Here is a 230,686-nt window from a genome sequence, read left to right on the forward strand (position 1 = left end):
GATTAGCTTCGCCATAACAGCCAGGCCAGTCGGGGCAGCCCAAGCCGGAATCGGTCAGGCGCGTAAAGGCACCGAACATGATCAGATCGAAAGTCAGGAAAACGCTCACCCAGGCCAGCTTGCGGTATTTATTCGCGTCAGTCGAGACCCAAACCAGCGTCAGCGGCAACAGCGCCACAAGCAGCCCCATGATGGCAAGTTGCATCAGCATAATTTTGGATCAACCAACGGCTGACGCTTTCAACAGCTTGATCAGGTCTTTCTTGATCTTGTTCGGATCGGCATCTTTTGGATAGCGCATCATCAGATTGCCCAACGGATCAATCAGGTAGATATGATCTGAGACAACGCCACCCTGCTCTGCCGGCAGCCAGTCTTTTAAAGCTTGCAAGGCTTGCGATGGCACACGCAAATGGCGCATGCCGTCGTATTCGCGCAGCAGCATAGTTTCGAGCGGCTTGTCGTCGGTAATGAGCCAGACGCGTTCAATGCGATCCATTTCCTTGCCTTGCGCCAGACGCAACTGGCGCATATCGTTAAGCCTCTTTTGGCAGGAAGCCTGACAATCGGCGTCATTGACCTGCACCATCAGCCACTTGCCTTGGTAAGCCTGCAAGGAAAGCTGGGAGCCATCCAGCGCGGTACTGGCAAGGACCGGCATCGGATGATTTCTCGGGTCCAGCAAAGTACCGTAGTTGGTGCGTCCGGATGGCTTAATCACGTAATAGGTAAAATAGGACACGATCAAGGGTGCGGCACAGACCGCCAGCACCATGAATAATTTGCCGCGCCCAGCGCGCCGTTGTTTATTTTGTTCCACGTCTAAATCCTGTCACTACAAAGAATATAAATGCCACCGCAGTCAGCGCGAACCACTGAAATGCATAACCCCGATGCCTGTCTATGCCGATTGACGGCAGTGGCCAATCCCGCTTCAAGCCATCCGGTAGCGCGCTCGTTTGCTCCAGCAGGAAGGGCTGCATTTGCAAGCCGCTGGCTTGCGCAAAACTGACAACCTCCAGATTTTGCAAAATGACGCCCGGGCGTAGCGCATCTTGCTGCCCAAGCTGCAATAATTTGCCCGGATTGCGCCGGGCCATGCCTTGCACTGTAATTATGCCCGCGGGCGTCGGAATAACCGGCAATTTTTTCCGGTCAGTCGGGTCCCGCGGCACCCAGCCACGCGCAATCAATACGTGCATCCTGGAGCCGTCAATCCTGAACGGCATCAAAACATACAAACCGGCGACGCCTTGGTAAGGACGGTTGTCCAGATAGACCGGCCAGTTGGGGAGAAATTCTCCCTTGACGCTCACCGTGCGGTATTCCACATCAGTAATCCCGAGCGGCCGCGCATCAATGGCAAGGTGTGGCGCTGCCGCACGTTGCGCCAATTTTACTTCGATCGCTGTCTTTTCTGCCGCGCGTCGGGTTTGCCACTGCCCGGCCGTAATCCCTATCGCCATAACCAATAAGGTGGCAACGAATGGAATCAGTCTGAAGCGAAATACACTAGGCATTACAATGTCACCTCCCCGTACGCCGCGTTGTTGGCAATGCGCTTACCGTAATCGAAACACTCTTGCACGTGACGCCCCATCATGAAAATAATCATCGCAGTCGGATTCATCCTGATTATTGCCAGTCTCGTATCCGCTCTGGTTTTTTTGATGAAGGACAAAGGAAAAAGCAACCGAACCGTCAATGCACTGGCACTACGGGTCGGTTTTTCGATCGCGTTATTTGCGCTATTGCTGGCGGCGCATTACTTCGGGCTGATACAACCCACTGGGCTGCGCTAGAAAACTGACCGGGGCAATCGCAATCCTGTTCCAGCAAAAAAGCCGCACCGAAGTGCGGCTTTTTTGTCTGCCCGTATTGAGCCAGAAGGTTTTATTCCGGTTCTAAATCAATCGTGAGCACGAAGTCTACAAAGTGCAAGTTTGATTTAGAAATGGAATTACAACCAGTAAATCACCACATACAGGCCAAGCCAGACCACATCCACGAAATGCCAGTACCAGGCGGCACCTTCAAATGCGAAATGCTGCTGCGGCGTAAAGTGCCCTTTCAGAACACGGTACAAGATAACCGACAGCATAATCGCGCCCACCGTGACGTGGAAGCCGTGAAAGCCAGTGAGCAAAAAGAAGGTTGAGCCATAAATTCCTGAAGTTAATTTCAGGTTCAGTTCGCTGTACGCATGCATGTATTCATAAACCTGGAAGCCAATGAACGTGGCCCCCAGCAATATTGTCGCAAAAAGCCATAAAGCGGTCTTGGTGCGCGCACCTGCACGCATGGCATGGTGCGCAATCGTCAACGTCACGCCTGATGTCAGCAGCAATGCGGTATTGATGGTTGGAATCGGGAATGGACCCATGGTCTGGAATGGCTCGACCGTACCGGCAGGACCGGCATTACCCCAGTGGGCGCTAAAATCCGGCCACAAAAGCTTGTGATCCAAGTCTCCGAGCCATGGCATCGAGATACTGCGCGCATAGAAAAGCGCACCGAAAAATGCCGCAAAAAACATCACCTCCGAAAAGATGAACCAACCCATGCTCCAACGGAACGAGCTATCAATGCGCTGGCTGTACAAACCGCCTTCAGACTCGGCAATGGTGTCGCCGAACCATCTGTACAGGACGGCGATTAGCATCAGTATGCCTGCGATATTGGCATACGAACCCCAAGCCAGATCGTTCACCCAGGCCGCTGCGCCGAACATCGCTATTAATAGCGATACGCTTGCAAACGCGGGCCATTTTGAAGGACCTGGGATGAAATAATATGGCGCGCCAGACTGCGCTTTAGCGTGTTGAGAACTCATTTACATCTCCCGATACGAATATTTGTGTGCTATTTTGCGACGACTATCCTGACGATAATCACCAGCGTCGCAATAAAAATCACGGCGCCAATAACACCGGCGATAATCACATGCACAGGATTTAGTTGTGCGGCATCTTGTTCGTAACCGCTCTTTTTGCGTATCCCCAAAAACGACCATAAGACCGCTTTCATGGTCGCCAGAAACGATGACTTGCGCGGCTTTTCCTGTTTTAAGTCCTGCATCAACATCCTCTTAGATCGATTTTTGTAGCTGACCACCAACTTCAAAAAAAGTGTAGGACAGAGTAATTGTCTTCACGTTTTTGGGCAGCGCTGGGTCAATATAAAATACCACCGGCATTTGTTTTGCTTCGTTGGGTTTCAACGTTTGTTGCTGAAAGCAGAAGCACTCCACTTTCTTGAAATGTGCCTGAGCCTGTTGCGGCGCATAGCTTGGAATCGCCTGTGCATTAATGCTGCGGGCCTGGGTATTGACCACCTCATAAATGACTTGCGCCATTTCACCCGGGTGTACCTGCAAACTGCTTACGGTCGGCCGAAAACGCCAAGGCCCTTGCGCATTGGCATCAAACTCCACCGTAATAGTCCTGGTTTTGTCCACTTGCGTATTACCTACCGTCTGCAAACCAGTCTCTTGCGCGGTCAGGATATTAATACCAGTTATTTCGCAAATCTTTTTGTAAAGCGGGATGAGCGCATAACCAAACCCAAACATCAGGCTGGCAATCAACAGCAACTTGCCCAGCATTTGCTTATTCAAGGATTTACCCGGCGTCAATTCAGAATCGACGTTTGTGCGCTTATCCATTTTCAGCGAAACCAGACTTGTTTGATGATCACGCCCAGAAAAAACGTCAAAGCAATTGAGGCAAGTATTAATGCCATTTTAAAATTATTAGGTTTTTTTGGTTCTGACATTTACTTCGTCTGGCGGGCCTGTTCAGCCCGCCACCCTTTATTTAACGATTGGCGGCACTTCAAAAGTATGGAACGGCGCTGGGCTAGGCACGGTCCACTCCAGACCTTCGGCACCCTCCCATGGCTTGTCTGCTGCCTTTTTACCGCCCCTGATGGTAGGAATTACGATCGCAAACAGGAAGTACACCTGCATCAATCCAAAACCGAGACCGCCAATTGACGCCACCATGTTGAAGTCGGTGAATTGCGCCGGATAGTCAGCGTAACGACGCGGCATCCCAGCCAGGCCCAGGAAGTGCATCGGGAAGAAAGTCACATTAAACAGGATCAACGAACCCCAGAAATGGATTTTCCCACGCAATTCGTTGTACATGAAACCGGTCCATTTTGGACTCCAGTAATAGAAACCGGCGAACATGGCAAACAGCGAACCGGCCACCAGCACATAGTGAAAATGCGCCACTACGTAATAGGTATCCTGCACTTGGATGTCGATTGGAGCAACCGCCAGAATCAGGCCGGTAAAGCCGCCCATTGTGAACACGAAGATGAATCCGACGGCAAACAGCATCGGGGTTTCGAAAGTCATCGAGCCGCGCCACATGGTCGCGATCCAGTTGAAAATCTTAACCGCAGTCGGCACTGCGACCAGCATGGTTGCGTACATGAAAAATAGCTGACCCGTGACCGGCATGCCGGTAGCGAACATGTGATGCGCCCAGACAGTGAACGACAGAATCGCGATTGCTGCGGTCGCGTAGACCATCGACGCATAGCCAAACAGTTGTTTGCGAGCGAAAGTGGGAATGATGTGCGAAATGATCCCAAACGCCGGCAAAATCATGATGTAGACCTCAGGATGGCCGAAGAACCAGAAAATATGCTGAAACATTACCGGATCGCCACCGCCGGCCGCATTAAAAAATGAAGTGCCGAAGTGACGATCGGTCAGCGTCATTGTTATCGCGCCAGCCAGTACCGGCATCACTGCGATCAGCAGGTAGGCAGTGATCAACCAGGTCCAGCAAAACATCGGCATTTTCATCAGCGTCATGCCGGGTGCACGCATATTCAGCACGGTGGTAATGATATTGATCGATCCCATGATGGATGACGCGCCCATCAGATGGACGGCAAAAATTGCCATGTCCATTCCAGGCCCCATTTGCGTCGACAACGGCGCATACATGGTCCAGCCGGCTGCGTTGGCGCCGCCCGGCGCCAAGAAGGAAGTTACCAGCAGAAGGGCCGCCGGCGGCATCAACCAAAATGAGAAGTTGTTCATGCGCGCAAAAGCCATGTCGGCGGCGCCGATTTGCAACGGAATCATCCAGTTGGCGAAACCCACGAAGGCCGGCATGATGGCGCCGAAAATCATGATCAGACCGTGCATCGTGGTCAGTTGATTAAAGAATTCCGGCTGCATCAACTGCAAGCCTGGCTGGAACAATTCCGCCCGAATTCCCATCGCCAGCACCCCGCCTACCATCAGCATGGTGAGCGAAAAGCACAGGTACAAAGTACCGATATCCTTGTGGTTGGTGGCATATAACCAGCGGCGCCAACCATGCGGATGGTCATGCGCGTGGTCGTGAGAATGATCGGGTGCGTGGTCGATTGCAGTTGTACTCATCTCAATATCCTAAAGATTCAATTACTTGCGCGCTGCAAGGACTTCGGCTGGCTGAACAATGTTTTGCTGGGCCTTGTTGGACCAATTATTACGCGTGTAAGTGATTACCGCCGCAATGTCAGTATCAGAAAGCATCTTCCAGGATGGCATCGCATTTTTGCCATTTAACACCAGTTTGATTTGATCAATTTTAGGTCCCGTCACCACCGCGGACCCATCTAGTGCTGGAAACGCCCCCGGAACGCCTTTGCCGCTTGCCTGATGACAGGTAACGCAGTTGGCCGCATATACCTGGTTGCCGCGCTGCTTGAGTTCATCCACGGTCCAGGTCTTGTTCGGATCGTCCGCTTTGGCTGCCAGTTCTTTCTTTTTGGCATTAACCCATTGGGTATATTCGGCATCCGTTACGACCTTGACGACAATCGGCATGAATGCGTGTTCTTTGCCGCACAATTCGGAACACTGGCCGCGGTAAGTGCCCGTTTTTTCCACCTTGAACCAGGTGTCGCGCACAAAACCGGGAACCGCATCTTGCTTGACGCCGAATGAAGGAATCGCCCAGGAATGGATCACATCGTTGGCGGTGAGGATAATGCGGACCTTCTTGTTGACTGGAACAACGACTTCGTTATCGACTTCCAGAAGGTAATTGTCGCTTTTGATCTTGGTCGGATCGACCACTTGCTCGCGTGGCGTGGACATGCTGGAAAGGAATGAAACCCCCTGGCCTTCACCCTTGATGTAATCGTAGCCCCACTTCCATTGCATGCCGGTTGCCTTGATGGTGAGGTCCGCATTGGAAGTATCTTTCATCGCCACCACCGTCTTGGTAGCCGGCAATGCCATGCCGATCACGATCAGAAAAGGAACCACTGTCCAGGCAATTTCGACTGTCGTGCTTTCGTGGAAGCTGGCCGATTTATGGCCCTTGGATTTGCGGTGCTTGACAATAGAATAAAACATCACCGCAAACACCGCGACGAAAATTGCCAGGCAAATATACAACATCAAAGTGTGCAACGAATAGATCTCGCGCGCGATCTGCGTCACCGGCGTCTGCAAATTCAGTGCAAGCACGGCCGGGCCGCCCGGACTATCCACTGCGGCCCACGACGGCAATCCTGTTGCCAGAAGCGCAGTACCGACCATCAACGATTGAAGTCGTTTTGCATTTTTCATGTTTTCCCCAACAACCCTAAATTAGAATTTTTATGACTACCTGACGTCTGTGCGCTCTAATTGTCTGTCGCGCAAATTCGCGTCTCTTGCTTTTCATCAAAAAACGACTCTATGCCGATTTTTTATATCGGTAGAAGTATAAGTTGTAACGCGAAGTATTATCAAGCGCTAATACGCTCTGACAGTACCCGGGACATGTTGACAAAAGATAGGCCGCCTAGTCTTGATCGACGGCGCTGCCGGCGATACCAAACCGCGATCTTATTTTTGGTTGGGATTGGGCGTTATCCGGATGATGGATTCACCGCTGCTGATCACTTTGGGCGCTGGCCTGAATGCGTGGCCGTAAATGATTTCGAAGGTCAGGGGGATTTTGCCATCGGCCTGGCGCAGTTGCTCCAGATGGCCGACGATTCTGGACCAATCGCCTTTGCCCAGCAGGCCGCGCCGGCGCGTGGAGAGCGGATTGCCGCCCAGCGCACGCACATCCGCCATCAACTTTTCCACGCTGGCATAAGTGACCGTGATGTGCTCCATGTCCATCACCGGAGTCGAAAATCCGGCGTCCACCAGCATGTCGCCCAAATCATGCATATCGACAAACGGCAGCACGTGCGGTGCGGCATCGATAGCGGCAAATGCGTTGCGCAACTCCTTGCAAGTATCGGGGCCGAAACAGGAAAACATCAGCAAGCCGTCTTGCCGCAGCACCCGACGCCATTCGAGAAATACGCGGTCTGGTTGCGGGTGCCAGTGCAGGGCCAAGTTCGACCAGACCAGATCGACCGCATTGTGCGTCAGCGGCAACTGGGCGAAGTCGGCGCACAACAGAAATGCATCCAGCCCGCCACCCCGTTTTCCCTTGCCGGGAAGGTATTTTCCCAGCAGACGGTGCATCGAGGACAGCGCGGCGGATAGCCGGCTGCTGGCTTCCAGCAGCATCGCAGCAGAGGCATCCGCGCCCAGTATATGGGCATTGGCATACTGCTTTTTCAGCAGCGCCAAATCGCCGCCCGCGCCGCAACCGGCGTCCAGCAGCCGTTGCGGATCGATTTTTACCAGTTCCAGACGCTCGAACATTCTGGCCGATACTTCGCGGCGTAAGAATTCGGCGTCGGACACCCGCAGCGCAGAAGAAAACAAATGCCGCACACGCGCCAGGTCTATCGGCGCGCTCAAACGGGGTTCGGAAGAGGAAGGTGGTGTCGTCACGGAGATATCGCTTCAGCAATGAGATAATCGAGCCTCAGTTTACACGCTTGAGGACCGCACCACCGCATGCAATCCCGAATCCACCACTGGTCTCATCTGTTGCGCAGCCGCATGTTATCGCTACTGCCGTCCTGTTGCGCGCTATGTGGCGCTACGGCGACGGATGCGATTTGCAACGACTGTATGCACCAATATGGCAGCCGGCGGCAGCAACGTTGCCCGCAATGCGCTTCGCTCCTGAGCGGCAACGAAGCATCCACGACGGTTTGCGGCGCCTGCCTGAAAAACCGTCCGGCATTCGATGCCACGGTGGTTGCGGTGGATTACGCAGCGCCGCTGGATCAACTGGTGCTGGCGCTGAAATTCGGCAGCCGACTGGCGCTGGCGCCGCTTTTTTCGGCAATGCTGCGCGACGCGATGCTGGAACAATCCCACTGTGCGCTTCCCACGCTATTGACGGCGGTTCCGCTGAGCCGGCAAAGATTGACGGAGCGCGGCTTCAATCAAGCGCTGGAAATCGCCAAGCCGCTGTCGCGCGCATTGGGAATCGATTTGTTTCCGGCTGCCGCATGCCGCCTGCGCGATACCCAAGCACAAGCCACTCTGCGACCGCAAGAACGCAGCAAAAACATCCGGCAGGCATTCAGCGTGCCGGCCGATGCAATCGATCGCATCCGGGGCCAGCATATCGGCATCGTCGATGATGTAATTACTACCGGAGAAACGCTCAATGAACTGGCCGCAACCCTGAAACGCTTCGGCGCGACACGCGTCACCAACCTGGTCTTTGCGCGCACGCCGGCGCATTAAAATTGCTCACAATATCTGGAGAATAGCTTGTTCCATGTCGTACTGGTTGCACCTGAAATCCCGCCCAACACCGGTAACATCATTCGTCTGTGCGCCAACAGCGGCGCTCAATTGCACCTGATCGAACCGCTCGGCTTTGCGCTCGACGATGCAAAAATGCGCCGCGCGGGACTCGATTATCACGACTATGCAACGATGCAGGTGCACCGCGACTGGGCCGCATTCCTTAGCGCTGCGACGCCCGATCCGCAGCGCATGTTCGCACTCACCACGCATGGATCGACCCCGTTCGGCGCGGTTTCCTTCAAGCCCGGCGATTTTTTCGTGTTTGGTTCGGAAACGAAAGGACTGGACCCGCAACTACGCGACACTTTTCCGCTAGCGCAACGCATCCGCCTGCCGATGCGCCCGAATAATCGCAGCCTGAATTTATCCAACACGGTTGCGGTAGTGGTCTATGAAGCGTGGCGGCAGAATGACTTTGCGGGCGGGAATTGAGATACTGCAAAGAAGAAATTACAGGGGGTATATGCAAAAACAGTGTACTTCCCGCAATATTTCAGTGCGGATTTAAAAATACATTATTCAGTATAAGAAACAAAAAAAACCGCACCAGGCGGTCTTATGATGCTGAAAAAAGCGTAACTTATTGGACCGGTTCCATCCGCAATACCGTATAAGCGCCCTTGACGATGTTGACATGAAAGCGGATTTTCTGACCCGCCTGCACCTGCTCCAGCATCGCCGGGTCCTTGACACGGAACATCATCGTCATCGGCCCCATGCCCAAATTCTTGATCGCGCCATGGGCGATCGTGATCTTGCCGGTGCCTTTATCCACTTTTTTGACTACGCCTTGTGTCATTACCGGCTCGGCAGGTACGACGGCATTGGGTTCTGCGATTTCGGCAACCGGTTCCGGCTCTGCAGCCAAAGCCAGCGGCGTCAGCGCGCAAGCCAGCGCCAGGCTGAATATGGTTTTAATCGTTACATTCATCGTTCTTCCCCTATTTTGATGTGCCATTGTAATGCCGGTACACCGCGTATTGGCCGTCGGCGCTAAATGCCAGCACATCGTACGGGTCGCTGCGCGGCCCTTCCATGCCGGGCGAACCCTGCACCATGGCAGGTACCGCCAGCCCTTTCACTTTCGGACGCTCGGCCAGCAAACGCTTGATTTCGCGCGCCGGAACATGACCTTCCAGTGCATAGCCACCGACCACTCCGGTATGGCAAGAGGCCAGCGCTTCAGGCACGCCGAATTTTTTCCGGTAACCGGTAGTGTCGTCCACATCATGCGCATTCACGGTAAAGCCGTTGGCGCGCAAATGTTCAACCCACAGATGGCAACAGCCGCAACTAGGCGTTTTATATACTTCAATGGCCGGCAATGCGGCTTGGGCCTGCAAGTGCACGCCCAGCACACTTGCCAATATTGACTGCAATACAATGCGACGCTTCATATCGTGCCTTTCATACATCTCTCATACATTTTAAAAAATACGTGATGATCCCTTACAGCCCCCTCAATTACCCGAGCGCACTTTTTGCAGCAACTGGGTAGTCGAGCGGTCGTGTGCGAAATCGATTGCCACTGCCTGCCCGCCGTACGCCAGCACCGCCTGTCCTTCCGGAATTGCCGTCATATCGTAATCGCCGCCCTTGGCGTAAATCGCCGGACGCGCCTGCTGCACCACTTCCAGCGCAGTATCTTCATCGAACGGCACCACCAGACTGACCGATTCCAGCGCCGCCAATACGGCCATCCGGTCGGCGCAGGAGTTCAGCGGGCGCTCGTCGCCCTTGCCCAAACGCTTGACCGAGGCATCGGTATTCACCGCCACCACCAGCGACGCTCCCAGCGCGCGCGCCTGCGCCAGATACGTCACATGGCCGCGATGCAGCAGGTCGAACACGCCGTTGGTCAAGACCACCGGTTGCGGCAATGCCGCAACGCGACCCTGGAGTTCGGTGCGCGGGCAGAGCTTGGCTTCAAAGAATGGCGAAGTAGTAGGCATCAGAGTTGCGACAGAAGTCCGGTTAATTATTAATTATGTGGAGTATGGCAGTAAACATGCTTATTGCCGCTTGTATTTAGAGCCACATTAAAAATACTCTAGCAACACATTCAGGCAACTTCTACCGTAGCAGCCAGCCGCGCTGCAATTTCTTTACGGTAATGATTCAAATCCTGCACCGAGTCGAAACTGCGTTCCAGCAGCAGCGACAGATTATGCAGGATGCGCTCGACCACCTTTTTTTCCCAGGCGCCATCGAACTTGATCTGATCGTCCAGCCAGTGCTCCAGCCAGCCCGGGTCGGGTACTCGCGATTGCACGGTATCGTTCGGAAACAGCGCATGGTTGACGTGCAGATTGGTCGGGTGCAACGGCTTCTCGGTGCGGCGGGCCGACGCCATCAGCACGCCGATCCGGGCGAAAGCGCCGCGCGCCTTGTCGCCGTTGGCCAGCAAGGCCTTCTTCATGTAGCGCAAATAAGCGCCGCCGTGGCGCGCTTCGTCCTGGCTAATCAACTTGTAAATCTGCTTGATGACCGGCTCGTTATGCCAGTCGGCGGCGCAGCGATACCAGTGATTGAGGCGGATTTCGCCGCAAAAATGCATGGTCAGTGTTTCCAGCGCCGGTGCCGGGTCAAACTCGAAGCGCACCTTGTCCAGCTCGTCTTCTGTCGGCAAGTACTCGGGACGGAAGCGGCGCAGATATTCCATCATGGCCAGCGAATGCTTTTGCTCTTCGAAGAACCAGATCGACATGAACGCGCAAAAATCGCTGTCATCGCGGTTATCGCGCAAAAACATCTCGGTGGCCGGCAGCGCCGACCATTCGGTAATCGCGTTCATCTTGATGGTTTGCGCCTGCTCGTCGGTGAGCAGGCTGGCGTCGAAGCTGTCCCACGGAATATCCGTCTCCATGTTCCAGCGCACTTGTTCGAGCGATTTAAACAGTTCCGGATACAACATACATGCCTTCAGACTTGTGAGTTTATCGGCTGATTTTAGCAGAGATGCCCTTTTGCTTTTAGGCCCGTCCGAATTCGGCGCGCATGCAGCCGAGGTATCCGGCAGCGTCGATGGCAGCAGAAATATTTGTCAAAATAGCCACATTTAACAAACATTACCTGCGTTATTAAAATATACGATTATTAATTGATATAAACGATATATATAAAAAATCTAAAAGTTGCTTTCAATAACTAAATTTTGGAGTAATTTACCAGTTAAAATTTAGCGGGACAATTTCACACTATTTGCGGATCAATCATGCATACAATAATCAGCAACATTCGCAACTGGGGCATCGGGACTAAACTCGCGCTCGCAATATTAATGCTGGTCGGCAGCCTGTACACCTGTTTTACGCTCGCGATCGGCTACTCGAACAAGCAGTTAATGGAATCCCAGACGACGGCAGCGCTCAAGACGCAAGCCAGGATGGTGGTCGACATGATTGACGTTCTCGATAGCACGACCCGCAATGAAGTCGGCCGCTCCGCAAAATTATTGAAAAATTATTTCTACGGCGAATTTGCGGTCGATACAACCGCCATGGTCGATGTCGGCGGCACCCAAACCCCCACCCTGAAGAATGGCGACACCCCGCTCAATCTCAATTTTTCGGTAGTGGACAACTTTCTCAGCCAGACCGGCGCCACGGCAACGATTTTCGTCAAGTCGGCAGAGGATTTCATACAGGTATCGACTTCGGTCAAAAAAGAGGATGGACAGCGCGCAGTGGGCACGCTGCTCGATCGCAACTATCCCGGCTATAAGCTGTTGATCGCGGGCCAATCATATAGCGGGCCGGCGACGCTGTTCGGCCGCCAATTCATGACCCAGTACGACCCAATCAAGGATGCCAGCGGCAAGGTAATCGGCATCCTGTATGTCGGCGTGGACATCACCGATGGTCTCAATGCGCTGAAAAACAAGATCAAAACCGTCAAAATAGGCCAGACCGGTTATTTCTACGTACTGAACGCGAAGGAAGGTCCGGACTACGGCAAACTGACCATCCATCCAACGTTGGAAGGAAAGAACATGCTGGAGGCGAAAGACGCCAACGGCATCAGCTTCGTCAAGGAAATAGCGATCAAGAAGCAAGGCACCATCACTTATCCGTGGAAGAACAAGGGCGAGTCGACAGCGCGCGAAAAAATTGCCATATACGACCACATCAAGGGCTGGGACTGGGTAGTAGTCGGCGGCGTATATACGGATGAGATTACCAACGCAGCAACATCGCTGCGCAACACTTACGCCATCATCGGCACCATCCTCAACCTGTTTCTGGTGAGCCTTTTGTATCTGGTGATACGCCAGATGGTCAGTCGTCCGCTCGGTGCTGCGACGCGAGCCGCACAGCAAATTGCCGCGGGCGACCTGACTACCGCGATCAAAAGCAGTGGGCGCGACGAACTCGGCCAACTCGCAGCGGCCATGAACGGCATCAGCCAGGGTTTGGCCCGCGTAGTCGGCAATGTCCGGGTTGGCACCGACACCATCGCCGTCGCCTCGCGCGAAATCGCTTCCGGCAATGCCGACTTGTCCTCGCGTACCGAATCCCAGGCCAGTTCGCTGGAAGAAACCGCCAGCTCGATGGAACAACTGACCGGCACCGTGCGTCAAAATGCCGACAATGCGCGCCAAGCCAACCAACTGGCCGCCACCGCCTCCACAGTGGCAGTCAAAGGCGGCCAGGTGGTGTCGCAAGTGGTCGACACCATGGGCTCGATCAAGGCCAGCTCGCGCAAGATCGCCGACATCATCAGCGTCATCGACGGCATCTCGTTCCAGACCAATATCCTGGCGCTGAATGCGGCGGTCGAAGCAGCCCGCGCCGGCGAACAAGGGCGCGGCTTTGCGGTGGTCGCCACCGAAGTGCGCAACCTGGCGCAGCGCAGCGCCAGTGCCGCGAAGGAAATCAAGACCCTGATCGACGATTCGGTACGACAAGTCGATCAGGGCAGCAAACTGGTGGACGACGCCGGCCACACCATGAATGAAATCGTCAGCTCGGTCAAACGGGTGGCCGACATCATGAGCGAGATTACCGCCGCCAGCCAGGAGCAAAGCGACGGCATCGAACAGGTCAACCAAGCCATCGGCCAGATGGATGAAATGACGCAACAGAATGCGGCGCTGGTGGAACAGGCGGCGGCAGCTGCCGAAAGCCTGCAGGATCAGGCTGCGTCGCTGGCGCAGGCGGTCAGCGTTTTCAAGCTGGGCAGCGAAACTTCGGCGGTGCTGGTGCAGCGTGCGCCTGCGGCAAAAATTCCGGCGCCTGCCAAAACCGTCTCAAAGCAAAAAGCCATCACGGCTACAGCCGCGCCAAAATCTGGAAAAAATCCGGCTGGCGCGAACAGTGACGAGTGGGAAGAGTTCTAAACCAGAGCACGAGCAGGACCGCCGTTACATGTGAGAAAGGGAGCCTTCGGCTCCCTTTCTGATTTTGCTCTCAAAAACTACGCTATCAAGCTTTGAATTCTAATAATACAACGTGCCGTATTATTAAAATCCTAATGATTATATGCGGCAATATACCTATTTCTCAGCATACTCCCATATTAATTGGTATGTCCGGTGAGATACAAGACCGTCACCACGCCCAATCCAATCAATGCGATCTGCGGCACGGTTTCGCGCAGGGTGGCGCGGCGCTGCATTTGCGGCATCAGGTCGGACACCGCGATATAGATGAAGCCGGACGAGGCCAGCACCAGCACATAGGGAATGGCGCCGGTGGCAGACTCCAGCATGAAATAGCCGAGCAAGCCGCCCAGCACCGCCAGCAGACTGCTAATCAAGTTGTAGGTAAAGGCGCGCGCGCGGCTGAAGCCGGCATTGAGCAGCACGATGAAGTCGCCGATTTCCTGTGGAATTTCGTGCGCGATGATGGCCAGGCCAGTGACGATGCCAAGCTTGGGATCGGCCAGAAATGCGGCGGCGATCAGGATGCCGTCGGTGAAATTGTGCAAGCCGTCACCGATCAGAATCATCAGACCTGACTTGCCGGCTTCGCGCATATCGTGACCGTGTGCATGCGCGTGGCCGTCGCCTTCATGGTGGTGCGAGTGGCGCAGAATGGCGAATTTTTCCAGCAGGAAAAACCCCATCAAGCCGCCGAACAGCGTGGCGAACAGAGTATGCGTATCGGCTTGCGACTCGAACGCTTCCGGCAGCGCGTGCAACAGGGAAGTCGACAACAGGATGCCGACCGAAAAGCTGACCATCCTATCCACCAGCGTCGATAACAGGCTAAACGAAAAAATCGCTGCAGCAACAATGCTGCCCACGCCTGCTATCGTTGTTGCGAGCAGGATGGATATAAGGGTGGAGTTAATTTTAAGCCTCAGATTTGCAACTGGGTTGCAATTAAAACACGGACAAGGGTTACCTGTAAACAAGCAGCTAATTCAAGCGGTTGATTCAGCAGTTAAGTTTATGGTGGCAGGTGCAGCCGATTTACGCTACGCCGTTCGCCTTGAACCAGGCCAGACAGCGCTGCCAGCCGTCCTTGGCATCGACTTCGACATAACTAGGCCGATAGTCGGCATAAAAAGCATGGCCGGAGTCCGGATACACCACGAATTCGGAATGGCTGCTGCCCTTGGCCAGCGCCGCTTGCATTTGTTCGATGGTATCTTGCCCGATCCCGCCATCCTTGCCGCCATACAGGCCAAGCACCGGCGCCTTCAGGCTGGCGGCGATATCGATCGGCTGCCGGGGCGTCAGTGCGAGATCATTGCCGCTAGTGCTGGCCACCAGTCGGCCATACCACGCCACGCCGGCTTTGACGTCCGGATTGTGCGCCGCGTACAGCCAGGCGATGCGTCCGCCCCAGCAAAATCCGTTAACGCCGAGCTTGTCGGCATTGCCGCCATGCTTGCGAGCCCAGGCGGCACAGGCATCCAGATCGCCCATCACTTGGGCATCCGGCACCTTATTGATCACTTTTTCGATCAATTCGCCCAGCGCCGGGTAAGCGCGCGGATCACCCTGGCGCACGAACAATTCGGGCGCCAGCGCCAGATAGCCCTGCTTGGCAAAGCGGCGCGCGACATCGGCAATATGCTCGTGCACGCCGAAAATCTCGGACACCACCAATATCACCGGTAAATCGGTCTTGCCGGCCGGCTGGGCCCGATACACCGGCACGCTCCGTCCATTCACATCAATGGTGATCTGGTCTGCAGTCAAACCGATACTATCGGTCTTGATCACGGTCTGCGCCATCACCGGCAGCACCGCGGCCGCAAAGCCGGCACCCAAAGTGGTTTTCAGGAAATCGCGCCGGCCAAGTGGCTCCGACAGGGGCGTCCTGCTCACCAGGCTATCGAAATCTTGTTTCATGTATGGCATTTTTATGCTCCAAAAGACAGTGGCAATCGGAATAATTCAGGAACAGTGCATATCATATCCATAACTGGGCTGAAGCATCGGCGACAGCAACAGCGCCAACTGGTGCTGTTGCACTGTAGTGGCTTGATCGCTATCAAGCCTGATTTGCGCTGCAATCCATAAACTAAACATCATCACAGCGATGCTGATAGGCATCAGGAAAATTTGCACAACCAACGGGGAAAACAGCATGACCAAAAGAATTGCAGTAGTAACAGGCGGCACCGGCGGCATCGGCACCGCAGCCTGCCGCGCTTTGTGCCAACAGGGGCGACACGTGGTTGCAACTTACTTTAACGGCGACCAGGAAAACGCAGCCGCCTGGCAACGGAGCATGCAGCAGCAATCATTCGAAGTTGCCGTGTATCCGGTCGATATCAGCGACTTCGCTTCCTGCCAGCAGTTGATCGAGCGCATTAGCTCGGACATCGGTGCGGTCGATATCCTGATCAACAATGCTGGCATTACGCGCGATGGCACGCTCAAGAAAATGTCGGTGGAAAACTGGCTGGCGGTGATCAACACCGATCTCAACGGCGTCTTCAACATGACGCGCCAAGTGTTCGACGGCATGCTGACGCGCGGCTGGGGACGAGTGGTGAATATTTCGTCGGTGAACGGTCAAAAAGGGCAATTCGGCCAGGCCAATTACAGCGCCGCCAAAGCCGGCGTGCATGGCTTCGCGATGGCGGTGGCACAGGAAGGCGCGCGCAAGGGTGTCACCGTCAACACCATTTCACCGGGCTACATCGGCACCGAAATGACGCTGGCGGTAGCCGAAGAAATGCGTCAGCAAATCATCGCGCAAATCCCGGTCGGCCACATGGGTACGCCGGATGACATCGGCCGCACGGTAGCGTTCCTCTGCGATGACGCGGCCGGGTTCATCACCGGAGCCGATTTTTCGATCAATGGCGGGCTGCATATGGGTTAAGCCGAGGTGGTGATCGGGCGTCCCAGCCGGATCACGCCATTGGCCAAGGCGGTGCCGCACAATACCAGCGCACCGCCGAACAGCTTGCTCCAGCCGACCGTCTCACCCAGAAACAACGCGCCCCACAATACGCCGAATACCGGAATCAGGAAGGTTACCGACAGCGCGCGCATCGGCCCGACATCCTTGATCAGCCTGAAAAAAATCAGATAAGCGGCACCGGTACAGACGATCGCCAATGCGCTCACCGCCAGCCAGTCGGCGCTCTCAGGTCTTTGCTGGACCGGCAGCAACAGTGCGAATGGCAACACCAGAATTGCGGCCGCCCACATGCTGCCGTGTGCATTGTCGGTTGGATCAATGGCGAGCGGCGACTGCTTGGTGTAGGCACTGGCTAGCCCGTAACAAAACGGCGCTGCCAGACCGGCCGCAGTCGCCAGCCACCAGCCATCGCCATCCACCATCGGACTGCCCGCCACCAACGTCGCCACCCCGAGCACGCCCAGCACCAGCCCCAGCGCAGCCGAAAGGCCCACCGGTTGGCGCAGCCAGAGCGCGACAATGATGGCGCCGAAAATGGGTGCGGAAGAATTCAAAATCGACAGCAGCGACGCGCTCAAAGTCTGCGCTGCATACGCGAACAACAGAAACGGCAGCGCCGAATTGAGCAGGCCGATGATCAGGAAATGCCGCCAGTGTTGCAGCAAATGGGTCTGCCGTCCGAGCATGCGGCACATCAGCCACAGGAAGATCGCAGCCAAACCAACCCGCAACTCGATCAACACGCCCGGCCCGAACACCGGTGCGCCGATGCGCATGAACAAGAAAGAGCCGCCCCAGATGGCGGCCAGCGCGATTAAGCGAAAAATACTTGCGACATCCATGTGCGCCTTTGTTGATTAGGAATTACGCAATAACTAGTGCGGATCTCTGTGCCTGCTGCCCGGTGCAGGCACAGAGGTCTGCGCTACTAAAGCATCGTAGGTCGGGTTAGCGATAGCGTAACCCGACATCCTCAGCTGTAAATGTCGGGTTACGCGATGAAGCCGCTAACCCGACCTACAAAACTTGCGATTTCATACGGTCAATCACACGCTATCAATGCGCTTCATCCCAGTTGTTGCCGACGCCAACTTCGGCAATCAGCGGCACTTTCAGCTTAGCCACGCCGGCCATGATCGCGGGCAATTTATCGCGCACGGTAGCCAGTTCAGCTTGCGGCACTTCCAGCACCAGTTCATCGTGCACCTGCATGATCATTATCGATTGCATCCGGCTCTGTTCCAGCCAGTCCTGCACTGCCACCATCGCCAGCTTGATCAGGTCAGCGGCAGTGCCCTGCATCGGCGCATTGATCGCGGCTCGTTCGGCGCCCTGGCGGCGCGGACCATTCGGGGAGTTGATCTCTGGCAGCCACAAACGGCGGCCAAACACGGTTTCGACATAGCCGCGCGACTTGGCTTCCAGCTTGGTGTCGTCCATGAAGCGCTTGACGCCGGAAAAGCGGGCAAAATATTTATCAATATATTGTTGCGCGGCAGCGCGCTCGATGCCGAGATTGCCGGCCAGGCCGAACGCGCTCATGCCGTAAATCAGGCCGAAGTTGATGACCTTGGCGTAACGGCGCTGCTGGCTCGATACTTCCAGCGGCGTAACACCGAAAATCTCGGCGGCGGTGGCGCGGTGAATGTCTTCGCCAGCGGCAAAGGCGCGCAGCATGTTGGTGTCGCCGGAGATATGCGCCATGATCCGCAACTCGATCTGCGAATAATCGGCCGATACGATCACGCTGCCCTTTGGTGCGATGAAGGCTTCGCGGATGCGCCGCCCTTCGACGCTGCGAATCGGAATGTTTTGCAGATTCGGGTCGTTTGACGCCAGCCGGCCAGTCACCGCCACCGCTTGCGCATAATTGGTATGCACGCGCCCGGTCTGCGGGTTGACCATCTTCGGCAGCTTGTCGGTGTAAGTCGATTTCAACTTCGCCAGGCCGCGGTATTCAAGCAACACTTTAGGCAGCGGATAATCCTCGGCCAATTTTTGCAGCACTGCTTCATCGGTTGAGGGCGCGCCGGATGGGGTTTTCTTGAGCGCCGGCAATTTCAATTTATCGAAGAAGATTTCACCCAGCTGCTTCGGCGAATTCAGGTTGAACGGCTGACCGGCCAATTCGTAAGCGTTCTGTTCCAGTTCCAGCATCCGCTTGCCGAGTTGGTTCGATTGCTGGCCCAGCAGTTCGGCATCGATCAGCACGCCGTTGCGTTCGATCTTTTGCAGCGTGACTGCGGTCGGCAATTCGATTTTTTCGTAAATGAAGGTCAGGCCAGCATCGGCTTCGACTTCCGGCCACATCGCCTGATGCAGTTGCAGCGTGATGTCGGCGTCTTCGGCCGCGTATTCGGTGGCAACGCTAATCTCGACCTGGTCAAAACAGATTTGGGATGCGCCCTTGCCGCAGACGTCGGCGAAGCTGATGGTCTTGTGGTTCAGGTGGCGCAGCGCCAGACTGTCCATGTTGTGGGCCTTGTGCGACTCGAACACATACGACTGCAGCAGCGTGTCGTGACGGATGCCGCGCAGCATCACGCCGTGATTGGCAAATACATGACTGTCGTATTTCAGGTTCTGGCCGACTTTGTTCTGGCCGGCATCTTCCAGCCACGGTTTCAGTCGGGACAGCACGAATTCGGTTGACAATTGCTGCGGTGCATCCTGATAACTGTGCGCCAGCGGAATGTAGGCGGCGCACCCGGCCACGCAACATAGCGAGATGCCGACCAGACGCGCCTGCATCGGCTCCAGCGAAGTGGTTTCGGTATCGAGCGAAGTCAGCGTCGCAGCCGAAATCGTCGCCAGCCAGCGCTCCAGGTCGGCTTCAGTGAGCACGGTTTCGTATTGTTTTTCGACTGCCGCCGGTGCCGAGGCGGTAACGACATTCGGCCCGGTTGGCGTGGCGCTCTGGCCGACCTGATCGGTCAGCTGACTGCTCAACTCGCGCAGCCAGCTCTTGAAGCCGTAGCGGGAAAACAAGGCCAGCATCGCTTCCCGGTCTTCGGGTAATTGTTGCAGCGATTCGGAAATGTTCTTCATTTGCGCCGACAGATCGCAATCGGTCTTGACAGTTACCAACACCTTGGCCTGCGGCAGCCATTCCAGCGCAGTGCGCAGATTTTCGCCAACCACGCCCTTGATATTGGCGGCGTTTTGCATCACGCCTTCCAGCGAATCGTATTCGGCCAGCCATTTAAGTGCGGTTTTCGGCCCCACTTTGGATACGCCCGGCACGTTGTCGACGGTGTCGCCGATCAGGCTCAGGTAATCGACGATGCGCTCCGGCGGCACGCCGAACTTGGCGACTACGCCGGCATGGTCGAGTTTTTCGTTGCTCATGGTATTAATCAGCATCACATGGTCGTTGACCAGTTGCGCCAGATCCTTGTCGCCGGTCGAGATCACGGTATCCATGCCGTGCTTTACCGCCTCCACCGCCAGCGTGCCGATCACGTCGTCGGCCTCGATGCCTTCTATCATCAGGATCGGCCAGCCCATGGCCCGTGTTGCTGCATGGATCGGCGCGATCTGGCGCACCAGATCTTCCGGCATCGCTGCGCGCTGCGCCTTGTACTGCGGATACAGGTCGTCGCGGAAGGTCTTGCCTTTGGCGTCGAAGACACAGGCCATGTATGCTGCGGGATAATCGTGGCGCAAGCGGCGCAGCATGTTGATCATGCCGTACATGGCGCCGGTCGGCGCCCCTTCGGCGTTGCGCAAATCGGGCAAGGCATGAAAGGCGCGATACAGATAACTGGAACCGTCGACTAATAACAGGGTTTTATGCATATGGAAGAAATTGGGAAAAGGGTGCTGCGCTTGCGGCAGGTGACGGACAAGGAACGCGCCACCTCGCAAAAAGCGCGCGAATCGTGGCATATGTTCACGATTATGGCAGAGTTTATTGAGTCCACCGAACGGCTTTCCGAGCTACGGCCGGCGGTTTCGATCTTCGGCTCCGCCCGGCTCACGCCGGAAAACCCGTACTACATCAAGTGCGTCGATGTCGCCCGGCGCTTGTCGGATGCCGGCTTTGCGGTGATTTCGGGCGGCGGCCCAGGCATCATGGAAGCCGCCAACAAGGGCGCGTTCGAGGGTAAATCGCCGTCCGTCGGCCTGAATATCGAGCTGCCGCACGAGCAAACCCGTAATGCGTGGCAAAACATCTCGATCAGTTTCCGGCATTTTTTTGCGCGCAAGGTGGCTTTCGTCAAGTATGCCGATGCCTATGTAGTGTTTCCCGGCGGCTTTGGCACACTGGACGAACTGAGTGAAGCGCTGACCCTGATCCAGACCGGAAAATCACGCCCGATGCCGATCATCCTGGTCGGCACCACGTACTGGCGCGGCTTGCTGGGCTGGTTGCGCGAGACCATGCTGACTGCCGGCGTAATCAATGAAACAGACCTCGACCTGATCCATCTGATCGATGAACCGTCCAATATCGTCGACGCCATCTTTGCTTTCTATGAAGCGCGCGATATTGAACTGTCGGAAGAAGAGCGACAAAAAATGCTGTATTTGTAATCCATTCTTGAGCGCGACAGACTCTGTTTGCTACAATCGGCGACACTGCTATCTTTACTAGAACATTTCCCGTTCATTTCACGCCAACCGGCCTTATTATCATGCGACTATCAAAAGTCTGGATCACCGTCGGATGCGGCATTGCCGCCTGCGCAATGCCTTTACTGGTGAGCGCGCAACAGCCAGCACAACAGCCGCCCGTGATGGAAAAACTGGAGGAAGGCGAGCCGCCTGCGATTTCCATCACCCCGCCGGGTACGGAAAAGAAAATCACCGAAAAACGCCAGCAAGGCAAAGTCACAGAAGTCGAGGTCAAAAGCGGCAACAGCACCTATTACCTGAAACCGGTCGATCCAGCCGGCAGCGCCCTGCGCGGCGACGGCCAAAGCAAGGAGATGCGCGCGGCGCAATGGCCGGTGATTGAGTTCGATATGGGCCTCAAGAAAAAGAAAGCGGCTGAAGCAGCGGCTGCTGCGGCAGCGGCAGCGGCGGCTGAAGCCAAAAATGCAGGAACCACTGCGCCGGCCGCCAAAGCGCCGCCCGCAGTGAAACCTGCCGCACCAGCAAAATGACGCGCACAGGAGTCTGTCGGACTTAGGAAGAATCGGCTGCAAAACATCCTAAGTCCGGCAGGCTGCTGCCGCGTCATTTCATTTGTATCCGATTGATCCCGTCTTTTACCTTATCTTCATTTCATTCCCATGGCAGTATTTACCCCGGTCACACTGGATGACCTCTCCGACTGGATTAAGCAATTCCCACTCGGCCGAGCGCTTGCAATCGAAGGCATTTCATCCGGTATCGAAAACAGCAATTTTTTCCTCACCACAGAAGCAGGCGAATTCGTCCTCACCATTTTTGAGCAACTCAGCTTCGAACAGTTGCCGTTTTACCTGCAACTGATGCGACACCTGGCGCAGCACGGCATGCCGGTGCCGGAGCCGATTGCCAATCGGCAGGGCGAAATCCTGCACCGCCTGCACGGCAAACCGGCCTCGATCGTGACCAAGCTCGCTGGCAGCTGCCAACTGGCGCCGCAAGCGGTGCATTGCACCGAAGTTGGCAGAGCCATGGCAAAAATGCATCTGGCGGCGCAGGATTTTCCGCTGACGCAGCCGAATCTGCGCGGCCTGGATTGGTGGAATGCCACCACGCCGGCGGTCTTGCCCTTTCTGTCAGACGATAACGCCCACCTGCTGCGCGCGGAGATGCATTTTCAGTCGGCCTTCGCTGCTTCTGCCGCTTATTCGCAATTACCGCACGGGGCTATCCACGCCGACCTGTTTTGCAACAATGCGATGTTCGTCGGCGACACTCTGAGCGGCATCTTTGACTTTTACTTCGCCGGCTGCGAGCGCTGGCTGTTCGACGTTGCGGTGACGGTCAACGACTGGTGCATCGACCCGGAAACCGGAGTGCTCGATGCGGCCCGGGTGCGCGCGCTGCTGGACGCCTATCATGCGGTGCGCCCGTTTACTGCCGCCGAGCAGCTTGCCTGGCAACCGATGTTGCGGGCCGGCGCGCTGCGTTTCTGGCTGTCGCGCCTGTACGACACCCATCTGCCGCGCGCTGCAGAAATGCTGACGCCGCATGACCCGACGCATTTCGAGCGGATCTTGCGCCTGCGCATCGCCCATCCCGCACCGGCATTGTATTGATTATGGAAAAACTCCCCGCCGCAACCGGCCTGCAATGGATCAAACAGGGCTTCGCGTTGTTCCGCAAGCAACCGGCAGAAATGTCGATGCTGTTCCTGGCGTATATGTTCTTGATGCTGGCAATCGGCATCATCCCGTTTGTCGGTCAGGTGCTGCCGCTGATGCTGGTGCCGGCATTTTCGCTCGCGTTCCTGCAGGCTTGTGTGAATATCGAACACGACAAGCGCATCACGCCTGGCTTGCTGCTGACCGGATTTCGCTCGCCGGCAGTCGCAAACCTGCTGATACTGGGTGCCTTGTACCTGCTCGCTGCTGCCGCCGCTGCCGGCGCATCCAGCCTGATCGACGGCGGCGTATTCTGGAACGTCATTACCGGCCAGACCGCACTCGATCCGAAAACCGTACAAAACTCCGACATGGCGTCTGGAATGCTGCTTTCCGCGCTGCTGTATGTGCCGGTTTCGATGGCATTCTGGTATGCGGCGCCGCTGGTGGCGTGGCACAAGATGGGCGTCGTCAAGGCGCTGTTTTATAGTTTCTTCGCGGTCTTCCGCACCGGCAAACCGTTTCTGGTGTTTGGCCTGGCATGGGGCGTCATCGGCATCGTGTTCCCGACCATAGTTAGTCTGTTCGCCGTCCTCCTGCTGGGCAGCTCGGCCGTTGTCATGATGATCTTGCTGCCGCTGTCGGTGGTGTTGACCGTCATCATGTATTGCTCGTTCTACCCGGCTTACACCGATGTTTTCGGCACTACCGAAGTGCCGCCGGAAGCCTGAACCAGCCCCATAGAAATAAAAATATTGCTGGAGTATGCATTAAAATACATCACTTTCCGCAATGATTATATGCGGCAAGTAAAAATACATACGCTAGTATAAAAATCAGTAAAAATCCGGCAAATGCCCTATTGCAGCCGCAACAAACCTGCGTTGTGGGGCGATTTTCATTACGCAATTCTTCCCGCAACTCTTCCCGCAACTCTTTCATTACTCAAACCGGACCTCATCGCGTGCCACTCTATCGATCCATGTTGCTGGCACTGCTGGCAGGCGCACTAAACATACTGGCATTTGCGCCTTTCGGCCTGTGGCCGCTGCAAATCCTGTCGCTGGCTGCGGTGCTGCCGCTGGCGTTGCGCGCCAGCAATTGCAAACACGGCGCGCTGATCGGCTGGGCTTACGGTTTCGGCTGGACCGGGTGCGGGGTCTACTGGCTGTATATCAGCATGCACGATTTCGGCGGCATGGCAGCGCCAATCGCAGCGCTGGCAGTGATCCTGCTGGCGCTGTTTCTGGGCAGTTACGCGGCGCTGGCGTTCGGCCTCAGTGCATGGCTGCGGCAGCGCTGGCAAGCTGCGCCGACCTGCGTGGCGCTACTCATATTCCCGGCGCTATGGGCGCTGACCGAATGGCTGCGCGGCTGGATTTTCACCGGTCTGCCCTGGGTTTCGTCCGGTTATGCGCATACCGCCAGCCCGCTGGCTGGTTATGCACCGCTGATCGGCGTCTACGGACTGGCCTGGATTTCGGCCCTGATCGCCGGCTGCCTGACGCTGTTTTCGATCCGCACATTGGCGCTGGCACTGCTGCTGCTAGTAGCCGGGCTTGGCCTGAAAACGGTGCGCTGGACCAGCCCGGCCGGTCAGCCGATCACGGTCCGGCTACTGCAAGGCAATGTGGCGCAGGCAATGAAATTTGCGCCTGAACAAATCGACACAACGCTGGCGCTGTACCGGGACCTGATCAGCGCTGCGCCGGCCGACCTGATCGCCACACCGGAAACCGCAATCCCGCTGTTTGTACAGCAATTGCCGCCCGAATATCTGCCGCTTTTGTCCGATTTTGCCCAGCGCTCCGGTAGCCATCTGGCCATTGGGATACCGGTCAGCGACGGCCCGCAACGCTATGCCAACAGCGTGATCGGCATCGCGCCCGAGCGCAGCGCTGCCACCGTCACCACCTATCGCTACGACAAGCACCATCTGGTGCCATTCGGCGAATTCATCCCGACCGGCTTTCGCTGGTTCGTCGACCTGATGCACATTCCGCTGGGCGATTTCAGTTCCGGCCCGGTGGTGCAGGCGCCGTTCGCGGTCAAGGACCAATGGCTGCTGCCGAATATCTGCTACGAAGATTTGTTCGGCGAAGAAATCGCCGGCCAGCTGGCCGCCAACCACTTCGCCGGTGCGCCGGTGGCCACCATGCTGCTCAATGTCTCGAACATCGCCTGGTTCGGCGACACCATCGCGCTGCCGCAGCATTTGCAAATCTCGCAAATGCGCGCACTGGAAACCGGCCGTCCGATGCTGCGCGCCACCAATACCGGCACCACCGCCATCATCGACCCGCAAGGCCGCATCACCGCGCAACTGCAACCCTACCAACGCGGCACGTTGTCGGCCACGGTGCAAGGAATGCAGGGCATGACGCCTTATATTCTGGCCGGCAACGCAGCCATGCTGTTGCTGGCGGCGCTGGCGCTAGTCACGGGCTGGCTCACCAGCCGTAAAAACCGGCGCAATCGCGCATAAGCCGATTAAAACCCGTTAAAATTCATGGTTTGGCGGGCTTACCCGCTTATTATTCACCCCATTCACCCTGAGCGCGGCGCGACGCCGTGCGGCTAGAGAATCACAACATGCTTACATTCCAACAAATTATCCTCAAGCTGCAAGAATATTGGGACGCGCAAGGTTGCGCGCTGCTCCAACCCTACGATATGGAAGTCGGCGCCGGCACGTCGCACACCGCGACTTTCCTGCGCGCAATTGGCCCCGAGCCATGGCGCGCCGCCTATGTGCAACCGTCGCGCCGTCCCAAGGATGGCCGCTACGGCGAAAACCCGAACCGCATGCAGCATTACTACCAATATCAAGTGGTGATGAAACCGGCACCGGAAAATATCATCGACTTGTATCTCGGCTCACTCAAGGCGCTGGGACTGGATTTGCAGCAAAACGACGTGCGTTTTGTCGAGGACGATTGGGAAAACCCGACGCTGGGCGCTTGGGGCCTGGGCTGGGAAGTCTGGCTGAATGGCATGGAAGTAACCCAATTCACCTATTTCCAGCAAGTCGGCGGACTTGATTGCAAGCCGGTGCTGGGCGAAATCACTTACGGCATCGAACGGCTGGCGATGTATCTGCAAGGGGTGGAAAACGTCTACGACCTGGTCTGGACCGAATGGGAAGAGCACGGCATCACCAAGAAATTGACCTACGGCGACGTGTTCCATCAAAACGAAGTCGAGCAATCGACTTACAACTTCGAACACGCTAATACCGAATTCCTGTTCTCGCTGTTTTCCAGCTTCGAGGCCGAAGCCAAGCGTTTGCTGGAAGTGCCGCTGACGCTGCCGGCCTACGAAATGATTCTGAAAGCTGCGCACAGCTTCAACATGCTGGACGCACGCGGCGCGATTTCGGTCACCGAACGCGCCGCTTACATGGGCCGCATCCGCAACCTGTCGCGCGGCGTGGCGCAAGCGTATTACGACTCGCGCGAGAAGCTCGGCTTCCCGATGTGCGGCGATGGCCGCAAAGCGGCTTAGGCTATTTAGGCTGCCATAGAAACGTGGGCACGCTGTACGCCCACCCACCCACTCCTTCAATACGCGCTTCCCGGGCCAACCGGGAGGATGGCAAAAAAATGAACCAGACACTGTTAGTCGAACTGCTTACCGAAGAACTGCCGCCGAAAGCGCTGGCCAAACTGGGCGCTGCGTTTGCCTCCGGAATTCTCAACGGCTTGCGCACCCGCGATTTTCTCGACGCCAGCGCAGTCGCCACCACCTTTGCCTCGCCGCGCCGGCTGGCGGTCACGATCACCCAAGTGCGCGCCACGTCACCGGACAAATCGATCCGCGAAAAAGTGCTGCCGGTAGGCGTCGCGCTCGATGCCAGCGGCCAAGCCACCGCGCCACTGTCCAAAAAACTGGCGGCGCTGGGCTTCCCTGAGATCGGCATCGATGCGCTGGAGCGCGCGCCGGACGGCAAGACGGAAAGCTTTTTCTACACCCACACCGCACGCGGCTCGGCGCTGCATGGCGGATTGCAGGCAGCGCTGGACGAATCGATCGCCAAGTTGCCGATTCCTAAATTGATGAGCTATCAGCGCCCCGACGGCAGCACCGTGCAGTTCGTGCGTCCGGTGCATAAAATTGTCGCACTGCACGGCAGCGCAGTGGTGCCAATCGCAGCCCTGGGCCTGGCCGCCGGCGCGCAGACGCTGGGCCATCGCTTCCTGACGACGGGCGAAATCAGCATCCCGAACGCCGACAGTTACGCCGCCACGCTGGAAGCGCAAGGCAAGGTCATTGCCGCCCCTGCTGCACGCAAAGAAAAAATCCGCGCCGCGCTGCTGGACAAAGCAGGCGACGACCGGGTGCTGATGCCGGAAACCCTGCTCGATGAAGTCTCCGCGCTAGTCGAATGGCCGGTAGTCTATGAATGCCATTTCGAGCCGCAATTTTTGAGCGTGCCGCAGGAATGCCTGATCCTGACGATGCAGACCAATCAGAAATATTTTGCCCTGACCGATAGCCACGGCAAGCTGCGCTCACGCTTTCTGATCGTCTCCAATATCGAAACCAGCGACCCGCAGCACATCATCGGCGGCAACGAGCGGGTGGTGCGGCCGCGCTTGTCGGATGCCAAATTTTTCTTTGAGCAAGACCAGAAAAAAACCTTGGCCGAACGCCTGCCTGGCCTTGCCAACGTGGTGTATCACAACAAACTCGGCACCCAGGCCGAACGCAGCGAACGCGTCAAGACGCTGGCAGGCCAGATTGCACTAGCACTCGGCGCCGACGTAGCACTGGCGGAACGCGGCGCGCTGCTGGCGAAAACCGATCTGCTGACCGACATGGTGGGCGAATTTCCTGAGTTGCAAGGCATCATGGGCACCTACTATGCCCGTCACGACGGCGAGCACGAAGAAGTCGCGCTGGCCGCCAGCGAGCATTATCAGCCGCGTTTCGCCGGCGACGCCTTGCCTGCGACCCCAACCGGCACTGCGGTGGCGCTGGCCGACAAGCTCGAAACTCTGGTTGGCATCTGGGGCATCGGCCTGCACCCGACCGGCGACAAGGACCCGTTTGCGCTGCGTCGCCACGCGCTGGGCGTATTGCGCATGTTGCTGGAAAAACGCCTGCCGCTATCGATCCATACGCTATTGTCAGATAGCGCCGCACTATTCGCCTACAACCCGCATTTCAAGCTGGCGACCGCGGATATCACCGTCTTCCTGCTGGATCGCTTGCGCGGTTTGCTGCGCGAGCGGGGCTTTACGCCCAACGAAATCGAAGCAGTGGTAGCGCAAAACCCGGACACGCTGGACAACATCATAGAGCGCCTGGAAGCGGTGCAAGCCTTCGCCGCGCTGCCGCAAGCAGCGTCGCTGGCGGCAGCCAACAAGCGCATCACCAACATCCTGAAGAAAACCGACATCGTGCCCGGCCAGGTGCAACAAAATTTGTTAAGCGAAGCCGCCGAACAAGCATTGCACGCCGCCATGACCGCGTTGCAGCCGCAGGTGGACAACGCATTCGCCGCCGGCGACTTCACTCTCACCCTGAAGTTGTTGGCCGAGTTGCGCGACGACGTCGATGCCTTCTTCAACTCGGTGATGGTGATGGCCGACGACCTGCAACTGCGTAACAACCGCATCGCGCTGCTGGCCGCATTGCACGCGATGATGAACCGGGTGGCGGACATTTCAAAACTGGCTTAAGCGAAAGATTTGGCTATGAAACTGATAATCCTCGACCGCGACGGCGTCATCAATGTCGACTCCGCCAATTTCATCAAAACAGCCGACGAATGGCAACCGATCCCCGGCTCTCTGGAGGCGATCGCGCGCTTGAACCAGGCCGGCTACCAGGTGGTGGTCTGCACCAATCAGTCCGGCATTGCGCGCGGCTTGTTCAACATGAATGCGCTGAATGCGATTCACCAGAAAATGCACATGGCAGCGCAGGAAGTCGGGGCTGAAATCGATGCGATTTTCTTTTGCCCGCATGCAGCCAGCGACAATTGCGACTGCCGCAAACCGAAGTCCGGCATGTTTTTAGAAATCGCCAGGCGCTACGAAGTCAGCCTGAAAGGCATTCCCAATATCGGCGATTCGCTGCGCGATTTGCAAGCCGGCTTCAATTGCGGCTGCATCTCGTATCTGGTGCTGACCGGCAAAGGCACAAAAACCCAGCTTGATGACGGCCTGCCGCCGGACACCCTGATTTACCCGGACCTGGCCGCAGCAGTCGATGGCTTGCTGGATGCGACTGCAGCTACTGCAGCCTCCACGGCCGCCAATAAAGACGCCGCCGTAATTCCGCCGCTGGCCTAAATCTTCCCCTTTTTTTGGAGACACGATGTTACGCAGCACCACCTTGTTTTTGCGTTCACTGTTTTTTGTATTGGTCATCCTGCTGGTGACGCCGGTCTGGGCCTGCGTCTGCCTGCTGGCCGCGCCGCTGCCGTATAACCGGCGTTATTACGTCACTTCGCGCTGGAATGTATTCGCCATTTGGCTGGCAAAAGTGGTGTGCGGCATCCATTACCGCTTCAAGGGCTGGGAAAACCTGCCGGATGCGCCGGTGATCCTGATGCCCAAGCATCAATCGGCCTGGGAAACGATTTTTTTGCTGTGCATGATGCCGCGCCCGCTGGTATTCGTATTCAAGAAGGAACTCCTGTACGTGCCGTTTTTCGGCTGGGCGCTGGGCTTGTTGCGGATGATCCCGATCGATCGCAGCAGTGGCAAGAATGCCTTACGGCAAGTCGTCATGCACGGCAAGAAGCGTTTGGCCGATGGCCAGTGGATCATCATGTTCCCGGAAGGTACGCGCATCGCGGTCGGCAAAAAAGGGCAATACAAGAGCGGCGGCTCCCGGCTGGCGATCCAGACCAAGGCGCTGGTGGTGCCGATCGCGCTCAATTCCGGCGAATGCTGGCCGAAGAATGCATTCATCAAGCAACCCGGCACCATCACGGTCTCGATCGGGCCGCCGATTTCGCCCGAAGGCCACACTCCGGATAGCCTGCTGCAACTGGTGGAAAACTGGATCGAAACCGAAATGCGGGTTATCTCGCCGGCGGCTTACGCCAGTAAATGATTTCAAGGAATGACACCGCGGGATAGCGGCGCTATGCCACTCCACCCCAAGACCGTGCAGAAAATCGACCAGACTACCGTGCTGCGCAGCATTGCCATCGACGGCCAGTTGCTGGAATATGGATTGCGCCGTTCCCAGCGCCGCTCGATCGGATTCCTGATCGACGATCAGGGACTGCGCGTGAGTGCGCCAAACCGGCTGTCCGTGGCCGCCATCGAAAATGCGATCCGCGACAAGCAGGGTTGGATCAACAGCAAACTGCAACAACGCCGCGAGCGTGCGCTGCAGTCGCAACTGCAGCCCCAGCTGCCGTGGGGCGACGGCAGCTTGCTGCCTTATCTCGGCGCGCACCTGACGCTGCGGATCTGGAATACCAAAACCGCGCGGGTCGATTTCGATGCGATCAAAGGCGAACTGCACCTGCATCTGCCGGCAGACACCAGCCAGCAACAATTGCAAATTCACTTGCAGCGATGGCTGCAAACGCAGGCCAGGCGGCTGTACGGCCAGCGCTTGCCGCACTACGCTGAAAAACTCGGCGCGAGCTACCATTCATTCGGACTAAGCTCGGCCAAAACCCAGTGGGGTTCCTGCACCTCGCAACGGAAAATCCGCATCAACTGGCGCCTGATCCACTTCCCGCTGGAGCTGATCGACTATGTGATTGCACACGAACTGGCGCATCTGCGCGAAATGAACCACAGCCCGCGCTTCTGGGCCACGGTGGCGTCGATCTATCCCGAATATGCGGCAGCCCGATACCAGTTGCGCGAGCAGGCGCGCATTATGCCGCCATTGTTTTAATACGGCAGGAGACGGAGTAACGGTAGGAGCAGGGTTAACGCAGCGCCAGGGCAGCACAATACGCCGCCAGAACAACTATGATAAATTGAAATATCATGGAGTATAGGCAAAAAGCACCGCATCGCCGCATTATTTAATTGGCCCGTAAAAAATACATACCAATGTATATTACCGGCCACAGATATGACGCAGGTACCATATCAGCCCACCGGCAGCGCTGGCACGATATGGGCGGCAATCGCTTGCAACAGCGCATCTTCCTGATACGGCTTGCCGAAGTAGGCGTCAACCCCCAGTTCCATTGCGTAATTGCGATGCTTGTCGGCGGTGCGCGAGGTAATCATGATGATCGGGATCTGGTGAGTGCGCTCGTCGCTGCGCACGTTGCGGGTCAAATCGAAGCCATCCATGCGCGGCATTTCGATATCGACCAGCATCACGTCCGGCGTGATGGTCTGCAACTGCTGCAATGCATCCACGCCATCCTTGGCCAGTGCGACCTGATACCCTTCGCGCGTCAGCAGACGCTGCGTCACCCGGCGCACCGTCAATGAATCATCGACCACCATCACGATGCGCTGCGTGCGCAAACCCGATACTGGTTGCGTCGCCTGAGCGTCGATCCGACTGGCCTGCGGGTCGGACAGTTCGGACAGTTCGGCCAACTCAGCCACAGCGCCCAAGCCGCTTGATGCCAATCCATCGGACCGCGTCGGGCGCTGAGCCCGCTGGTCGGCCCGGGCCGCACGCAATGCCAGCGCCACCGGATTGAGGATCAGCACGATTTCGCCGCTCCCCAGCACGGTAGCGCCGGCAATCCCCACCATCCGCGCCAATTGCGGGCCGACATTCTTGACCACCACTTCACGGTTGCCGAGCACCTTGTCGACATGGATTGCCACCCGGTCATTGCCACTGCGCAGGATAATCAGCGGCGAATACTGCGAATATTTTTGTGCCAGCGGGGTCGCCGCATCATCAGCCAGCAAGACCGACAGATTGTGCAGTTCCACCCGCTGGCCCTGCCAGACTATGCCGGCTTCGTTGTAGGCACTGGCCAGCGCCTGGCTTTTCAGTTGCTGCACTTGCTCGACCAGCGCCGAAGGCAGCGCATAGGTTTTGCCGCCGCTCTCCAGCAAAACCACCTGGGTCACGGCCAGCGTCAGCGGCAAATGAATCGTGAAACTTGCGCCCTGCCCGGCTACCGAACTGATCGCCACCCGGCCACCCAAGGCGGCCACCTCTTCGTGCACCACGTCCAGGCCAATACCGCGCCCGGCCAGCGCGGTAACTTCAGATGCGGTCGACAGGCCGGGCTGAAAGATCAGATCCATCGCATCGGCGTCGGAAATCGTGTCATCCATGCTGAGCAGGCCGGCGCTTCTGGCCTTGTCGCGAATCCGCGCCAGGTCGAGCCCACGGCCGTCGTCAGAAAACTGGATCACGACTTCATTGCCTTCCTGGCGTACCTGCACCAGCAATTCGCCGGCGTCAATCTTGCCCAGTGCGCGCCGCTGCTCGCGCGATTCAATCCCGTGCACAATCGCATTGCGCAGCAGATGCTCGAACGGCGCCGCCATTTTTTCCAGCACGCTGCGGTCGATTTCGACTGCAGCACCGCTAATCTCAAGATTGACCCTTTTATCTACTTCCTTGGCGGCTTGCCGCGTGACTTGGTACAAGCGCTCGGCTACGCTGGCAAACGGCACCATGCGCACCAGCATCAGATCTTGCTGCAAATCGCGGGTCAGGCGCGCCTGGTTGCTGAGGTTGGTGCTGGCGTCTTCTACCGTGCGCGTCAGGCTTTGCTGCACGCTGGCGACGTCATTGACGCTTTCGGCCATCATGCGGGTCAGTTCCTGCAGACGCGTGAAGCGATCGAATTCCAGCGGATCGAATTCGCGGTCGCCCGATTGCGGCATCAGCGACATGATCTGCGATTCAGCCTGCATCTCGATTTCGCGCAACTGGCTGCGCAAGCGGCTGACGTTTTCAGTCAATTCCGACAATGAGCCGCGTAAGGTGCCGACCTCGGTTTCCAGCCTGGAACGCGAAATCGAGACTTCGCCGGCCTGGTTCACCAAGCGGTCGATGATGTCGGCGCGCACCCGTACCAGCGGCGCTTGCAGCGCAGCGGGAGATAGCAGCGGCACGACTAGCAGCGGCGCGACTGCGGGCTGGACAGTCAGCGCATTGCCGCCATGTTCAGCCGACGCCTCTGCTGCCACTACAGCGGATTCGACAGCCGGTGCCGGATGCTGCAACTGCTCAAACAGATGCAGGCTGTGATCGTGACTGGCCAGCAGTTCGTCCAGCGCCAGCGCGCCCGGCGAGCCGGCCTGCATCAGTTGGTCGATGCGGGTTTCGATGTCGTGCGCATGCTGTCCCAGCAGCATCGCGCCAGCCATACGCGCACTGCCCTTGATGGTATGCAGCGAACGCAGCAATGCTTGCGGCAATCCGGCGTCAGTAGGCGCTTGTTGCCAGGCGCGCAGCAAGCGACCGATTTCCGGCAGCACATCACGTCCTTCCTCGATGAATACCGGCAACAGGTCGGCGTCAAGTGCATCCTTGACCTGCAGTGCAGCGTCGCTGGCAGCATACGCATTGGCAGCGCCCGGTTGCACCCCGGCGTCGGCAAGCAAGGCTTGTACTTGTTCTTGCTGCACCGGCAAGACTTCCGGCGCTGCCGGCGGCGCAATTTCTACTTCCGCACAGCGGTCCGCTGGTCCGCGCCGCTGTCTAAGCAAGCGGTGCAGGCTTTCCAGTAGCCGTATTTGCGCCAGCGGAAGCGGCGGCATCTCGCCCAGGGCGAAGGTCTGCAACATCGACTTGCAATGGGCTACGCATTGAGCGAGAGCGTCGAACTCTTCGGTCTCCAACAAGGCCGGTTGCCGCGCCAGATGCTGCAACAGTTTCTCCAGCGCCCGCGCCAGATCGTGCAATCCCTTGAAGCCGACCGTGGCTGAACTACCGCACAGCGAATGCGCGGCATTGATCGCTTCCGGACTGACTGCGCGCTGGGTTTCATGCCGCCATTCGGAAAAATCGTTCGACAGCAAACGCACAATTTCATCGGCTTCGGCCAGATAAATAGCGTGCAATGGAACACTGATCTCGACATCGCCAATTTTCTTGACGGTATCGTCCATCCGCGCATCCATCGCAGCGATGGCCGGGAACTCGATTACGCTGGCAGCCTGCTCCGGCTCGGGCGCTGATGCGTCCGGTGGCTGTTGCGCGCGACTGATTGTTTCGGCATCATCGCTGCGCTCTGCAACCGGCTGCTGCGTTTCGCACGGCTGGCCTGCATCCTGCGGCAGCTTCAGCTTAGGTTCCAGTTCAAGATCGAGATCGAGATCGAAGTCGAAATCCACGGCCGACAGCGGCTCCAAATCAGTAGCCCCAGACCGGGTCGGCAATATTGCTGCGACTGCTGAAGCCTCCGGCAAATCGGCGCTTGCAACGGCGCACTGGGCGATGGCCGGCAATTCCAGCGCCTGGCCGGTTTTCACGCGTTCGGCCGCCTGTACCAGCGCGTCTGCAGTGCGCCCGGAGTGCCCGTGCAACTGGATTTCCGCCACCCACGTCTGCAACTCTTGCACTGCCATGTCCAGCAACGCGTACAGATCGGCGCTGGCGCTGCGCGCTTCGGACAACCAGAGATTCATTACCTGCTCGATACTCCAGGCGGCGTTGCCGAACACGCTTAAGCCGACCATGCGGCCGCTACCCTTGAGCGTGTGAAAGGAGCGCCGCATGGTAGCCAGATGTTCCTGGTTATGACTGTCCTGACGCGACTGCGGCAAGGTCTGATTCACAAAAGCCAGCACTTCTTGCGCTTCAGAAATAAATATCTCCAGCAGTTCAGCGTCAATTTCACTGTCGGTTGCCGCCGCCTCGACCGGAACGGCCGGAGCCACGGCAGCCACGGTAACTACAGCGGCAGCCGCGCTTGTCACGCCCACCGGAGCCTGCGGCGTGGCGACCGCCGCTGGGCCAATTTTCTGAAACAGGTTTGCATGGAAAATGCCATCCTGCGCATTGAAGGTGAAATGGCTGCGCGCGGCGCGCGGATCTGCCGCCAGCATTTCCAGGAAAAACCCCAGCGCACCGACGTTTTGCGCCACATCCTGATACGCCTGCCGGTCGGTCGGCGCGTGGGACGGGCTTTCGGCAAAACCACGCACCACGGCCTGAGTATGCTCGACGGCGCGCATCGCATCGTTCTGGTCCAGGATGGCCAGCGCACCGGCAATCTGGTGCAGCGCCGGCTCCAGATTGCGCAGCAATTCTTTTTGGGCTGGATTGAAAAAGTATTCCTCCAGCGATTTTTCGACCTGACGCAGATTGGCCTGCATTTCGGTCGCCAGCACGCACAGAGTCTGTCTCTGCTGGGCTTGCTCGGACAATTCGTCGAGCCATTGCGCACCCGCGCCAGGCACCTCTCCGGCGACAATTGCAATCAAGCGGCCGGACAGCGCATCGGCACGCCCGGAAAAATCGGCGCCCAGATGGCTGATGTTATCCAGTGCATATTCGACGAATAACAAGCCCGTCGCCATTTCCAGGCAAATACTGTGCTCCGGGCTGGAATGCGCGGCATCGCGGGCGATGCCGTTAAGTTCGCGCAATAATTTGGCGAGTGAGGATGAATTCAGTTTTTCACCGGCCACGGCCAGTGTTTCCATTGTGTGCATGAAAGATTCGGCAAAACTGGCATCGCCAGCGGCGATCCGGCTCCACATGCTTTTGGCCTGTGCCAATCCTTCCTTGGCGGTACGCAGCGCCTCGAGATCGATTTGGCCGTAATACCGCACTGCGTAATCGGAGGGAATCGGCGCTTCGATGCGATGCGTAGCGCGTATCAATAGAGCTGCGGCAGAAGGCTGCTCGATCTGCGCGATGAAAAACAGGGCATCGCGCATCAGGCTCTCGGAAGTACTCGGGGAACCCTGTGCCAGATGCCGGATCTGCAGGTTGAGCAAAGCAAACAGTTGCTTGACGAAGTGCCCGATGGGGATCTGGCCGCAACATACTGCTTCGGCAAAGCCGTGCATCACCCACCAGAATCTGCGCACTTGCGATTCGGTTTGCGCCTGTTCTATTTCTGCAATAACTGTGCACATGGCTGCTGCGCTATCGGAGTCAGCCGGCGCAGCGCCATTTTTAAGAAATGGCAACAAAGCCATCTCGAACCGCCGCCGCAAACCGGCATACGAGGCAGCCGATGCCGGTTGCCGCATCTGGTCCGCATCCATGGCAGGCAATGCGAGCGGATCAGCCAACTGCGGAAAGAACAGGTCGGCGGGATGGATGCGCGCTGCGCCAAGCGCCTCCAGCACGGCCTTGTGATAAGGGTACAGGCGCACCGCTTGCTGTGGCGCGCCAGACAACACATCCTCCAGATACTCCAGCAAGGCTTGGTAAGCATCGCCGACGATGTCGGCATGGCTTTGCGTCAACGTAATTTGGGCCGCCGCCAGACGCTCCAGCAATTGTTCGATGGCTTCGGTGACGATCGTCACGCCATCGAGATCCACCATTTGCAAGGCGCCGTGGGCTTGATGCAAATGGGTCTTGGCATGGTACAGCGAGGTTGTTCTGGACTCGGCGTCCTGTACCACTGCATCTTGCAGCGCCATTTTGGATCGCCCCAGCGCATCGCGGATTTCACCTATTACCCAGGATAAAGGGCCGGTATCGGTCTCAACCGGCTGATCGTTCGGGTACGCGGAAAAAGGGATGGTCATGCTTGTCTCGCCAGTATGAAGCCGGGCACTGCCCGGCTCGAAGAAGTGGATCAGGCCGCCACGCGGAAGCGCGACACCGAGTTTTTGAGTTCTTCGGCCAGCACAGACAGTTCCTGGATCGACTGCGCGGTCTGCTGCGTGCCGCCTTTGGTCTGCTCGGTCACCGCGAGGATGTGCTGGATGGTTTGCGCCACGCTGTTGGCAGAGGTCGCCTGTTGTTCGGTTTCATACGAAATGCCCTGAATCAGCTCGGCCAGCCGGTTCGAGACGCGACTGATGTCGGTCAGTGCGGCGCCGGCCGCATCCGACAGTTTGGCGCCTTCCACCACGCCCTGCGTCGATTGCTCCATCGCGGCGACCGCGTCGAAGGTATCGGTCTGAATGGTGCGCACCAGCGCGCCGATCTGCTTGGTTGCCGCTCCGGAACGTTCAGCCAGGCGCTGCACTTCTTCCGCCACCACCGAGAAGCCGCGCCCGGCTTCGCCGGCCGAGGCCGCCTGAATCGCAGCATTCAGTGCCAGCACGTTGGTCTGTTCGGTAATGTCGGAAATTAACTCGGTAATCTCGCCGATCTCTTGCGAAGATTCACCCAGGCGCTTGAGGCGCTTGGAGGTTTCCTGAATTTGCTCGCGGATCTCGGTCATGCCCTTGATCGCATTTTCCACTGCTTTCGAACCCTGCTGCGCAGCTGCCACCGACTGCCGCGCCACATCGGCAGACTGGTTCGCCGAGCGCGACACATCGGTAATCTGCTCTGCCATCTGCAATATCGACTGGCCGGCATTTTCAATTTCACGCGATTGCTGCTGCGACATCAGCAGCAAGTCGGCTGACACGCTTTGCGCCTGATTCGACGCCGAAGTCACCTGTTCGGCGGTATTGGTTACCCGCCCAACCAGCAAGCGCAGCTCTTCCACGGTGTAATTGACCGAGTCGGCAATTGCGCCGGTGATGTCTTCCGACACCGTGGCCTGCACCGTCAAGTCGCCGTCGGCCACCTCCTGCAATTCATTCATCAAGCGCAAAATGGCCGCCTGATTCTGGTCGTTGCTGCTTTTCGCACGCTCTTCCTGGCTCTGCGCCAGATGCTGCTGCCGTTCCGCTTCCTGCCGGCGCGCCTCAGCTTCACGCGCGCGGCTGCGGCTATCCTGCAGCAACATCAAGGCCACCCCGGCCGCCGCGAACAAGGCCACAAAGGCGCTCACGAGCAACATCCAGAACGGCCAACCCCAATCGTCCTGTTCGGCCCGGAAGGTGGTCTGCAAACTGCCGATACGCTGTTTCAGGGTTTCATTTTCATTGAACAGCAATTGTTCGGCCTGTTTGGCTGCAATGAAATTCTGCAGATTGCCGAGAATCGAAGCAACCGATAGCTGATATTCGGCAAACACTTTTTGCAATTCGGTCAGCCTTGCGCGTATTTCCGGGTCCTTGTTGGCAGTCAGTTTGAGCACATCGCTACCGTTCAAAAAACCGTCGACAATGTCGCGGAAAGTATTGGTGTCTTTTCCCAGCAAAAAAGCGGTTTCCGGGTTGACGCCTTCGGAGGTCAGGAATTCGCCGGCACTGCGCTCCAGGCGCTGGGTCAGCATCATCAATTGGCCGGTGGTCAGGATTTCGTGCGGAGCGGCGCCGGCTTGCACCTTCAGCGCAGCAATTTGCTCGGCCAGCTCAAGCATCACCGGCGACAGGCGGTTCAGGCTTTCCAGGGTAGCGCCGAAACCTGTCAGTTCTTTCTTCAGTTTCAGGATGGTGTCGGCAGCCTGTTCCGAATTAGTCCACATTTTCAGGCTTTCCTTGATGCCGGGCACGACTATGGCGTCCGGCAACCTGATTTTCGAGCCCAGATAATTACCGCCATTAGCCAGCAATTTCAAATCCCTGCTGAGTTCGCGCCGACTGTCTTCCAATTGCTTGAACGCCTCCCGATTGCCCTGGATCGCGTTCGGCGCTGCCTTGCCGATACGCTGCGAGTGCATCAGAGCATCGCCGGCGATCTGGGTCTGGGTTGCACTTTGCGCCCAGCTGTTCACGCTGTACCAGACAAAAAATGCGCTCAACAGCAGCGCGGCGCCTACCGAAATCAGCAGCAGGCGAATTTGCCTTTGCGGGGCCAGATGGCCGATCAGGGGTAGCGTGACATCGAGCAAGCGCTCCAGTCCACTGCTGCCGCCGCTTGCCGGCACCTGGATTGCACCGAGCACCACAGCGTCCTGCTGCAGATTCTCTTCCTTTGAAGAAAGGAAAGGGTTTTTGAACGCCATGAAGAAATCTCCTATTGCCAATGAAGAGGCGACCGGCATGCGCAGCAACGCCTGCGCCGGTCGCTCATAAACCTATTTGTAAGAAGCGGGAATCCTGCACCAGCGCGGTCAGATCGACCTGCGTCCAGAGCTGGGATTGCGCATCACGGTAGCGCTGCCCAACCCAGGGCCAAGGCGACAACTCGGATACCTGATCGGGCTCGGGCGTCATCTGCTGCGGATTGCGCAGGCCCAGCACGCGCGGTACCAGCAAGCCGCCATGCAGCGACAGTGCATGCGATAAAACGATGATCCGGCACTCCGCATCAATCGCGGTGCCCGCATAACCCAGAAAGCGGGAAAGATCGATCACACCCACCAGATTGCCGCGGATGCTCGACAAGCCTAGATACCAGTCCTGCGTCAGCGGGACTTTGGTGATCGAGCGCACCGGCATGACTTCACTGGTCTGCTGCAAATCGAACAGGCAGTGCGTGTCTCCCAGCATTACGCCTAGCTGATTGAGATTGCTTTCCGTGCTGTTTTGCGCGGCTTGCACCCGTTGCGCCAGCTGCGCCTGAAATTCACGCAAGCGGGTCCGGCGCGCAAGCGGCTCCTGCTTGCCGGCGGATTGCGCCTGCATGCGAGGCATCGAAGGTTGGCTCATAAAAACAGGTTTAGCCTAGTGCAGCGATTTTGGACAACAGTTCCTGCGCATTGATCGGCTTGACCAGGTAGTCGCGCGCGCCCTGCCGCAAACCCCAGATACGGTCGGTCTCCTGATCCTTGCTGGTGCAGATGATGATCGGGATATCCTGAGTTTCCGGATCGCGGGCAATCGAGCGGGTCACCTGGAAACCGTTTTTTCCGGGCATCACTACATCCATCAGGATCAACTGCGGCTTGTCGGCCTTGATCATCAATAACGCATCGTCGCCATTCTCGGCGGTGGATACTGAAAATCCATTCTTGGCCAGGATGTCGGTAAGGAAGTAGCGCTGGGTTGCCGAATCGTCGACAATCAGAATTTTTTGAATGGTCATCTTTACATTTCCTGCTTCGAAGTTGGCTGATCTGCAGTTTGCGCGGTAAGGTCGCGCACCGTTTTTAATAAACTATCCTTGGTGAACGGCTTGGTCAGGTATTCGGAGGAGCCGACCATCGCCCCCCGCGCACGATCGAACAAGCCATCTTTCGACGACAGCATGACGACCGGTATGGCGTGGAATTTGGCGCTTTTTTTGATCAGTGCGCAGGTTTGGTAGCCATCCAGCCGGGGCATCAGAATGTCGCAAAAAATCAGCGCCGGCTGGTGATCGTTGACTTTCGCCAGTGCATCGAAGCCATCCCCGGCCAGAATCACCTGATAGCCGGCCTGCCCCAAAAATATCTCTGCGGAACGACGAATGGTGCTGCTGTCATCAATCACCATGATTTTCAAATTGCCATCCTGTAACGTTGTTGTCATGATGCCACCCCACCCAGCCAATTGGAAATTCTGCCCAACTGTAACAAAAAATGAGGTGCTTTAAAACAATACATTTCAAAGCGGTGAATTTGGGATGTTGATTTGCCACCGGACATTATTTAGGTGGCAAAATTCAGGTGGCAAGCATTGCTGGCACCCGCCAAAATAGGGCGCGCGATAATGCCGTTCAGAGTGCGACCATCTCGAAATCTTCCTTGCGCGCGCCGCATTCCGGGCAGGTCCAGTTCATCGGGACGTCATCCCAGCGCGTGCCTGCAGCAATGCCTTCCTCCGGCAAACCCTGCGCCTCGTCATAGACCCAGCCACAAATCAAGCACATCCACGTCTTGAATTCTTCTTTGTTGCTCACAGCTGACACCCCATCTAGTAAAATACAAAATCAGCTATATTAATCCCCCTGTCGTGCAAAACCAAACTTCCCCGCTCATATTAACTTTTGGCGCTTCCGACCCGGTCGGCGCCATCGGCATCCAGGCTGACTTGGCTACGTTTGCGGCGATGGGGTGCCACGGCGCATCCGTGGTTACCGCGCTTCTGATCAGCGACACCACGCGCATCGAAGACATCCAGCATATCGAAGTTGATTGGGTCATGGACCAGGCCCGCATGGTACTCGAAGACATGCCGATTGCCGCTTTCAAGGTGGGCGCGCTGGGTAACGCAGAAAACATCAGGGCGATTGCCGAAATTGCCTCCGACTATCCCGATATCCCGCTCATTCTCGATCCCTTCATTTCCCTGATGCCGGATCAGGGCATGGGAGGCGAGGACATGCTGCTGGCGATGCGCGAATTGCTGCTGCCGCAAACCACTTTGTTTCTGGCTTCCGTCACCGAACTGAACCAGTTGGCGGAAACCTGGCGGGCGCCAAGCGGAGCCGACATGCTGGCTGCTGACGTCGGCGAAACCATCGCATTCGGCTGCCAGCACCTGTTCCTGACCGGCACGCCCTGCGATTTGGGCGATGTCGCCAACACGTTATACAGTGACTCCGGCGTGGTGCGCCACGATGTCTGGCAGCGCCTGCCGGGCGCTTTTTCCGGCGCCGGATCGACTCTCTCCGCTGCGATTGCAGCGATGCTGGCCAATCGCCTGGAGGTGCCGGAAGCGGCGCTTGAAGCGCAGGAATTCACCATGGCAGCACTGTCCCACGCGCTGCGCATCGGCATGGGCAAACTGGTCCCGGATCGCTTCTTCTGGGCCAGGGAATCCGGCCTGCAACAACCTTGATCGACACTACGCAACACTATTTTCACGCTACTTTCCACCTGCTACTTTCCACCTGCTACTTTCCACCCTTAACCGACTGTTTGCCATGACCTCCAAAAACCAAGACTTATTTGCGCGCGCCCAACTGACTACGCCCGGCGGCGTCAATTCCCCGGTGCGCGCATTCCGCTCGGTGGGCGGCACGCCGCGCTTCATCACCCGCGCCGAAGGCCCCTATTTCTGGGATGCCGACGACCAGCGCTATATCGATTACATCGGTTCCTGGGGCCCGGCCATCGTCGGCCATGCGCATCCCGAAGTAGTCAAGGCGGTGCAGCAGGCGGCAGCGCGCGGCTTGAGCTTCGGCGCGCCGACCGAAGGCGAAGTGCTGATGGCCGAAGAAATCTGCCGTCTGGTGCCGTCGATCGAACAAGTGCGACTGGTATCGAGCGGCACCGAAGCCACCATGAGCGCATTGCGGCTGGCGCGTGGCGCGACCGGACGCGACAAGATCATTAAATTTGAAGGCTGTTATCACGGCCACGCCGACTCCTTGCTGGTCAAGGCCGGCAGCGGCTTGCTGACCTTCGGCAACCCGACTTCGGCCGGCGTACCGGAAGATTTCATCAAGCACACGCTGGTGCTGGACTACAACAATAGCCAGCAACTGGAAGAGACGTTCAAGTCGATCGGTCATGACATCGCCTGCGTGATTATCGAGCCGGTCGCCGGCAACATGAATCTGGTGCGCGCCAGCTCCGAATTCCTGCACACGCTGCGCCGCCTGTGCACCGAATACGGCACGGTGCTGATTTTCGATGAAGTGATGTCGGGCTTTCGGGTTGCGCTCGGTGGCGCACAAGCGCTGCATGGCATCACGCCGGATTTGACTGCGCTGGGCAAAGTCATCGGCGGCGGCTTGCCGGTGGCGGCTTTCGGCGGCCGTGCCGATCTGATGCAACAGATGGCGCCCATCGGCGCGGTGTATCAGGCCGGCACCCTGTCGGGCAATCCGGTGGCCGTCGCCGCTGGCATGACCACGCTAAAACTGATTCAAGCGCCCGGTTTCTATGAATCGCTCGGAGCGCAAACAACCAAACTGGTGCAAGGTTTGACGGCAGCGGCCAAAGAAGTGGGCGTGAGCTTCTGCGCAGACTCGGTCGGCGGCATGTTTGGCATGTATTTTTCTGCCGCGGTACCAACCAGCTATGCCGAAATCATGGCTGGCGACAAGGACAAGTTCAATCTCTTCTTCCACGCGATGCTGGACGCCGGCGTGTACTTCGCTCCGGCTGCTTTTGAAGCCGGCTTTGTCTCGGCGCGACATGATGACGCAGTAATCGACGCCACCATCGCCGCTGCACGCACAGCCTTCGCGCAACTGGCCTGATAGCGCACGAGCATCTCCAGCCCTCGACAAAGGCGCTAGAGATGCTCTTTCAGCACCATCTATACTGCAATATGTATTTTTATGTTCCGCAATAAGTTAATGCGGGAATTGCCATAAAAATACATATACTCCCTGTTTTTTATATTATCTTCCGGCACTCACCGGAGCCAGCCGCGGCGTCTGAAATACCAGAATGGCGTAATCGCCGAAGCCAGCATCAGCGTCAGCGAAAACGGATAACCGAAATTCCATTCCAACTCGGGAAACCAGCCCTTGAAATTCATGCCGTAAATGCTGGCGATCAAAGTCGGCGGCAGGAAAGCGACGCTGGCGACCGAGAAGATTTTGATGATCTTGTTCTGGTTGATATTGATCAGACCGACGGTGGCATCCATCAGGAAGTTGATCTTGTCGAACAGAAAAGAGGTATGGCCGTCCAGCGATTCGATATCACGCAAAATCTGGCGCGATTCCTCGAACTGGTCGGCATTCAGCAGTCGACCGCGCATCAGGAAACTGACCGCGCGCCGCGTGTCCATCATGTTGCGCCGGATGCGTCCGTTCAAATCCTCCTCTTGCGCAATCGCATTCAGCGTGGCAGCCGCGTCCTGATCGGTAAATTCCTTTTGCAGCACACGCCGGCTGACATCCTCCAGATTCAGGTAAATCCCTTCCAGCGCATCGGCTGAATACTCGGCGTCGGTGGCGAACAGATCAAGCAGCACATCCTTGAAATCCTCAATCGAGCCGGGGCGCGAACGGGCTCGCATGCGCACCAGCCGGAATACCGGCAAATCGTCGTTGTGGACTGAAAACAGCATGTTCTTGGTCAGGATGAAAGCCACCGTGACGCTGCGCGACGGCCCTTCTTCTTCCTCGATCAGGAAATCGGTGCGCAAATGCAGATCGCCGTTTTCCGCATCGTAATAACGTGCCGAGGCCTCGATATCCTTGACCTCGTCTTCGCCCGGCAAGGTGACTTGATAGATGCTTTTGATCCAGGCCCGCTCTTCATCGTTGGTGTCGGTCAGGTCAACCCAGACCGGTTCGATACTGGCCAGATCGGCGCGCGTGTCGATATATACCTGGCTGAGCCGGCCATTTTGCAAAACGAATGCATTAATCATAAATTCTCCCAGTCATGCCGCCGCGCCCACCGCGCGCACGACGCACATATACGCGCAACACATACTGTAACTAAATCGGATTGGAACGACCAGGCGGGCTACAAATCGCCGCCCGAACACGGTAGCGCAAAAAGAACGCGACTATAAACTGGCGCAGTGACGACCTGATGACAAGCCTATTGCACAACCTGCGGGATAAAAACAGCGCAAGTGTACTGACATCGAAACCGGCTAGCAAGCGTATTCACCGGGCCGATGATAATCTGATTTCAGCGTTGTATTTCGTTGTATTAGCTTGCTTCAAGGCAGTTCCGCCGAACCCATCCGGCGCAAAATCAGGCGGGTGCGCTGCGCCAGATATGCGGAGCCGCGATGGCTGTCGTAAAAGCGCGGATTGGGCAGCATCACCGCCAACTTTGCAGCTTGGCTGGCGCTCAGATTGGCCGCGGAAGTACCGTAGTAATGACGGGCGGCGGCTTCTGCCCCGAACACGCCGCTGCCCCATTCGACCACGTTCAGATAAATCTCGAAAATGCGTTCCTTGCTCATCCAGAATTCCAGCATGTACGTGATCACCAGTTCCTGCGCCTTGCGGAAATAGCTGCGACTGCCCGACAGGAACAAGTTTTTTGCCAATTGCTGGGTAATGGTCGAACCGCCGGCCACCACCCGGCCTTTGCGGGTATTTTTCAGATAGGCTTTTTCCAGAGCGTCCCAATCGACGCCCTGATGTTCGGCAAACAGCGCATCTTCCGAGACGATGATCGCGCGCTTGAGATTCTTCGAAATCCGCTGGTATGGCACCCATTGCTGCTTGAGGACGACGTTCGGATTTTTTTCCTGCAACTGCGCCAGTTGCGCATGCATGAAGCTGGTGGATGAAGGATTAAACACGACCCACAGGCCGATTTGCGCAAAGTAATACAGTTGCAGCAACAGGATCAGCAAGAATGGCGTCAGCAGCAGCCACCACAAATATTTGCGCAATTTCTTCATACAGACGCCAGCTCAAGCCTGCAATTGGGATTGCAGTTGCGCCAACACGGCGGCGGTATCGGGCCGCACGCCGCGCCAGAGCAAGAACGATTCCGCCGCCTGCTCGACCAGCATGCCCAAACCATCGCGCACCGCAGCGCCGTGCTGGGCGGCAAAGCGCATGAAGACGGTCGGCTGTTTGCTGTACATCAGGTCATAGGCAAAAGTGGCATGACCGAAGACGCCGGGCCTAATCGGCGGCAGCGCAGCCGACAGGCTGGCCGCGGTGGCATTGATGACGATGTCGAACGGCCCTGCCAGATCGGCGAAATCACACGCCAGAATCGGTCCATCGGCGGCGAACTGCTGCGCCAGCGCACCCGCTTTGGCGCCAGTGCGATTGGCAATCACCAACGCAGTCGGGGCCTGCTGCAATAGCGGCAAAATCACGCCGCGTGCGGCCCCGCCCGCCCCCAGCAACAGGATGCGCCGGCCGGCCAGCGGCACCCCGGCATTGCGCACGATGTCAGCCACCAACCCGACGCCGTCGGTGTTGTCGCCCACAATCGCGCCATCTTTGAACTGCAGCGTATTGACCGCGCCGGCCGCTTGCGCGCGCGCGCTCAAGCGCGTTGCCAGCGCAAACGCTTCGAGCTTGAAGGGCACCGTCACATTCGCCCCCTTGCCGCCGGCGGCAACGAAGGCCACCACGGTTTGCGCGAAACCGTCGAGCGGCGCCAGCAAGCGCCGGTAGTCGATGTCTTGCCCGGTCTGCCGGGCAAAGCGGGCGTGAATCTCGGGCGATTTGCTGTGCGCTATCGGATTGCCGATGACGACGTATTGATCAGTCATGATGCAGTCATAAAATTTAACTGGCAGGCGCGGTTAGCACGGTTTCCAGCGCTTCTTCGCGGGTGAATTTGAAGCGGGCGATGACTTCCCACAAGTCGTCCTTGCCGACGCTGCGCATATTGTCGGGAAAGCGGCCGAAAGGCGCGGAACGACGGACAATCGCCAGCGTGGCGCTGTCGAGGTCGGGGTTGCCGGAACTGCGCTCGATGCGCGGTCCGCCATCCCGCTCGAAAATGCTGCCGTCCTGGAATACCGGGATCGAGACGGTCAATTCGCCATACAGCTTCTTGCCATTTTTCTGCGGGAAATTCAGGGTGCCGATTTTTTCGATGCGTTCTTGCAGCGCCTTGTAATACATCGCATAGCCGACGCCACGCGTGCTCGGCGTGATCTGGGTGCGCTTCGGCCGCTTGTTATAGTCTTCGATATTCTTGGCGATTTCCGCCTCCATGCGCGCAATGACCTTGGCGCTGTCAAGCAAATCGGTGCCCTGCGGCTGCGGCGGCGTTTCCTGTGGTTTGCCCTTGTCTTTTTGCGCCGGCACCTGGAATACGCTGTCCTTCTTCTGCAGTTGGGTCATCAGTTTTTTTTGCTGCACTTCCAACTCCACCTGCTTGCGCTGGGCCGCCTTCATGCTCTGGCCATCCTCGGTTTTATGCAAATCCGGCAATGGCGATTTGGCGCGGCCCTTGTCGGCATTGCCGCCGCCATCCAGGTTGGCTTGCGCCAGCGCCTCAGCCTTGAGCGGTGCCTTGTCGTGACGGGCATTGACCAAAATCACTTCCAGACCGGGGTCGGCCGGCTTAAAGCGCAGCGCTTGCGGCGCGGCGAAATTCACCGCCAGCAAAGCGCCATGCAGCAGCACCGACACGGCGATAGCCAACGAGAACGGGGTAAATTTATCGAAAAATTTCACGAATAGCGGAGTATTGAGTGGCAAAGAATGGGGATTTTACGGCACCCGCCGCGCCAGCGCGACCGCATCTGAAAATGCGCATACATCACATACCTCATTCTGCCAATGCGCTCTTGTCGGCATCTGCATCTGACCCTACCTCAGCCGCGGCTTGTTGCTGCACACTGTCGCTCTCGATGGCAGCCGCTTGCTCGCCGCTGGCAACATCGGTTTCAGCCTCGGTGTCGCTCATTTCATCTTCCTCTTCCGTCACGATGCCAGCACCAGGCACCGCAATTACTTCCAGCAGGCGCGCTTCCACCGTCAAATCGACCTCGTCCCAGCCGATCAGATCGAGCCGGACTTGCGCGCCGCGCGCCATCGGCTCCGTGCCTGAGAGCCGGATCACCAGCGGAATATCGACCAGGCGGAAAATTTCATCTTTCAGCACCACAGCTTCGACCTGCCGGTTATTTTCCTGCCCCAGCCAGCGCAGGCACCAGTAGCGCTCCATGTTCGACTGAAAATCGCCGTACGCTGCATAGGCGGTTTCAAACGCCGAAACGATCGCAAACAAACTGGCATCGCGCTGCTTGAAGGGCGCCACCATCGGCGCGGTAACGCCATGTTGCACGCAAGCCAGAAGCTGCCACTGATTGACCAGATCGGTATACCGGCGCAGCGGCGACGTGCTCCATGCATATTGATCGACGCCCAAACCCTGATGCGGCGCGGCGTGCGTGACCATGCGCACCTGCATTTTTGCCGCCCAGCCATTGCCGGAGCCGCCGCCCTGAGCGCGATAAATGCCCGGCACGCCATGCTCATGCAGCATCTTGCCCCAACGGCTGTTGGCGAAGATCATCAGTTCGGCCACGATCTTGTCGAGCGGCGCGCCGCGCTTGCGACGCACCACGCTGACCACATCGTCTTCGACGTAAAAATTGAAATCGACCCGGTTGTTTTGCTCCGGCCTCAGGCCAAAACTCTCGCGCTTGGCCATGCGACCCTGTTCCAGCGCTTGCGCCCATTGCCACAACACGGCCAGTTCCGCCTTGTGCGGATACTCGCCCTCACCCGCCGCCAAAGCTTCTTCGGTGACCAAGCTATCGAGGTCGTTCAAGCGCAGATTCGACACCATTGGCACCGCTTCGGCGCGCGACTCGGTGGCTATTACCGACCAGTCCGCAGTATCGACGGTGGCGTACAAGGACAATGCCGGACGGGTTTGGCCGGCGCCCAGCGTGAAGGCTTGCACCAATTCGTCCGGCAACATCGTGATCTTGTCGCCCGGCATGTAGACGGTAGACATGCGCTGGCGCGCAATCGCATCGATCGCATCGTCCGGGCGAATCCCCAGTCCCGGCGCGGCGATATGGATGCCGATCCGCACCAGACCGTTGTCCAAGGTTTGTAGAGAAAAAGCATCGTCGATTTCGGTGGTGGTAACGTCGTCGATCGAGAAAGCCTGCACATCGGCCACCGGCAACTCCGGCATGGCAGGCACTGCTAATGGCGCGAAGCCGGTGCCTTTGGGAAAATTTTCCAGCAAAAATTTGCTCATGTGCAATTCTTTGGCGGATTTGATGCCGCCGCACGCCAGCATCAGACGCGGCGCGCTGGTGTGCAAATCGTTACAGGCGGCGTCCAGCGCTTTGTATTCGAGCGAATTTTTATCCGGCTTGAACAATAGTTGGCGCACCAGCGCTTGCATCGCATCCGGCAACTGGCCGGCTTTCAATTCCTCGACATACTGCGCCTGCAACAGCGACTGCAAACGCTTTTTCTCGATGCCAGCCTGCGCCGCTTGCAGCGACGCTTGCGGCGCAGCCTTGTAACGGCCCTTGCCTTTTTTGTGGAAATAAATCGGCGCTGCGTGCAATTTCATCAGCAAGCCGGCGGCCTCGCCCGGTGTGGGCGCATGGCCGAAGTATTCGCCGCCCAGTTCGGCAAACCCGAATTCTTCGGTGCCGGCGACTTCCCACAAAAAATCCAGATCCAGATCTTCCGCCGCCAGATGCGCTTCGGTCAGCAATTCGGCGGCGGTCGGTGATTCGAACTGCAGCAGCACATCCTTGGCCCGCACCTTGCTGCGTTTGCCGCTGGGCAATTCGACTTGATACGATTCGCCGGTGTGAGAAAGGACGTGACCGGCTTTGAAATCGCCGGATTCTTCGAAAAATAGATTCATGAATCGCTTTATGGATAAATGCTGATTAAATGCCGTATCAAACCGGCACCAGTGGCACCAGTTTATCTTAAGTAAATACTACAACATGTATTTTTAAAAACACACTATATATATGCGGAAAAGCATTACTTTAACAACATACTCCCTATAATTTAATATTACATAGAGTTGCAATCGCAGGCAAAAAGAGTTCAGTCACCAGCAGCACACCGCCACGACGCCGATACAGGCAACGGCGCGCAAACAACGGCGCAGCAAGTGCATGTGTTTGCAGCGGCGCATCAATCGCCATTGCCGCACAGGCGCGGCGCACCAGCGGATGCTGCGGATGCAAACGGGCATATTCCAGCGTGCCGCGCAACACGCCAGGGTCGCCGAACAAGGTGGTGCCCAGAGAACGCTCGCCCAGACCGCGAAACAGCGGCCACTGCGTCGCCGTTGCCTCCAGCCGCACGATGGTATGGGCAAACACCATCGGCTGACCATCGCATTGCAGCAACACGTCGCGTTCGATCACCTTGCGCGGACAGTGCAAGCCGATTGGCGCATATTCATCATTCAGGCAGACCGCCTGCCGCTGCGCCAATCGCCGCACCCGGAACTGCGTGCAGCGCGCTGTCAGTTTGGCAGTCAATGAAGCCCGGTCAGTCAGCCAGGCGCGCATCGATGGCGACGGATTGACTCCATTCGCATGCGCGACCCAGTCGGCGACGGTGCGACGACCCGACATCAGCGCGGAACCGCCACACCGCAAAACGCCAGCACCTGGCCGGCGTAGCGGGCGAAATCGGACAAGCCGTGGTCGCTACCGTTGATGATGCGATGCCGCGCCGCGGGATAATGCGCCACCATTTCCCGCCAATCCAGCACTTCGTCGCCAGTGGCGGCGATCAGAAAATAGCGCTCGGGCCGGCTGATCGACGCCACTTGCAGCGCTTCGAGCTCGGCAATATAACTGCGCTTGAATTCGAACGGGGCCTCGGTATGAAAGGCGGTTGTTACGCCCACGTACGATTCCAGATCACGCGGCGGTTTGACTGCAGGGTTCAGCAACACCGCCCGACAGCCCAGTTGTTCAGCCAGCCAGGTCGCGTAATAGCCGCCCAGCGAAGAACCGATGATGCTCAGTTCACTCGGCGGGCAGGATCGCACCAACGCCAGCGCCTGCGCCACCGCCGCGCTCGGAGAAGCCGGCAATTGCGGGCAAAGATAAGCATCGGCCTGACCCAATGCGCGCATCCGCTCGGTCAACAGTTGCGCCTTGAATGACAGCGGCGAAGAACGAAATCCGTGCAGGTACAGGATCATGATGCTGATGCATTTTGTGCCAGCGCATCCAGAATCTTCTGGTGCACGCCGCCAAAAGCCCCATTGCTCATCACCAGGATATGGTCGCCCTCTTGCGCGGCTGTCGCGATGGCCGACACCAACGCTTCCAGCGAAGCGAAAGTGCGCGCTTTTGCGCCCAGCGGCGTCAGCACTGCGGCCAGATCCCAGCCCAGCACATTTTCCGCACCAAAGCCGAAAATCAGATCGGCAGCGGCCAGGCTGCCGGCCAAAGCCTGCTTCATGGTGCCGAGCTTCATGGTGTTGGAACGCGGCTCCAGCACCGCCAGGATGCGCGCTTTGCCGACGCGTTTGCGCAAGCCGGCCAGCGTGGTCGCAATTGCGGTCGGGTGATGCGCAAAATCGTCGATTACCGTGACGCCGCCGACGCTGCCGCGCACTTCCATGCGGCGCTTGACGTTCTCGAATTGGCTTAGCGCCTCAATCGCTTGCGCCGGCAGCACGCCGACATGGCGCGCCGCGGCAATCGCAGCCAGCGCATTGAGCCGGTTATGTTCGCCGCTGAGGGACCAGCACACCGTGCCTTGAGAGTGACCGTTGAAAATCACGTCGAAACTGTCGTCATCATGCTCGCGCAAGGCCCAGCCGATGCCGAGTTCGACGCCGAAGAATTCGGTTTCGCTCCAGCAGCCGCGCTTCAGCACGCGCTGCATTGAAGCTTCGCGTCCATTGACGATCAGCCGCCCAATGCCCGGCACGGTGCGCACCAGATGGTGGAACTGGGTTTCGATGGCGGCCAGATCCGGGAAAATATCGGCATGGTCATATTCCAGATTGTTCAGGATTGCGGTTTTGGCGTGGTAATGGACGAACTTGCTGCGCTTGTCAAAGAAGGCGGTGTCGTATTCATCGGCTTCGATCACGAAAAAATCCGAGCTCTCGCCGCGCTCCGAGAGCCGCGCGGAAATCCCGAAATTCAGCGGCACGCCGCCGATCAGAAAACCCGGCGCATAGCCGGCTTCCTGCAAAATCCACGCCAGCATCGCGCAAGTCGTGGTCTTGCCGTGCGTGCCGGCCACCGCCAGCACCCATTTGTCACGCAGAATATGCTCGCCAATCCACTGCGGACCGGAGGTATACGGCAAGCCGCGGTTGAGAATTTCTTCCATCAGCGGGTTGCCACGCGAGACTACGTTGCCAACCACGAACAAATCCGGCTGCAAATTTATCTGTTCAGGACCGAAACCCTGAATCAAGGTGATTCCCTGCGCTTCGAGCTGACTGCTCATGGGCGGATAAACATTGGCGTCGCAGCCGGTGACGGTGTGCCCGGCCTCTTTCGCCAGCACTGCAAGACCGCCCATGAATGTGCCACAAATGCCCAGAATATGGATATGCATGATGCCCGCTTCAAAATGGAATGCCACGATTTTACCTGAGCGGCCGAACGGTAGCCGGCTGCGACCCACCGCCGCCCGCCGCCATCAGTAGTATGATGCGCGCCATGGATATCAACTACCCAACAGATGCCGCACTGTTGCGCGGCGAAATCGCTGCTGCCGCTGCGCGCATGATCGTGCAGGACGGTGCCGACTACGCCAGCGCCAAACGCCGCGCCGCCAGGCAAATTCTTGGCGAGACCAAGGTGCACGGCGAAATCCTGCCTGATAATGCGCAAATAGAAGATGAAGTGCGCATTTACCACGCACTGTTCTCGGGTGAAGCCCAGCCGACGCGGCTGTTGCATTTGCGCACCATGGCGTTGCGCCTGATGCAAGACCTGGCGCAATTCAATCCGTATCTGAGCGGCGCGGTCCTGAACGGCACCGCGGGCGAACATTCCGAGCTCCATCTACAGCTATTTACCGACAACCCGAAGGATGTGGCGGTATTCCTGTTGAACAAGAATATCCGTTTCGAGGTTTCCGAAGCGCCCCGCCTCAAGCATCGCTCTAGCCGCGATCCGATTGAAACCCTGAGCTTCCTCTGGCACAGCGAAGGCGTGCATTTGGCGATATACGGACCGGATGACTTGCGCGGTAGCAACAAGTCAAAGAGCGAACGCGCCAACCTTGCGGCGCTGCAGGCACTGATTGCAGAAAGCACACGCCATGAAACGTAACATCGCGCTTTTTATCTTCATAGGCGCATTATTTGCCGCCATCGGCGTGTACTTCGGCGCCCAAAGACTCGCGCCAGAACTGCACCCAGCTTCAACGCAGAACGCAGCGGTAGAAGACTTGCTGGCCCAAACGCTGCCCGATGCGCACGGCCAGCCGCAGGCCCTGTCCGCATGGCGGGGCAAGCCGATGATCGTCAACTTCTGGGCCACTTGGTGCACTCCGTGCGTGGATGAAATGCCGGAACTGTCGGCGCTGCAGACAGAAATTTCTCCGCGCGGGATTCAAGTGCTCGGCATCGGCATCGATTCCGCCGCCAACATCACTGCATTTGCCAGTAAGTACCGGATCAGTTATCCGCTTTTTGCAGCGGGAGTGAGCGCCACCGAACTCGCGCGCGCCTTCGGCAACCATAGCGGCGGATTGCCCTATACGGTTTTGATCGGGCGTGACGGACAAGTAAAAAAGACCTATCTGGGGCGCCTGAAAATTGCGGCATTACGCGCCGATTTATCTCTGCTGTAATTTCCACAAAGAGTTTTTTCTTGCCAATCGACGCCATTCAGCGGCAAAATGCGGCCATCCTCGCTAAACAAGCTTTTAAGTCAAACATACCTTCATGGCAAAAAATATCCTTTTGATCAACGGTCCCAACCTCAATCTTCTCGGCACACGAGAACCCGGGGTCTATGGAACGACGACCCTGAAGGATGTGGAGCAGGCCGCCGCCACCCAAGCGGCGGCTGCAGGCGCCGGCATGACGTGTTTCCAGAGCAACCATGAAGGCGCGCTGATTGACCGGATTCATGCCGCCAAAGCGGAAGGGATCGATGCCATCGTCATCAATCCCGGCGGTCTGACCCATACCAGCGTGGCTTTGCGCGATGCACTGGCGGGGGTGGCGATTCCATTTATCGAGATACACATATCGAATGTCCATCAGCGCGAAACGTTCCGCCACACGTCTTTTCTGTCCGCCATTGCCGTAGGCGTTATCTGCGGCTTGGGCGTGACAGGCTATCAAGCAGCCATTGAATTTGCATTGCGAAAACTTTAATTTCGCGCATTTTATTCGTATTTTCTTTTAAATTCTGCCAAATAGCTTACAATTTCAGCTATTTCGTCAAAAAACTACCAAGGGGTTTCACATGGATTTACGAAAACTCAAAACACTGATCGATCTGGTTTCCGAATCTGATATCGCCGAACTGGAAGTGACCGAAGGTGACGGCAAAGTCCGTATTGTTAAATCCACCGCCTACCCGCAGAATCAGCAAGTAATGATGATGCCGCAACAAATGATGCAACCACCGGCTCCTGCGGCTGCGGCAGCAGCGCCGGTGGTGCCGATAGAGACTCCGACCGAGCCGGAAGGCTATTTGGTCAAGTCGCCGATGGTCGGCACTTTTTACCGCTCTTCAGCGCCCGGATCGGCGCCATTCGTCAACCTCGGCTCCAGCGTCAAGGAGGGTGAGACGCTGTGCCTGATCGAAGCCATGAAACTCTTGAATGAAATTGAAGCCGATATTTCCGGCGTCATCACACAGATCCTGGTTGAAAACGGCCAGCCGATCGAATACGGCCAGCCGTTGTTCGTGATTGGTTAGGAACACGCACAGCCTGCAGCACCTGTCCCGTCCGGTGCTGCAAGTTTATTCTGCATTCCTGGCGTTTAACCTTCAAGGCCTCTGAGTTCACATCACTATGTTCGAAAAAATCCTCATCGCCAATCGTGGTGAAATTGCGCTACGCATCCAGCGCGCTTGCCGCGAAATGGGCATCAAGACAGTCGTCGTGCATTCCGAAGCCGACCGCGAAGCAAAATACGTCAAACTGGCCGATGAATCGGTCTGTATCGGCCCGGCGCAATCGGCTTCAAGCTACCTGAGCATGCCGGCCATCATCAGCGCCGCTGAAGTCACCGATGCCCAGGCAATCCATCCCGGCTATGGCTTCCTGTCCGAAAATGCCGACTTTGCCGAACGGGTGGAGCAGTCTGGTTTCGTCTTCATCGGCCCGCGTCCGGACTCGATTCGCCTGATGGGCGACAAGGTCTCGGCCAAGCAAACCATGATCAAGGCCGGCGTACCCTGCGTGCCCGGTTCGGAAGGCGCGTTGCCGGACGATCCCAAAATCATCATTCAGACCGCACGCCAGGTCGGCTACCCGGTCATCATCAAGGCGGCCGGCGGTGGCGGCGGGCGCGGCATGCGCGTGGTGCATACCGAAGCTGCGCTGTTGAATGCGGTCGCAATGACCAAAACCGAAGCTGGCGCCGCCTTCGGCAATCCGGAAGTCTATATGGAGAAGTTTCTGGAAAATCCGCGCCATGTGGAAATCCAGATTTTGGCCGATGAATTCAAGAATGCGATCTGGCTCGGCGAGCGCGATTGTTCGATGCAGCGCCGGCACCAGAAAGTGATCGAAGAAGCGCCGGCAACAGGCATCCCGCGCAAAATCATCGAGAAAGTCGGCGAACGCTGCGCCGACGCCTGCCGCAAGATCGGCTACCGCGGCGCCGGCACCTTTGAATTCCTGTATGAAGAAGGCGAGTTTTATTTCATCGAGATGAATACCCGGGTCCAGGTCGAGCATCCAGTGACCGAAATGATCACCGGCATCGACATCGTGCAAGAACAGATCCGCATCGCGGCCGGCCAAAAACTGCGCTATCGCCAGCGCGAAGTCAAGCTCACCGGCCATGCGATCGAGTGTCGCATCAATGCCGAAGACCCATTCAAATTTACGCCATCGCCCGGCAGGATCACGTCCTGGCACGTTCCGGGCGGCCCCGGAATCCGGGTCGATTCCCATGCTTATGACGGCTATTACGTGCCGCCCTACTACGATTCGATGATCGGCAAGGTGATTGCCTACGGCGCCACGCGCGAACAGGCGATCAGGCGGATGCAGATTGCACTGTCGGAAATGGTGGTGGAAGGCATCCTGACCAATATTCCGCTGCACCGGGAACTGATGGTCGATGCGCGCTTCATAGAAGGTGGCACCAGCATCCATTACCTGGAGCATAAACTGGCGGAAAAACCGGATTTACCGAAGGTGCCGCAAAAACCCACCAAACAGCTGCCATGAGCTGGACTGAAATCGTCATCGAAGTCGCACGCACGCACGCAGAAGCGCTGTCGGATGCATTGATGGAAGCCGGTGCGCTGTCGGTAGCTGTCGAAGATGCCGACCTGGGCACGGCGGCCGAAATACCGCTGTTCGGCGAACCCGGCATGGAGCCGGATCAAGCCGCATGGGAACGCAGCCGCGTGATCGCCCTGACTGAAGCCGACGCCGATTCTGCGGCCATCATGGCGCAGGCCAGCGCCGCCGCCAAACTTGCCAGCATTCCGGCTTACACGCTGCGGGCGGTGGCGGATCAGGACTGGGTGCGTTTGACCCAATCCCAGTTCGAACCGATCCATATCGGCAAGAATATCTGGGTGGTGCCCAGCTGGCATACCGCGCCGGACCCGAACGGCTTGATACTGGAACTCGATCCCGGTCTGGCTTTCGGCACCGGCAGCCATCCGACCACCCGGCTCTGCATGGAATGGCTGGAAGCGCATGCGCCTCAAGGCTTGTCGGTGCTCGACTATGGTTGCGGCTCCGGCATTCTTGCGATGGTTGCGCAAAAACTGGGTGCTGCCAGCGTCATCGGGGTCGATATCGACCCGCAGGCAATCGAGTCTGCCACTGCCAATAGCACCCGCAATAATTGCGCGATCAATTATTACCTGCCAGACGCCTTCGGCAAGGTAGCGCACGGCCAAACGTTCGACATCGTGGTAGCCAATATCCTGTCTGGCCCGCTAGCATTGATGGCGCCGATGCTGGCTGCGCGGGTCGCCGCCGGTGGCGCGCTGGTGCTGTCCGGCATATTGGCACAGCAGGCGCAAGAAGTCGCCGCTGCCTATGCCCCTTTGATCAGTCTGACGGTATGGGCCGAACAGGACGGCTGGGTGGCACTTTCCGGCCGACGAGCACCATCAGCCGCATCAGCCACTGCATAATAATGGCGCTCGCCACCCAATGTCCGCATTGCCGCACGACGTTTCGGGTCGCACCTGATCAATTGAAATTACGCGCCGGCATGGTGCGCTGCGGACAATGCCGGCAGGTATTCAACGGAATAGAGCATTTATTGCCGCCAGCCGGAATGCCGCCAGCAGCAACTACTGCCGCCGCGCCGGAAATCGGCACCGAAGAGGTGGGCGGACTGCCCCCGCCTGGGGCAATAAACGATCTGACTAGCACACCGACGCCAGCGGCATTCGACAATGCCGAAACCGGCTTGCAATCCGGCACCGACCCAACTCCCGTTGCTGCGACCATTCCTGCTGTTGTTACTGCAGAAGTTACTGCAGAACCTGATGATGCCGCGTCAGTCGCGCAGCCCAAGTTCGATCCGGCAGATGATCTGGAGGAACTCGATTACGGCGCGCTGGAAGGCATGACGCTGATCAATTTTCAGCAGTTAGAACAGTCATGGGACCAGGATGATTGGTACCCCGCCGATTCCGTCTCAAGCGCCGCGCCGCAGCAACAGGCAGCGTCCGAAACTGCGCCACTGGCCGACGAAAATACCGAACCGGCCGAAGCCTCGGGCAGCATGCTGCCCGGAACCCCTGCTTCACCCATCATCCCCGCCCCCTCTCCCGCTAGCGAATCGCATGGCGATTCGGGCACCGGGAAAAGCCATGCCGGGGGAGGGGAGCAGAGTGAGTCGCTACGCGACTTTCACTACATCGATCCATTGCCAGCCGAGGCACAGCCGGCTGCAGCACAATCTTTTGAGAGTGATGCGCGAGAGCCCGGTTTCGTCACGGCCGCGCGCCGCCAGCAGCACAGGAAGCGCCGGGTGCGGATGCTGTTCGGCGCCGGATCGGCCATCCTGACGCTGGTTTTACTGGCGCAAACCGGTTATGCGCTGCGCAATCAGATCGCCGCGCACCTACCGCAAGCCAAACCGGCACTGCTTGAGATCTGCCGGGCGCTCGGCTGCAGCATTGCGCTGCCGGCACAGATTGACGCGATCACCATCGAATCCTCCGAACTGCAGGCCCAGCCCGGCGCTGCCGACGCCCTAGTTCTGACGCTACTGCTGCGCAATCGCAGCAGCACAGTTCAGGCATGGCCGAATATTGAGCTGACCTTGAACGACGGCACTGAACGCGCCATCCTGCGGCGCGTCTTCACGCCGCGCGAATTTCCGGTTGCCGCTGCCGACATCGCCAACGGCTTTGCCGCCGACAGCGAACAATCGATCCGGCTCACATTTACGCTGATCCAACTGAAGGCTGCCGGCTATCGCGTGGTGCTGTTTTACCCGTAATGACATAAAACATGCCAGTATTTTTTAAGGCGCTTTATATATACGCGGGGATCAATAGATTTTAACTGATACACCCAGTACTAATACTGCATATTGCCATTCCATAGCGCGCAACTGAAATGCACTGCGCTCCACTTCAACTAACCAAATCGATTTATTCGACTCTCCATCATGACTTCCCTGATTTGCGGCTCGATCGCTTTTGACACCATCATGTCGTTCGGAGACCGCTTCTCCAATGCGATCCTGGCGGACCAGTTACACAAGATTAACGTTTGCTTCCTGGTGCCGGAGTTGCGCAAGGAGTTCGGCGGCTGCGCCGGCAATATCGCCTACAACCTGAAACTATTAGGCGGCGACCCGCGCATCATGGCAACCGCCGGCCAAGACAGCCAGCCGTACCTCGACCGGCTCGACCAGTTGGGTATTTCCAGGCGCAATATCCGCACTTTCCCAGCCGCTTATACCGCGCAGGCATTCATCACCACGGATGCCGACAACAATCAGATTACCGCCTTCCATCCGGGCGCGATGATGTTCTCGCACGAAAACCGGGTGGCCGATGCCGGTCCGGTCAAGCTGGCCATCGTCGCGCCCGACGGGCGCGACGGCATGCTGCAACACGCCAGCGATTGCGCCGATCTGGATATTCCATTCATCTTTGATCCAGGTCAGGGTTTGCCGATGTTCAGCGGCGCCGAACTGATCCATTTCATTGAACTGGCGACCTATATTGCTGTCAACGACTATGAAGCCGAGCTATTGACCCAGCGCACCGGTTTGACGCTGGATCAGATTGCGCAGCGGGTGTCGGCGCTGGTCGTCACGCGCGGAGAGTTGGGCGCCCATATCTTCACTGCAGCCGGGCGTATCGAGATCGGCTGCGTTGCGGCAGAGCGCATAGTCGATCCAACCGGTTGTGGCGATGCCTTCCGCGCCGGCATGCTGTTCGGCTTGAGCAATGACATGGATTGGGCCAGTACCGGCCGCTTGGCCAGCCTGATGGGGGCGATCAAGATTGCGCACCAGGGTGGACAGAATCACGCACCAAGCAAGGCTGAAATTGAAGAACGCTTCTTTACCGCGTTCGGCTATCGTCTGTAAGAAAGATCACGAACCTATCTGCGACCATGACCATGCGCGCCAATTTCCGTCTGCTAACCTTGCTTCTGGCTGCGCTAACCATCGGGTGCACCATGCCTGTGCGATCCAACCCCACTCCGATCACATCCTCCACCCAGGGCAGCACCCTGGTGCGGATGGCCACCATCATTGCGGCGGACAGTGCGGTTATCAGTGACATCACCGATGGTGAACCAGTGGCTGCAGGAGCGGTGATTGTGGACAATCCGGGTGCGCCGCCGGGCAGGCAATCCGGGCGCACCAGAACCGTCACGAAATTGCTGCTGCGCCTGGATGATGGCGATGGCGCAGCAGTCACTTACCGGATCGAACCCGGCGCGGTTTTCCAGCCTGGGGAGCGGGTGAAAGTGATGACACGCAGCGGCCACACCCACATCACGCACTAAGTGCAACTGAGAACTACTGAATGCGGCCGGAGCTCCATTAAATTATTCAGGAAGCAATGCCTGCCGTAGCGCGGCGAGAGTCAATTGCGGCGCGTGAATTTCCAGCAGCTTGCGCTTGCTGGTCTGGCCGTGGATCAAGACCACCGCGCTTTTAGGCAGGCCCAGCGTAGTGGCGATAAAACGCGTCAATGCCAGATTCGCCTTGCCTTCAATCGGCGGCGCCTGCAGCCGTATCTTCAATACGTCGTCCAGTACGCCGATGACCTCGCTGCGTTTCGCATTAGGCGTAATCTGAACCGCCAGACGGATTCCTTGCGCCGTGAGAGAACACCAGTCGTGGTTCATGCCAGCGCTAAGACCAGCCTGCTGAGCACTTGCAACGCCACCTGTAAAATCAGCAATGCCGCCAGCGGCGACAAATCGATATTTCCGATCAAGGGAATAATGCGCCGCAATGGGCGCAACAGCGGTTCATTCAGCGCCCGCACCAACGGCGCCAGCGGCGCCTGCGGATTGACCCAGCTAAACACCGCTTCGATGATCAGCAAACCCATCCAGCCATAAAACGCCCACTGCAACAGCCGCAACAGCGCCAGCAACAATAGCGCCTGAAATGAGAACGGCGAAATAAACAGCATCTCGACTGCGGTAGCAAGCACCGCGATCAGGTAGGCGCCACACAGGCATGCCCAGTCGTAACCGCCCGCGCCAGGCAACAAGCGACGCAGCGGCAGCACCAGCCAGTCCGACAGGCGAAAAACAAATTGCGCAATCGATGTCGGTGGCCGCATCCGCACCGCCTGCATCCAGAACCGCAACAACAACGCGCCGGCCACGATGGCCGCCACGGTACCCACTATCAACGTCAAAATGCCCTGCAGCATGGAATCCCCTTAAATAAAAAACCCGCCGTATGGCAACAAGCCACACAGCGGGTATTGTGCCAGAAGCCATTGCGGCTTCTGGGCAAGGTTGCTGGATTAAGGACGGGAGCCGGTTGGAAACGGCCATGCTGCAGCTGGATTAAGCACGGTTTTCGCATCCGACTTTGCCGCTGCCTTTTTAGGTGCCGCGGTTTTTGCTGCCGGCTTCTTGGTTGCCGCGGCTTTCGTCGCAACACCTTTCTTCGGTGCTGCCGCAGCTTTCTTCGCAGCCGGTTTGGCCGCAACTGCTTTGGCTACGACGGCTTTGACAGCGGCTGCCTTCGGTGCTGCTGCAGCTTTCTTTGCTGTCGGTTTGGCTGCGACTGCCTTGCTTGCCAGTTTTGCCGCCGGTTTGGCCGCGACCGCCTTGGCTACCGGCTTTTTGGCGACCGGCTTCTTGGCTGCGACGGCTTTGACAGCGGCTGCCTTCGGTGCTGCTGCAGCTTTCTTTGCTGCCGGTTTGGCTGCGACTGCCTTGCTGGCCAGTTTTGCCGCCGGTTTTGCCGCGACCGCTTTGGCTACCGTCTTGGCTGCCGTCTTCTTGGCTGCGGCTGCTTTGACAGCGGCTGCCTTCGGCGCTGCTGCCTTTGGCGCTGCTGCAGCTTTCTTCGCTGCCGGTTTGGCTATGACTGCCTTGCTTGCCAATTTTGCCGCCGGTTTGGCCGCGACCGTTTTTGCTACCGTCTTGGCTGCCGACTTCTTGGCTGCCGGCTTTTTAGCTATGACTGTTTTGGCAGCAACTGCTTTCGGTGCCGCTTTTTTAGCTGCTACTACAGGTGCTTTTTTTCCAGCGGCTGCTGCCACTGGTTTTTTCGCAGGCGCGGCGGACTTGACGGCCGGTTTCTTCGCTGCTGGTTTTTTGACTGCTGTTGCCATTTTTTTCTCCTTCACGTGAGATGGGAAAATCAATTTTCAAGATTTCAATCCGACTAACCATCGCGATCGGCCAGGCGGATTATTCATCGGGACAAACAAACCTTTGCATGCGCCAATGAATTCGGCACCAGCCGGATTGCCGTATCCAACGTCCAATACGGCAATCCGGCCACAATGGCACCCCCTCCCGTAACACGCACAAATACGCAAAAATCACGTCGGAGGTTAACCTGCAAAACAGGTTAAGCAACAATACTGCGGTTGTACCCAGAAAAAACGCCAGCGATAACACTGGCGCTGGAATCCTGTTCCTGAAACACTTCCAGTTTTTGCAAAGAAAAAGCCGTCTCGCCTGACTTGGTCAGGTCTGGCGGCATTAACTGATAAGGGAAATTCGGTTTTTCACTGTCCATCAAATCGGGTGACAACCTTCCATTTTTGCTTTGTCTACTGGGGTCCAGACGACGCTTGCATCTGCCCTTCGATCATGCTGCCAGATGCTCATTTTCAGTTAAGTGCAGCGCCGGTTTGATACTCGGGGACCCGCGTCTCGAAAAAATTACGTTCCTACTTCAAGTCGAACATCTCGCTCATCCATGGGAATGGATTCTCTTCCTGTGCAAACATCGGGTCAAGCCCAATCTGCTGTATGCGACGATTTGCAATGAATCGAAGGTAGCCTTTGAACATCGGCGCATTCAAACCTAGCCAAACCTGGCACTCATCGCGGCATTGTATCCTCTGCGTAGCGATATTCCAACTCTACCGCGTGCACAAACAAGGCTTTGATCCCTGCCCGAAATTGCGCTGTCGATCAGTGCGGATGTTCCATCTTGATCGTGTCGATCAGGTCGATTCCGAAGTTACAGTGCATCGCGCCGGAGGTAGCGTTACTGTTGCGCCGCGGTGATGTGGCGCTAGCCATGAATGGCATGTATTCATGCTTGATTTATTCAGCTTGATTTTTCAAGTCATATCGGAGCAGCGGGGAAGCGCAGTACGCTGCGCGTATGCACTGACAATGACTGCTGATTTAATGCATGGCGGTAATGGAGCCAATCAAAAAACGGCCCCGGATCAGTCTTCCGACCTGGCGCGATATGTTCATGTCCGACTACATCCGTGAGCCGATAACGGGTTTGCAATGCGCTGGTGAGTTTGACCAGCGACGCATACTGCGGCTCAGCATAGGGTTCGAAATCGCTTCCTTCCAACTCGATGCCGATGGAAAAATCATTGCACTGCTGCCGTTGGCCAAACGACGATGCACCCGCGTGCCAGGCGCGATCATTGACGGATACGAACTGGACCAGAACGCCATCCCTGCGGATCAGAAAATGGGCTGAAACCCGCAGCGCGCGCAACTGATCGAAGTACGGGTGCGCATCGCAATCGAGTCGGTTGGTAAATAGGTCGCAAATCCATTCGCCGCCAAACTGCCCTGGCGGCAGACTGATATTGTGAATCACCAGCAAGTCGATGTCGGCGCCCACCGGCCGTGCATCGCAGTTGGGCGAAACAATGCGCAGCGCCTGCCCACACCAGCCATCGGCCGCCACCTCGAACTTAGATTGAAACCATTTATTTTGTCTCATTTGGGCTCACTGATATCAAGCCTCTGCATCTGATAGCGCAATTGGCGAAAACTGATGCCAAGCAACTCTGCGGCTTGGGTGCGATTGAATCTGGTCTGGATTAAAGCGCGCCGGATGATGTCGCGCTCGATATCGTTCAGGTAATCCGGCAAACAGCTTGGAATGCCATCATCGCAAGGATTGCGTGCAGTTGCAGCACCGGCAGCAGCGACTATCTGCTGCTGTAATGGGATTGGCGCGGTATCCGGCGACATTAATAAGGTAAGCGGTTTTGCCATTTTCAGCGCCAGGTCGGCGACTTCAATCACCCCGTTCTCGGCAAACGCCAGCGCACGTTCAAGGATATTTTCCAGTTCGCGCACATTGCCCGGAAAGGCATGGCCGCGTAATGCTGCCTGCACTCCCGGCCCAAGCACGGCTGCGTTGTCGGTCGTCGCCAGCCGCGCCAGGATGGCATCCGCCAGCGGGCCGATATCTTCCAGCCGCTCGCGTAATGCCGGCAGTACCAGCTCGATTACATTCAGGCGGTAATATAAATCCTGCCGAAAGCTTCCCTCTTCAACGCATCGGGCGAGATTTTTGTGCGTTGCGCTAATGATGCGCACGTCCACCGGTTCCTCGACGGTTGCGCCGACTTTGCGTACGCGACGCTCCTGGATCGCGCGCAATAACTTGACCTGCATTGCCAGCGGTAAATCGGCTACCTCGTCCAGCATCAGCGTGCCGCCATGCGCCGCCTGAAAAAATCCGTCGCGATCTTCCATGGCTCCGGTAAATGCGCCCTTGCGATATCCGAAAAATTCCGCTTCCATCAAACTGTCGGGGATTGCGCCGCAATTGACGGCGATGAAGGGCTGGTCTGCCCGGGCGCTGCGGGCATGGATTTCGCGCGCCGCAAGCTCCTTGCCGCTGCCGGATTCGCCGCTAATCGCCACCGGCGCCATGCTGCGCGCCAGACGTACGATCTGGGCCCGCAAGGCTTGCATGGCGGGCGAATCTCCCGTCAGCCGCGCTGCCGGCAGGTTCGCCGCAGCAGGTTTGGCGGACATGCCCGCAGCGCCGCCCAAGTGCAGCGCAGAGCGCACCAGCAGACGCAACTGTTCCAATGCCAGCGGCTTCGAAACATAATCAAACGCGCCTGCCTTGAGTGCAGCCACCGCATTCTCAGCACTGCCGAAAGCGGTAATGACTGCGATCGGCGTATTTTTGCAGGTGCTGGCAACTTCGCTTACCAACTCGATGCCCAGGCCATCCGGCAGCCGCATGTCGGTCAATACCAGTGCATATTGCTGTTGCGCCAGAAGCGCCCGCGCAGCGCGCAGGCTGTCGGCGCTATCGACATCGAGCCCCATGCGAACCAGCGTGATTTCCAGCAATTCACGCAAATCCGCTTCGTCATCGACCACTAAAATACGAGGAGAAGCCATGGCTACAGTCTGTTAGTTGGGTTAATAATCAAGGCAAGTGCGGCAGCGCAAACGTAATCACAAACCTGCCGATGCGCTCGCCATAGCGCTGATCGACCTCATCGGCGCGATATTCGTAATCGAGCATCGCGCCATTATTCAAGCATAATTCCCGCGCCAGATAGAGTCCCAGGCCGGTGCCCTTGCTGGAAGTGGTATGAAAAGGCTCGAACAAATGCGCCCGCACTGCCGCCGCAATCCCAGGACCGTCATCCTGCACATGCAGCTCCAGCCGGCTGGCATCGTCGCAAACGATACGCAGCCGGATGCTGCCCGGCTGCGGGCTGGCATAGCGAATCGCATTCGACAGCAAATTCACCACCACTTCGCGCAGATGCATCGGATCGAAGCGCACTCGCGGCGTATCGGAACCGGTCAATGCAATCATGGCAGAGGGCAGTTGATGCGCATCCTCAAATTCCTTGACGATATCGATCAATACCGGGAGCAGCATGAAAGGTTCGCCGTGCAGTTGCGCTTTACGCGAGAGATTGAGAATATCCTCAATCATGCGGTTCACCCGGGCCACATTATCAGCGACGATATGCAAGAGTCGCGTAGCAACAGGGTCGATAGCCTCTTCCTGCAACAATGCGGCAGCATGCGAAATCGCCGCCAGCGGGTTTCTGACTTCGTGTGCGATGCTGGCGGTCAGGCGCCCCATCGATGCCAGTTTCAATTGCTGCGCCTGATTTTCGATCTCGCTGACATCACGCAAGAAAATAATGGTTCTGGCAATTTTCGGTTCAGTCGTATCGACTGCCGCAAAGCGCAGTTTGAGGTGAGAAAAAAGCTCCCGTCGCGCGCCCCGAATGGTCGTTGCAGCGGCCAGCGTCGCCTGCATCGGAGGCTTGATGAAAACAAAAATCGGCGCCTTCGCTTGCTCGGGCGCCGGCCCCGAGTTTCCAGATACGGCTGACCACGCAAGAAACGCCTCAGAAATCGGTGCAAACGAAGGTATATCGCTCAAGCGCCAAGCCGGTTTTCGGCGCAAGTGAGCCACCCCCAGCATTTGTTGCGCAGCGGGATTACCCATCAGAACCGCACCGTCGCGGTCTACCACCAGAATGCCGTCTCCCATGTCTGCGATCACCAGCCGATTGATGGCCTGCTGGATTTGCAAATCCATGCCGCGCCTGGTAGCCAGATGCTCTTGCCTGATGAGCCTGGCAGCAAGTCGATTGACGACAAAAATTACGGCAAAAAATGCTGCGCCGTAAAGCCCTGCCTGCATGAATGGCGCGTCGCCGTCCAGCGTTAATGCCCGATACCCGCTTTCCGCCAATAAAAACAAGGTCACGACCGAGACGAAAAACAGTGCCAGCACAAGAGGGGCAAGAATTGCAGCACCGGCTAGCGGGAACAGGTACAGAATCGCCAAACCGCTTTTGGCGCCGCCAGCAGCTACATACAGCGCTGAAATGACCAGAATATCGACGGCAATCTGGGCCGACAGTTGCAATAGGAAACGACGCCGGGAGTAAGCCAGCAATAACGCAAATACGGGCGCCAGCAACAAATATGCGATGCAAATTTTCAGGTAAACAGTCTGCCCGCTTACCCAGCCGCCCCTGCTGCCGTTAACACTGAAATACGCAAGCAGCAAACCGGCAATGATGATCCGGGTCAGATTCATGGCCTGCAGCGAACGCCAAAAGGTCGCGTCAGGCTCGAAAGGACTGATCAGATCACCGCGCGCCATGCTCTAGGAAGGAAAATGCAGATGGCGGTGTTCTTCGCTACAAAACGACATGTCAGCCTGGCTAACCGCTTCGGAAGCGGGAAAATGCACGCCGCAATGGGCGCATTGCACCATCAGTTCGGGCTCAGCGAGCCGCGGCACTGCGGTTTTATCCGAGCGCATCGCATTTCTCTTGGAGCGGATTGCCCACACCACGAGCAAAACCAATAATATCCAGGCCAAAAACTTCATACGCCACCTCGATGCAGCACAACTTCAAGCACGAAACGGCTACCGACATACGCCAGCAGCAAGGTTGCAAAGCCCGACAAGGTGAAGCTCAGCGCAGTTTTACCGCGCCAGCCCTGCCATTTCCGCCCCGCCAGCAACAAGCCGAACAACAGCCATGACAGCATGGTGAACACAGTCTTGTGATTCCATTTGAACGCCTGGCCGAATAGCTGCTCTGAAAATACGACGCCCGACAGCACCGTCAGCGTTAACAATACGAAGCCGAATCCAATCAGGCGAAACAACAGTTTTTCCATCGTCAGCAGGGCCGGCAGACGATCGATGGCCGAGGCAACCCAACCCTGCGAGCGGATGCCCGCATTCAAGTGCAGTCTGGATTCCTGGATCGTCATCAAAACCGCATGAAAGGCGGCCACGGTCAGCGTGCCATACGCCAGCATGGACACCGCGATATGCCACGCGAACAAGTGTGACTTCCCTTCCAGCGGCACGACGCTACCCGGAAACACAATCGGCAAGATAGCCGCCAGCACAGCCGCGGGCAACACCAGCACACGCAAGCCATCCATCGCAAAATTGCGGTTTTCAAGCCAGTAAGCGGCAACCGAAACCCAAAATGCCGCCGACAGCATGATCGCAAACCCGAGCCGCAATGTTTCAGGCGCGATAATCACGTCCGACCACAACGCAGCTCCATGCAGAAGCCAGGCGAACGCAGTTCCGCTGGAAATGGCGATGTGCTGGCGCGCCGGCAGAAATGCGCAGATTGCATAGAATAGCGCTGCCGCAATAAAAAATGAGATTTGCATGCCGGCAGTTTACACCATCTGCCCACTCCACCATACCTGACAGTGCCTGTCATTTTGTCAGGAAATTGAATCCAGGCAGAAATTTGAGAGATTTTTATCGTAAATTATACTAATGCTAGTATTTTAATATACCGCATTAAATATATGCGGTAAGCACCATATATTTTGGCATACTCCGTCAAATATAATGGTATTACAAGGAATGTTCGCAGCCCGGCGAGAATTCAGCCACGTGCAATGATTGCCAAACGGCACAGCATTAAACGCTATAAGGTTTAATGCGCGCCGGCGCCGTCGGCGCGTACCGCATCGGTTAAAATGGCGCTTTACATTCCGGCGCGCGCAATTTCAGTCCAATCGCGCCGCACACCGCGCACATTGCGCATATTGCGCTTGTTGACTCGTCGCCCCATTTCTGAAACGCCACTGCCATGCTAGATAATCTTACCCAGCGCCTCGCCAAAGTCGTCAAAACCATGCGCGGCGAAGCGCGTCTTACCGAAACGAATACCGCAGAAATGCTGCGCGAAGTGCGCATGGCGCTGCTGGAAGCCGACGTAGCGCTGCCTGCAGTGCGCGAATTCATTGCGAGTGTCAAGCAAAAGGCTCTCGGCGAAGACGTCATTTCTTCGCTGACACCGGGACAAGCGCTAGTCGGCGTGGTACAGCGCGAACTGGCATCCCTGATGGGCGCCGATCTGGGTCCGGAAGCATCGCAACTGAATTTTGCCACTCAGCCGCCGGCAATCATTCTGATGGCCGGCCTGCAAGGTGTCGGTAAAACCACCACGGTCGGCAAGCTCGCCAAATACCTGATCGGCGAAAAGAAGAAAAAAGTATTGACCGTATCGGCCGACGTCTATCGTCCTGCCGCAATTGCCCAACTGCAGGCGGTCACGGGCCAGGTGGGAGCCGATTTTTTCCCGTCGCAAAGCACTGACAAGCCGGTTGATATCGCATTGGCCGCCTTGGATTATGCAAAAAGGCATTATCACGACGTGCTGATCATCGATACCGCAGGCCGCCTGGGCATCGACGAACAGATGATGCGCGAGATTTCTGCCATCCATGCTGCAGTCAAGCCGATCGAAACCCTGTTCGTGGTCGATGCGATGCTGGGCCAGGACGCGATCAATACCGCCAAAGCCTTCAACGATGCGCTGCCCTTGACAGGCATCGTGCTGACCAAGCTGGACGGCGACTCGCGCGGTGGCGCTGCCTTGTCGGTGCGCCACATCACCGGCAAACCGATCAAATTCGCCGGCGTTTCCGAAAAACTCGATGGACTCGAAGCCTTCGATCCCACCCGGATGGCTAACCGCATCCTCGGCATGGGCGATATCCTGGCGCTGGTGGAAGAAGCCCAAAAAGGGGTGGACGTCAAGGCGGCACAGGATTTGGCCCAAAAACTCAAGGTTGGCGGTAAATTTGACCTGAACGACTTCAAATCGCAGCTGGCGCAGATGAAGAAAATGGGTGGACTCGCCAATCTGATGGACAAGCTGCCGGCGCAACTCCAGCAAGCTGCCAATGGCGCCAATATGGGCCAGGCAGATAAACAGGTTAAGCGCATGGAAGGCATCATCAATTCGATGACGCCGTTAGAACGCAGCAAGCCGGATCTGATCAAGGCCACGCGCAAACGCCGCATTGCCGCAGGTGCCGGAGTGCAAGTACAAGAGGTAAACCGGATGCTGGCGCAATTCGAACAAATGCAATCGATGATGAAAAAACTCAAGGGCGGCGGCATGATGAAAATGATGCGCGGCATGAAAGGCATGATGCCCGGCATGCGTTAAGACCACAATCGTCTGAATTCGCGGCAAACACACAGAAAACACTTGCGTCCCCCTGCAAACCCCACCAATATTAGCGGGTACGCAAAAATGCGTTATTTCTTAACAGTTCACGAGGAGTTCACCCTATGGCAACAGCGAAAAAACCCGAAGCCAAGAAACCTGCAGCAACAAAATTAGCACCGGCTAAAAAAGCTGCTCCAGAAAAAGCGGCAGCAACTCCAGCGCGCAAACCAAACGCAGCTTTCATGAAGCCGATGACTCCATCTGCAGCATTGGCAACCGTAGTCGGTGCAACTCCGCTACCGCGCACCGAAGTCACCAAAAAAGTGTGGGAATACATCAAGAAACTGGACCTGCAAGATCCGCAAAATAGACGCATGATCAATGCGGATGCCAATCTGAAAACCATCTTCGACGGTAAAGAACAGGTATCGATGTTTGAGATGACGAAATTGATTTCGAATCATCTGAAATAATTTCTGCAGTGCCATAGCGCCTGCCGTTGTAACAGTTCGGCGCATAAAAAAAGCCCGCATGAAATATCGTGCGGGCTTTTTTATTGCCCATCAGGCCTGGGTGGGCTGACGGACTTGCGGAATCGACTTTAGCCCAATTGCGCCAACATCGTTTCAGCGCTGGAAACATCAAACTTGCCACCTTCTTCTACATTCAACTGCTTGACGACGCCATCATCAATCAGCATCGAATAGCGCTTCGAACGTGTACCCATGCCAAATTTTGTGAAGTCGGCATCCAGGCCGAGCGATTTGCTGAACGCCGCATTACCATCGGCCATCATGCGCACAACACCGTTCACCTTTTGATCCCGTCCCCAGGCGCCCATCACGAAAGCATCGTTGACTGCGATACACCAGATTTCATCGACGCCCTGGGCTTTGAGATCAGCCGCATGCACGACATAACCTGGTACGTGTTGCGCCGAACAAGTCGGCGTGTAAGCACCCGGCAAACCGAAAATAACGATCTTCTTGCCTTTGGCAAGATCACTGACATTAAATGAATTCGGTCCCAGCGAACATCCGGCGGATTCAACCTCGATGAATTCTGCAAGCGTACCTTCGGGCAATTTTTCGCCGATTTTAATCGTCATATTGATTTCCTTCCATATCTGAAAATATTGTGGACAAAAAAACGCCGCGCCAGCTTTGGCGCGGCGTACGAAGAACAGTATGCCCTAGTCTATTTTTTCCTGCCGGGGACGGCATATCCGCACCGCGCCAGCAAAACCTAGAATTCTTAATCAGCCTGCTTGCGCAGAAAAGCTGGAATATCATAGGTTTCCATGCCGTTTTTTTCCAGCGCTCGCACAGTTTCCGAGGCAGATTCGCGACGCCACACCGCCGGTGCCTTGAGGCCGTCAAACGCATGCGACGCGGTAGTCATGCCTTGTGGCAAAGCGCCCGCAATTGACGGCGCCATCATTGGCTCGTTGTGGGTGCCGGTACGCAGCATGGTGTTTTGCACCAGCTGCATCGACTTCTTGGCACGTCCAAGTCCGGTCGCCACGACTGTCACGCGAATGTCATCGCCCATGCTGTCATCGTAGGCGATACCCTGGGCGATCGAAGCATCAGGCGCCGCAAACGCACGAACCGCCGCCATGACTTCCTTGATTTCCTTACCCTTCAGACTACGGCTGGCCGTCACATTGACCAGTACCCCACGGGCGCCGGACAGATCGATGCCATCCAGCAAAGGTGAAGCAACCGCCTGTTCGGCGGCGATGCGTGCGCGATCGACGCCGGATGCGGTCGCGGTACCCATCATGGCTTTGCCCTGCTCACCCATGATGGTTTTAACATCGTTGAAATCGACGTTGATGTGGCCAGGGACATTGATGATCTCGGCGATCCCGGCCACCGCATTGTTGAGCACGTCATCGGCATGCTGCAGCCATTCCACCATGGTGTCGTCTTCGTAGATCTCTTCGAGTTTTTCATTCAGGATGATGATCAGCGAATCGACATGCAGCGACAGCGCTTCCAACCCTTCGTCGGCGATGTCCATGCACTTCTGGCCTTCGTACGAGAACGGCTTGGACACCACCGCCACTGTCAGTGCGCCCAGTTCTTTTGCCACCTGCGCCACGATCGGCGCTGCGCCGGTGCCGGTGCCGCCACCCATGCCGGCGGCGATGAAGACCATGTGCGCCCCGCGCAAGGCATCTTCGATGCGCGCGCGCGATTCCTCGGCCAGTTGACGGCCGACCTCGGGCTTCATGCCTGCACCCAAACCGGTTTCGCCGATCTGGATCACGTTATGCGCCTTCGAGTGCAGCAACGCCTGAGCGTCGGTATTGGCGGCGATGAATTCAACCCCGGTAACGCCTTTGTTGATCATATGCTGGACAGCATTGCCGCCCGCACCACCGACTCCGACCACCTTGATCACGGTACCTTGCGTAGCATGATCGACCATATCAAACTCCATGATGTCCTCCTATTAGTTTGCGATTTTCAGTCGGAAGCAATCATTAAAATGATGGCTAGCGACTGAAAACAACCATTAAACAAAAAATAAAGCGATAAAAAATTACCCAGCCGAACCTGCCCACATCAAAAATTCCCGATAAACCACTCTTTCATGCGCTGCCATGCCTCCTTGAGAGAGCCTTCCTGCTGCGTCACCACATGGCCACGGTAATACTGCTTCTTGGCTTCCAGCAAAAGGCCGAGAACCGTCGAATAACGCGGGCTGCGCACCACATCGGCAAGCTGGCCGTTGTAGCCCGGCACACCCATGCGCGCAGGTTTCAGGAAGATATCCTCGGCCAGTTCGATCATTCCGGGCATCAGCGCTGAGCCGCCGGTAATCACAATCCCGCTCGACAGCACTTCTTCAAAACCGGACTCGCGCACCACCTGATGCACCAGCGCGAACAATTCCTCGACGCGCGGCTCTATCACGGCCGCCAGCGCCTGGCGTGACAACGTGCGTGGATTGCGGTCCCCCAAGCCGGGAACCTCAAGCGTCTCCCCCGGATCTGCCAATACCTGTTTGGCGACGCCATAACGCAGCTTGATTTCTTCCGCGTCCTGGGTCGGCGTGCGCAGAGCCATCGCGATATCGCTGGTGATCTGGTCGCCGGCAATCGGTATCACCGAGGTATGGCGGATCGCCCCCTCTGAAAATATCGCGACATCCGTGGTGCCGGCGCCGATATCGATCAGCACCACGCCCAATTCTTTCTCGTCCGGCGTCAGCACTGCGTCGGCAGAAGCCATCGGCTGCAATATCAGGTCGGATACTTCGAGGCCGCAGCGCCGCACACACTTGACAATATTCTGCACCGCCGATACTGCGCCAGTGACGATATGCACCCGCACCTCAAGACGTATACCGCTCATGCCGATCGGCTCGCGCACATCCTCCTGATTATCGACAATGAACTCTTGTGGAACGGTATGCAGCAGTTGCTGGTCGGTCGGTATGTTGACCGCTTTGGCAGTTTCAATCACACGCGAAACGTCGGCGGCGGTAACTTCCTTGTCCTTGATTGCCACCATGCCGCTGGAATTGAAACTGCGGATATGGCTGCCTGCAATTCCCGCATACACATGCCTGATTTTGCAGTCGGCCATTAGCTCAGCCTCCTCCAGCGCGCGCTGGATCGACTCGACCGTCGCCTCGATATTGACGACCACGCCTTTCTTCAGCCCTTTCGACTCATGCTGGCCGAGACCGATGACCTCATGGCGCCCATCAGCCATCACCTCAGCCACCACAGCCACCACTTTGGAGGTGCCTATATCCAGGCCAACAATCAAATTTTTTGCGTCTTTTGTCATCGTGTTCCGCTTACTTTCGTTTGCTTTCCAATCCAGGTGCCATTCCACTCACTTTGAGTGCCAGCCCATTCGGATAACGCATATCTACACTTTCAATCCTGTTCTGCAGCAGCGCTACCAATTGCGGATAAATACCTACAAATCGATCGACACGTTCGCGCATCATTGCCTTGCTCTGTTCCCGTCCCAATTCCACGGCTATACCGTTATTTAGCTTTACGGTCCACGCATAGCGGTCTGACAGCTGTATCGATTCCGGCGCAAGCCGTATCGGCGCAAACCATTGTTTGAACTCCTCAAAACGCGCAATCACTTCCTTTTCAGCACCCTCCGGTCCATTGAATTCAGGCAAGCTGCCATTTTCTTCAGCCTCGGCGAGGTTGGCCGTAAATACATCGCCCTTGACTGAGACCAGGCGCCCGTTTTCACCCCAGGTTCCCAGCGGTTCGTGCTCCTCTACCGTCACGACCAGTGTGTTCGGCCATTCCCGGCGCACCGTCGCTTTGCGCACCCAGGGCACGCCCTCGAAAGCCATGCGCACGGCATCCAGGTTGGAAGTGAAAAAATTCCCCTTGATACGTGGAAGCGCCGCCCCTTTTACCGTCAGCCGATTCACATGGTGCAATTGCATGGCGTCAGCGCTCACCACCCTGATCACCGTCAACATGAACATCGGCCGTTGCGTCAGCCAAAAAATACCGGCCGAGAACAATAGCAATGCGAACACTGCAAACAGTGTGTTGGCTATCGCATTGAGTGTCTTGATCTCTTGCCACATGGTTTTTGCAGTTCCTCTGTTACCGCGGTTCGACAACTAGCGCACAATCCAGTCGACGGATGACGTCAGATCGAGCGCAGCCGAACGTAATATTTCAACGCATAAATCCTCATATCCGAGTCCGATGACTTTTGCCGACATGGGCACCAGAGAGTGCCCTGTCATGCCGGGAGACGTATTCATTTCCAGTAAAAACGGCTTGTTGTCCGAGGCCCGCACCATCACATCGGCCCTACTCCAGCCACGGCAGCCGAGCGCACGGTAACTTTCCAGCGCCAGTTCCTGAATGGCACGCTCCTGTTCTGCCGGTAGGCCGCAGGGACAGAGATATTGGGTATCGTTGGAAAAATACTTGTTCTGATAATCGTAATTCGCATCGGGCGCAATGATGCGGATGACCGGCAAGGCTTTCGCCTGTTCGCCATATCCCAGAATCGGGCATGTCAACTCCATGCCGGCAATAAATTCTTCCGCCATGACTGCACTGTCGTATTTGGCGGCCAGTGCAAAGGCCGCAGGCAATTGATCAATTTGCGTTACCTTGGTCAATCCAAGGGTGGAGCCTTCATGCGCAGGCTTGACAATTAACGGCAAACCTAGCGCAGCAACGACCGCATCCCAATTGCTCTGCGTTGTCAGCATTTCGAATTTCGGCGTTGCCAGTGCGCTTGCCATCCAGATACGCTTGGTCATGGCTTTATCCATCGCAATCGACGAAGCCAATACGCCCGGCCCTGTGTATGGAATGCCAAGCAGTTCCAAAGCGCCTTGCAAGGTGCCGTCCTCGCCGTATCGGCCATGCAATGCAATGAATACACTATCGAATTTTTCGGCGGCTAGTTCCGCCAGGCTGCGCTTTGCCGGATCGAATCCATGGGCATTGATTCCCTTGCCCATCAGCGCCTGGAGCACACCCGCACCTGACATCAACGATACTTCGCGTTCAGCCGAACGACCGCCAAACAAGACACCGACCTTGCCAAATTCCTTGACCATGTCACGCTCACCCATGATGGTTTCCTTGCACCAGTTTTCCAGGAACGCCGCCGATGGAGCCAGCCCCCATCATGATCACGACATCACCATCCCGAGCAAAATTCATGATGGTTTCCGGCATATCATTGATATCCTCGACAAATACCGGTTCCACCTTGCCTGCGACGCGCAGGGCGCGCGCCAACGCACGGCCATCGGCTGCGACAATCGGTTGCTCTCCTGCGGCGTATACCTCAGCCAGAACCAAAGCATCCGCAGTAGACATGACCCGCACGAAATCCTCAAACAGGTCCCGCGTGCGCGTGAATCTATGCGGCTGAAAAGCCAGAACCAGACGGCGCTCTGGATAAGCGCCGCGGGCAGCTGCGAGTGTTGCAGCCATTTCAGTCGGATGGTGGCCATAGTCATCGACCAAGGTAAAACTACCGCTGGATTTGCCGTCGACATCGGCCAAATCAATTTCGCCATAACGCGTGAAACGACGTCCAACGCCATTAAATTCAATTAATGCTTTTTGCGTCGCGCTATCAGCCACATTCAGCTCACGGGCAACCACGATGGCAGCGCAGGCATTTTGGATATTGTGCATGCCGGGCTGATTCAGAGTCACCTTCATCGATGCGTAGCCTTCCTGGAGCACGGTGAATTGCATCTGTTCGCCAACTGCCTTGGCATCGACTGCACGCACTTGGGCCTCTTCGTGGAAGCCGTACGTGACGATCGGCTTGGAAATAAAGGGCAAGATTTCGCGTACATTAGGATCGTCAAGGCACAACACTGCGACGCCATAAAAAGGCAAATGCTGGGTAAACTGGATGAAGGCTTGTTTGAGTTTTGCAAAATCGTGACCGTATGTTTCCATATGATCAGCGTCAATATTGGTAATGACTTCAATCACCGGCAGTAAATTGAGGAAGGATGCATCGGACTCATCTGCCTCGACCACAATAAAGTCGCCAGCGCCCAGCTTGGCATTGGCGCCAGCGCTATTCAAACGGCCACCGATGACGAAAGTCGGATCTAGGCCGCCTTCCGCAAGCACGCTGGCAACCAGACTGGTGGTCGTAGTCTTGCCGTGCGTGCCGGCGATTGCAATGCCACGCTTCAGACGCATCAATTCCGCCAGCATCATGGCCCGCGGCACGATCGGAATATTTTTTTGCCGCGCCGCCAGTACTTCCGGGTTATCTGCTTTTACCGCAGTTGAAGTAACGATTACATCGGCGTTATTGGTATTTTCGGCAGCATGGCCCAAGCTAACGTGTGCGCCCAGACCAGCCAGGCGCTGCGTCGCCGCATTACACCCGAGATCCGAGCCGGAGATGATATATCCGAGATTCAGCAATATCTCGGCAATGCCACTCATGCCCGAGCCGCCGATTCCTACAAAATGAATGTGTTTTACTTTATGTTTCATACCTTGCTCGCCAATTCTTCTAATACATCTGCAATCATTTCGTTTGCATCCCGCCTGCCGATTGCATAAGCAGCCAGCGCTATCGTCAGACACTCTTGACGCGTCAGGGTTTGCAATAATATGGATAAATTTTTCGCCGTCATTTCGCCCTGTGGCTGATGGATTGCCGCATGTTGTTGCGCCATCCACTGGGCGTTGGCGCGCTGATGTGAAGTCGTCGAGACGATCAATGGCACCAGTACGCTTGCCACCCCCGCTGCAGTTAGCTCCGATAATGTAATTGCGCCGGCGCGGCAAATCACCAGATCGGCATCGGCATAGCGACGCGGCATGTCATCGATGAAATCCACTACCTCCGCCTGCACTTGCGCCGTGGCATACGCTGCGCGCAATACGTCAACATGTTTTTTGCCGGACTGGTGCGTGACTATCGGCCGCAAATCAACTGGAATCAAAGCCAATGCCGCGGGCAGGCAATCGTTCAAGGCTTTTGCGCCCAGACTGCCGCCAACCACCAGAATCCTAAGCGGCCCGCTGCGGGCTGCATAACGCTGCTCAGGAACAGGCAAAGCGATGATTTCCTTGCGCACTGGGTTGCCTGTTACCAAGGCCTTACTGGCTGCATTTCCAAAATCCGCAGGAAAACCGAACAGCACCCGTTTTGCCATTGGCACCAACGCTTTGTTCGACAACAACAGGGCTGCATCCGCATTCACCAGCGCCAGGGGAATGTGGCGCGCAGCCGCCATCACGCCGCCCGGCACCGTCACATACCCACCCATCCCGAGCACCACGTCCGGTTTGCGGCGACCGAGGATGCGGTAGCAGGAGGCGAAACTTGCGAGCAGCCTGAATGTGCCGCGCAAGCTATGCATCAAACCTTTGCCGCGCAATCCGGCGAAATCGATGGTGTCCATCTCGATGCCATGCCGGGGCACAATATCGTGCTCCATGCCATGTGTGGTGCCGAGCCAGGATACCTGCCAGCCGCGCGCACTCATGGTCTGCGCGATGGCCAGCCCAGGAAAGATATGACCGCCAGTGCCTGCCGCCATGATGACCAGCGTTTTCAGATGCGTCATATTCTGCCTCCGCGCATCAAAATCCTGTTCTCGTAATCGATGCGCAGCAGAATTGCCAGACCGATACAATTAATCAACACACCCGAGCCACCGTAACTCATTAGCGGCAACGTCAATCCTTTGGTCGGCAACAAGCCGAGATTGACGCCCATATTGATGAAGGTCTGGACACCGATCCAGATGCCAACACCTTTCGCAACCAACCCGGCGAACGTCAAATCCAGTGCAATGGCCTGACGACCAATTTCAAAAGCACGTTTGATGATCCAGTAAAACATCATCACAACCACCAATACGCCGGCAAAACCCAGTTCTTCGCCAATCACTGCCAATAAAAAATCGGTATGCGCCTCTGGTAAATAATGCAATTTCTCGACACTGCCGCCAAGGCCGACGCCGAACAATTCGCCGCGCCCAAAGGCAATCAGCGAATGCGACAATTGATACGCCTTGCCCAATGCGTTTTCTTCAGCCCAGGGATTTAGATAGGCAAAAATCCTCTCACGCCGCCATGGCGACAACATAATTACCAGACTGAAAATCCCCACCAGGGTGGCGCCGATGCCGCTAAACCAGACACCATTGATACCACCCAGAAACAAAATACCCATCGCGATACAAACGATCACGCCAAACGCGCCTAGGTCCGGCTCCAGCAACAATAACAAACCGACCATTGCCACCGCACCCGCCATCGGCAGAAAACCTTTTGTCAACTTATGCATGAATTGCTGCTTGCGCACCGTGTAATCAGCTGCATACAGCACAACGAACAGCTTCATCAATTCGGAAGGTTGCAAATTGAAAACCTTGAACGATAGCCAGCGTTTTGCGCCATTCACGCCTTTGCCCACACCAGGCACCAGAACCAACAGCAGCAGTATCAAAGTAGCCACGAACAGATACGGCGCCCAGCGCTGCCAGGTGCTGATCGGCACCCGAAACACGATCAAGCTGCTGCAAAATGCAGCAGCAACGAATATCCCCTGCCTGATCAGGAAATGGCTATTGTTGTAACTCGCGTATTTGGGTGAGTCAGGCAAAGAAATGGAAGCGGAATACACCATTACCATTCCGAACAGCATCAGTAATACCACTACCCAGATCAAAGGCTGATCGTATTCCATCATTTTGGAGCGCTGCGGCAAATCCCGTCTCGGCTCTTTGACAGATGAAAATCCAAACCACGTCATGATGGCCGGCCAGGCGGATTTCATGCGATCACCTCGCCGCGGGACAGACCAATTTCTCTGACTGCATCGACAAACACTTGAGCACGGTGCGCATAATTGGCAAACATATCCAGACTAGCGCAGGCCGGAGACAGCAACACAGCATCGCCTGGCTGCGCGACCCCGGCAGCGCGCTGGACCGCTTCTTCCAGACTGGAGCAATCGTAGAGGGCAACAGCGGTTGTGCTTAAGGCGGCGCGCAAGGCAGGTGCGTCCTTACCAATCAGGAACACCGCACGGACATGTTTTGCGACCGGCTCCGCCAGACTCGAAAAATCCTGCCCCTTACCGTCACCACCAGCAATCAATAGCAACCGATTACTGCCCTGCTGCGCCCCCAATCCATTCAGGGCCGCCACTGTTGCACCGACATTAGTGCCTTTGCTGTCGTCGTAGTAATTGACTTCGCCGATCGTAGTAATCAATTCAACCCGGTGCGGCTCACCCCGATATTCGCGCACACCATGCAATAGCGCAGCAAGCGGCAAACCGATCGCACGACACAAGGCTAGTGCGGCGAGTGCATTGAGCGCGTTGTGTTGACCGCGAATATTGAGTGCATCTGTGGGCATCAAGCGGCTTATCGCCGTAGGCAATTCAATGCTGTCCTTTTTCTGCTTTTTCTTACTGCGTTTTTCATCTTCTTCGGCAGCAACCGCTACCGACAGCCATTGGACGCCGCGCTCATCAAGCAATCCAAAATCACCCGCCCGCGTTGGCGCACCGACGCCAAAAGTTACCGTGGGTGCTTGCGCGTCGACCAAATCCATGACCGCAGCATCATCGCGATTCAATACGCGCACGGCATCAGTCCCAAATATCCGGGCTTTATCGGCCACATAAGCAGCCATGCTGCCATGCCAGTCCAGATGATCCTGGGTGATATTGAGCACGGTTGCAGCATCAGCCTGCAGACTGTACGTCGTGTGCAACTGAAAGCTCGACAATTCCAGCACCCATACCTGCGGCAAATCATCCTTATCGATGGCGTCCCGCAAGACATCCAGTGCACAGGGGCTGATATTGCCGGCCACGCACGCCGTCCAACCGGCACGCTTGCACAATAGGCCGACCAAGCTGGTTACCGTGGTTTTACCATTGGTGCCAGTGATCGCAATCAGTTTGGGCGCATAGTTTCTATCCTGGCGCAGTTTGGCCAATCCTTGGGCGAAAAATTCGATCTCGCCCCAGAGCGGGATATCTTGGGCATTTGCTGCGGCCATGATCTCCGGCAGATCGCCATGCGGCGACAAACCCGGGCTGACAGCAACAAAATCGATATCAGCCAAAAGATCAGCACCGAAAGCCGCCCCTCCGATGAACTCCACTTCCGGCAACGCGTCCCGCAAACTAGCCAGCCGTTGCGGGGCAGCGCGGGTATCAGCCACGCGCAACAACGCGCCGCAACGGTGCAACCAATGCGCCATCGCAAGGCCGGACTCTCCCAGACCAAGAACAAGAACGTGTTTGCCGTCGTAATTCATCAGCGCAACTTCAAAGTAGACAAGCCAAACAACACCAGCATCATCGAGATAATCCAGAACCGCACTACGACCTGGGTTTCTTTCCAGCCTTTTTGTTCAAAGTGATGATGCAACGGCGCCATCAACAAGATGCGACGCCCAGTACCATAACGCCGCTTGGTAAACTTGAAATAAGCAACCTGCAACATCACTGACAAGGTTTCCACAACGAAAATTCCGCCCATGATGAAAAGTACGATTTCCTGCCGCACGATGACGGCAATCGTACCCAGTGCGCCACCTAGTGCGAGCGCTCCGACATCGCCCATGAACACTTGCGCAGGGTGTGCGTTATACCAGAGGAAAGCCAATCCTGCGCCAGCCATCGCGCCACAGAAGATCAGCAACTCGCCCGCACCAGGGATATGCGGAATGAACAGATACTTCGAGTAGCTGGCGTTGCCGGTCAGGTAGGCGAATATCCCCAGCGCAGTGCCCACCATTACCGTCGGCATGATAGCCAGCCCATCGAGACCGTCGGTCAGATTTACTGCATTACTGGTGCCGACGATGACGAAATACGTCAGGGCGATAAAACCCCATACGCCCAGCGGATAACTGATGGTCTTGAAAAACGGCACGATTAAATCTGCCTTGGGAGGCAAGTCAAGGTTGAACCCGGACTGCACCCACGCCACGAACAAATCCCAAACCTGGCTGTTGGTGGGCGCCGATACCGAAAACGCCAGATACAGCGCAGAGAGGATGCCAATCAGGGATTGCCAAAAATACTTTTCTTTCGAAGACATTCCTTTGGGGTCTTTGTAGACCACCTTGCGGTAATCATCGACCCAGCCGACCGCACCGAAGCCGAGCGTCACTATCAGCACAATCCAAATGAAACGATTGCTTAAATCAGCCCACAACAAGGTTGACACCCCAATCGCAATCAGGATCAGCACGCCACCCATGGTGGGTGTGCCATTCTTGATCAAGTGTGTCTGCGGACCGTCAGTACGCACTGCCTGGCCGACCTTCAACCGAGCCAGCATGCGTATCACCGGAGGACCGGCAATCAAACCGATCGCCAATGAGGTCATCGTCGCGAACACCGCACGAAATGTAATGAAATTGAATACGCGCAGAAAACTTATATCCTGCTTAAATAATTCTGCTAGCCAAAGCAACATGTCAATGGTTCTCTTTTATATGTTCTTGTACAAAGTGGCGAACTGTTTGTTCCATTTTCATGAAACGCGAACCTTTCACCAATACCGTTGCGGCGGGAACCAGAAGGTCTTCCAGCGCATCGTTCAAGGCCGCAATATTGTCAAAGTGTTTTGCTCCCGCGCCGAATGCGCGCGTCGTATGATGGGCAAGTGCGCCGAAAGTCATAACATGCTCGATGCCGCTTTCTCTGGAATAATCTCCAATCTCTTCGTGAAACTGCCGGCCATCGTTGCCGACTTCCCCCATATCGCCCAACACCAGCACTCTTGGCGAAGTTGCTTGCGCAAGCACATCAATGGCGGCCCGTACCGAGTCGGGATTCGCATTATAGGTATCGTCGATGATGATTGCCCCGTTGCGGGCAATTTTGCGCTGGAGGCGGCCATTGGCCGGCGCGAATGCAGTCAAACCGCGAACAATTGCTTTCGTGCCAATGCCGATTGCCGAGGTACACGCAATCGCCGCCAAGGCATTACGCACGTTGTGCGCACCTGCAGCCGCCAGCGGAATGTCAAAGCGCTGCTGGCCTGCCGTGACAGACAGATTATTACCGAATGCGTTCGACTGGTAAGTGCAAGTTACATCGGCATCGGCGGAAAATCCGAAAGTCATGATTTTTCTTTGCCCAGTAGCCGCAGCGTATTCACGCCATAAGGTGGTATAGGGTTCATCTGCCGGGAATACTGCAATGCCATTGGCTGGCAGGGCAGAGATTACCGCGCCATTTTCTTTTGCAACAGCCTCCACGCTTGCCATGAATTCCTGATGCTCACGCTGGGCGTTATTTACCAGGGCGAGCGTCGGTTGCGCAATGGATGCCAAAAGGGCGATCTCACCGGGATGATTCATGCCCAATTCAATCACGGCGGCGCTATGCGCTGCTGTCATGCGCAAGAGCGTCAGCGGCACGCCGATGTCGTTATTGAAGTTGCCGCGCGTGGCCAGACAATGCTCTGCGCCAAACTGCGCGGTCATGATCGAAGCAATCATTTCCTTGACCGTTGTTTTGCCGTTGCTGCCGGTGACGCCAATTACTGGCAAATCGAATTGCTGCCGCCAGTAACGTGCGATTTCACCCAGCGCGACACGTGTATCCGGCACGATCAGTGCAGGGATTGCCAGACCTGCCGGCAAACGTTCCACGACGACTGCAGACACCCCTTGCGCGACCACCTCGGCAAGGAAGTCATGCGCATCGAAATGCTCGCCCCGTAAAGCCACGAATAGATTGCCGACACTAGCATTGCGGCTATCTGTCGTCACCCCGTCAAAAATCGCATCGCTCTGAACCTGCGCACCTGAAAGCCAGGGTTGTAACGCAAGTAACGAAGATTTCATCAAACAACTCCCTTCATCGTGGCGCGTGCAGCCAGCGCCAAGGCGGCATGATCCGCATCGGAAAACGCCAGTTTCTTGCCCATCACCTCTTGGTAGGCCTCATGCCCCTTACCGGCCAACAGGACCACATCGTTTTTTGCCGCGCGCTTTACTGCCCATAAAATTGCGGCTGCACGGTCCTCGGTCACTTGGTGCGATGTTTTTTCGGCAGCCAGGCCAGCAATGATTTGCTGGATAATTGCAGCAGGATTCTCGCTGCGCGGATTGTCGCTCGTGACTACCACCTGATCCGCCAGTGCAGAAACCGCACCCATTTGCGCACGCTTGCCTGGATCGCGGTCACCGCCGCAACCGAACAGACACCATAACTGGCCATGACGCTGCTGCGCCACCTGACGCAAAGTCAATAGCGTTTTTTCCAGTGCATCCGGAGTGTGGGCGTAATCGATAACTATCAACGGTGAGTCGTTACCGCCAAGCTGCTGCATGCGCCCCGGCACTGCAGTTAGCATTTCAATTGTCTGAACCGCAGCACGCCAGGTGGTGCCTTTGGCAAGCAATGCACCCAGAACACCCAAGATGTTGCTGACATTGAACAAGCCCACCATTTGCGTTCTGATCGACCCACTGCCAAAAGGCGATTCGACCTGAAACACGGTACCGACATGGCTGGTGCGTATGTTAAACGCGCTCAAGATTGAGATGCCTTCAAGCGCTGCGCCGGACACCGTGTATCCGATTAATGACGCCAGCGCCCTGCCCTGCAGGCGCTGCGCCAACCGCAATCCCATCGGGTCATCCAGATTGACGATTGCGTGGCGCAATCCTGCCCAGTCAAACAAAGCGGTTTTAGACGACTCATAAGCCGCCATGTCGCCATGATAATCAAGATGGTCGCGCGTAAGATTGGTAAATAAGGCCGCATCGAAATGCATGCCATTCAAACGTCCTTGTTCAAGCCCAATCGACGATGCTTCAATCGCCACAGCCTGGGCACCGGCATCGCGTAGTAGCGCCAGCCTGCGTTGCAACATTACTGCATCCGGCGTGGTGTAACCGGTCATGTCAGAGGTGTCGCAGGTACCACGCTGGTAAATGCCGACGCCGAGAGTTCCAATCACCGCCGTGGGTTCGCCCAAGCGAGATAAGGCATTTGCCAGCCATTGCGCGCATGAAGTCTTGCCATTAGTGCCGGTCACAGCCACTGTGAACATGGCGGCATCCGGTTTGTTGTAATACGCGCTGGCAATTTCGCCTGCTGTCTTTTTCAAATCGGTTACCGCAAGATGGGGTACCGACCATGCTGCATTCCAGTTCCAGGCAGCCGACTCATAGACCACGGCACCCGCGCCCATCTGAATCGCCTGCTCAATGAATTGCCGGCCATCAGCGACGTCACCGGGATAAGCAAAAAACACATCGCCTTTGATGATGGAACGCGAATCGGAATGCAATTGCGCTGCTGGCGCAACCTGCTGACGCAACCAGAAAAGTATCTCGGCAGTTAAGAATTTTGTATTTGGCATCACATGCTTTCGGTGATGCCATCGGCAGGAATAATGATATTCGTCACGCTCGAATCGGGCCTGACGTTCAAAGCTCGCAGAGTGCTGGCTGCAACGGAAGAAAATACCGGTGCTGCAACGCCACCACCGTAATGATTGCCATTGGATGGTTCATCTACCATTACTGCAATAATGATGCGCGGCGCGGACACCGGGGCAAAACCGACGAACGACGAAACGTATTTCCTGACATATTTTCCGTCGACGATTTTATACGCGGTCCCGGTTTTTCCAGCTACGCGGTAACCGGGCACCTGCGCTTTCGGTGCAGTGCCATTTGGGCCTGCGGCCGCTTCCAGCATTGCACGCATCTGGAGTGCAGTTTCTTCAGAGATAACCCTTTGCCCCGCCACCCGGCCGTTCGGTTGCCCGGCAATTTTTTCCAGAGATAACGGTGCTATCTCGCCGTTGCGGGCAAAAATCATATAGGCATGCGCTAACTGCATCAGCGAAACTGAAATGCCGTGCCCGTAACTCATGGTTGCCTGCTCGATGGGACGCCATGACTTAAATGGTCGTACACGGCCCGCCGCCCGTCCGGGGAAGCTGAATTTCGGCTGCTGGCCAAAACCGACGCTGGTAAACATTTCCCACATTTCCTGCGGCGGCATTTGCAATGCAATCTTTGCGGTCCCGATATTGGAGGATTTTTCAATGATTTGCGAGACAGTCAACAACCCTAGCGAGTGCGCATCGCCGATCGATGCAGTGCCGATGGTCAGTTTTCCGGGCCCTGTCTGGACAGTTGTCTCAGGAGTAACGCGCTTGGTTTCCAGTGCCAAAGCTATCGTAAAAGGTTTCAGGGTCGAACCGGGCTCGAAGGTGTCAGTCAAGACCCGGTTGCGCAGTTGTGCGCCGGTCAATATTTTGCGGTCATTCGGGTTATAACTCGGCAAATTGGCAAGCGCCAGAATTTCACCGGTTCTGACATCCAGTACCACAATGCCACCAGCCTTCGCCTGATTCAGCTCGACTGCCGCCTTCAATTGTGAATAGGCGATGTACTGGATCTTGCTGTCGATGGAAAGCGTCAGGTCTTTACCGTCATGCGGCTCGCGAATAGATCCAATATCCTCAACAATACGGCCCAAGCGATCCCTGATCACACTACGGCTTCCGGTCCTGCCGATCAGCGACTTCTGCGAGGCGAGTTCCATGCCTTCCTGTCCAGCGTCCTCGACATTGGTAAAGCCGACAACATGCGCCATCACCTCGCCCTCCGGATAAAAACGCTTGTATTCCTTGCGGGTCTGGATTCCATCTATGCCAAGGGCAAGAATCTTGTTAGTGGCGTCCGATTCGACCTGGCGTTTCAGGTAGACAAAACTGCTATCCGAGTCTAATTTTTTACGCAAGTCACCCTCATTCAGATCAAGCAACCCGGCCAAACTGCGCAGCTTTTCCGCCGGGGCCTGCAAGACATCATCCGGAATCGCCCAGACTGCCTTGACTGGAATACTGGAAGCCAGCACATGTCCATCACGATCCGTGATTTTGCCGCGCGTAGCAGGCAACTCCAGGGTGCGTTCGTAACGCGACGCACCCTGTTTTTGCAAGAATTCGGTAGACATGCCCTGCAACCACAGCGCGCGGCCGATCAATGCCAGAAAAGAAGTAAACAGGACGAACAAGACCAGTTTCGAACGCCAGGCTGGCAATGACATTTTCAGCACCGGGCTGGTTGAAAACGGCACACCCCTGGCTGCTGCGATGCGACTGGCCGGGCGGCTCATTTGCCCTCCACAGTCAGGTATTGCGTGCTGGCAGCTGTCAATGCGAGCATCTTCAGGTCGCGTTTTGCGACCAGCTCGATACGCGCATGCTTGCCCAGGGTGGATTGATCAAGTTGCAACTGGGCCCATTGCACATCCAGCAATTTCGACTGGGATTGCGCGCGTCCCAGCTCGACATACAAACGCCGCGCATGATATTGCGCATTCACCAGCGACAAGGCGCATACGACCAGCATGGCTGCGATGATGCCGTTGGTGCGCGCACTCATGGCGCATCCCCGGTGGTGGAAGCATCGGGGAGGCGCATGCAGACACGCATAATGGCAGAACGGGCGCGCGGGTTGCCGGAGATCTCGGCCTCAGTGGGTTTTACTTTTGATATCAAGCGCATTTGCGGTTGCGGCAAATCAACCGCACGTATCGGCAAACGGCGATCCGGCTGCTTGACATTGGCTTTGGCTGCCATAAAATGTTTGACAATGCGGTCTTCCAGTGAATGGAAGCTGATCACCACCATCCTTGCGTTTGGCGCCAAATATTGAAAGGCTTGATTTAAACCAGTCTCAAGTTCCGCAAGTTCCTGATTGATGAAAATCCGTATAGCCTGAAAGGTGCGGGTTGCCGGGTCCTTACCCTTCTCGCGAGTTTTGACTGCCCTTGCCACGATCGCGGCAAGCTGTCGTGTGGTTGAAATTGGCTCGACCGTCCGGCCAGCAACAATCGCCTTTGCAATCTGAAAAGCAAACCGTTCTTCCCCATATTCGCGTATCACCTTTTCAATTTTTTGTTCTGATTCAATCGCCAACCAGTCTGCTGCCGAAAGCCCGCGCGTACTATCCATGCGCATATCGAGCGGGCCGTCCAAGCGGAAACTGAAGCCCCGTGCAGCATCGTCTACTTGCGGTGACGAAATGCCCAAATCCAGTAAAACACCATCCACCTGCGCAATGCTGCGCCTGGCGAAGGCATCACCCATGGTGGCAAAACTGTCGTGGATAATTTCGAAACGCGGATCGGAAAACTCCCGCGCTGTGGCAATCGCCTGTGGGTCTTTATCAAAGGCGATCAGGCGCCCCTGCGCGCCCAGACGCTGCAAAATCTTGCTGCTATGGCCGCCGCGCCCGAAAGTGCCATCAACGTAGACTCCATCCGTGCGCGCACCTTCTAACGCCAGCGCATCGACCGCCTCATCCAACAGCACCGTGCGGTGCAGGTACTCTGGCACCGTTTGTATCGTCATCACAGGTCCCTAAAACGAAAAATTACTTAATACGTCAGGCATGCCTGCTGCGATCGCCTGCGACTCACTTTCGGCAAGCTTGACTGCATCCCACAACTCAAAATGACTGCCCATGCCCAGCAACATGACGTCGCGGCTCAAACCAACTGCATTACGCAACTCGGGCGCTACCAGAATCCGGCCGGCAGAATCCATCTCCACATCGGAAGCATTACCCAGAAAGATGCGTTGCCAGGCGCGCGCCGACATCGGCCAGGCGGCAATCTGTTCGCGATGGCTTTCCCATACCGGGCGCGGAAACAATAACAGGCAGCCGTGCGGATGCTTGGTCAGCGTGACCCGGCCTTCGCACTGGATCGATAGCGCGTCACGATGCCTGGCCGGGATGGACATCCGGCCTTTCACATCGAGATTTAATGCTGACGCACCCTGGAACACGATTATCAAATCCTTTTGGCTGGTTATTTTCGGAAGCGGCTTACCGGTTACAAATCTAGCGTGGGGTTCATTAAAATCCCACAAAAAAACATTTTTCCACACTATTACCCACTTTAGTGGAAGCACTATAGCCGGTCAAGCTGTTTCAGGAATGGAAAGTGAATTTTAGTGATTCAAGTCAATGACTTAGCCTACCCAATACTATTGCGACAAGAGAAAACTCTTATGAAATTAAGTACTTATCGCGCACAGTGAAAGCTGCACATAATATAAACATATGTTTTAAGGCTATTTACAATAGTTGCATGGCGAAAATGCGCGGAGAGCGCGTGACACCTGTGGAAAACCGGGTTTGAAACGGACAGCCGCGCACTGAAGGCGCGACCGAAAAAAGTGAAGCAAGCCGATAGGCCGGATTTTGTTACGGCGCACGGTTTTGCAACCGCGCGCTATGACAGCCATTCCTCTAGGCGCTGAATTACTCCAGCGCTCAAGCTTCCTACCCGCACGCTCCGCGAGCAGCATCAACGCGTGCCTATTTGGAATTGCTCCGGGTGGAGGTTACCGCGTTTCACCGTAACTTAATACGCTCGTCTCTGTGGCCCTATTCCTCGCCTTATACCTTACGGCTTTCAGCGGACGGCCGTTAACCGTCACCCTGCTGTACGGAGTCCGGACCTTCCTCCCGCCACGACCTTGCAGCCGCGGCCAGCGACTGTCTGGCTTGCTTCACCGGCGCATTGTAGCGCACTCGCGATCGCCGCTGCCTTTCAGTCTTTCGTCAGCAAATATACTGCTTTGTGTATTTTATAAAATCCCATTAATACATGCGGAAAGTGCATTGTTTTTAACTATACTCCTAAGTATATTGATAAATATCGGGGGCCGTGATGCGCTGTAAAGTTACGCAAACTTATGCAAACCACCTTTCAGCTGGTTTGCATAAGCGCCATTAAAGTCGTGTTACTGTAGGAAAATAAAACGTGTTACCAGTAATGCCACCTGACCTTTCGCACTGACACACCATGAGAATCGCAGTCATAGACGACGACCCGCGCCAAACTGAGCTGGCATGCAAAATCCTGAGTGCCGCAGGACACGTTTGCCAGCCATTTTCCAGCGGCACAGACATGCTTCAGCAGTTACGCCGGGAAAGCTGCGACATGCTGATCCTCGACTGGCAGGTGGCTGACGCAAGCGGCCCCGAAGTGATGCGCTGGGCGCGCGAAAAACTCTCGCCAAAACTGCCGGTGCTGTTCATCACCAGCCATTCCAGCGAAGACGACATCATCGAGGGCTTGGCAGCCGGCGCCGATGATTACATGATCAAGCCGATACGCCGCAGTGAACTGGTGGCGCGGGTTCAGGCTCTTTTGCGGCGTGCTTATCCGAGCCAGAATGCAGCCGAACCAATCCAGTTCGGGCGCTATGTGTTCGAAACCCGCAGCGGTCAATTGAGATTCGATGGCGCGCCGATTGCACTCACGCAAAAGGAGTTCATTCTGGCGCTGCTGTTTTTCCGCAATCTGGGCCGGCCGCTGTCGCGCGCCACCATTCTGGAATCGGTATGGTCGCGCAATATTGAAATCCCCTCCCGCACCATGGACACCCATGTATCGCGGGTGCGCAGCAAGCTGCAGTTACGCCCTGAAAACGGGTTCCGGCTGGCTCCGGTCTACAGTTACGGTTACCGCCTGGAACAGGTTTCGATATGAATCTGAAGATGCTGCCCAGCTCGGCCCGGATTGCCGGTCTGGCTTGATCCAGGTTTAGTCAATCGGAAATTCTGCCCATCCGAGCGCGATCGCCGCTGCCAGCCGGCGAGTTATCTGCGGTGAGAAGCTATAATGGTGGCCTGCTCAAAATCGAATTCCGCTCTGCGGACTGTATATAACCCACATGCAACTGCTTGCCGTAGGCCTCAATCACACCACCGCGCCGCTTGCCTTGCGCGAACAGGTGGCTTTTCCTGCGGACCAGATCGGTGCGGCAGTAGGTTCGGCGCGCGCATGGTTCGGCAATCAGGAAGGCTCCGGCTATACCGACGAAGCCGCCATCCTGTCGACTTGCAACCGCACCGAACTGTACGCGGCCAGCCACGTGCCGGGCGGGATCGAGGCAGCAATCGACAGCAGCGCGCATTTTCTGGCCGATTATCACAAACTACCCTATTCGGAACTGCGCCCGCATTTGTACACATTGCCGCAGGATGGCGCTGTGCGGCACGCGTTTCGGGTCGCTTCCGGGCTCGATTCGATGGTGCTCGGCGAGCCGCAAATCCTGGGCCAGATGAAGGCTGCGGTGCGCCAGGCGGAGGCAGTCGGCGGCCTGGGCACGTATCTGCACCAGTTATTTCAGCGCACTTTTGCCGTCGCCAAGGAAGTCCGCAGCACCACCGAAATTGGCGCCCATAGTGTCTCGATGGCGGCCGCCGCGGTACGGCTGTCGCAGCGCATTTTCGACACCATCTCCGAGCAGCACGTCTTGTTTATCGGCGCCGGCGAAATGATCGAGCTCTGCGCCACCCACTTCGCGGCGCAAAATCCGAAATCGATCACGATCGCCAACCGCACGCTGGAGCGCGGCGAAGCGCTGGCGCACCGCTTCAATGGCCGCGCCATCCGTCTGGCCGAATTGCCGGATCAGCTGGCGCAGTTCGACATCGTGATCTCGTGCACCGCATCGTCGCTGCCGATCATCGGACTCGGCATGGTCGAGCGCGCCATCAAGGCGCGCCGCCACAAGCCGGTGTTCATGGTCGATCTGGCGGTGCCGCGCGATATCGAAACTGAAGTCGGCCGGCTCGACGACGCTTTTTTATACACGGTCGACGACCTGGGTACCGTAGTCCAGACCGGCATGGAAAACCGCCAGGCAGCAGTGGCGCAAGCCGAAGCCATCATTGAAACCCGGGTCCAGTCTTTCATGCACTGGGTCGATGGCCGGCTGGTGGTGCCGGTAATCCAGGATCTGCACGAAAACAGCGAAATACTGCGGATGATCGAACTCGAACGTGCGCGCAAGATGATCGCGCGCGGCGACGATATCGATGCGGTGCTGGAAGCGCTCTCCAAAGGCATCACCGCCAAATTCCTGCACGGCCCGCAACAGGCCTTGCACCAGGCTCAGGGCGACGAACGCGCGCGCCTGGCCGCGTTATTGCCGCAATTGTTTCGCACCCGACGTTAGCGTAGTCCTGCGCTTTCGCAATCGCAACTTCCTGCACTGCATGCCGGCGGCCATCAGAACGCTGCCGGCTTTCCCGGATTGACCGCCCTTCCAGACCAGAATACTTATGAAACCATCCATGCTCGCCAAGCTCGACCAACTTTCTGACCGTCTGGAGGAAGTCGGCCAACTGTTGATGCGCGAAGATGCCACCGCATCGATGGACAATTACCGCAAACTGACCCGCGAACACGCCGAAATCGGCCCTCTGGTGGCGCTCTACCAGTCCTACGCCAAGGCTGAAAAAGATGTCGCCGCCGCACAGGAAATGCTCTCGGAGCCGGAAATGAAGGAGTTCGCGCAGGAAGAAATCGACGCCGCCAGGCAACAGATGGAGCAGCTGGAACGCGACCTGCAAAAGATGCTGCTGCCGAAAGATGCCAACGACGAGCGCAACATTCTGCTGGAAATTCGCGCCGGCACCGGCGGCGACGAAGCCGCGCTGTTTGCCGGCGACTTGCTGCGCATGTACACCCGTTTTGCCGAGCGGCAACACTGGCAAATCGAAATCATGTCCGAATCAGCGTCTGAGCTGGGCGGCTACAAGGAAGTTATCGTGCGCCTGGTCGGCCCCGGCGCTTACGCCAAGCTGAAGTTCGAATCCGGCGGCCACCGCGTGCAGCGCGTGCCGACTACCGAAACCCAGGGCCGCATCCACACGTCGGCTTGTACGGTGGCGGTGATGCCGGAAGCCGATGAAGTCAGCGACGTGGTGATCAATCCGGCCGACTTGCGCATCGATACTTATCGCGCCTCCGGCGCCGGCGGCCAGCACATCAACAAGACCGATTCGGCGGTGCGCATCACGCATAACCCGACCGGCATCGTAGTCGAATGCCAGGACGGCCGCAGTCAGCATCAGAACAAGGCGCAAGCATTGCGGGTGCTCGCTACCCGCATCATGGACGTCCAAACCCGCGCCCAACAGGCGAAGGAAGCGGCGACCCGCAAGAGTCTGGTCGGTTCCGGCGACCGCAGCGAACGCATCCGCACTTACAACTTCCCGCAAGGACGGATGACCGATCATCGCATCAACCTGACGCTGTACAAGCTCGATTTCATCATGGATGGCGATCTCGACGATTTGATCAATGCGCTGGTGGCCGAGCATCAGGCCGAACTGCTGGCGGCATTGGGCGATGCATCCTGATTTAACTGATGTTACGGATGGTCCACGAAGACACGAAAAAAGGGAGTTAATCTACCCAAGGCGGGTTCCAAACCCGCTCTGGGTAGATTAACCAAGGGCAGGTTTAGAACCTGCCCCTACTCGAATTGCAACAATCACCAACTCGAAAAACATGATGAATATTTCCAAAACCGTTTTACTGGCAATCGCCTTTGCCTGCCTGTCATTGCTCGGCGTGGCGCTGTATATGCAGCATGGGCTGGACATGAAACCTTGTCCGCTATGCGTGATGCAGCGTTATGCGTTTGCGGCAATCGCCCTGATTTGCTTGACCAGCGCCGCATTGCCGCGCGCCGCTCTGCGGGCCGGCGCAGGCATCGGATTGCTGGCGGCGCTTACTGGCGCGGGCATTGCCGGCTGGCATTTGTGGGTCAAGGCGCATCCCGAAATCTCATGCGGAGTCGATCCACTGGAAACCGCGCTGAACAAGATCCCGAGCGCTGAACTGCTGCCTTTCCTGTTCAAGGCCAACGGTTTTTGCAGCACCGATTACGCTCCGATCCTGGGCTTGTCGATTCCGATGTGGGCGCTGGTCTGGTTTGCGATTTTTAGCATCGCGCTGGGCTGGCTTGCTTTCAAATCGAAAAAATGACCTTGGCCCGCGTTGACATCGAGGCCGGTTGCACTATCGCCGCAGTGCAACGCAGCTCCCCGCTGGAGGGGCTGGAAACCCGCATGCTGCTGATGCATGCGCTGGGCTTGACGCGGGTCCAGTTGATCACCCAATCCGAACGCACGTTGAATGCAGAGGAAATACAACGCTTCACGACGCTGCTGCAGCGCCGGGAAGCGGGCGAACCGATTGCGTATATCGTCGGCCAGCGCGAATTTTTCGGCTTGCCATTTCGGGTAACAACAGATGTGCTGATTCCGCGCCCGGAAACCGAGTTGCTGGTGGAACTGGCGCTGCAACGCGTGCCGCTCAAAAGCCGCGTGCTGGATATGGGCACCGGTTCCGGCGCGATTGCGATTGCGATTGCGCACAGCCGTGCCGATTTGCAAGTCAGCGCACTCGATGTCAGCCCGACCGCACTCGACGTGGCGCGCCACAATGCTGCGCACATCTTGTCAATCGGCGGCAACGCCCTGCGCTTGCTGCAAAGCGACTGGTATGACGCGCTGCAAGCGGGCGAACAATTCGATCTCATCGCCGCCAACCCGCCCTACATCGTGGCAGGCGACGCCCATCTAAGCCAAGACGATCTGCGTTTTGAGCCGATCAGCGCCCTGACCGATCATGCCGATGGCCTGTCTGCGCTGCGCACCATTATTCATGGCGCGGCAGCACATCTGGCGGCAAGTGGATGGTTGTTGATGGAGCATGGATTTGATCAGGCTACGGCAGTGCGCGCGCTGTTGATTGACCAAGGTTTCACGCAAGTGCAAAGCTGGCAGGATTTGGCCGGAATCGAACGCGTGACGGGCGGCATTCGGCCATTGGAAGCAGTTTAATATCTTTCGGCCATCAAATTTAAATATACTACTTATTGTATTTTTGTATTCCGCTTTATTTATATGCGGCAAGTATCGTGTTTTTAATGATACTCCCTATAAATTCATAATATTGACAACTACGCAACCGCCATACTAATTAAGCGCGTAGGTGCGAATTTATTCGCACACTTAACTATTCCATGCGGACTTGTGCGAATAAATTCGCACCTACAGAAACTGCCGCGGTTTAGAAGTCTCTTTTTTTGCGCACTCCTGATTCACCCTCAAAAATCACTGTTCCAGCGGCGCGAAAATCGCCTGTAAATCTTCTTGCGTAATCTTCATGTTTTGCGTCTCGCCGTCGTTGGCCAGCATCGCGTGCGCCAGGTCGGCTTTTTTCTGTTGCAGCGCCTGAATTTTCTCTTCCAGAGTGCCTTTGGCAATCAGCTTGTAGACGAATACCGGCTTATCCTGGCCGATGCGCCAGGCGCGGTCGGTGGCCTGATTTTCGGCGGCAGGATTCCACCACGGATCGTAATGAATCACGGTGTCGGCGGCGGTCAGATTCAGGCCGACGCCGCCGGCTTTCAGGCTGATCAGGAAGATCGGCACTTGTCCCTGCTGGAACGTGCGCACCACGTCGGCGCGGTTCTCGGTGCTGCCGGTGAGGATTGCATACGGCACCTTGCGCGCCTGCAGTTCGGCTTCGATCAGCGCCAGCATGCTGGTGAATGACGAAAACACCAGAATCTTGCGCTCCTCTTCCAGCAAGTCCCCGATCATGCTCATCAATTCGCTCAGTTTGGCGCTTGGTGCGGCGGCTTTTTTGACGCTTGCCGACTTGACCAGGCGCGGATCGCAGCAGACCTGGCGCAATTTCAGCAGCGCTTCGAGGATCACGATCTGGCTGCGCGCCACGCCTTTCTTGGCGATTTCGGTACGTACTTTCTTGTCCATCGCCAGCCGCACGGTTTCGTACAGGTCGCGCTGCGCGCCGGAGAGTTCGACCGAGCGCACCATTTCGGTTTTCGGCGGCAATTCCTTGGCGACTTTATCCTTGGTACGACGCAGCAAAAACGGCTTGATGCGACGCGTCAACAACACGCGGCGGCTGATGTTGCCCTGCTTTTCAATCGGGTGGCGAAACGCGGCATTGAAGGCTTTTTCCTCGCCCAGCAAGCCGGGCAGCAGGAAGTGAAATTGCGACCAGAGTTCACCCAGATGATTTTCCAGCGGCGTGCCAGTCAGGCACAAACGGTGTCGGGCGCGCAGCAAGCCAGCGGTTTGCGCGGCTTTGGAACGCGGATTCTTGATGTAATGCGATTCATCCAGAATCACCAAGTGGTACGCATGTTCGCGCAACTTTTCTTCATCCCGCGGCAATAGCGCATACGTGGTCAGCACCAGGTCGAACTGGTCAATTGCGTCGAAATGCGCGAGCCGCTCCTTGCCATGCAGCACCAATACCCGCAAATCGGGCGCAAAACGGGCCGCCTCATCTTGCCAGTTGCCCATCAGGCTGGTGGGTGCGATCACCAGCGCCGGTTGCGTCAGGCGACCGGCTTCCTTTTCGATCAAAATGTGGGCCAAAGTCTGAACGGTTTTGCCCAGACCCATATCGTCGGCCAGAATCCCAGCCAGATCATATTCGCGCAGGAATTGCATCCAGGCCAAGCCTTCGCTCTGGTAATCGCGCAGCTTCGCTTGCAAGCCACGCGGCGGCGCGATGGTTTGCACGCCGCCGAAGGTAGCCAGCTTTTGCCCCATATCGCGCAGCCGCTGACCACCGATCCAGCGCAATTGCGTGGCGCCGGCCAGCTCGGCCAAACGCGCCGCATCCAGCGTGGAAAGGCGCATAGCGCCGCCGTCTTTCTCGGTAAAGTACAGCTCGCCCAGCGTACTGAGAATCGGCTTGATGCGGCCCCACGGCAAAGCCACGCGCACGCCATCCGGCAGCATTGCCAGCAAGGGTTCGTCGTCGGCATGGGCGGCCAGCGCTTGCGGGTTGAAATCCAGCGGCGCATTGCGGATCAGGTCAACCAGCACCGGCAACAACGACACCCGCAGCTGATTGACGACGATGCCCAATTCCAGATCGAACCACGGGCTGCCAGACTCGGTTGCTTCGTCATCGACATCGGCGTACCAGTCTTCGACTTCGGCCACGTCATAACGGTAATCCGGCATCCTCTCGATCTGCCAGCCTTGCGCTTCCAGCGCGGGAATTTCTTCGCGGGTAAAGCGCAACCAGTCCAACTGACTCGGCATGACCAGCGCGCCGACCAAGGTGGACAGTGGAGCAACTGCGTACTGCGGCGGCACCAAACCCGCTGCATGCAAGACGGCAATTGCGGCGTCTTCGGCGGCGCGCTGACGGATGATTTTCTCGATGCCCTGACCGCTGCGCCGGGTCAGCAGTTCGGCGTGGTCGTCCGTCACCCGAACCCCATCGTAATTGAAGGTGGGCGACGCAAAATCCTGCCATAGCGCTGGCGTCCCGGTCACGCCAGATTGCGATTGTGGCAAAGCGCCCAGCAGCAATATCGGCTGCGGCGCCACGTCGTCGCGCACCATCTCCTGCAACGGTTGCGGCATCGGCACCAAGTTCTGCAAACCTTGCGCCAGCAATAAATGCGACACCGCCAACTGGTCTTTGGCCGCCAGGGTCGGTGCCTGCGCCACCATCGCTTGCAATTCCCGCGTTGGGATATTGGTCCCGCCCTGCAACAGAACGAGCTCGCCGCAGACCAGATTATTGACATACATCACCGGCTCGGTCGGCAGGATGAAATCGATGCTGCCATTCTCTTGTTCTGCCGGTTCATCCTGAAACTGCCATCCCAGCCGCAGCCGTTCGTTTTCCTCATGCCAGGCCAGACCGGCAGTGCGCGCCGGGCCAGCCTTGATCGGGTAAAGCTGCCCTTTCAGGATGTCAGCGACAGAATTGGCCCATTGCAGTTGCTGTGGAGATTGCTGCGATTCCAGCAACATATTCAGAAACTGTGCGCCAACCCGGCCTTTGGGTTCGGCATCGATGCCGCTGTACAAACCGCTGCGCAGCGCCGAGAACAGACGCACGGCGTCTTCGTCGCCGGGCTGCAGGTAACTCGGCGGGACTGAAAGCATGCCGTACAGATCGGCCACCATGGTGGCCGTTGCGATGTCGCCGTTGGCGCGCAAACGCGCCTTGCACATGCTCAGGGTGACGCGCTTGCCGCCACGATCAGGCGACAGCACGAATAGCAAGCGATAAATGGTTTTAGTGGTTTTGGGCGCGATCCGGGCATTGCGCGCAATCGATGCTGACGCTGGCGATGCCAGCCCATGCGCGGCAATTTCCACCCGTTGCAGCCAGGCCGTGACCGCGCTCGGGATCATCATGGTGTCGGCTGCGGCTGCAGCTGATCCGGCCACCGGCGCCAGCTCCGACTTCGGCAGGCAAGTCAGCAGCACGGCGGCCATGTGTTTGCACATGTGACCGACCGGACAAGAGCAGCTACCGTCGAATTCCACCCCATGTTTGCGCGCAATCAGCGCAATATCCTGCTCGTAACTCCAGTCGCCGCTGCCCTGCACGCTGCCTTCGATCGCATCACCGACGATCTCAGTCGATTCCACCAGCCCACGACACACGATATCGCGCGCCCGCGCCAGCGTCTTTTCTTCGAAGGCGTCGATAACGTCTCTTAATGTGTAATGCATCGTCCCGTTTCTTCAGAAATGCGCCGTCAGATCGGCAAATCGTTCATTATCCGTGATTGACGCCGCTAGGCTAAATGGCAATCTGATGTTACGCATGGCGTCAGCAAAATATGCAAAGCATTGTCCACGAAAGACACGAAAAGCACGAAAGAATGCACAAAATCTCCTTTCGAATACGGCAGAGAAGTTTTTCGTGTCTTTCGTGCTTTTCGTGGACCGGATTTTTGTACGTAACATCAGTGACAATCCTGCAAAACATATTCATCTACAATATACACGCCAATGTATATTTACATAGCGCAATATAAATATGCGGGAATAGTGCATTTTTTACATATACTCCCACTTAAATTTCAACAATACAGGCCGGATGCAGGATCAGGAATGACGTATGCTACCGGATTGCGTATCATCGCAGCTTGATTTCCCACACCGATACTATTGCCCATGCTGCCATCCATCGAACAACGTCTCGCCCTTGAACTCGCCGCCAAACCGGCCCAAGTCGCTGCCGCCATCGCGCTGCTGGACGAAGGCGCAACCGTGCCTTTCATTGCCCGTTACCGCAAGGAAGCCACCGGCGGTCTGGACGACATCCAGCTGCGCCTGCTGGAAGAGCGCCTGCGCTACCTGCGCGAACTGGAAGCGCGGCGCGCAGCGATCATCGCCTCCATCGAAGAACAGAACAAGATGACGCCAGCCCTGCTGGACGCGATCGTCCACGCCGAAGACAAGACCCGGCTGGAAGATTTGTATCTGCCCTACAAACTGAAGCGCCGCACCAAGGCCCAGATCGCGCTGGAAGCCGGCTTGCTGCCTTTGGCCGAAGCAATGCTGGCCGATCCCAGCCTGAATCCGGAACACGAAGCGGCCGGTTACCTGAAGCCGGTTTTTTCCACCGCCAACGGCGACAACCCCGGCGTGCTTGACGTCAAGGCAGCGCTGGACGGTGCGCGCCAGATCCTGATGGAACGCTTCGCCGAAGATGCAACGCTGCTGCAAGGCTTGCGCGAATATCTGCTGGAGCACGGCGTGGTCGAATCGAAAGTAGTCGAGGGCAAGCAGGACGCCGGTGAAAAATTCGCCGATTATTTCGACTATTCGGAAACCATCGGCACCATTCCATCGCACCGCGCACTGGCGATCTTCCGCGGCCGGCGCGAAGAAATGCTCAACGTCACGCTGCGGCTGGATACCGAAGTAGAAAAACCGAAGTGGGACGCGCCGCTGAACCCGTGCGAAGGCCGCATCGCCGCCCGTTTCGCGATCAAAAATCAGAACCGCCCAGCCGACAAATGGCTGGCCGACACCGTGCGCTGGACCTGGCGCGTGAAAAGCTTCATGCATCTGGAAACCGAGCTGATGAGCGCGCTGCGCGAACGCGCCGAGGTCGAAGCGATCAATGTATTCGCGCTGAATTTGAAAGCCTTGCTGCTGGCCGCGCCGGCCGGCCCTCGCGCCACGATGGGACTCGATCCAGGACTGCGCACCGGGGTCAAAGTGGCGGTGGTCGACGCCACCGGCAAGGTGATGGATACCGCAGTGATTTATCCGCATCAGCCGAAGAACGACTGGGACGGCTCGCTGCATGCGCTGTCCACACTGGCAGAAAAATACCAGGTATCGCTGATTTCAATCGGCAACGGCACCGCCTCGCGTGAAACCGACAAGCTGGCGCAAGACTTGATCAAGCTGCGTCCAGAACTCAAATTGACCAAGATCGTGGTGTCCGAAGCCGGCGCATCGGTGTATTCGGCGTCCGAATTTGCATCGAAAGAATTGCCGGACATGGACGTCACGCTGCGCGGCGCAGTCTCAATTGCGCGCCGGCTGCAAGACCCGCTGGCCGAACTGGTAAAGATCGACCCGAAATCGATCGGCGTCGGCCAATACCAGCACGATGTCGGCCAAACCCAGTTGGCGCGCTCGCTCGACGCAGTAGTCGAAGATTGCGTGAATGCGGTCGGCGTCGATGTGAACACCGCTTCCGCGCCATTGTTGGCGCGGGTTTCCGGTTTGTCTGCCAGCGTGGCGCAAAGCATCGTCAGCTATCGCGACCTGAAAGGCGCATTCGGCTCGCGCGCCGCGCTGCGCGCAGTGCCACGACTGGGCGACAAAACTTTCGAGCAAGCCGCAGGATTCTTACGCGTGATGGGCAGCGACAATCTGCTCGATGCATCGGCAGTCCATCCGGAATCCTACCCGCTGGTTGAAAAAATCCTGGCCGACCTGAAAAAAGACGTCAAAGCCCTGATCGGCGATGAACGGCTGCTGAAATCGCTGAATCCGGCCAAATACGCGGACGCCCAATTTGGCGTGCCAACCATCACCGACATCTTGCGCGAACTGGAAAAACCCGGCCGCGATCCACGGCCGGAATTCAGCACCGCCACCTTCAAGGAAGGCGTCGAGGAAATCAAGGACTTGCGCCCCGACATGATCCTCGAAGGCGTGGTCACCAACGTCGCCGCATTCGGCGCGTTTGTCGATATCGGCGTGCATCAGGATGGCCTGGTGCATATTTCCGCACTATCGAACAGCTTCGTCAAAGACCCGCACACGGTCGTCAAGGCCGGCCAAGTAGTGAAAGTAAAAGTGCTGGAAATCGATGCCAAGCGCAAGCGCATCGCGCTCACCATGCGCCTGACCGACAGCGCACCGCAAGCAGGAGCGAAACCGGAACAGCGCCCCGACCGCAATGACGCCAAACGGCTGGCGCAACACCAGCAACCGCGTCAGGCTGCGCCGGCAGGCAATGCAATGGCAGCCGCGTTCGCCAAGCTGAAGTAAGCAGCCTGTTCGATACGAAAAAAACAGCGCGTATTTATGCAAATACGCGCTGTTTTTTTTCGTGCAAGGGGCTTATGTCAAGAGGGTCAAACGGTGCGGATTTTGAGAAGCGGCAACTGGTTGCCGCCGTCAATTTTGCGCATATATAACTAAATTTCGAAGCCGCACCACATGTTTATGGGAAGAAAAGGCGAATGCAAAATGACATCTGTTATAGCTCCTGGCTGGTCGGCCTGAACAGGATTTCGTTCACATCGATGTCGTCTGGCTGACTCATTGCATAGGCCACGGCTCTGGCGAATGAATCGGCTGGAATGGCGATTTCATAAAACTTTCTGACATTGTCAGCTATATCAGTTTCGGTGATGCTGTTTGGCAGCTCGGTTGCAACAGCGCCAGGCGAAATGACTGTAGTGCGTATGTTGTACGGTTTTACTTCCTGGCGCAGACCTTCGGATAACGCCAGGACAGCGTGCTTGGTCGCTGCATAGACGGCGCTACCAGGATGGACTACATGACCGGCGACCGACGAGACGTTTATGATATGTCCTGCTTTTTGCCGCTGCATGTATGGCAGAGCCGCAGCGATGCCGTACAACACTCCTTTGATATTTACATCAATCATGCGGTCCCAGTCCGCAATCTTGAGCCGTTCAAGAGGGGAATGCGGCATCAGTCCGGCGTTATTTATCATGACGTCGATCCGTCCGTAACTTGCAATGGCGGCTTCGACTAACTTCTTTACTTGTTCGCTTTGAGTGACATCGGTTTGCACAGCGATTGCTTTTCCCGCGCTGCCGGCCAACTCTTTCGCCAGCGCGTTAATCCGATCAATACGTCGGGCACCCAGCACCACCACGGCGCCCTGCTCGGACAGATGACGCGCGGTCGCCTCGCCAAGCCCACTGCTGGCGCCTGTGATGACGACAATCTTGCCTTCGATATTATTGCCCATGTTTACCTCCAAATTGAGAACTGCGGCTGGATAGCCTGGCTGGCGGACGCCGCCATCGCCGCCTGGATTTCAAGGTCCCCGAGAGCGGGGTCCCTGGTTTATTTTCAAGTTTCCTGTCTCGCACCGGGACTGCACGTTTCGTGCTCGAAAAAAGAATAGCACTTTTGACACTTTTTTGTCTGGCTAGGCATGGCCGGGGTATCGTCAGCACCACGTTGCAGCGCGACGGGCTCGCCAGCGCCAAAAGCCGGTTTGTGCTCGATAACGTCGCTTATGCTGCTAAGATTGCCCGGCAGAATTTTTATCCGTAAAAATTAACCAACGCAGATCGGACGCACGATGGTAGACAGCAATAAAAAAGGGTTGAGCGCAACCGGTAAAGCACTTGCCGGCGATACTTTTATCGAGATCATGGATGCGCCGGAGAGTCCCGCGCTCGGGGCCACGCCACCAGTGCAACCGACCGATCCGGCGCAGGCTCGGCAAGCCGACCTGGAGGCAATCCGAGTGCTGAAGCAGGCGGCCCACGATGCAATCAGCCGCCCGCAAAAAAAGCGCGGCGTCGCAACCGACAGCGTGCTCAACGAAGGCTGGGAAAAGGGCGTGTATCCGTACAAGTACCGACTCTCGGTCAAATCCTATGAAGCGCAAAAGCGCGGGCTTCAGGTCGAATTGCTGAAATTGCAGGCGTGGGTCAAGGAAACCGGGCAGCGCGTGGTGATCCTGTTCGAAGGGCGCGATGCGGCCGGCAAAGGCGGCGCCATCAAGCGCTTCATGGAACACATGAACCCGCGCAGCGCACGCGTGGTGGCGCTGGAAAAACCGACCGACTTCGAGCGCGGACAATGGTATTACCAGCGCTATAACCAGCATCTGCCGACCGCCGGCGAAATCGTGCTGTTCGACCGTTCCTGGTATAACCGCGCCGGGGTCGAACGGGTAATGGGATTTTGCAGCGATAACGAGTACCTGGAATTCATGCGGCAAACGCCGGAATTCGAGCGCATGCTGGTGCGTTCCGGCATCCACCTGTTCAAGTTCTGGTTCTCGGTCACCCGCAAGGAGCAGAAATTGCGCTTCGAGCAGCGCAAGACCGATCCGCTCAAGCAATGGAAACTGAGCCCGATCGACCTGGCTTCGCTCAACAAGTGGGATGACTACACCAAGGCCAAGGAAGCGATGTTTTTCTATACCGACACCGCCGACGCGCCCTGGACCGTGATCAAATCGAACTGCAAGAAACGGGCGCGCCTGAACGCGATGTGCTTTGTGCTGCAAAACCTGCCGTATGCCAATAAGAACAAGGTTGTGGTCGGCAAGCACGATCCGCTGCTGGTCGGCTCGGCCCAGGCCAATTTTGAAAGCAGCGAGCAGAAATAAGGGCAGCCGCGCTGGTGTCTTGACTGGTGCCTTGACTGAAAATTCCAGTATTTCGCTGTAACGATGCGTTGTTATACTTGAGGCTTTTCCAGTCATGCATAAGGTGCCACGATGAAATTCACGATAGGTAAGTCCCTGCTGGCGAGCGCGTTGCTCGCTATTGTTGCCGCAGCCGTCAGCACCACGCTGGCTGTTGCCGGCACGTTGCCAACAACAGTCGATGTCAAACAGGGCGCTGCGCTGCAAAGCCGCGGCGCGCTGTTGATCGACGTGCGCGAAGCCGATGAATACGCCGAAGGGCATGCGCCCGGCAGCACCCTGATCCCGCTCGGCCAGTTGCAACAGCGGCTGCCGGAAATCGCCAGCTACAAAAACCAGCCGGTGGCGGTAATTTGCCGCTCCGGCAGCCGTTCGGCGAAGGCGGTCAAGCTGCTCGAACAAGCTGGCTTCAGCGCTACTGTCAACGTCGAGGGCGGCATGAACGCCTGGCAAAAGGCGGGCTTGCCTGTCATCACCGGCGCAGCTTCCCGCTAATACTAATGAAGAGCACAGTGATGTGCTTGTGTAGGAGCGCACCCGGGTGCGCTCCTCTACAAGAACACTGCAGTTTAGACGTCTCTTACAGCGGCTTGAACAGTTGCCATATGATGGAAAATATGCGGGAGTATGTGATTTATTCATGCACTTTCCGCAATATTCGCGTGCGGATCAATAAAATACATCATGATGTATTTTAATTGGATGCAAAACTCCTGATCAGAATCCAGCCGATGCGCGCCGGTAACCCGCAAGCCAAACGCAAACGGGCCGAGTGGCGCGCATAAGCACATCAGCAACAAGCGGCCGTTTTTCTTATAATGGCCCTTTAAACCGAGAATCAACGAAAGATTGCCATGAACGACGTACAAGTTTGGATCAAAGAAACCGTAACCACAAATCCGGTCGTATTATTTATGAAAGGCACCGCCCAATTCCCGCAGTGCGGTTTTTCCGGCAAAGCCATTCAGATTCTGAAAGCCAATGGGGTCGAAAACATCGTCACCGTCAACGTGCTTGACGATGCAGACGTGCGCCAGGGCATCAAGGAATATTCCAACTGGCCGACTATCCCGCAACTGTATGTCAAGGGCGAATTCATCGGCGGCTCGGACATCATGAATGAAATGCATGATTCCGGCGAACTGAAAACCCTGCTGAGCGCGTAAGCCCAGCCATCTTCCAGTGACGATCCAAAAACGCTTGATCATTGCCATCACCGGCGCCACCGGCGCGGTGTATGGCGTACGTCTGCTGGAAGTGCTGCGCGTTGCGCCCGGGATACAAACCCATCTGATGCTGTCGGAAGCCGGCGCTCTGAATCTGCATCAGGAACTCGACCTGAGCCGCAAACAAGTCGGTGCATTGGCCGACGTGGTGCACAACGTGCGCGATATCGGGGCCTCGATTGCCAGCGGCTCGTTCCAGTCGGAAGGCATGATCGTCGCGCCCTGCTCGATGAAAACGCTGGCCGCCGTAGCGCACGGCCTGTCCGACAATCTGATCACCCGCGCCGCCGATGTGGTCCTGAAAGAACGCCGCCGACTGGTGCTGATGGTGCGCGAAACCCCGTTCAATCTGGCCCACTTGCGCAACATGACCGCCGTCACCGAAATGGGCGGCATCATCTTCCCGCCGCTGCCGGGCTTTTACCAGCATCCAAAATCGATCGCCGAAATGATCGACCATACGGTCGGTCGGGTGCTCGACCTGTTCGCCATCCCGCATGCGCTGACGCCGCGCTGGAACGGACTCAAGGCAAGCGACGCATCCGCTTAAGCTTTTTCCGCGTCACAAAGTTGGTTTGGTAGGTTGGGCTAACGCCTTATCAGCCCAACATCGCAGCCCAACATTCTGCTCAGAATGTTGGGCTGCGCAAGCTCAGCGCCAACCTACCGTATTCCGGCACGGCCGGCCTAATCTCAAATCTCAAATCAGCTCAGCCATTGGCTGAAAACGTGAATCAGCAGCCCGACGATGCCGCCCACCAGCGTGCCGTTCAAACGGATGAATTGCAGGTCGCGACCGATATTCAATTCCAGTTTATCGACGATTTCATCATCTTTCCATTCGCGCATTTTGGCCGTAATGAAGCCGCCGATGCGTGGCCGATATTCCTCGATCAGAGGCGGCGCTGCCTGAATGATCTGCGTGTTGATCCACTGTTGCATCGCGCGGTCGTCGCGCAAGGCCAGCGCCAGCCGGTGCGTGACGGCGGCCACTTTGGTGCGCACGCTGGAATCGGCGCGCTGCAAATCGTGCTGCAGCCATTGCCGGAAATCCTGCCATAGTCCGTGCAGATAATCCGACAGCCTGGCGTCGCCTGCCAACTGCTGCTGGAACTGTTCGATGCGAAAACGGTAGTCCGGATCACTCTTCAATTTCACAATCAGATTAGCCACCATGCGGTTGAAATCCAGCCGTAACTGATGCTGCGGGTCGGCATTGATTTCGTGCAGCAGCTGCAAGATGCCGGCCACGATTTTTTCGGCGGCGATCCTGCCGCCGGCCATTTTCAGGCGCGCAAAGTACAGCGGTAATTCATTCGCCAGCATCTGTTCGATCCGCTCCAGCACCTCCGGCTTGGCAAGAGCCGCTTCGATTGCTTTCAGCAACTGATCGAGCAACGCCTGATGACGATCGTCCAGGGTCAGTATGTCGAGCACACTGCCGGCCAACTGCGCCAGATCGAAGCGTGCGATGTGCGCGGTCACCGTGCGGTGCAGGTAGTTCCTGACTTCGTCGTCATTGAGCGCGTTGAGCGCGTAGGAAAAGCCGCGTACCGCCAGATCGCCGAAGCGCTCGGCATTGACTTCTTGCGCAAACCAGGCGGCGATTCTGGCTGCCGGATCGAACTCGCGGATCACATGCAGCACGCGCTCGGTGGCGAAGAATTCGCCCTGCACGAACTGGCCCAGATTGGCGGCGATGCGTTCCTTGTTGGCCGGGATGATCGCGGTGTGCGGAATGAAGCGCAGTCCGAGCGGATGGCGAAACAGCGCCACCACCGCGAACCAGTCGGCCAGCGCGCCGACCATCGCCGCTTCGGCAAACGCAGCGATGTACGGCAACCACAGCAACGACGGATAGTGCGCCTTGAAATAGGTGGCCAACGCGAACACCAGCGCTGCCAGCAGCAGCAAGCCGTTGGCCAGCCACTGCATGCGCCGCAGCCGGCTGCGCTTGGCGTTGTTTTCCGCCGCGGCGGCTTGCCGCATTTGTTCGCCAGATGCCATCATGGGCCTTCCGATTTTTCTCAATAATCAAATTATATGGGAGTATGATTAAAAAACCATGTAATTGCGCATAGTTTTATTGCGGGATTAAAAATACACTGTTTAGTATCTATAACGGCGTCAGCGCTTGCGGGAACCGATTTCAGCTGCGTGGCAGGCTCCAAGCAGCCCGTTTGGCCGGTTCGTTCTAAATAACTATTCCCCCGCTATCTTTCACCGGGAACGAAAAGCCAATGTTGCCATCTAATCCAGTTATTAGCGCAGTTCGCAGTTAGTTATTAGTAAGTTCAAGTTCACACGGGATTCCAATGCATATAAAAAAAATGAACCGGGCGGCGGTGCAGGCTGCTCCGGCGGCACTTTGGCGTTTAGTGGCATCGATGTTGGCTTTGTGCATAGCGCTGGCGGGCACCAGCGCATTCGCGTTCGGTTTTGCCGATGTCGCGCAACAGGCCAAGCAATTGGCGCAGAGCGCCTATAAAAAACCGGCCAGCAATTTGCCGAATGCAATCGAAAACCTCAGCTACGATCAATATCGGGACATCCGATTCAATACGGACAAGTCAATGTGGCGCAGCGCCAAATTGCCGTTCGAGGTCGCGTTTTTTCATCAAGGACTGTTTTACGATCATCCGGTGAAGATCAATGAAATCGCTGGCAAAAAAGTGCGCGAAATCAAGTTCGACCCGCAAGCGTTCAACTACGGTAAAAACGAGATCGATCCGCAACAATTGCAGCAACTCGGCTTCGCCGGTTTTCGTGTGCACTTCCCGTTAAATACACAAAAATACAAGGACGAGGCGATGGTATTTCTCGGCGCCAGCTATTTTCGTGCGCTCGGCAAGGGGCAGTTGTACGGAATTTCGGCGCGCGGACTGGCACTCGATACCGCGCTGAATTCCGGCGAGGAATTCCCGCAGTTCACTGAATTCTGGCTGGAACGGCCGCAGGCGAAAGATAAGAATTTAACGATTTACGCGCTGCTGAACTCGCGCCGCGTCACCGGCGCTTACCGCTTCGTGCTCAAGCCGGGTGCCGAAACCGCGGTCGAGGTCAAGGCGCAGCTGTATTTGCGCGAAAACGTTACGATTCTCGGCATCGCGCCGCTGACCAGCATGTATTTTTTCGGTGAAAACCAGCGTTCGGAGGTCGAGGATCATCGGCCCGAAGTGCATGATTCCGACGGCCTGTCGGTGCAATCCGGCACCGGCGAATGGCTCTGGCGGCCGCTGGTCAATCCGAAGCGGCTGCTGGTCACCTCGTTTGCGCTGGACAACCCGCAGGGTTTTGGCATGATGCAGCGCGACCGCGCATTTGCCGATTACCAGGATCTGGAAGCGCACTACGAAAAGCGCCCGAGCGTGTGGATTGAACCGAAGGGCAAATGGGGCAAGGGCCGGATCGAACTGGTGCAGATCCCGACGCCGGACGAAACCAACGACAACGCGGTCGCCTTCTGGGTGCCGAGCCTGATGCCGAAACCCGGCCAGCCATTTGACATCGAATACCGGATGCTGTGGCAAAAAGAATCTGAAACGCAGCCGCCGCTGTCGTGGGTAACGCAAACCCGGCGCGGCCACGGCTATACGCGCAAAGTGGATGACAGCATCGCACTGATCGTTGATTTTGAAGGCCCGGCACTGAAAAAATTGCCGGCGGATGCGAAACTGGAAGGCATCGTCACCGCAGACGCCAACGGTAAGCTGATGGAAATCAACACCTATCGCAACGGCGAAACCGGCGGCTGGCGCATGGCGGTGCGGCTGCGCCGCATCGACGATGCCAAGCCGGTCGAATTGCGCGGTCACCTGCGCAGCGGCACCGACACTCTGTCCGAAACCTGGAGCTACATATTACCAACCAACTGAGTACGCCTCCCGCAGAGGCCGAGTTGGCGCCGGTGCACAGTAATGTGCATTGCGCTGACTCCATCGACCGCTATCTTGACCGCCTGCCGCTGACCACGCTGCAGCGGCAGGCCTTGCAGAATGCCACCACCGCCCGCTGCGGCGACGACCAGCCGCAGCGGGCGATGCGCGCGCTGCACCAGACGCTGGCCGACGGCGCCAGCAACGACAGCGATAGCGACAACCCGGCCTATGCGTCGGTTGCGACGCGTTTGCAGTTGGCCTATCAACCCTCGCCACCGGCAGAATTGCCGTCGCAACCGGTGTCAGCTCCGGCACCAACCATCGACATTGACCATTGCGGCCGCAGCCGGGTTAGCACTACGCCGCCGCTGAACCGCGTTTCGATGGTGCCGCAGCCATGGGGCGCATTGAATCCGCTGACCCGTTGGCTGCACACACTGAGCGGCAATCATGATCGCGCCGCGCAAACCATCCGCACCGGGCCGCCGCCGGCCGACGCCCCCGATCCGGATGGCAACTGGCAGCGCGGCGGCGGCTGGCGGCGGCTGATCCTGCTGTTCCTGATGTTTGGGCAAACCGGACTGGCCACCTATTTCATGAGCGCAGTGTTGCCGTACCACGGCACCAGGCCAATGGAAATCGTGACGCTGGCGCTGTTCACCATTCTGTTCTGCTGGGTCTCGGCCGGCTTCTGGACCGCGATGGCTGGTTTCCTGGTGCTGTTGCGCGGCGGCGATAGCTACATGATTTCATCCAGCGACACCGGCAACCTTGCCGACGGGTCGAACAATGCATCGATCGATCCCGCAGCCCGGACCGCGATTGTGATGCCGATTTGCAATGAAGACGTGAACCGTGTCTTCGCCGGCCTGCGCGCTACTTACGAGTCGGTGCGACGCAATGGCACGCTGCAGAATTTCGATTTCTTCGTCCTGAGCGACAGCAACCAGCCCGACCTGTGCGTGGCCGAACTGGCCGCCTGGAATCGGCTGTGCCAGGCGGTCGACGGTTTTGGCCGCATCTTCTACCGGCGTCGGCTGCGGCGGGTCAAGCGCAAGAGCGGCAACATTGATAATTTCTGTCGGCGCTGGGGCAGCAACTATCGCTACATGATCGTGCTGGATGCCGACAGCGTGATGAGCGGCGACTGCCTGGCCAAACTGGTGCGGCTGATGGAAGCCAACTCCGGTGCCGGCATCATCCAGACCGCGCCGCGCGCATCCGGGCGCGACACGCTGTATGCGCGCATCCAGCAATTTTCGACGCGCGTCTACGGCCCGTTATTTACCGCTGGCTTGCACTACTGGCAACTGGGCGAGTCGCATTACTGGGGCCACAACGCGATCATCCGCTTGGCGCCATTCATCCGGCACTGCGCGCTGGCGCCGCTGCCTGGACGCGGCTCGCTGGCCGGCGAAATCCTGTCGCACGATTTCGTCGAAGCGGCGCTTATGCGGCGCGCCGGCTGGGCGGTCTGGATCGCCTACGATCTGGTAGGCAGCTACGAAGAAATGCCGCCGAACCTGCTGGACGAACTGAAGCGCGACCGCCGCTGGTGCCACGGCAACCTGATGAACTTCAGATTATTTCTGGCGCACGGCATGCACCCGGTGCACCGCGCGGTATTCGCCACCGGCGTCATGGCCTATCTGTCGGCACCGCTGTGGTTTTTGTTCCTTGCCCTGTCGACTGGCATGCTGGCGTCGCACATGCTGACGCTGCCGGAGTATTTCATCGAGCCGCGCCAGCTGTTTCCGATCTGGCCGGAATGGCATCCGGATAAAGCGGTGGCCTTGTTTTCCGCCACTGCCACATTGCTGTTTTTGCCGAAAATCCTGAGCGTACTGCTGATCTGCGTGCAGGGTGCGAAACGTTTCGGCGGCAGCCTGCATGTGACCCTCAGCATGCTGATGGAACTGGTATTTTCGGCGCTGCTGGCGCCGGTGCGGATGCTGTTCCACTCACGTTTCGTGGCCGCTGCGTTTCTCGGCTGGGAGATGCACTGGAAGTCGCCACCGCGTGACAACGCTGAAACCAGCTGGGGCGAAGCGGTGCGCAAGCACGGCGGCCATACGCTGCTGGGACTGGTTTGGGGTGGCGGCGTGTTCTGGCTGAACCCATCGTTTCTGTGGTGGCTGCTGCCGATCGTCGGCGCACTGATGTTGTCGATTCCTCTGTCAGTGTTCTCCAGCCGGGTGTCGCTCGGACGTCGCATGCGCCGCCTGCGCCTGTTCCTGATTCCCGAAGAGATGAAGCCGCCGCCGGAATTGCGCGCCACCAATGCCCATTTCGCAGCGACGCCGCCCGCGCCGGCTTTTGCAGATGCGGTGGTCGATCCGTTGCTTAACGCGCTGCTGTGCGCCTGCGCCACCTCGCGTCCCGGTTTGCCCAAGGCTACACGCGAGCAGCACATGGAATTGGCAGTCGTCGCGCTGGAACATGGCGCCGATGCACTGACACCGGAGCAGGCCAACCTGCTGCTGCAAGATCCGCTGGCACTCTCGCGGCTGCACTTCGATGTCTGGTGCGCGCCGCAGGCACATCCGCAATGGCGCCTGCTAACTACAATGACACCTGTAGCGAAACCACACCACGACGGAGAGGGTTCGCTGCTAATCAAATCTGGAAGCTCGTTACACAGTAACTACACAGCGCCATGAAGGAAGTCAAAAAGAAAAAAGGGTTACAAGCCGAAGCGTGTAACCCTTTGATTTTTCTGCTTTATTCTGGTGCCGGCTGCCGGAATCGAACTGGCCACCTGATGATTACAAGTCAACTGCTCTACCAAATGAGCTAAGCCGGCGAAAAGCGATATTATAAACTACTTGATTCTAGTTAGTACAGGTCTTCCCGATTTTTTTGATGAATTCGGCGTTTCAGGATCATCCTTGCCAGCCACATCCTGTGCCTTTTCGACGACGGCCGGCACGGCTGCCAAAGCCGGGGCATTTTTCATTGCGTTGCCTGCAGTGTTTCCTGCATTGCTATCCTGATGCGGCGCAATTGCGGCTTGGTCTGCTTGCGCATCCTGGGGCTCGAATGCCATGCCCTGACCGTTTTCATGGGCATAGATTGCCATGACCCCTTCAACTGCGACTGAAATCTGGCGCGACACACCGCCAAAGCGGGCACTGAAACTGACGAAGTCACTTTCCATCTTCAGATTGCTGGTAGCGCTAAAACTGATGTTCAACACGATCTCGCCATTGCGGACGAACTCCATCGGAACACGGCTGCGCGCATCAACCTTGACTGCAAGATACGGCGTATAACCGCTGTCGGTGCACCATTCGTAAATGGCGCGCAATAAATAAGGCTTGGTGGAAAGTTCGGACATATTGCAAATGCAGTAAAAAGGTTTTGCCTAGAAATCGTTCAGGTTGCTGCAAACTGCAACAGCGGCATACGGCTGCCCCAACCTGAACGCGTACTTGCTGAATGCGACCGGTTTAACGGCGCATGACTTTTTCAGAAGGAGTCAAGGCTTCAATATACGCCGGACGCGAAAAAATGCGTTCAGCGTATTTCATGATCGGCACCGCCGTTTTCGACAGTTCAATACCGTAGTGGTCAAGACGCCATAACAGTGGTGCAATTGCGACGTCGAGCATGGAGAAATCATCACCCAGCATATATTTGTTCTTCAAGAACAATGGCGCAAGCGTTGTCAGCCGATCGCGGATTTCGATACGCGCCTTTTCTTGACTCTTTTCTGCGCCCTTGGTTTTCTCATTTTCCAGAGTATGGACGTGAATGAACAACTCTTTTTCAAAATTAAACAGCATTAACCGAGCCCGTGCCCGCATTAATGGATCTGCCGGCATCAATTGCGGATGCGGGAAACGCTCGTCGATGTATTCATTGATGATGTTCGATTCATACAGGATCAAATCGCGCTCGACCAGAATCGGCACTTGGCCGTATGGGTTCATCGTAGAGATGTCCTCTGGCTTATTGAACAGGTCAACATCGCGGATTTCAAAATCCATGCCTTTTTCAAACAGGACCAGACGGCAACGTTGCGAGAATGGGCAGGTTGTACCCGAATAGAGAACCATCATTTTATAGTTCCTTTAAAAAACAAAGGGGCGAGACGTAAAACGGCTCACCCGAAAATATCCGCCCGCGAGGTGCGGGCGCATGATATTACTTGATATCTTTCCAGAAGGCAGCATTCAAACGCCAGGCGACGACAAAGAATATCCCGAGGAAAAGCAGCACCCAGACGCCCAGACGTTTGCGAGTATTTTGTATAGGCTCACCCATCCATTGCAGATAGCCGACCAGGTCGCCAACGGCAGCATCATAATCATTGGTGGATAATTTTCCCGCTGTAGCCTGCTCGAATCCGGCAAATTTATGTATTACGCCAGTTCCGTGCGGATCTTTTTCCTCCACAAACTTGGCCGTGCGCGTACCTTGCAACTCCCACAAAACATGCGGCATCCCAACATTCGGAAATACCATGTTATTCCAGCCAGTTGGACGCGTATTGTCTTTGTAGTAGGTGCGCAAATACGTGTACAGATAGTCTGAACCTGAGCCAGCGCCGGAAGAACGCGCCCGAGCAATCACGGACAGATCCGGTGGCACCACGCCAAACCATTCTTTGGCATCTTTGGCGGTCATCGTTGTTTGCATCAGATCACCGACCTTTTCACCGGTAAACATCAGATTGGTCTTGATCTGATCGTCAGTCAGACCGATATCCCCGAGGCGGTTGTAACGCATCGATGCGGCCGCATGGCAGTTCAGGCAATAATTAACGAAAAGCTTGGCGCCGTTCTGCAAAGCGGCCATATCAGTGCTGCGATCTGGTGCGTGGTCCAGCGGAAAGCCGCCCTCTGATGCAAAAGCGAGAGCAGGCACCAGTGCAATGGCAGCAATCAGTTTTTTAAAAAATTTCATTTTGTAGTATCCCTTTTGCGCTTAGTGCGAATGAAAAGTGACACGGTCTGGCACGGTCTTGAATGTACCCATTGCGCTCCACCACGGCATTAACAAGAAGAAGCTAAAGTAGAACAGGGTGCACACTTGCGCAACAAGAGTGCGGGTAGCGGTAGGTGGTTGGGTACCGAGGTAACCAAGCGTCAGGAACGCGATGCCGAACAAGATGTATACGTACTTATGCCATTGCGGACGGTAGCGAATCGACTTGGCTTTCGAGTAATCCAACCAAGGCAGGAACGCCAGGATCACGACCGACAAACCGAACAAGACCACGCCCCAGAATTTCGCGTCCAGGATGCTTGGCAGCATACCGACGATGGCGATCAGTGCAATCACGGCAATGGCCGCCTTGATCTTGGTCGACAGGCGCGATTTGAGCCAAATGAACACGACGTAGGCGGCAATCGCAGCCATCAACACATACATAAAGTCCGCCGTGGTCGCACGCAGCACCGAGTAGAACGGCGTGAAGTACCAGGTTGGCGCAATGTGCAATGGCGTCGTCAGTGGATCGGCCGGGACGAAGTTATTGTACTCAAGGAAGTAGCCTCCCATTTCCGGAGCAAAAAATATGACTGCTGAGAATATGATCAGGAATGCAGTCACGCCCACCATGTCATGAACAGAGTAATACGGATGGAAAGGAATGCCGTCGAGCGGAACGCCGTTCGCATCTGTCGTGTCCTTGATCTCGATTCCGTCAGGGTTATTCGAACCTACTTCATGCAGCGCAATAATATGGGCGACAACCAAGCCCAACAGCACTAAAGGAACTGCAATAACGTGGAACGAGAAAAACCGATTCAGAGTCGCATCACCCACCACGTAATCCCCACGAATCCACAATGACAGATCTGGACCGATGAATGGAATGGCGCCGAACAAATTGACGATCACCTGCGCACCCCAGTAAGACATTTGCCCCCATGGCAATAAATAGCCCATGAAAGCTTCAGCCATCAGGCACAGGAAGATGCCGACACCAAACAACCAGACCAGTTCACGTGGCTTGCGGTAGGAACCGTAGAGCAAGCCGCGGACCATGTGCAGATAGACCACGATGAAAAATGCGGAAGCGCCTGTGGAATGCATATAGCGCACCAGCCAACCCCATGGCACGTCGCGCATGATGTACTCAACCGAGGAGAATGCGAGTGCCGCGTCAGGCTTGTAATGCATGGTCAAGAAAATTCCGGTAACGATCTGCATCACCAGCACCAGCATGGCGAGCGAACCGAAGAAATACCAGAAGTTAAAGTTTTTCGGTGCGTAATATTCGGACAAATGCGCTTTATAGGTCGATGTTAGCGGGAAGCGGGAATCAATCCAATTCATCGCCTTGGCAGCTAATGGTGCATCGGCCGGAAGTTGCTTTTCATGAAACGCCATGATTATGCCTCACCTTTCTCGTCTTTACCGATAATGATTTTGGAATCCGACAGATACATATGACGAGGGACGTCCAGATTGGTTGGCGAAGGCTTGTTCTTGTATACGCGCCCAGCCAGGTCGAATGTTGATCCATGGCAAGGGCAGAGAAAGCCGCCAGCCCAGTCATCCGGCAATGAAGGTTGTGCGCCAGCCTGAAACTTGGAGTTCGGAGAACAGCCCAGATGAGGGCAAATACCAACAGCGATCAAGACGTCCTTGTGTTCAGGACGTGACCGCGTATGCTTATCGCAATAGGACGGCAAATCCATCGTATAGGATTTTTCTGACACAGGGTCGGCCAGTTTATCCTCAATTTTGGACAATTCAGCCATCATTTCAGGGGTGCGCTTTAACAGCCATACTGGCTTGCCGCGCCAAGCTACAACTTTCATTTCACCTGGCTTCAGACTCGAGATATCCACCTCCACCGGCGCACCGGCAGCCTTAGCTCGCTCGGATGGCTGAAAGGTACTTACCAATGCTCCCGCCGTTGCCAAACCAGCCACGCCACCTATCGCAGCCGTGGCCACGAGCAAACCGCGTCGGCCCGAATCGACCTGCTTTTCGTTACTCATACCAACCCCAATCAGTCAAAATACGAAACTTGCGCGAAGCACCATTAGAAATTTATACAGGGCTTCTATCAACTCTAAATTATAACGGAGCTTGCGTTTCTTATAAAGAAAAATTACCAGCAGTCCAACTTACACAAGTTTTTATCGCAGGACGCTCTGGCAGCACCCATCAATGGAAAAACAGGCTCTAAGATCAAAATTCAATGGCTTGCATTCCGCTTGATTTCATGCAAAGTACAAAGCCAGAATCAAATTAAGCTTATAACAACGACAAGCAGGAGAATCCCATGAGCATGGTACGAGAATTTAAAAGCTTTATTTCCAGAGGCAACGTCATGGATCTGGCCGTCGGTGTAATTATCGGCGCAGCGTTCGGAAAAATTGTCGCTTCGCTAGTGGAAGACATCATCATGCCGATTGTCGGAACTATGGTGGGCGGACTGGATTTTTCCAACTATTACCTGCCGCTGAACGGGCAAAGCACCGGACTAGCACTGGCAGAGGCGAAAAAAGCGGGCGCTGTGCTGGCCTACGGCAACTTCATCACTATTTCGTTAAACTTTATCATTCTGGCTTTCATTATTTTCCAGATGATTCGCTTGTTTAATAAAATGAAACAGGCAGAACCGCCTCTCGCACCCGCAGTCACGCCAGAAGAGGTGATTCTGCTGCGCGAAATCCGCGATGCACTTAAAACCCGATAATCCCTCTATCCGCTACACCGGATTGTCGATATCAATAAAATGATGTGTAATGCCAAACTGCTGGGACAGAAATTGGCCCAGTGCCTGCACCCCGTAGCGTTCAGTCGCGTGATGACCACAAGCCAGGTAGGCAACGCCAGCTTCGCGCGCCAGATGGACGGTCGGCTCCGAGATTTCACCGCTTAGGTAAATATCCGCTCCAGCCGCAATGGCATCCACCATGAAATTTTGTGCCGCACCGGTACACCAGGCGATTCGGCGCACAGGCTGCGCCGAATCGCCTATAAGCAATGGCCGCCGGCCTAGTTTTGCTTCCACCAGGAGCGCCAGATCTGATGCGGTTCTGATAGATGCGTTCATGGCAGTGCCAAGACAACCTAAATCATCGGCGCCAAAGCGAGCATCCGTAGACAGTTCAAGCACTTTGGCTAGTTGCGCATTGTTTCCCAGGGTTGGATGCGCATCCAGCGGCAGATGATAGGCGAACAAGCTCATGTCGTGCGCTAGTAACAATTTCAATCTCTTTTGCTTGATGCCCACTATGCACGGATCTTCCCCGCGCCAGAAATAACCGTGGTGTACCAGTACTGCGTCCGCCTTCAGGTCGATTGCAGCTTCAAGCAAGGCCAGATTGGCAGTCACTCCCGTGACGAGCGTTTTTATCGATGCAATTCCTGCCACCTGCAATCCGTTTGGACAATAATCGTTAAAACGTGTAATTTCCAAGGTGAGCGCTAGAAATTTTGCCAACTCATCCCTATTTACCGATTGTTGATTCATTTTCCCTTACCTTCATATGCGACGTTTTTGGTTATTATTTGCACAAGCCGTGACTATTGGTCTGGCCGTATGGTTCATTGTAACGACCTTGAAACCGGATTGGACCGGCAGACTTGGCGGCTCGCAAAACCTGCGCATTGCATCTTCTTCGGTATCAATACAGGAAGCGATGCCATCGCAGTCGCCAGCGCAAAATTCTTATCGGGACGCTGCCAAGCGCGCCATGCCCTCGGTGGTAAATATATACACCACCAAGGAAGCCAGGCAGCTGAAAAACCCCTACCTGGACGACCCTTTTTTCAAGAAATTCTTTGGCGACGGCTATGGCGCGCAGGAAGAAAAGCAATCGAGTCTCGGTTCCGGTGTCGTAATCAGCCAGCAAGGCTATATTTTGACCAACAATCATGTAGTCGAAGCAGCCGATGAAATTGAAGTAGCTCTTGCCGATGGGCGCAAGGCGGTTGCTAAAGTGGTGGGCGCCGACCCTGAAACAGACTTGGCCGTGATCAAGATCGATGTGCCGAATCTGCCTGCCATTACCTTGGGACGCATCGAACAAGTTCGGGTTGGCGATCCTGTACTTGCCATTGGCAATCCATTCGGTGTCGGTCAGACGGTCACCATGGGCATTATTTCGGCGTTGGGACGCAATCATCTTGGCATCAATACCTTCGAGAATTTCATCCAGACCGACGCCGCCATCAATCCAGGCAATTCGGGCGGTGCGCTGATCGACACCAATGGCAACCTGCTCGGCATCAACACTGCCATCTATTCCAGTAGCGGCGGTTCACTCGGAATCGGTTTTGCCATCCCGGTCTCGACCGTCAAGACAGTCATGGAATCGATCATAAGTACCGGCCAGGTAGTGCGCGGCTGGATCGGTGTCGAACCGCAAGATATCACGCCAGAACTGGCGGAAAGCTTTGGCCTGACCACGAAGGCCGGGGCCATCATCGCCGGCGTCCTGCGCGACGGCCCGGCCGATAAAGCCGGAATCAAGCCGGGCGACATACTGGTCGCGATTGAAGACAAGCCTGTCACCGATATCACGGAAATGCTCAACCTGATCGCGCAACTAACTCCCGGCAATAAGGCAAAATTCACCATTTCGCGCCGCAACCAGAAATCCGTAATACAAGTCACTATTGGCAAGCGCCCGAAAATTCAGCGCGAACAATGAAAATACGGACGATACTTCAGCACCACCCGCACCAGACCACACGATTTCCGCCATGCACATCCGTGACCTGATTCAGTTTCTCACTGAATTAAGCGAAAACAACAACCGCGCCTGGTTCGCAATGAACCGGCCGCGTTACGACATACTGCGCGAAGAATTTCTGGCGCTCGTCAGCGGCCTGATTGCCGAGATTGCTGTTTTTGATCCGCCCGTTGCCGGTTGCGATCCTAAAAAGGCCCTGTTCCGAATCAACCGCGACATGCGCTTCTCAAAGGATAAAAGACCCTACAAAACTACGTTTTCCGCTTCGATCTTGCCGAGCGGGCGCAAGAAACCGAGCGAGGGCGGCGGCCCGGTCTATTATTTTCTGATCAATGCGGCCGGACAACTGCAGTTTGGTGCCGGCGAATACGCGCCGCCACCACAGCGTTTGCGCGCCATTCGCCAGCAGATCACCATGGATGCGCAAGGCTTTGGCAAACTGCTCAAGGACAGGAAGCTGCAAGGCGCATTCGGCGGCTTCTATGAAGAAGGTAAATTGACACGCCCGCCCAAAGGATTCGCGGCAGATTTGCCGCATATCGAGCAAATCAAGCTAAAAAATTATTTCGTCTGGAAGGAGTCCGAGTTGAACCGGAACGCGCCGGAAGAAGCCACCGCGACCCTGCTTGCGGGTTTCCACGATGCTTATGCGCTGGTGGCGTGGCTGCGTGAGGTGCCGCAACTAGAGCAATGCTCTTCCTGAATTATTGCAGGGGTATATGTTAACTCCCCTTTGATTCAGTGCGAAAATTGCCATTGCATAGATGAGTATATGAACACACTCAGGCTTCAGGCGCTTCTTTAGCCGGTGCTTGCGTTGCCTTGGCAAAAATCGGGGCCACCAGCAACCCCAGTTCATACAACAGGCACATCGGCACTGCCAGTGAAAACTGGCTTACTACATCGGGCGGCGTCACGATGGCAGCGATCACGAAAGAACCGACGATGACGTAAGGCCGAATCGACTTCAATTTTTCCAGCGTCACCACCCCCATCCGCACCAGTACGATCACCACAATCGGCACCTCGAACGTCAAGCCGAAAGCCAGGCACATCGACATCACAAAATCCAGGTAATTCTCTATATCAGGCGCCACCGTGATGGAAGCGGGCGCGAATTCGTTAATGAATTTGAATACCCGGCCGAATACCAGAAAATAACAAAATGCAATTCCCGTCAAAAACAACAGCGACGAAGACACCACCAGCGGGATGACCAGTTTCTTTTCGTGCAGATACAATCCAGGCGCGATAAAGGCCCAGACCTGATATAACACCCAAGGCAAGGCCAGGATGAATGCCAGCAGGAGCGTGACCTTCATTGGCACCATGAAAGGGGAAATCACTCCGGTGGCGATCATCTTGGCGCCGGATGGTAATGAAGCCATCATGGGGCGTGCCAGGAAGTCGTAGATATGCGCCGGGCCGGGCCACAGGAACAACAGGCCGCAGATGATCAGCACACCAATCGAAGCCCGCACCAGTCGGTCGCGCAACTCGACCAGATGTGAAATGAAGGTGTCTTCCATACCTGTTTTTGGTTCTTCAGACATAGGGCTTGCTGGCATATAAATTAAGAGAGTGAATGGGGGCTTAACCCTGAAAAAAGCACTGCAGGAACCGGCCGATCTCCTGTGGATTCAAACCAAAGTGCGCACCGCAGTGCATCGAGCATCTTGCTGGCATCCGCTTTGGTTTGAACATTCCCAGCGTATGCGCCAGCCCGCGCTAGTGCGCTAGTGAAACGAGTGGGAAGTTTTGCTACCCGGACGATACCTCGAGACCCGCGCGGCGCCTGACAGCAGATGCGACTTGCCGCCATGACGCTGCTTGTACCAAGTGGGGATGGCCGATGTACGGGCCAATTTCTTCTTGCGAAAGCTCTTCGCTTTTGCAGCAACCTGCTCGTGCGGGGCGGTAGTGAATGTGTATGGCGTATCGCTGTCAAAACCACCTACAGCAGTCTTGAGTTCGCGCTCGGTGTCGGATAGATTGCGCGTGATCGAACTCTCGACGTCCTTGGCCGCTTCCTGCACTTCCTCCTGCATCTTGCGCAACTCATCGAGTTCCATCTCGCGACTGACCTCGGATTTCACATCATTTATATAACGCTGGGCACGCCCCAGTAATGAGCCCGCCATGCGCGCGACTTTCGGCAATTTTTCAGGGCCGATCACCACCAGCGCAACCACCCCGATCAATGCCAGTTTGGAAAGACCTAAATCAATCATAAGACTCTAGCGACAGCCAGCAAACAACACCAAGTACCGCGCATGGCGTCTGCCATGCGCGGTACCGACAGGCGCTGTTCAATCCTTCGTCTTCTCTTTCGATTCAACATCAATTGTGTTTTTTTCATTGGTTTGCGGCAAGTTCTTGGCTGCGGATTTTTCTTCCTCACCCTTGACGCCATCCTTGAAACCCTTGACTGCCTTGCCCAAGTCAGAACCCATACTACCTATTTTCTTGGTGCCGAACACCAGCATCACAATGACCAAGACAATCAGCCAATGCCAAATACTTAACGAACCCATGATTATTCCTTTCAAGACGGATCATTACCGCCAGAGTGTGCCTCATACGCTGACATTGTGCAGCAAATGCGCGAAAAAATTTACGACCATGCCGACCCAACTGCGCCGTTCCTAACGTCGGCCGCGCCACGGTTTCGGTCCACCGATCACATGCAGATGCAGATGGTACACCTCTTGACCGCCGTCAGGCCCCGTGTTGATCATTGTCTTGTAACCACCTGTTTGACCATTATTTTCGTCATTAGTTAGCGCGCAGCCGAATTCTTTTGCCAGTTTCGGCGCCAGCAGCAGCATCCGCGCCAACAGGTCGGCATGTTCGCTGCCGCAGTCCGATAACGTGTCGATATGCTGCTTCGGAATCACCAGCAAGTGTACCGGAGCGGCCGGATTATTGTCCTTGAATGCCAGCAGCGCATCATCTTCATAAACGATCTCGGCCGGTATGGTTTTTGCCGTAATCCTGCAAAATATGCAATTATCCAACATGACTCCATAATTAATGTAAAGCCGCGCAGCGACTCACTTTGCTCCCCTCGCCCGCTTGCGGGAGAGGGGTTGGGGGAGAGGGCCGCCATTCAGTTTTTGTGCGACTCTTCGGCGTCGCGCAAGATATCCTTGCGCGCCGCTTTTTCTTCGATGCCGGACAAACCTTCGCGCCGCGCCAACTCATCCAACACCTGTTGCGGCGTCAAACCGAACTGCGCCAGCATGACCAGTGAATGGAACCACAAGTCGGCACATTCATACAGTACTTTCGAAGCATCGCCGTCGATGCGCGCATCTTTTGCCGCCATCACGGTTTCGGTCGCCTCTTCGCCGATTTTTTTCAAGATAGCATCGTCGCCCTTGGCAAACAAACGCGCCACATACGACGTCTCCGGATTGCCGCCATTGGCCAACTTGCGCGACTCGATGACTGCAGCCAGTCGATTTAGTGTTTCACTCATTTATAAATGCTTTCAGGGTTCTTCAACACCGGATCGACTGCCTGCCAGACACCGTCAGCGGCAGCGCCTTCAAATTTCTGGAAGAAACAGGAATGTCGCCCGGTATGGCAGGCAATCCCATCGGTCTGCTCGACCTTTAGCAACACCACATCCTCGTCGCAATCCAGACGGATTTCATGCACTTTCTGGATATGCCCCGATTCTTCGCCCTTGTGCCAGAGTTTCTTGCGCGAGCGGCTCCAATATACGGCTTCTCCCAGTTGCACCGTCCGCGTCAGCGCATCGCGATTCATCCAGGCGAACATCAATACGTCATTGCTGCCCACTTCCTGTGCGATCACCGGCACCAGACCGTACTCGTCCCAGCGCACCTTGTTTAACCACTTGAAATTTGCGTTCATGCTAGCCTCATTGGAATGCCCTGCTCCGCCATGAAGCGCTTTGCTTCCTGCACAGTATGTTGGCCATAATGAAAAATACTGGCCGCCAGCACCGCATCGGCACACCCGACCTTGATGCCGTCGGCCAAATCCTGCAGACCGCCGACGCCACCGGATGCAATTACCGGGATGTTCACAGCGTCCGAAACGCCGCGCGTCAGGCCGAGGTCGAAGCCGACCTTGGTGCCGTCGCGATCCATGCTGGTAAGCAATATTTCACCGGCACCGAAGCTTTCCATTTTCTGTGCCCAGACGATTGCATCCAGGCCGGTCGGGTTGCGACCGCCGTGCGTAAACACTTCCCATTTGCCGGCGGCAGTCTGCTTGGCGTCAATCGCCACCACGATGCATTGCGAACCGTATTTTTGCGCAGCATCGAACACCAGTTGCGGGTTGGTCACCGCCGAGGTATTGATGCTGACCTTGTCGGCCCCGGCGTTCAGCAAGCGCCGCACATCTTCCACCACGCGCACCCCGCCGCCAACCGTCAGCGGAATGAACACTTGCGAGGCGACCGCCTCGATAATGTGCAAAATCAGGTCGCGCCCATCGCTGGATGCGGTGATATCGAGAAAAGTAATTTCGTCTGCGCCCTGTTCATCGTAACGACGGGCAATCTCGACCGGGTCGCCGGCATCGCGCAACTCAAGGAAATTGATGCCCTTGACCACGCGGCCGGCGGTGACGTCCAGGCAGGGAATGATGCGTTTGGCAAGTGTCATTTAATTTTCCATCGCTATGCACTCAACGCATCGGCGCGCGTTTGGGCTGACAGCAAATCGAGCGAACCTTCATAAATCGAGCGACCGCAAATCACGCCTTCGATGCCCTCGTCCTGCACTGCACACAGCGCTTCCACGTCGGTAATGTCATGTACGCCGCCGGATGCGATGACCGGAATCTTGACCGCCTGCGCCAGTTTCACCGTGGCTTCCACGTTGACGCCGCCCATCATGCCGTCGCGGCCGATATCGGTATAGATGATGGCTTCTACGCCATAACCTTCGAACTTCTTGGCCAGATCAATGACTTCATGACCGGACAGTTTGCTCCAGCCATCGGTGGCGACTTTGCCATCCTTGGCGTCCAGGCCGACGATGATCTGGCCCGGGAAGGCGCAGCAGGCATCATGCAGGAAGCCCGGATTTTTCACCGCTGCGGTGCCGATGATGATGTAGCTCAGGCCACTGTCCAGGTAGCGTTCGATCGTATCCAGATCGCGGATGCCGCCGCCCAGCTGGACCGGTATTTCCTCGATATCGTTATCGAGCGCGAACTCGCGCACCATCTGTAAAATCGATTTCACAGCCGATTCGTTCTTCGGTTTGCCCGCGAAAGCGCCGTTCAGGTCCACCAGATGCAGGCGGCGCGCGCCCTGCAACAGCCAGTGATGCGCCATTGCGGCCGGGTCTTTGGAAAATATGGTGGCTTGGTCCATGTCGCCTTGTTTAAGGCGTACGCATTGGCCGTCTTTAAGATCGATTGCAGGGATGAGCAGCATGGCGGGCAGTGGGAATAGTTAGGGGTTGAGGATAATGTACATTGATGACAGCAGCATATGACTGGAATCAAGGTTTCCAGTTAACGAAATTCTTATACAGCCGCAAGCCGGCCGAGGCGCTTTTTTCCGGGTGAAACTGAGTCGCGAAAATATTGTCGCGCGCCACAGCGCAGGCAAATGCAGCGCCATAATTGGTCTGTCCGACGGTGTCAGTTGCTACGGCAGGCTGGGCATAATAACTGTGCACGAAATAAAAATAACTGTCGTCGGCAATGCCGTCCCACAACGCATGCGACCGCGCCTGGCTGACTCGATTCCAGCCCATCTGTGGCACCTTGAAGCGCGAGCCATCTTGCTGCAACTGGCCTTCCAATTGAAAACGCACTACCTTGCCGGGCAACAATCCGAGGCCGGGAGTGTCGCCCTCTTCGCTGCTGTCGAACAACATTTGCTCGCCGACGCACACGCCAAATAGCGGCTTGCTGCGCGCCGCTTCTAGCAGCGCCTCTTGCAAACCGGATTCGCGCAGGCAGCGCATGCAGTCCGGCATTGCGCCCTGACCAGGCAGGACGATCCGGTCGGCCGCGCGCAAATCGGCGACTGCGCCGGAGATGCGCACATCCGCTTCGGGAGCAACATGGCGCAAGGCCTGCGCCACCGAGCGCAAATTGCCCATGCCGTAATCCACCACAACGATTTTATTCATATTTTATAGGTTCGACAATTCAGGTGCCAACCGGATCAATGCACTCGGCGGCAAGCGTTTACAGGCTGCCTTTGGTCGATGGAATAGTACCTGCTGCGCGCGCGTCAAGTTCGGTTGCCATGCGCAATGCGCGCCCGAAAGCCTTGAACACCGTCTCGCACTGGTGATGCGCATTGTCGCCGCGCAAGTTGTCGATATGCATCGACACCAGCGCATGGTTGACGAAGCCCTGGAAGAATTCGTGCACCAGATCGACATCGAAAGCGCCGATCATCGCACGGGTAAACGGCACGTGAAATTCCAGCCCGGGGCGTCCCGAAAAATCGATCACCACCCGCGACAGCGCTTCGTCCAGCGGCACATAGGCGTGACCGTAACGGCGAATGCCTTTCTTGTCGCCGATGGCCTTGGCAAATGCCTGGCCGAGCGTAATGCCGACATCTTCCACCGTGTGATGGGCGTCGATGTACAAGTCTCCGTGGGCTTCGATATCCAGGTCGATCAGACCGTGGCGAGCGATCTGGTCCAGCATGTGGTCCAGAAAAGGCACGCCGGTCGCAAGTTTCTGCGCACCGCTGCCGTCCAGATTGATGGCGACGCGAATCTGCGTCTCGTTGGTATTGCGAGTGACTTCTGCAATGCGCGGGGTGGACATGTTCATTGGGCTGCCAAAGTTACGTTGCTAGCGATGCTTTCAGGGCATCGAGGAATTGCTTGTTTTCTTCCGGCGTGCCGACAGTCACCCGCAGGCAGTTTTTCAGTAATGGATGCATTTTACCGACATTTTTGATTAACACCTTGCGCTCCAACAGCCGGGCAAACACATTCTGCGCATCGATGTACTCGGATTGCACCCGAATCAGCAAAAAGTTCGCGGCCGAAGGAAACACCACGATCTCCGGCAACGCCGCCAAAGCGTCGGCCAGTCGCCCTCGCTCGTCGCGCACCGCCTGCGCCTGCGCCTCCAGCACATCGGTATGATCCAGCACGAACTGCGCGGCGGCTTCGCTCAACACATTCACATTGTAGGGCGGGCGCACCTTGTCGAATTCCTGCAACAAGGCTTGGCTGGCCGCCATATAACCCAGACGGATGCCAGCCAGTCCGAGTTTGGAGACGGTGCGCATCACCACCAAATTATCGAATTCCGCCAGTCGCGGCATCCAGCTCGAAGGCGCAAACGGCTGATAAGCTTCATCCGAGACCACGATTCCGGTGTCGCCGACAGCGCGAATAATCTGTTCCATGTCGTCGGCGTTGTATAAGGTGCCGGTTGGGTTGTTCGGATATGCCAGATAGACAATCGCCGGTTGGTGTTCGGCGATGGCGCGCAGCATGGCGGCTGTATCCAGCGTGAAATCAGGCTTTAACGGTACGCCGACGAATTCCAGCCCGGCAAATTGGGCCGACATTGCATACATCACGAAGCCGGGCATCGGCGCCAGCACCTTGGCGCCCGGCTTGGCGCAGGCCAGCGAAATAATCGCAATCAGTTCATCCGAACCATTGCCCAGCACCACGTCGAAACCGGCCGGCACGCCAAACTGGGCGCAGATTTTGGCCTTCAGCGCGGCGTAGGATGGCACCGGATAACGGTTCAGCGCGACTTCGGCCAAGCGCCGGGCCAGTTCCTGGCGCAATGGTTGCGGCAAAGTGTAGGGATTTTCCATCGCATCAAGCTTCACAAAACCGCTGGAATCAGGGACGTGGTAAGCCGATAACGCGCGGATGTCGGGACGGATGATGTTTTCGATCAGGGACATGGAGATGGTTGCTATTGGTTATCGAATGCAAGTTCGTCTTGCACAGAATAAAAGGAATCAAAGGGAAAATCTGTTTGCCTGGCGACTATGCGCGTGCCTTTTTTGCGACCTTTTTGGCCTTTTTTAATCTCAGTGAGCTTGGTGCGCACCGGCTCTGTTGGCTGGTTGCGTTGGGGTATTAACCGCGCCTCTGGTGCTGCCAGTCGCTTTTCGATTATCGCGCAATACTCCGGATTCAACTCAAAACCGGCGAAGTTCCGGCCGCAGCGTCGCGCCGCCACCGCGGTGGTGCCGCTGCCCATGAACGGATCGAGCACCACGCCGTCGGGCGGGCAAGACGCCCTGATGATGCGTTCAACGATTTCCAGCGGCTTCTGGGTCGGATGGTCGGACCGTTCCGGATGCTCGCGATGCAGGCGCGACACACTCCATAAATCCTTCGGGTTATAACCCAGCTCCAGCCACTTGGCGCCGACGAAAATCGAGCGCGAACGGGCTTTCTTGGTTTCGGCGTCATACGGAATGCGAATTGCGTCGAGATCGAAGTAATAGCCTTTTTGCATCACGAAAAAACCGATGGTGTCATGCACCGAAGTAAAACTGCGGGTGCTGCCGCCCATTGACGGCACCCGGCGATCCCAGATGATTTCATTGACCATCGTCATGCGCTGTTTCAGCATCACGAAAATTTCCGGCGCATTGCGCCAGGTCAAAAACAGATATAGGCTGCCGTTGGCCTTCAGCTTGGGCAACGCCGCATCGATCCATTGCGTGCTCCAGGCCAGATAACCGGCGGCGTCAAGCTTGTCGGAATCGTTGCCGTAATCCTTGCCCAAGCCATACGGCGGATCGGCCACGATCAGGTCGATCGAACCATCCGGAATCCGCGCCAATCCTGTCAGCGCGTCTTCACAATACACCTTATTGCGCCACGGATTCACTGCAACCGTCCTCGCAAGAAAAACATACTAGAACTTGTATTTTTAAATACGCACTGAATATATGCGGAAAATACACATTTTATGCGCATACCCCCAACAAAATTCCAGGGCGCGTGGATTGACAAGAGTTTATGCGCAAGCAATTTGGCGCTGTTCATTGCAGCCGATATTCGGCGCTGCGGGCGTGCGCCTGCAAACCTTCGCCATACGCCAGTTCCGCTGCGATCCGGCCCAGCGTTTGCGCCCCGGCTTCGGATACCTCGATCATGCTGGAGCGCTTCTGGAAGTCGTACACGCCCAGCGGCGACGAAAAGCGCGCAGTGCGCGAAGTCGGCAAGACGTGGTTCGGTCCGGCACAGTAGTCGCCCAGCGCTTCGGACGAAAAGCGGCCGAGAAACATCGCGCCGGCATGGCGCACCTGATCGGCCCATTGCTGCGGATTTTCGGTGGAAATTTCCAGATGTTCGGCGGCGATCATGTTGGCGATCGCGCAAGCTTCATTCATGTCGCGCACCTTGACCAGCGCGCCGCGCTGAGTCAGCGAAGTGGAAATTACGTCCTTGCGCGGCATCTGATCCAGCAATTTGTTAATGCTGGCTTCAACCTGGTCGAGATAAGCAGCGTCCGGGCAAAGCAGGATCGATTGCGCCAGTTCATCGTGCTCGGCTTGCGAAAACAGGTCCATTGCGATCCAGTCGGGATCGGTGCTGCCGTCGCACATGATCAAAATCTCCGAGGGACCGGCGATCATGTCGATGCCGACCGTACCGAACACGCGGCGCTTGGCCGCCGCCACATACGCGTTGCCGGGGCCGACGATCTTGTCGACTTGCGGAATGGTCGCGGTGCCATACGCCAGCGCGGCGACCGCTTGCGCGCCGCCGATGGTGAATACGCGGTCGACGCCGGCGATTGCCGCCGCCGCCAGCACCAGCGGATTTTTTACGCCGTCCGGCGTGGGCACCACCATGATGATTTCCTGCACGCCGGCAACCTTGGCCGGAATCGCGTTCATCAGTACCGACGATGGATAGGCCGCCTTGCCGCCCGGCACATAAATGCCGACCCGGTCCAGCGGCGTGACTTTTTGCCCCAGCACGGTGCCGTCAGGCTCGGTGTAGCTGAAACCGTCGGAGCCGATTTCCTGTTTTTGGCGCAGATGATAGGCGCGCACCCGGTCAGCGGCAGTCTGCAAAGCGCTGCGGCGTTCCGGCGCGAGGCCGTCCAGCGCAGCCTGCAACTCGGCCGGCGCAATTTCCAGCGCAGCCATGCTGTCAGCGCTGGCAACATTCAGCCGGTCGAAGCGCTGCGTGTATTCCAGCACGGCGGCGTCGCCGCGCAGTTTGACGTCAGCCAGGATGGCGGCGACCGCGTGCTCGATCGCTGCGTCTGCGCTGGCGTCGAACGCCAGCACCGCGCTTAAGTGCGCCTTGAAGTCGGCGCTGGAACTGTCTAGTCGTCGGATTTTGATCGCCATGGTTTACCTTGCGTGTTCTCGATTATCGCTGCCATAAAATAATTTATGCAGGAGTATGCCTAAAAACAGTGCAATTTTCGCATATATACATTGTGGTATTAAAACATACCAAATGCAGTATGTTACTTTCTCACACTACCAACAGCGCTCACGCCATTTTAAGCGAAGCCGCTTCAAATGCATCCAGAATCGGCTGCAGCGCTTCCCGCTTCATTTTCAGTGCCGCCTGGTTGACCACCAGCCGCGATGAAATTTCCATGATGTGTTCGACTTCAACCAGATTATTGGCGCGCAGCGTGTTGCCGGTGCTGACCAAATCGACAATCGCGTCCGATAGTCCGATCAGCGGCGCCAGTTCCATCGAACCGTACAGCTTGATCATGTCGACATGCACACCCTTGGCAGCGAAATGTTCGCGGGCGATTTGCACGTATTTGCTCGCCACGCGCAACCGCGCGCCCTGCCGCACTGCGCTGGCGTAATCGAAGCCAGCCTGCACCGCCACCGACATCCGGCAATGGGCGATATTCAGGTCGATCGGCTGATACAGCCCTTCGCCGCCATGCTCGATCAGTACATCCTTGCCGGCCACGCCGAAATCGGCAGCGCCGTACTGGACATAGGTCGGCACGTCCGACGCCCGCACGATGATGACGCGCAAGTTTGGATTGGTGGTAGCCAGAATCAGCTTGCGCGAGGTTTCCGGATTTTCGGTCACGGTGATGCCGGCAGCTTCCAGCAATGGCAGCGTTTCGTCGAAAATACGGCCTTTGGACAGCGCCAGCGTCAGTTGTTGCATATTTTGCATTATTGCACCCGTTTGATATCGGCACCCACCGCCGACAGTTTGACTTCCATCCGGTCGTAACCCCGATCCAGATGATAGATGCGCTCGATCAGAGTTTCGCCCTGCGCTGCCAACCCGGCAATTACCAGCGAAGCCGAAGCGCGCAAGTCGGTCGCCATCACTGGCGCGCCGATCAGTTGCTCGACCCCATGCACAATCGCGGTATGGCCTTCGGTATCGATCTTCGCGCCGAGCCGTTTAAGCTCTTGCACATGCATGAAACGATTTTCGAAAATCGTTTCCGTGACGTGACTGGCGCCGCTGGCGATGGCATTCAGCGCCATGAACTGGGCTTGCATGTCGGTCGGGAAGCCCGGATATTCGGTGGTGCGAAAACTCACCGCCTTCGGGCGCGACGCCATCTGCACCCGCACCCAGCCGCTGCCCGAGGTCAGGATCACACCGGTTTCGCGCAATTTGTCGAGCACCGCATCAAGGATGTCGCTGCGGGTGTTTTGCAGCGTCACGTCGCCGCCCACCGCCGCCACTGCACACAGGAAAGTGCCGGTTTCGATGCGGTCGGCGATGATGGTATGCGCAGCGCCGTGCAGCGCTGACACACCCTGAATCAGCAGCCGGTCGGAGCCGATGCCATCGATCCTGGCGCCCATGGCGACCAGCAGGTTGGCCAAATCGGTGACTTCCGGTTCGCGCGCGGCATTTTCCAGCACCGTTTCGCCGTCGGCCAGAGTGGCTGCCATCAGCAGGTTTTCGGTGCCGGTGACGGTGATCATGTCGGTCACGATGCGCGCGCCCTTGAGCCGCTTGGCTTTGGCGTGAATGTAACCGGCCTCGATCGTGATTTCCGCACCCATCGCCTGCAAGCCCTTGATGTGCTGCTCGACCGGGCGCGAACCAATCGCGCAACCGCCCGGCAGCGACACCTTGGCTTCGCCGAAACGCGCCAGCAACGGACCCAGCACCAGAATCGAGGCGCGCATGGTCTTGACCAACTCGTAGGGCGCCTCCAGCTTGTCAATCGCATTGCCTTGCAGTGTGCAATGTTCACCCTCCTGCTCGATATGCAAACCGATCTGACGCAGCAGGCGCAACATGGTCGAGACATCCTGCAACTGCGGCAAGTTCGATAGCACGACCGGATCGGCCGTCAGCAAACCGGCGCACAGAATAGGCAGGGCGGCGTTCTTGGCGCCGGAGATGGTGATTTCGCCGGACAGCCGGCGGCCGCCAGTGATGCGCAGTTTATCCATGCTGGGCGAATTCTTCCGGAGTCAGGGTTTTCATCGACAGCGCATGAATTTCTTCGCGCATGCGTTCGCCCAGCGCCGCATAGACGATCTGGTGCCGTGCGATCGGACGCTTGCCGGCAAATGCCTCCGACACGATGAGCGCGCTGAAATGCTGGCCGTCGCCCTCCACTTCGAGATGGCTGCAGGCCAGGCCTGCGGCGATATAGGTTTTAATCAGTTCTGGTGTAGTCGACACGATTTTATCTTTCCTGGTAAACGCTAATAAGGGCTGATAGAGGCTAATGGATAATGTTTGATTTCAATGAAATTAGTGGCGCAGCTTGTAACCGTGCTTTAACATCTGGACCGCAAAAACAGCCAGGATGATGGAAAATCCGGCCACAATCGCGAAACTGAGCAGCGGATTGACGTCAGACTGGCCGAAGAATCCATAGCGGAAGCCGTCAATCATATAAAAGAATGGATTGGCATGCGAGACCGCCTGCCAAAAAGGCGGCAGCGAATGGATCGAATAAAACACTCCCGACAAGAAGGTGGCCGGCATGATCAAAAAATTCTGGAAGGCGGCCAGCTGATCGAATTTTTCCGCCCAGATGCCGGCAATCAAACCCATCGTGCCCAGCATGAATGAACCCAGCACCGCAAAGATCACGATCCACCACGGCGCCATGAAGCTGACTTCGGTAAATAATGCGGTGACGATGAAAACCCCGGCGCCCACCACCAGCCCGCGCACCACCGAAGCCAGCACATAACCGGAAAATAGCTCCCAGTGCGACAACGGCGCCAGCAGCACGAACACCAGGTTGCCGGTGATCTTCGACTGGATCAGCGAAGACGATGCATTCGCGAACGCATTCTGCAACACGCTCATCATCACCAGACCCGGCACCAGGAAAGCGGTATAACCCACGCCAGGATAAACCTGCACCCGATTTTCCAGCACATGTCCGAAGATCAGTAAATATAGCAAAGACGTGATGACAGGCGCTGCCACTGTCTGGGAAGCGACCTTCCAGAAACGCAGCACTTCCTTGTAAAACAGGGTTTGAAAGCCTTTCGGCAGGGAGAACAGGTTCATCGCAACAGTTCTCCATCCATGATTTGCAGAAACACGTCTTCCAGATCGGCCTGTTGCAATTGCATTGCTTCGATCACCGCGCCGCTTTCGCGCAGCACAGCCAGAATCGGCTCGACTTCGGCGTAATCATTAATCCGCAACGGATAGACGTTATTAGCATGCAATTTTTTGGATTCCACCAGCAACGGCCGCAACGCCGGCGGCAGCACGCTATTGCGCAAATGCAATACCAGCAGCGAACCCGAAATGCGCTTGATCAGCGCATCCGTGGTGTCGAGCGCCACCACCTTGCCGTTCTTGAGCATCGCAATCCGGTTGCACAGCGCCTGCGCCTCTTCCAGGTAATGGGTGGTCAGCACCACGGTGTGGCCTTCGCGGTTCAGGCGCTCGATGAATTTCCACAGGGTCTGGCGCAACTCGACATCGACGCCGGCAGTCGGCTCGTCCAGCACAATCACCGGCGGCTTGTGCACCAGCGCCTGCGCCACCAGCACGCGCCGCTTCATGCCGCCGGAAAGCGCGCGCATGTTGACATCGGCCTTGTCGGTCAGGTCGAGATTGTCCATCACCTCGTCGATCCATTTATCGTTATTCGACAAGCCGAAATAGCCGGATTGCAGGCGCAAGGTTTCGCGCACGCTGAAAAACGGATCGAACACCAGTTCCTGCGGCACCACGCCAAGTTGCTTGCGCGCAGAGCGGAAATCGGTGGCGACGTCAAAGCCTTGCACCGTAACGCGGCCGGCGTCAAGCCGGGTCAGACCGGCAATGATCGAAATCAGCGTGGTCTTGCCGGCGCCATTGGGGCCGAGCAAGCCGAAAAACTCGCCTTCCTCGATCGATAGCGAAACGCCGCCCAGCGCCTGCAGCGATTTGTAGCGTTTTTCGACTTGGGTTATCTGAATGGCAGCCATAGTGGCGCGATAGGCACTTTACGCAAAAAATGAGTCGGAATGCATCGGGATTGTTACCAATCCTTGACGGCAAAGCTGTTGATTATAGGAGATTTGGAAGCTTTGGGAGATTTCAGGCGTTCGAGGCAGGCAACGGCAATGGCGCCAGCCTGAAGATCAGCGATGGAGTGGATGCGCGCCGGCTCCAACCGGCAACAAGTCATCGACGTCATACAGCGCAATCAGGCTGCGCAGATTGGCCGGCAGGTTCTCAAATGTGAGCGCCAGCTTGCGCGCCTTGGCGGCGCGCTGCCAAGCCAGCAGCACGGCAACCGCCGACGAATCGACCGTCGTTACCGCGGCCATATCGATTACCGATTGTTGCTGCGCCAGCGCCTGCAAGCCCTGCTCCAGCACGGCAGTGGCGTTATTAAAGGTCAGCGATTGAGCGGGCCGGAACAGCGGCAAGACTGCCGGCATCAGGAAGATTTTGCTGTTTTCGCGACGTCGTCTGCCAGCCGCTTGTTCTTGTCGGACAACACCTTGATCAAGCCATCGATGCCGGACTTGCTGATTTCAGCCGAAAAACTGCCCTTGTAGGTTTGTACCAGCCACGCGCCCAGCACATTGATGTCATAAATTTTCCAACCGGCGGCTGATTTCTGCAGGCGATAATTCAGCTGGATCGGCTCGCCGCGCGATTGCACTACCTGCGAGCGCACTTGCACTTCGGTGTCGGTGGCGGCGGCGCGGAATGGCTTGAAATCAAGCTTTTGATCCTTGATCTGCGCAATCGCCCCCGAATAGGTGTAGATCAGCAGGCTGCGAAATTCAGCGGTCAATTGTTTTTGCTGCTCCGGCGTGGCTTCGCGCCAGTAACGCCCTGCTGCCAGCGAAGTCATGCGCTGGAAATCGACGTACGGCAGGATTTTCTCTTCTACCAGTTGCAGCACCCGTTTCTGGTTGCCGCCCTGGATTTGGCGGTCGGCTTTGGCGATGTCCAGCACTTCCTGGCTGATGCGCTTGACTAGCGCATCGGGCGCCTCTTCCGCCGCCTGGGCGGTAACGCCGAATGCCAGCGTAACAAGGGCGAACACGGCAACAATAAATTTATTCAGGATTTTCATATTTTTAAAAATTAGTTAGAACAGCAGACATGCTGTAATTCCGTAATTGCAATAATTCGACTATTGAAATATTGCGAGGTTCCCCGGAGCAGCAGCAAGGCCGCCGCATCCGACAAGGTTAATAGCCGTCATCATCTTTGCTGCGGCCATCCTGCACCAGGCTTTCGCGCCGCTGCAGATAGGCGTCGCGGGTAAATGCATATTTATCCAGCGCGGCATCCTCGATCAGGGACGAAGCGCCCAGCAGCGCCGCACGCTGGTCGACCAGCCGCACGCCGGTACCGATATTGCGTACATTGACCGGGTCCTTGTAGCTCCACAGGTCGGCTGAAAAATCGACCGGGAACGCTGCCGTGTCGCGCGCGGTGGAAGCGCCAAACACCGGCAACACCACGTACGGCCCCGACTTCATGCCCCAGACGCCCAGGGTCTGGCCAAAGTCTTCCTTGTGCTTGGTCAAGCCCGCTTCGGAACCGATATCGAGCACGCCCAGGAATCCCATCGTGCTGTTGAGCGCAACGCGCATGATGTCGCTCATGCCATTTTCCAGCTTGCCTTGCAGCAAATTGTTGACTGCAGTCCATACGTCACCGATATTGCCAAAGAAGTTGCCGACCCCGGTCTGCACAAACGATGGCAGCACATCCCGATATACGGTCGCCGCCGGCTTCAAAACCACCTGATCGAGCTTGTCGTTGAAGCCGAACATGGCCCGGTTGTAGCTTTCGAGCGGGTCCTGGGGATGGCTGCCGGTGGCGCAGCCGGTCATTGCCAGTGTCAATCCCATTACTACGCCGAGCACCGCTTTTCGATGTGTTATTTTCATTTTTCGCCCTCTTTTCCGTCTGCCACCTTGCTGAACAGGAACTGACTGATCAGGTTTTCCAGCACCACCGCGGATTGCGTCATGACGATTCTGTCGCCGGCGGCCAGGTTATTGGTGTCGCCGCCCGCTTCCAGGCCAATATACTGCTCGCCCAACAAGCCGGAGGTCAGGATTTTGGCCGAAGAATCCTTCGGAAACTGATAGCGCTGTTCCAGGTCCAGCGTCACCTGCGCCTGGAAAGTCTTGTCATCGAAACGGATCGCGCCTACCCGCCCGACCACTACGCCGGCGCTTTTGACCGGCGCGCGCGGCTTCAGGCCGCCGATGTTGTCGAAGCGGGTCACGACCGGATAGGTTTTATCAAAGGAAAGCGCGCTACTCATATTGCCCACTTTCAGAGACAGGAACATCAGCGCCGCCGCACCCAGCAATACGAACAGGCCAACCCAGATATCGAATGATTTTCGCTGCATGAAAGACTGCCTTTTTCCGCCGTTTAACCCAAAAATAATGGGGGTATATTAAAAAATACGGTGAGTACCGCATATAAATAAAGCGATATTAAAAATACTTTAATAGGTATATCTACATCGTCAGGACTGTGCGTCTACTTGTTGAACATCAGCGCCGTCATCACGAAATCGAGCCACAACACCAGCAAAGAAGATACCACTACCGTGCGGGTGGTGGCGCGCGCCACGCCTTCCGGCGTCGGCTGCGCTTCATAGCCTTGATACAGCGCAACGAAGGTCGCGGCAATGCCGAACACCACGCTTTTCAGCACGCCGTTGGCGATATCGTTCCAGACATCCACTCCAGCCTGCATTTGCGACCAAAATGCGCCTTCATCGACGCCGATCAAGGGTACGCCAACAAAATATCCGCCCAATACGCCCAGCGCGCTGAACAACGCCGCCAGGATCGGCATCGCGATGATGCCGGCCCAGAAGCGCGGCGCAATCACGCGCTGCATCGGATCGACTGCCATCATTTCCATCGCCGACAATTGCTCGCCGGCCTTCATCAAGCCGATTTCCGCGGTCAGCGAAGTGCCGGCGCGGCCGGCAAACAGCAGCGCGGTCACGACCGGCCCCAGTTCGCGCGTTAAGGACAGCGCCACCAGCAAGCCCAGCGATTGCTCGGAACCATAGCTATTGAGCGTGTAATAGCCTTGCAAACCCAGCACGAAACCGACAAACAGGCCCGATACCGAAATAATCACCAGCGAATAATTACCGATGAAGTGAATCTGATCAGTTATCAGGCGCGGCCGCCGCCACAGGCCGCTTGATGCCCGCAAAATCGCCAAGAATGCGCTAGCTACATAACCCAGATCGGCCAGCAAGGTACGCGTGCCTGCGCCCAGCGCCGCCAACCAACGCAGCATCATGAGCGCGCCTCCAGTCCCAGATCCGCCGCCAGCGTGCGGCCCGGATAATGGAACGGCACCGGACCATCGGCCCGGGCATGGATGAACTGTTCCACATACGGGTCGGTGGATGCCTGCAACTCGGCCGGCGTGCCTTCGGCGACGATTTTCCCTTGCGACAGAAAATAGATGTAATCGGCAATCGCAAACGACTCATGCACATCGTGCGAAACCAGAATAGAGGTCGAGCCGAGCGCATCGTTCAGACGCCGGATCAGGTTCGCGATCACGCCCATCGAAATCGGGTCCAGCCCGGCGAACGGCTCGTCATACATGATCAGTTGCGGGTCCAGCGCAATCGCGCGCGCCACCGCGACCCGCCGCGCCATGCCGCCGGAAATCTCGGCCGGCTTCATTTGCGCCGCATTGCGTAGTCCCACCGCGTGCAGCTTCATCAGCACCAGATCGCGGATCATCGCTTCGCAGAGGTCGGTATGTTCGCGCAGCGGGAAAGCGACATTTTCGAACGCGGTCAAATCGGTAAATAGCGCGCCATGCTGAAACAGCATCCCCATCTTGCGCCGCAGCGCATACAAGCCCCTGGCATCGAGCGCTTGCACCGGCTGCCCGTCCACCTGCACCGAGCCGGACTGGGCCCGGATCTGGCCGCCGATCAAACGCAGCACGGTAGTCTTGCCGGAGCCGGAACCGCCCATCACGGCCACCACCTTGCCGCGCGGAAAGCGCATGTTCAAGCCGTTCAGGATACGGCGCTCGCCATATGCAAAACTGAGGTTGTCGATTGCGACCAAGGGAGAGGCGTCTGAGGGCACGTTTGCGTTTATCAACAAGGATTGCGAAAAGCGCCATTATAAATGGAATGTTGCACTGCAGCTTGATTAGCCCGAGATGGTTGTGCGGTATGGTCCGCTGCACCGGCGCCTGCGGCGCACGGATGGCTGGCTGCCAGCGTGTGCAACAGCGCATCGTACAGACTCTGCAATATTGTCAAAAACCATGGGGTATGTGAAAAAACAGTATCTTTTCCGCATATATATTATGCGTATATAAAAAATACTATGATTAGTATAAATAATATAAAAAATCTGCCGCAGCGTCCGCTGCGGCAGATTTCTGGATCGACTTCAGGTTGCCGTCCGCCACGGCCCGGATTGCTGGGCTCCGTGTGATTCGCAGTCGGTCAGGATCGGCAGCGGTGTTACTGTGCCGTGGTATCGGATGGATAGACGCGCACCAGCGCGATGCGGGTGCCGCTCATCTTCTGGACCACAATCTCGAACTGTTCGAAGATGATTTTTTGACCTTCTTTCGGAATGTCGCCCAGCTTCACCATGATCAAGCCGCCCACCGAATCGGCGCCTTCCAGATCGAATTCTTCATTCTCGATATCGATGCCCAGGATGCGTTCCAGCGTAAAAATCGACAGGCTGCCCTTGCCGACCAGTGTGCCGTCGTCGAGCCGGGTCCAGTCGTTTTCGGTTTGCCTGAATTCGTCGCGGATATTGCCCACCAGCGCGCCCAGCAGATTGTCCAGTGTCAGAAAGCCCTGCGGATTACTGCCTTTTTCACCGACGATGACAAAGTGCGGAGCGCCGGTGCGGAAGCGCCGGAACAGTTCCAGCGCCGGCATGTGCGGCGGCACCTGTTGCACCGGGCGCAGATAGTCGCGCCAATTGTCGATCGAATCGCCCTCCTGCTGCGCCAGAAACAAATCCTTCAAATGGATCATGCCCAGCACGTGTGCGCCGTCGAAATAGGGATAACGGCTGAAGCGGTTGCGCGCCACCGTTTGCATGTTTTCCTGCAGCGATTTGGACTGCTCCAGCGCGGCGACTTCATGAATCGGGCGCATCAGGTCCGACACCTTGAGCTCGCTGAAATCGAGCGTTTGCGCCATCACATTCCATTCGTCATGGCTGAATTTTCCAGCCGGATGGCTGCTGCGCAAAATCAGCTTGAGTTCCTCCTTGGAATAGTGCGCATCGTGCGCGCTGGTATTGCCCAGGCCGGCCATCCGCAGCACCCAGTTGGCGCTGGCATTCAGGACCCAAATTGCCGGATACATCAGCCAGTAAAAACCGTACAGCGGCAGCGCACTCCACAAGCCGATCTTGTCGGGGCTGCGGATCGCCATCGATTTCGGCACCAGTTCGCCGACCACGATATGCAAAAATGAGATCACGAAGAAGGCGAACGCGAACGAGATGCTGTGGATGACCTCCGGTGAGGTGACGCCTGCCAAACCGAATAAAGGCTTCAGCAAGCTGGCAAACGCAGGTTCGCCGATCCAGCCCAAACCGAGCGACGCCAGCGTAATGCCGAGCTGGCAAGCAGACAGATAAGCATCGAGCTGGGTATGCACTTTGGCGAGAATCCGTCCAGGCAATCCATTTTTTTGGGCAATGGCGCGAATGCGCGTCTGCCGCAGTTTGACCAGGCTGAATTCCGCCGCCACAAAAACACCATTGAGCGCGACCAGAAGCAATGCAACAACTATGAGGAGAATATTTTCCATGAGAAGGATTTTTGTCACTAAGGCGACTACTATACATGCGCGCCGCGGGTGTCTGCACCAGATACGGCCGTTAGCAACAGGATCGAATTATTCCGGAAACTTCAGATGAACAAGCTGCAAGATTCCCCTCTTATCGAGACTCCGATGGACATATCCACAATCGCACTCTTCGTGCCAGCCTGCTTCGCGCTCAACATGGCGCCGGGTCCCAACAATTTGCTCTCGCTGAGTAACGCCACCCGCTATGGTTTTCGCCCATCGTGTGCCGCAGGGCTGGGCCGCTTGCTGGCGTTTGTCGGCATGCTCACGCTGACTTCGGCTGGTCTGGCCGCCGTGCTCCACGCCTCAGAACTTATTTTCTACGGCATCAAGATCGTGGGCGCTGCCTATCTGTTCTATCTGGCCGTCCAGCTTTGGCGTGCCAACCCAAGTCCGCAAGTCGAAGCGGCCACGCCCCGCGTCGGTTTGCTGCCTCTGGCCCGGCAAGAGTTTCTGGTGGCTGCCGGCAATCCAAAGGCAATCCTGATATTTACCGCGTTCTTGCCGCAATTCATCAATCCAGCACAACCGGTCACACCGCAGTTCGCGCTGCTGGGCGCATTGTTCCTGGCGCTGGAGTCGATAGCAATTGCCGCCTACGCATACATGGGATTACATATGCGGCGCTGGTTTGCCCGGCCGCGCGGCCAGCGCATCTTCAACCGGTGCTGCTCTGTCTTGTTGGCGGGCGCTGGTTTTGGGTTGCTGGCATCGCGCCGCGCCTGATGGCAAAACGGACGCACCGCACTAATTGAGGGGTGATCTTTGGATAAGGCGATCTTTGGATATTCGCGGGTGATCCATTGCAGAATTCACCTCACAAAATCAAGGTTTTCAGGATCAGGCCGAGCACCGCGCATGCGGCGATGACGTGAATGACATTGCGCTTGAAGCGGAACAGCGCGACGGCGGCAGCCACTGCAATCAATGCCGATACCCAATCAAATGTTGCGCCAAAGCCTTGGGGCCAGAGCACGTGGTAGCCGAAGAACAGCGCCAGATTCAGGATCACGCCCACCACCGCAGCGGTGATCGCGGTCAGCGGCGCGGTGAACTTCAAGTCACCGTGGGTAGCTTCGACCAGCGGCCCGCCCGCCAGGATGAACAGGAACGACGGCAGGAAGGTGAACCACGTCACCACTGAAGCCGCGACGGCACCGGCCAGAAACAGACTGTCCGGCCCGAACAGGGCTTTCACGTAGCCTCCCACGAAGCCGACGAAGGCCACCACCATGATCAGCGGCCCCGGCGTAGTTTCACCCAGCGCCAGGCCGTCGATCATCTGCGGTGCCGTCAGCCAGCCGTAGTGCCCGACTGCGCCCTGATAGACATAAGGCAGCACCGCATAAGCGCCGCCAAACGTCAGCAAGGCCGCCTTGGTGAAGAACCAGCCCATTTGCGTCAAGGCGTGTTCCCAGCCGTAGATCGCCGTCAACAAGCCCATCGGAATCGCCCATAACAGAGCGCCGACGCCGCCGATCCGGAGCAAGCCGAACCAACTGAATCGCGCATGCCCGGGAGTCGGCGTGTCGTCATCGATCAGCGCCGGGCCAAACGACGCGTCGGCCTTGCCATGACCGCCGCCCACCTTGAATGTGTCTGGCGCGATCCGGCCGCCGATGGCGCCGATCAGGGCCGCAGCTGCGACGATGGCGGGGAATGGCAGGTTCAGCGCAAAAATCGCCACGAAGGAGGCGGCGGCAATAGCCCATAGCGTATTGTTTTTCAGCGCCCGCGCGCCGATCCGGTGGGCCGCCTGCAGCACGATAGCGGTAACCGCAGGCTTGATGCCGTAGAACAGGCCCGTCACCAGCGGCAGATTGCCAAAGGCGATATACACCCAGGACAGCGCAATCAGGATCAATAACGAAGGCAGCACGAACAGCGCGCCGGCCACGATACCGCCCCATGTGCGGTGCATCAGCCAGCCGATGTAGATTGCCAGTTGCTGCGCCTCCGGGCCGGGCAAGACCATGCAGTAGTTCAGCGCATGCAGGAAACGCCGTTCCGAAATCCAGCGCCGGTTTTCGACCAGCTCCTGATGCATGATGGAAATCTGCCCGGCAGGCCCGCCAAAGCTGATGAAGCCCAGCTTGAGCCAAAAAGCAAAGGCTTCCCGAAAGCTTACCGGAGATGGTCTGGATTCGGCGCCCTCGACCGGGAGCGCTGCTGGCTTGTTCATTGCGCGGGAACTCCTTTTTCAAAGGCCACCTGCGAGCCGTGGTACGCACATGGTCCAACAGGTGCGCGTTGGCCGGGTCTTTTTTCCCAGCCTGGAATACGTCCCTGGCGCATGCGTCAAGCAATCCGGCCATCGACCGCATCGCGAATAAAAAACAACGGAGTATGCCAAAAAACATGGCACTTTCCGCATATATAATATGCGGTAAATAAAAATACGCACAGCAGTATAAAAAAATCTGCCGGATTGCCTGATCCGACAGATTTTTTTGCGTAGCAGCAGGATGGGTGAAACCCATCATGATCGACCGCCAAATGCGATGGGTTTCACCCATCCTGCATGCTGCCATATCGGCGACCTGTTACCTCGGCAGTACCGAAACCCCCATCAGGAATTCATCCACTGCGCGCGCGCATTGGCGGCCTTCGCGGATCGCCCACACCACCAGCGATTGGCCGCGCCGCATGTCGCCGGCGGCGAATACCTTGGCGGCCGAAGTTTTATAGCAACCGTCGCCTTCGGTGGTGGCGCGGGCGTTGCCGCGCACATCTTTCTCGACTCCGAAAGCATCCAATACCTGCTGCACCGGCGACACGAATCCCATCGCCAGCAATACCAGATCAGCCTTCATCGAAAATTCGGAATCCGGCACTTCGACCATTTTGCCGTCTTGCCATTCGACCCGGCAAGCGACCAGTTTTTCAACTTTGCCGTTCTTGCCTTCGAGGCGCTTGGTGGCGACCGCCCAATCGCGCTCACAACCTTCGTCGTGCGAAGATGAAGTGCGCAGCTTGGTTGGCCAGTACGGCCACACCATCGGTTTGTTTTCCTGTTCTGGCGGCTGCGGCATCAGTTCAAACTGGGCCACGTCGGCGGCGCCTTGCCGGTTCGAGGTGCCGACGCAATCGGAGCCGGTATCGCCGCCGCCGATCACCACCACATGCTTGCCGGTCGCCTTGATCTGGTCTTTCTGCTTGTCGCCGGCATTCACCTTGTTTTGCAGCGGCAGGAAATCCATCGCAAAATGCACGCCTTTGAGCTCGCGCCCCGGCACCGGCAGATCGCGCGGTTGCTCGGCACCGCCGGCGATGATGACGGCGTCGAAATCTTTTGCCAACTGCTCGGGCGTGATGGTTTCAGTGGCCCAGTTATTGACGTTTTTCGGGAAATCCTTGCCGACGAAAACGCTGGTGCGGAAGGTCACGCCTTCGGCTTCCATTTGCGCGACGCGACGGTCGATCTGCGATTTTTCCAGTTTGAAGTCAGGAATGCCGTAGCGCAGCAAGCCGCCGACGCGGTCGCTCTTCTCGAACACCGTCACCGCATGGCCGACCCGCGCCAATTGTTGCGCCGCCGCCATACCGGCCGGACCGGAGCCGACGACCGCGACGTTTTTGCCGGTCTTGAAAGCGGATGGCTGCGGTACTACCCAGCCGTTTTCCCAACCCTTGTCGATGATGAAATGTTCAATCGACTTGATGCCAACCGCCGTGTCATTGATATTCAGCGTGCAAGCCGATTCGCAAGGCGCCGGGCAGATGCGGCCGGTGAATTCGGGGAAGTTGTTGGTTGACAACAAGGTTTCCAGCGCCGCCTGGTAATTGCCGCGATACACCAGGTCGTTCCAGTCCGGGATCACATTGTTGACCGGGCAGCCGTTGGAGCAAAACGGAATGCCGCAATCCATGCAGCGCGCACCCTGAGTCTTGGCGTCGGCGTCCGACAGATGCAGCACGAACTCTTTGTAATTCTTGAGCCGCGCTGGTGCTGGCAAATATGTTTCTTCCTGTCGCCTGAATTCCATGAAACCGGTTATCTTGCCCATTTCTACCCCTTTATCTGATCTGACCAGCGCCCTGCGAAACACAGGGCTGGCATCGCAAACCGGATTTCCCGGCCTGCACTACTTAATTGCGTAAGCTTTATTTATGCAACGACTACCGGCAACGATTCCAGCTTGGCGGCCTCTGCCTGGTCTGCCTTTGCCGCATGCATTTCACCCAGAGCGCGCTTGTATTCGGTCGGGAAGACCTTGACGAACTTGCTGCGGGTATCGGCCCAGTTGTCGAGCATGTTGCGGGCCCGCGTGCTGCCGGTATATTTGAAATGGCGCTCGATCAAGCCTTTCAGAATCGCTTCATCGGCCAATTTTTCGCCATCGCGTTCCAGCGCATGCCACAGGCTGCGATCCACAATTACCGCTTGCTCGGCTGCCGGCAAAATCTTTTCCAGCGTGACCATGGCTTGATTGCATTTGCAGGCGAAGTCGCCCTCTGGATCGAACACGTATGCAATCCCGCCCGACATGCCGGCCGCAAAGTTGCGCCCGGTGGCACCCAACACCACCACGGTGCCGCCGGTCATGTATTCGCAACCGTGGTCGCCGGTACCTTCCACCACCGTAGTGGCACCGGAGTTGCGCACCGCGAAACGCTCGCCGGCTACGCCGCTGAAGAAGGCTTCACCCGCGATGGCGCCGTACAACACGGTGTTGCCGATAATGATGTTGTCAACTGCGCGGCCGCGGAACTCGGTGTTCGGACGCACGATAATGCGCCCGCCCGACAGGCCTTTGCCGACGTAATCGTTGCCGCCGCCCACCAAATCGAGCGTGATACCGTGCGCCAGGAACGCGCCGACGGACTGGCCGGCGGTGCCTTGCAACTGAATGTGGATGGTGTCGTCCGGCAAACCGGCATGGCCGTAACGCTGCGCCACTTCGCCCGACAGCATGGTGCCTACGGTGCGGTTGACGTTCTTGACCGGCGAGATGAAGGAAACTTTTTCGCCGGTTTCCAGCCCGACTCTGGCTTGCGCAATCAATTTGTGATCGAGTGCTTTTTCCAGCCCGTGATCTTGCATTTCGGCATGCTTGATCGGCATATCGGCGGCGACTTCAGGCTGGTAGAAAATCCGCGAGAAATCGAGGCCCTTTGCCTTCCAATGCGAAATCGCCTTGGATTTATCCAGCAAGTCGGCGCGGCCGATCAGTTCATCGTAAGTCCGTATCCCGAGTTGCGCCATGATCTGGCGCGCTTCTTCGGCCACGAAGAAGAAATAATTGACCACGTATTCCGGCTTGCCGGAGAATTTGGCGCGCAGTACCGGATCTTGCGTGGCAACCCCAACCGGGCAGGTATTGAGGTGGCATTTGCGCATCATGATGCAGCCTTCTACCACCAGCGGTGCAGTGGCAAAACCGATTTCATCGGCACCCAGCATGGCGGCGATGGCGACGTCGCGGCCGGTCTTCATCTGGCCGTCAGCCTGGACCCGAACCCGGCCGCGCAAACCGTTCAACACCAGAGTTTGCTGGGTTTCCGACAAGCCCAATTCCCACGGCGTGCCGGTATGCTTGATCGAAGACAAGGGCGAAGCGCCGGTGCCGCCATCGTGGCCGGCAATTACTAAATGGTCGGCTTTCGCCTTGGAAACACCCGCCGCAATCGTACCAACCCCGACTTCGGACACCAGCTTGACCGATATCGAAGCGCGCGGATTGGCGTTTTTCAAATCGTGAATCAATTGCGCCAAGTCTTCAATCGAGTAAATATCATGGTGCGGCGGCGGTGAAATCAAGCCCACGCCGGGTACCGAGAAACGCAGCTTGGCGATGTACTCGGAAACCTTGCCGCCCGGTAGTTGACCGCCCTCACCTGGCTTTGCGCCTTGCGCCATCTTGATCTGAATCTGGTCAGCAGAATTCAAATACGCCGCAGTCACGCCAAAACGACCGGAAGCGACTTGCTTGATGCGCGAGCGCAGCGAATCGCCGGCCATCAAGGGAATATCCGCCACCACCTGCTCGGCACCGAGAATCGAGGCCATCGTTTCGCCCTGCTTGATCGGGATGCCTTTCAATTCCTGGGTGTAACGCTGCGGATCTTCACCGCCTTCGCCAGTGTTCGATTTGCCGCCGATGCGGTTCATCGCCACTGCCAGCGTTGCGTGCGCCTCGGTTGAGATCGAACCCAGCGACATCGCGCCGGTAGCGAAACGCTTGACGATTTCCTTGGCCGATTCAACCTGATCCAACGGGATCGCCTTGGCCGGATCAATCTTGAACTCGAACAAGCCGCGCAAAGTCATGTGACGTTTCGACTGCTCGTTGACGATCTGCGCGTATTCCTTGTAGCTGTTGAAATTGTTGGAGCGGGTCGAATGCTGCAGTTTCGCAATCGCGTCAGGAGTCCACATGTGCTCTTCGCCACGGATGCGGAACGCATATTCGCCACCGGCGTCGAGCGCGTTTGCCAGCACCGGATCGTTGCCAAAAGCTTGCTGATGCAAGCGCAAAGCTTCTTCGGCCACCTCGAACACGCCGATACCTTCGACATTCGACGACGTGCCTTTGAAGTATTTATCCACCAGCGATTTATTCAGGCCAATAACCTCGAAAATCTGCGCCCCGCAATACGACATGTAAGTAGAGATGCCCATCTTCGACATCACCTTCAGCAAGCCCTTGCCGACGCCCTTGGTGTAGTTATAAATAGCTGTGTCTGCAGACAAATCGCCTGCCAAGCCGGGCGCCATGCCAGCCAGCGTTTGCATCGCCAGATAAGGATGCACCGCTTCCGCGCCGTAACCTGCCAGCAGCGCGAAATGATGCGTCTCGCGGGCCGAACCGGTTTCCACCACCAAGCCGGTCGAAGCGCGCAAGCCCTTTTTCACCAGGTGCAAATGCACTGCCGAAGTAGCCAGCAACGCGGGAATCGCGACTTCATTTGCGTCCATCTTGCGATCCGACACGATCAGGATATTGTGGCCGGACTTGACCGCATCGACCGCCTCGGCGCACAGCGAAGCCAAGCGCGCCTCGATGCCCTCACTACCCCACGCGACCGGATAGCAGATATTGAGCTCATACGATTTGAACTTGCCGCCGGTATGCGCGCTGATGTTGCGCAGATTGGTCATATCGGCGAAATTAAGTATCGGCTGCGCCACTTCCAGCCGCATCGGCGGGTTAACGTTATTAGTGTCGAGCAGGTTCGGTTTAGGGCCGATGAAAGACACCAGCGACATCACCATCGCTTCGCGGATCGGATCAATCGGCGGATTAGTGACCTGCGCAAACAATTGCTTGAAATAGTTGTACAGAGGTTTGAGCTTGTTCGACATCACCGCCAGCGGCGAATCATTGCCCATCGAACCGATAGCTTCTTCACCATTGGTAGCCATTGGCGACATCAGGAATTTGATGTCTTCCTGGGTGTAGCCAAACGCTTGCTGAAGGTCCAGCAGCGTGGCTGCCTTTTCCCCGTTTTCCGGCTCTATAGCAGCGGCCTTGACCTTGAGATCGCCCAACTTGATGCGCACTGATTTGACCCAAGCCTTGTATGGCTTGGCATTGGCGTAGGTATTCTTGAGTTCCTGGTCATCGATGATGCGGCCCGCTTCGAGGTCGATCAAGAACATTTTGCCCGGCTGCAGACGCCATTTCTGGATGATTTTCGATTCCGCAATCGGCAACACGCCGGATTCGGACGCCATCACCACGAAATCGTCGTCGGTCACGATATAACGCGCCGGACGCAAGCCATTGCGATCCAGCGTGCCGCCGATGTGGCGACCGTCGGTGAAAGCCATCGCAGCCGGACCGTCCCACGGCTCCATCATTGCTGCATGGTATTCGTAAAAAGCGCGCCGGTTATCGTCCATCTGGGCGTGGTTTTCCCATGCTTCAGGGATCATCATCATCATCGCCTGCGCGATCGGATAACCGGCCATCACCAGCAATTCCAGCGCATTGTCGAAAGTCGCCGTATCGGACTGGCCTTCGTAAATCAGCGGGAACAGTTTCTGCAAATCATCGCCCAACACCGCCGACTTCATCACCCCTTCGCGCGCGCGCATCCAGTTGAAATTGCCTTTGACCGTATTAATTTCACCGTTATGGGCAATCAAACGATATGGATGGGCCAGCGGCCATTCCGGGAAAGTATTAGTTGAGAAACGCTGATGCACCAGCGCCAGCGCGGAAATGCAGCGTGGGTCCTGCAGATCACGGTAATACTGTCCAACCTGATCGGCCAGCAGCAAGCCCTTGTAGACAATAGTGCGGGCCGACATCGACGCCACGAAGTATTCCTGTCCATGCAGCAGATTGAGTGCCTGAATCGCATGCGAGGCTGATTTTCGAATCACATACAGCTTGCGTTCAAGCGCATCGGTGACCATGATATCGGGGCCGCGCCCAACGAAAATCTGGCGAATGAAAGGTTCTTTCTTGCGCACCGTCGGCGACATCGGCATATCGGCATCGACCGGCACATCGCGCCAACCCAGCACGATTTGGCCCTCGGTACGTGCCGCGCGCTCCAACTCTTGTTCACAAGCCATGCGTGACGCATGTTCTTTCGGCAGAAACACCATGCCCACGCCGTATTCGCCGGGCGGTGGCAAGGTCACGCCCTGCTGCGCCATCTCTTCGCGATAAAACTGATCGGGAATCTGAATCAGGATACCGGCGCCATCGCCCATCAGCTTATCGGCGCCGACTGCGCCCCGATGATCCAGATTTTTCAGGATCAGCAAACCCTGCTCGATCACGGAATGCGATTTGACGCCTTTGATATGGGCAATAAAACCGACGCCGCAGGCGTCATGTTCATTGGATGGATCGTACATACCTTGTGCGCGCATAGCCGTTCTCCACTGCTTGATGAGTTTGAAAGCGAAGAATAGTGCAGCGCAAAAGAAAACTCAATAACAATAATTAGGGTCAGTGTAAAATTAAGTACGAATAATTTTGAAAATAGATTTAAATAGGGACAGAGTAACTAAAGGTTGCCTGTTACAGCAGTATCTGTTTTTCTAGCGTGCTATCCGCCTTGATCAATCCAGCTTGACGCGCGATACCTCGGCTTTTTTCCGTGGCCGCCCTCTTCTGGCTGGCGCCACGCGGCGATTCACTTGCTGTGCCAGCGACTGCTGAAACGCTGTGTCGCCCAGTACCCAGCCTTTTAATAGCGATGCATTCAGCAATGCAACCTGTTTCGGCGGCAAGGCCTGTTCCAGCAATGCCTTATATTCCGCCTCGCGCTCAAAAGGCGTATTGCCCAGCGACCAATACAGCGGGTGATCGGTCACCAGCGGATCAACTCTGGCTCCGACATGGTGCGCATAACTCGACCACGGATATTGCGCCGCCGTCGCCACCAGGCCGGAGCGCACCGGATTGGTTTCGAGATAGCGATAACAGGTCAGCAGGTAGCGCGGCGCTTCGATCACCGAAGTCTTGAAACGGCCCTGCCACAGCGTTCCGACATGTCCATGTTTGCGGTTGAAATACGGCACGTAATGGCGTCCCACCCATTGCATCATGCGGCCCAAACCGGCTTCATCAGTGGGCGTGGCTAACAGATGAATATGATTTTCCATCAATACGTAGGCGTGAATGGCGACCTTGAACTGGCGCGCAGCATCGTGCAGCCAGTCCAGAAAAGCCAGAAAATCACTGCTGTCGCAAAAAATCGGCTGCCGGTTATGGCCTTGCTGAAGAATGTGGTGCGGCTGCTGGGGAATTACGAGTCGGGGAAGTCGGGCCATGTTTATTTTTGTGCGGAAGTGGGCGAAAGTGTATGAAGCATCTTATTTTAATAAAAGCATGCAAGGCTTGGCAGCTTCAATTACATCCGCGCATTTTTGTTTTCACAGTGCAATATTGGAACAGTAATTCTTGCTGTGTTCCAAAAACAAGCACTGTGTCCCAAAAATAACCACTTTCAGCAAAGCCCTGTGCGGCATTGCGTTCCGATCAGCGCTTACACCCCAACTGATGCGCCATTCCCGGGTTTTTCGCACAAAAAGTCAGGCTGGCATGGCAATTGCGGCAAAAGGCATATGCACCGGGCACTGGTGGCAAAGATTCATTATCAGAACCATCACAATCCCGCCTGGCTTGCGCGTTTTGCAAAAGCCTTACCTATCAGGAGTACTTGCTATGACTACATCCACTTTCTTTATGCCTTCCGTTAACATGATTGGCGCAGGCTGCCTGAAAGACGCCGCCGGCACCATCAAATCGTATGGTTACCGGCAAGCGCTGATCGTGACCGATACCGTATTGCATAAAATTGGCGTGGTCGCGCAGGTGCAGGCTTTGCTGGCGGAAGCAGGCGTGAAAAGCGTGGTCTACGATGGCACCAAGCCGAACCCCACCACCATCAACGTGGCCGAAGGTCTGGTGATTCTGAAAGAATTCCGGTGTGACTGCATCATCTCGCTGGGCGGCGGCTCGCCACACGACTGCGCCAAGGGCATCGCTCTGGTGGCAGCCAACGGCGGTGAAATCAAGGATTACGAAGGCGTCGATCGCTCCCCTAAACCACAACTACCTTTGATTTCCATTAATACCACCGCAGGGACCGCTGCGGAAATGACCCGTTTCTGCATCATTACCGATGTAGAACGTCATATCAAAATGGCTATCGTCGATAAGCACGTTACCCCGATCCTGTCGGTCAACGATCCGGAGCTGATGGCGGGCATGCCAAAAGGTCTGACTGCAGCAACCGGAATGGATGCGCTGACGCACGCGGTGGAAGCGTATGTCTCCAGCGCCGCCACCCCGGTGACCGATGCCTGCGCGCTAAAAGCAGTCACCATCATCAGCCAGTCTTTGCGGCATGCGGTGGCCAACGGCGACGACATGGCAGCGCGTACCGCGATGGCTTACGCGCAGTTTTTGGCCGGGATGGCGTTCAACAATGCTTCGCTGGGTTACGTTCACGCGATGGCGCATCAGTTGGGCGGCATGTATGACTTGCCACACGGCGTCTGTAATGCAGTGCTGCTGCCGCACGTTCAGAGCTTCAATGCGACGGTTTGTGCGGGCCGCTTGAAAGATGTCGCCGCTGCCATGGGCGTTGAGGTGAAAGACATGAACGATCAGCAAGGCGCGCAAGCCTGTATCGCCGCCATCCGCACACTGTCAAAGGATGTGAAGATTCCATCGGGCCTGACCGATCTGAACGTGAAGGAAGAAGATCTGGCAACGCTGTCCACCAACGCGCTGAAAGATGCCTGCGGATTCACCAACCCGATCCAGGCCAGCCACGAGCAGATCGTCGCCATCTTTAAAGCGGCGATGTAATCCTGTTCAACCAAGACCGCCGTGCCAGCGGCGGTTTCGATGAAATGCTGGCTAAACATGATACAAATACACCGGCAATGCAGGCCTGCATTGCCGGTGTATTTTTTTTAAAGACAAGCCTACTTCATGAACACTTACGTAATCGGCGACCTGCAAGGTTGCCAGCGCCCGCTGCTGGAATTGATGGCGCGCATTGATGCGACGTCACCCGCTTCGCGCATTTTATTTGCCGGCGATCTGGTCAACCGCGGGCCTGACTCGCTCGCCACTTTACGCACGGTAATCGGCCTCGGCGATCGTGCCAGGACAGTATTGGGCAATCACGACTTGCACTTGCTGGCCGCGTCACAAGGCATCCGCCCGGTGCATCGCTCCGATACGCTGGATGACATCCTGCAAGCGCCGGACTGCGATGCGCTGCTCGACTGGGTGCGCCAGCAGCCGCTGGCGATCATGCAGGACGGCCATTTGCTGGTCCATGCGGGCGTGGCGCCGCAATGGAGCGCCGCCCGAACGCTGGCGCTGGCGCAGGAAGTGGAAACCGCGCTGCGCGGGCCGCACTGGATCGAATTGTTGCGCGCGATGTACGGTAATAAACCCAACCGCTGGGACGATGCGCTGACCGGCACCGACCGTTTGCGCTGCATCGTCAATATTCTGACCAGAATCCGCTTTTGCGCCGCCGACGGCACGATGGACTTCGCCACCAAGGAAGGCGCTGCCAACGCGCTGCCCGGCATGATGCCGTGGTTTGAGGTGCCGAGCCGCCGCAGCGAGGATGTGACGATGGTATTTGGTCATTGGTCCACATTAGGACTGGTACAACGGCCGAACCTGATATCGCTCGATACCGGTTGTGTCTGGGGTGGAAAGTTGACGGCGGTCTGTCTGGAAGACCGCAGCGTGATTCAGGTCGATTGTCCGCAATGCCAAACGCCGGGATGATGCAGGCATTTCAATGACCCATCGTTACGACGGCGGGTGTCCCAGCGCTTGCGCTACCGATGACCGGGTTGCTTGCGCGATGTCGCGCCGGTGCGCGCCGGTGGTTTCAATCATCGGCAGCCGCACCAGTTCCGCCTTGATCTGCCGCGCCTTCAAGATGATGGAGATGCTTTGCGCAAAGCTCATGTCGCCGATGAAAGCGACTGCCGGATGCGGCGCGCCGCTGGCATCCAGATAGCGCAGCGCGTACGGCTGCACCGGCACTGCCGCTTCAATCGCCGCTTCGAACAGGTTGGCATGGAACGGCAACAACAGGCCCTGCTCGGTGGTGGTGCCTTCGGGAAAGAATGCGACGCGCTCGCCGGCATGGACGGCGGCCACCAGCCCGGCATAAATCCGCTTGACTTCGCGCCGATTGCCGCGCGCCAGGAATACCGTGCCAGCCTTGCTGCTAAGCCAGCCGATAAGCGGCCAGTCGCGCACATCGGATTTGGCGACGAAGCGGCACGGCTGATAGGTATTGATGACGAAAATATCCAGCCAGGAAATATGGTTGGAGACAATCATCGCATTCTGCATCTGCTGGGATTGTTGCGCATCGACCCGATGCTGCACTTCCAGTTGCACGCCGCAAATCGCCAGTAGTTGGCCCGACCAGCGCTGGACGCGGCGCTCGCGCCCAGCGGCATCGGTGCGCGGGAAAATCACCGCACAGGTCCACAAACCCACTACCAGGTGTACGCAAATCTGCAAATATTGGTATGCGATCATCTTCGGCCAGACCTTGTGCTAATCAATATACTTTGTGCTGTATTTTTGTATCACGCAATTTCTATATGCGTAAATAGTGGTGTTTTTAGGCATACTCACACTATTTTAGGGTAAATATCAATTGCCACGAAACGTTCCGTAGGTGCGAATTTATTCGCACGAGTTCGCGCAGAATAGTTAAAAGTGCGAATAAATTCGCACCTACGGCGCTACTGTCTCAATGTAAAAAGGCGTGGTTTTGAACAAGATATCTACAGAACCACGTTACTGCAATCCTGATTACCGCATAAACGCAACGTGGCCGGCGACAATCGTAGCTTTGACTTGTCCCAGCATTTCATACCCCAAGAATGGCGTGTGCTTGCCTTGGCTGGCAAGAGCGCTGGCTTCGACTGTCCAGCGTGCATTGGGATCGAACAGGCAGATATCGGCGACGCTGCCGAGGCGCAACTGGCCGCAGGCCAAGGCGCCGATCCGGGCGGCATCGGTGGTGATTTTCGCAATCGCCCGACTCATCGGTTGCGCTGCCGGCGCGATGCATTCTTCGGCCCATTTCAGCGCCAGCGACAGCAGCAGTTCCAGTCCGGTAGCGCCCGGCGTGGCTTCGCCGAAAGGCAGCAGTTTTTCTTCATCGTCGACTGGCGTGTGATCGGAACAGATCGCATCAATGGTGCCGTCCAGCAAGCATTGGCGAATCGCATCGCGGTCGCGCTGGGAGCGCAACGGCGGGAGCATGCGGGCGTTGGAATCGAAAAAACCGATATCCATTTCGGTCAGATGAATGTGGTGCGCGCCGACGTCGCAGGTGACCGGCAGCCCTTCCTGCTTGGCCGCGCGCACCAGTTCCAGCCCGGCGGCGGACGACATGCGGCACAAATGTACGCGTGCGCCAGTCACCCGCATCAGTTCGAAAATAGTGTGCAGGGCGACGGTTTCGGCGATTACCGGAATCCCGGACAAGCCGAGCCGGGCGGCAATCGGGCCGCTATGCGCGATGCCGTCGTGGCCCAGGTGCGCATCCTGCGGGCGCAACCAGATGCTGTAGCCGAAGGTTTTTGCATATTGCATCGCCCGCAGCAACACGTTGGTGTCCAGAATCGGTTGGTCCGCTTGCGAAAAACCGATGCAGCCGGCTTCGGTCAACTCAGCCATTTCGGTCAACGCCTGTCCTTTCAGGCCGACGGTGAGCGCGCCCAGCGGATAGACGTGGGCCTGATTCAGCGATTTGGCGCGGTGCTTGAGCATTTCGACCAGACCCGGCTCGTCGAGCACCGGATCGGTATCCGGCGGGCAAATCAGACTGGTGACACCGCCCTGCATCGCCGCCTGCATTTCGGATTCCAGCGTGGCCCTGTATTCGTAACCGGGTTCGCGCAGGCGGGCGCTGAGGTCGACCAGACCGGGCGCGATGATCAGGCCGCTGGCATCGATGACTCTGGCCGTGCCGAAGTCCGTCGGCGCGCCACCGGGTTCATAGATGCCGGCAATTTTGCCGGAAGCGATGCAAATATCTTTTTTGGCGTCAATCCCATTAGCCGGATCGATCAGATGGCCGTTTTTGATGTGGAGTTTCATTGGTTAATTACCTTGGTCACTCCTCCACCTGTAAAGGGGGAGGAATTAAAAACAAATAGCAGCGATCTAGTTCCCCGCCAAAATCCCCATCACCGCCATCCGCACCGCAATCCCGAAGGTGACTTGCGGCAGGATCACTGCTTGCGCGCCGTCGGCCACCACCGAGTCGATCTCGACGCCGCGGTTCATCGGTCCCGGGTGCATCACGATGGCGTCCGGTTTGGCCAGCGCCAGCCGTTCCGGCGTCAGGCCGTAGCTTTTGAAATATTCTTGCGCGGAAGGCAGCAAAGCGCCGGTCATGCGTTCGTTTTGCAGTCGCAGCATGATGATCACGTCAACCCCTTTCAAGCCGGCGTTGATGTCGGTGAAGACGCGCACGCCCATGTGTTCCAGACCGCCCGGCAGCAATGTCAGCGGTGCGATGGCGCGGATTTCCGGTACGCCCAGCGTGGTCAGCGCGTGGATGTCGGAGCGCGCCACGCGGCTGTGCAGGATGTCGCCGACGATTGCCACCGTGAGCTGGCTGAAATCTTTTTTGTAGTGCCGGATGGTGTACATATCCAGCAAACCCTGGGTCGGATGCGCATGGCGGCCGTCGCCGGCATTGACCACGTGCACATGATGATGCTCGATCCGGCGCAGGTGGTCGGCGATCAGGTGCGGCGCGCCGGACTGGCTGTGGCGCACCACGAACATATCGGCATGCATCGCCGCCAGGTTGTCGATGGTGTCGAGCAGCGATTCGCCCTTGCTGGCGCTGGAAGCCGAGATATTCAGGTTGATCACATCGGCCGACAAACGTTTAGCCGCGATCTCAAAAGTGGTGCGGGTGCGGGTCGAGTTCTCGAAGAACAGGTTGAACACGCTTTTGCCGCGCAGCAGCGGCACTTTCTTGACCTCGCGGTCGGACACGCTGACAAACGAGGATGCGGTATCGAGAATGTGGTTGAGGATGGGTTGGGGCAAGCCTTCGATGGTGAGCAAATGTTGCAGCTCGCCATTTTTATTCAGTTGCGGATTATGCATGGGAGGTGGTTAGCGAGAGCGTGAGTTGGCCATCTTCGGCGCGTTGTAGCAGCAGGGTTTGATCGGCAGTCAGTTGAACGGTATCAGCGACAAAATCGGCGGCAATCGGCAGTTGGCGTCCGCCGCGGTCGACCAGTGCCGCCAGCATGATTCTTGCCGGGCGGCCGTAGTCGAACAATTCATTGATCGCGGCGCGCGTGGTGCGTCCGGTGTACAGCACGTCATCGACCAGCAGGATGACGGCGTCATCGACCGGGAACCCAATCTGGGTCGGCTTGACCTCGAAATGCAAGCCTTTTTCCGCGTAATCATCGCGATAAAAAGAGACATCGATAAAGCCGAGCCGGTCGCTCAACTGCAAGTCGGCCGCCAGCCGTTCGGCCAGCCAGGCGCCGCCGGAATGAATGCCGACCAGAGCGAGATTGTCGATACCCGCCAAGGCAGTTTTAATGCGTGCGGCCAGCGCCAGATACAGGGCTTCCGCGTCGAGATCAGGATTGGGCATGTTCATGTGCGTGGTCAAGGTCATCAAAGTATTGTTGCAAAATGATTGCGGCGGCGCGGGCGTCGATCACCTCGCCGCGTTTGGCTGCCAGCACTGCGGAAGAATAGCGTTCGTCCACCAGCGTAGTTTCCAGCGCGAAGCGGCCGTGCAATTGATTGGCAAAACGGCGGCAGCGCACCGTCATTTCGTGCTCGGCACCGTCCGGATAGAACGGCAAGCCAACCACGCAGCGCGCCGGCTGCCACTCTGCCACGACGGCGGCGATGGCGGCAAATTTAGCCACGTTGGTAGCCGCTGCAATGACGGTCAGCGGTTGCGCCTGCCGCAGCATGCTATTGCCGACCGCGACGCCGATGCGCTTGAGGCCGAAATCGAACGCCAGCACGGTTTCCACTAGGCGATGCCGCGACCGGAACTCTTATGCATGGCCGGCTTCGGACGTGAGCATCATCGGATCGATGCCGAGCAATTTGATGGCGGCGGCATATCGTGCATCGAACGGCACATCGAACAGCACCGCAGGGTCGGCCAGCACAGTGAGCCACGCGTTGCGGGCAATTTCATCTTCGAGCTGACCGGGGCTCCAGCCCGAATAACCGACGCTGATCAAAAACTGGCTCGGGCCATGCCCGGTGGCGATCGCTTCGAGCACGTCGCGCGAAGTCGTGAAGGCGATCTGATCGGTCACTTTCAGGGTGGATGAATAGTTCGCCGCCGGCGTATGCAGCACAAAGCCGCGATCTTCCTGAACCTGGCCGCCGAACATCACCGGCTGGTCGGCGATAGCCAAATATTCAGGCGCTTTCTCGCCAGCCAGTTCGACCCGGTCGAGCAAATCGTCGATGCACATATCGGTCGGTTTGTTGATCACTATGCCAAGCGCACCCTGACTATTGTGCTCGCACAAATACACTACGGTGCCGCTGAAAACCGGGTCGGGCATGGAGGGCATTGCGATCAGAAAATGATTCGCTAAATCAAGCGCATTGAGTGTCATGACGCCGGCATGACCGGGCACATCGGAACTGACCTGGGACGCGCCAGGCAATGCTTGCATTTTTGGATTTTTACTGAGTTTGGGCATGGCCGTATTCTAGCAGTTTTGCTGCCCCGTACCGCAGGCTGGCGTACATGGCTGCGCTGACTTGTTGTGACATACCGCAAGCCTTGACCGGTTTTGGTTTGCGTCATGATCGGTGATATTTAAGCCATTTTGACAGACTGAAGGCTGTCATACTCAATTTTTACCCACTTTGCCGCCCATCCATGCCCACCTTCGACACCGCACTGGTCTGGTTCCGCCGCGATTTACGCGATTTTGACCATGCCGCGCTGTATCACGCATTAAAGCAAAGCCGGCGCGTGTTTTGCGCCTTCATCTTCGACCAGACCATCCTGCAGCCTTTACTGGAGTCCGGCCTGAAAGCCGACCGTCGGGTGGAATTCATCCATGCCAGCCTGCTCGAACTCGATACCGCCTTGCGGGTCATGGGCGGCGGCCTGATCGTGCGCCACGCCGAGGCGGCCGCTGAAATCCCCCGGCTAGCCGCCGAACTCGGGGCCGAAGCGGTGTTCATCAACCATGATTTCGAACCGCAGGCAATCGCACGCGACGCCGCAGTCGCCATTGCACTGCAAGCAGACGGCCGGCAATTGCTGGACTTCAAGGATCACGTCATTTTTGAGAAGGACGAAGTACTGACCTTGTCCGAACGGCCGTTTTCCGTCTTCACGCCCTACAAGAACGCCTGGCTCAAGAAGTTGCATGCCCGCAGCGACGACTTTTACCTGAAACCGTACCCAGTCGATGCTTACCGCGCACAGTTGGCAGCGGCAGCCGAGTGCGTGATGCCGTCGCTGGTGGAAATGGGTTTTGCGCACAGCAATCTGCGCGAGCTGAACATCCCGACCGGCATGTCAGGCGCACAAAAACTGCTGCAGGATTTCCTGCCGCGCATGGGGAAATATGGCGCCACCCGTAACTTTCCTGCAATCAAGGGGCCGTCTTATTTGTCGATTCACTTGCGTTTCGGCACGATTTCGATCCGCACGCTGGCGCGCCATGCGATGGAGGCGATACGATCCGATGCGGGCAGCACTGGTGCTGCAACCTGGCTGTCGGAACTGATCTGGCGCGATTTTTACTGCATGATTTTGGATCACCATCCGCACGTGGTGGAACGCGCGTTCAAGCCGGAATATGACGCGATCCGCTGGGAATCCGGCGACGCCGCGCAACAATCCTTCCAAGCTTGGTGCGATGGTCGCACCGGCTATCCGCTGGTGGATGCGGCGATGACGCAACTGAACCGGACCGGATACATGCATAACCGGCTGCGCATGGTCACCGCCTGCTTTTTGATTAAAGACCTCGGTATTGACTGGCGCTGGGGCGAACGCTATTTCGCGCAACACCTGAACGATTTCGACCTGGCCGCCAACAATGGCGGCTGGCAATGGGCGGCATCGACCGGTTGCGACGCCCAACCCTATTTCCGCATCTTCAATCCCGTCACGCAGTCCGAAAAATTCGATCCCGAAGGGGCATTCATTCGCCGCTATCTGCCGCAACTGACCAAGCTGCACAACAAGCACATCCACGCGCCGTGGCTGCTGGACACGATGGAACTGGCGCTGGCCGGCATCACGCTGGGCGACAACTATCCAAGCCCCATCGTGCAACATGACGCCGCCAGAAAACGCACGCTGGAGCGTTATGCAGTGGTCAAGAAAGCAGCTTGAATGCAATTTATCCAATTAAATATACTCAGATAATGTATTTTTTAATACCGCAATTAATACATGCGTGAAAATGCATGTTTATTGGCATACTCCTTATATTTTCAAAATTAGGTATCTATTCAGCCTGTAATTCGATTGATATCCAAGTGACTGCTTTATGTCATTGGCGGTTGTATTGACACTGTTTTTGATGTTAGGCCGCTGAGGCCCTGTGTCCCTGTGTCCCTGTAGGGAGGGAACATTGCCTTTCAAGGCAATGTCGTTACGCAGGCGGATTGCATGCAATCCGAAGCCCCTGCTGCACCGCAGCCGTTTGTGTGCTGCAGAAAATGGATCAGAAATGAAGGCTGTCTGAGGTGTAGCAGGGGTTTCGTGGGGCACTGCCCCGCGCCTGCGTTTCGGGCAATTGAAGGTAACGTCGCCCGTAGGCGAATGCGCCCGATTCGATGACGCCACGGCGCGCAAGTTTCAACATGCCAACGGGGATCGCTGGCGTTTGTGGTTCGGATGCCAGGCCAACGTACAGGCTGCGCTCAAAAGTCACGTTCATCCTCTGCGATCATGCCGGCGCCAGTCTTGCCTGCACGGTGCCGCACGCGGCGACCGGCGGCAAGTTCGGCTGGCGTGGGCGCCACAAAATTCAGCGTGTCAATCTGGCCGAATAGCCACAAGGCATTGGCAAGAATACCAATGCTGGTGCCCGGCTTGCCAGCTTCGAGGGCACGATACGTGGTCGGCGAGCAAAACAGACGCGCCGCCATATCCACCACCGTCCAGCCCTGCTGCACCCGATGTGCACGCAGGCGTTGCCCCAGCCGGACCAGCGGTTGCAGTGTTTCAGGCGGCGCGCTGATGAGTGCATTGGAATGGCGTGACATCAATATCCTATCGACTAAGTAACTTAAAAGTTATTTTATTGATTTTTTAGTGATGCGCAAGAATTTTTTATATGCAAGAATTTTCAACAGCGCCGGCCTGCGTACCTGCAACCGCCTCAATCGCGCACGGTGCCCGATTCGGTTACAGTAACAATCCATCCCAATCAAAGAAAGCAGCATCATGCGCATACTTCACACCATGCTCCGCGTCGGCGATCTGCAACGCTCTATCGATTTTTATACCAAGGTACTCGGCATGCACTTGCTGCGCACCAGCGACAACCCGGAATACAAATACACGCTGGCCTTCGTCGGTTACGGCAGCAATCCGGACCACGCCGAACTGGAACTGACCTATAACTACGGCGTGGAAAAATACGAGATGGGAAGCGCCTACGGCCATATCGCAATCGCGGTCGAGGATGCTCAAAAAGCCTGTGCGGCAACCAAAACCGCCGGCGGCAACGTCACCCGCGAAGCCGGCCCGGTAAAAGGCGGCAGCACGGTAATCGCCTTCGTGGAAGATCCGGACGGCTACAAAATCGAACTGATTGAGCGCAAGGCCGATGCCGGCGGAAGCGGATTACGATAATTAAGAATACTGAGCGTGATGCTGAAAGCGCAGCACAAGTCCGATTATATTTTATAAAAATGCTTGAGTATGCCAATTAACATGGCAATTACCGCATATAAAACCTGCGGTTGATAAAAATACTCATTATGTTGGTGTTGAATGCAGCGAAGCCCCACAATCTGCCGCCTGCAAGTTGGGCTTCGCGTTGCTCAGCGCCAACCTACCCTTTCAATATGTTCAGTAAGCATTGATCAGCTACAGGCGATTGGCCAGCGCCACATATTGTTCCAGCGGCACGGTCTCTGGCCGGGTTTGCGGATCGACGCCGGCGGCGATCAGGTCGGCTTCGGTGAACATGCCGGCCAGGCAATTGCGGATCACTTTGCGGCGCTGGGAGAATGCTTTCTTCACCACTTCGCTCAACTTGTCGGCGTCGCACGGCAAGGGCTGTTCGATCGGGATCATGCGCACGATGGCGGATTCGACGCGCGGCGGCGGGTTGAAGGCGGTCGGCGGCACGATGAATAGCAACTCCATCCGGTAACGCCATTGCAGCATGACCGACAGCCGGCCGTAAGTCTTGCTGCCGGGCGCGGCGACCATGCGCTCGACCACTTCCTTTTGCAGCATGAAATGCTGATCCTCGACTTGCTGCGCGAATTCCGCGAAATGAAATAGCAGCGGGGTGGAGATGTTGTACGGCAGGTTGCCGACGATACGCAACTTCTTGCCGGGAGCGACCGGAATCTGTGCGAAATCGAATTTCAGCGCATCGCCGGCATGCACGATCAGCTTGGCCGGGTCGAAACTCGTCTGCAGCCGCGCCACCAGATCGCGGTCGAGTTCGACCACGTGCATCTGCTGCAGCGGCGCCAGCAACAGGCGCGTCATCGCGCCCAGGCCGGGGCCGACTTCGATCATGGCATCGTCCGGTTGCGGATCAATTACTTCGACGATGTGCGACAGCACGAATTTATCGGTCAGGAAATTCTGGCCGAAGCGCTTACGGGGGATATGTTTCATTAAGGAAATCTACTGTTGTTTATTCTTGTTATGCGCCGGCCGCCACCTGGGCTGCCATTTGGGCCGCCGCCTGGATGGCTTTGACCATGCTGCTGCAATCGGCATGGCCGACGCCTTTGGCCGCCAGATCGAGCGCGGTGCCGTGATCGACCGAAGTGCGGATCAGCGGCAGGCCGAGCGTAATGTTGACGCCCTGGCCGAAGCTGGCGAACTTCAGCACCGGCAAACCCTGGTCGTGGTACATCGTCAGCACGCAATCGGCGTCCTGCAGATACTTGGGCTGGAACACGGTGTCGGCCGGATACGGGCCGCTGACCTGCATCCCTTTGGCTTGCGCGGCCTGGATTGCCGGCGCGATGACGTCGATTTCTTCGCGGCCCAGATAGCCGCTTTCGCCGGCATGCGGGTTCAGACCGGTGACCAGTATCCGTGGCCGGATTAAACCGAACTTGCGTTGCAAGTCACTGTGAATGATTTCCAGCGTGCGGCTCAGACTGTCAAATGTAATGGCGTCCGGCACCTCTTTCAGCGCCAGATGAGTGGTTGCCAGCGCTACCCGCAAATGCGGCGCGGTGCCACCGGCCAGCATCATCACCACTTGCGCGGTGTGGGTCTGCTGGGCCAGGTATTCGGTATGGCCGGTGAATGGGATGCCGGCGTCGTTGATGGTGCTTTTTTGCAACGGTGCGGTGACGATGGCGTCGAACCAGCCGCTTTGCGCACCTTCGATGGCGATATCCAGCGTCTGCAGCAGCGCACGGCCGTTTTTCGGGTCAAGTTGGCCCGGAACCACATGCGCTTCCAGCGGGCAGTCGATGACTATCAGCCGATCCGGCGGAAAATCCGGCAAGCCGCCATTACGCAGCGCGCGCAAGGAAAGCGCGACCAGGCTGATGGCAGGATCGAGTGCGTCTGCGATCATGGCCAGATATGCCGCATCACCGATCAATACCGCCCGGACCTCGGCGCGCAAGGCCCACGCTGCCTTGATCGATATTTCAGGGCCGATGCCGGCCGGTTCGCCGGTGGTGATTGCCAGCGTGGGGCGGCTTGCAGGTTGTTGCGCGGATGCAAGTGCGGGCATCACATCCTCACTTCTCGTCAGTGCGGAATTCGACATAGGCGCGGTCGCGTATCTGGCGCTGCCAGTCTTGCGTCGCTTCTTCGATCTTGATCTCGCGAATGGCCATGCGTGCGGCGTTGCGCTGGCGCTCCTGCGACACGGCATCGGTCTTGCGCTCAAGCACCTGGATCAGGTGATAACCGAATGGCGACTCGATCGGTTCGCTGACCTGCCCCGGCTGCAGCGCATCCATCGCGCGCTCGAATTCCGGCACCGTATCGCCGGGATAGAGCCAACCCAGATCGCCGCCCTGGGACGCCGACAAATCGTTGGAATAGAGTTTGGCCAGGTCTTCAAACGTAGCGGCCTTGTTGTCCAGACGCTGCTTCAGCTCGGTCAGCGTACGGCGCGCTTCATTGGCCGGCACCGCCTGATTGACCTTGATCAGGATATGCCGTGCACGCGTTTGCTGCACTGCCGGGGTGTTGGCATCGGGCTTGACGGCGGCGCGCTTGCCGACCAATTTCAGGATATGAAAACCGTTCGCGCTCCTGAGCACCGCGGATACCTGGCCGGGACTCAGGCTGGCGACCGCATCGATGAATAGTTTGGGCAAGCGATCCTGGCCGCGCCAGCCCAGGTCGCCACCGGTGAGCGCCTCGCTGGCGTCGGAAAAGCTGGCCGACACCTTGGCAAAGTCACCGCCCGATTTGAGTTGTTGCAGCGCCGACTGGGCGCGCTTCTCGCGCTCGGCGATTTGCTCTGGGGAAGCGTTTTCAGGGATGCGTACCAGGATCTGGGCCAGATTTAACTCTTGCTGGGCTTGTGCGGTATTTTTTTCAGCGCCGATATAGTTATCGATTTCCGATTCGGCCACCTGGATCTTGCTGTCAACTTCGCGCTCGCGCAGGCGCTGCGTGATGATTTGTTGCCGGATTTCTTCGCGGAACTGCGGAAAGGCAGTGCCTTCACGCTCCAGCTCGTCGCGAAATTTCTGCAGGGTCATTTTGTTTTGTTCGGCAATCCGACTGATGGCACGGTCCAGCATGATGTCGTCGACCTGGATGCCGGCCTCTTTGGCAAGCTGCATCTGGGCCCGTTCAAGCACCATTTGTTCCAGCAACTGCTGCTGAAATTCAGCGCGCGGCGGCAGGTTGATGCCTTTTTTAACGGCCCGGGCCTCGACTGTGCGCAGGCGCCGCTCCAGTTCCTGGTGGGTGATGACTTCATTATTGACGACCGCGATGATGGCGTCCACCAGTTGCGGCTGGCCGGCATTCTTCGTCACGGCCGCCGCAGTTACCTTAGCTGCGGGCACCTTAGCTGCGGGCGCGCTCTTGGCTTGCGCCCAGACGCCAGCAGGCGCGCCCAATGTCAGGCTCAGTAGCAGTATCGTCAGTAGTGGTACCGACTTGTTCGCATTACGATTACGCAAGGGTTTAAATTCGCTCATGGTGTTTTCGTGTTGATGGATTGCTGGACCTGGTTAATTTCTTACTACAGGATCGTTGACTGGCTGGTAGCCGGGAATGTTTTGGCGCAGCGCTTCTAGCGGATTGGAGCCTAACTTGGATAGTCCGTTCAATTCCAGCTGGAGAAAGATGGTCGAATTAGCGGTTGTGGTCGTGGTGGTAATGCGTTGCGCCACTACCCGGAAAATCCAGCAGTCTGCCTTGTATTCCATCCCGAACAAGCTATCGACGAGTTTGCGATCCGGCAACGAATAACTGACCCGGCCGACCGCATATATCCGGTCCGCCAGCGGCCACTGGCCAGAGAGTTTAACCTGCTTTAGCAATTCCACCGAACTGCTCTTGCGCACGTAGCGATACTCGGCGTTCAACACTTTTTTCGGTGCCGGTAGCCATTGGGCGCCCAAATAAGTGCTCGACAGGCTGTTCTGATTGACGCTGTATTGCACCCCGCTGTCAAGGCGCAACTCATTGGTCACGCGGCCGCTGGCGGCCAGCAGCAGGTCGGAGCGGCTTTCCTGAATGGCGCTACCAGAATTAAGCACCACACGCGGTGTGCGGATGTAATAACGCTGCCCCAGTGACAGGCGCAAACGCTCGGTTCCGTTCGGGTCCAGATAGCGTGACGTCAGCGCCGCGGTGAGTTGATTGGCGTCGCTGATGCGGTCCGAGCCCGAATAACGGTTCTCGCTGAAGAGCTGAGGGTAATTGAAGGTTGCCTCGGCGCTATCGAAATTCGGATACAGGCTTTGATCGCGGAAAGGCGTATACACGTAAAACAGGCGCGGCTCCAGCGTTTGCGTGGCTTCCCGCCCGAAAAATGTGGTATCGCGTTCGAACATCAAACCGCTATCGAGCGAAAAGGTCGGCAGCGTACGCGTTAGCGTCGACGGTGCCGCTGATGGCAAGCTGCCCGTCGGCGCGTCGAGTTTATAACTGGTGGCGTGCAGCGACAGTTTGGGCGTGATGAAATAGCCGGGCCGCACTATCGGATAACTGATTTGCGGATTGATCACCAGACGGTCGCCGTTCGGTCTGCCGCGCAACTCTTCGTCCGGCAGGTAAAAACGCGAAAATTCCGAATCGAAAGCCCAATCGAATCCCTGCACGTCTTGCCGTCCGGAATGAAAATTGAGTTGCGGCAAGCGGCCGAACGGCCGTTCGAGCGGCACCAGCGGGTCTTGCAGCAGCTGGTAACTGGTGATCCTGGCAGCCGCATTCCAGTACGCGCCGGAATAGCTTGTGTACACGTCGCGTGGCAACAGGCGCTGCGAACTGGCAGTGATGGTTTGCGCAAAATCGCTCGGATAATCATTATCCGAAGCCCGGTTCAGGTTCCACCCGAACGACAGACGGGGAGTCAGTGTCTGATTGTGAATCGAAGCCAGCGAGTAGCGGTTGGTCTTGGTTTGCTGATCGTCCGGCAACACTTCGATCCTGGTTTGGCCGGCATAGCTCTGCCCCAGATAGCGGCCTTCGGCGCCGAGTTGCAAGCCGCGCCGACTGATGATTTTGGGAAACAGCGTCAAATCGCGGTTGGGCGCGATATTGAAATAATACGGCAGTTCCAGTTCCAGCCCCCCTTTGGAGGTAACGCCTATGGTCGGTGGCAATACGCCCGATTTGCGTGCACCCGAGAGCGGAAACGACATCAAGGGCAGGCCCATGATCGGCACGCCCTTGAAATACACCACCGCTTTGGAGGCGGTGCCGACATCGCGCCCTGTGTCCAGGCGCAAGGTGTCGGCCTCCAGATACCAGTCGGGGTCGGGGCCTTCGCAGGTGCTGTAAGTGCCTTGGCGGACGACTGCGCGTTCGTGGTTTTCAAAATCGATGCGCTCTGCGTTGCCCTGCGCGTTATTCTTTTCTAGTCGATATGTGGGATTGGTTATATAGCCGGCGCCTGAACTCATGTTGAGTTTTAACTGTTCGCCCTGGTACAGGTCGCCGAAGCGCTTGATCCATACATTGCCCGACGCGGTGACTTCATCCTCGATTTGCAGGTACAGCGCGTGGTCGGCCTTGAGGTTGGTCTGACCGCGCTGGATCTCGACCTTGCTGTCAAGCTGCAACTCGCGGTCGGGCCGTCCGGTCATGGTTTCGGCGCTGATCTCGGACGGCTGGCTTTCTTCTATCGCCCGGCTGCGGGTCGGATTGGGCAAGCCCTGCGCGTACGCCAGCACGGGTAGATACGCCAGTGCAATAGCGGCTGCCAGCATGCTGAACCGATATTGCGGCTGTTGCGTTGCGGTATGCCGACTCATGAGCGAAAGGGGTGAATAACCATGGCAGGCGATTTTTTGAATTGAATCCCTTATTATATGGGAACTCCTCACCCTCAACCGATTCCCCAGGCTGCTTCATGTCCTTACATACAACTTCACATACCCCATCCGATCTGCGCTTTGCCCAGCTAACCGAATGGCTGGCTACGCTGGCCGCCACGCCGACTCTGCCGCAAACGCTGCGCCCCGCCTCCAGCGATGCCAGTTTCCGGCGTTATTTCCGGGTCGATACGGCCGCTGGCGGCACTGCCATCGTGATGGATGCACCGCCGCCGCAAGAAGATGTGCGGCCTTTCATCCATGTGGCCGACGTATTTGCGCAAACCGGCGTGACGGTGCCGCAGGTGTTGGCAGCCGACACCGAACGCGGCTTTTTGCTGCTGTCGGACCTAGGCGCGACCACTTATTTGCAACAGCTCAATAGCGACACCGCCCATGCGCTGTATCAGGACGCGACCGATGCGCTGATCCAGTTGCAAAGCCAAAGCCAGCCAGGCTTGCTGCCGGAATACGACCGAGCGCTGCTGCTGCGCGAACTGATGCTGTTTCCCGAGTGGTATCTGGGACGGCACCTGAACGCCACCCTGACCGAAGCCCAACAAGCCGATCTGAACCAGGTATTCGAGGCGCTGCTAGCCAACAATCTGGCGCAGCCGCAAGTGTTCGTGCATCGCGATTACCACTCGCGCAACCTGATGGTTTTGCCGCAGGGAAACCCCGGCATTCTCGACTTTCAAGATGCGGTGTACGGCCCGCTGACCTACGATCTGGTATCGCTGCTGCGTGACGCTTATATCGAATGGGATGAAGAACTGGTGCTGGACTGGGCGATTCGCTACTGGGAAAAAGCCCGGCGCGCCAGCTTGCCGGTCAATCCGGACATCGACCTCTTTTATCGCGATTTCGAATTCATGGGCTTGCAGCGCCACCTGAAGGTGCTCGGCATTTTCGCCCGTCTGAATTATCGCGACGGCAAGGATGCTTATCTGAAGGATATTCCGCTGGTGCTGGAATACGTATTCAAGACTGCGCGTCGCTACCGCGAACTGGCGCCGCTGGTGCGCTTGCTCAATGTGCTGGAAGAGCAAAAGCCGCAGATTGGATATACTTTTTAGTATGCATGGAGTATAGACAAAAACAAGGCATTTACCGCATAGTTTTAATGCGATAAAAATAATACTCCATCACTAATAATTAATGAAACCATTATGAAAGCAATGATTTTTGCCGCCGGGCGCGGCGAGCGCATGCGCCCTCTGACCGATACCTGCCCCAAGCCGCTGCTGAAAGTGCGCGGTCGCCCGTTGATTGTCTGGCACATCCAGAATCTGGTGCGCGCTGGCATTACCGAAATCGTCATCAACCATGCGCACCTGGGCCGGATGATCGAAGAAACGCTGGGCGATGGCGCAAAATTCGGCGCCAGCATTGTCTATTCGGCCGAAGGCACCGCTCTGGAAACCGCCGGCGGCGTGGCCCGCGCCCGAGATTTGCTGGGCGATGCGCCGTTCGTGGCACTTGCCGCCGACATCTTTTGTCCCCATTTCGATTTTACGCAAGTCAAAGACACGCTGGCAGAAGCCGACATGTGGGGCCGGCCTTATCCAGCCGACCGGCGCGACGTGGCCTGGCTGTATCTGGTCAAGAATCCGGCGCACCATCCGCAAGGCGACTTCGCACTGAACCTGTATTCGGTCGTCAACGAAGGTGCGCCGCGCTACACCTTCTCCGGCATCGGCGTCTACCGGCCCGAAATGTTCGATGCGATCGAGGCTGGCGCTTCTGCCAAGCTGGCGCCTCTGCTGCGCGAATATGCGGCGCGCGGCCAAGTCGGCGGCGAGGTATACCGTGGCGACTGGACCGACGTCGGCAGCGCCGAGCGACTGGAGCAATTGAATGCGCCGCTGGCTTGAACGACGCACAGCCGTAGGATGGGTGAAACCCATCGCACAGGGAACTTACAAGATGGGTTGCACCCATCCTACATGGCTCCGCATAAATGCGAGTATATTTTAGAGCCGCAATGAACATATGCGGCCAGTGCCATTAAAACGGTGATACACCCTATTTTTACGAAAATCATTCGTGTCACGAAGCTTTTCGTGTCTTTCGTGGACAATGGGTATCAGATGATAACTAGAGAGAAAATCCCATGAAATCATATACAAACCGGCGCGCCAGCCTGATCGCCCAGATGCTGACCAAAGGCGGCGGCGTCGCCATCATCCCGACCGCGCCGGAAGTGATGCGCAACCGCGACGCCGATTATCCGTACCGGCACGACAGCTACTTCTATTACCTGAGCGGCTTTACCGAGCCGGAAGCGGTGATCGTGCTGGTCGCGATCCAGGGCAAGCAGCCGCAAACCATCCTGTTTTGCCGTGAAAAAAACCTGGAACGCGAAATCTGGGACGGCTACCGCTTTGGGCCGGAAGCTGCGCGCACTGCGTTCGACTTCGACGCTGCGCATCCGATTGCTGCACTCGACGCCGAAATGAGTACGCTGCTGGCCGATGCGCCGGCGCTGTTTTATGCGCTCGGCAGCGATGTCAAGTTGGATGCACAAGTGCAAGGCTGGCTGGCTGGCGTACGCGCGCAGTCGCGCGCCGGCGTAACCGCGCCCACCAGCGCCCATGATGTGCGCAGCTTGCTGGATGAAATGCGCATGTTCAAGGATGCCGGCGAGGTCGGTTTGATGCGCCGCGCCGCAGAAATCTCATCGGAAGCGCACCGCCGCGCGATGCAGATCTCCCGCCCCAGCTTGCGCGAATACCACTTGGAAGCCGAACTGCTGCATGAATTTCGCCGCCAGGGTTCGCAAGCGCCAGCCTACGGCTCGATTGTGGCGACCGGCGCCAACGCTTGCGTGCTGCATTACCGCGCCAGCGACGCCACACTGAAAGACGGCGACCTGGTATTGATCGATGCCGGCTGCGAACTCGATAGTTACGCCTCCGACATCACCCGCACCTTCCCGGTCAACGGGATTTTTTCCGGCCCGCAAAAAGCCTTGTACGAAATCGTGCTGGCATCGCAAACCGCCGCCATTGCCGAAACCCGCCCGGGGCGGCGCTTCATGGACGGCCACGACGCCGCCGTGCGCGTGCTGGCGCAAGGCATGCTCGACACCGGCTTGCTGGACGCCAATAAGGTCGGCACGCTTGACGACGTCATCGCCAACGGTGACTACCGGCAGTTTTACATGCACCGCACCGGCCACTGGCTGGGCATGGACGTGCATGACGTGGGCGAATACCGCGCCAAAGCGGAAGCCACCGCCGCAGACCAGGAAAAACCATGGCGCATCCTGCAGCCCGGCATGGTGACTACGGTCGAACCCGGCATCTATGTGCGACCGGCCGATGGCGTGCCGCCGGAATTCTGGAATATCGGTATCCGCATCGAGGACGATGCGCTGGTGACTGCGACCGGTTGCGACATCCTCAGCAAGGACGCGCCGAAGACGGTGGCCGAGATCGAAGCCGTGATGCGGCAACAGTGATGCCAACCGATTTCGAGATTGCCATTTGCGGCGCCGGGCCGGTTGGACTGACGCTGGCGCTGCATCTGGTCAAACACGGGGTGGCAGCGGCGCGCATCGTCTTGATCGATGCCAAGACGGTTGAACAGACCGTACACGATCCGCGCTCCATCGCGCTGTCTTACGGTAGCCGGCAAATTTTGGAACGGGCCGATGCCTGGCCGATTGCCGCTACCGCAATCGAACAAATCCACGTCTCGCGCCGCGGTCATTTCGGCCGCGCCCTGATCGATTGCGCCGAATACCGCTTGCCGGCGCTCGGCTACGTCACGCGCTACGGCGCGATTGTGGCGGCGCTGCATGCCAGCGCCGCGCAAGCCGGCATCCGGATGCTGCGGCCGGCGCATTTGCGCGCACTGTCCGAGCAGGATGACGGCGTGACGCTGCAACTGGAAGACGCCGACGGTCAGCGTTCGATCCGCGCCCAACTGGTGGCGCAGGCCGAGGGCGGCGTGTTTTCCGAGCAAACGGTGAAATCGCTGCATCACGACTACGACCAAGTCGGGCTGATTGCCCATATCACATGCAGCGCGCCGATTGCGCAACGGGCGTTCGAACGCTTCACTGCAGAAGGCCCGCTGGCGCTGTTGCCGCAAGACGACGGTTATGCGCTGGTCTGGTGCTGCCGTCCTGCCAGCGCCGAACAGCTGCTGCAACTGGACGACAATGCATTTCTGGCTGCTCTGCAACAGGCGTTCGGCAACCGTCTGGGCGCGTTTCGCAGCAGCAGCGCGCGACTTTCGTATCCGCTGGGATTGAATGCACAACCGGCCATAACCGCACGTACCGTCACCATCGGCAATGCCGCCCAAACTCTACATCCGGTGGCTGGACAGGGGCTTAACCTCGGTTTGCGCGACGCCGCTGTGCTGGCGCGGCTGTTGGCCAAACGGCCGCTGCCAACTGGCCTGGCCGAGTTTCAGACAGAGCGCCAAACCGACCGCAGCACGACCATTCGCCTGACCGATACGCTGGCGCGCATCTTCGCCAGCAGCGCCGATGGCACGCCGGCGCAGGCGCTGCTCGGACTTTCGCTCGGCCTGGTCGATGCCGGCAAACCGGTCAAACGCCTGCTGGCGCAACAGATGCTGTTTGGCCGGCGTTAGGGGTTGTCTGATTTGGCTCGGACATTGCATGAATATCGCCAGATTGAGAGAACTATTGTAGGAGCGCACCCGGGCGCGAAGCAGTCGCCAGACTGCAGCCGTCTGTCGCGCCCGGGTGCGCTCCTACAAAAACCATCAGCTATAAAAAAAAAGCCGCATCGGGGTGCAATACCCGATGTGGCTTTTTCAAACTTGCCGCCAACGCCGCTATTGACGGCGCAGAAATGGCTTACTTGCCAACTTACTCGATGGCTTTGGTCATATCCTCGATGACCTTTTTGGCGTCGCCAAACACCATCATGGTCTTGTCCATGTAAAACAATTCATTGTCCAGCCCGGCATAGCCGGAGGCCATCGAACGCTTGTTGACGATCACGGTTTTGGCTTTATAGACTTCCAGAATCGGCATGCCGGCAATCGACGATTTCGGATCTTTCGCGGCCGGATTGACCACATCGTTAGCGCCCAGAACAAGCACTACATCGGTCTGACTGAATTCACCGTTGATATCGTCCATCTCGAACACCTGGTCGTACGGCACTTCGGCTTCGGCCAGCAACACGTTCATGTGGCCCGGCATGCGGCCGGCCACCGGATGGATCGCGAACTTCACGGTGACGCCCTTTTCCGTCAGCTTTTCGGCCAGTTCCATCAGCGCATGCTGGGCTCGCGCCACTGCCAGGCCGTAGCCCGGCACGATGACGACGGTTTCGGCATTGCCCATCAGGAAAGCGGCATCGTCGGCCGAGCCGGATTTGACCGGACGCTGCTGCGCGCCACCAGTGGCTGCGACCGCAACAGCGCCACCGAAACCACCCAGAAGCACGTTGAAGAAAGAACGGTTCATCGCCTTGCACATGATGTAGGACAGGATCGCACCGGAAGAACCCACCAGCGAGCCGGCAATGATCAGCATCGAATTGTTCAGCGAGAAGCCGATACCCGCAGCCGCCCAGCCGGAATAGCTGTTGAGCATCGACACCACCACCGGCATGTCGGCGCCGCCGATCGGGATGATGATCAGCACACCGAGCGCGAACGCGATCGCCGTCATCAGGATGAACGGCAGCCAGGCCGGCACAGTGCCCGGAGCGAAGCAGAAAATCAATCCCAATCCGAGCATCGCAATGGCGAGTATCAGGTTCAGGAAATGCTGGCCCTTGAAGCTGACCGGCGCGCCCTGAAACAGGCGGAACTTGTATTTCCCCGACAATTTACCGAAAGCGATGATCGAACCGGAGAAGGTGATGGCGCCGACGAAGGTGCCGATGAACAGTTCCAGACGGTTACCGAACGGGATCGCAATCGCATGCCCGGCAACGATACTGAAAGCCCACGGTTCCGACACTGCGGCCACCGCGATACAGACTGCCGCCAAACCGATCAGCGAGTGCATCGCAGCGACTAATTCCGGCATCCGGGTCATTTCGACCCGCTTGGCCAGGATGGCGCCGATGCTGCCGCCGACCACCACGCCGAGGATGACCAGGCCGTAGCCCATGCCGGCACCGGAGGCTTCGGATTTGAGCTTGACGATCAGCGCAATCGTGGTCACCACCGCAATCGCCATGCCGATCATGCCGAACGCATTGCCGCGACGGGCCGACGATGGATGCGACAAGCCTTTGAGTGCCTGAATAAAGCAAACCGATGCAATCAGATACAGCATCGTGACGAGATTCATGCTCATTATTTGGCCTCCGCTGTGCTGTCCTGGCGTGCTTTAGGCTCTTTTTTCTTGAACATTTCCAGCATGCGCTGGGTCACCAGAAAGCCGCCGAATACGTTGACCGCAGCCAATGCAACGGCCAGCGTACCCATGACCTGGCCGACGACGCCTTCGGTCAGGCCGGCAGCCAGCATCGCGCCCACGATGATGATGGCGGAAATGGCGTTGGTGACGGCCATCAGCGGCGTATGCAGCGCCGGCGTGACGGTCCAGACTACGTGATAACCGACGTAAATCGCCAGTACAAAGATGATGAGATTGGTTACGGTGTGACTAATTTCCATGATGTCTCCTTATTATTTTTTAATGATCTCGCCGCCGGCGCACAGCAGTGTCGCGGCGACAATTTCGTCTTCGCGGTTGAGCGTCAGATTGGCGTCTGTGTCGATGATCAGCTTGAGAAAATCGAGCACATTGCGCGCATACAGCGCCGAAGCATCGGCCGGGACCTGGGTCGCCAGATTGGAGTCGCCGATGATGTGGACGCCGTATTGATTGATGATTTTTCCGGATACCGAAAGCGGGCAATTGCCGCCCTGCTCGGCCGCCATATCGACAATCACCGAACCCGGCTTCATTGCCTTGACGGTTTCTTCGGAGATCAAGATCGGCGCACGGCGACCCGGAATCAGCGCGGTGGTGATGATGATGTCGGCTTGCTTGGCACGTTCATGCACCAGCTCGGCCTGACGCCGCATCCAGTCGGCCGGCATCGAACGGGCATAACCGCCGACGCCTTGGGCGATTTCGCGTTCTTCATCGGTGATGAATGGCACGTCGATGAACTTGGCGCCGAGCGACTCTACCTGCTCTTTGACTGGCGGGCGCACGTCGGACGCTTCGATCATCGCGCCGAGGCGTTTGGCGGTGGCAATCGCCTGCAAACCGGCCACGCCGACGCCCATGATCAGCACGCGGGCAGCTTTCACGGTGCCGGCGGCGGTCATCAGCATCGGCATGAAGCGGCCGTAGGTGTTGGCGGCCAGCAACACGGCTTTGTAGCCGGCGATATTGGCTTGCGACGACAGCACATCCATCGATTGCGCGCGCGTGATGCGCGGCGCGGCTTCCAGTGCGAATGCAGTCAACCCGTGGGCGGCCATCGCAGCGATATTGTCGGCGTCGAAGGGGTTCAACATGCCGACCACGACGGTGCCGGATGCGATCAGCGGGCGTTCTTCTGCCGAGGGTGCGCGCACCTTCAGCACTAGGGCGCAGCCGAAGGCATCAGCTGCGGTGCCGATTTCAGCGCCGGCAGCCTGATAGGCTGCGTCTATGATGCTGGCAGTAATGCCGGCACCGGATTGCACAATGACCTGGTGCTTTGCGGCCACCAGTTTTTTGACCGTTTCCGGCGTTGCAGCAACGCGAGTCTCTCCCGAGCGCGTTTCGGCGGGGATGCCGATTTTCATGTTTCCTCCGTGGGTTTTGTATTCTTGCGGAAATCTTACACGAGAATAATAGAACATCTCGTCGAATTCTATTTGTTGCAAGGCAATACTACTTGTTAAAACTGACGCGATAGTCAGTAATGCAATCCAGTATCCAATCCCACCAGCACAGCAAGCGTGGCGCACACGGTAAAATGCCGCCACACTCAAGGAAAATTATGACTGACATCTGGAAACCCTCGGTCACGGTCGCAGCTGTGATCGAACGGCAGGGCCGCTTTTTGCTGGTGGAAGAAGAAACCAGCGACGGCATACGTTTCAACCAGCCGGCCGGCCATCTGGACCCGCTCGAATCGCTCGAACAAGCGGTGGTGCGCGAGACGCTGGAAGAAACCGCGCACGATTTCACGCCCACGGCGCTGATCGGCATGTACATGTCGCGCTATGTATCGGCGCGCACCAATCGCGACATAACGTATCTGCGCTTCACGTTTACCGGCGCGGTCGGCAAACAACACGATCAAGCGCTCGATACCGGCATTTTGCGGGCGCTCTGGATGACATACGAAGAAATCGTCGCCTGCCAAGCCACCCACCGCAGCCCGCTGGTGCTGCGGTGCGTGGACGATTATCTGGCCGGCATTCGGGCTCCGCTGTCGCTGTTGCACACCCACGCCTCGATTTTCGAGGTGCCGCATGGCTAAGAAAAAAGTGGTGATTGGTTTGTCCGGCGGCGTCGATTCCTCGGTTTCCGCCTGGCTGCTAAAAGAGCAAGGTTATGAAGTCATCGGTCTGTTCATGAAGAACTGGGAAGACGATGACGATTCCGAATATTGCTCAACCCGCGAAGACTGGATCGATGCGGTCAGCGTGGCCGACGTCATTGGCATCGATATCGAGGCCGTCAACTTCGCCGCCGAATACAAGGACCGGGTGTTTGCCGACTTCTTGCGCGAATATCAGGCCGGCCGCACGCCCAATCCGGACGTGCTGTGCAACGCCGAAATCAAGTTCAAAGCCTTCCTCGACCATGCGATGAAGCTGGGCGCAGATTATATTGCCACCGGTCACTATGCCCGCGTGCGTGAACTGAATGGCAGTTTTCAATTGCTGAAAGCGTTCGACGCCAGCAAGGATCAAAGCTATTTCCTGCATCGTCTGAATCAGGCGCAACTGGCCAATACGTTATTTCCGCTCGGTGAAATCCACAAGACCGAGGTGCGCAAAATCGCCGAGCAGATCGGCTTGCCGAACGCGAAAAAGAAGGATTCGACCGGTATCTGCTTCATCGGTGAACGCCCGTTCCGTGAATTTTTGAATCGATATTTATCGTATCAACACGGCCCGATGAAAACCCCGGACGGTGAAGTAGTGGGCCAGCACGTTGGCTTGAGCTTTTACACACTGGGCCAGCGCAAGGGCATCGGCATCGGCGGCATCAAGTCACACCAAAATGCCGATGGCAGCAGCGATGCCTGGTATGTGGCACGCAAAGATATCGCCAATAACACCTTGTATGTGGTGCAGGGGCACGATCATCCGTGGCTGCTGTCGTCCTCGCTATCAGCCGATCAGGCCAGCTGGATTGCCGGCAACGCACCGAAACCGGGGCAGTATTGTGCCAAGACGCGCTACCGACAAGCGGATACTGGCTGCGTTCTTGGGAGTATCGGTACCGATGCGTTTTCGCTGCAATTCGATCAGGCGCAATGGGCGGTCACGCCAGGGCAATCTGCGGTCTTGTACGATGGCGACATCTGTCTGGGCGGCGGCATCATCGACTCCTCGATTCAGGGCGATCAATCCACCTAAAATTTAAAACAGCAAAACATGCCGCGCAATCTGCTGCCCATAATAGCTACTCTAAATTTTAGGTGGAGTATAGTGAAAAACACTACTGTTACCGCATCATTACATTGCGCATAATAAAAATACAGGCATTGGTATATTGAAACACCGCCGTTTAGTCTAACCCAGCCTAACCCGCCGCCGTATTCAGAAACACGCCATCGGCGGGCATGATTCCATGTCCGCCGCATCCCTCCCCTGACGTCATTCCCCACCTAAAGCGCACTTATTGTGGTTGCGCAGATCACGCCTGTCCCGCGCACAAAAATCCGGAAAAGCGCTTGCCAACCTTCTTTAAATGAATAATAATTCATATGTAAATGCGAATTGTTCTCATTTAATAAAGGCAAGGTTATGACCCGTGCAGTGCAAAACCAGAAGAATTCCGGACTCGAAAAAATGCGCAGTGCAGATGCAGGGTGTACGCCGATTGTGCGCATCAAGAGCCAGGACTTGTTCCAGCAAGCGCGCGAAGTCGAAATCGAGCATGAAGGCCGCATTTATCGCTTGCGCCTGACGCAATTGAACAAGCTGATTCTGAACGCCTGAACGCAGCACAGGCATGACCAAAGCAACACCACGCCAGCCAGCCGACCGCAACCCGGTAGCCAGCCAAACCAACCGAAGCAAGGAGAATTTGATGGCAACCGACACACTGAATTCCGCGCTATACGAACCGAACGCTGCGCCCGCACAACCGGAGTTGCTGGTCGCGGCGACGCTGCACTTGATGTCGCACTACACCGCAGGCGGCGGTTGCGTCAAACTGGCCGCCGTCATAGAACGGCACCTGAAAGCGCTGGCCGCATTGCCTGAGCTGGCCCCAATCTTGCGCGCCACTTGCCTGCAATTGTCCGAACAATGGGAAACCGTGGTCGAGCGCACGCTGCCGCGGCCGGATAAATTCAAACGGCTCGGCAAATTGTTGCTGGGAGCGCGTTTCACATGAATTTCCATGAACCTGAAAACAGCCGGCCGGTGCTATCCAGCGCGCTGAAAATGCAAAAGGTGCATCAATGATTGTCTGTCTCTGCAACAACGTTTCCGACCGCAAAATTCGTCAAGCGGTCAATTCCGGCCTGACCTCGATGTCCGCGTTGCGCAAGGAACTCGACGTCGCGACCTGCTGCGGCAAATGCCATGGCTGCGCCAAAGAAATCCTGCGCGAATGTCTGAGCGCCCCGGCCCACCAGCCGCAAGCGTTAGTCTTTCAAGCGCTTGCGCTGGCTGCATAAGGACATCGGATGCACGCAATGGCAACAACAGCAATACGTCAGCAGGCCCGGCGTATCGGACCGCTCGGCCTGATCATTTTGCTGCATATCGGTTTCTTTTACGCGCTGCAAAGCGGCTTGCTGAAACAGGCGATGCAAGCGCTGCCGACAACGGAAGTGTTCGCCTCCTTCATCACGCCCGACCAGCCGCCCGCACCAACTCCGCCGAAACCACCGGCAGCGCTGCCGAAAACCGTACCCATCGTGAAAAAATCAGTCGCGCCGCGGCCGGCACCCATCGTCAAAACCACGCCGTCGCCGCAAGCGATCACTGCCGCACCGCAAATACCCGGCCCGCCGGCATCTGAGGAAGTCGCGACGCCAATGATCCCGGCGCCGCCCTCTGCACCAGCCGCGCCGGCGCCACCGAAAACCATTTCATCCGGGGTCGAATACCTGCAGCCGCCGCAGCCGCAATATCCGCCAATCTCGCGCCGGATGGGCGAGGAAGGCCGGGTCATCCTGCGCGTGCTGATCAATGACAAAGGGCATCCGGAACGGGTGGAAGTGCAAAAATCTTCCGGCATCCCGCGGCTGGATGAGGCCGGCAGACAAGCGGTGCTGGGCGCGTTGTTCCGGCCGCATATCGATGACGGTCAGGCCGTCGCCGTGTACGCAATCGTGCCGATCAAATTTCAATTGAATAATTAAATAATTGAATAACTAAACAATCAACGCTTACCAAAAGGAAACACTATGCAAGCCAGCCCCTACGGATTGGAAAGTCTCTGGACCCAGGGCGATATCGTCACCAAAGGCGTCGCCTTTCTGCTGCTCGCAATGTCAATCGCATCCTGGTACGTCATCGTCACCAAAGCATGGCAACTATGGCGCTTCCGCCACGCGGCGCAAGCTGCCGGACACGCATTCTGGGACACCACCACTTTGCCCGAAGGCGTCGCCATGCTCGGCAGCGCCAATCCTTACGCCGACATCGCGCAGAGTGGCGTCGAAGCGATGCGGCATCACAATGCACACAAGGGCCATCTGCACGATCAGTTGTCAATGAGCGACTGGGTCACGCTCTCCTTGCGGCAAGCCATCGACGAGGCATCCGGCAAATTGCAAGCCGGCATGGCGGTCATGGCTTCGGTCGGCTCGACTGCGCCGTTCGTCGGCCTGTTCGGCACGGTATGGGGTATTTATCACGCGCTGGTCGCCATCGGCACCTCGGGGCAATCCAGCATCGACAAGGTGGCCGGCCCGGTGGGCGAGGCGCTGATCATGACCGCGCTCGGGCTGGCGGTGGCGATCCCGGCCACCTTCGGCTATAACGCGCTGGTGCGCGGCAACAAGGCCACCATCGCCAAATTGAACAAGTTCGGCTTTGATCTGCACGCATTATTCGTCACCGGTGCGCGCTCCGGCAGCCCGGCCAACGACGCCGACAATGGCATCAAACTGAACCTGCTCAAGGAGGCATGATGGCGATCGGCTCCCTGTCGGACGCGGACGACGACTTCAATCCGGAAATCAACACCACGCCGCTGGTGGACGTGATGCTGGTGCTGCTGATCATCTTCATCATCACGATTCCGGTGATGAACCACAGCGTCAAGATCGATCTGCCGCGCGCCACCAACCAGCCCGATCTGGTCAAACCGGAGAACATCAATCTGGCGATCGATGCTGCGGGCACGGTGCATTGGAATAACGAAATCGTGAATCCCGGTCAGTTGCACATTCGCATTGCCGCGGCAGCGCAAAAAACGCCGCAGCCCGAGTTGCATCTGCGCGCCGAACGCACCACGCAGTACGAAAAAATAGCGCAAGTGATGGCGGCGGCGCAATCCGGCGGCTTGAGCAAAATCGGCTTCATCACGAAACCGCAAGCCAAATAATCCACAGCAATATTCAGTGCAACGGTCGCACTGAAGCGACGTAAATGTAGTCTTGATTTTCAAAATATATGGAAGCCAGCCAAGTGCCTTCGTGACACACCAGCCAGCCACCTTTTACACAAGAAGGAGGCATGATGGCTTTTATCAAAACGCGCCCTGCGCTATTAGTGGCGCTGGCATTGCAACAACTTTACAACCCTGCTTTCGCACAAACGCCCGGCCCCGTACCGTCGCCCACCAGCAATTCCAAGGTCGATGCGGAACAACTTCAACAACTGCCGGAAGTGACCGTCAGCGACAATAAAAACAACGATGATTACGCGCCGAGTGTCTCGACAGTAGGCGGCAAGACGCCGACGCTCCTGCGCGACATTGCGCAATCGGTTACCGTCATCAACCGCGCAGTACTCAATGAGCAGGCAGCAACCTCGATGGCCGAGGCGCTACGCAACGTGCCCGGCATCACGATTTCAGCCGGTGAAGGCGGCGCGATTGGCGACAACATCAACTTGCGCGGCTTCTCGGCGCGCACCGATGTTTTTCTTGATGGTTTCCGGGATCGCGGCCAATACACGCGCGACACTTTCTCGATTGAGGCGGTCGAAGTATTGAAAGGGCCGTCCTCCATGCTGTTCGGCCGCGGTTCTACCGGCGGCGTGATTAACCAAGTCAGCAAAAAACCCAACTTGGCAGCATCCAGCGAAGTCAGCGTCAGTGTCGGCACCGACGATACCTATCGCACCGCAGTGGGTCTGAATCGTCCGTTGTCGGAAACTTCGGCATTCCGCATCGAAGCCTTTGGGCAAGACACGCAATCCACCCGTGATGTCGTGCACAACAAGGATTGGGGCGTCGCACCGTCATTGCGCTTTGGAATCGGCACGCCGACCGAAGTGACGCTATCGGGATTGTTTCAGCGCAATAGCGACATACCCGATTACGGCTTTCCATTCGTGACAACCAACGGTGTCGGCACCGTGCGCAAGCCGGTCGATGCGCCGGCCAATCGCTTTTACGGTTACACCGACGACACCTTCGATCAATCGGTCAATGTCGCCAACGCCACCATTCGGCACAAAATCACTCCGAATGTCACCTTGCGCAACCAAACCCAGTACAGCCAATATGCAATCGACGCGTCACCGTCGCCGTTGAGTGCCGTCACACGCATCGGCGACGGCACACCGACATTCGGCGATCCGTTATCGCTGCTCAATGCGCCGCGCCAGGATCGCGACCGCCATCTGAACGATAAATCTCTCTTCAATCAAACTGATCTGATCGCCAAAATTCAGGCTGGTTCGGTATTGCATACGCTGACCACCGGGCTTGAAATCGGCCGTGATGAATATCATGAAGATCGCTTTGCCTGGAACCCGACCAATGCGCCGATCAACCTCGGCAACCCGGTCAACGGTACTCGTCAAGGTACGCGGGCACTTAGCCGCACAGTCGAAACCACCGCCGACACATTGGCGGCCTACCTCAACGATCAAATCGACCTGACCGAACACTGGAAGTTGGTGGGCGGTCTGCGCTGGGACCGCTACAAGGTTGGCACGACATTACAGAAATTCGCGCTGCCCGCGGGATTTGCTGCTGACACCACACTGCTTTCTGCGCCCCAAACCGATACGATGTTGAGCAACCGCGCCGGGGTGATCTACCAGCCCAACGAAGTGCAGTCTTACTACATCTCCTACGGCACTTCGTTCAACCCTTCGGCGGAAGCGGTCACACAATCGTCGACAACCGCCAATGTAGCGCCGGAGAAAAATCGCTCGTTTGAAGTGGGCGCCAAACTGGATTTCCTGGGCGGCAACCTGTCATTGAATACGGCGCTATTCCATGTCGAAAAAACCAATGCGCGCACCACCGATGCGCTGACGGGCATTGTGTCGCTGGACGGCGACGTCCGCGTCCAGGGTGTTGAACTGGGTGTGGTTGGGCGCATTACGCCCGCCTGGCAAGTATTGGCGGGCTACACGCTGCTCGATGGCAAAGTTCTCAAATCACGCGACACAGGAACCGGTGCCGATCTTGGCATCCGCGCCGAAGGCAAGACGCTGCAAAATACGCCGCGTCACAGCGTGGCGCTGTGGAGCACCTACAGCTTCCTCGGCAACTGGGAAGCGGGTGGCGGCGTGGTGTATTCCTCCAAGCGATACGTGAACAATTATGAAACTGCGCTGGTCGATGGCTACACCCGATATGACGCAACGCTAGCGTACAAACAAAAGAGTTACGACATCCGCTTGAACCTGCAAAATCTGACTGATGAAAAATATTTTGAAACCGCGTCCGGTGGCAGGGCTACCCCGGTAAAAGGTCGATCGGCGCTTGTAACGGTGGCGTATCGCTTCTGATGCATTAGTCGTTTTATCCGATTGCGTCCCTTTGGGACGCATTCATTTTAAAATCGATTCACCAGGATTCATCCAATGTTGCTCACCATCCCCGATGTTTTAAGCCCGGAACAAATTGCGCACTGCCGCGCTGTACTGAACGCCGTCGAGTGGGTCGATGGGCGCATCACCGCCGGCTATCAGGGCAGCAGGGTCAAGGACAATTTGCAGTTGCCGGAAGACGCGCCCGCCGCACGGGCGTTGGGCGATCTGATTCTGGGCGCGCTGGAACGCAATCCATACTTCATCAGCGCCGTGCTGCCGTCTGAAGTCTATCCGCCGCTCTTCAACCGTTACGATGGCGGACGGCATTTCGGCGACCATATCGATAATGCAGTGCGATTGCTTCCGGGCAGCGGACGCAAAATCCGCACCGATGTTTCGGCCACACTATTCCTGGCCGATCCGGACGAATATGATGGCGGCGAATTATTGATCGAAGACACCTACGGCGTGCATTCGGTCAAATTGCCGGCTGGCCACATGATCGTCTACCCGGCGACCAGCCTGCATCGGGTTTCCCTGGTCACACGCGGCGTGCGCATCGCGTCGTTCTTCTGGGTCCAGAGCTTGATTCGCGATGACGCGCAACGCACCATGTTGTTCGATATCGATACCGCAATCCAGCGTCTTAACCAGACCGCCGTCGATGCACGCGCAATCGTGCAGCTCACCGGCTGTTATCACAACTTGTTGCGCATGTGGAGCGCGCCATGACAAAGGCATTGCCCATCAGCCAGCACCTCGCCATCCGGGAGAATCTGATTAATATCGGCGCAATTCCACCTTTACCAAATTTACCACCTCCGCCGCTTTCGCCAAACAAGACACGTTCGCGACGGTCCGTGTTTTTGACATGGCTGCGCAAGACGCATGGCTGGATCGGGCTCTGGGGCGCGGCGCTCGGTCTGTTATTCGGTGGAACAGGCATCCTGCTAAACCACCGGGCGATCATGAAAATACCGGCCGCACAAGTTCAGGAAACCATGTTGCAGCTACCACTGCCGAATCCTGCACCGGTAAATGTAAAAAAAATGGCTGACTGGCTGCAACAAGAACTGGCTCTCGATCGTACTGCCACCCGCACGCGCCGTGAACCGTCGCGCCCCGTGGCATGGGGCGACAGATCGCTGCAGCAACCGGAGCATTGGACGGTCACCTTCAGTTCTTCGCAGGCCAACGTGCAGGCGGAATACTGGGTAGGCAACAACTTCGTCACCGTCAAGCGCAACGACCACAATGTGTTCGGCATATTGAACAATTTGCATAAAGGCGCCGGCGTTGGCGTCGGCTGGATATTGCTGGCCGATACGCTGGCGGGCAGCATTATCCTGTTGTCGCTGACCGGCGTTTTATTATGGTCGCAACTCAATCGCCGGCGCCTGATCGGCACCGCCATCGGCTTGACGGCGCTCACTCTCATGATCGTTTTTGCGGTACAGGCAATGTAAATCGCAACGGCGTTCGAGATCGCCCATCCCATCCCGTAATTCCGTTTCTAAATCAATCGTGAACGCGAAGCCGGCAAAGTGCACGTTTGATTTAGAAATGGAATCACCTATTCGCATCACCGTTTTTACCCGTTTTTACCTCATCCAATAGCCAGCCATGTGTCTTTCCGATGCACCAGCCAGCCACCTAACTAAGCACACAAATCATGGCATTCAAAAAAACCCCACTGGCGCTGATGGTGACCGTAGCGGCGCTGTCAGCGCAGCAATCGCAAGCCCAGAACACAGCCCAGGACATAGCCCCGGATTCCGGCGCGCAAGACACGCTCATGCCGCCCGTGGTCGTTTCAGCGTCCCGATCGAACATCGAGGCCGACAAGGCGCCGCAAACGGTGGTCATCATCGAGAAGGAAGAAATTGAACGGCAGCTGGCCATTTCGAACAACTCGTCGGACCTCTTGAGCAGCATTCTTCCTTCCTATACGCCCAGTCGCGGCAAGATGAACGGTTCCGGTGAAACGCTGCGCGGACGCACCCCTTTGATATTGATCGACGGCGTGCCGCAATCGAACCCGATGCGCCCTACCGGCCGGGAGGCGCACACCATCGATTTCGCCATGGTGGAGCGCATCGAGGTGATTCAGGGCGCCAACGCCATCAATGGCCTGGGCGCCACCGGCGGCACGATCAACATCATCACAAAGCAACCCGCCAAAGGATCGTTCAACCAGCATATTGATGTGCAGGCCACGATGCCGACGTCGAACCTGGGCTCCGATGTAATGAGCTACAAGACTACCTATCGCGTGGATGGACGCAAGGACAAGCTGGATTACCTGTTTTCAATCGGCTATGACAATCAGGGTTTGTACCGGGATGGCGGAGGCAGAGCAATCGGGGCGGACACTACGCAAGGCGATCTGATGGATTCCCGAAGCTACGACGTTCTTGGCAAGCTCGGCTACTGGATCGACGACAACCAGCGCCTGCAATTCACCGTCAATCGCTACGACATCAAGTCGAAGGCCAACTACATCGGGGTCACCGGCAATCGGCAACTCGGGATTCCTTCCACCTCCATCGAAGGCAACCCCGAAGGCACGCCGGCCTCGAACGAGGTTTTGACCTCCAGCGTCAGCTACAACCACTTCAACCTGGCTGGCATGGAATTGTCGGCGTTGCTGTTCAACCAGGAATTCGAAGGGCTATTCGGAGCGGATATTTCCCCAACATTCCAGGATGCGTCGATCGCGCCAGTGGGCACGCTCTATGATCAGTCACGGGCCGTCGCATCCAAGTACGGCAGCAAGGTCGGCCTGACAAAATCGGACCTTCTGAACGGACGTCTGAAGTTGACAACCGGTTTTGATACGCTGTTCGACAAGGGCAAACAGGATTTGTACGGCACCGGGCGAACCTATGTGCCCGAATCGGAATACCGCAACCTCTCCTTGTTTGCACAGGGTGAATATCAACTTCTCGACAACGTCACCTTGCATGGCGGCGTGCACAAGGAAAATGCCGACCTGAAGGTAAACAGCTACCGCACGCTGGCGGCGAACAAAAACGTACTGGTCGAAGGCGACACCGTGAAGTTCAATGAGGCGCTGCTCAACGCCGGCATCGTCTACAGCCCGATCCGGGATGTCAGCCTGTTCACCAGCTATTCCGAGGGCTTCGGCATGCCGGACATCGGACGCGCGCTGCGCTCAGTCAACACGCCGGGGCAGAGCATCAGCAACATGCGAAATCTCGAACCGATCCTGACCAGAAGTGTCGAGGCAGGCACACGCATCCGAAAAGGCCCGGTCGATTTCGAAGTCAGCTACTTCAAGTCGGATTCGGATTTCGGCACTCGCATCGTCCCGGTCAACGGCGTATTCATGATGTCGCGGGAAAAAACCCGCATTCAAGGCGTCGAGACCAGCCTCGGCTATCGATTCAACCCCGCGCACCGGGCAAAGCTCTCCTACGCTTACACCAAGGGCCGATATGACAGCAACGCCGACGGCAGCCTGGACGCCAAACTCGACGGCCTGAACGTCGCACCCAATCGCGTGATCACAACATGGTCCGCAAACTGGACCGGGAAGCTGGCATCGTTCGTGCAGGTACAGCATGCGTTCAATCAATCCTTCGACGATCCAGCCAAAGAATTCAAGGGTTACACGCTGGTCGATGCCACCTTGAATTACAAGCTGCCGAAAGGCGAGTTGCGCCTCGGAGTCGCCAACGTGTTCGACAAGGACTACATCACGTATTACTCGCAAAGCGCGCTGGTCGAACCCAAACGTTATTTCGCCGGACGGGGGCGCACGGTCACGCTGGGCTACTCGCTCGGCTTTTGACCTCGCACGTTAGCACTAGCGTGAAAGACAGGGACCGGAAGCTGCCGTTCGACCGCTTCGACCGCTTCCTGCGCTTCCTGCGCCTGCTGGGCGCAGTGTTCGGCGGCTACGCGCTGACGGCGCTGACGGTCGCCGCGGCGGGCGCAGTCATGGCCCGCCTGGGCCTGGCGCGATCCGAGGCGGTGGTGCTGGCGGCGATGCTGGGCTTGGTCGTTTATCTGACGCTGCTGTTGTGGGCTTTCAGCGTGCGGAGCGTCGCGCGGCTGTGGGTGGCGTTGGCGGCCGGCGCGATAGCCATGGCCGTCCTGTTGCACTTTGTGAACTTTGTGAAGTAGAGGTACAAACATGGAACGCAGTTTCGGAAAATCCATGGTCTGGCTGCACACCTGGGCCGGAGTGGTGCTTGGCAGCCTGCTCTTTGCAATCTTCTGGATGGGGACGCTAAGTGTGTTCGACCGCGAGATCGACCGCTGGATGAAGCCGGGGACGCGGCTGACGCCGGGCACGCACAGCATTTCCCTCGACCACATCGCGCGCGCAGTCACTGCGACGATTCCTGCGCAAGCGAGCCAATGGCGGGGCGATTTGCCGACTGAACGGGTGCCGACCCTGGGGTTTTCCTACCGGGACAGCGGCGGGGCCGTCATCGCCCGCCAGCTTGATCCGGAAACGTATGCATTCATCCCGGATCAGGGAACCGAGGCCGGCACCGGCTTCATTTTTCCTTTCCACTACGGCTTGCATCTGAAGTGGCAGGATCTGGGCAAATGGCTGGTGGGCCTGGCGTCGATGACGATGCTGGTGCTGCTGGTTTCCGGAGTGATCATCCACAAGAAGATCTTGGTCCAGTTCTTCACTTTCCGGCCAAACAAGCGCTTGCAGCGCAGCGCCCTGGATCTGCACAACCTTACCGGAGTGATCGGGCTGCCGTTTCATTTCGCGATCACGCTCTCCGGGCTGATCATCTTTATTACGCTCTACTTTCCACAGGCGCACTGGGGCGCATACGGCAGCAGCAAGCAAGCCCAGGCGGCTTTCAGCACCGAGGCCTACGGCCGCTTCGCACGGCCCAAAGCCAACACGCCGGGAACGCTCGCTTCGCTGGACGCGATGGCGGAACGCGCCGAGCGCGAGTGGGCGGGAGGGCAGCCCTACTTCGTGCGCGTGTGGCATCCGGGGGATGCCAACAGTTATGTCGAGCTACGCCGTTCCTACGCCTGCGACATCACGATGAACCTGGATCAGATCACCTTCGATGCGGCGAGCGGAAAGGTTTTGCATCACTTCGAGGCGGCACCAGTGATGACGGTGCAGCGTTTCATCTCGGGCCTGCATTTCATTCAGTTCGAGCACTGGGCGCTGCGCTGGCTGTATTTTCTCGCAGGCTTATCCGGCTGCGTGATGATCGCCACCGGGTTTATTTTCTGGCTGGAGACGCGGCGCGCGCAGCACGCGAAGAAGGGACTGGCCGGCGTGCGACTGGTGGAAGGACTGACGATCGGCAGCGTCACCGGCATCATGATTGCCACGCTGACCTTCTTCATCGCCAACAGGCTGCTGCCATTGCCTATCTCGTTCGGCGGCGTGGAGCGTGCCGGGCTCGAAATATGGGCCTTCTACCTGATGTGGATCGCCGCCTTTGCGCATGCCTGGTTGCGGCCTGGCCGGGCCTGGCGCGAGCAGGCATGGATGATTGCCGGGCTGTCGGTGCTGGCCGTGCTGCTGAACTGGCTTACCACCGGCGACCATATCGCGCATGCGCTCGTGACACGGCGCTGGGCAGTGGCCGGCATGGATCTGATGCTGCTAGCGGCTGCCATGCTTGCGGTGGCGGCGGCACGCCGGCTGGGACAGGGGCAGCTTGCGCGTGAATTTGCCGCGCCAACCGGACCATCCGTCCCGGTCCGCGGGGAGCGCAAGCATGGCTGATGCTTTGCTGACGGCCGCTGCGTTTGTCGTCACCTATTTTGCCTTCGCGTTACTGGCCCTGGCACAAGAGCAGCATTGGTCCGGCGTCACCCGCAGCCTGGAGCTGCCGCATCCGTCTGCGGCGGCGTTGCGGCGCTGGCGCTGCTTTGCCGGCACCGGCCTTGCGCTCGGTTGCGCGCTGTGCCTGTTTGGCCATGGCCCGAGCTTCGGCGCCCTGTTGTGGGTGCTGCTGCTGGGCGTCTGCGCGATGGCGGTGGCATTCACGCTGGCCTGGAAGCCGCAATGGCTGCGTGGCGTCGCAAGGTGTGCTCTGCGTGGGCGGGGGCAGATTTCACTGACTAGCCTATCGGAAAACCTTGCCAATGCCGGGGATTTTCCGCTCTGTTAACAACACGATTTTCATTTCATCCGATAGCCAGCCAAAAGTCTTTTTGAGATACCAGCCAGCCAAAAATTTTTACTCCACAGGAAGCATCATGGCAATCAAAAAGACCAAACTGGCGCTGCTGGTCGCACTAGCAATGCAACAGTTATCCAACCCGGCATTCGCGCAAACCGCCGCGCCTGCGCAATCTGAAGCGAGCCTGCCCGAGGTCAAAGTGCAAGACACGCGTCAAAGCGAAAGCTACAATCCGCCGACGGCGGTCAGCGCCACCAAGATCGAGGCGCCGCTGCGCGATATTCCACAAACGGTGAACGTGGTGCCGCAAAGCGTGTTGCGCGATCAGGGCGCACGCTCGCTGCAGGATGTGTTGAAGTCGGTGCCCGGCATCGGCCTGTCGCACGGCGACGGTCAGCGCGATCAGGTGACGATTCGTGGCTTTTCCGCGATCGCCGATCAGTTTATCGACGGCATGCGCGACGATGCGCTGTATTTCCGCGATCTGTCCAATATCGAACAAATCGAAGTCATCAAGGGGCCGGCATCGGTACTGTACGGCCGCGGCTCATCCGGCGGGCTGATCAACCGGATCTCGAAAAAACCCGGCATCGACAAGAACGAGGCCAGCGTTCAGTTCGGCAGTTGGGCCCAGCGCCGCGGCGAATTCGACCTGGCGCGCAATTACAATGAAAACGGCATCGCGTTTCGCGTCACCGGCGCGGTGGAAAGTGCCGATAGTTATCGCGACCAGCAATTCCTGAAGCGCGAAGCGCTGGCGCCTTCGCTGTCGCTCAAGTTCGGCGCAGACACCAAGCTGTTGCTGCAGGGCGAATACCTGGCCGATCGGCGCGTGACCGACTTCGGCGTTCCTTCCTATCGCGGCCGGCCGGTCGACGTTCCTGCCAGCACCTATTACGGTGCGGCGAACGCCAAGGATTTCGATTACAGCGAATCGCACGTCACCGCACTCGGCTTCACGCTGGATCACCGTTTCAACCGCGCATGGTCGGTGCGCAATGCCTTCCGCCATTACGATTATTCGCTCGACCGCAACAACACGTTGGTCGGTTCGGTGAATGAAACAACGCTCACCGCAGCGCTCACCCGCGGCAATGTAAAACGCCAGGAAGACGGTTATTCCAACCAGACCGAACTGGTCCAGAACACCACGCTGGCCGGCATCCGCCATCAATTGCTGTATGGAGTCGAGATCGGCAAGCAGAACAAAGATCAGGTGGTGCGCAATCAAGCCAATGTCGCCACCGTTTCACTCTTCAATCCGGTCGCGCCGCTGCTGCCTTTTAGCGCCACGTCAGCGCCTTCCGCCGACAACCTCGCCAGCATGACGGTGGCCAGCGCCTACGCCCAGGATCTGGTCACGCTGTCCGAGCACTGGAAGGCGCTGGCAGGCGTGCGCTATGACAAGTTCGATCAACAGACGCAAGAGCGGCGCGCCGGCCAGCCCAGTCTGGACCGCACCGACCGCGCCTGGAGTCCGCGTGCCGGCCTGGTTTATCAACCGACCCAAGATCAGTCTTACTACCTGTCTTACAGCAAGTCGTTCCAACCTTCCGGCGAGACTTTCGCGCTGGCGGCGAACAATGCGCAGCTGGCGCCGGAACTCACCACGAATAAGGAAATCGGCGCCAAGCTCGATTTCTTAGGCGGCCGCGCCTCCGCCACCGCATCGCTGTTTCAGCTGGAGCGCACCAACATCAAGTCGTCCGACCCGGCAACCAATGTGCTAATCCCTGTCGGCGTGCAGCGCACCAACGGCCTGGAGCTGACCTTCACCGGCGACTTGTCGCACGGCTGGCAAATCTGGTCCGGCTATTCCTACCTCGATGCGCGCGTCACTTCGTCGATCGCGAAGGTGACGGTCAATAGCGAGGTCATCCAATTGCAAGGCAAGCGCGCCACGCTGACTCCGGCCCACAGCGCCAATCTGTGGCTCACCAAAGCGTTGGGACACGGCTTCGGCGCCGGCGCCGGGGTCAACTATGTCGGCGACCGCTTTGCCGACACCGGCAATACCGTCACCTTGCCGAGTTACGTGACTGCCGACGCGATGGCGTACTACCGGATGGCGGGCGTCGATCTGCAACTCAACCTGATGAACGTATTCAACCGCAAATACTTCGTATCAGGCCACGGAACCGTCAAAGACCTGAACCTGCCTGGCGCGCCGCGCTCGCTGCAGCTCACTGCGCGCTACAGCTTCTAGGCAATCCTATAGCCAGCATCCGGTGCATCTGATCGGTCTAGCAGACTGTCGCAGTGCAGTGTCGATGCGCTTTCAATTTGCAGCATTCCGGCAAACAAAATACGCATGGTGTGAAAACAGGTGGGCTAAGTTATTATCCGAAGTCCACCCAGGCATTAGCCAGCCCTGCTGCCAGCCAAGCCGATTCCTTCACATCACCCATCACTTACAAGGCTCCCATGAAAGGCGACAAAAACGTCATCAAGTTGCTCAATGCGCAACTTACCAATGAACTCACCGCCATCAACCAGTATTTTCTGCATGCGCGCATGTACCGGCACTGGGGACTGGAAAAACTCGGCAAGAAGGAATATGAAGAGTCGATCGGCGAAATGAAGCACGCCGACAAGCTGATCGAGCGCATCCTGATGCTGGACGGCCTGCCGAATGTGCAGCTGATGCACAAGATCATGATCGGCGAGAACACGCCCGAGATGCTGAAGTGCGACCTGACGCTCGAATACGGCGCGCAAAAAACCGTCAAGGAAGGCATCGCCTGCGCCGAAGCCGCCGCCGATTACGTCTCGCGCGACCTGTTGCTGCTGATCCTGGATGACACCGAAGAGCATATCGACTGGCTCGAAACGCAGATCGACCTGATCGAGAAAGTCGGCCTGCAAAACTACCAGCAATCGCAAATGGGCGCTGCATCCTGATTATCACGTCAGGTAATTATTCAGCCCGCTATGCGATTGATATCCAAGTGACTGCTTTATGTCATTGGCGGTTGTATTGGCGCTGTTTTTGATGTTAGGCCGCTGGGGACGCAGCCGTTTGTGTGCTGCAGAAAATGGATCAGAAATGAAGGCTGTCTGAGGTGTAGCAGGGGTTTCGTGGGGCACTGCCCCGCGCCTGCGTAACGGTATCCGCTTGCAAGCGGATATGCGCCCTGCAAGGGTAGCGAGTTCCTTCATTTCCCATTTTTTGCAGCACACAAACGGGTACCCGAAGGGCAAGTCTGCGGTCGCCTTTCTTTTGCTTACTTTTCTTTGGCGAAGCAAAGAAAAGTGAGTAGCTGTCGGGCTACCCCGACAAAGCATCCACGAAGAGTACAGAAATTAATTAAGTCGTCGACTTTGCAGTCACCCTCTCCCCAACCCTCTCCCGCAAGCGGGCGAGGGGTGTTCATAGCGGGGTGAACAGTTACCACATCAGAATAAATGCAGGAGTATATTAAAAAACACTGCCTTTACCGCATATATCTTATGCAGTATTAAAATATACAGATTACAGTATTAAAAAATGCGAAAGACATTATGAACGTCTTTCGCATTTTTTTAACTGCGCGATCGGATCGGCCGGCTGCTTATTGCGTCACGATGACTCAGGCCGGTGTGAACATAATCGACTCGATCTGGCTGAACGATTCAGGGATGGGCGTGGCAAGCTGGATATGCAGGTTCAGCAGGTTTTCGGCCAGCGTCAGCACCGCGTTCAAATATTCATCCTTGGTCTGGTATAGCGTCTGGATGCTGTTGATCACATCGAGCTTGTTGCGCACGCCGCCGCGAAAACTTTTTTCGGTCGCTTCGACGCTGAGTTCGGCTGACTCGATGCCTTCCAGCCGGATGGCGATTTCCGCTTGCCCCGCCGCCACCAGTTCCCGCAGCCGCTCGGCATCCAGCCTGGTGCGCTGTTCGACATCCCTGGTCTGCTCGCTGAGGCGTTCGGCGCTCGCCAGCGCGCCCGAGACCTGGTAATAATTGCCGACTTGCAAAGCTAAGGACAATTGCAGGCCAATGTAATTGTTGGACAAACCGGCCGCCTGCGATCGGGTTGCGACCGCATTTATCGTGGGCAGGAAAGCGCCTTTAGCGCGCGTGACAGCCAGTTCGGCCAGCCGTTCGTTTTGGCGCGCCGCCATCAATTGCGGATTGTTCTGCGCCACGCGGGCCAGCGCATCGTTTTGCGGCGGCAGCGAGATGGCGGGCTTTTTGCGCACCAGCACGAAAGCATTGACGCCGGCAACAGCACCGGTGATCGACGCGAACTGACGCTGGGCCGCGGCCAGTCCCGCACGCAGCGTAACGTCGGTAGCGCGGGCCTGGTCCAGCCGCACCTGGGCGTCGCGCAGATCGGTAATGGTGCCGGCTCCCAGCTCGAACGTGCGCTTCGCCGACCGGGCCTGCTGGTCGAACGCGTCGAGCTTGGCCTGGTTGAGTACCAGGCTTTCGCGGGCCCGCACCAGTTCCGACACGGCCTTGAAATAGCGTTGCGCCAGTTCCTGCTCACGCACCTGATAGGTGGCGTCGGCGAGCAGCGCGCGCGGCTCGCCTTCCTTGAAAGTGGCATAGCGGTCGGCGCTGATGAGCGGCTGGATGATCGATACCGTGGTCCGTATCGTATTTTCCGTTTCCACCTGTGCCGAGTTCAGCCGCAACTCCGGATACAGCGCAGCGCGCGATACCTGAGAAGAGACGACGTTCACCTCGCGTTCCGCCCGCGCCGACTGGAACAGCGGCTCGTAACGTTTCGCACGTTCGAAGTTTTCAACCAGTTCGCCGTCGGCCGCATCGGCCAGCCCGGCCGCGGCTAGCAGCAAGGCCAGCATGCACAATGACAATGGCTTGCGGATTCTGTTTTGGGTTCGCATCGTCATCGCTCAACTCTCTTTGAAAGACTTGGCAAAGCGGTCCGACAGCGGCTTGAACAGGTAACTCATGAAGCTGCGCTCCCCGGTCTTGATCACGACGTCGACCGGCATGCCGGCCTGGACCGTGCTATCGCCCAGCAGTTTGTAGCCTTCGCGCGTGGTTTCTATCTGCACCAGATAATATTCGAACGGTTGTTCCTTGCTGGTTGCCGGCAGACGGTCGGCGCCGACCATCCTGATCCGGCCGGGAATGACCGGCGTGGTATTGACATTGAATGCGCTGAAACGCATGTCGGCTTCGAGTCCCACCTTGACCTTATCGATCAGGTTCGGCGGCACCTGCGCTTCGACCACCAGCTTACTTTCGCTGGGGACGATTTCCATCAACACCATCCCGCCCTGCACCACGCCGCCCACGGTATTCGCTTTCAATCCCACCACCGTGCCGGTGACCGGCGCGCGCAGTTCGGTCAGGCTCAGGTCGAACTTGAGCGAATCGACCTTGGCGCGCAGCGCGCCGCGCAGCTTCTGCGTCTCCGCCAGCTGGGTCTCCAGATCGCGCCGGTAGATCGCCACAGTCTGGAGCAGCTGCAGCCGGGTGGCGGCGATGCTGGAATGGGTTTTGCCGAGTTCGGAAGCGGTAGTCGCGATGCTCGCCAGGATGTCGCTGCGCGCACGTTCGACTTCGTTGGCCCGGCTGCGCGGCACGAAGCCTTCGGCGGCCAGATCATTGTTGTTCTTCACTTCCACCGCCATGATCGAAAGCTGTTCGCGACGGGCGACAATGATTTTTTGCAGTTCGGCGGCTTGCGCCGCCAGCCCGGCAATCTGCTCGCGCAGGATTCTGAGCTGGCCCTCGATTTCCTCCTTGCGCGACAGGAACAGCCGGGTTTGCTGGTGCTTGGCTTCGTCTACACGCGCATCCATCTGCACCATCTGCTGGCCCACTGGATGGCCGGTCGACTGCTCTGCGAATTCCGCCAGCCAGGCGATGCTGCGCAGGTTGCCCCGTTCGGACACCAACCGGCTTTCCGCCGCAACGACATTGATGTAATCGAGTTCGGTGCTGTTGAGCGCGGCATCGATGCTGAGCCGGTTCAGCTTGATCAACACATCGCCCTGGCGCACCGTGGCGCCTTCGCGCACGAAAATTTTCTCGACCACGCCGCCGGAAGGATGTTGCACGGCCTTGCGGTTCCCCATCACGACTACCGTTCCGCTGACGTTGGCGCCCGAATCGATCGGCGCCAACACCGCCCATACCGCGAACCCGATGAAGGCAACCATGATCAGGCCCGCCGTCTTGCCCTTGACGCGCGACTCTTCGATTTTGATCGGTTCGATGCCGTCGCGGCGCAGCCGGTCGGGGTCGTAGGGATTGAGCTTGCCGAGCAGCCTGGAAGATTTTTCCTCCGGCAGCGACACGACCTTAGGCGCTTCCGATCCATGCTGATGCTGAGAATGGGTTTTCATGCCGCCGCTCCTGTCATGGGTGTCAATGTTGTTGCTGAAGACTGCTGATTCGGATGCTGATTCGGCTGCTGCCCGGCGCCATGCTGGGGCGCTGCCTGCGGCGATTTCGCTTCGCGCAATTTGCGCGCTGCGGAGAGCATGTCGGGGACGGAACCGAAGCCGACCTGTTTGCCTGCCGTCAACACCAGCAGGTAATCCGCAGCACTGACCAGGTCCGGCCGGTGCGTCGTGAATATCACGGTCGCCCCGGCCGCCTTGAGATTGCGGATGGTCTGGATCAGGCAGCGTTCGCCGACTTCGTCCAGGCTCGCATTCGGCTCATCCATCACGACATAGCAGGGATCGCCGTACAGTGCGCGGGCAATCGCAAGGCGCTGCTTCTGGCCTCCGGTCAGGACAAAACCGGTTTCCCCCAGTTTGGTGTCGTAGCCTTGCGGATAGGCCAGAATGGTTTCATGCATCCCCGCCATGGTTGCGGCCTTGACGACTTGTTCCGAATCGACCTCGCCCAGGCGGGCGATGTTTTCCGCAATCGTGCCTTCGAAAAACTCGATTTCCTGCGGTACGTAGCCGATGTAGCGCCCGAGATTGTGCTGCACCCAATCCGACATTTCCGCGCCGTCAAGCCTGACCGAGCCATTGCTCGGGCGCCAGACGCCGACCAGGCTTTTTACCAGCGAAGACTTGCCGGCCGCGCTGGGCCCGACCACCGCCAGCACTTGGCCAGGCGCGAGGCTGAAATTGATTCCACTGAGCACCGGGCGCGCAGACGATGCCGGATGCGCAGCCAGATCGGATACGCTCAGGTTGCCGGTCGGCGCTGGCAATTCCATCCGCTCGCCCTGGACATCGTCTTCGGCAAACAGGCTATTGAGCCTCTCGTAAGCCTGCCGGGCATTCGAAATATCCTTCCAGCTGGCTAGCACCTTCTGGATCGGCGCGATCGATTTGGCAATCAGGAAGGTAGCCGCCATCACCATGCCGCCGGTGATCAGGCCTTCAATCGCCAGATAGATGCCGAGCCCCATCTGCATCGAAGGCAGCGCCTTGATCAGGAAGTTCGAGATTCCGCCAATCGATCCCGCCGATTCGCTGGCGGAAACCTGCAGCCCGACGAAGCCCAGATGCCGCTGGTGCCAGCGCATGCGCAGGCTGCGCTGCATGCCGAGCGCCAGCGCCGTTTCGGCTTGCCGCAGGCTCTGGGCGGCTAGCCGGTTAGCCTCCGCCGAGGCGTTGTTGGCCTCGCCCAGCAGCGGCGTCGAAATTTTCTGGGTCAGATAGGTGACGGCGAGCAGCACGACTGACGATACCAGCGCGAAGATCGCCAGATACGGATGGAAAAACGCGCTGATGACGATGAACACGATGGCAAACGGCGCGCTCATCAGCGCCAGCAGCGGACTGCCGGTCAGGAACTGGCGCAGTTGCACCAGGTCGCCCAACACCTGATGCACATTGATTTTCTTGCGGCCGACGAAGCGGCGAAACGACATGTCGAACACCTCCGCAGCCAGATCCCAATCGATGCGCAGCGATATCCTGACCATCATCCGGCCCCGGACCCATTCGAGTCCCGACCAAAATAGATACACGCCGAAAACCAGCGCCGACAACGACACCAGCGTGACTTCGCTGCGGCTGGTCAGCACCCGGTCATACAGGTTCAGCGTGTAGAGAATCGGAATCACCGAAAGCAGTTCCACCGCTGCCGTCAGGATAAAAACAAACACGAACGCGTGCCGGCATTGTTTCATCACATCAGGCAGTTTGTTGCCCTGCCCTGACGTATCTGAAAACGCGGCATCCGCCACAGACATCGATTTTTTGCTCACAATAATATCCTCTACCGAATTAACGGTAAGTTGCCCCCGGAAGCCGGCGGGTCCAGGTCCAGTTACCGGTCATGCGATGGTTAGCGCAAGTGTCTGCCGGCGTGATGGCCGAGGCCATCCACGCCACTCTTTTAGTGATGATGATTCCCCCAATAAACAGCCGCCAGATTGGCAACCTTTACAAATATCGACCGTTACAGGCTGCTCGCTATTTTTTACTATTTTGGTGCTGCGAAGCGATTGATTGCCGGTAATGTATTGGTTGAAGCGGCATTACCAATTTAACGAAATGTTATTTTGTTTGCAATAAATTTCCGGAGCTCAATAAGCAATGATTGATATTGCTCAGATCAAATACATTTCTGGAATTCAATAAGCAATGTTTGATTTTGCGCAGATAGAAAACCGGGCTACTGACCGGTCATACAGGCGTTTCCCTATAGCGCCACCGCGGCAAAATGGCTCTGGACCAGACTGCACAGTCTTGCGCTGGCGGTCGTCACGCATCCGGTGACTTACAAAATTATCACAGGAGAAAGCACTCGAATGGGGTTGCCAAAAATAAATTGGAACTAAGCTCGGCTTCATTGTTCGAAGAAAAACTCGGCACACGCTTTTCCTCATTTTGTGCCGGTAGCTCTGCCCTTGAGCGCGCATGCTTACTTGCTTATTTACTTGCTTATTTTCATGCTTAAATTTGTAATGTTTCCCACATACATCAAGCAACAGGTATGAAGATGTGGTGGCGATTTCGTTAACTTTTAAAGGTTATTTTTCTTCACTATTTCGATTCGTATTTGCAACACCCGGCACTAGCTTGTCGTCGATTTAATCACCTGACTTTTGACTCTCGTGCACCCCACGTGGCAGAGCTATGGCCATTATTTTGTCAAGCAAAATGCCTTTCATCATCTTTCATTTTTAATATTAAGGAATACCCATGGAACTACTGCGCATGGCGATCGTATATCCCCATCTTATTGCCTGCTGTGTGGCTATCGGACTTGTTCTGACCAGTGACATTGCGATGGTCAAGCAACTCTTCAAAGGTGATTCTTCTGCTCACCACGACGCTAACCATCTTTCCAATCTTCAAAAAACGGTTTCACTAGCGCTGATCGTGCTGTGGATTACCGGTATCGCCATTATTTCGCTGGATGCATCGACCAAAGGATGGTCGTATTTTTTAAATCCAAAATTGCAGGCCAAAGTGGGCGTAGTGATGCTATTGACCTTCAACGGCTTCATCCTCCACAGCAGCGTGATGCCGGCACTGCAAAAAGCGGGCTCTTTGCTCAATCTGCCATTGAGTCAGCGCCTGTTTGCAATTTTCACTGGGGTCATATCGGGGGTATCGTGGTTCTATGCCGCGATGCTGGGAATCGCTCGCCCACTGAACTGGAAGTATTCGCTGCTGGAAATACTGGCGGCTTATCCGTTTCTCATCGCGGGCGGATTCGGCATGATGCTGTTGCTGACAGCATGGTCAAAATATGTCAACCACTACGAGTACAGACCGTTTATGGCAACCGGCAATGCAAGCGCAAATTGAGTTCCAATTGAGGCTCCATTAAGCGGGCGTAACTGTTCACCTCGCTACGAATACCCCCTCGCCCGCTTGCGGGAGAGGGTTGGGGAGAGGGTGACTGCAAAGTCGACGACTTAATTAATCGCTGTACTCTTCGTGGATGCTTTGTCGGGGGTAGCCCGACAGCTACTCACTTTTCTTTGCTTCGCCAAAGAAAAGTGAGCAAAAGAAAGGCGACCGCAGACTTGCCCTTCGGGTACCCGTTTGTGTGCTGCAAAAAATGGGAAATGAAGGAACTCGCTTCGCTCAAACAGCCTTCATTTCTGATCCATTTTCTGCAGCACACAAACGGCTGCGTCCCCAGCGGCCTAACATCAAAAACAGCGTCCATAAAACCGCCAATGACATAAAGCTGTCACTTGGATATCAACCTCATAGTAGGCTGAACAGTTACTAAGCTGGCGGGAAATGCCGGAGTATATTAAAAAACATGGTGTTTCCCGCATACATCTAAAGCGGCACTTAAATATACAATTAGCAGTATAAAAAAGGCGAAAGACATGTGAAATGTCTTTCGCCTTTTAGTTGGCCGCTCCAAAACGTCAGGCCGCGCCCAGGATGGTGCTGACGATAGCCTTGTTTTCAGGGCACGATATCGAAGCGCACCATCATCGCGTGGTCTTCGTGAGTCAGGTTGTGGCAATGCATCAGGTACTTGCCGAGGTAATCCCTGAACCGGATGAACACGCGCAGTTCCTCGTCGGGGCCGACGACATAGACATCCTTGCGTCCGCCCTCGTGCGGCGGCGGCGCGACGCCGTTGCGGGTCAGGATGCGGCCCTCCTCGAAATGAATATGCACCGGATGCGACCAGCTTCCCTTGCCTTTGATCACCCAGATTTCAGCGGTGCCGCGCTTCGGGCTCGCAGCAGGCTTGCTGACGTCGAACAGCTTGCTGTTGACGGTCCAGCCGCCGGCTTCGCGGTCGAATTCCCAGCGGCGGGTACGCACCACTTCGGACAATACGATCGGCGGCAGTTCACGCAGCTTGTACGGCACCCGGCTCTGATCCGGTTCCGGCGGGTCGCGCTCGACATCGAAGCGCAGCAGCTGCGTGCCGGGGTTGAGAATGATGCCGCTCGGTCCCCGGCCGCTGGTCTGATCCAGCCGGTTGACGATATACAGCTGGCTGCCGATCGGATATTGCGAGAAATCGATCACGATGTCGGCCCGTTCGGCCGGGCCCAGCCTGACCTTCGACATCGTCAACGGCGCGGGCAACAGGTTGCCGTCGTTGGCGATATAAGTGAACGTCTGATCGGCGCCTTGGTGCACCAGGTAAAACTCGTAAAAGCGCGAGGGCCCGCCGTCGAGCAGGCGAAAACGGTACTTGCGCCGCGCCACCTTGAAGTAGGGCTGGATCTTGCCGTTGACGCAGAACTTGTCGCCCAGGATGCCGTCGGTCTCGAACTGGTCGAAAGCGAGATAGCCGCCCGAATCGAATTTCCTGTCCTGGAATATCAGCGGAACGTCATACACGCCGACCCCGCTCGGCAAGCGCAGCGCCTTCGGATTGTTGAAATCCTTCTCATTGCCCGAATCGATCTCGTCGAACAGCAGGTAAAAGCCGGCCAGTCCCCGGTAGACGTTGGGGCCGGTGAAATCGATCCGGTGGTCGTGGTACCACAGCGTGCCCACCGCCTCGCGCGGGTCGCCGTTGGTGGCGTGGTACCGCGGGTCGTCGTAGCCGGCATAGCAATTCGAATACAGGTGGTCCTTGTATTTGCCGGACGCGGTCATCGTCGGGCCGTACTTGGTTTCGCTATAGTAGTCGCCGGTGAAGCCGTCGCTTTCCGAACCGACGTGCAGGTTGTGCAGATGGGTGGTGATCTCCGGCGAACCGAAGCCGACGGAATTGCGCGGCAACTCGTTGTAGATGCGCACGATGACCGGCTCGCCATAGCGGGCCTGGAAGGTCGGGCCGGGCAGCATGCCGTCGTAGCCCCAGATCTTTTGGGTCGGCAGTTCAGGGTGGAACGAATGACTGGCTTCCTTGACGCGCAATTGGTAATACTTCTGCGGCACGAAATCGGCCCAGTGCTGATGCGCATCCCGGCCGCATTCGCCCTGATTCAGGTTCGCGTCCCTGGCCGGCGATGGACTGAGATGATCCACCGGCTCTTTCGGCCGATACACCGGCAGCGCCACCACGAACGGCGTGGTGTACGGCGCGCGGGCGTCGTTGCGGTCGCCGTTCTTGGCGGCCGCATCGCTCAGGCTGCCGCCGATCAGACCTGCGCCGGCGCTGGCCGCTGCGGCTCTCAGCAAACGCCGGCGGCCGGCTTGTTGTACCGCATTTTTTGTTTCAGACACAGGATTCCCCTTTTTTTGTTTCGGCCGCACAGCCGCCTGAAACAACGCTCCCGACACACCGACACACCCATAACCGCCGCCTTCAGCAGCGCCCTTTGCCATGCATTTTGCTCCCCGACTTTAATTGCTAATTTTGTAACTTGATGCTACTGGGGCGCTTTAAAAATCGATTGATAGTTATCAATATTTCAATCTGAGGCGTGATAAATAGGGCGCCAGGTTGACGCATGTTAAACGGTGATTATTTGTCAAAATAAGTAACTGTTCACTCGTTACGAATACCCCCTCGCCCGCTTGCGGGAGAGGGTTGGGGAGAGGGTGATTGCAAGAACAAAGGTGGCCAAAACAAGACTCAACCTTGATTGCATTACCACATGATCAGGCCGGAATATTTGCTGAGACCCTCTCCCTAACCCTCTCCCGCAAGCGAATCGCATGGCGATTCGGGCACCAGGAAAAGCCATGCCGGGCGAGGGGATCAAACAGTCTTCACCTAACTGGCTGAATCGTTACCAAAATAACGATAAAACATGGGGTATGGCAAAAAACAATGCCAATTACGCACTGTTTACAAGTGTATTTAAAAACACTGGTGGCACTATTTATGCTTTTCCGAAGCCTGCCATGGCTGCCATCAGATACCGCACAAACAAGCGGCAGAAATTTTATTCCGCAACTCAACTGTTTGCTATTTGTCAATAAAATATTTTTGCTTAAAGGCTATCTTAATTTTAAGGTTGCATTTTTTGCAACTGATTGCCGGAAAGTTTTTCCGAAGCAGCAATGCGGCACGGGCGCACGCCGAGGCGAGGAAAGCCGTCCATCACCCATAAAACGCAATCAAATCAGCAGTATTCATTAGGGGAAAAGCAATGGCTTTATTCAATCGACAGGATGTCGAATCCATCCTATTTCAATGTCAATTTCCAGGATCACGCGCAGCGATCATGCCGATCCGCACGCCAGCGCCGCATCAGCCTAACCAGCGAGAGCGCGGCAAGAAATGATTCTGATCGGACGCAAGCCCAATGAATACATGCGACATCAGGCGATGTCGCAACTTTTAATCAACACTCTGGAGCAATCATCATGACCACCCCACAATACAATTTCACCGTCAACCAGGCTGATCTCGCATTCATCCTCAAGCAAATCGTTGTTGCAGAGCGAGAAGTGGCGGGCGAAACGCTGCAACAGATTATCGGCCCGAACGCCGCAATCCTGCCGATGGGCTTGCGCCATGTCGATGGCAGCAACAACAATCTGCTGCCTGGCGGCGCGCTGATCGGCGCCGCCGATCAAATCCTGCCGCGCATGGTTCCCGCCAGTTTTCTGAATGACGCCGACGGCGACACGATGCCTCTGGGCCCTCCGGGATCAGGCGCGCCCACGATTACCAACAACAACTACGGCGCACCAGGCAGCGTTGCCGATGCCGACCCGCGCACCATCAGCAACCTGATCGTCGATCAAACCAGAACCAACCCGGCGGCCATTGCAGCCTGGTATGCGAACCCGTTGGCAATCGCCGCCTACCAGGATGCCCACGGTGGCGCGTCGCCGGACCCGCTCACCTATATACCGACCAACGTGGAACTTTCGATCATTGCCAACCAGTCACCGGATATCGGTCTGTCGCCGCAATTCAATGGCTGGATGACTTTCTTCGGGCAATTCTTCGACCACGGCCTCGACCTGATCACTAAAGGCGGCAACGGCACGGTGTATATCCCGCTGCAACCTGACGATCCGCTGTATGTGGTGGGCGGCCCCAACTTCATGGCTCTGTCGCGCAGCACTCCCTTCGCCGACCCGGCGACAGGCCTGCTCACCGAGACCGTCAATACAACAACGCCGTGGGTCGATCAGAACCAGACTTACACTTCGGCTGCCTCGCACCAGGTATTTCTGCGGGAATACAAGTTTTCGGTCGACTCGAACGGCGATGGCATTCTGGATTCACACGCGGTGTCGACCGGCAGTTTGCTCAATGGCGCCCATGGCGGCATCGCCAACTGGGCCGAAACCAAAGCCCAGGCGCTCAATATGCTCGGCATCATCCTGACGGATGCCGATGTCCTTGACGTGCCATTGTTGCGCACAGATGCATACGGCAGGTTCATTCCCGGCGCGCACGGCTTCGCACAGGTAGCCACTGCCACCGGATTTGTCGAAGGCACTGCTGCCGGCCTGGTCATTCCGGCCAACGCTTTCCACACCGGCCATGCGTTTCTTAACGACATTGCCCATCACGCGGTACCGGGGTTCATCGACCAAGACCACAATCCAGCAACGCCTGCGATTGCATTAACGCCGGATACGGACAGCGGTGATGTGAACGGCGATGGGATCATCAACGCAGCCGACCTGACCGCAGATGACAACAATCCCCTGACTTACGACGACGAGATGCTGAACGCGCACTTCATCACCGGCGATGGCCGCGGCAACGAAAACATCGGCCTGACCACCGTTCACACCATCTTCCACTCCGAACACAACCGCCTGGTCGACGCCAACAAGGCAACGATTCTGGCTGCCGCTGCCTCGGGCAATCCAGCCGATCTGGCCTTTCTCAATGAGTGGCTGCTGACCGATGTGACGGCTCCGCCGGCGTCCGGTGCTGCTCTCAATTGGGACGGCGAGCGCCTGTTCCAGGCCGCCAAGCTCGTCACCGAGATGGAGTACCAGCATCTGGTATTTGAAGAATTCGCACGCAAGGTCCAGCCCGCCGTTAATCCGTTCGTTTTTACCAACACCCCCGATATCAATCCGGCGATCGTCGCCGAGTTTGCCCATACGGTCTACCGTTTCGGGCATTCGATGCTGACCGACACGGTATCCCGTCTCGACATCAATATGACGTCGAACGATATCTCCCTCTTCGATGCGTTCCTTAATCCGCAGGCGTTCACGGCCAGCGGCTTGACAGTCGAGGCGGCGGCGGGCGCAATTATCCGCGGCATGACCAGGCAGGCCGGCAACGAAATTGATGAATTTGTGGTCGACGACCTGCGCAATCGTTTGGTGGGTCTGCCGCTCGACCTTGCTGCACTCAACCTCGCACGCGGCCGCGAAGCTGGAATCCCGGCCTTTAATGTGGTGCGGGCAGAATTCTACGATCAAACAAACAATATTGACCTGAAGCCCTACGACAATTGGCTGGCTTATGCGCAGAATCTGAAGAATCCGCTTTCGATCGTCAACTTCATTGCCGCCTATGGCACCCACGACACCATCACGGCCGAAGTCACCGTCGCGGGCAAACGCCACGCAGCGGAAATGCTGGTGCTGGGCGGTACCGGCGCACCCGGGGATCGGCTCGACTTCCTCAACCATACCGGCACCTGGAGCACGCACGAGACCGGCCTGAACCTGGTCGACCTCTGGATCGGCGGTCTGGCCGAGAAGAAGACTGAGTTCGGCGGCATGCTGGGCTCCACCTTCAACTTCGTCTTCGAGACGCAGATGGAGAATCTGCAGAACGGCGACCGTCTGTATTATCTGAGCCGCCTGCAAGGCACGAACATGCTCAACGAGCTTGAGCCAAACACCTTCGCCGCGCTGGTGATGCGCAACACCGATCTGGGTAATGTGGGCTCGTCGCATCTTAGCGGCACGCTGTTCGATACGCCCGACCTTATCCTGGAGCTCAACCAGTCGGTGCAGATCGGCTCCGATCCAACCCAGAACAGCGCGATTCTGCAGGCGATCGATCCGAAAGTGACGCGCGTAAATCCCGGTGCGGACGTAAATGGCGATGGCCACGCCGATGGCGGCTATCTGCGTTTCGCCGGCGGCGAGCATGTAACGCTCGGCGGCACCGCCGGCAACGACACGCTGATCGGTGACCGCGGTATCGACACGCTCTGGGGTGACGGCGGCGATGACTACCTGAATGCCGGGACCGAATCCGACCAGGTTTTCGGTGGCGACGGCGACGATATTATTCAAGATCCTTTCGGCGACAATTTTCTGCGCGGCGACGAAGGCAACGACGTCATTACCACCGGTGCGGGCGCCAACATAGTCTTCGGCGGCGGCGGCCAGGATTTCATCTCCATCGGTCAGGATGCAGCGGAAGTATTTGCCGGCAGGGACAACGACTTCATCCGCGGCGGCATCGGGGCAGACGCACTGATGGGCAATGAGGGCGATGACTGGATCGAAGGCGGCGACGGCTTCGACAGTCTTTCTGGCGAAAACTCAGACCTGTTCTTTAATTCCCCGATCATCGGCCACGACGTGCTCAACGGCCAGGGCAACGATACCGATTACGACGGCGAGTCCGGCGACGACATCATGTTCGAAGGCCCGGGCATTCAGCGCAACAACGGCATGCTGGGTTTCGATTGGGGCATCCACAAGTCGGACCCGAATGGCGCGAATTCCGATTTAGCCCTCGGTGTATTGGCTAACGGCATAACTACTCCGCCATTTGCGACCCAGCAAGACCTGACACTGCGCGACCGGTTCGACTCGGTCGAAGGTTTGTCGGGATGGAAATTCGATGATGTGCTGTACGGAAGCAACGTTCCTCTCGGTGCGGTAGGCGCTAACGGCGCAGAGGTCGTCGGCGGCACAATCTTCGACAGCGCACTGTTGCAGTCAGGCGTTGACCGCATCGCCGGGCTGCAGGCTGTAATCGGCGGAACGCACCTGGCCGACCCGAACGCGGTCGTCCTGGACACCCATCTGGGCGCCAACATCCTGTTGGGCGGTGGCGGCAGCGACACCATTACCGGCAGAGGCGGTAACGACATCATCGATGGCGACGCCTGGCTGAACGTGCGAATCAGCGTGCGCGCCCGCCTGGATCACACTCATGAATTGTTCAGCGTCGACAGCATGACCGAAATCCAGGCCAAGATGCTGACCCGTGAAATCAATCCCGGCCAGCTGGAGATCGTGCGCGAAATCCTGTACTCCACAACCGCTGCTACCGATGTGGACACCGCGGTATACAGCGGCAATCGGGCCGAATACACGCTGGTGCACAACACGGACGGATCGATGACGGTCACCCATACGCCGGTGGTGGTGGCTGGTGGGGTTTTGATTGATGATGGGATCGATACCATCCGCAACATTGAGTTTCTGAAGTTCGCTGATCAAACTCTGCTGATTGTGAACCGTGCGGCGACCGGGGCGGCAGTGATCAGCGATGCGACCCCGACTGAAGGGCAAGCGCTCACGCTCAACACCACCACGATTGCGGATTTGAACGGACTGGGGGCATTTTCCTACCAGTGGCAGGCTTCGGCCAACGGCACGACCTGGGCCAACATCGCCGGCGCGACTGCAGCGTCCTTCACGCCGGATGACAATCCTCTGACCTCCTTCGGCGACCAGGCCGGCCTCCAGCTGCGGGCGGTCGTGAGCTTCACAGACGGAGGCGGCAATCCCGAAACCATCACTTCCGCAGCCACCGGTCCGGTGGGCGTGGATTGGGATGGCATCCCCTTCGCCAACAACACCTTCAACGGCACTGCGGGCGACGATATTGCCGACGGCGTCAGTCCGATCATCATCGGCGGCAATGACACTCTGAATGGCAATGCCGGCAACGACATCCTGCGGGGGAATGGCGGCGCCGACACGCTGAACGGCGGCGCCGGCAACGACACGCTGGAGGGCGGCGCAGGCAACGATGTCGCAGTCTTCGCCACCGCAGTCGGCAACTACAGCTTCGAGAGCAGCGGCACCAACATCCTCGTCACCGCTGATGTGGGCGCCGAAGGCACCGACACCATCAGCACCGTCGAAACGCTGCGCTTCAACGGCGTCAACTACGCGGTGGTCGCGGGCACCACGGCAGCCAATACCAATCTGAATGGGGCTGCCGGGGCCGCGGGCTCACAGGCCGTCTTCGGCTTTGCCGGCAACGACACGCTCAATGGCGGGGCTGGAAACGACATCGTCCACGGCGGTGACGGCATCGATACGATCACCCAGACCGGCGTCAGCGGCGGGCGTGACATCGTCAATGGCGGGGCGGGTATCGACACCTATCAGCTCAATGGAGATGGAACCACCGAAACCTTCACGATCTATTCCCGGGCTAATGCGCTGTTGGCGATCGCGGGTCTTGCGCTCAGCGCCAACACCGAGATCGTGGTCGCCCGTAACGGCGCGGTGATCGCGGAACTCGACAACATCGAGGAAATCATCGTCAACACCCTGGGCGTGACGACCCCGGGCGGCGCGGGCGGTGGCGCGAGTGGCGGCGACACCATCGTGGTGAGCGGCGACTTCACCGGCACCAGTCTCAACTTCAACACCATCACGGTCAATGGCAGCCAAAGCACCGATACCGTCGACATCTCTGCTCTCACGTCGGAGCATCGCATTGTCTTCAATACCGACGGCGGCAACGACACCGTTATCGGAACGCTGCGTCCTCAGGACGTGATCAACCTGACGGTCACGGCCCCGACCGATGTTTTCCATGGCGGCACCGGCAACGACATCCTCAATGGCAGCGCCGGCAACGACATCCTTGATGGCGGCGCAGGCGCCGACACCATGGCCGGCGGTGCTGGCGACGATACCTATATCGTCGACAACAGCAACGACCGGGTCACCGAACTCGGAGGCAGGGGCAACGACACGGTGGAGACCACGTTGTCAAGCTATACACTGGGCTCCAATCTTGAGAACCTCACCTACACCGGCAGCGCGAACTTCACCGGCATTGGCAACACGCTGGCGAATACTCTCAATGGCGGCGCAGGCAACGACAACCTCAGCGGCGGCGGCGGCAACGACATCCTTTACGGCGGAACAGGTGCCGACACCATGGCAGGCGGCGCAGGCGACGATCTGTATTTCGTCGACAACGCGGGCGACACCATCAGCGAGCTTTTGGGTGGCGGCACCGACACCGTGCAAACCACAATGTCGAGTTACACGCTGGGCTTGAATGTCGAGAACTTGACGTTCACCGGAACCGGCGGCTTTACCGGAACCGGCAACGCGGGCGCCAACCTGCTGACCGGCGGCAACGCAGCGGATTCCCTGTTCGGAGGCGACAATGCCGATCGGCTGATCGGCGGCGAGGGCAACGACTCCATGGATGGCGGCACCGGCAATGACACCTTCGGGTTCGCGGCGCTGTTTGGCAACGATTCCATCCAGGGATTCGATGCCAATCCGGCGGGCGGCGGGCAGGACAAGCTCGACATTTCCGCGCTCGGGATCAATGCCGGCAATTTCGGCGCACAGGTCGTCATCAGCGATGTCGGTCTCGACACCCTGGTGCAGATCGGAGGCGACTCGATCCTGCTGCTCGGGATCGACGATGCCACCACCATTACCGTGACCGACTTCCTGCTCGCGGCGTAACAAGCAAGCCGGCCAGAGCGCTCTGGCCGGCAACTGAAGCTGTTGTCGGTTTAACAGAAAGACAGAAGGACAGAAGGCCGCGCCCAGTTTGGGTTTGCGGCCTTTTTTATTGGGAAAAAATAAGGAGTACTGCCATTTTTATTAAATTTTTCGTATCTATTCAGCCTACTATGAGGTTGATATCCAAGTGACAGTTTTATGTCATTGGCGGTTGTAGTGACGCTGTTTTTGATGTTAGGCCGCTTGGGACGCAGCCGTTTGTGTGCTGCAGAAAATGGATCAGAAATGAAGGCTGTTTGAGCGTAGCGAGTTCCTTCATTTCCCATTTTTTGCAGCACACAAACGGGTACCCGAAGGGCAAGTCTGCGGTCGCCTTTCTTTTGCTTACTTTTCTTTGGCGAAGCAAAGAAAAGTGAGTAGCTGTCGGGCTACCCCGACAAAGCATCCACGAAGAGTACAGCAATTAATTAAGTCGCCGACTTTGCAGTCACCCTCTCCCCAACCCTCTCCCGCAAGCGGGCGAGGGGGTATTCGTAGCGAGGTGAACAGTTACGAAGGCGCACTGCATTTTTTTCGTGCGTTGTGGACCAGGCTCTTCCCCGTCAAATTCTTGCAACTGGACTGTTTGTGAAGCATTCAGGCAAATTCGCATGCCGGAATATTTCTCGTGCCGTCATCAGGATTCTGTACCCCAGTGGCGCCATTAACAGCGCTGCGGTGAGGCTCGCGTTCCAGTTTGCAGGATGGAGGCCGCTGTAGGCGAGTTCATGGCTGAGATAGTAAGCCCCGATAAATCCAGGAACGCTGACCATGAAAGAGATCACGGAGCCTGATTCTTGCCACGGGCTTACTGGCCGGGGGAAGTAGCCAATGCGATTGCGGGTTGCCGCCAGAATCAGCAATACGATGACAATCGGCAGATGCCCGATCGCGTCTATCAGCCCGACCATCGGGATTGCCGAGACCATCAATAGCAACAAGACCGCTGCGGCGACTTGCGCCGACAGCCGGCCGAACAGCAGCACGAATGCCAAACAGAATTCGACATATCCAGCCCCCATCACGACGAACTTGGGGCTGAACCCCATCAATATTCCGCGCAAATCTTGTTGGAGCAGTTCATACGTCCAATCCGGATACATCCATTTTTCCACCCCGACCCATAAGAAACTGATGCCGACAGACAGCCGCAAAATGGTTAACCCGAGCGAGCCTTTTGCTGCTCCATAGCGGGAATCGATGACCAGAAAAGCGGCGATTCCGATCAAGTACTGGTAATCCAGCATATGAAACCAGCCGTAACTAATGACCGCATAAGCGTAAAGAAAGACGATACCGAGCGCGGCAATCCAGCAGGTGCGGCGGGACAGCGCCATGACGGCAATCAGCATTTGGATGATGGGCACCCAGGCCGCCGCCGTCTTCAGTTCCGGCGTCAGGATGATGGGCGAATGGTGAAAGACTGTTGCGATCAGAAAGAAATATGCAGCCAGGCCGAAACGCAGAAGGTGCGGCACATACGCGCTGACATCACGCTCAACGCGCGCCGTATGACGGGCGGCGACGCCGTTGGCATGCGAGATCTTCCAGTCGATCAGGCTAACGACCAGCATCGCGGCGAGCGCAGCGAAACCCAGGCCGATGAAAGTCGCGGAAACTATGCTGTCGAGCGGCGTGAGGGGAGATTTGACGCAATTGGCCATCTTGGAGAACCACTTGACATGCGCGTCTGCGATAAGTGGCGTCATGGCTGCAAAAACGAATACAAGCGATCGCATCAACATTTTGGACTCCCCCTGAGCAAAAGTTAGATAAGAAATTTATTATTAATTTTTTATTAACTATGCGCGCTGGGTAACGCAGTCTGTTGATGCATATCACAGCTTGCTGTGAGCCATAAAAATGGCGACGCATCCCGATTATCAAGTCAGGTAATTATTCAGCCCGCTATGAACGATCCTTGTCCCCTGCCAGATGGCGAGAGCCGGAGCGTTCGTAGGGGCGGGTTCCAAACCCGCCCTTGTACTTTGACGGCAAAAGGGCGGGTTTGGAACCCGCCCCTACGAGAGAATGGTTGGAACCGTGATGCTCCGCATAGATTCCTGATGGCCACAGGTAAGTTAATCATGCGCCTGTCGAAGGGAGAAAATTATGAACTTTCAATTTTTAAAGATATCCCATAGCGGGCTGAATAGTTAATGAGTTAGCGGGAAATGCTGGAGTATGTTAAAAAACACGGTGTTTCCCGCATACATCTAAAGCGGCACTTAAATATACAATTAGCAGTATAAAAAAGGCGAAAGACATGTCAAATGTCTTTCGCCTTTTAATTGGCCGCTCCAAAACGTCAGGCCGCGCCCAGGATGGTGCTGACGATCTGCCCGGTCGAACTGAGCGCCGGCACCATGCACCAGCGGTCGGCCGCCACCTTGCCGATCCGGACCATCCCCGTATGCCGCGAAATGTCGGCGTCGGCGGTCGGATCGCTGTCGTAAAAACCGAGCTTCCTGCGGATGTTTTCCATCTCCGCCGGCTTGCCGGTGAGGAAGGTCCAGCCAGGCTGGATGTCATATTGTTTGACATAGGCGCGCAACGCCTCCGGCGTATCCAACTGCGGCCGCAACGACAGCGAGTACATGAAGATGTCTTTGCCAACCCGCCCGCCCAGCGCCTGCTGCACGCTTTTCATGTTGGCGGTATTGGCGGGACAAATCCCGCTGCAACTGGTGTACATCATATTGATGACTACGAACTTGCCTTTCAGCAGGTCGTCATAGAAGCGCACGCTCTTGCCGTCATGGGTTTGCAGAATCGCGTTTGAAAAATAAGCGGCGTTGCGGGCGGCTGGCGCCGCTGCCAGCGCCCGTCCTCCGGCAAAAGACAGCGCGGGCAGCGCGGCCAAACTGCCGGCGGCCCTCAGAAACATGCGCTTGTTGTTTAGCTTGTTATCTAGTGTGTTGTTCATGATGGATTTCTTCCCTAATGAATGATCGGGCGCCGATTGCATGGCGCGGGCGATAACCTTGCTTTCACGGCACGATGTCCCAGCGGATCATCATCGCGTGGTCTTCGTGGATCAGGTTGTGGCAATGCATCATGTATTTGCCCAGGTAATCGCGGAAGCGCAGGAAAATACGCAGTTCTTCATTGTTACCGACGGAATAGACGTCCTTGCGCCCGCGTTCATGCGGCGGCGGCGCGACGCCGTTGCGGGTCAGGATGCGGCCTTCTTCAAAATGAATATGCACCGGGTGCGTCCAATCGCCTTTTACCCTTAATACCCAGATTTCCGCGGTGCCGCGCTTCGGGCTCGCAGCGGGCTTGGTGACGTCGAACAGTTTGCCGTTGACGGTCCAGCCGCCATTTTCTCTATCGAACTGCCATACGCGGGTCGTCACTACTTCCTTCAAATCAATCGGAGGCAGTTCGCGCAGTTTGTAGGGAACCCGGCTGTTGTCGGTCGTAGCCTGTTCACCGACGTCGAAGCGCAGGATTTGCGTGCCGGGATTGAGTATCTTGCCGGTGGGGCCGCGGCCGTTCACTTGCTCCAGCTTGTTGACAAGGTATAGCGTGCTGCCAGGCGGGTACTTTGAGAAATCGATCACGATGTCGGCGCGCTCGGCCACGCCCAGCCGGACTTTCGACATCAGCAGCGGCGCCGGCAGCAAATTGCCATCGTTGGCAATGTAAGTAAACATCTGGTCCGCGCCCTTGTAGGTCAAATAGAACTCGTAGAACCGGGACGGGCCGCCATCAAGCAGACGAAAACGGTATTTACGGCGCTCGACTGGAAAGTACGGCTGTATCTTGCCGTTGACGCAGAACTTGTCGCCCAGGATGCCATCCGTATTGAACTGGTCGAACGCCAGGTAGCCGCCGGAATCGAACTGCTTGTCCTGGAATACCAGCGGTATGTCGTACTTGCCGATCCCGCTCGGCAAGCGCAGTGCGCTCGGATTAGTGTCATTTTCATTGCCCGAGTCGATTTCATCGAAGATCAGGTAAAAACCGGTCAGTCCCTTGTAGACATTTTGCGCGGTAAAGTCGATGCGATGGTCGTGGTACCAGAGCGTGCCCAGCGATTCGCGCGGATCGCCATTGGTGCCGTGATTTTGATCGTAACCGGCCCGGCAGTTCGAATAAAGATGGTCCTTGTATTTGCCGGGCGCGGTCATCGTCGGGCCGTACTTGGTTTCGCTATAGTAGTCGCCGGTGAAGCCGTCGCTCTCGGAGCCGCAATGCAAATTATGCAGATGCGTTGATATTTCCGGTGTACCGAAGCCGACGTGATTGGATGGCAGGTCGTTGTAGATGCGCACGGTGATCGGTTCGCCGTAGCGGGCTTCGAAGGTCGGTCCTGGAAGCATGCCATCGTAGCCCCAGATCGATTGGGTCGGCAGCTCGCGATGGAATTGATGCTGCGCCGGTTTCACGTGCAGCTCGTAGAATTTTGTTGGCGCGAAGTCGCTCCAGCGCTGATGGTTCGGCCTGCCGCATTCTCCGCTGGTCGGAACCGCCGTTGGGCTCGGGGAAAGTCCTGAGACCGGGCGCTTCGGGGTATATACCGGAAGCAGTTCGACAAAGGGCGTGGTATACGGACTCGGCGGTGGCAGCGGGGCGGCCGGAGGGACCACGACTTGCGAATACGCGTTGCCGACCTTCGCTGCGATTACCACGCCGGCGGTCGCTGCTGCGCCCGCGATCAGCATCTCTCTACGTGCCATTTTTTTGCCTACGCCATCTTCGCTTGCCATGATTTCTGCCCCTTGAATTTTGCCTGCTTGGTTGTTTAATGCTCGCGCTGCATAAAACTCTCTTCACTGCTTAATTTTGCATTACTGACGCCATCGCTCCTGCGCCCTGACGCGGACTGTGATTCAGGAGCCGCTCCGGCAACGCCGCCCTGGATGGCACTGGCGTCGTCGGGAAAAGGGTATTGGGGAAACGGGTATTGAAATGTGCAGAATGTGCGATATGCACAGGCAAAGCGGCTGTGTGCCGAGCTTTACGCCCGGCCCGCGACTGGACTTGAACATGATGCGGCTCCCCTTCTCATACACGCTCAAACCTTTTGACGCGCCGATTTTATGATTCTATTTCTGCGGCTGCATGGTTTGATCAAAGATAAAATTAAATTGCTTTTCTGTCATCTAGTGTACGTTTCAGGACCGACTTAGGTTTGATAAATCGCACATCCGGCCAGCACAAATTACAGTCGGTTGCGATTTATCAAGCATCGGGTTGTGCCGCTGCGTCTGCGCGGGAACTCTCCTACGCCGGCGGATCAGGGTGAACGCAGAACCGGCATGCGAAATCGAGCGCCAGGCCTCCTGAAACAAAAAACAAACAGCGCGCAATCAGGAATTTTCAAATGGCATGTTTTTGCTTTTGGTCAAGGTAGCTATCAGGAAATACATTATTGTCAATTGCCTAATAAACAACTTCAAGGGGAAGCATCATGGCAACTTTCAATAGATCGGACCTCGATTTCATCCTGACCCAAATCAAGATGGCTGAAGCGGGACAACCTCCAGTGAACGTGCATCTCGCATTCGGGTTGCGCCAGGTAGATGGCCAGAACAACAACCTGGTGCCCGGCCAAGGCGATTTGGGGGCCGCCGACCAGACGTTTGCGCGCGTAGCCGATCCGTTATTTCAGAGCGCCGGAACCACCCCGGCGGGCTTTGGCCCGCCAGCACAGACTTCATACGCACAGACTAGCGGTCTGGTATTCGATTCACAGCCGCGCACCATCAGCAACCTGATTTCCGACCAGAGCGCGAACAATGCCGCTGCCGTCGAAGCCGCCGCGAAGGCCAGCGGTTTTCTGGGAACCGGCTATCAGCACCAATACAATCCCGCGACCCCGCCCGGCACGGATGGCACCAACCTGTTCATCAACAATGTCACGCCCGATAATGGGCTGTCGGCACCGTTCAACTCCTGGATGACATTCTTCGGCCAGTTCTTCGACCATGGCCTGGACCTGGTCACCAAGGGTGGCAGCGGCACGGTATTCATCCCGCTGCTGCCAGACGACCCGCTGTATGTTCCCGGCGGCCAGACCAATTTCATGGTCTTGACGCGCGCCACCAACCAGCCGGGCGCGGACGGAATACTCGGCACGGCCGATGACATTCATGACGGCACCAACACCATCACGCCGTTTGTGGACCAGAGCCAGACCTACTCCTCGCATCCGTCGCACCAGGTATTCCTGCGCGAGTACATTGCCGGCATCGACGGCCATCTGCACGCCAGCGGAAGGATGCTCGACCATATCGCCGCCGATGGCAGCCATCACATGCCAACCTGGGCCGATGTCAAGGCTAATGCCCTCAAGCTGGGCATCCGGCTCACTGATGCGGATGTCGGCGATGTGCCGCTGCTGGCGACCGATGCCTATGGCAATTTCATTCCCAACCCGGTCACGGGTATGGCCCAGCTCGTCGTCAAAGGGCCCGACGGCATTGCTGGCACCGCCGACGACCAGTTGGTATCCGGCTCCCCGAGTGCACCTGTCGGCACGGACGCCGCAGTGCGCACCGGACACGCCTTCCTCAACGATATCGCGCATACTGCGGTGCCGGTATTTGTCGGTGGCGTGCTGAGTCCGGATGCTGATACGGTTGCCGGCCCGGTTCTGAATCCCACGTTCGACGCCAACCAGTCCGAGAGCCCGGCCAACCCGAAGTATCTGCCGCAACCGGCCGGCTCATACGACAACGAGCTGCTGGACGCGCACTATATCGCCGGCGACGGCCGCGTCAACGAGAATATCGGCTTGACCGCCGTCCACGAAATATTTCACTCCGAGCACAACCGGCTGCTCGAACAAACCAAGTCGCTGGTCCGCGCCGAACTGGCGAACGGCGATTCGGCGTTCGCGACCAATTGGGTACTGGCGGGCGCCAACCTGGCCGATGGCATCCAGGACAATGAATGGAACGGCGAGCGCCTGTTCCAGGTGGCCAAGTTCGGCACCGAGACCCAGTACCAGCACTTGGTATTTGAAGAATTCGCCCGCAAGATCGCGCCGACCATCCACCTGTTCGGCAACACCGACATTCATCTCGATCCGGCGATCACCGCCGAGTTCGCGCACGCGGTTTATCGCTTCGGCCACTCGATGCTGGACGAGAATGTCAACCGTTACGAGATCGGCCCGGACGGCACCCCGGTCATCGATCCGCTGACCGGACATCCCAAGCTCAACGCGATCGGCCTGATCGACGCCTTCACCAATCCGCTCGCCTACGCCAAGGAGGGCGCTAACGCCGCCGGCGAAATCGTGCTCGGATCAGTTAACCAGGTCGGCAATGAAATCGACGAATTCGTCACCGGCGCGCTGCGCAACAATCTGCTCGGCCTGCCGCTCGACCTGGCCGCCCTGAACATCGCGCGCGGCCGCGAAACCGGCGTGCCGCCGATCAACCTGCTGCGCAATGAGTTGTACAGCCAGACCCATGACACGTCGTTGAAGCCGTATGAAAGCTGGGATGAATTCGGCCAGTACCTGAAACATCCGGGTTCGCTGGTCAACTTCGTCGCCGCCTACGGCACCCATTCGAGCATCACCGGTGCTGCGATGCTGGTCGACAAGCGCGCCGCCGCGCTCGCGCTGGTTGAACACAGCGTCGTCGGCAGCGCCGGCTTCGACATTGATGCCTACAACTTCATCCACAGCAAAGCCGCCTATGCGAATAACACCGCAGATAGCCACGCGATCCATGCCGCGAACGGCGCCATACCGACCTGGAGCACCGGCTCGGTCACCGGCCTCGACAATGTCGACTTGTGGATCGGCGGCCTGGCCGAGAAGCAGAACCTGTTCGGCGGCCTGCTGGGATCGACCTTTAACTTCATCTTCGAGACCCAACTGGAAAACCTGCAGGATGCCGACCGCCTGTACTATCTGCCGCGCATCGAAGGCACGCACTGGGGAACCGAGATCGAAGCGAACTCGTTCGCCGAGATGATCATGCACAACACCGGCACCCACCACCTGAGCGCGAGCATTTTCCTGACGCCGGAATATACAGTGGAAGCCAGCACCATCAACAAAAACGATCCATCGACCTGGCTGCACAATCCTGAGACCGGCAAACTCCTGGTTGAAGTGACGAACGACGGCACGATCCATTTCATCGGCGACGACAATTTCCTGGGCAATACCATGGTGCTGGGCGGCACCAACGGCGATGACAAGCTGCTGGCCGGGAATGCCGACGATGACACGGTCTGGGGCGACGGCGGCAACGACACCATCGATGGCGGCAACGGCAATGATTTTCTGTTTGGCGGCGATGGCAATGACATCATTACCGATACCGCCGGCAACGACACCATCCACGGCGATGCCGGCGACGACATCATTGATGCCGGCATCGGCGACGATATCGTGTTCGGCGGCGACGGCAACGACTTCATCAATGGCGGCCTGGGGATCGACGCAATTTCGGGCGGCCTGGGCAACGATATCATCCGCGGCGGCGAGGACGACGACGAATTGGTGGGCAACGAAGGCGACGACTGGATCGAGGGTGGCCTCGGCGGAGATCTGATGGTCGGCGACAGTGGTGCGCCAACCGGCCAGGTGCCTCTGTTTGGCGGCAACGACGTCCTGAACGGGGGCGGCGGCGGCGACCGCATGCAGGGCTTTTCCGGCGACGACATCATGCTGGGCGAAGGCGGCTTCGACAAGTTCGAAGGCCGTCTGGGCTTCGACTGGGCATCGTATGAACCCGCCCAGCAAGGCGTCAGCGTCGACATGAATCGCAAGGAGTTCATCGCCAATCCGAATACGCCAGCGGGCGACGCGATCCGGGATGTGTTCATTGAAACCGAAGCCGTCAGCGGCTCGGCGCACAACGACTTCTTGCAAGGCACGAGCAATGCGATAGCGGATGTCTTCAACACGCTAACTAACGTCAACCTGATCTCGGGCCTGGACACGTTTTTCGCTCCGGGACCGGTGAATTTCTCGGATGGCAACATAATGCTGGGCGGTGCCGGCAGCGACATGATCGAGGGCCGCGGCGGCAACGACATCATCGACGGCGATGCTGCGCTGCATGTCAGCCTGAGCTCGTATGCGCCCGGCGGCCAGATCATCCGGGAGATCAGGAACGACGGCCAGGCCGGCGATGTCGACACCGCCATTTACTCGGACGTGATGGCCAACTACATCATCGAGTTTCCGGATGATCAGGGCTTCTTTACCGTCAACCATATTTTGGCTACCGGCGCGATCGGTATCGATGGGGTCGACAAGGTTCGCAACATCGAGCGCCTGCAGTTCTCGGATGGCATGATCGCGCTTCCCGGCGCCGCCAACGAGGTGCCGACCGGCGAGATTGTCATCTCCGGCGACACCAACCTGGCGACCCCAATTGTCGATCCCGTTATCGGAAGAGTGCTCACCGCCGATGTGACCACGCTTGCCGATGCCAACGGCATTGTAGGGCCGCTGAAATACCAGTGGCAGCAGCAGGACCCGGCGCGCCTGGAATGGGTGCCGATCGCTAGCGCCACCAGCGCATCCTTCACGCCGGCCGATTTCCAGAAGGGCCAGCCGCTTCGGGTGCAGGTCAGTTTCGTCGACGGTCTGGGCTTCACGGAACGCATGCAATCCGTGGCGACCTCGGTCGTCACGCTGCCACCGCTGGTGAACACCGCGCCCATCGTGGTGGTGCAGCAAGCATTGACCGGCTTGCCTGACACCTCGGCCAAGTCCGGCGTACCAATCAACTTGTTCCTGCCGCTGACTACCGTCTTTGCCGACGACCAGACGCCGGCTAACCAGCTGATCTATGCGGCGAAACTGGCGAATGGCGCGACGCTCGATTCCATCGGGCTACACTTCACGTTGCTAACCGATGCCAATGGCGTGACCGGCGGCCTGATCACCGGCACGCCGCCCGACAATTTCCTCGGCGCTATCGATGTACGTGTCTCCGCGACCGATGCCGGTCCCGGCACACCGCTCACCGTCACCGACGACTTCCTGATCAATGTGCTGCCCAATATCATCAACGGCACTGATGCCTCCGAGACCATCAACGGCACCGAGGGTGTCGACCGAATTTTCGGCTGGGGCGGCAACGACATCATCAATGCGCTCGGGGCCAATGACTACCTCGATGGCGGAACTGGCGACGACACGCTTAACGGCGGCGCAGGCGCTGACACCATGCTTGGCGGCACCGGCAACGACACGTATATCGTCGACAATGCCGGCGACGTGGTAACCGAATTGGCTGGCGGCGGAGTCGACACGGTGCAGACCGCGCTGGCGAGTTATACGCTGGGGGCCGAGGTGGAAAACCTGAGCTTCACCGGCACCGGCAATTTCGCCGGCACCGGCAACCTGCTCAACAATGTCCTTAAAGGCGGCGCAGGAGACGACACGCTTAACGGCGGCGCAGGCGCGGACACCATGCTTGGCGGCGCCGGCAACGACACCTATATTGTCGACAACGCCGGCGACGTGGTAACCGAATTGGCTGGCGGCGGAGTCGACACGGTGCAGACCGCGCTGGCGAGTTATGCGCTGGGGGCCGAGGTGGAAAACCTGAGCTTCACCGGCACCGGCAATTTCGCCGGCACCGGCAACCTGCTCAACAATGTCCTTAAAGGCGGCGCAGGCAACGACATTCTCGATGGCGGGGCAGGAGCCGACACCTCGATCGACACCGCGCTGTATTCCGACGTACTGGCTAGCTATGACATCACGCACAATCCCGACGGCACCTGGACCGTGGCACACCTGCGCGGCGCCGCGACCGACGGCACCGACACGATCCGCAACATTGAACATGTGCAGTTCGCCGACCAGGTGCTGAATTTGGTCAACCACGCCCCCACCGGCGCACCGGCGATCAGCGATACCTCGCCCACCGAAGGCCAGCAGCTGACGGCTTCGATCGGATCAATCGTGGACCTCGACGGGGTGGTGGTAGCGACGCTCACCTACCGATGGCAATCGGGCAATGGCGTGAATTTCACGGACATTGCCGGCGCAACGGGCCCAAGCTTCACGCCGACCCAGCTGCAGGTCGGCACCCAACTGCGCGTTATTGCCAACTACACCGACACATTTGGAGCGCACGAGGAAGTCATCTCAGCCCCCACCACCGGCGTCGGCGACCTGATCATCGGCACCAATCTGGCCAACACGCTCAACGGCACGCAGTTTGACGACGAGCTGCGGGGACTCAATGGCAATGACATTCTTAACGGCGGCGCGGGCAACGACCTGCTGGACGGCGGCGACGGCAATGACACGCTCAATGGCGGCACGGGCGCCGACACCATGCTCGGCGGCACCGGCAACGACACCTATATCGTCGATGACGCGGGAGATATCGTGACCGAACTCGCAGGCGCAGGCATCGACACCGTGCAAACCACACTGGCGAGTTATACGCTGAGCGACAATGTGGAGAACCTGAGCTTCACCGGCACCGGCAATTTCGCCGGCACCGGCAACGCGCTGGCGAACACACTTAACGGCGGCGCTGGCGACGACATCCTCAATGGTGGCGGCGGCGCCGACACCATGGCCGGCGGCGCTGGGGACGATACCTATATCGTCGACAACAGCGGCGACCTGATTACCGAACTCGGAGGCAGGGGCACCGACACGGTGCAGACCACGCTGGCGATTTATACGCTGGGCTCCAATCTTGAGAACCTGACCTACACCGGCAGTGCGAGTTTCACCGGCATTGGCAACACGCTGGCGAATACACTCAATGGCGGCGCAGGCAACGACAGCCTCAGCGGCGGCGGCGGCAACGACATCCTTAACGGCGGCGCAGGTGCCGACACCATGGACGGCGGCGCAGGCAACGATCTGTATTTCGTCGACAACGCGGGTGACATCATCAACGAGCTTTTCGGTAGTGGCACCGACACCGTGCAGACCACAATGTCGAGTTATATCTTAGGTGCGAATGTCGAAAACTTGACGTTCACCGGAACCGGCGGCTTTACCGGAACCGGCAATGCGGGCGCCAACCTGCTGACCGGCGGCAACGCAGCGGATTTTCTGTTCGGAGGCGACAATGCCGATCGGCTGATCGGCGGCGGCGGCAACGACTTCATGGATGGCGGCGCCGGCAATGATACCTTCGGGTTCGCGGCGCTGTTTGGCCACGATTCCATCCAGGGATTCGATGCCAATCCGGCGGGCGGCGGGCAGGACAAGCTCGACATTTCCGCGCTCGGGATCAATGCCGGCAATTTCGGCGCACAGGTTGTCATCAGCGATGTCGGCCTCGACACCCTGGTGCAGATCGGAGGCGACTCGATCCTGCTGCTCGGGATCGACGATGCCACCACCATTACCGTGACCGACTTCCTGCTCGCGGCGTAACAAGCAAGCCGGCCAGAACGCTCTGGCCGGCGCTGCGCCCTGATTACCAAGTCAGGATAAATGCGGGGGTATATTAAAAAACACTACACTTTCCGCATATATATTATGCGGTACTTAAATATACAGTTAGTAGTATAAAAAAGGCGTAAGACATTAAAATGTCTTACGCCTTTTTTTACCTCCGCTGGTTGCGCGTTTTGCCAGTGGCTTATTGCGGCACGGTATCCTTGAAAGAGGGACGCTCCGACAATTTCTCAAACAGGCGTTGCAGATTGTGGTAATCATCGCGCCACTGGATTTCCGGGAAACGGAAAGACAGCCAGCCCAGCGTGCAGCCGACCGCTATATCGGCCAGCGTGTACTGGTTGCCGGTGCAAAACGGCTTCTCGCCCAAGTCGGCGGACAATTGCTTCAGGCCGGCCTGAACCTTGCTCATCTGGCGCGCAATCCAGACCTGACTTTGCTGCGACTCGGGGCGCTGGGTTTTTTCCAGCCGCATCGAAACCGCAGCGTCCAGCACGCCGTCGGCCAGTGCTTCCCAGCATTTGACGCTGGAACGCTCGCGGCCGCCGACCGGGATCAGCTTGCCGACCGGCGTCAAGGTATCCAGATACTCGACGATCACGCGCGAATCGAACAGCACGCTGCCATCATCCATCAGCAGCGCCGGCACTTTGCCCAGCGGATTGGACTCTGCAATCGCCGTGTCAGTGGCCCATACATCCTCCAATACGAAACCATAGTCGAGTTTCTTTTCCGCAAACACGACCCGGACTTTGCGTACATAAGGGCTAGCGAGTGAACCGATCAGTTTCATAAGCGCTTTATTTTAAAAGGATGGCTGCAGTATATCATTGGTGCCCGGCGGTTTCGCCGCTCGCCAGGCGGCCCATTGGGGCTCGCGCACGAATGGTAAAATCCCGTTTCCGCTGGTTTCCGGCCCCGGCTCATGCGCTAAACTGGGCTTTCATTCATTTACATCACACTTCCCTATCATGTCACTGTCCCCGCTCTCCGCTCTTTCTCCGCTTGACGGCCGCTATGCTGCCAAAGTCGATCCGCTGCGTCCGATCCTGTCCGAAGCCGGCTTCATGCGGCATCGCGTCAAAGTCGAAATCTGCTGGCTGCAAGCATTGTCGCTGGCCGGTTTCGCCGAAATCAAGCCCTTTTCAGCCAGCGCCAGTGCGCGCCTGGACCAGATTGCAGCCGAATTCACGGAAGCCGATGCGGCGCGGATCAAGGCCATCGAAGCCGTCACCAACCACGACGTGAAAGCGGTCGAATATTGGCTGAAAGAGTCGGTCGGACTGCCGCTCCAAAAAGGATTTGAACATTTGCCGGCGCGCCAGGTCACGCTCGACGCCTCGATCACGGCAGAACTGAAGGCCGCTTCCGAATTCATCCATTTCGCCTGCACTTCGGAAGATATCAACAATACCTCGCACGGGATGATGCTCAAAGCTGCCCGCGACCAGGTGATGCTGCCGGCGCTGCAGGGCCTGATCGCCAAACTGACCGAACTGGCGCACGCGCATGCAGATGTGCCGATGCTGGCGCGCACCCACGGCCAGCCGGCCAGCCCGACCACGCTCGGCAAGGAAATCGCCAACGTGGTGGCGCGCCTGCAGCGCGCCCAACAACGTATCGCGGCGATCCAGATTCTGGGCAAGATGAATGGCGCAGTCGGCAATTACAACGCCCATTTGGCGGCCTATCCCGACGCCGACTGGGAAACTTTTTCGAAAAATGTGATCGAGCAGCGGCTGGGGCTGACCTTCAATCCGTACACGATTCAGATCGAGCCGCACGATTACATGGCCGAACTGTTCGATGCTTTCGCGCGCGCCAATACGATTTTGCTCGACCTGAACCGCGACCTGTGGGGTTATATTTCGCAAGGCTATTTCAAGCAAAGCACCAAGGCCGGCGAAATCGGCTCCAGCACCATGCCGCACAAGGTCAATCCAATCGACTTCGAAAATTCCGAAGGCAATCTTGGCCTGGCCAACGCGCTACTCAAGCACCTGTCGGAGAAATTGCCGATCTCGCGCTGGCAGCGCGACCTGACCGATTCGACTGTTTTGCGCAACATCGGCGTCGCTTTCGGCTACACGCTGCTGGCTTATGACAGCTGCCTGCGCGGCCTGAACAAGCTGGAAGTCAATCCGACCCGGCTGGCCGAAGACCTCGACGCCACCTGGGAAGTGCTGGCCGAACCGGTACAGACCGTGATGCGCCGTTACGGCATCGAAAACCCGTACGAACAGCTGAAGGAACTCACGCGCGGCAAGGGCATCTCGAAACAGGCGCTGCGCGAATTCATCGCCGGCCTGGCGATTCCGCAGCAGGCCAAAGACTTGCTGCTGGTGATGACGCCAGCCAATTACATCGGCATTGCGGCAGCACTGGCACGCAAGATTTAATTTTGGTAGGGGCAGGTTCCAAACCTGCCCTGTTTCACACCTGTCCTGTTTCACACCTGCCCTGCTCCAAACCTGCCCTGGCAATCTAGCGCGTGGCAAGCAGGATTACATTTTTTTTGTTATATTCGTCCTAATCCGAACAATTTACACACTTATGCAACGATACACAAAAACAGCCATGTTGCTGCACTGGCTGGTGGCGCTACTGATCATTTCCTCCTTTGCGCTGGGTGTCACGATGACCGACATTCCAGGCATTACACCTACCAAACTGAAGTATTTTTCGTGGCATAAATGGCTGGGCGTAACCATATTGGGCTTGGTCTGCCTGCGTCTGCTATGGCGTCTGAGCCATGCGGCGCCGGCTTATCCGGCCAGCATGGCGGTGTGGCAGCAGAAAGCCGCCAGCGGCTTGCACGGCTTGCTGTACTTGCTGATGTTCACCATCCCGCTATCGGGATATTTTTACAGCCTCGCAGCCGGGGTTCCGGTGGTGTATCTGGGCCTGATGCCGCTGCCGGTGCTGATCGCGCCCGACCCGGAACTCAAAGTGTTGCTCAAGGCCGTCCACTATGCGCTCAACATGACATTGCTGGCCGCAGTCGGCCTGCATATTCTGGCAGCACTGAAACACCACTTCATCGACCGTGATCGCATTTTCAAGCGCATTTTGCCGTAACTCTGTCGCAACTTCTGCCGCAAACATTTTCCAGACAAGGATTACCCATGCAAGCCAAACCCGCCAAACTTACCAAACCCAACACCGCGATTGCCCTGATGCTGCTCGTCAGCGCGCTGGCGCTGCCCAATATCGCCAGCGCATTGCTGAAGCCCGATCCGGCCAAAAGCACTGTCAGCGCAGTTTTCAAGCAAATGAATGTGCCGGTCGAAGCCAAATTCCGCAAATTCAATGCGAAAATCGATTTCAATCCAGCCAAGCCGGAAACCTCAAAAGCCACGGTGGAGATCGACACCAACAGTTTTGACCTGGGCGACCAGGAAATGAACCGGGAAGCGCTGAAGAAGGACTGGTTCAACGCGGCCCAATATCCGAAAGCCAGCTTCGTCTCCAACGGCATGAAATCGCTCGCTGCCGGCAAGCTCGAAGTCAGCGGCAAACTCACCATCAAGGGCAAGAGCGCCAACGTCAGCTTTCCGCTGACCATCAAAAAAGAAGGCGCACATCAGGTTTTCGAGGGTGCGCTGCCGATCAAACGGCTGACCTACAACATCGGCGAAGGCGAATGGTCGGACACCAGCATGGTCGCCGATGAAGTCGTCATCAAATTCCGCGTTATTGCATCCGAATAACTTCACCACTTTCACCCTCAAAGGAATCAACCCATGAAACATCTCATCGCCCTGCTGCTCGCTGCCAGCGCCGTTCCGGCTTTTGCAACCACCTACAATATCGAACCCAACCACACTTACCCGAGCTTCGAAGCCGACCACATGGGCGGCCTCTCGATACTACGCGGCAAGTTCACCAAGAGCAGCGGCACCATCACGCTGGATCGCGCTGCCAAAACCGGCGCCATCAACATCTCCATCGATACCGACTCGCTCGACTTCGGCCATGCCAAACTGAACAAACATGCGAAGTCGGACGAAATGTTTGACGTCGCCAAATTCCCGACCGCCGTTTACAAAAGCACCTCGATCAAGTTTGAAGGCGACCAGCCGGTGGCAGTAGAAGGCACGCTGACGCTGCACGGCATCACCAAACCGGTGGCACTGACCATCAACAAATTCAAATGCATCCAGCATCCGATGCTGAAACGCGAAGTCTGCGGTGCCGACGCCAGCGCCACCTTCAGCCGCGCCGATTTCGGCATCAACTACGGTGTAGCGATGGGGTTCGCGCCGGAAGTGAAACTGGCAATCGAGGTGGAAGCAGTTAAGGCTGACTGAGCGCGTCGCTAAGACGTAAGTATCCTGCGGAAGAATCCCCGTCGTCCCCGCGAAGACGGGGATTTTTCGCTGGGCAAATCTTTGCATTAGTACGCATTAGTAGATAGAATACTTATCAGTAAATACGATAATTATTCTTAATACTTATGCAGACATCTTCTCCTCACTGGCACTTCCCCCGTCCCGAACTGGCGCAAGCGTACCTGGCGTCCTTTGAACTTGGACTTTCCTGCGCACGGGGATTATTCGCCAGGCGCCGCATGGGGAAGACTGAATTTCTGATGCAGGACTTCATCCCTTCGGCCGAAGCCAAAGGGTATGCGTGCGTCTACGTCAACCTCTGGGATTTGAAGGACGACCCTGCCACAGCCTTGGTTTCCGCACTGCACAAAGCGATTGAGCCCAAGAGCTTTGCCAAAGCGTGGGAGCGACTCAAGACCCCGCTGAAGAAAATCAAGGCTTCCGGGAAAGTAGCTGGCTTTGCAGAGGCGGGCATCGAGGCGGAACTTGCCGATAAAGACCGGTTGGCCGGTACTTTGCTGATGGACGTGATGGCGGCCTTCGACAAGACTAAAACCCCGCTGATTCTCATCATCGACGAAGCCCAGGTACTTGCCAACGCGGAAAACACTATCTTTGCGCACGCACTTCGGGCCGCGCTGGATATTCGCAAAGAGCGCATCAAGGTATTGTTTGCCGGCAGTTCTGAAGCCACCTTGCGCCGGATGTTCGGCCGCGCGTCGGAGCCATTCTACAATTGGGCCGCGCTGGAGCCATTTCAGCTGCTTGGAGCAGAGTTTGTGGCGGCGATGGTCGAGAAGGTAGCCAGCATAGCGCGTACTCCATTGCCTTTGGCCGATGCGTTGAGCGCATTTGATGCGCTCAAGCAGACCCCGCTGTTCTTCCGGCTGTACCTCGACCGGTATCTGACGAATCCGTTTGAAGGCGCGCAAGGTGCATTGGACTTCACCAAGGCGCATGTCTTCAACGACATGGGATTTGAAAAACAATGGGACGAACTGCTGCCGGCCGACCAGGCCTTGCTGGCAATGATTGCAGAAGGCGCCTCCGACTTGCAGGGCAGTGAGACCCGCAGGCGCATAAGTACCAGTCTCGGACTGGAGAAGCCGGTTACCGCCGCCACGCCGCAAAACGCTCTGCGCAGGTTAGCCGACAAGAATATTGTTACCCGGATTGACCGGGGCCGCTATCAGTTCGAAGACGAGGCGTTTGCCGACTGGGTCCGCCATCGGGAATGAGTTTTTTGCTCCTCTCTCCCGGCATGACTTTTCCTGGCGCCCGAATCGCCATGCGATTCGCTTGTGGGAGAGAGGCCGGGAGAGAGGGCGTTGTTTGTCTACGCATCAATCCTCGCGTACCAGCATCAACCCGGCGCGCAGTCCGACCCTGACATCCGGATTCGGAAACACGATGTATTCCTGCGCCTGCTGGACCCGATACACCGTCTCGCCGTCGCTGGCGATAATCTCCCCTTGCTGCATCGGCGTGAAATTGTGCGTGTTGCGATCGCATCCCATGCGAAAGTCGGCGTTGCGTTTGATGATTTCCTGCGCCACCTTGAACCGTTGCGGCAAGCGGGCCGCGGCCGATGCGCTCAAGACTTGCAGATCGGCACGCAACAGTGCCGCCAGCGCCGCTTGCGGCGGCGCCAGCAGGCTGGCGTCATTCTGGCCCAGCACGCCGATCTGCCCCAGCTCGACCGTGGCGCTGACCGTCGCGCACTCGCGCGCGCTGTATGAACTATAGGTGCTGGCCGATTGGGGACTGAACACCTCGGCCTCGACGCCGGCATGCGCCAGCCAGTGGGTTAGAGATAACGACAAGGGCAAGGTTTTTTTTCCTGCCTCGGCAGTCGATTCCGGCACGATCGCGAAGGTCGGATAGTGCGAAGGCCGGATCGCGGTGTGCAAATCCAGATGCCATTTTGTCGCGGCGGGCCGGGCAAAAAATGCTGCGGTCGCGTGCATGATGGCGTCGGCCCGCGCCGCCTCCGTGACCGATTGCAAGGCCCCGCGCTTAGCGCTGAACAGGCGGTTCAGATCGGCCTCGATAAAGCGCCGCTGCTGCGCGATGGCGTCCGGATTGCCGACCACTATCATCAAATCCACCGCCAGTTGCTGCGGCGCTGCGGCTAGTTCGTCCAGCAAGTGCGCCAGCATTTCAATCGGCCCGGTTTCATCGCCGTGGATGCCGACCGACAACAACAGCGACATCCGCGTGGCCTGCGCGGTCTGTGCTGTCTCGCAAACAATCTGCAGCATGCCCTGCCCCGGCTGGCTGACCGCGAAACCCACCGCAGAAAAAGCCTGCGCGATGGCGCTAAAATCCGCAGCCGCCAATGCGCGTACTGAATCGGGAATGGCTGGCGTGATTGCTGTCGGTACATTATTTTTCATGGGGGCTCCCGGATACGATCTGTCTAGTGTGCGCCAAGCCGCCGCGGGCTGCTTCCAGCTACGCGACATCAATTTATAGCAGTACGGCAGTTACCTGCAGCGATTTCAAGCGGCAAAGCCCGACGGCATGAAGAAATGCGCCGAACGCCTTAGAATGAGGCTCTGGCGACGCCTATTTTTTCCTGGGCGAAAAGTGGCGCCGGGCTCCGCGCATCACTCCACTTACATAAACAAATCAAAACACGCCAGCAGATGAACAACCCCACCGTCAAGAGCTACCTGCCCTGGGTTGTCGCCACCGCCTTGTTCATGGAACAACTCGATTCCACCATCGTCAATACCGCAGTGCCGGCGATGGCGGCGAGCCTGCATGTAACGCCGCTCAGCCTGAAGGCGGTGGTGACCAGTTATATCCTGGCCCTGGCAGTCTGCATCCCGATCAGCGGCTGGATGGCTGACCGGTTCGGCACCCGGCGCGTGTTCAGCACTGCGGTCGCGGTTTTCACGGCGTCCTCGATTCTGTGCGGTTTGGCGATCAATGTGCCGATGCTGGTGGCCGCGCGCATTTTGCAAGGCATCGGCGCGGCCATGATGATGCCGGTGGGACGGCTGGCGATTGTGCGCACTTTTCCCAAATCACAGCTGCTCACAGCCATGAACTTTGTCGTGATACCGGCGCTGATCGGGCCATTGCTCGGGCCTACGGTGGGCGGGCTGATCGTGCACTGGCTGTCGTGGCGCGAAATTTTCTTTGTCAATGTGCCGGTCGGCCTGGTGGCGCAATTCCTGATCCATCGCTACATGCCGGATTACCGCGGCGAGACGCCGCGCCCGCTGGACTGGATCGGGCTGGTGCTGTTCGGCAGCGGTACCGCGCTGCTTTCCTGGCTGCTGGAAATATTCGGCGAACATACGATCGATGTCACATCAGAAGCTATTTTGCTGCTGCTCGCCATCAGCCTGCTGGCGGCTTACGTCTGGCATGCGCGCCAGATGCCGTATCCGCTGCTGCGGCTGGAGTTGTTTCGGGTGCGCACCTTTCGGGTCTCGGTGATGGGCGGTTTTATCACGCGCCTCGGTTTGGGCGGGCTGCCGTTCCTGCTGCCGCTGCTGTATCAGCTCGGCCTGGGTTTGCCCGCCTGGCAATCGGGCTTGCTGATGATGCCGACCGCCGCTGCCGCAATGGGAATGAAGCTGATTTCGACCAAGGTGCTGGGGCGTTTCGGCTACCGTCAGGTGCTGATTGTGAATACGGTCCTGATCGGGTTCACTATTTGTCTGTTTTCGCTGGTCAATTCGGCCAGCCAGATTGCCCTGATCGTGCTGCTGGGACTGGCGCAAGGCCTGTTCAATTCGCTGCAGTTTTCCAGCATAAATTCAATGGCGTATGCCGACATCGACGGCTCCGACTCCAGCATGGCGAGCACCATTGCCAGTTCGCTGCAACAGATGTCGATGAGCTTCGGGCTGGCCTGCGGCTCGCTGATCACCGGCTGGTATCTGGGCGATTTGCCGCAGACCGACCAGCTGGCCGTGACCCGGGCGCTGCATTACGCGTTTCTGACCTTGGGCGGGCTGACGGTGTTGTCGTCGCTGACATTCTGGACGCTGCGTCCCGAAGATGGCGAAAGCATCAGCAGAGCGCATTTGATCGAGGTCGATTAAGTAGTGCAGGCCTTCGTGCCGGCACTACTGGATTGCAAAATTGAATTACTTCAACGCGCCAGACAGAAATTTTTGCAGGCGTGCGCTTTGCGGGTTGGATAGCACGGTGCGCGGATCGCCCTGCTCTTCGATCACGCCCTGATGCACGAAAATCACCTTGTTGGAAACGCTGCGGGCAAACTCCATCTCGTGCGTGACCACCATCATGGTGCGGCCTTCCTTGGCCAGATTCTGCATCACGCGCAACACTTCGACCACCAGTTCGGGGTCCAGCGCGGAAGTCGGCTCATCGAACAGCATCACGTCCGGCTCCATCGCCAGCGCGCGGGCAATCGCCACCCGCTGCTGCTGGCCGCCCGACAGATGCGCCGGATAAGAATCCTCGCGCCCTTCGACTCCGACCTTGGCCAGATAATGCCGGGCGCGTTCCATCGCCTCTTTTTTGGAGATTCCGAGCACGTACATCGGCGCTTCCATGATATTTTCCAGCACGGTCATGTGCGACCACAGGTTGAAATGCTGGAACACCATCGCCAGCTTGGAGCGCACCAGCTGCAATTGCCGGGCGTCGGGGCAATCGAGGTCGCCGTTTTTCTGGCGCACCAGCCTGAGCTCATTGCCGTTGACGATGATGCGGCCTTCGGTCGGCTTTTCGAGCAGATTGATGCAGCGCAAAAAAGTGCTTTTACCGGAACCCGAGGCACCGATGATGCTGATCACATCACCCTTGGACGCCTCGACCGAGATGCCCTTGAGGACTTCGTTCTGGCCGTAACACTTGTGGAGATTCTCAACAACTAACTGGGACATTCTGGTTCCTAAACTGATGTTGAAAAATACCTATTGGTGTATTTTTACACGAGTCAATCAAATCATGCGGGAATACCGGCATATTTGCACATACTCCCATATTTTTGCATATTGCTAAATATGCGCTGAGCGTACATACAATATCAGGGTCCGAGCAAATCACCACCGCTGCGCTTTTCAAACTTGCCGGCAATCTTGGCCAACTCCATGCCGCGCGTGGCATAGCGAAATATCACCCGCGAATACATCACGCCGTCAATCGGGCTGACCACTGTATATGCGCGCCCGGAGAGCGGATCGACGATGTCGCAAATCGCGTCGCCCGATGTCAGCAGGTCCCCGGGGCGGGCGAGATACGAAATTACGCCAGACTCGGCAGCATAAGCGGTCACCGAACCCGTCAACGGCGTCGGCACACAGACTGCCGCCGGCGCAGCCAAAGCCGCGTCTGCAGTCACATCCGAAATCCCGTCGACAATCATGCCGCTACTGCACAGATAATGGTAGATGCCCTGCGCATCGGCGCTGGCGAGCTGATGCGATACATCCTGCTCGCCGCGCAATTCGACCGTGCTGGCAAAACAGGGCTGCGGCACCGGAAACTGCGCGCCAAAATGCGCGCGCAAGCGCAACCACGGCTTGAACAGCATTTCATCGAAACAAGCGCCGCCAATCGCGTCCGCAATCAGGATCACGCGCGCGCCCAGATAACGGCCGAGCAACTCCGCCTCAGCAACATGATCCGACGACGCGTAGATATGCAGCACAGCTTCGCAATCGCAATGCAAGTCCAGCACGATATCGGCGTCGTGCGCCAGACGCATCAACGCGATGCGCATGCCGTCGAGCGGCGTGCGGCACTCTGCAGCGTCCAGCAATTGCCGCATGCCGGCGCGGATCAGCCGCATGTTGCGCTGCGCATCGTCGCTCAGGGAATCCGTCAGCAGTGCAATCAGCGGTTCCGACAAATCCGGAAAACTGCGATTGAAGTTGGTCCCGCTGGCGAAATCAAAGCGGCCCATCTGGTCGTGCATGAAGGTTTGCCCCAGGCCAATCGGGTTCGCCACCGGCACCACCACGATTTCGCATTGCAGGCGACCTTCGGCTTCGGCCTGCTCCAGCATAGGGCGCAAATGATGCAGTACCAGCATCCCGGGCAATTCATCGGCGTGCAGGCTGGCTTGCAGGTAAACCTTTTTGGCGCCCGGCTGTCCGTAATGGAAACTGCTCAGACTGTATTGGCAATTAGCGCTGCCGGTCGGCAGCGGGTGTTGATCGATGCGCATGATCCTAAAAACCTCAGTTGACCGCTAATCAGATTCGATAAGCGATTGATTAAATTGAGAATTGTGCCATTTAAGTCGCTCACCATTTTGGTGAGAGCGCTACGGGGCCGATTGCACATTTTTTCGGCTCCCTGGCGTTGTTGCTTCTCCTAGCAACATGAAGGTTGCTTCGTCGTCGCGCCTAGCCAGAGAGCCGCAAAAACGCACACTCGATCCCGTCCAACTAAGGTTTCTAGGATTATTTCACCTCTTGTGGACGTTGATGGGCCAGATAGCGCCATTCGGCATAACGGAAGCCGCGCACCAGGATATAGGTCAGCATCATGTACACCACCGCGGCCACCATGAAAGCTTCGAACGGCAGGTAATAGGTCGAATAGATGCGGCTGGCGGCACCGGTCAAGTCGAGCAGCGTAATCGTGCTGACCAGCGAGGTGGAGTGCAGCATCATGATGACTTCATTCGAGTAGGTCGGCAGACTAGTGCGCAGCGCGGCCGGCAAAATGATACGGCGCAGATTGGTCCAGTGGCTCATGCCGTAGGCATTGGCGGCCTCGATTTCGCCATACGGCAGACTGCGGATTGCACCGGCAAAAATTTCGGTGGTATACCCGACGGTATTGATGGTCAATGCGGCAACCGCACAAAACATCGGTTCCGACAGCGCAGCCCAGGCAAAACTGTCGCGCACCGCCTCGAACTGCGACAAGCCGTAATAAATCAAATACATCTGCAGCAATAACGGCGTGCCGCGCACCACATAAGTGAACGCCCAGATCGTCTTGCTGATCGCCTTGATGCGTGAATTACGCGCAACCGCCATCGGTATCGAGATCAGGAAACCGAGAAAAACGCAGGAGAATGTCAGTTTCACCGTCATCCAAAAACCACCGAGATACAGATAAAAAGTCTCCGGTGTCAGTATCGCCTCGAAATTCACACGTGACTCCCGTAACGCACGCCAGCCGAATACTTGCGCTCAACCCGCCGCAACAAGTACAGCGAGACCGACGTGATCAATAAATACAGCAGGCCGGCGAACAGCAGCCAGGTGAAAGGTTGGCGCGAACCGGCGCCGGCTTCCTTGGCTCGGTACATGACATCCTGCAAGCCGATGACCGAAACCAGGGCCGTTGCCTTGGACAATACCAGCCAGTTATTGGTGAACCCGGGCAGCGCGAAACGCACCATCTGCGGGAACAGGATGTGCGTATTGACCTTGAACGGGGTCATGCCGAAAGCGCGCCCGGCCTCGACCTGACCGCGCGGCACGGCCAGCAAAGCGCCCCGGAATGTTTCCATGAAATAGGCGCCATAGATGAAACCCAGCGTAATGACGCCAGCGGTAAATTGATTGAGTTGAAGCTGCATGTCCAGGCCCAGCCACTCCAGAAAATTGTTCATGGCGATCTGACCGCCGTAAAACAACATCAGCATCAACAGCAAATCCGGAATGCCGCGGATAACAACCGCATAGATACGCGTGAATTCGCGCAAAAAACGGTGTTCCGAGGTAGCCATCAGCGCGCCGACCAAGCCGATCAGTGTGGCAATAAGCAAAGAAAGTAGCGCAAGTTCAAGCGTTGTCGCAAAACCGCGCAAAATATGCCCGGTATATCCATGGAACATAAGTCATCCACTCTATAGGTGTCGAATTCAAAAACCCGATGCAGCCCGTGCCGGCAAATGACAAGTGGCAAGTGGCAGGCATCGGATTGCAGGGCGTTACAGCTTACTTGCCCGCTTACTTAGCTGCTTACTTAGCTGCTTGCTTGCCGTAGACATCGAAATCGAAGTATTTATCGGCAATCGTTTGGTAAGTGCCGTTGCTGCGGATAGCCTTGATGGCGACGTTGATCTGATCCCTGAGCTTGGTGTCCTGCTTGCGCAAGGCAGCGCCGGTGCCCGCGGTAAAGGTCGGATCATCCAGATCGGCGCCGACCAGGTCAAACGGCTTGCCTTCAGGCTTGTTGAGCAGCCCGGCCTTGACTTCGACGATATCGGAAACCAGCGCATCGAGACGCCCGGACGTCATGTCCAGATAGGAATCCTGGGTAGTGCCGTAGCCGACCACCGTGGCGCCGGCCTTGGCAAAGACCTTATTTGCGTAGGCTTCCTGGGTGGAGCCCTTGAGCACACCGATTTTTTTGCCTTTCAGCGATGCCGGCGAGCCATCGATGCCGCTGCCGCGTTTAGTGATCACGCGCGAAGGCGTGTTGTAGATTTTGTCGGAGAAGCTGACCGCTTTTTTGCGCTCGTCGGTCATCGACATCGAGGAAATGATCACGTCGTATTTCTTGGCCATCAATGAAGGAATGATGCCTTCCCATGATTGGTCGAAAAACACGCATTTCATTTTCATTTCAGCACACAAGGCGTTCGCGATGTCGACTTCGAAACCCACCAGCTTACCGTTCGGCGTCTTGTATTCGAACGGCTCGTAAGTCGGGTCCTGACCAACACGCAATTGCTTCATGTCGGCCGCCTGGACTTGAATCGATGCGGCGAATGTCAAGCCCGCGATGGCGAAAAGATGCTTCAGTTTCATTGGTGTCCCTCCTGATATGTGGATTATTCCAACTGCGTGCAGGGATGCATGCAGCCTTAACCTTGACGACGTCACGGATTGACGCAACCAAGGCTCCGATGCACCGTCTTCTTGAAATTGGGCTGGAAGCCTATTCAGCGGTGCTATTCAATTTAAATTATACGAAGCTCACCCCGGATAATCTTTTGAAATAGCGACAGAAAATTTCAAATTTATCGAAAGGAATTTTGTCGATTCAGGGCGCGAATTGTATTGCAAGATGGGGGGATTCACTCTGATGGGATAAAAATAATTTCAATAGTCTTACCGCACATCGCCTGCGAGCGAGTTGACCGGCGCAACATTCGTCATCTGCGCGGACAGCGAGCCGGTGATGCCTGTTCTGCATCCGGTTCGCTGCCAGGCAATCAAGTTCGCGGCTGCTTACTTGCCATACACATCAAAGTCGAAGTACTTATCGGCAATCTTCTTGTAAGTACCGTTGGCGCGAATCGCCTTGATGGCGACGTTGATCCGGTCCCTGAGCTTGGTGTCCTGCTTGCGCAAGGCGGCACCGGTGCCAACTTTGAAGGTCGGATCATCCAGATCGACACCGACTAGTTCAAACGGCTTGCCTTCCGGCTTGGTGAGTAGACCTGCCTTGACTTCGACGATATCGGCAACCAGTGCGTCGAGACGGCCGGATGCCATGTCCAGATAAGAATCCTGCGTATTGCCGTAGCCGACCACCGTGGCGCCTGCCTTGGCAAAGACTTTATTGGCGTAGGCTTCCTGAGTGGAGCCCTTGAGCACGCCGATTTTCTTGCCTTTCAGCGATGCCGGCGTGCCATTGATGCCGCTGCCGCGCTTGACGATCACGCGCGAAGGCGTGTTGTAGATTTTGTCAGAGAAAAGGACCGCTTTTTTGCGCTCGTCGGTCATAGACATCGAGGAAATGATCACGTCGTATTTCTTGGCCATCAATGAAGGAATGATGCCTTCCCAGGCTTGGTCGACAAACACACATTTCATTTTCATTTCAGCGCACAGGGCATTCGCGATGTCGACTTCAAAACCCACCAGCTTGCCATCCGGCGTCTTGTATTCGAACGGCTCGTAAGTCGGGTCCTGACCAACGCGCAATTCTTTCATGTCGGCCGCCTGCGCCGAGACCGCGAACGACAGGCCGATAATGGCGATGAGATGCTTAAGTTTCATTGATGCCTTCCTTGTAAGTGGACTATTTCAACTGCCGGCAAAATTGCATGCAGTTCTAACTTTGATTGCGCACTGGATTAATGCGCAATCAAACTTCCATAAATTTTTAAATTTGACAACCAAGCTGTTTAGCGGTCTTCGTACAAGCACTCCGACCGACAGCGAACAATACCAAATTTATGAACCGCATGAAAAGCAATATCCACCAGCAGGATGATCAGAGCATGAAATCGACTTGGTACAGCATGCCGCCCAAAATCTACCCCACGTAAAAAACATATTATTTACGCAAGCAGGCA

206 protein-coding genes, 1 tRNA gene, 1 other RNA gene and 1 pseudogene (1 of these 209 cut by a window edge) are annotated in these 230,686 nt (G+C 57.2%); 81 read left to right on the top strand and 128 right to left on the bottom strand.

The features are described from left to right. The 3 genes in view from KGFNPO_RS13355 to KGFNPO_RS13365 are tightly spaced (at most 9 nt apart) and all read right to left on the bottom strand, a layout consistent with a single transcriptional unit that may run on beyond the window. Positions 1 to 211: the 5' end (the start) of a COX15/CtaA family protein gene (locus KGFNPO_RS13355; RefSeq protein WP_472631738.1), read on the bottom strand. 905 nt of this gene lie to the left of the window's left edge; only the first 211 of its 1,116 coding nucleotides appear in the window; the start codon lies at positions 209 to 211; the stop codon falls past the left edge of the window. A 9-nt stretch (positions 212 to 220) separates the two neighbouring features. Beyond that, positions 221 to 820: an SCO family protein gene (locus KGFNPO_RS13360; protein ID WP_472631739.1), complete on the bottom strand. Its 600-nt coding sequence runs from the start codon at positions 818 to 820 to the stop codon at positions 221 to 223. Then, positions 807 to 1,520 carry an SURF1 family protein gene (locus tag KGFNPO_RS13365; RefSeq protein ID WP_472631740.1) on the bottom strand — a complete coding sequence of 238 codons (714 nt, stop codon included), beginning with the start codon at positions 1,518 to 1,520 and terminating at the stop codon, positions 807 to 809. Before KGFNPO_RS13365 ends, KGFNPO_RS13360 begins: the two co-directional genes overlap by 14 nt. An 81-nt stretch (positions 1,521 to 1,601) precedes the next feature. On the opposite strand from KGFNPO_RS13365, the gene KGFNPO_RS13370 reads away from it, so the two are divergent. Next, positions 1,602 to 1,802 (top strand): twin transmembrane helix small protein, encoded by a 201-nt coding sequence (locus KGFNPO_RS13370; RefSeq protein ID WP_472613441.1) that lies wholly within the window; start codon positions 1,602 to 1,604, stop codon positions 1,800 to 1,802. A 158-nt stretch (positions 1,803 to 1,960) separates the two neighbouring features. Here the strand turns inward: KGFNPO_RS13370 and KGFNPO_RS13375 are convergent, their stop codons facing one another. The 7 genes from KGFNPO_RS13375 to KGFNPO_RS13405 all read right to left on the bottom strand — a co-directional run bounded on the left by KGFNPO_RS13375 (position 1,961) and on the right by KGFNPO_RS13405 (position 7,798). Continuing rightward, positions 1,961 to 2,833 (bottom strand): cytochrome c oxidase subunit 3, encoded by an 873-nt coding sequence (locus tag KGFNPO_RS13375; protein ID WP_472631741.1) that lies wholly within the window; start codon positions 2,831 to 2,833, stop codon positions 1,961 to 1,963. Positions 2,834 to 2,862: 29 nt separating this feature from the next. Beyond that, a complete protein-coding gene (locus KGFNPO_RS13380) occupies positions 2,863 to 3,078 on the bottom strand; it encodes a DUF2970 domain-containing protein (RefSeq protein ID WP_472631742.1) in 216 nt (71 codons plus the stop codon). A gap of 10 nt (positions 3,079 to 3,088) precedes the next feature. Continuing rightward, entirely contained in the window at positions 3,089 to 3,664 is a 576-nt protein-coding gene (locus KGFNPO_RS13385) for a cytochrome c oxidase assembly protein (protein WP_472631743.1), read from the bottom strand. Positions 3,665 to 3,666: 2 nt separating this feature from the next. Beyond that, on the bottom strand, positions 3,667 to 3,774 hold the full coding sequence (locus KGFNPO_RS13390) for a cytochrome oxidase small assembly protein (RefSeq protein ID WP_472613445.1): 108 nt from the start codon (positions 3,772 to 3,774) through the stop codon (positions 3,667 to 3,669). 37 nt (positions 3,775 to 3,811) lie between these two features. After that, entirely contained in the window at positions 3,812 to 5,407 is a 1,596-nt protein-coding gene (gene ctaD / locus KGFNPO_RS13395; protein WP_472631744.1) for a cytochrome c oxidase subunit I, read from the bottom strand. Positions 5,408 to 5,428: 21 nt separating this feature from the next. Continuing rightward, positions 5,429 to 6,586: a cytochrome c oxidase subunit II gene (gene coxB, locus KGFNPO_RS13400; protein WP_472631745.1), complete on the bottom strand. Its 1,158-nt coding sequence runs from the start codon at positions 6,584 to 6,586 to the stop codon at positions 5,429 to 5,431. 261 nt (positions 6,587 to 6,847) lie between these two features. Continuing rightward, complete coding sequence (locus KGFNPO_RS13405) at positions 6,848 to 7,798, bottom strand: methyltransferase domain-containing protein (protein ID WP_472631746.1); 951 nt, start codon at positions 7,796 to 7,798, stop codon at positions 6,848 to 6,850. A gap of 111 nt (positions 7,799 to 7,909) precedes the next feature. On the opposite strand from KGFNPO_RS13405, the gene KGFNPO_RS13410 reads away from it, so the two are divergent. Further along, positions 7,910 to 8,608 (top strand): phosphoribosyltransferase family protein, encoded by a 699-nt coding sequence (locus KGFNPO_RS13410; RefSeq protein WP_472634480.1) that lies wholly within the window; start codon positions 7,910 to 7,912, stop codon positions 8,606 to 8,608. Positions 8,609 to 8,635: 27 nt separating this feature from the next. Next, on the top strand, positions 8,636 to 9,106 hold the full coding sequence (gene trmL, locus KGFNPO_RS13415) for a tRNA (uridine(34)/cytosine(34)/5-carboxymethylaminomethyluridine(34)-2'-O)-methyltransferase TrmL (protein ID WP_472631747.1): 471 nt from the start codon (positions 8,636 to 8,638) through the stop codon (positions 9,104 to 9,106). A 148-nt stretch (positions 9,107 to 9,254) separates the two neighbouring features. Here trmL and KGFNPO_RS13420 read toward each other — a convergent pair whose 3' ends face one another. The 4 genes from KGFNPO_RS13420 to KGFNPO_RS13435 all read right to left on the bottom strand — a co-directional run bounded on the left by KGFNPO_RS13420 (position 9,255) and on the right by KGFNPO_RS13435 (position 11,588). Continuing rightward, on the bottom strand, positions 9,255 to 9,605 hold the full coding sequence (locus KGFNPO_RS13420; protein WP_472631748.1) for a copper-binding protein: 351 nt from the start codon (positions 9,603 to 9,605) through the stop codon (positions 9,255 to 9,257). Positions 9,606 to 9,615: 10 nt separating this feature from the next. Next, positions 9,616 to 10,071 carry a DUF411 domain-containing protein gene (locus tag KGFNPO_RS13425; RefSeq protein ID WP_472631749.1) on the bottom strand — a complete coding sequence of 152 codons (456 nt, stop codon included), beginning with the start codon at positions 10,069 to 10,071 and terminating at the stop codon, positions 9,616 to 9,618. Between the two features lie 63 nt (positions 10,072 to 10,134). Further along, entirely contained in the window at positions 10,135 to 10,626 is a 492-nt protein-coding gene (rfaE2, locus tag KGFNPO_RS13430; protein ID WP_472631750.1) for a D-glycero-beta-D-manno-heptose 1-phosphate adenylyltransferase, read from the bottom strand. A gap of 110 nt (positions 10,627 to 10,736) precedes the next feature. Further along, positions 10,737 to 11,588, bottom strand: a complete 852-nt coding sequence (locus tag KGFNPO_RS13435) for a ferritin family protein (RefSeq protein ID WP_472631751.1) — start codon at positions 11,586 to 11,588, stop codon at positions 10,737 to 10,739. A gap of 300 nt (positions 11,589 to 11,888) precedes the next feature. On the opposite strand from KGFNPO_RS13435, the gene KGFNPO_RS13440 reads away from it, so the two are divergent. Then, complete coding sequence (locus tag KGFNPO_RS13440) at positions 11,889 to 14,012, top strand: methyl-accepting chemotaxis protein (RefSeq protein ID WP_472631752.1); 2,124 nt, start codon at positions 11,889 to 11,891, stop codon at positions 14,010 to 14,012. 179 nt (positions 14,013 to 14,191) lie between these two features. Here KGFNPO_RS13440 and KGFNPO_RS13445 read toward each other — a convergent pair whose 3' ends face one another. The 3 genes from KGFNPO_RS13445 to KGFNPO_RS13455 all read right to left on the bottom strand — a co-directional run bounded on the left by KGFNPO_RS13445 (position 14,192) and on the right by KGFNPO_RS13455 (position 16,217). Next, positions 14,192 to 14,920, bottom strand: coding sequence for a ZIP family metal transporter (locus tag KGFNPO_RS13445; protein WP_472631753.1), 729 nt, complete (start codon positions 14,918 to 14,920; stop codon positions 14,192 to 14,194). 169 nt (positions 14,921 to 15,089) lie between these two features. After that, a complete protein-coding gene (locus tag KGFNPO_RS13450; protein ID WP_472631754.1) occupies positions 15,090 to 15,986 on the bottom strand; it encodes a dienelactone hydrolase family protein in 897 nt (298 codons plus the stop codon). A 36-nt stretch (positions 15,987 to 16,022) separates the two neighbouring features. Beyond that, on the bottom strand, positions 16,023 to 16,217 hold the full coding sequence (locus KGFNPO_RS13455) for a hypothetical protein (RefSeq protein WP_472631755.1): 195 nt from the start codon (positions 16,215 to 16,217) through the stop codon (positions 16,023 to 16,025). Between KGFNPO_RS13455 and phbB the strand changes: the two genes are divergently transcribed. Further along, positions 16,216 to 16,959 carry an acetoacetyl-CoA reductase gene (gene phbB / locus KGFNPO_RS13460; RefSeq protein ID WP_472631756.1) on the top strand — a complete coding sequence of 248 codons (744 nt, stop codon included), beginning with the start codon at positions 16,216 to 16,218 and terminating at the stop codon, positions 16,957 to 16,959. The two genes, KGFNPO_RS13455 and phbB, sit on opposite strands and share 2 nt — an antisense overlap. Here the strand turns inward: phbB and KGFNPO_RS13465 are convergent. Together KGFNPO_RS13465 and polA are read right to left on the bottom strand one after the other, a co-directional pair. Further along, entirely contained in the window at positions 16,956 to 17,843 is an 888-nt protein-coding gene (locus KGFNPO_RS13465) for a DMT family transporter (RefSeq protein ID WP_472631757.1), read from the bottom strand. The two genes, phbB and KGFNPO_RS13465, sit on opposite strands and share 4 nt — an antisense overlap. A 214-nt stretch (positions 17,844 to 18,057) precedes the next feature. Continuing rightward, positions 18,058 to 20,799, bottom strand: a complete 2,742-nt coding sequence (polA, locus tag KGFNPO_RS13470) for a DNA polymerase I (RefSeq protein ID WP_472631758.1) — start codon at positions 20,797 to 20,799, stop codon at positions 18,058 to 18,060. Here polA and KGFNPO_RS13475 point away from each other — a divergent pair, their 5' ends adjacent. The 10 genes from KGFNPO_RS13475 to KGFNPO_RS13520 all read left to right on the top strand — a co-directional run bounded on the left by KGFNPO_RS13475 (position 20,800) and on the right by KGFNPO_RS13520 (position 31,112). Then, a complete protein-coding gene (locus tag KGFNPO_RS13475; RefSeq protein WP_472634481.1) occupies positions 20,800 to 21,537 on the top strand; it encodes an LOG family protein in 738 nt (245 codons plus the stop codon). Between the two features lie 101 nt (positions 21,538 to 21,638). Beyond that, positions 21,639 to 22,109, top strand: a complete 471-nt coding sequence (locus tag KGFNPO_RS13480; RefSeq protein ID WP_472631759.1) for a DUF2782 domain-containing protein — start codon at positions 21,639 to 21,641, stop codon at positions 22,107 to 22,109. Positions 22,110 to 22,238: 129 nt separating this feature from the next. Next, positions 22,239 to 23,195: a homoserine kinase gene (locus KGFNPO_RS13485; protein WP_472631760.1), complete on the top strand. Its 957-nt coding sequence runs from the start codon at positions 22,239 to 22,241 to the stop codon at positions 23,193 to 23,195. Between the two features lie 2 nt (positions 23,196 to 23,197). Then, positions 23,198 to 23,971, top strand: a complete 774-nt coding sequence (locus KGFNPO_RS13490; RefSeq protein WP_472631761.1) for a BPSS1780 family membrane protein — start codon at positions 23,198 to 23,200, stop codon at positions 23,969 to 23,971. A 251-nt stretch (positions 23,972 to 24,222) separates the two neighbouring features. Beyond that, positions 24,223 to 25,725, top strand: a complete 1,503-nt coding sequence (gene lnt / locus KGFNPO_RS13495; RefSeq protein ID WP_472634482.1) for an apolipoprotein N-acyltransferase — start codon at positions 24,223 to 24,225, stop codon at positions 25,723 to 25,725. A gap of 107 nt (positions 25,726 to 25,832) precedes the next feature. Then, positions 25,833 to 26,744: a glycine--tRNA ligase subunit alpha gene (gene glyQ / locus KGFNPO_RS13500; protein WP_472613464.1), complete on the top strand. Its 912-nt coding sequence runs from the start codon at positions 25,833 to 25,835 to the stop codon at positions 26,742 to 26,744. A gap of 98 nt (positions 26,745 to 26,842) precedes the next feature. Next, on the top strand, positions 26,843 to 28,924 hold the full coding sequence (gene glyS / locus KGFNPO_RS13505; RefSeq protein WP_472631762.1) for a glycine--tRNA ligase subunit beta: 2,082 nt from the start codon (positions 26,843 to 26,845) through the stop codon (positions 28,922 to 28,924). A gap of 15 nt (positions 28,925 to 28,939) precedes the next feature. Then, the gene (gene gmhB, locus KGFNPO_RS13510) at positions 28,940 to 29,539 is read left to right on the top strand and encodes a D-glycero-beta-D-manno-heptose 1,7-bisphosphate 7-phosphatase (RefSeq protein WP_472631763.1); all 600 of its coding nucleotides are present in this window, start codon (positions 28,940 to 28,942) and stop codon (positions 29,537 to 29,539) included. A gap of 25 nt (positions 29,540 to 29,564) precedes the next feature. Beyond that, entirely contained in the window at positions 29,565 to 30,308 is a 744-nt protein-coding gene (locus tag KGFNPO_RS13515) for a lysophospholipid acyltransferase family protein (RefSeq protein ID WP_472631764.1), read from the top strand. Between the two features lie 33 nt (positions 30,309 to 30,341). Continuing rightward, positions 30,342 to 31,112 carry a M48 family metallopeptidase gene (locus KGFNPO_RS13520; protein WP_472631765.1) on the top strand — a complete coding sequence of 257 codons (771 nt, stop codon included), beginning with the start codon at positions 30,342 to 30,344 and terminating at the stop codon, positions 31,110 to 31,112. A 200-nt stretch (positions 31,113 to 31,312) separates the two neighbouring features. Here KGFNPO_RS13520 and KGFNPO_RS13525 read toward each other — a convergent pair whose 3' ends face one another. From KGFNPO_RS13525 to KGFNPO_RS13550, 6 genes are all read right to left on the bottom strand, one after another. Then, the gene (locus tag KGFNPO_RS13525; protein ID WP_472631766.1) at positions 31,313 to 36,865 is read right to left on the bottom strand and encodes a hybrid sensor histidine kinase/response regulator; all 5,553 of its coding nucleotides are present in this window, start codon (positions 36,863 to 36,865) and stop codon (positions 31,313 to 31,315) included. Between the two features lie 50 nt (positions 36,866 to 36,915). Continuing rightward, the gene (locus tag KGFNPO_RS13530; protein WP_472631767.1) at positions 36,916 to 39,129 is read right to left on the bottom strand and encodes a methyl-accepting chemotaxis protein; all 2,214 of its coding nucleotides are present in this window, start codon (positions 39,127 to 39,129) and stop codon (positions 36,916 to 36,918) included. 64 nt (positions 39,130 to 39,193) lie between these two features. After that, positions 39,194 to 39,775 carry a chemotaxis protein CheW gene (locus KGFNPO_RS13535; RefSeq protein WP_472631768.1) on the bottom strand — a complete coding sequence of 194 codons (582 nt, stop codon included), beginning with the start codon at positions 39,773 to 39,775 and terminating at the stop codon, positions 39,194 to 39,196. Between the two features lie 10 nt (positions 39,776 to 39,785). After that, entirely contained in the window at positions 39,786 to 40,151 is a 366-nt protein-coding gene (locus tag KGFNPO_RS13540) for a response regulator transcription factor (protein WP_472631769.1), read from the bottom strand. A gap of 2 nt (positions 40,152 to 40,153) precedes the next feature. Continuing rightward, complete coding sequence (locus KGFNPO_RS13545; protein WP_472631770.1) at positions 40,154 to 40,576, bottom strand: response regulator; 423 nt, start codon at positions 40,574 to 40,576, stop codon at positions 40,154 to 40,156. A gap of 187 nt (positions 40,577 to 40,763) precedes the next feature. After that, positions 40,764 to 40,916 carry a rubredoxin gene (locus KGFNPO_RS13550; RefSeq protein WP_472634483.1) on the bottom strand — a complete coding sequence of 51 codons (153 nt, stop codon included), beginning with the start codon at positions 40,914 to 40,916 and terminating at the stop codon, positions 40,764 to 40,766. Positions 40,917 to 40,999: 83 nt separating this feature from the next. On the opposite strand from KGFNPO_RS13550, the gene thiD reads away from it, so the two are divergent. Both thiD and hemL read left to right on the top strand, forming a co-directional pair. After that, positions 41,000 to 41,827 carry a bifunctional hydroxymethylpyrimidine kinase/phosphomethylpyrimidine kinase gene (gene thiD / locus KGFNPO_RS13555; protein ID WP_472631771.1) on the top strand — a complete coding sequence of 276 codons (828 nt, stop codon included), beginning with the start codon at positions 41,000 to 41,002 and terminating at the stop codon, positions 41,825 to 41,827. 85 nt (positions 41,828 to 41,912) lie between these two features. Continuing rightward, positions 41,913 to 43,196 (top strand): glutamate-1-semialdehyde 2,1-aminomutase, encoded by a 1,284-nt coding sequence (hemL, locus tag KGFNPO_RS13560; RefSeq protein WP_472631772.1) that lies wholly within the window; start codon positions 41,913 to 41,915, stop codon positions 43,194 to 43,196. A gap of 158 nt (positions 43,197 to 43,354) precedes the next feature. Here hemL and corA read toward each other — a convergent pair whose 3' ends face one another. The 8 genes from corA to mpl all read right to left on the bottom strand — a co-directional run bounded on the left by corA (position 43,355) and on the right by mpl (position 51,923). Next, positions 43,355 to 44,323, bottom strand: coding sequence for a magnesium/cobalt transporter CorA (gene corA, locus KGFNPO_RS13565; protein ID WP_472631773.1), 969 nt, complete (start codon positions 44,321 to 44,323; stop codon positions 43,355 to 43,357). A 300-nt stretch (positions 44,324 to 44,623) separates the two neighbouring features. Next, positions 44,624 to 45,319 (bottom strand): monofunctional biosynthetic peptidoglycan transglycosylase, encoded by a 696-nt coding sequence (mtgA, locus tag KGFNPO_RS13570; protein WP_472631774.1) that lies wholly within the window; start codon positions 45,317 to 45,319, stop codon positions 44,624 to 44,626. A gap of 12 nt (positions 45,320 to 45,331) precedes the next feature. Then, entirely contained in the window at positions 45,332 to 46,150 is an 819-nt protein-coding gene (gene aroE, locus KGFNPO_RS13575) for a shikimate dehydrogenase (RefSeq protein WP_472631776.1), read from the bottom strand. A 16-nt stretch (positions 46,151 to 46,166) separates the two neighbouring features. Then, positions 46,167 to 47,090 (bottom strand): TonB C-terminal domain-containing protein, encoded by a 924-nt coding sequence (locus KGFNPO_RS13580; protein ID WP_472631777.1) that lies wholly within the window; start codon positions 47,088 to 47,090, stop codon positions 46,167 to 46,169. A gap of 70 nt (positions 47,091 to 47,160) precedes the next feature. Next, positions 47,161 to 49,236, bottom strand: coding sequence for a ribonuclease catalytic domain-containing protein (locus tag KGFNPO_RS13585; protein ID WP_472631778.1), 2,076 nt, complete (start codon positions 49,234 to 49,236; stop codon positions 47,161 to 47,163). A gap of 145 nt (positions 49,237 to 49,381) precedes the next feature. Beyond that, complete coding sequence (locus KGFNPO_RS13590; RefSeq protein WP_472631779.1) at positions 49,382 to 49,966, bottom strand: chorismate--pyruvate lyase family protein; 585 nt, start codon at positions 49,964 to 49,966, stop codon at positions 49,382 to 49,384. Beyond that, the gene (locus KGFNPO_RS13595) at positions 49,966 to 50,544 is read right to left on the bottom strand and encodes a YqiA/YcfP family alpha/beta fold hydrolase (protein WP_472631780.1); all 579 of its coding nucleotides are present in this window, start codon (positions 50,542 to 50,544) and stop codon (positions 49,966 to 49,968) included. Before KGFNPO_RS13595 ends, KGFNPO_RS13590 begins: the two co-directional genes overlap by 1 nt. Continuing rightward, positions 50,541 to 51,923, bottom strand: a complete 1,383-nt coding sequence (gene mpl, locus KGFNPO_RS13600) for a UDP-N-acetylmuramate:L-alanyl-gamma-D-glutamyl-meso-diaminopimelate ligase (protein ID WP_472634484.1) — start codon at positions 51,921 to 51,923, stop codon at positions 50,541 to 50,543. Before mpl ends, KGFNPO_RS13595 begins: the two co-directional genes overlap by 4 nt. A gap of 104 nt (positions 51,924 to 52,027) precedes the next feature. Here mpl and KGFNPO_RS13605 point away from each other — a divergent pair, with 104 nt between their 5' ends. The 9 genes from KGFNPO_RS13605 (at position 52,028) to KGFNPO_RS13645 (ending at position 59,513) form a co-directional block, all read left to right on the top strand. After that, on the top strand, positions 52,028 to 52,645 hold the full coding sequence (locus KGFNPO_RS13605; protein ID WP_472634485.1) for a hypothetical protein: 618 nt from the start codon (positions 52,028 to 52,030) through the stop codon (positions 52,643 to 52,645). Next, entirely contained in the window at positions 52,635 to 53,168 is a 534-nt protein-coding gene (locus tag KGFNPO_RS13610; protein WP_472631781.1) for a TlpA disulfide reductase family protein, read from the top strand. Before KGFNPO_RS13605 ends, KGFNPO_RS13610 begins: the two co-directional genes overlap by 11 nt. Positions 53,169 to 53,262: 94 nt before the next feature. Continuing rightward, positions 53,263 to 53,700 carry a type II 3-dehydroquinate dehydratase gene (gene aroQ / locus KGFNPO_RS13615; RefSeq protein WP_472631782.1) on the top strand — a complete coding sequence of 146 codons (438 nt, stop codon included), beginning with the start codon at positions 53,263 to 53,265 and terminating at the stop codon, positions 53,698 to 53,700. Between the two features lie 91 nt (positions 53,701 to 53,791). Then, complete coding sequence (gene accB / locus KGFNPO_RS13620) at positions 53,792 to 54,250, top strand: acetyl-CoA carboxylase biotin carboxyl carrier protein (RefSeq protein ID WP_472631783.1); 459 nt, start codon at positions 53,792 to 53,794, stop codon at positions 54,248 to 54,250. A gap of 97 nt (positions 54,251 to 54,347) precedes the next feature. Next, positions 54,348 to 55,736 carry an acetyl-CoA carboxylase biotin carboxylase subunit gene (gene accC, locus KGFNPO_RS13625; RefSeq protein WP_472631785.1) on the top strand — a complete coding sequence of 463 codons (1,389 nt, stop codon included), beginning with the start codon at positions 54,348 to 54,350 and terminating at the stop codon, positions 55,734 to 55,736. After that, positions 55,733 to 56,662 (top strand): 50S ribosomal protein L11 methyltransferase, encoded by a 930-nt coding sequence (gene prmA, locus KGFNPO_RS13630; protein WP_472631786.1) that lies wholly within the window; start codon positions 55,733 to 55,735, stop codon positions 56,660 to 56,662. Before accC ends, prmA begins: the two co-directional genes overlap by 4 nt. Positions 56,663 to 56,664: 2 nt before the next feature. Then, on the top strand, positions 56,665 to 57,984 hold the full coding sequence (locus KGFNPO_RS13635; protein ID WP_472631787.1) for a DUF3426 domain-containing protein: 1,320 nt from the start codon (positions 56,665 to 56,667) through the stop codon (positions 57,982 to 57,984). 171 nt (positions 57,985 to 58,155) lie between these two features. Then, positions 58,156 to 59,088, top strand: coding sequence for a carbohydrate kinase family protein (locus KGFNPO_RS13640; RefSeq protein ID WP_472631788.1), 933 nt, complete (start codon positions 58,156 to 58,158; stop codon positions 59,086 to 59,088). 92 nt (positions 59,089 to 59,180) lie between these two features. Next, positions 59,181 to 59,513: a hypothetical protein gene (locus KGFNPO_RS13645; RefSeq protein ID WP_472631789.1), complete on the top strand. Its 333-nt coding sequence runs from the start codon at positions 59,181 to 59,183 to the stop codon at positions 59,511 to 59,513. Positions 59,514 to 59,555: 42 nt separating this feature from the next. Here KGFNPO_RS13645 and KGFNPO_RS13650 read toward each other — a convergent pair whose 3' ends face one another. From KGFNPO_RS13650 to KGFNPO_RS13695, 10 genes and pseudogenes are all read right to left on the bottom strand, one after another. Next, complete coding sequence (locus KGFNPO_RS13650; RefSeq protein WP_472631790.1) at positions 59,556 to 59,858, bottom strand: DUF167 domain-containing protein; 303 nt, start codon at positions 59,856 to 59,858, stop codon at positions 59,556 to 59,558. Then, positions 59,855 to 60,397 carry a YggT family protein gene (locus KGFNPO_RS13655; RefSeq protein ID WP_472631791.1) on the bottom strand — a complete coding sequence of 181 codons (543 nt, stop codon included), beginning with the start codon at positions 60,395 to 60,397 and terminating at the stop codon, positions 59,855 to 59,857. The genes KGFNPO_RS13650 and KGFNPO_RS13655 overlap by 4 nt, the downstream gene beginning before the upstream one ends. 96 nt (positions 60,398 to 60,493) lie before the next feature. Further along, entirely contained in the window at positions 60,494 to 61,312 is an 819-nt protein-coding gene (locus KGFNPO_RS13660; RefSeq protein WP_472631792.1) for a histone H1-like repetitive region-containing protein, read from the bottom strand. Positions 61,313 to 61,554: 242 nt separating this feature from the next. Continuing rightward, positions 61,555 to 61,725 (bottom strand): hypothetical protein, encoded by a 171-nt coding sequence (locus KGFNPO_RS13665; protein ID WP_472613495.1) that lies wholly within the window; start codon positions 61,723 to 61,725, stop codon positions 61,555 to 61,557. 157 nt (positions 61,726 to 61,882) lie between these two features. Then, positions 61,883 to 62,189 (bottom strand): annotated as a pseudogene (locus KGFNPO_RS13670) (ribonucleotide-diphosphate reductase subunit beta); the annotation flags it as partial. 94 nt (positions 62,190 to 62,283) lie between these two features. Then, positions 62,284 to 62,907 carry a 1,6-anhydro-N-acetylmuramyl-L-alanine amidase AmpD gene (gene ampD, locus KGFNPO_RS13675; RefSeq protein ID WP_472631793.1) on the bottom strand — a complete coding sequence of 208 codons (624 nt, stop codon included), beginning with the start codon at positions 62,905 to 62,907 and terminating at the stop codon, positions 62,284 to 62,286. Next, positions 62,904 to 64,334: a sigma-54-dependent transcriptional regulator gene (locus KGFNPO_RS13680; RefSeq protein ID WP_472631794.1), complete on the bottom strand. Its 1,431-nt coding sequence runs from the start codon at positions 64,332 to 64,334 to the stop codon at positions 62,904 to 62,906. Before KGFNPO_RS13680 ends, ampD begins: the two co-directional genes overlap by 4 nt. A 28-nt stretch (positions 64,335 to 64,362) precedes the next feature. Then, on the bottom strand, positions 64,363 to 66,075 hold the full coding sequence (locus KGFNPO_RS13685; RefSeq protein WP_472631795.1) for a two-component system sensor histidine kinase NtrB: 1,713 nt from the start codon (positions 66,073 to 66,075) through the stop codon (positions 64,363 to 64,365). Between the two features lie 3 nt (positions 66,076 to 66,078). Continuing rightward, positions 66,079 to 66,306: a PP0621 family protein gene (locus KGFNPO_RS13690; protein WP_472631796.1), complete on the bottom strand. Its 228-nt coding sequence runs from the start codon at positions 66,304 to 66,306 to the stop codon at positions 66,079 to 66,081. Then, on the bottom strand, positions 66,303 to 67,115 hold the full coding sequence (locus tag KGFNPO_RS13695) for a cytochrome C assembly family protein (protein ID WP_472631797.1): 813 nt from the start codon (positions 67,113 to 67,115) through the stop codon (positions 66,303 to 66,305). The genes KGFNPO_RS13690 and KGFNPO_RS13695 overlap by 4 nt, the downstream gene beginning before the upstream one ends. A gap of 431 nt (positions 67,116 to 67,546) precedes the next feature. Here KGFNPO_RS13695 and ffh point away from each other — a divergent pair, with 431 nt between their 5' ends. Then, positions 67,547 to 68,914: a signal recognition particle protein gene (ffh, locus tag KGFNPO_RS13700; protein ID WP_472631798.1), complete on the top strand. Its 1,368-nt coding sequence runs from the start codon at positions 67,547 to 67,549 to the stop codon at positions 68,912 to 68,914. A 125-nt stretch (positions 68,915 to 69,039) separates the two neighbouring features. Next, positions 69,040 to 69,390, top strand: coding sequence for an SWIB/MDM2 domain-containing protein (locus KGFNPO_RS13705; protein WP_472631799.1), 351 nt, complete (start codon positions 69,040 to 69,042; stop codon positions 69,388 to 69,390). A 128-nt stretch (positions 69,391 to 69,518) separates the two neighbouring features. Here the strand turns inward: KGFNPO_RS13705 and KGFNPO_RS13710 are convergent, their stop codons facing one another. The 17 genes from KGFNPO_RS13710 to rnpB all read right to left on the bottom strand — a co-directional run bounded on the left by KGFNPO_RS13710 (position 69,519) and on the right by rnpB (position 87,966). After that, a complete protein-coding gene (locus tag KGFNPO_RS13710; protein WP_472631800.1) occupies positions 69,519 to 70,025 on the bottom strand; it encodes a redoxin family protein in 507 nt (168 codons plus the stop codon). A 146-nt stretch (positions 70,026 to 70,171) separates the two neighbouring features. After that, entirely contained in the window at positions 70,172 to 71,365 is a 1,194-nt protein-coding gene (ftsZ, locus tag KGFNPO_RS13715) for a cell division protein FtsZ (RefSeq protein WP_472631801.1), read from the bottom strand. A 125-nt stretch (positions 71,366 to 71,490) separates the two neighbouring features. Next, the gene (gene ftsA, locus KGFNPO_RS13720) at positions 71,491 to 72,723 is read right to left on the bottom strand and encodes a cell division protein FtsA (RefSeq protein WP_472613505.1); all 1,233 of its coding nucleotides are present in this window, start codon (positions 72,721 to 72,723) and stop codon (positions 71,491 to 71,493) included. Positions 72,724 to 72,733: 10 nt separating this feature from the next. Further along, positions 72,734 to 73,501: a cell division protein FtsQ/DivIB gene (locus KGFNPO_RS13725; RefSeq protein WP_472631802.1), complete on the bottom strand. Its 768-nt coding sequence runs from the start codon at positions 73,499 to 73,501 to the stop codon at positions 72,734 to 72,736. Between the two features lie 36 nt (positions 73,502 to 73,537). Beyond that, positions 73,538 to 74,512 (bottom strand): D-alanine--D-alanine ligase, encoded by a 975-nt coding sequence (locus KGFNPO_RS13730; RefSeq protein WP_472631803.1) that lies wholly within the window; start codon positions 74,510 to 74,512, stop codon positions 73,538 to 73,540. Further along, positions 74,505 to 75,914 (bottom strand): UDP-N-acetylmuramate--L-alanine ligase, encoded by a 1,410-nt coding sequence (gene murC, locus KGFNPO_RS13735; RefSeq protein ID WP_472631804.1) that lies wholly within the window; start codon positions 75,912 to 75,914, stop codon positions 74,505 to 74,507. The genes KGFNPO_RS13730 and murC overlap by 8 nt, the downstream gene beginning before the upstream one ends. Next, positions 75,911 to 76,996 (bottom strand): undecaprenyldiphospho-muramoylpentapeptide beta-N-acetylglucosaminyltransferase, encoded by a 1,086-nt coding sequence (gene murG, locus KGFNPO_RS13740; protein ID WP_472631805.1) that lies wholly within the window; start codon positions 76,994 to 76,996, stop codon positions 75,911 to 75,913. Before murG ends, murC begins: the two co-directional genes overlap by 4 nt. After that, complete coding sequence (ftsW, locus tag KGFNPO_RS13745; RefSeq protein WP_472634486.1) at positions 76,993 to 78,189, bottom strand: putative lipid II flippase FtsW; 1,197 nt, start codon at positions 78,187 to 78,189, stop codon at positions 76,993 to 76,995. The genes murG and ftsW overlap by 4 nt, the downstream gene beginning before the upstream one ends. A gap of 20 nt (positions 78,190 to 78,209) precedes the next feature. Next, a complete protein-coding gene (gene murD, locus KGFNPO_RS13750; protein WP_472631806.1) occupies positions 78,210 to 79,712 on the bottom strand; it encodes a UDP-N-acetylmuramoyl-L-alanine--D-glutamate ligase in 1,503 nt (500 codons plus the stop codon). Next, positions 79,712 to 80,881 carry a phospho-N-acetylmuramoyl-pentapeptide-transferase gene (gene mraY, locus KGFNPO_RS13755; RefSeq protein WP_472631807.1) on the bottom strand — a complete coding sequence of 390 codons (1,170 nt, stop codon included), beginning with the start codon at positions 80,879 to 80,881 and terminating at the stop codon, positions 79,712 to 79,714. The genes murD and mraY overlap by 1 nt, the downstream gene beginning before the upstream one ends. Before the next feature lies 1 nt (position 80,882). After that, a complete protein-coding gene (locus tag KGFNPO_RS13760) occupies positions 80,883 to 82,259 on the bottom strand; it encodes a UDP-N-acetylmuramoyl-tripeptide--D-alanyl-D-alanine ligase (protein ID WP_472631808.1) in 1,377 nt (458 codons plus the stop codon). Then, positions 82,259 to 83,785, bottom strand: a complete 1,527-nt coding sequence (locus KGFNPO_RS13765) for a UDP-N-acetylmuramoyl-L-alanyl-D-glutamate--2,6-diaminopimelate ligase (RefSeq protein ID WP_472631809.1) — start codon at positions 83,783 to 83,785, stop codon at positions 82,259 to 82,261. Before KGFNPO_RS13765 ends, KGFNPO_RS13760 begins: the two co-directional genes overlap by 1 nt. After that, the gene (locus KGFNPO_RS13770; protein ID WP_472631810.1) at positions 83,785 to 85,557 is read right to left on the bottom strand and encodes a peptidoglycan D,D-transpeptidase FtsI family protein; all 1,773 of its coding nucleotides are present in this window, start codon (positions 85,555 to 85,557) and stop codon (positions 83,785 to 83,787) included. Before KGFNPO_RS13770 ends, KGFNPO_RS13765 begins: the two co-directional genes overlap by 1 nt. Continuing rightward, positions 85,554 to 85,826 carry a cell division protein FtsL gene (ftsL, locus tag KGFNPO_RS13775; protein WP_472631811.1) on the bottom strand — a complete coding sequence of 91 codons (273 nt, stop codon included), beginning with the start codon at positions 85,824 to 85,826 and terminating at the stop codon, positions 85,554 to 85,556. Before ftsL ends, KGFNPO_RS13770 begins: the two co-directional genes overlap by 4 nt. Then, complete coding sequence (gene rsmH, locus KGFNPO_RS13780) at positions 85,823 to 86,797, bottom strand: 16S rRNA (cytosine(1402)-N(4))-methyltransferase RsmH (protein ID WP_472631812.1); 975 nt, start codon at positions 86,795 to 86,797, stop codon at positions 85,823 to 85,825. Before rsmH ends, ftsL begins: the two co-directional genes overlap by 4 nt. 9 nt (positions 86,798 to 86,806) lie before the next feature. Further along, positions 86,807 to 87,235 carry a division/cell wall cluster transcriptional repressor MraZ gene (gene mraZ, locus KGFNPO_RS13785; RefSeq protein ID WP_472631813.1) on the bottom strand — a complete coding sequence of 143 codons (429 nt, stop codon included), beginning with the start codon at positions 87,233 to 87,235 and terminating at the stop codon, positions 86,807 to 86,809. A 391-nt stretch (positions 87,236 to 87,626) separates the two neighbouring features. Continuing rightward, an RNA gene (gene rnpB / locus KGFNPO_RS13790) (RNase P RNA component class A) lies at positions 87,627 to 87,966 on the bottom strand. Positions 87,967 to 88,260: 294 nt separating this feature from the next. Here rnpB and KGFNPO_RS13795 point away from each other — a divergent pair. From KGFNPO_RS13795 to prmC, 5 genes are all read left to right on the top strand, one after another. Continuing rightward, positions 88,261 to 88,950: a response regulator transcription factor gene (locus KGFNPO_RS13795; protein WP_472631815.1), complete on the top strand. Its 690-nt coding sequence runs from the start codon at positions 88,261 to 88,263 to the stop codon at positions 88,948 to 88,950. Between the two features lie 184 nt (positions 88,951 to 89,134). Further along, complete coding sequence (hemA, locus tag KGFNPO_RS13800; protein WP_472631816.1) at positions 89,135 to 90,424, top strand: glutamyl-tRNA reductase; 1,290 nt, start codon at positions 89,135 to 89,137, stop codon at positions 90,422 to 90,424. 106 nt (positions 90,425 to 90,530) lie between these two features. After that, complete coding sequence (prfA, locus tag KGFNPO_RS13805; protein ID WP_472631817.1) at positions 90,531 to 91,613, top strand: peptide chain release factor 1; 1,083 nt, start codon at positions 90,531 to 90,533, stop codon at positions 91,611 to 91,613. Between the two features lie 151 nt (positions 91,614 to 91,764). Continuing rightward, the gene (locus KGFNPO_RS13810; protein WP_472631818.1) at positions 91,765 to 92,244 is read left to right on the top strand and encodes a disulfide bond formation protein B; all 480 of its coding nucleotides are present in this window, start codon (positions 91,765 to 91,767) and stop codon (positions 92,242 to 92,244) included. Then, positions 92,241 to 93,104, top strand: coding sequence for a peptide chain release factor N(5)-glutamine methyltransferase (prmC, locus tag KGFNPO_RS13815; protein WP_472631819.1), 864 nt, complete (start codon positions 92,241 to 92,243; stop codon positions 93,102 to 93,104). The genes KGFNPO_RS13810 and prmC overlap by 4 nt, the downstream gene beginning before the upstream one ends. Positions 93,105 to 93,377: 273 nt before the next feature. Here the strand turns inward: prmC and KGFNPO_RS13820 are convergent, their stop codons facing one another. Next, positions 93,378 to 96,788 carry a DEAD/DEAH box helicase gene (locus KGFNPO_RS13820; protein ID WP_472631820.1) on the bottom strand — a complete coding sequence of 1,137 codons (3,411 nt, stop codon included), beginning with the start codon at positions 96,786 to 96,788 and terminating at the stop codon, positions 93,378 to 93,380. A 447-nt stretch (positions 96,789 to 97,235) separates the two neighbouring features. Here KGFNPO_RS13820 and KGFNPO_RS13825 point away from each other — a divergent pair, with 447 nt between their 5' ends. Next, positions 97,236 to 99,578, top strand: a complete 2,343-nt coding sequence (locus tag KGFNPO_RS13825; protein ID WP_472631821.1) for a Tex family protein — start codon at positions 97,236 to 97,238, stop codon at positions 99,576 to 99,578. A gap of 211 nt (positions 99,579 to 99,789) precedes the next feature. On the opposite strand, the gene KGFNPO_RS13830 is transcribed toward KGFNPO_RS13825, so the two are convergent. Beyond that, a complete protein-coding gene (locus KGFNPO_RS13830) occupies positions 99,790 to 100,533 on the bottom strand; it encodes an SDR family oxidoreductase (RefSeq protein WP_472631822.1) in 744 nt (247 codons plus the stop codon). A gap of 164 nt (positions 100,534 to 100,697) precedes the next feature. Between KGFNPO_RS13830 and KGFNPO_RS13835 the strand changes: the two genes are divergently transcribed. From KGFNPO_RS13835 to KGFNPO_RS13855, 5 genes are all read left to right on the top strand, one after another. Further along, on the top strand, positions 100,698 to 100,844 hold the full coding sequence (locus KGFNPO_RS13835; protein WP_472631823.1) for a hypothetical protein: 147 nt from the start codon (positions 100,698 to 100,700) through the stop codon (positions 100,842 to 100,844). Between the two features lie 100 nt (positions 100,845 to 100,944). Then, on the top strand, positions 100,945 to 101,913 hold the full coding sequence (gene ppk2, locus KGFNPO_RS13840) for a polyphosphate kinase 2 (protein WP_472634487.1): 969 nt from the start codon (positions 100,945 to 100,947) through the stop codon (positions 101,911 to 101,913). A gap of 111 nt (positions 101,914 to 102,024) precedes the next feature. After that, positions 102,025 to 102,447: a rhodanese-like domain-containing protein gene (locus tag KGFNPO_RS13845; protein ID WP_472631824.1), complete on the top strand. Its 423-nt coding sequence runs from the start codon at positions 102,025 to 102,027 to the stop codon at positions 102,445 to 102,447. Between the two features lie 359 nt (positions 102,448 to 102,806). Next, positions 102,807 to 103,118, top strand: coding sequence for a Grx4 family monothiol glutaredoxin (grxD, locus tag KGFNPO_RS13850; RefSeq protein WP_472631825.1), 312 nt, complete (start codon positions 102,807 to 102,809; stop codon positions 103,116 to 103,118). 16 nt (positions 103,119 to 103,134) lie between these two features. Continuing rightward, complete coding sequence (locus KGFNPO_RS13855; RefSeq protein ID WP_472631826.1) at positions 103,135 to 103,728, top strand: UbiX family flavin prenyltransferase; 594 nt, start codon at positions 103,135 to 103,137, stop codon at positions 103,726 to 103,728. Between the two features lie 155 nt (positions 103,729 to 103,883). On the opposite strand, the gene KGFNPO_RS13860 is transcribed toward KGFNPO_RS13855, so the two are convergent. Further along, positions 103,884 to 105,185 (bottom strand): DUF445 domain-containing protein, encoded by a 1,302-nt coding sequence (locus KGFNPO_RS13860; RefSeq protein WP_472631827.1) that lies wholly within the window; start codon positions 105,183 to 105,185, stop codon positions 103,884 to 103,886. Between the two features lie 308 nt (positions 105,186 to 105,493). Here KGFNPO_RS13860 and KGFNPO_RS13865 point away from each other — a divergent pair, with 308 nt between their 5' ends. Further along, entirely contained in the window at positions 105,494 to 107,053 is a 1,560-nt protein-coding gene (locus tag KGFNPO_RS13865; RefSeq protein WP_472631828.1) for a glucan biosynthesis protein G, read from the top strand. After that, complete coding sequence (gene mdoH, locus KGFNPO_RS13870) at positions 107,026 to 109,716, top strand: glucans biosynthesis glucosyltransferase MdoH (RefSeq protein WP_472634488.1); 2,691 nt, start codon at positions 107,026 to 107,028, stop codon at positions 109,714 to 109,716. Before KGFNPO_RS13865 ends, mdoH begins: the two co-directional genes overlap by 28 nt. 67 nt (positions 109,717 to 109,783) lie before the next feature. Here the strand turns inward: mdoH and KGFNPO_RS13875 are convergent. The 6 genes from KGFNPO_RS13875 to petA form a co-directional block, all read right to left on the bottom strand. After that, positions 109,784 to 109,859: transfer RNA gene (locus KGFNPO_RS13875), tRNA-Thr, on the bottom strand. Between the two features lie 18 nt (positions 109,860 to 109,877). Beyond that, positions 109,878 to 110,393: a ClpXP protease specificity-enhancing factor gene (locus KGFNPO_RS13880; RefSeq protein WP_472631829.1), complete on the bottom strand. Its 516-nt coding sequence runs from the start codon at positions 110,391 to 110,393 to the stop codon at positions 109,878 to 109,880. A 112-nt stretch (positions 110,394 to 110,505) separates the two neighbouring features. Continuing rightward, positions 110,506 to 111,117 carry a glutathione S-transferase N-terminal domain-containing protein gene (locus tag KGFNPO_RS13885; protein ID WP_472613534.1) on the bottom strand — a complete coding sequence of 204 codons (612 nt, stop codon included), beginning with the start codon at positions 111,115 to 111,117 and terminating at the stop codon, positions 110,506 to 110,508. Positions 111,118 to 111,202: 85 nt separating this feature from the next. Continuing rightward, the gene (locus KGFNPO_RS13890) at positions 111,203 to 111,964 is read right to left on the bottom strand and encodes a cytochrome c1 (protein WP_472631830.1); all 762 of its coding nucleotides are present in this window, start codon (positions 111,962 to 111,964) and stop codon (positions 111,203 to 111,205) included. A gap of 21 nt (positions 111,965 to 111,985) precedes the next feature. Further along, positions 111,986 to 113,398, bottom strand: a complete 1,413-nt coding sequence (locus tag KGFNPO_RS13895) for a cytochrome b (RefSeq protein ID WP_472634489.1) — start codon at positions 113,396 to 113,398, stop codon at positions 111,986 to 111,988. Beyond that, the gene (gene petA / locus KGFNPO_RS13900) at positions 113,398 to 114,012 is read right to left on the bottom strand and encodes a ubiquinol-cytochrome c reductase iron-sulfur subunit (protein ID WP_472631831.1); all 615 of its coding nucleotides are present in this window, start codon (positions 114,010 to 114,012) and stop codon (positions 113,398 to 113,400) included. The genes KGFNPO_RS13895 and petA overlap by 1 nt, the downstream gene beginning before the upstream one ends. A gap of 287 nt (positions 114,013 to 114,299) precedes the next feature. Between petA and mscL the strand changes: the two genes are divergently transcribed. Further along, complete coding sequence (gene mscL / locus KGFNPO_RS13905) at positions 114,300 to 114,716, top strand: large conductance mechanosensitive channel protein MscL (protein ID WP_472631832.1); 417 nt, start codon at positions 114,300 to 114,302, stop codon at positions 114,714 to 114,716. 12 nt (positions 114,717 to 114,728) lie between these two features. Here mscL and KGFNPO_RS13910 read toward each other — a convergent pair whose 3' ends face one another. Next, on the bottom strand, positions 114,729 to 115,496 hold the full coding sequence (locus tag KGFNPO_RS13910) for a Nif3-like dinuclear metal center hexameric protein (RefSeq protein WP_472631833.1): 768 nt from the start codon (positions 115,494 to 115,496) through the stop codon (positions 114,729 to 114,731). Between the two features lie 16 nt (positions 115,497 to 115,512). Between KGFNPO_RS13910 and KGFNPO_RS13915 the strand changes: the two genes are divergently transcribed. Further along, a complete protein-coding gene (locus KGFNPO_RS13915) occupies positions 115,513 to 116,679 on the top strand; it encodes a Do family serine endopeptidase (RefSeq protein ID WP_472631834.1) in 1,167 nt (388 codons plus the stop codon). A 52-nt stretch (positions 116,680 to 116,731) separates the two neighbouring features. After that, entirely contained in the window at positions 116,732 to 117,424 is a 693-nt protein-coding gene (locus KGFNPO_RS13920; RefSeq protein WP_472631835.1) for a DUF2461 domain-containing protein, read from the top strand. 79 nt (positions 117,425 to 117,503) lie between these two features. Here KGFNPO_RS13920 and tatC read toward each other — a convergent pair whose 3' ends face one another. The 25 genes from tatC to KGFNPO_RS14045 all read right to left on the bottom strand — a co-directional run bounded on the left by tatC (position 117,504) and on the right by KGFNPO_RS14045 (position 136,920). Then, complete coding sequence (gene tatC, locus KGFNPO_RS13925) at positions 117,504 to 118,274, bottom strand: twin-arginine translocase subunit TatC (RefSeq protein WP_472613541.1); 771 nt, start codon at positions 118,272 to 118,274, stop codon at positions 117,504 to 117,506. A gap of 183 nt (positions 118,275 to 118,457) precedes the next feature. After that, positions 118,458 to 118,952 carry a Sec-independent protein translocase protein TatB gene (gene tatB / locus KGFNPO_RS13930; protein WP_472631836.1) on the bottom strand — a complete coding sequence of 165 codons (495 nt, stop codon included), beginning with the start codon at positions 118,950 to 118,952 and terminating at the stop codon, positions 118,458 to 118,460. Positions 118,953 to 119,030: 78 nt separating this feature from the next. Then, entirely contained in the window at positions 119,031 to 119,255 is a 225-nt protein-coding gene (gene tatA, locus KGFNPO_RS13935; protein ID WP_472631837.1) for a Sec-independent protein translocase subunit TatA, read from the bottom strand. 111 nt (positions 119,256 to 119,366) lie between these two features. Next, positions 119,367 to 119,738, bottom strand: coding sequence for a histidine triad nucleotide-binding protein (locus tag KGFNPO_RS13940; protein ID WP_472631838.1), 372 nt, complete (start codon positions 119,736 to 119,738; stop codon positions 119,367 to 119,369). A gap of 92 nt (positions 119,739 to 119,830) precedes the next feature. Next, positions 119,831 to 120,202 (bottom strand): phosphoribosyl-ATP diphosphatase, encoded by a 372-nt coding sequence (locus KGFNPO_RS13945; RefSeq protein WP_472613545.1) that lies wholly within the window; start codon positions 120,200 to 120,202, stop codon positions 119,831 to 119,833. Beyond that, entirely contained in the window at positions 120,199 to 120,603 is a 405-nt protein-coding gene (gene hisI, locus KGFNPO_RS13950; RefSeq protein WP_472631839.1) for a phosphoribosyl-AMP cyclohydrolase, read from the bottom strand. Before hisI ends, KGFNPO_RS13945 begins: the two co-directional genes overlap by 4 nt. After that, positions 120,600 to 121,364, bottom strand: coding sequence for an imidazole glycerol phosphate synthase subunit HisF (gene hisF, locus KGFNPO_RS13955; protein ID WP_472631840.1), 765 nt, complete (start codon positions 121,362 to 121,364; stop codon positions 120,600 to 120,602). Before hisF ends, hisI begins: the two co-directional genes overlap by 4 nt. Before the next feature lie 14 nt (positions 121,365 to 121,378). Further along, positions 121,379 to 122,143, bottom strand: coding sequence for a 1-(5-phosphoribosyl)-5-[(5-phosphoribosylamino)methylideneamino]imidazole-4-carboxamide isomerase (hisA, locus tag KGFNPO_RS13960; RefSeq protein WP_472631841.1), 765 nt, complete (start codon positions 122,141 to 122,143; stop codon positions 121,379 to 121,381). Between the two features lie 67 nt (positions 122,144 to 122,210). Continuing rightward, positions 122,211 to 122,849: an imidazole glycerol phosphate synthase subunit HisH gene (hisH, locus tag KGFNPO_RS13965; protein ID WP_472631842.1), complete on the bottom strand. Its 639-nt coding sequence runs from the start codon at positions 122,847 to 122,849 to the stop codon at positions 122,211 to 122,213. Between the two features lie 58 nt (positions 122,850 to 122,907). Beyond that, positions 122,908 to 123,504 carry an imidazoleglycerol-phosphate dehydratase HisB gene (gene hisB / locus KGFNPO_RS13970; RefSeq protein ID WP_472634490.1) on the bottom strand — a complete coding sequence of 199 codons (597 nt, stop codon included), beginning with the start codon at positions 123,502 to 123,504 and terminating at the stop codon, positions 122,908 to 122,910. 19 nt (positions 123,505 to 123,523) lie between these two features. Beyond that, a complete protein-coding gene (hisC, locus tag KGFNPO_RS13975) occupies positions 123,524 to 124,612 on the bottom strand; it encodes a histidinol-phosphate transaminase (RefSeq protein WP_472631843.1) in 1,089 nt (362 codons plus the stop codon). An 11-nt stretch (positions 124,613 to 124,623) separates the two neighbouring features. Then, the gene (locus tag KGFNPO_RS13980) at positions 124,624 to 125,553 is read right to left on the bottom strand and encodes a DNA-methyltransferase (protein WP_472631844.1); all 930 of its coding nucleotides are present in this window, start codon (positions 125,551 to 125,553) and stop codon (positions 124,624 to 124,626) included. A 154-nt stretch (positions 125,554 to 125,707) separates the two neighbouring features. Further along, positions 125,708 to 127,030 (bottom strand): histidinol dehydrogenase, encoded by a 1,323-nt coding sequence (hisD, locus tag KGFNPO_RS13985; RefSeq protein ID WP_472631845.1) that lies wholly within the window; start codon positions 127,028 to 127,030, stop codon positions 125,708 to 125,710. 148 nt (positions 127,031 to 127,178) lie between these two features. After that, the gene (hisG, locus tag KGFNPO_RS13990; RefSeq protein ID WP_472615863.1) at positions 127,179 to 127,829 is read right to left on the bottom strand and encodes an ATP phosphoribosyltransferase; all 651 of its coding nucleotides are present in this window, start codon (positions 127,827 to 127,829) and stop codon (positions 127,179 to 127,181) included. Positions 127,830 to 127,837: 8 nt separating this feature from the next. Further along, positions 127,838 to 129,088 (bottom strand): UDP-N-acetylglucosamine 1-carboxyvinyltransferase, encoded by a 1,251-nt coding sequence (murA, locus tag KGFNPO_RS13995; protein ID WP_472631846.1) that lies wholly within the window; start codon positions 129,086 to 129,088, stop codon positions 127,838 to 127,840. Beyond that, a complete protein-coding gene (locus KGFNPO_RS14000) occupies positions 129,081 to 129,323 on the bottom strand; it encodes a BolA family protein (protein ID WP_472613554.1) in 243 nt (80 codons plus the stop codon). The genes murA and KGFNPO_RS14000 overlap by 8 nt, the downstream gene beginning before the upstream one ends. A 72-nt stretch (positions 129,324 to 129,395) precedes the next feature. Next, a complete protein-coding gene (locus tag KGFNPO_RS14005; RefSeq protein ID WP_472631847.1) occupies positions 129,396 to 130,169 on the bottom strand; it encodes an ABC transporter permease in 774 nt (257 codons plus the stop codon). Next, positions 130,166 to 131,083 (bottom strand): ABC transporter ATP-binding protein, encoded by a 918-nt coding sequence (locus tag KGFNPO_RS14010; protein ID WP_472631848.1) that lies wholly within the window; start codon positions 131,081 to 131,083, stop codon positions 130,166 to 130,168. The genes KGFNPO_RS14005 and KGFNPO_RS14010 overlap by 4 nt, the downstream gene beginning before the upstream one ends. A 156-nt stretch (positions 131,084 to 131,239) precedes the next feature. After that, entirely contained in the window at positions 131,240 to 131,524 is a 285-nt protein-coding gene (locus tag KGFNPO_RS14015) for an STAS domain-containing protein (protein ID WP_472634491.1), read from the bottom strand. Positions 131,525 to 131,541: 17 nt separating this feature from the next. After that, positions 131,542 to 132,189 carry an MlaC/ttg2D family ABC transporter substrate-binding protein gene (locus tag KGFNPO_RS14020; RefSeq protein WP_472631849.1) on the bottom strand — a complete coding sequence of 216 codons (648 nt, stop codon included), beginning with the start codon at positions 132,187 to 132,189 and terminating at the stop codon, positions 131,542 to 131,544. A gap of 118 nt (positions 132,190 to 132,307) precedes the next feature. Beyond that, positions 132,308 to 133,015, bottom strand: a complete 708-nt coding sequence (locus KGFNPO_RS14025) for an MlaA family lipoprotein (RefSeq protein WP_472631850.1) — start codon at positions 133,013 to 133,015, stop codon at positions 132,308 to 132,310. Beyond that, on the bottom strand, positions 133,012 to 133,488 hold the full coding sequence (gene mlaD / locus KGFNPO_RS14030) for an outer membrane lipid asymmetry maintenance protein MlaD (protein ID WP_472631851.1): 477 nt from the start codon (positions 133,486 to 133,488) through the stop codon (positions 133,012 to 133,014). The genes KGFNPO_RS14025 and mlaD overlap by 4 nt, the downstream gene beginning before the upstream one ends. Positions 133,489 to 133,622: 134 nt before the next feature. Then, on the bottom strand, positions 133,623 to 134,405 hold the full coding sequence (mlaE, locus tag KGFNPO_RS14035; protein ID WP_472631852.1) for a lipid asymmetry maintenance ABC transporter permease subunit MlaE: 783 nt from the start codon (positions 134,403 to 134,405) through the stop codon (positions 133,623 to 133,625). After that, entirely contained in the window at positions 134,402 to 135,196 is a 795-nt protein-coding gene (locus KGFNPO_RS14040) for an ABC transporter ATP-binding protein (RefSeq protein WP_472631853.1), read from the bottom strand. Before KGFNPO_RS14040 ends, mlaE begins: the two co-directional genes overlap by 4 nt. 407 nt (positions 135,197 to 135,603) lie before the next feature. Then, positions 135,604 to 136,920: a hemolysin family protein gene (locus tag KGFNPO_RS14045; protein WP_472631854.1), complete on the bottom strand. Its 1,317-nt coding sequence runs from the start codon at positions 136,918 to 136,920 to the stop codon at positions 135,604 to 135,606. A gap of 144 nt (positions 136,921 to 137,064) precedes the next feature. Between KGFNPO_RS14045 and KGFNPO_RS14050 the strand changes: the two genes are divergently transcribed. Continuing rightward, complete coding sequence (locus tag KGFNPO_RS14050) at positions 137,065 to 137,685, top strand: LysE family translocator (protein ID WP_472631855.1); 621 nt, start codon at positions 137,065 to 137,067, stop codon at positions 137,683 to 137,685. A 91-nt stretch (positions 137,686 to 137,776) separates the two neighbouring features. Here the strand turns inward: KGFNPO_RS14050 and chrA are convergent, their stop codons facing one another. The 4 genes from chrA to KGFNPO_RS14070 form a co-directional block, all read right to left on the bottom strand. Next, positions 137,777 to 139,141 carry a chromate efflux transporter gene (gene chrA / locus KGFNPO_RS14055; protein ID WP_472631856.1) on the bottom strand — a complete coding sequence of 455 codons (1,365 nt, stop codon included), beginning with the start codon at positions 139,139 to 139,141 and terminating at the stop codon, positions 137,777 to 137,779. Between the two features lie 361 nt (positions 139,142 to 139,502). Continuing rightward, on the bottom strand, positions 139,503 to 140,966 hold the full coding sequence (locus KGFNPO_RS14060; protein ID WP_472631857.1) for a glutamate synthase subunit beta: 1,464 nt from the start codon (positions 140,964 to 140,966) through the stop codon (positions 139,503 to 139,505). 101 nt (positions 140,967 to 141,067) lie between these two features. Further along, positions 141,068 to 145,789, bottom strand: coding sequence for a glutamate synthase-related protein (locus KGFNPO_RS14065; protein ID WP_472631858.1), 4,722 nt, complete (start codon positions 145,787 to 145,789; stop codon positions 141,068 to 141,070). A gap of 192 nt (positions 145,790 to 145,981) precedes the next feature. Continuing rightward, positions 145,982 to 146,695 carry a transposase gene (locus KGFNPO_RS14070; RefSeq protein ID WP_472631859.1) on the bottom strand — a complete coding sequence of 238 codons (714 nt, stop codon included), beginning with the start codon at positions 146,693 to 146,695 and terminating at the stop codon, positions 145,982 to 145,984. Between the two features lie 394 nt (positions 146,696 to 147,089). On the opposite strand from KGFNPO_RS14070, the gene yiaY reads away from it, so the two are divergent. Together yiaY and KGFNPO_RS14080 are read left to right on the top strand one after the other, a co-directional pair. Then, the gene (gene yiaY, locus KGFNPO_RS14075) at positions 147,090 to 148,241 is read left to right on the top strand and encodes an L-threonine dehydrogenase (protein ID WP_472631860.1); all 1,152 of its coding nucleotides are present in this window, start codon (positions 147,090 to 147,092) and stop codon (positions 148,239 to 148,241) included. A 126-nt stretch (positions 148,242 to 148,367) separates the two neighbouring features. Then, positions 148,368 to 149,186 carry a symmetrical bis(5'-nucleosyl)-tetraphosphatase gene (locus KGFNPO_RS14080; protein ID WP_472631861.1) on the top strand — a complete coding sequence of 273 codons (819 nt, stop codon included), beginning with the start codon at positions 148,368 to 148,370 and terminating at the stop codon, positions 149,184 to 149,186. A 24-nt stretch (positions 149,187 to 149,210) separates the two neighbouring features. On the opposite strand, the gene KGFNPO_RS14085 is transcribed toward KGFNPO_RS14080, so the two are convergent. The 6 genes from KGFNPO_RS14085 to KGFNPO_RS14110 form a co-directional block, all read right to left on the bottom strand. Continuing rightward, entirely contained in the window at positions 149,211 to 149,957 is a 747-nt protein-coding gene (locus KGFNPO_RS14085; protein ID WP_472631862.1) for a lysophospholipid acyltransferase family protein, read from the bottom strand. A 279-nt stretch (positions 149,958 to 150,236) separates the two neighbouring features. Beyond that, positions 150,237 to 151,532 (bottom strand): dihydroorotase, encoded by a 1,296-nt coding sequence (locus tag KGFNPO_RS14090; protein ID WP_472631863.1) that lies wholly within the window; start codon positions 151,530 to 151,532, stop codon positions 150,237 to 150,239. Positions 151,533 to 151,598: 66 nt separating this feature from the next. Next, the gene (locus KGFNPO_RS14095) at positions 151,599 to 152,558 is read right to left on the bottom strand and encodes an aspartate carbamoyltransferase catalytic subunit (RefSeq protein WP_472631864.1); all 960 of its coding nucleotides are present in this window, start codon (positions 152,556 to 152,558) and stop codon (positions 151,599 to 151,601) included. After that, entirely contained in the window at positions 152,551 to 153,069 is a 519-nt protein-coding gene (gene pyrR, locus KGFNPO_RS14100) for a bifunctional pyr operon transcriptional regulator/uracil phosphoribosyltransferase PyrR (protein ID WP_472631865.1), read from the bottom strand. Before pyrR ends, KGFNPO_RS14095 begins: the two co-directional genes overlap by 8 nt. Continuing rightward, positions 153,050 to 153,457 carry a Holliday junction resolvase RuvX gene (gene ruvX, locus KGFNPO_RS14105; RefSeq protein ID WP_472631866.1) on the bottom strand — a complete coding sequence of 136 codons (408 nt, stop codon included), beginning with the start codon at positions 153,455 to 153,457 and terminating at the stop codon, positions 153,050 to 153,052. The genes pyrR and ruvX overlap by 20 nt, the downstream gene beginning before the upstream one ends. Before the next feature lie 24 nt (positions 153,458 to 153,481). Further along, positions 153,482 to 154,147 (bottom strand): YqgE/AlgH family protein, encoded by a 666-nt coding sequence (locus tag KGFNPO_RS14110; RefSeq protein ID WP_472631867.1) that lies wholly within the window; start codon positions 154,145 to 154,147, stop codon positions 153,482 to 153,484. 182 nt (positions 154,148 to 154,329) lie between these two features. Between KGFNPO_RS14110 and KGFNPO_RS14115 the strand changes: the two genes are divergently transcribed. Then, positions 154,330 to 155,805: a cryptochrome/photolyase family protein gene (locus KGFNPO_RS14115; protein ID WP_472631868.1), complete on the top strand. Its 1,476-nt coding sequence runs from the start codon at positions 154,330 to 154,332 to the stop codon at positions 155,803 to 155,805. Between the two features lie 533 nt (positions 155,806 to 156,338). Here KGFNPO_RS14115 and KGFNPO_RS14120 read toward each other — a convergent pair. Beyond that, positions 156,339 to 156,683: a helix-turn-helix domain-containing protein gene (locus tag KGFNPO_RS14120; protein ID WP_472631869.1), complete on the bottom strand. Its 345-nt coding sequence runs from the start codon at positions 156,681 to 156,683 to the stop codon at positions 156,339 to 156,341. A gap of 181 nt (positions 156,684 to 156,864) precedes the next feature. Here KGFNPO_RS14120 and gloA point away from each other — a divergent pair, with 181 nt between their 5' ends. After that, entirely contained in the window at positions 156,865 to 157,275 is a 411-nt protein-coding gene (gene gloA / locus KGFNPO_RS14125) for a lactoylglutathione lyase (protein ID WP_472631870.1), read from the top strand. Between the two features lie 237 nt (positions 157,276 to 157,512). Here gloA and rsmA read toward each other — a convergent pair whose 3' ends face one another. The 4 genes from rsmA to KGFNPO_RS14145 are packed head-to-tail and all read right to left on the bottom strand — an operon-like array spanning position 157,513 to position 163,079. Then, entirely contained in the window at positions 157,513 to 158,280 is a 768-nt protein-coding gene (gene rsmA, locus KGFNPO_RS14130; protein ID WP_472631871.1) for a 16S rRNA (adenine(1518)-N(6)/adenine(1519)-N(6))-dimethyltransferase RsmA, read from the bottom strand. Positions 158,281 to 158,308: 28 nt separating this feature from the next. After that, complete coding sequence (gene pdxA / locus KGFNPO_RS14135; RefSeq protein WP_472631872.1) at positions 158,309 to 159,364, bottom strand: 4-hydroxythreonine-4-phosphate dehydrogenase PdxA; 1,056 nt, start codon at positions 159,362 to 159,364, stop codon at positions 158,309 to 158,311. 7 nt (positions 159,365 to 159,371) lie between these two features. Next, entirely contained in the window at positions 159,372 to 160,796 is a 1,425-nt protein-coding gene (locus KGFNPO_RS14140) for a peptidylprolyl isomerase (protein ID WP_472631873.1), read from the bottom strand. A 33-nt stretch (positions 160,797 to 160,829) separates the two neighbouring features. Then, positions 160,830 to 163,079 carry an LPS-assembly protein LptD gene (locus tag KGFNPO_RS14145; RefSeq protein WP_472631874.1) on the bottom strand — a complete coding sequence of 750 codons (2,250 nt, stop codon included), beginning with the start codon at positions 163,077 to 163,079 and terminating at the stop codon, positions 160,830 to 160,832. Positions 163,080 to 163,177: 98 nt separating this feature from the next. Between KGFNPO_RS14145 and KGFNPO_RS14150 the strand changes: the two genes are divergently transcribed. From KGFNPO_RS14150 to KGFNPO_RS14165, 4 genes are all read left to right on the top strand, one after another. Beyond that, positions 163,178 to 164,215: an aminoglycoside phosphotransferase family protein gene (locus KGFNPO_RS14150; protein WP_472631875.1), complete on the top strand. Its 1,038-nt coding sequence runs from the start codon at positions 163,178 to 163,180 to the stop codon at positions 164,213 to 164,215. A gap of 93 nt (positions 164,216 to 164,308) precedes the next feature. Further along, positions 164,309 to 165,013, top strand: a complete 705-nt coding sequence (gene murU / locus KGFNPO_RS14155; protein ID WP_472631876.1) for an N-acetylmuramate alpha-1-phosphate uridylyltransferase MurU — start codon at positions 164,309 to 164,311, stop codon at positions 165,011 to 165,013. A 239-nt stretch (positions 165,014 to 165,252) separates the two neighbouring features. After that, entirely contained in the window at positions 165,253 to 166,602 is a 1,350-nt protein-coding gene (locus KGFNPO_RS14160) for an aminopeptidase P N-terminal domain-containing protein (protein WP_472631877.1), read from the top strand. Then, complete coding sequence (locus KGFNPO_RS14165; RefSeq protein WP_472631878.1) at positions 166,602 to 167,747, top strand: FAD-dependent monooxygenase; 1,146 nt, start codon at positions 166,602 to 166,604, stop codon at positions 167,745 to 167,747. Before KGFNPO_RS14160 ends, KGFNPO_RS14165 begins: the two co-directional genes overlap by 1 nt. Before the next feature lie 241 nt (positions 167,748 to 167,988). Here KGFNPO_RS14165 and KGFNPO_RS14170 read toward each other — a convergent pair whose 3' ends face one another. From KGFNPO_RS14170 to KGFNPO_RS14180, 3 genes are read right to left on the bottom strand one after another with little or no spacing between them, the layout of a single operon-like run. Beyond that, positions 167,989 to 169,437, bottom strand: a complete 1,449-nt coding sequence (locus KGFNPO_RS14170; protein WP_472631879.1) for an NAD(P)(+) transhydrogenase (Re/Si-specific) subunit beta — start codon at positions 169,435 to 169,437, stop codon at positions 167,989 to 167,991. After that, positions 169,437 to 169,760: an NAD(P) transhydrogenase subunit alpha part 2 gene (locus tag KGFNPO_RS14175; RefSeq protein ID WP_472631880.1), complete on the bottom strand. Its 324-nt coding sequence runs from the start codon at positions 169,758 to 169,760 to the stop codon at positions 169,437 to 169,439. The genes KGFNPO_RS14170 and KGFNPO_RS14175 overlap by 1 nt, the downstream gene beginning before the upstream one ends. A gap of 12 nt (positions 169,761 to 169,772) precedes the next feature. Beyond that, positions 169,773 to 170,888, bottom strand: a complete 1,116-nt coding sequence (locus KGFNPO_RS14180) for a Re/Si-specific NAD(P)(+) transhydrogenase subunit alpha (RefSeq protein ID WP_472631881.1) — start codon at positions 170,886 to 170,888, stop codon at positions 169,773 to 169,775. Positions 170,889 to 171,085: 197 nt separating this feature from the next. Between KGFNPO_RS14180 and KGFNPO_RS14185 the strand changes: the two genes are divergently transcribed. The 17 genes from KGFNPO_RS14185 (at position 171,086) to bfr (ending at position 187,264) form a co-directional block, all read left to right on the top strand. Continuing rightward, the gene (locus KGFNPO_RS14185; RefSeq protein ID WP_472631882.1) at positions 171,086 to 171,571 is read left to right on the top strand and encodes an NUDIX hydrolase; all 486 of its coding nucleotides are present in this window, start codon (positions 171,086 to 171,088) and stop codon (positions 171,569 to 171,571) included. Next, positions 171,564 to 172,679 carry a tRNA 2-thiouridine(34) synthase MnmA gene (gene mnmA / locus KGFNPO_RS14190; RefSeq protein ID WP_472631883.1) on the top strand — a complete coding sequence of 372 codons (1,116 nt, stop codon included), beginning with the start codon at positions 171,564 to 171,566 and terminating at the stop codon, positions 172,677 to 172,679. The genes KGFNPO_RS14185 and mnmA overlap by 8 nt, the downstream gene beginning before the upstream one ends. 435 nt (positions 172,680 to 173,114) lie before the next feature. After that, a complete protein-coding gene (hemP, locus tag KGFNPO_RS14195; RefSeq protein ID WP_472634492.1) occupies positions 173,115 to 173,264 on the top strand; it encodes a hemin uptake protein HemP in 150 nt (49 codons plus the stop codon). Between the two features lie 91 nt (positions 173,265 to 173,355). Then, positions 173,356 to 173,664 (top strand): hypothetical protein, encoded by a 309-nt coding sequence (locus tag KGFNPO_RS14200; protein WP_472634493.1) that lies wholly within the window; start codon positions 173,356 to 173,358, stop codon positions 173,662 to 173,664. Between the two features lie 67 nt (positions 173,665 to 173,731). After that, positions 173,732 to 173,950: a (2Fe-2S)-binding protein gene (locus KGFNPO_RS14205; protein WP_472631884.1), complete on the top strand. Its 219-nt coding sequence runs from the start codon at positions 173,732 to 173,734 to the stop codon at positions 173,948 to 173,950. Positions 173,951 to 173,968: 18 nt separating this feature from the next. Continuing rightward, a complete protein-coding gene (locus KGFNPO_RS14210) occupies positions 173,969 to 174,640 on the top strand; it encodes an energy transducer TonB (RefSeq protein ID WP_472631885.1) in 672 nt (223 codons plus the stop codon). 45 nt (positions 174,641 to 174,685) lie between these two features. Next, positions 174,686 to 175,414 carry a MotA/TolQ/ExbB proton channel family protein gene (locus tag KGFNPO_RS14215; RefSeq protein WP_472631886.1) on the top strand — a complete coding sequence of 243 codons (729 nt, stop codon included), beginning with the start codon at positions 174,686 to 174,688 and terminating at the stop codon, positions 175,412 to 175,414. Continuing rightward, on the top strand, positions 175,414 to 175,830 hold the full coding sequence (locus KGFNPO_RS14220) for an ExbD/TolR family protein (RefSeq protein WP_472631887.1): 417 nt from the start codon (positions 175,414 to 175,416) through the stop codon (positions 175,828 to 175,830). Before KGFNPO_RS14215 ends, KGFNPO_RS14220 begins: the two co-directional genes overlap by 1 nt. A 134-nt stretch (positions 175,831 to 175,964) precedes the next feature. Continuing rightward, positions 175,965 to 178,196, top strand: a complete 2,232-nt coding sequence (locus KGFNPO_RS14225) for a TonB-dependent receptor (RefSeq protein WP_472631888.1) — start codon at positions 175,965 to 175,967, stop codon at positions 178,194 to 178,196. 75 nt (positions 178,197 to 178,271) lie between these two features. Next, positions 178,272 to 178,952 carry a Fe2+-dependent dioxygenase gene (locus KGFNPO_RS14230; protein ID WP_472631889.1) on the top strand — a complete coding sequence of 227 codons (681 nt, stop codon included), beginning with the start codon at positions 178,272 to 178,274 and terminating at the stop codon, positions 178,950 to 178,952. Between the two features lie 128 nt (positions 178,953 to 179,080). After that, positions 179,081 to 179,686 carry a PepSY-associated TM helix domain-containing protein gene (locus KGFNPO_RS14235; protein ID WP_472631890.1) on the top strand — a complete coding sequence of 202 codons (606 nt, stop codon included), beginning with the start codon at positions 179,081 to 179,083 and terminating at the stop codon, positions 179,684 to 179,686. 206 nt (positions 179,687 to 179,892) lie between these two features. Beyond that, the gene (locus tag KGFNPO_RS14240; RefSeq protein ID WP_472631891.1) at positions 179,893 to 182,034 is read left to right on the top strand and encodes a TonB-dependent receptor; all 2,142 of its coding nucleotides are present in this window, start codon (positions 179,893 to 179,895) and stop codon (positions 182,032 to 182,034) included. Between the two features lie 20 nt (positions 182,035 to 182,054). After that, positions 182,055 to 182,369, top strand: a complete 315-nt coding sequence (locus KGFNPO_RS14245; protein WP_472631892.1) for an iron uptake protein — start codon at positions 182,055 to 182,057, stop codon at positions 182,367 to 182,369. 10 nt (positions 182,370 to 182,379) lie between these two features. Next, positions 182,380 to 183,963, top strand: coding sequence for a PepSY-associated TM helix domain-containing protein (locus tag KGFNPO_RS14250; RefSeq protein ID WP_472631893.1), 1,584 nt, complete (start codon positions 182,380 to 182,382; stop codon positions 183,961 to 183,963). Beyond that, complete coding sequence (locus tag KGFNPO_RS14255) at positions 183,956 to 184,351, top strand: DUF3325 domain-containing protein (RefSeq protein WP_472631894.1); 396 nt, start codon at positions 183,956 to 183,958, stop codon at positions 184,349 to 184,351. Before KGFNPO_RS14250 ends, KGFNPO_RS14255 begins: the two co-directional genes overlap by 8 nt. Positions 184,352 to 184,439: 88 nt before the next feature. Then, positions 184,440 to 186,569 (top strand): TonB-dependent receptor, encoded by a 2,130-nt coding sequence (locus KGFNPO_RS14260; protein ID WP_472631895.1) that lies wholly within the window; start codon positions 184,440 to 184,442, stop codon positions 186,567 to 186,569. A 218-nt stretch (positions 186,570 to 186,787) separates the two neighbouring features. Beyond that, positions 186,788 to 187,264, top strand: a complete 477-nt coding sequence (bfr, locus tag KGFNPO_RS14265) for a bacterioferritin (protein WP_472631896.1) — start codon at positions 186,788 to 186,790, stop codon at positions 187,262 to 187,264. Positions 187,265 to 187,932: 668 nt separating this feature from the next. Here bfr and KGFNPO_RS14270 read toward each other — a convergent pair. Genes KGFNPO_RS14270 through KGFNPO_RS14280 form a run of 3 tightly spaced genes read right to left on the bottom strand, consistent with a single transcriptional unit; the run spans position 187,933 to position 192,506 of the window. Continuing rightward, positions 187,933 to 189,207 carry a TolC family protein gene (locus KGFNPO_RS14270; protein WP_472631897.1) on the bottom strand — a complete coding sequence of 425 codons (1,275 nt, stop codon included), beginning with the start codon at positions 189,205 to 189,207 and terminating at the stop codon, positions 187,933 to 187,935. A gap of 3 nt (positions 189,208 to 189,210) precedes the next feature. Beyond that, complete coding sequence (locus tag KGFNPO_RS14275; RefSeq protein ID WP_472631898.1) at positions 189,211 to 190,674, bottom strand: HlyD family type I secretion periplasmic adaptor subunit; 1,464 nt, start codon at positions 190,672 to 190,674, stop codon at positions 189,211 to 189,213. Further along, a complete protein-coding gene (locus KGFNPO_RS14280) occupies positions 190,671 to 192,506 on the bottom strand; it encodes a type I secretion system permease/ATPase (RefSeq protein ID WP_472631899.1) in 1,836 nt (611 codons plus the stop codon). Before KGFNPO_RS14280 ends, KGFNPO_RS14275 begins: the two co-directional genes overlap by 4 nt. 940 nt (positions 192,507 to 193,446) lie before the next feature. Here KGFNPO_RS14280 and KGFNPO_RS14285 point away from each other — a divergent pair. Next, positions 193,447 to 194,058 carry a hypothetical protein gene (locus tag KGFNPO_RS14285; RefSeq protein WP_472631900.1) on the top strand — a complete coding sequence of 204 codons (612 nt, stop codon included), beginning with the start codon at positions 193,447 to 193,449 and terminating at the stop codon, positions 194,056 to 194,058. Positions 194,059 to 194,676: 618 nt separating this feature from the next. Here the strand turns inward: KGFNPO_RS14285 and KGFNPO_RS14290 are convergent. Beyond that, on the bottom strand, positions 194,677 to 196,407 hold the full coding sequence (locus KGFNPO_RS14290) for a multicopper oxidase family protein (RefSeq protein ID WP_472631901.1): 1,731 nt from the start codon (positions 196,405 to 196,407) through the stop codon (positions 194,677 to 194,679). 435 nt (positions 196,408 to 196,842) lie between these two features. On the opposite strand from KGFNPO_RS14290, the gene KGFNPO_RS14295 reads away from it, so the two are divergent. The 3 genes from KGFNPO_RS14295 (at position 196,843) to KGFNPO_RS14305 (ending at position 203,751) form a co-directional block, all read left to right on the top strand. Then, a complete protein-coding gene (locus KGFNPO_RS14295; RefSeq protein WP_472631902.1) occupies positions 196,843 to 197,109 on the top strand; it encodes a hypothetical protein in 267 nt (88 codons plus the stop codon). A gap of 170 nt (positions 197,110 to 197,279) precedes the next feature. Beyond that, on the top strand, positions 197,280 to 197,414 hold the full coding sequence (locus tag KGFNPO_RS14300; protein WP_472631903.1) for a hypothetical protein: 135 nt from the start codon (positions 197,280 to 197,282) through the stop codon (positions 197,412 to 197,414). 82 nt (positions 197,415 to 197,496) lie between these two features. Beyond that, positions 197,497 to 203,751, top strand: coding sequence for a peroxidase family protein (locus KGFNPO_RS14305; protein WP_472631904.1), 6,255 nt, complete (start codon positions 197,497 to 197,499; stop codon positions 203,749 to 203,751). Positions 203,752 to 204,353: 602 nt separating this feature from the next. Here KGFNPO_RS14305 and KGFNPO_RS14310 read toward each other — a convergent pair. The 3 genes from KGFNPO_RS14310 to KGFNPO_RS14320 all read right to left on the bottom strand — a co-directional run bounded on the left by KGFNPO_RS14310 (position 204,354) and on the right by KGFNPO_RS14320 (position 208,505). Continuing rightward, positions 204,354 to 205,535, bottom strand: a complete 1,182-nt coding sequence (locus KGFNPO_RS14310; protein WP_472631905.1) for a DoxX family membrane protein — start codon at positions 205,533 to 205,535, stop codon at positions 204,354 to 204,356. A gap of 563 nt (positions 205,536 to 206,098) precedes the next feature. Next, positions 206,099 to 206,716, bottom strand: a complete 618-nt coding sequence (locus KGFNPO_RS14315; RefSeq protein ID WP_472631906.1) for an SCO family protein — start codon at positions 206,714 to 206,716, stop codon at positions 206,099 to 206,101. Between the two features lie 64 nt (positions 206,717 to 206,780). Further along, a complete protein-coding gene (locus KGFNPO_RS14320; RefSeq protein WP_472631907.1) occupies positions 206,781 to 208,505 on the bottom strand; it encodes a multicopper oxidase family protein in 1,725 nt (574 codons plus the stop codon). A 704-nt stretch (positions 208,506 to 209,209) separates the two neighbouring features. On the opposite strand from KGFNPO_RS14320, the gene KGFNPO_RS14325 reads away from it, so the two are divergent. Continuing rightward, positions 209,210 to 216,130 carry a peroxidase family protein gene (locus tag KGFNPO_RS14325; RefSeq protein WP_472631908.1) on the top strand — a complete coding sequence of 2,307 codons (6,921 nt, stop codon included), beginning with the start codon at positions 209,210 to 209,212 and terminating at the stop codon, positions 216,128 to 216,130. Positions 216,131 to 216,338: 208 nt separating this feature from the next. On the opposite strand, the gene KGFNPO_RS14330 is transcribed toward KGFNPO_RS14325, so the two are convergent. Next, on the bottom strand, positions 216,339 to 216,947 hold the full coding sequence (locus tag KGFNPO_RS14330; RefSeq protein ID WP_472631909.1) for a glutathione S-transferase N-terminal domain-containing protein: 609 nt from the start codon (positions 216,945 to 216,947) through the stop codon (positions 216,339 to 216,341). 178 nt (positions 216,948 to 217,125) lie between these two features. On the opposite strand from KGFNPO_RS14330, the gene purB reads away from it, so the two are divergent. From purB to KGFNPO_RS14355, 5 genes are all read left to right on the top strand, one after another. Beyond that, a complete protein-coding gene (gene purB / locus KGFNPO_RS14335) occupies positions 217,126 to 218,553 on the top strand; it encodes an adenylosuccinate lyase (protein ID WP_472631910.1) in 1,428 nt (475 codons plus the stop codon). Positions 218,554 to 218,707: 154 nt separating this feature from the next. Next, positions 218,708 to 219,232, top strand: coding sequence for a cytochrome b (locus tag KGFNPO_RS14340; RefSeq protein WP_472631911.1), 525 nt, complete (start codon positions 218,708 to 218,710; stop codon positions 219,230 to 219,232). 98 nt (positions 219,233 to 219,330) lie between these two features. Further along, a complete protein-coding gene (locus KGFNPO_RS14345; RefSeq protein ID WP_472634494.1) occupies positions 219,331 to 219,864 on the top strand; it encodes a YceI family protein in 534 nt (177 codons plus the stop codon). Between the two features lie 33 nt (positions 219,865 to 219,897). Further along, complete coding sequence (locus tag KGFNPO_RS14350) at positions 219,898 to 220,464, top strand: YceI family protein (RefSeq protein ID WP_472631912.1); 567 nt, start codon at positions 219,898 to 219,900, stop codon at positions 220,462 to 220,464. Positions 220,465 to 220,610: 146 nt separating this feature from the next. Then, positions 220,611 to 221,723: an ATP-binding protein gene (locus tag KGFNPO_RS14355; RefSeq protein ID WP_472631913.1), complete on the top strand. Its 1,113-nt coding sequence runs from the start codon at positions 220,611 to 220,613 to the stop codon at positions 221,721 to 221,723. Between the two features lie 105 nt (positions 221,724 to 221,828). Here KGFNPO_RS14355 and KGFNPO_RS14360 read toward each other — a convergent pair whose 3' ends face one another. Then, positions 221,829 to 222,881 carry a succinylglutamate desuccinylase gene (locus tag KGFNPO_RS14360; RefSeq protein ID WP_472631914.1) on the bottom strand — a complete coding sequence of 351 codons (1,053 nt, stop codon included), beginning with the start codon at positions 222,879 to 222,881 and terminating at the stop codon, positions 221,829 to 221,831. A gap of 252 nt (positions 222,882 to 223,133) precedes the next feature. On the opposite strand from KGFNPO_RS14360, the gene KGFNPO_RS14365 reads away from it, so the two are divergent. Further along, entirely contained in the window at positions 223,134 to 224,546 is a 1,413-nt protein-coding gene (locus KGFNPO_RS14365) for a DHA2 family efflux MFS transporter permease subunit (RefSeq protein ID WP_472631915.1), read from the top strand. A gap of 45 nt (positions 224,547 to 224,591) precedes the next feature. On the opposite strand, the gene KGFNPO_RS14370 is transcribed toward KGFNPO_RS14365, so the two are convergent. The 6 genes from KGFNPO_RS14370 to KGFNPO_RS14395 form a co-directional block, all read right to left on the bottom strand. Continuing rightward, positions 224,592 to 225,356: an ABC transporter ATP-binding protein gene (locus KGFNPO_RS14370; protein ID WP_472631916.1), complete on the bottom strand. Its 765-nt coding sequence runs from the start codon at positions 225,354 to 225,356 to the stop codon at positions 224,592 to 224,594. Positions 225,357 to 225,499: 143 nt separating this feature from the next. Then, complete coding sequence (locus tag KGFNPO_RS14375) at positions 225,500 to 226,642, bottom strand: succinylglutamate desuccinylase/aspartoacylase family protein (protein ID WP_472631917.1); 1,143 nt, start codon at positions 226,640 to 226,642, stop codon at positions 225,500 to 225,502. Positions 226,643 to 226,880: 238 nt separating this feature from the next. After that, positions 226,881 to 227,582, bottom strand: coding sequence for an ABC transporter permease (locus KGFNPO_RS14380; RefSeq protein ID WP_472613632.1), 702 nt, complete (start codon positions 227,580 to 227,582; stop codon positions 226,881 to 226,883). Continuing rightward, positions 227,579 to 228,271 carry an ABC transporter permease gene (locus KGFNPO_RS14385; protein WP_472631918.1) on the bottom strand — a complete coding sequence of 231 codons (693 nt, stop codon included), beginning with the start codon at positions 228,269 to 228,271 and terminating at the stop codon, positions 227,579 to 227,581. The genes KGFNPO_RS14380 and KGFNPO_RS14385 overlap by 4 nt, the downstream gene beginning before the upstream one ends. A gap of 127 nt (positions 228,272 to 228,398) precedes the next feature. After that, complete coding sequence (locus KGFNPO_RS14390) at positions 228,399 to 229,190, bottom strand: ABC transporter substrate-binding protein (protein ID WP_472631919.1); 792 nt, start codon at positions 229,188 to 229,190, stop codon at positions 228,399 to 228,401. A gap of 423 nt (positions 229,191 to 229,613) precedes the next feature. Beyond that, positions 229,614 to 230,387: an ABC transporter substrate-binding protein gene (locus KGFNPO_RS14395; protein WP_472631920.1), complete on the bottom strand. Its 774-nt coding sequence runs from the start codon at positions 230,385 to 230,387 to the stop codon at positions 229,614 to 229,616. Positions 230,388 to 230,686: the final 299 nt, after the last annotated feature.

This window comes from Gelidimonas diazotrophica (assembly GCF_055694025.1).

Excerpts from the sequence above, each read along its gene's own strand:
- KGFNPO_RS14360 (WP_472631914.1), bottom strand. The coding sequence starts at position 222,881 with ATGAAAAATAATGTACCGACAGCAATCACGCCAGCCATTCCCGATTCA.
- KGFNPO_RS14050 (WP_472631855.1), top strand. The coding sequence starts at position 137,065 with ATGGACATATCCACAATCGCACTCTTCGTGCCAGCCTGCTTCGCGCTC.
- ppk2 (WP_472634487.1), top strand. The coding sequence starts at position 100,945 with ATGGATGCGCCGGAGAGTCCCGCGCTCGGGGCCACGCCACCAGTGCAA.
- KGFNPO_RS14185 (WP_472631882.1), top strand. The coding sequence starts at position 171,086 with ATGACTGACATCTGGAAACCCTCGGTCACGGTCGCAGCTGTGATCGAA.
- KGFNPO_RS13525 (WP_472631766.1), bottom strand. The coding sequence starts at position 36,865 with ATGACCATCCCTTTTTCCGCGTACCCGAACGATCAGCCGGTTGAGACC.
- ftsL (WP_472631811.1), bottom strand. The coding sequence starts at position 85,826 with ATGAGTGCGCGCACCAACGGCATCATCGCAGCCATGCTGGTCGTATGC.
- KGFNPO_RS13885 (WP_472613534.1), bottom strand. The coding sequence starts at position 111,117 with ATGATGGTTCTCTATTCGGGTACAACCTGCCCATTCTCGCAACGTTGC.
- KGFNPO_RS13845 (WP_472631824.1), top strand. The coding sequence starts at position 102,025 with ATGAAATTCACGATAGGTAAGTCCCTGCTGGCGAGCGCGTTGCTCGCT.
- hisI (WP_472631839.1), bottom strand. The coding sequence starts at position 120,603 with ATGAACGCAAATTTCAAGTGGTTAAACAAGGTGCGCTGGGACGAGTAC.
- aroE (WP_472631776.1), bottom strand. The coding sequence starts at position 46,150 with ATGACTGATCAATACGTCGTCATCGGCAATCCGATAGCGCACAGCAAA.
- KGFNPO_RS14365 (WP_472631915.1), top strand. The coding sequence starts at position 223,134 with ATGAACAACCCCACCGTCAAGAGCTACCTGCCCTGGGTTGTCGCCACC.
- KGFNPO_RS13865 (WP_472631828.1), top strand. The coding sequence starts at position 105,494 with ATGCATATAAAAAAAATGAACCGGGCGGCGGTGCAGGCTGCTCCGGCG.
- KGFNPO_RS13650 (WP_472631790.1), bottom strand. The coding sequence starts at position 59,858 with ATGAACCACGACTGGTGTTCTCTCACGGCGCAAGGAATCCGTCTGGCG.
- KGFNPO_RS13545 (WP_472631770.1), bottom strand. The coding sequence starts at position 40,576 with ATGACAACAACGTTACAGGATGGCAATTTGAAAATCATGGTGATTGAT.
- KGFNPO_RS13515 (WP_472631764.1), top strand. The coding sequence starts at position 29,565 with ATGTTACGCAGCACCACCTTGTTTTTGCGTTCACTGTTTTTTGTATTG.
- KGFNPO_RS14375 (WP_472631917.1), bottom strand. The coding sequence starts at position 226,642 with ATGCGCATCGATCAACACCCGCTGCCGACCGGCAGCGCTAATTGCCAA.
- phbB (WP_472631756.1), top strand. The coding sequence starts at position 16,216 with ATGACCAAAAGAATTGCAGTAGTAACAGGCGGCACCGGCGGCATCGGC.
- ftsA (WP_472613505.1), bottom strand. The coding sequence starts at position 72,723 with ATGACAAAAGACGCAAAAAATTTGATTGTTGGCCTGGATATAGGCACC.
- KGFNPO_RS14160 (WP_472631877.1), top strand. The coding sequence starts at position 165,253 with ATGAAATCATATACAAACCGGCGCGCCAGCCTGATCGCCCAGATGCTG.
- ctaD (WP_472631744.1), bottom strand. The coding sequence starts at position 5,407 with ATGAGTACAACTGCAATCGACCACGCACCCGATCATTCTCACGACCAC.
- KGFNPO_RS13640 (WP_472631788.1), top strand. The coding sequence starts at position 58,156 with ATGACTTCCCTGATTTGCGGCTCGATCGCTTTTGACACCATCATGTCG.
- KGFNPO_RS13540 (WP_472631769.1), bottom strand. The coding sequence starts at position 40,151 with ATGACCATTCAAAAAATTCTGATTGTCGACGATTCGGCAACCCAGCGC.
- KGFNPO_RS13945 (WP_472613545.1), bottom strand. The coding sequence starts at position 120,202 with ATGAGTGAAACACTAAATCGACTGGCTGCAGTCATCGAGTCGCGCAAG.
- pdxA (WP_472631872.1), bottom strand. The coding sequence starts at position 159,364 with ATGCCCGCACTTGCATCCGCGCAACAACCTGCAAGCCGCCCCACGCTG.
- KGFNPO_RS14275 (WP_472631898.1), bottom strand. The coding sequence starts at position 190,674 with ATGAAAACCCATTCTCAGCATCAGCATGGATCGGAAGCGCCTAAGGTC.
- purB (WP_472631910.1), top strand. The coding sequence starts at position 217,126 with ATGTCACTGTCCCCGCTCTCCGCTCTTTCTCCGCTTGACGGCCGCTAT.
- KGFNPO_RS13490 (WP_472631761.1), top strand. The coding sequence starts at position 23,198 with ATGGAAAAACTCCCCGCCGCAACCGGCCTGCAATGGATCAAACAGGGC.
- KGFNPO_RS13770 (WP_472631810.1), bottom strand. The coding sequence starts at position 85,557 with ATGAGCCGCCCGGCCAGTCGCATCGCAGCAGCCAGGGGTGTGCCGTTT.
- KGFNPO_RS14345 (WP_472634494.1), top strand. The coding sequence starts at position 219,331 with ATGCTGCTCGTCAGCGCGCTGGCGCTGCCCAATATCGCCAGCGCATTG.
- KGFNPO_RS13365 (WP_472631740.1), bottom strand. The coding sequence starts at position 1,520 with ATGCCTAGTGTATTTCGCTTCAGACTGATTCCATTCGTTGCCACCTTA.
- KGFNPO_RS13480 (WP_472631759.1), top strand. The coding sequence starts at position 21,639 with ATGCGACTATCAAAAGTCTGGATCACCGTCGGATGCGGCATTGCCGCC.
- KGFNPO_RS14340 (WP_472631911.1), top strand. The coding sequence starts at position 218,708 with ATGCAACGATACACAAAAACAGCCATGTTGCTGCACTGGCTGGTGGCG.
- KGFNPO_RS14395 (WP_472631920.1), bottom strand. The coding sequence starts at position 230,387 with ATGAAACTTAAGCATCTCATCGCCATTATCGGCCTGTCGTTCGCGGTC.
- polA (WP_472631758.1), bottom strand. The coding sequence starts at position 20,799 with ATGCATAAAACCCTGTTATTAGTCGACGGTTCCAGTTATCTGTATCGC.
- KGFNPO_RS13880 (WP_472631829.1), bottom strand. The coding sequence starts at position 110,393 with ATGTCCGAACTTTCCACCAAGCCTTATTTATTGCGCGCCATTTACGAA.
- KGFNPO_RS14370 (WP_472631916.1), bottom strand. The coding sequence starts at position 225,356 with ATGTCCCAGTTAGTTGTTGAGAATCTCCACAAGTGTTACGGCCAGAAC.
- petA (WP_472631831.1), bottom strand. The coding sequence starts at position 114,012 with ATGAGTAACGAAAAGCAGGTCGATTCGGGCCGACGCGGTTTGCTCGTG.
- KGFNPO_RS13920 (WP_472631835.1), top strand. The coding sequence starts at position 116,732 with ATGCACATCCGTGACCTGATTCAGTTTCTCACTGAATTAAGCGAAAAC.
- KGFNPO_RS14115 (WP_472631868.1), top strand. The coding sequence starts at position 154,330 with ATGCCCACCTTCGACACCGCACTGGTCTGGTTCCGCCGCGATTTACGC.
- KGFNPO_RS14200 (WP_472634493.1), top strand. The coding sequence starts at position 173,356 with ATGGCAACCGACACACTGAATTCCGCGCTATACGAACCGAACGCTGCG.
- KGFNPO_RS13765 (WP_472631809.1), bottom strand. The coding sequence starts at position 83,785 with ATGCCAAATACAAAATTCTTAACTGCCGAGATACTTTTCTGGTTGCGT.
- grxD (WP_472631825.1), top strand. The coding sequence starts at position 102,807 with ATGAACGACGTACAAGTTTGGATCAAAGAAACCGTAACCACAAATCCG.
- tatB (WP_472631836.1), bottom strand. The coding sequence starts at position 118,952 with ATGATTGATTTAGGTCTTTCCAAACTGGCATTGATCGGGGTGGTTGCG.
- prfA (WP_472631817.1), top strand. The coding sequence starts at position 90,531 with ATGAAACCATCCATGCTCGCCAAGCTCGACCAACTTTCTGACCGTCTG.
- KGFNPO_RS14220 (WP_472631887.1), top strand. The coding sequence starts at position 175,414 with ATGGCGATCGGCTCCCTGTCGGACGCGGACGACGACTTCAATCCGGAA.
- KGFNPO_RS13795 (WP_472631815.1), top strand. The coding sequence starts at position 88,261 with ATGAGAATCGCAGTCATAGACGACGACCCGCGCCAAACTGAGCTGGCA.
- rsmA (WP_472631871.1), bottom strand. The coding sequence starts at position 158,280 with ATGAAACATATCCCCCGTAAGCGCTTCGGCCAGAATTTCCTGACCGAT.
- KGFNPO_RS13450 (WP_472631754.1), bottom strand. The coding sequence starts at position 15,986 with ATGCCATACATGAAACAAGATTTCGATAGCCTGGTGAGCAGGACGCCC.
- KGFNPO_RS14025 (WP_472631850.1), bottom strand. The coding sequence starts at position 133,015 with ATGAAAATAACACATCGAAAAGCGGTGCTCGGCGTAGTAATGGGATTG.
- KGFNPO_RS13690 (WP_472631796.1), bottom strand. The coding sequence starts at position 66,306 with ATGAAGTTTTTGGCCTGGATATTATTGGTTTTGCTCGTGGTGTGGGCA.
- gmhB (WP_472631763.1), top strand. The coding sequence starts at position 28,940 with ATGAAACTGATAATCCTCGACCGCGACGGCGTCATCAATGTCGACTCC.
- KGFNPO_RS14070 (WP_472631859.1), bottom strand. The coding sequence starts at position 146,695 with ATGGCCCGACTTCCCCGACTCGTAATTCCCCAGCAGCCGCACCACATT.
- KGFNPO_RS13465 (WP_472631757.1), bottom strand. The coding sequence starts at position 17,843 with ATGGATGTCGCAAGTATTTTTCGCTTAATCGCGCTGGCCGCCATCTGG.
- KGFNPO_RS14295 (WP_472631902.1), top strand. The coding sequence starts at position 196,843 with ATGGCGATTCGGGCACCAGGAAAAGCCATGCCGGGCGAGGGGATCAAA.
- KGFNPO_RS13810 (WP_472631818.1), top strand. The coding sequence starts at position 91,765 with ATGATGAATATTTCCAAAACCGTTTTACTGGCAATCGCCTTTGCCTGC.
- KGFNPO_RS13915 (WP_472631834.1), top strand. The coding sequence starts at position 115,513 with ATGCGACGTTTTTGGTTATTATTTGCACAAGCCGTGACTATTGGTCTG.
- KGFNPO_RS13680 (WP_472631794.1), bottom strand. The coding sequence starts at position 64,334 with ATGGCTTCTCCTCGTATTTTAGTGGTCGATGACGAAGCGGATTTGCGT.
- KGFNPO_RS14170 (WP_472631879.1), bottom strand. The coding sequence starts at position 169,437 with ATGAGCATGAATCTCGTCACGATGCTGTATCTGATTGCATCGGTTTGC.
- tatA (WP_472631837.1), bottom strand. The coding sequence starts at position 119,255 with ATGGGTTCGTTAAGTATTTGGCATTGGCTGATTGTCTTGGTCATTGTG.
- mlaD (WP_472631851.1), bottom strand. The coding sequence starts at position 133,488 with ATGCAGCGAAAATCATTCGATATCTGGGTTGGCCTGTTCGTATTGCTG.
- corA (WP_472631773.1), bottom strand. The coding sequence starts at position 44,323 with ATGATTAATGCATTCGTTTTGCAAAATGGCCGGCTCAGCCAGGTATAT.
- KGFNPO_RS13665 (WP_472613495.1), bottom strand. The coding sequence starts at position 61,725 with ATGGACAGTGAAAAACCGAATTTCCCTTATCAGTTAATGCCGCCAGAC.
- KGFNPO_RS13635 (WP_472631787.1), top strand. The coding sequence starts at position 56,665 with ATGGCGCTCGCCACCCAATGTCCGCATTGCCGCACGACGTTTCGGGTC.
- KGFNPO_RS13390 (WP_472613445.1), bottom strand. The coding sequence starts at position 3,774 with ATGTCAGAACCAAAAAAACCTAATAATTTTAAAATGGCATTAATACTT.
- ftsZ (WP_472631801.1), bottom strand. The coding sequence starts at position 71,365 with ATGGAGTTTGATATGGTCGATCATGCTACGCAAGGTACCGTGATCAAG.
- hisD (WP_472631845.1), bottom strand. The coding sequence starts at position 127,030 with ATGGCGATCAAAATCCGACGACTAGACAGTTCCAGCGCCGACTTCAAG.
- KGFNPO_RS14300 (WP_472631903.1), top strand. The coding sequence starts at position 197,280 with ATGGCTTTATTCAATCGACAGGATGTCGAATCCATCCTATTTCAATGT.
- KGFNPO_RS14390 (WP_472631919.1), bottom strand. The coding sequence starts at position 229,190 with ATGAAACTGAAGCATCTTTTCGCCATCGCGGGCTTGACATTCGCCGCA.
- murG (WP_472631805.1), bottom strand. The coding sequence starts at position 76,996 with ATGACGCATCTGAAAACGCTGGTCATCATGGCGGCAGGCACTGGCGGT.
- KGFNPO_RS13550 (WP_472634483.1), bottom strand. The coding sequence starts at position 40,916 with ATGTGCTTGATTTGTGGCTGGGTCTATGACGAGGCGCAGGGTTTGCCG.
- KGFNPO_RS14355 (WP_472631913.1), top strand. The coding sequence starts at position 220,611 with ATGCAGACATCTTCTCCTCACTGGCACTTCCCCCGTCCCGAACTGGCG.
- KGFNPO_RS13370 (WP_472613441.1), top strand. The coding sequence starts at position 1,602 with ATGAAAATAATCATCGCAGTCGGATTCATCCTGATTATTGCCAGTCTC.
- murA (WP_472631846.1), bottom strand. The coding sequence starts at position 129,088 with ATGGATAAACTGCGCATCACTGGCGGCCGCCGGCTGTCCGGCGAAATC.
- mpl (WP_472634484.1), bottom strand. The coding sequence starts at position 51,923 with ATGCATATCCATATTCTGGGCATTTGTGGCACATTCATGGGCGGTCTT.
- KGFNPO_RS14175 (WP_472631880.1), bottom strand. The coding sequence starts at position 169,760 with ATGGAAATTAGTCACACCGTAACCAATCTCATCATCTTTGTACTGGCG.
- hemP (WP_472634492.1), top strand. The coding sequence starts at position 173,115 with ATGCGCAGTGCAGATGCAGGGTGTACGCCGATTGTGCGCATCAAGAGC.
- KGFNPO_RS13860 (WP_472631827.1), bottom strand. The coding sequence starts at position 105,185 with ATGGCATCTGGCGAACAAATGCGGCAAGCCGCCGCGGCGGAAAACAAC.
- KGFNPO_RS14315 (WP_472631906.1), bottom strand. The coding sequence starts at position 206,716 with ATGAACAACACACTAGATAACAAGCTAAACAACAAGCGCATGTTTCTG.
- KGFNPO_RS14090 (WP_472631863.1), bottom strand. The coding sequence starts at position 151,532 with ATGAAACTCCACATCAAAAACGGCCATCTGATCGATCCGGCTAATGGG.
- KGFNPO_RS13820 (WP_472631820.1), bottom strand. The coding sequence starts at position 96,788 with ATGCATTACACATTAAGAGACGTTATCGACGCCTTCGAAGAAAAGACG.
- KGFNPO_RS13590 (WP_472631779.1), bottom strand. The coding sequence starts at position 49,966 with ATGTCGGGTCGTCGCACCGTCGCCGACTGGGTCGCGCATGCGAATGGA.
- KGFNPO_RS14080 (WP_472631861.1), top strand. The coding sequence starts at position 148,368 with ATGAACACTTACGTAATCGGCGACCTGCAAGGTTGCCAGCGCCCGCTG.
- pyrR (WP_472631865.1), bottom strand. The coding sequence starts at position 153,069 with ATGAACATGCCCAATCCTGATCTCGACGCGGAAGCCCTGTATCTGGCG.
- tatC (WP_472613541.1), bottom strand. The coding sequence starts at position 118,274 with ATGTCTGAAGAACCAAAAACAGGTATGGAAGACACCTTCATTTCACAT.
- KGFNPO_RS14020 (WP_472631849.1), bottom strand. The coding sequence starts at position 132,189 with ATGAAAATCCTGAATAAATTTATTGTTGCCGTGTTCGCCCTTGTTACG.
- ftsW (WP_472634486.1), bottom strand. The coding sequence starts at position 78,189 with ATGACGTGGTTTGGATTTTCATCTGTCAAAGAGCCGAGACGGGATTTG.
- KGFNPO_RS13435 (WP_472631751.1), bottom strand. The coding sequence starts at position 11,588 with ATGTTGTATCCGGAACTGTTTAAATCGCTCGAACAAGTGCGCTGGAAC.
- lnt (WP_472634482.1), top strand. The coding sequence starts at position 24,223 with ATGTTGCTGGCACTGCTGGCAGGCGCACTAAACATACTGGCATTTGCG.
- KGFNPO_RS13535 (WP_472631768.1), bottom strand. The coding sequence starts at position 39,775 with ATGAGCCAACCTTCGATGCCTCGCATGCAGGCGCAATCCGCCGGCAAG.
- KGFNPO_RS14145 (WP_472631874.1), bottom strand. The coding sequence starts at position 163,079 with ATGAGTCGGCATACCGCAACGCAACAGCCGCAATATCGGTTCAGCATG.
- ffh (WP_472631798.1), top strand. The coding sequence starts at position 67,547 with ATGCTAGATAATCTTACCCAGCGCCTCGCCAAAGTCGTCAAAACCATG.
- KGFNPO_RS13420 (WP_472631748.1), bottom strand. The coding sequence starts at position 9,605 with ATGAATGTAACGATTAAAACCATATTCAGCCTGGCGCTGGCTTGCGCG.
- murD (WP_472631806.1), bottom strand. The coding sequence starts at position 79,712 with ATGAATTACGACGGCAAACACGTTCTTGTTCTTGGTCTGGGAGAGTCC.
- KGFNPO_RS13705 (WP_472631799.1), top strand. The coding sequence starts at position 69,040 with ATGGCAACAGCGAAAAAACCCGAAGCCAAGAAACCTGCAGCAACAAAA.
- mnmA (WP_472631883.1), top strand. The coding sequence starts at position 171,564 with ATGGCTAAGAAAAAAGTGGTGATTGGTTTGTCCGGCGGCGTCGATTCC.
- KGFNPO_RS14310 (WP_472631905.1), bottom strand. The coding sequence starts at position 205,535 with ATGTTGATGCGATCGCTTGTATTCGTTTTTGCAGCCATGACGCCACTT.
- accC (WP_472631785.1), top strand. The coding sequence starts at position 54,348 with ATGTTCGAAAAAATCCTCATCGCCAATCGTGGTGAAATTGCGCTACGC.
- KGFNPO_RS13410 (WP_472634480.1), top strand. The coding sequence starts at position 7,910 with ATGTTATCGCTACTGCCGTCCTGTTGCGCGCTATGTGGCGCTACGGCG.
- KGFNPO_RS14215 (WP_472631886.1), top strand. The coding sequence starts at position 174,686 with ATGCAAGCCAGCCCCTACGGATTGGAAAGTCTCTGGACCCAGGGCGAT.
- KGFNPO_RS14270 (WP_472631897.1), bottom strand. The coding sequence starts at position 189,207 with ATGACGATGCGAACCCAAAACAGAATCCGCAAGCCATTGTCATTGTGC.
- KGFNPO_RS14385 (WP_472631918.1), bottom strand. The coding sequence starts at position 228,271 with ATGTTCCATGGATATACCGGGCATATTTTGCGCGGTTTTGCGACAACG.
- KGFNPO_RS13605 (WP_472634485.1), top strand. The coding sequence starts at position 52,028 with ATGGATATCAACTACCCAACAGATGCCGCACTGTTGCGCGGCGAAATC.
- KGFNPO_RS13385 (WP_472631743.1), bottom strand. The coding sequence starts at position 3,664 with ATGGATAAGCGCACAAACGTCGATTCTGAATTGACGCCGGGTAAATCC.
- KGFNPO_RS13485 (WP_472631760.1), top strand. The coding sequence starts at position 22,239 with ATGGCAGTATTTACCCCGGTCACACTGGATGACCTCTCCGACTGGATT.
- KGFNPO_RS13645 (WP_472631789.1), top strand. The coding sequence starts at position 59,181 with ATGCCTGTGCGATCCAACCCCACTCCGATCACATCCTCCACCCAGGGC.
- KGFNPO_RS13425 (WP_472631749.1), bottom strand. The coding sequence starts at position 10,071 with ATGAAGCGTCGCATTGTATTGCAGTCAATATTGGCAAGTGTGCTGGGC.
- hisG (WP_472615863.1), bottom strand. The coding sequence starts at position 127,829 with ATGCAACAACTGACGCTGGCGCTGTCCAAAGGCCGTATTTTCGACGAA.
- rsmH (WP_472631812.1), bottom strand. The coding sequence starts at position 86,797 with ATGACGATACAAACGGTGCCAGAGTACCTGCACCGCACGGTGCTGTTG.
- yiaY (WP_472631860.1), top strand. The coding sequence starts at position 147,090 with ATGACTACATCCACTTTCTTTATGCCTTCCGTTAACATGATTGGCGCA.
- hemA (WP_472631816.1), top strand. The coding sequence starts at position 89,135 with ATGCAACTGCTTGCCGTAGGCCTCAATCACACCACCGCGCCGCTTGCC.
- KGFNPO_RS13910 (WP_472631833.1), bottom strand. The coding sequence starts at position 115,496 with ATGAATCAACAATCGGTAAATAGGGATGAGTTGGCAAAATTTCTAGCG.
- KGFNPO_RS13595 (WP_472631780.1), bottom strand. The coding sequence starts at position 50,544 with ATGATCCTGTACCTGCACGGATTTCGTTCTTCGCCGCTGTCATTCAAG.
- KGFNPO_RS13695 (WP_472631797.1), bottom strand. The coding sequence starts at position 67,115 with ATGCAAATCTCATTTTTTATTGCGGCAGCGCTATTCTATGCAATCTGC.
- hisA (WP_472631841.1), bottom strand. The coding sequence starts at position 122,143 with ATGCTGCTCATCCCTGCAATCGATCTTAAAGACGGCCAATGCGTACGC.
- KGFNPO_RS13375 (WP_472631741.1), bottom strand. The coding sequence starts at position 2,833 with ATGAGTTCTCAACACGCTAAAGCGCAGTCTGGCGCGCCATATTATTTC.
- KGFNPO_RS14255 (WP_472631894.1), top strand. The coding sequence starts at position 183,956 with ATGGCTGATGCTTTGCTGACGGCCGCTGCGTTTGTCGTCACCTATTTT.
- KGFNPO_RS14210 (WP_472631885.1), top strand. The coding sequence starts at position 173,969 with ATGGCAACAACAGCAATACGTCAGCAGGCCCGGCGTATCGGACCGCTC.
- KGFNPO_RS14045 (WP_472631854.1), bottom strand. The coding sequence starts at position 136,920 with ATGGAAAATATTCTCCTCATAGTTGTTGCATTGCTTCTGGTCGCGCTC.
- accB (WP_472631783.1), top strand. The coding sequence starts at position 53,792 with ATGGATTTACGAAAACTCAAAACACTGATCGATCTGGTTTCCGAATCT.
- KGFNPO_RS14225 (WP_472631888.1), top strand. The coding sequence starts at position 175,965 with ATGGCTTTTATCAAAACGCGCCCTGCGCTATTAGTGGCGCTGGCATTG.
- KGFNPO_RS13710 (WP_472631800.1), bottom strand. The coding sequence starts at position 70,025 with ATGACGATTAAAATCGGCGAAAAATTGCCCGAAGGTACGCTTGCAGAA.
- KGFNPO_RS14240 (WP_472631891.1), top strand. The coding sequence starts at position 179,893 with ATGGCATTCAAAAAAACCCCACTGGCGCTGATGGTGACCGTAGCGGCG.
- mlaE (WP_472631852.1), bottom strand. The coding sequence starts at position 134,405 with ATGATGCTGCGTTGGTTGGCGGCGCTGGGCGCAGGCACGCGTACCTTG.
- murC (WP_472631804.1), bottom strand. The coding sequence starts at position 75,914 with ATGAAACATAAAGTAAAACACATTCATTTTGTAGGAATCGGCGGCTCG.
- rfaE2 (WP_472631750.1), bottom strand. The coding sequence starts at position 10,626 with ATGCCTACTACTTCGCCATTCTTTGAAGCCAAGCTCTGCCCGCGCACC.
- KGFNPO_RS14180 (WP_472631881.1), bottom strand. The coding sequence starts at position 170,888 with ATGAAAATCGGCATCCCCGCCGAAACGCGCTCGGGAGAGACTCGCGTT.
- murU (WP_472631876.1), top strand. The coding sequence starts at position 164,309 with ATGAAAGCAATGATTTTTGCCGCCGGGCGCGGCGAGCGCATGCGCCCT.
- KGFNPO_RS14320 (WP_472631907.1), bottom strand. The coding sequence starts at position 208,505 with ATGGCAAGCGAAGATGGCGTAGGCAAAAAAATGGCACGTAGAGAGATG.
- hisF (WP_472631840.1), bottom strand. The coding sequence starts at position 121,364 with ATGACACTTGCCAAACGCATCATTCCCTGCCTGGACGTCACCGCCGGC.
- KGFNPO_RS14330 (WP_472631909.1), bottom strand. The coding sequence starts at position 216,947 with ATGAAACTGATCGGTTCACTCGCTAGCCCTTATGTACGCAAAGTCCGG.
- prmC (WP_472631819.1), top strand. The coding sequence starts at position 92,241 with ATGACCTTGGCCCGCGTTGACATCGAGGCCGGTTGCACTATCGCCGCA.
- hisC (WP_472631843.1), bottom strand. The coding sequence starts at position 124,612 with ATGTCCCTGATCGAAAACATCATCCGTCCCGACATCCGCGCGTTATCG.
- hisB (WP_472634490.1), bottom strand. The coding sequence starts at position 123,504 with ATGTCCACCCCGCGCATTGCAGAAGTCACTCGCAATACCAACGAGACG.
- chrA (WP_472631856.1), bottom strand. The coding sequence starts at position 139,141 with ATGAACAAGCCAGCAGCGCTCCCGGTCGAGGGCGCCGAATCCAGACCA.
- hemL (WP_472631772.1), top strand. The coding sequence starts at position 41,913 with ATGACCTCCAAAAACCAAGACTTATTTGCGCGCGCCCAACTGACTACG.
- KGFNPO_RS13610 (WP_472631781.1), top strand. The coding sequence starts at position 52,635 with ATGAAACGTAACATCGCGCTTTTTATCTTCATAGGCGCATTATTTGCC.
- aroQ (WP_472631782.1), top strand. The coding sequence starts at position 53,263 with ATGGCAAAAAATATCCTTTTGATCAACGGTCCCAACCTCAATCTTCTC.
- glyQ (WP_472613464.1), top strand. The coding sequence starts at position 25,833 with ATGCTTACATTCCAACAAATTATCCTCAAGCTGCAAGAATATTGGGAC.
- KGFNPO_RS14305 (WP_472631904.1), top strand. The coding sequence starts at position 197,497 with ATGACCACCCCACAATACAATTTCACCGTCAACCAGGCTGATCTCGCA.
- mtgA (WP_472631774.1), bottom strand. The coding sequence starts at position 45,319 with ATGAAGAAATTGCGCAAATATTTGTGGTGGCTGCTGCTGACGCCATTC.
- hisH (WP_472631842.1), bottom strand. The coding sequence starts at position 122,849 with ATGAATAAAATCGTTGTGGTGGATTACGGCATGGGCAATTTGCGCTCG.
- bfr (WP_472631896.1), top strand. The coding sequence starts at position 186,788 with ATGAAAGGCGACAAAAACGTCATCAAGTTGCTCAATGCGCAACTTACC.
- gloA (WP_472631870.1), top strand. The coding sequence starts at position 156,865 with ATGCGCATACTTCACACCATGCTCCGCGTCGGCGATCTGCAACGCTCT.
- KGFNPO_RS14065 (WP_472631858.1), bottom strand. The coding sequence starts at position 145,789 with ATGCGCGCACAAGGTATGTACGATCCATCCAATGAACATGACGCCTGC.
- glyS (WP_472631762.1), top strand. The coding sequence starts at position 26,843 with ATGAACCAGACACTGTTAGTCGAACTGCTTACCGAAGAACTGCCGCCG.
- KGFNPO_RS13655 (WP_472631791.1), bottom strand. The coding sequence starts at position 60,397 with ATGCTGCAGGGCATTTTGACGTTGATAGTGGGTACCGTGGCGGCCATC.
- KGFNPO_RS14230 (WP_472631889.1), top strand. The coding sequence starts at position 178,272 with ATGTTGCTCACCATCCCCGATGTTTTAAGCCCGGAACAAATTGCGCAC.
- KGFNPO_RS13890 (WP_472631830.1), bottom strand. The coding sequence starts at position 111,964 with ATGAAATTTTTTAAAAAACTGATTGCTGCCATTGCACTGGTGCCTGCT.
- KGFNPO_RS13725 (WP_472631802.1), bottom strand. The coding sequence starts at position 73,501 with ATGTGGCAAGAGATCAAGACACTCAATGCGATAGCCAACACACTGTTT.
- KGFNPO_RS14260 (WP_472631895.1), top strand. The coding sequence starts at position 184,440 with ATGGCAATCAAAAAGACCAAACTGGCGCTGCTGGTCGCACTAGCAATG.
- KGFNPO_RS13530 (WP_472631767.1), bottom strand. The coding sequence starts at position 39,129 with ATGGCGTTCAAAAACCCTTTCCTTTCTTCAAAGGAAGAGAATCTGCAG.
- KGFNPO_RS13585 (WP_472631778.1), bottom strand. The coding sequence starts at position 49,236 with ATGAATCTATTTTTCGAAGAATCCGGCGATTTCAAAGCCGGTCACGTC.
- KGFNPO_RS13475 (WP_472634481.1), top strand. The coding sequence starts at position 20,800 with ATGGAAGAAATTGGGAAAAGGGTGCTGCGCTTGCGGCAGGTGACGGAC.
- KGFNPO_RS14205 (WP_472631884.1), top strand. The coding sequence starts at position 173,732 with ATGATTGTCTGTCTCTGCAACAACGTTTCCGACCGCAAAATTCGTCAA.
- KGFNPO_RS13760 (WP_472631808.1), bottom strand. The coding sequence starts at position 82,259 with ATGAAATCTTCGTTACTTGCGTTACAACCCTGGCTTTCAGGTGCGCAG.
- KGFNPO_RS13380 (WP_472631742.1), bottom strand. The coding sequence starts at position 3,078 with ATGCAGGACTTAAAACAGGAAAAGCCGCGCAAGTCATCGTTTCTGGCG.
- KGFNPO_RS13730 (WP_472631803.1), bottom strand. The coding sequence starts at position 74,512 with ATGGGTGAGCGTGACATGGTCAAGGAATTTGGCAAGGTCGGTGTCTTG.
- mscL (WP_472631832.1), top strand. The coding sequence starts at position 114,300 with ATGAGCATGGTACGAGAATTTAAAAGCTTTATTTCCAGAGGCAACGTC.
- KGFNPO_RS14150 (WP_472631875.1), top strand. The coding sequence starts at position 163,178 with ATGTCCTTACATACAACTTCACATACCCCATCCGATCTGCGCTTTGCC.
- ampD (WP_472631793.1), bottom strand. The coding sequence starts at position 62,907 with ATGAGACAAAATAAATGGTTTCAATCTAAGTTCGAGGTGGCGGCCGAT.
- KGFNPO_RS14095 (WP_472631864.1), bottom strand. The coding sequence starts at position 152,558 with ATGCATAATCCGCAACTGAATAAAAATGGCGAGCTGCAACATTTGCTC.
- KGFNPO_RS14325 (WP_472631908.1), top strand. The coding sequence starts at position 209,210 with ATGGCAACTTTCAATAGATCGGACCTCGATTTCATCCTGACCCAAATC.
- KGFNPO_RS14060 (WP_472631857.1), bottom strand. The coding sequence starts at position 140,966 with ATGGGCAAGATAACCGGTTTCATGGAATTCAGGCGACAGGAAGAAACA.
- KGFNPO_RS13825 (WP_472631821.1), top strand. The coding sequence starts at position 97,236 with ATGCTGCCATCCATCGAACAACGTCTCGCCCTTGAACTCGCCGCCAAA.
- KGFNPO_RS14140 (WP_472631873.1), bottom strand. The coding sequence starts at position 160,796 with ATGAGCGAATTTAAACCCTTGCGTAATCGTAATGCGAACAAGTCGGTA.
- KGFNPO_RS14085 (WP_472631862.1), bottom strand. The coding sequence starts at position 149,957 with ATGATCGCATACCAATATTTGCAGATTTGCGTACACCTGGTAGTGGGT.
- KGFNPO_RS13685 (WP_472631795.1), bottom strand. The coding sequence starts at position 66,075 with ATGGCGCGCGGTGATCTGATCAGTCCTTTCGAGCCTGACGCGACCTTT.
- KGFNPO_RS14350 (WP_472631912.1), top strand. The coding sequence starts at position 219,898 with ATGAAACATCTCATCGCCCTGCTGCTCGCTGCCAGCGCCGTTCCGGCT.
- KGFNPO_RS14005 (WP_472631847.1), bottom strand. The coding sequence starts at position 130,169 with ATGAACCTGTTCTCCCTGCCGAAAGGCTTTCAAACCCTGTTTTACAAG.
- KGFNPO_RS14285 (WP_472631900.1), top strand. The coding sequence starts at position 193,447 with ATGGAACTACTGCGCATGGCGATCGTATATCCCCATCTTATTGCCTGC.
- KGFNPO_RS13660 (WP_472631792.1), bottom strand. The coding sequence starts at position 61,312 with ATGGCAACAGCAGTCAAAAAACCAGCAGCGAAGAAACCGGCCGTCAAG.
- KGFNPO_RS13520 (WP_472631765.1), top strand. The coding sequence starts at position 30,342 with ATGCCACTCCACCCCAAGACCGTGCAGAAAATCGACCAGACTACCGTG.
- KGFNPO_RS13830 (WP_472631822.1), bottom strand. The coding sequence starts at position 100,533 with ATGGGCAATAATATCGAAGGCAAGATTGTCGTCATCACAGGCGCCAGC.
- KGFNPO_RS14165 (WP_472631878.1), top strand. The coding sequence starts at position 166,602 with ATGCCAACCGATTTCGAGATTGCCATTTGCGGCGCCGGGCCGGTTGGA.
- KGFNPO_RS13455 (WP_472631755.1), bottom strand. The coding sequence starts at position 16,217 with ATGCTGTTTTCCCCGTTGGTTGTGCAAATTTTCCTGATGCCTATCAGC.
- coxB (WP_472631745.1), bottom strand. The coding sequence starts at position 6,586 with ATGAAAAATGCAAAACGACTTCAATCGTTGATGGTCGGTACTGCGCTT.
- prmA (WP_472631786.1), top strand. The coding sequence starts at position 55,733 with ATGAGCTGGACTGAAATCGTCATCGAAGTCGCACGCACGCACGCAGAA.
- KGFNPO_RS14250 (WP_472631893.1), top strand. The coding sequence starts at position 182,380 with ATGGAACGCAGTTTCGGAAAATCCATGGTCTGGCTGCACACCTGGGCC.
- KGFNPO_RS14010 (WP_472631848.1), bottom strand. The coding sequence starts at position 131,083 with ATGGCTGCCATTCAGATAACCCAAGTCGAAAAACGCTACAAATCGCTG.
- KGFNPO_RS13440 (WP_472631752.1), top strand. The coding sequence starts at position 11,889 with ATGCATACAATAATCAGCAACATTCGCAACTGGGGCATCGGGACTAAA.
- KGFNPO_RS14120 (WP_472631869.1), bottom strand. The coding sequence starts at position 156,683 with ATGTCACGCCATTCCAATGCACTCATCAGCGCGCCGCCTGAAACACTG.
- KGFNPO_RS14110 (WP_472631867.1), bottom strand. The coding sequence starts at position 154,147 with ATGCCCAAACTCAGTAAAAATCCAAAAATGCAAGCATTGCCTGGCGCG.
- mraY (WP_472631807.1), bottom strand. The coding sequence starts at position 80,881 with ATGTTGCTTTGGCTAGCAGAATTATTTAAGCAGGATATAAGTTTTCTG.